The following is a 227,909-nucleotide window of genomic DNA, read 5'->3' on the forward strand; positions in this document are numbered from 1 at the left end:
CACCGCGCTGGGTGCGGCGGGTAATAGCTTCTTGCGGAACGGCGTCAGCATGGCAGCGATCAGTTCGAACCGGCCGGGGAGCGCCGCATAGTCGACGTCGAACATCTCCGCCGCCGGTTCGCCGAAATGCACGACCAGGTTGGGGCCGCTCTTGAGCTGATGCATCGACGCCAAGGGCACGTTGTCGATGAGACATCCATCGACCAGCATCGCCCCTTCCGGCGTGTAGAACGGCGGCAACAGTCCGGGGATCGCGCTCGATGCGCGGACCGCCTGCCAGAGCGGTCCCGTCCGGATCAGTTCGAGATTGTGGGTCGAAAGATTGGTGGCGACGGCCGCAAAGGGCCGCCAGCAATCCTCGATCCGGCAATCGGGGCCGTACTGATGGGCAAGCGCGCGATCGAACGCCTTGTGATCCAGCAGCGCATAGCGCGGCCAGGTCGGCCGCCGGAAGCTTCTGCTCCTGACGAAGATTTCGTGCGTGCCGCGCTCGAGATGCTCGGCTTCGAGATTTTTGGCAAAGCCGGCCACCATGGCGGAGCCGACGCTGGTGCCGACAAAGATATCGAACATCACGCCGCGTTCGCGAAACGCCTTGTAGATTCCGACATGCGCGGTCCCAAAACTGCCGCCTCCGGCGGCGACGAAGCCGATCGCCCGGCCGCACAGAAAACGGACAAGACTGTCGATATCGATCTGGTCTTCAAGAGCGACATGGTGATGCATGAAGGCCGGCAGCCGGGTAAGCCAGGCTGCGGTGCCGGAGACCTCACCGCTTCGCCTGTCATGAACGCGGACGAGGCGCCGGGCCGAGACGGAATGAACCTCACAGGCGAAGGCCTCGATCTCAGTCAATGCTGCCGCAGGCGCTTCCCCGCGGCACGCGAACACCACCATGTCGGCCTGACGGATCGCCTTGCGCGCCCATGGCGAGGCGTCGCGACCGCCGAGATAAACCACCAGCGGCGCGGTGTGTTCGAGCCTGTTGAGCCATTCGGTGACTTCGTGTGCATCGAGCGCGCGCCCGGGAAACATCGCATGCATGCGGGCGGCGTCGATAATCTCGGCATGGGTCGCGGCGAGCCCCTCGCGCATGCGGCGATCGAAAGCGCCCGGCAGCGGCTCCACACCGCCGTCGATCAACGCCACCGTTCGTGCCTTCGGCGAGGTGGGGAACGGCGCGATGCGCGCGGTCTCCTTGGCAAACCGCCGCGCCAGCGCCGCGAGCAGCGCCTCGACGATGGCGGGGGCTTCCTCGACGAGCTTCTGGTAGGCCGGACGCGTCAATGCCAGCACGCTGGTGTCGCGGATGGCGATCACGTCCGCCGTGCGCGGGACATCGGCGAAGAAGCCGATCTCGCCCACCAATTCGCCGGCCCGAAGCTCGGCGATCGGCTCGATATAGCCGGTCTTGCGCACCGCGAGCGCACCATGCAGCACCAGGAAGAGCGAGTCCGAGGGTCCGCCTTGCGCGACCAGCATCTGCCCGCGCACCAGATCCTGCCGGACCATGGCGTTGAGCGTCTTCAGCCGCTGTTCGGAACTGAGCGTTCGAAACAGCGCGAAGTCCTCCAGGGCGGAGCTCCACGCAAGCACCGAGCTCGATCCACTCATTTGGCGGGTACCCAGTTGAATTCGCGTGGCCCAACCTTAGCGCCGGGCCTACACCACCGCGAGCGATAAAGGCCATGCGCGAGCGCACCGCAGCAACGCCCGGATGCACTGCAACATGGAGGCGGAAGCCGCCTCCGCGTTACGCCGCCCACCGGCCGCGATTGTTCTCGGCGAGAATGGGCCGGATCAACCGGCCGAAGCGCTCCGCCTCTTCGTCGTGCAGATAGCCGGACAGGCAGAAGGAATGGCAGCCGGCATCGATGAATTGCTGCAGCGTCTCGGCGCACTGGACGGGATTGCCGACCACGGCGATGCCGGCGCCAGGGCGGACCTTGGTGATACCGGTCCATAGATGCGGCAGCAGGAGGTCGCCATGCTCGCGCGCAAGCTGCTGCACGCGCAGGTTTGCTTCCGACTTGTTGTAAAGTGTCTGGATTTCCTGCTTCTGCCGCTCGGTGGCGTGGCGCACCAGTTGATCGGCGGCTTCCCAGGCGTCCGCCTCGTTCTCGCGGCAGATCACCTGCAGCCGCATGCCGAAGCCGATGTCGTTTTCGCGGCCATGCACGCGCGCCATCTCCCTGATCTCGGCGATGTTCGAGGCGATCTTTTCCGGCAGGTCGCCCCAGAACAGATGCACGTCGGAATGCTTCGCCGACAATTCCCAGGCCTGGCGCGATCCGCCGCCGAGATAGAATTTTGGAAACGGCTGCTGGTGCGGGCGCGGCCGGATATGCGCGCCCGAAAGCTTGTGAAATTTTCCTTCGAAGTTTAGCGGTCCGCGCGTCGTCCACAGCGCCTTCAGGATCGAGACTTCCTCCTCCATCAGCGCGTAGCGCTCTTCCTTCGGGTAGCGCACGCCCTCGCCTTCGACCTCGCTTTCGTTCTGGCCGGCGATCAGATTGATGCAGATGCGCCCACCCGACATCTGGTCGAAGGTCGAGATCATCTTCGCCAGCAGCACCGGGTTGATATAGCCGGGCCGCGCCGCAATCAGCGGTTTGATTGACGACGAACGCGCCGCCATGAACGCGCCGGTGATCCAGGCCTCCCAGCACACCGAGCCGACCGGGATCAGGAGATATTCAAAGCCGGCCGCTTCCGCGGCCTGCACCACGCGGTCGCACAGTTCGGGGGAGCCCGGAATCTGCGCATCCATCAGGCCATAGGCGGTGGTGTCGCCATGCGTGGGCAGATACCAGCCGAATTCGAGCGGACGCATGGACAATTCTCCTTTTCGACACTTGCTGCCGGGCCGTTCGGCCGATCAGTCTGGCGGCTGCAAAGCCCGGGGCAATCAGGTTCCGGTTGCAGGGCGGTTTTCGATTTCAATCGCGCGCACGGCAAGATAGAATTTCGGTCATGTCACCGGTCTCGCTGCTGCTCAATATCATCTGGATCGTTCTCGGCGGCGCATGGATGGCGTTCGGCTGGCTGGTTGCCGCCGTCGTCATGGCGATCACGATCATCGGGATTCCCTGGGCGCGGGCCGCATTCAACATCGCGGCCTATACCTTGTTCCCGTTCGGCTTCACGGCGATCTCGCGCGACGCGTATACGGGCCAAGAGGACATCGGCACTGGGCCGCTCGGAGTGATCGGCAACATCATCTGGCTGGTGCTGGCGGGATGGTGGCTGGCGCTCGGGCACTTGGTCACGGCCGTGGTGCTTGCCGTGACCATCATCGGGATTCCCTTTGCCTGGGCACACCTGAAGCTTGCCGGAATCGCGGTATGGCCGATCGGCAAGATCATCGTTCCCACGGCTTAAGTTTCAGGCCAGCCCAGGTAAGCCTTCTTATCCCGAGGCCACCGTTTCCGCCGGCTTCAGCCGCTCGAACTCGGCATCGCTGATCTCGGTCTGGGCCACCAGCACGCTGCAGCGCAGGCGCTTGACCAGATAGCTGCCGATCGAGCCGAACCAGCGCGCCAGCGGCCCCTGCGGGTGGTGGCCGACGACGACGAGATGCGCGCCGATTTCTTCGGCAACTTCGGCGATTTTCTGCCCGGCATCGCCGACCTCGAGCCGCGCGGTCGGCGAAAATCCCAGCGCCTTCAGCCGCTCGGTGCCTTCGTTCAGGATGGCCTTGTAATCCTCGGTCTGCAGCTCGATCGGGATCGTGAGCCCGGCCTCGGGCGTCATGATCGAGGAAACCTCGACGACAGCCAGCAAAAAGACCTCGGAACGGCAGAGTTGTGCGAGCTTTGCGCCCTCCCGCAACGCGCGCCGCCCCTCGACCGAACCGTCATAGGCGAGAAGAACCTTCTTATACATCGGACGTCCCCATCCATGGTCTAGAAGATCGTCAAGACTAGCACCAATTCGCCGGAGCGGATCAGAATTTTGACGGAGGACGAAGCCGCGCCTTGCCACCTTGGTCTATCCGCCGCCTGCTGCGCCCGGCCGCGATCGAACGGTCTCGATGGGGAACAGGCGATCCCTGCCACAATTGCGTGCCCGCGCCGGGCGAATAGCCCGGCAAGCGCGGGCTAGGGACAGATATATCCGGCGCCGTTGGGGTTTTTGAAACAGCCAACCGATTCCGGCAGCAGGTGCCGCGGCAGCCACAGCACGATTTCAGGAAAGAAGATGCAGAACGCGATCGCCGCAAAGAACACGATGTAAATGGGGAACGACGCCAGCATCGCTCGGCCAAAGCGCACCCCGACGAATTTCGATGCCATCAGCAGCGCAAGCCCGTAAGGCGGCGTGATCAGCCCAAATGCCAGCGTGACGATGATGACGACGCCCATGTGCACCGGATTGATATCGGCGTTCTTGGTCAGATCGTCGATGATGGGCATGAAAATGATGATCGCGGGTATCGCATCGATGAAGTCGCCGACCACGACGAACAGGGCGACCAGCAACAGCATGATCAGGAAGGGATCGCCGCCGGCCGCCGACGAAATCCAGCCTGATACCACGGCCGGGCCGCGCAGATAGGCCAGCATCCAGCCGAACACCGATGCGGCGCCGATGGTGATGAGCGGAATGGAATAGAGCAGCCCGGTCATCGCCATGTCGCGCGGCAAGTGCCGGTAATGCCGGCGATTGAGCAACGGGATCGCCACGAACACGATATAGGCCACGGCAATGATGCCAGCTTCGGTCGGCGTGAACTGGCCGGTCAGGATGCCGCCCATGATGATGAACGGGATCATCAGCGGCACGGCCGCCGCCTTCGTGGCGTTGGCGAACGCGCCAAACGTGGCGCGCTCGCGCTTGATGCCAACCGGCCCGAAGAAGAAACTGTAGATCATCAGCCCGATGCCCACGAACACGCCGGGCACCACGCCGCCGAGAAACAACCCGCCGATCGACACGTTGCCGGTCGCGCCGTACACTACGGCCATGATGCTGGGCGGAATGAGATTGGCCATCGTCGAGGCCGAGGCGATCAGCGCCGCCGTAAAGGCCAGGTCGTAACCTTCCCGTTTCATTTCCGGCGCCAGCGTTCGCGACAGGATGGCGACGTCGGCGGCGGAGGAGCCTGAGATGCCCGCGAAGAACATGCTGAAGATCGTCACCACCTGCGCCAGACCGCCACGCAAATGCCCGACCATCGTTTGCGACAACCTGATCATGCGGACGGTAACGTTCGCCGAGGTCATGAGATCGCCGACCAGCAGGAAGAACGGCACCGCGAGCAGGGCTTCGGTATCCATCCCGTTGAAGAGCTGCGCCATCATCGAGGCCAGGCTTACCGGCGTGAACGCCGTCACCACCAGCACGGCCGCGATAAGGGCAAAGGCCACCGGCACGCCCATATAACCGAAGAACAGGAAGAGAAATCCCATCAAGAAGATGAGCGCGCCATTGGTCGTCACAGCGCTTTCCTCTTCTCGTCGGTGTGCAACGTCCCGGCAAAGCCGTTCTTCCAGCCATTGACCATCTGCTCGATTGTGAAAATGGCGACCAGCAGACCAGACAGCGGAATGGCCGCGTACAAGCTCGACAGCGGCGTCATCGACGGCATGCGTAGGCTCTTGAAGCCGTCCAGGAAGTTCAAGTAGCCGAAATAGATCATGCAAGAGGCGACGCCGAGCACCACCAGGCGGTTGAACAGCTCGAAGAACAGCCGCGTGTTGCCGGTCAGTGATTCCGCCAGCACGGCGAGATAGAGGTGATCGTTGCGCCGCGTCGCCGCGCCGACGCCGATGAAGATGCCATAAATGAAGAATGTCATCGTCGCCTCCTGGAGCCAGAGCCAGGGGTGGCCGATGGTGCGGGTGACGACGTCGCACATCACCAGGACAGAGAATCCGGTGATGGCGATGGCGCAGAGAATCATCAGAACCTGCTCGAGCCAGTCGAGCGCGCGCCATTTCAGGTAGCGCTGCTCCTCCAGCACGAGGCTATTGAATCCGGGCATGATCGATTCTCGAATCCGCGATGAAGAGACAGCGCGGCGGGAAGCCACCGCTCCCGCCGCGAGAGCCCGCTACCTACTGGACGTTACGCACCATGCCGAGGACCTTGACAGCGTTCGGTCCGAGATCGGACGCCAGCTTGTCCTGGATCGGCTTGCTGATGGCCATGAAGCCGCTCTTGTCGACGGTCTTGACGACCTTGACGCCGATCTTCTCGAGCTTTGCTTGCGCTTCATGCTCGAGCTTGAAGGCCGCCGTCGGTTCGTTGCGGCTGACCTCGTCGGCGGCCGCCTGCACCCATTTCTTCTGCTCGTCGCTCAGACTGCTCCATACCTTGTCGCTGACGAACAGAGCGGCATTGTTCGCTTCGTGTTCGGTGAGCGAGAGCACCGGGGCGGGTTCGTAGTGCTTGTTGACAAGATAGTTGTTGATGCCGTTCTCGGCCATGTCGACGACGCCGGTCTGCAGCGAGGTGTAGACTTCACCGAACGGCATGTGCACGACCTGGGCGCCGTAAGCCGGGAAGAGGGTATCTTCGGTCACGGTGGCCTGCACCCGCACCTTGACGCCTTTGAGGTCCGCAACCGCCTGCACCGGCTTCTTGCCGTACATGTGCCGCAGGCCTTGCGAGCCCAGCCCCAGCATGTGCGCGCCCTTCATCTTGGCCGCATATAATTCCTTCATTGCCGCAATGACGGCGGGATCACCGAGCACCTTGATGGCGTGCGCTTCATCGCGGAAGATGTAGTGAAGCGAGAATACGCCCGATTCCGGCTGCGCGGTCGAGGCGTTGGCGGTCGACAGCATCACAAAATCGATGTCGCCGGTCTGGACCTTTTGCAGGGTCTGCGCCTCGGTGCCGAGCTGGGCACCGGGATACTGATTGATCGAGAGCGTGCCCTTGCTCAGTTCAGTCAGCTTCTTGTTGAACATCTCCGCGCCGATGCCGTAGCCGCTGTTCTTGGGCTGGTCGTAGGCGAACGAGAATTCGCGCTTCTGCGCTGACGCCGACGACGACACCATGGCAATGGCGACGCCCAGCAGAATTCCGCGCGCAAACGGCAGATACCGTGAAACGGACATTGAACTCCTCCCCTGCTTCGCCGCTTTTGCGGACTGATTGTCGCCATCACCCATAGGGCCTGACATCAGCCATTATGACCGAAGCCAGCTTGTTAACAAGATAGTATTTTAGATTGTATACTATTTGCACTGATGGCAGATTGGTCCCATGGCGACCGCCAAAACCTCGAAAAAGCTGCCATCGCGCCGCGACGTGGCGACAACCGCGGGGATGCCCTCCTCCGCCGAAGCGTACGAGCGCGAGCCGATCGCGCATGTGATCGCCAGGAAGCTCGAGGAAGACGTCGTGCTGGGAAGACGCCATCCACGCGAGCGCCTGGTCGAGCAGGATCTCTGCGCGGCCTTCGACACCCATCGCGGCGACATCCGGCTCGCGCTGTTCGAATTGGAAAAGCGCGGCATCGTCGAGCGCATCCCCAACCGCGGCGCGATCGTGCGCGATCTCAAGCCGCGGGAGGTGAGCGAGATTTATAGCGTGCGCGAGGAACTCGAGGTGATGGCCGTGCGGATTCTGCCGTTCCCGGTGGCGGCCGCCGACATCGTCAAACTCGAGGCCGTGCAACGCGAGCACGGCAAGGCCGTCGATGCCGGCGACCTCCTCGCGGTGTTCCACAGCAATGTGCAATTCCACCGTGCCCTGTTCGGGCTATGCGGCAATGGCTGCCTGATCGAGACGATCGAGAATCTGGCGCAAAAGGTCTCCGGCATCCGCTCTTACGCCTACGCCAACCCGGGCGCGCTCAACGACGCCCGCCAGGACCATATGGCGATGATCGAGGCCCTGCGGCACTCGCGCCGCGACGAATTGATCATGCTGACGCGGCGTCACCTCAAACCGGCGGAGCAGGCCTATATCCGCGCCTACCGGCAGCGCTTCGGCGACGGCGCGGGCGCCTGACGCACCCCAAAACGATTCCCGCGGGGCCGTTGCCCCTGCCCGGCCAATCGGCTAAATGAACCCCCGAAGCACCCGTAGCTCAGCTGGATAGAGCGTTGCCCTCCGAAGGCAAAGGTCACACGTTCGAATCGTGTCGGGTGCGCCACTTCGGTACAAAACTGGGCACTCCAAAACCTTCCGTTTTTGCGCTGGAAGCGGCGACCAGCGTGCGCAGGAGCACGCTTTTCGAACCCATGATGCGCACCTCCTTCGCGTCCACTTCGACGCGTTGGGCCAGCGCGCGGAGGTGGTCGCGGCGGTAGCCGCCGGACTCGGTCCGCATGCGCCTGCGAGCCTGGCTGGCGAAGGTTTTCAGCGCCTGCGGCGTGATACTCGGCCCAGCCCGATCGAGCGCACCCTCGGTCCGCTCAGCGTCGGCGCGGGCCTGGTCGCGAACGGCCTTCAGCTCGGTCACGCGCTCCTTGAGCACCGGATCGGATACGTCAGCGATGCCGTTCTCGATCGCGTCGTAGAGGCGTTTGAGTTTGGCTTCCGCTTCGGCCGCGCGCTTGCGCAATTCGGCAATATGCGTCGTTCGGCGCTCGGCGCGCTCTTTCCGGCGATCGAGAACAGCCGACAGGATTTGCTCGAGACGCTTGGGTTGCAACAGCCGCTGCGCGATGTGCTCGGCCACAACAGTGTCCAACTTTTCCATCGGAACGGTGCGGCCCTTACAGCCGGTCTCGCCCTGCCGGGCCTTGGTGCAGCAAGTGTAGTACCGGTACCTACCGCTCTTCCCGGTTCTCAGCGTCATTGCGCCACCGCAGGCAGCGCAAAAGCAGATGCCGGTAAGGAGGGTTGGTCCGCTGACGACGCGCGGCGCGCTCATTGCGGGGCTGCGTGCCCTGAGTTGCGTCTGCACGGCCTCGAACTCGGCGGCCTCGATGATCGGCGGCACCGCCATTTCGATCACGTCGGCTTCCGATTTGCGCTGGCGGGTCTTCCAATATTTGGTGTTGAAGCGGTGACGGCCGATATACGTCGTGCGCGTCAGCACCTTGTGCACGGCATCGACGCCCCAACGTCCGCGGTCGCGCGTTCGAATGCCGGATTCATTCAGATGCTTGGCAATCGATTTGACACCCATCGATCCGGAGGAGCCGTTTCCTTCGCGTGCCAGGCGATAGATCAGCCGCACGGTCTCCGCTTGGATGGGATCAACCTCCAGTGTCTTCTTGATGCGATGGCCGCGCTGCTCGGCGGCTTCCACGATGCGATAGCCGATCGGCGGCAGTGCGCCGTTCCAGAAGCCTTGGCGCGCATTCTCCTTCATCGCCCGCAGCGTATGCTTGGCGTTTTCCTTGGACTGGTATTCGTCGAACAGCGCCATGATCTGGCGGATCATGTTGCTCATCGGATCGTCGCCGAGCTCCTGGGTGATCGACACCAGACGTACGCTGTTCTTGGCAAGCCGGCGGACATAAAACTCAAGCTGGAACTGGTCGCGGAAGAAGCGGCTGAAGCTGTGCACCAGGATCACGTCGAACGCCGGCGGCTTGACCGTCGCCGCGTCGATCATGCGCTGGAACTCCGGCCGTCGATCGTCGGTCGCAGACGCGCCCGGCTCGACATAATCGGCGACGATCTCCCAGCCGCGCGATGCGCAGTAGCTTTTCGCCTGCCGCCGCTGGTCCGGGATCGAGAGATCGCTATCGGCCTGCCGGCCCGTCGAGACCCGCAGGTAGAGCGCCGCACGAACCGCAACAGCCATGATGGCGTCCCCCTCTAGACCTTCTCAAACAACTCATCAAACAGATCGCCGAACCATGCCTCGAACACATCGACCTCGGCGTCAGTGACCGGCACGTCATTCGGCCAATTATCGGTCACCGTCCAAGTCACCGAGGCGCGCTTCGGCTGTCGCCGGCCACGACGCGCGGGCGCCCGCGCATAGGCGTAGAGATCGTCAAGCGGCGCGCTAGCGAGCACACGCCGCCGCGATTTCTGAGATGAAGCCATGGCGCCACTGTGGCAAGCCTGACTGCTCCGCTGAACGGCCGATGTCTACGCCACGTCACGCCATGGTGCTGCGAGAGAGGCCAGCCGCTCAAGGCAGGATAAAAGCCACAAGTTGCGGCCGGTCGGAACATCTGCAATTTCAATCGCGTTGCACACACTACGAGTGTCCTACGCAATTTGTCATTCCCGTCAATGCGATGTCATTGCATCGCTTTGGACACCTTGTGGGGCCAAGATGACCGCTTCCTTTCGACACGGGCGCGGATGCTCTCGCGCACAGCAGCAAAGAGCCGGGCCAGTGGAGCACCGTCAAGGCCGCAAGCCGGCGGAGCCGGTCGCGCGAAGCGCGAGCCTTGACGGCGCTCCACTGGTCCGGCAGCGGCCTCCCATGCGATCATGGCTGGACATCGTCCCCAGGACGCGCGGCAAGCCGCTAGGCTGCGATGGATGGCGCCCGGGATATTGATACCAAACGCCTTTTTCGTTGAAGCGGCACTGGGGCGTTTTGCACGGTGCCGTTACAGTGCCATTTTAAACAATGTACAAACAAACACTTACGACCCCCGACGGCACGGAGCGACATCGTCGCTTTTATCTTGCCGTCGCCATCAATCTCGCCAATCGCGAGGGGGCCGCCAGAACGGCTGGCGCACCTCGTGGTTGACGACGCCGGGATCGATGCAGAGGTCGCGCAGCGTCCGCTCGTCGCACTTCGCCAGCTCGCGGCGTCCCAAGTGGCGGCGGCGCCACTCGCGCAGCGTCGCGACGATCAAGCCCAGGGTCAGGCTCCAGCTCGCGCGCGGTGCCACCACCGGTGCAAGGCCTGAAGACCCGGCCTTGTTGCCCCTCACCGCGGTTCCCTCGCGCGGCCATAGGAGATCGCGATCGCGCCTGCGAGCAGCACGGCGACCGAAATCACAAGCGAGGCATGCGCGCCCGCAATGAACTCGTTGCCCCCTCCGACCAGCGAGCCGAACAGGGCAACGCCAAGCACGCTGCCGGTCTGCCGCGTCGCGTTCAGCACACCCGCGGCGATGCCAGATCGCGACTTATCTACACTGCCGAGCAGCGTCGAGGTCAAGGGCGGCACTAGCAGGCCGAGCCCGCCGCCAAGGACGAGGAGCTGAGCGCCGATCGTCCAGTAGCTCGTGTCTGAGGCCATGGGCAGCAGCGCAACGCAGCCCACGGCCGTGATCACCGAAGCCAGCGCGATGGTTTGCGGCGCGCCGAGGCGTTCGCTGACCGACGCGGCGACGAGGTTGGCGGGCAGCACCATGGCCATCATGGGCACGAAGGCGAGGCCCGTTGCGAACGGCGACCAGCCACGGATATTCTGGAAATAGAGGCTCAGCACGAAGATCAGGCCGTAGAAGGCGATGTTGAAGAGAACCCCGACCAGCGCGGTGAGCGCGAACATGCGATGGGCAAACAGCGAGAGCGGGAGCATCGGTTGTGGCGCGCGCGCCTCGCGCCACACGAACAGGAATCCGACCACGGCCGCCGCCGCGAAACCCACGATGACGAGCGGATGGCTCCAGCCGAGCCTGCCGCCCTCGATCAGGGCGCCGGCCAGCGTGCCGAGCGCTGTGACCGCCACGGTCTGGCCCGGCAGATCGATTTCGCGCTGCGAGAGTCGCGGCGTCTCCTCGGCATAACGCCAGGCGAGCCAGAGGCCGGCGGCGCCGATCGGCAGGTTGACCAGAAAGATCGAGCGCCAGCCAACCAGCGCGATCAGCACGCCGCCGACGAACGGCCCTGCGGTGAGTGCGACGCTCGCGCCTGCTGCCCAGAAGCCGACCGCGCGGCCGCGCTCCTTCGGATCGGCATAGGCGTGATTGAGCAGCGTCAGCGAGTTCGGCACCAGGATCGCCGCCGCCAGGCCCTGCACGGACCGCGCGACGATCAGGAACACCGCCGACGGCGCCAGCGCGCAGGCGAGCGACGCCAACGTGAAGATCGCAAAGCCCGCCATGAAAATTCGTTTGGCGCCGAGGCGGTCGCCGAGCGCGCCGGCGGTCAAAATGAAGGCGGCAAACGCGATGGTATAGGCGGTCACGACCCATTGCAGCTCGGCGACGCTACCGCCGAGCGAGGCGCCGATGCTGCTCAGGGCGGTATTGACGATGGTGATGTCGAGCTGCACCACGCCAAGGCCGAGGCTCATGGCGGCAAGCGCCAGCGCCGTCGCGAGCGGTGAACGGGATGACGTGTTGTCGGACTGGGCTTGTTCCGGCCGCCCCGCGACTGCGCGAATGTTGGGCGAAGTTGTTTGCATGGGTCATCCTCAGTTATCTGCGGGAATTTTGCGGCTCAGATAGGCCCGATTTTGCGATTATCCTTCGATATCAATCGAATTGTCGGAGCGCGGGATGATCTTTCGCTTCATGGCGGCGCTTACTTTCGCGGGGCACATCGGTGTCTGCGCAATCTATGTTCCGCGATCGGACCAGTCTCGCGGAACTGCTACCGTCCTGGCCGTAGTATTTGTGCTTGGCGGTGCGTTCTCATCGGCGTAGGAGGAGACATGGACACGGGACCCAAAATCGCCCAGGTCGCGGCACTCGTCGGCGATCCGGCGCGCGCCAACATGCTTAGCGCGCTGATGGATGGCCGAACGTTGACCGCCACGGAACTCGCCTATGTGTCCGGCGTGGCGCCGCAGACAGCGAGTGGCCATCTTGCGAGACTCAGCGACGCCGGATTGCTAGCGCTCGAAAGGCAGGGCCGACGACGATATTTTCGTCTGGCCTCTCCGCTCGTCGCGCGCATGCTGGAAGGTCTCATGGTCTTGGCGCAGGAAGGCCCCGCCCGGCAGCGCAATCTCTGGCGTGGCGGAGAGACGCTCCGACACGCGCGTACGTGCTATGACCACATGGCCGGCCGCATTGCCGTCGCGATCGCCGACCGGCTGGCCCAACAGTCGTTTATTCTCCTCGACGAGGATGGCGGACAACTAACCGATGCCGGTCGGTCGTTCTTCGATGAGGTCGGCGTCGATCTTCGCCTCACCTCCAAGCGCCGAGTGTTCTGCCGACCCTGTCTCGACTGGAGCGAGCGCCGGCCGCATCTGGCCGGGGCGGTCGGTGCTGCCATTCTTCGACACGCTCTCGATCACGATTGGGTCGAGCATGTCCGGGATAGCCGCGCGCTCGTCGTGACCCCTGTTGGTGTTAGTGGACTCGCCACAACCTTCGGCATCGAGGGCGCACCCCCGACGGACGGCCGCGAAGGGCGGGTTGCATCATGTGGCGTGCCGAGCGGGAAGTTTGTCTAAGACCGCGAAGGTGTCCGAAGGCTTGGGCCGCTGCAGGCGTAGCGCGAATTCGCAGGTCGTCGCGGTATTGCCGATTGGAGCGCGTGGCAGGCTCCGGCATCATAGCGCCACGGCGAAGCAATAGTGCCCATCTTCATCGGCCATGGCGCGCCATTTCATGCTAACTGCGAACGTCGAGAGCCGCCGATTCCACGCTCGCAGCGGCGATAAGTGTCCGCAGCAGTTCGGTTTTGCGACGCAAAAGGCGGCGCACTATGCTGCCGTGCAAGGCCTTCGACCATGAAGAAGCAAGTCCTGTTCATTCAAGGCGGAGGCGCAGGGACCTATGATGAATGGGACAGCAAGCTCGTCGATAGCTTGAGGCGAGAACTTGGGCCCGGCTACGACGTCCGCTACCCGCGCATGCCGAACGAGGCGAATCCCAGCTACACCATGTGGAAGGCCGCGCTCGCGGAAGAGATCGCCGGCCTCGACGATGGCGCGGTGCTGATAGGCCACTCGCTTGGCGGAACTATTCTGATAAACGCACTCGCGGAGGCGGCGCCGAATCGGAAGCTTGCTGGCGTATTTCTCATCGCAGCACCCTTTGTTGGCGCTGGCGGCTGGCCGAGTGAAGACATCAAGCCAACGGCCGAACTCGGCGGGCGACTGCCTCCAAGGACGCCGATCTATCTTTATCACGGCAGCAAGGACGACACTGCGCCGTTTGCGCATGTCGATCTTTACGAGGGGGCGATACCTGGCGCGATCGTGCATCGGCTCCGCGGCCGCAATCATCAGCTCAACGACGACTTGGCCGAGGTCGCCGCTGGTGTCCGCGCTTTGACGTGAGGCGGGCCTGCCCAGCCGAAGCCTGCGCCGCCGTGACCCACTTTGGTCCGGGATTTGGCCTGCGGAAATTTGCGGCTCCTCCCTTACCCAGTTCGCAGAACGGCAAGTCTTCAAGCCCAATCAAGTTTCAACGGCGCTCGTCGCGGGGTTGTTCTCCCGGGCCGTGTTCCCGAGCAATCAAGTCCTCGAGCCATAACGACTCGTTCCCCTCGGCGGGGACGCGCGTCGACTGCAATTGTCTCGTCCAGTTGCAGGCTTGCGGGTGATAAAAGACTTCGCGACCGCCCTTCGCCAGGATCGCGAAAAAAACATAGCGCTGTCCAGGTTGAAAGAAGAATTCGCAGTCCAGCGTTGCGTAGACGTCCATCAGCTTGATGGTGCGCGCGAGCCTTTCATGGCCTTTCCACACGCGGTCGACCTCAATGAGCCATGCATGGTTTTCTGACTGGACGACCTTGCCGGTAAACACATATTGGGCGCGGTCGAAGCCAGCCTCGGGAGAGATCGGATCGCAGCGACACGCGTGTGCAGCGCCAGCGCCCCACACCCAGCAGATCGCCAATACAAGGAGCCTCTCCAGATTCTTCATTCTTCCCACTACCTTCGTCGGCTCCGCGCTCCGGGCTACTCGCGCCTGAGAAGAATGCCGCACCTCGCGCATGCGAGTGGCACAGGTGGTTGGCAGGAAAGCTGTGGCCACCAGCCGGCGTTTAGCTCGCCGCGTCCTTGATCGCGGTTTCGAAGGTCTTTGCGTCGAAGGCCGGCATACTTTGGATCCGCCCCAGGCCCTGGGTCGCGTACCAGACGGAGAATGCGAGCATCGCCGCCTCATTCGGCGCATCGACGATGTCGACGAAATCGTAGTAGCCCTGCGTGTAGTGGATCGACTCGATCTTGATGCCCAGCTTGTCGAGTTTTGCCTTGGCCTTGCTGGTCCGATCCGATTGCTTGCTGGCCCACTCCGGGCTCAGATTACCAAGCAGCACATATTTCATGGCTACCTCCATGTCATGTTGATCATGCGCGAAGGACCCACGATTATACGCCTTCCGCGGACCCGTGCCATGCCGTTGTGCGTAGCGGGAACCACAAGAAACGGGCTCCCCGGCCTATCTCGGCCGTCAAGTCCTACAGCCAGCGCCGTACTCGCGCGCGGTAGCGGCGATAGACGCCCCCGAACTTGCGCTCGAGATAGGCTTCCTCGGGTACAATCCCGACCACGAATCAAGCGGCCGGCGCCCCTCATTTCCGCTATAATAGAACCATGACGATCGGGATTACCGGACCCGAACGGAAGGTACCAAGGCAAAGCGCCGTGGTGGGGCTGATTATTGCGGCCGTCTTCGCCGGGATTTGCCTGATCCTGCTCTGGCTCACGAGCGACTTCCTGGTTGACTGGCTGTGGTTTTCCGCGATCGGCTATCCGGAGGTTTTTTGGACGACGATCGGCGCCAAAGCCGTCGTCCTTGTTGCAGTCTGGACCGGAACTGCGGTCGTCCTTTGGTTGAACGGATGGCTCGCGGTGCGCTTAGCCCGACGGCAGCCGCAGCAATCTGTTGCGGCCTTCGTATGGAATCTTGCGGGCAATGCGCCGCCGCCCGACCTGTTCGCGGTCGTGCGCGATCGGCTGCCGTGGTCCCGGGTTATCGCGGGCGGCGCAGGTTTGCTCGCTCTGCTGGTTGCCGCGGCAGAAGTGGCCAATTGGGGCGCCATTCTGCAGTTTTTCTATCACGTTCCCTACGGCGCCGACGATCCGCTCTTCAACAAGGACATCAGTTTCTATCTCTTCGTACTGCCGGTCTATATCCTCATCAAAAACTGGATGCTGCTCACACTCGTTCTGAGCGCGCTTTTCGCCGCGGCGATCTACTGGGTGCACGGCGAGATCGAATACGACGTGCAGCGCCGATCAATGTCGCCGACAGTGATTGCTCACGGCTCGGTGTTGCTTGCTCTCCTCTTCGTCGTGAAGGCCTGGTCGTACGTTCTCGACCGTTATCTGCTGCTCCATGGCGACAACGGCGTCGTCGTCGGCGCCAGTTACACTGATGTGCATGTGGGGCTGCCGGGCCTGTGGCTAATGATCGGGCTGTCGATCATCGCGGCGGTTGCTGTGTTGGCAAACCTCCGGGTCAGGACCTACCGGCTTCCTGCCGCCGCGGTCATGCTTGTCGTCATCGGCTCTTTAGTGCTGTCAGGCATAGCTCCCGTGCTATTCCGGCAGTTCTTCGTCAAACCAAGCGAGTTGGAGCTGGAGAAGCCCTACATTGAACGCAACATCGCGCTCACCCGGCAGGCATACAATCTCGATCAGATCGCAGCCAAGCCGTTTGCTGCCGAACAGAAGCTTACCTTCAAGACGCTCGACGCCAACAAGGCGACAATCGAGAATATCAGGCTGTGGGACTGGCAGCCCTTGTCGGACACCTACGCGCAGCTGCAGGAGATCCGCACCTACTACAAATTCCATCATCTTGACGTCGACCGCTATTGGCTCGACGGCTCCTACCAAAGCGTAATGATCTCGGCCCGCGAACTGCGGCCCTCCTTGCTGCCGCCGAATGCCCAGACCTGGGTCAACCGCCACGTGCTGTTTACTCACGGCACCGGCGCGGTGATGAGCCCGGTCACTCGCAAGAGCAGCGAAGGGCTGCCATTCTTTTATTTGCGCGACATACCCCCTGTTGCGGACGGAGGCCCCCAGATCCGCGAACCGCGCATCTACTACGGCGAAGAGCACGACAGTTACGTCATCGTCAAAGGGAGCACGCCTGAGTTCGACTATCCAAAGGGAAAGGACAATGTCTACGCGGCCTATGACGGCACCGGTGGCGTTCCGATCGGATCGATGGTGTGGAGAGGCCTGTTTGCTTATTACTTCAACGACCCGAACCTGGTGCTCTCCAGCTACATTACCGCCGACAGCCGGATCATGATCCGCCGCAATATCCAGCAACGGGTACAAACGATCGCTCCCTTCCTCAGGCTCGATCATGATCCTTATCTGGTCATCAGCGATGGGCGGATGTTCTGGATGCAGGACGCCTATACGGTGAGTTCCTATTTCCCCTATGCACAGCCGGTGCAAGAGCTGAACCTCAACTATATTCGCAATTCAGTGAAGATCATCGTCGATGCCTATAACGGAACCGTCGACTTTTATCTGATGGACACCCGTGACCCGGTCGCCGCAACCTTCCAGCGCATCTTTCCGAGCTTGTTCAAGCCATTCGCGGCGATGCCGCCAGACTTGCAGAAGCACATCCGCTATCCGGAGGACCTGTTCCTGATTCAGGCGCGGCTCTATCAGACCTACCACATGGAGGCGGCCGACGTTTTCTATAACCGCGAGGATCTCTGGCAGTTCCCGCGCCAGCCGGGCGGCGGCGGCATAGCAACGATGGCACCTTATTACATCATCATGCGGCTGCCCGGCGAGCCGCAGGCCGAGTTCTTCCTTATGCTTCCGATGGTGCCTAGCCGCCGCGACAACATGATCGCGTGGCTCGCCGCGCGCTGCGACGCGCCCGACTACGGCAAACTGATCGTCTACGAGTTTCCCAAGGAGAAGCTCGTCTATGGACCATTCCAGATCGAAGCGCGGATCAATCAGAGTACCGAGATATCGCAACAAATCACGCTGTGGAATCAGATGGGCTCGCGGGTGATACGCGGTGCGAACTTGCTTGTGATCCCGATCGAGAATTCGATCCTCTATGTAACGCCGCTCTATCTGCGGGCGGAGCACGGACACCTGCCGGAGCTGAAACGCGTGATCGCAGCCTACGGCGAACATGTGGTGATGAAGGAGACACTCGCCGAGGCCTTGTCAGCGCTGTTCATGGAGCCCGGCGCTACGCCGGGAGTTTCAACTACGACAGAGGAGAGGCCCGCCACCGGCCCGGCGGCAAGTCAGGCACGGGAGGCGCTTGATCGCTACAATCAAGCAGTGGAGCGATTGAAGTCCGGAGATTGGAAGGGCTTCGGCACGCAGTTCGATGCGATGCGCGAGCTTCTGGAGGAAATGAACCGACGCCCCACCGGCCCCTAGAGCGGGATGACTTTTCTTCGAATCGTCATCCCACTCTATCTCTTTGATTTACGCATGATCTTTTCGGAAAACCGGTACCCACTTTTCCGGATCATGCTCTAGGGCCCCGAACCTTCAGTCCAGCGCGGCCTCCGACCCGGAAATTGCGAACGCGGGTGCGGCACCGCGGTGCAACAAGCAGCGGTAAGTCCGTCGCGCGACCGCGCGCAAAGGCGCGCCATGCTGCTGCGGCCACAAAGCAAGATGACAACTTGACGCTACAGTGGCAGACTTGGTTTCAAGCCAGGCGCGGCACGAAAAGCAAGAAAATAAGAACGAAGCGGACGCGCCAAGGCCACGTCGTCAAAGGGAGGAGATGGCTCATGAAACGCTTGTTTCTGGGATCGATCGCCGCTGCCCTGATGGCATCGGCGTTTGTTGGATCTACCACCGCAGTCATGGCGCAGACGAAGACGCTGAAGATGCAGGCCACGTGGCCAGCGTCGCTCACACTTTATGATAACTTCACCTACTTCGCCGAGCGGGTGAACAAGCTATCGGCCGGTACCTTGAAGATCGAAACGATGCCCGCCGGCCAGGTCGTGCCGGCGTTCGAGGTACTGGACGCGACCCACAAGAAGGTGCTCGACGGATCGCATGCGTGGGCCGGCTACTGGACCGGCAAGAACAAGACCGCGATTCTGTTCACCGGCGGTCCCGGCGGCACCTTCGGCATGGACTATATGGACGTGATGGGCTGGTTCTATCACGGCGGCGGCCTCGATCTTTACAACGAGTTCTATCAGAAAGAGCTCAAGCTCAACGTCGTCGTGTTCCCCATCCTGCCTGCAGGGCCGCAGGCGTTTGGCTGGTTCAAGAAGCCGATCCAGACAGTCGAGGACATGAAGGGCATGAAATGCCGCCAGACCGGCATGGCCGGCGAAGTCTGGCAGGCGCTCGGCTTCACAGTGGTCAACATGCCGGGCGGCGAGATCATTCCCTCCGCACAGCGCGGCGTGATCGACTGCGCGGAATGGGTCGGCGGCATCGAGGACATGCAGCTCGGCTTCCACAACGTCTGGAAGTACCACTATTCACCCGGCTTGCATGAGAACGTGACAGTCGGCGAAATCGTGATCAACGGCGATGTGTGGAAGGAGCTCAGCACTCAGCACCAGGAGATCATCAAGTCGGCGGCCAACGAGACATTCCTCGTCTGGTGGACCAAGTGGCAGCGCCAGAATGCCGACGCGCTGATTGAGATGCAGCAGAAGCACGGCGTACAGATCCTGCGCACGCCGACCGAGATCCTGCTGACCTTCATCAAGAAGTGGGACGAGATCGCGGCGGCCGAGGGCGCCAAGAACCCGTTCTTCAAGAAGGTGCACGACTCGCAGAAGGCCTATGCCAGCGCTGTGGTGCCGTACAAGCGGTCCTATTTCCCGCCATACTCATTCATGGCGAACTACTACTTCCCGGTCGAGAAATAGGGCCTCGTCCGAGGGCGGCCGGTTCGGCCGCCCTCCATTCACGCGCAGCCCCGCCTGCGTCGCGCCGCAAGGCGCGCCGCACGAACGGTCGGCGGTAGGGTGAGGGATGGCTGAGACAACAGACAGGCAGTCGCCGGCGCTACTGGCCATGATCCGGATCATCGACGGCTTCACGGATCGGACCGGCACGATCATCTCGTGGCTGGCGGTGCCGCTTGTTCTGGCGGTCGCCTACGAGGTTGGAGCGCGCTACCTGTTCAACGCGCCGACGATATGGGCCTACGACGCAACCTACATGCTCTACGGCTCGCTGTTCATGCTCGGCGCCGCTTACGCGCTGCACAAGGGCGCTCACATCCGCACCGACTTCTTCTGGGAGAAGTTCTCGATCCGCAGGAAGGGCCTGATCGACACGATCTCTTACATCGTCTTCTTCTTCCCGAGCCTGATCATGCTGCTGCTGATCAGCTGGAACGAGTTTCACTACTCCTGGCAGATCAACGAGATGTCGGACCAGACGCCGTGGCGGCCGGTGCTGTGGCCGTTCAAGTTCGTCGTGCCGCTTGCCTGCCTGTTGCTGCTGATCCAGGGCGTTTCCGAGTTGATCAAGAGCATCTACATGCTGCGCACCGGCGTCGAGCTCGAGCGCAAGGAGAAGGTCGAGATATGACCGCAGAAGCGCTCATCGGCGTCATCATGCTCCTGGTGCTGCTCGGAGCGATCTTCATCGGCGTGCCGATCTCGTTCACGCTGCTGTTTCTCGCCTTTGCGTTCGGTTACATGGGCATGGGCGCGACGGTCTTCGACCTTGCCTACTTCCAGACCATCGGCCTGATGAAGGAAGAACTGCTGGCCGCCGTGCCGCTGTTCATCTTCATGGGCTTCATCACCGAGCAGGCGGGGCTGATGGAACGCCTTTTCACGGCGTTCCGCATGCTGCTGGCACCGGTGCGCGGCGCACTCTTCCTCGTCGTCATCCTGACCTCGACCGTGTTCGCGATGGCGACGGGCATCGTTGGAGCAGCCGTCACCGTTCTCGGCATCATGGCCTCGCCAATCATGACGAAGGCGGGTTATGACGCCAAGCTTTCAGCGGGCACCATCACGGCGGGCGGCACGCTCGGCATTCTCATTCCCCCGTCGGTGATGCTGATCGTGATGGGGCCGGTGCTTGGGGTGTCGGTCGCCGATCTCTATGCTGCAGCCTTCGGGCCGGGCTTCCTGCTGGCCAGCCTGTACATCGCCTATCTGATGGGCCGCGCCTTCATGAACCCCAAACTCGGGCCGCCGGTGCCAATGGACGAGCGGATCTACTCGGCGGGGTACATTGCGCGCGAGGTGATCGTCGGCACGCTGCCCCTGCTCGGGCTCATCACGGCGACGCTCGGCTCGATCATCGGGGGGCTTGCGACGCCGACGGAGGCCGCCGGCATCGGCAGCGTCGGCGCGCTGATCCTGTCCATCGCCTATGGCAGATTCTCGCTCGGCGGACTGCAACGTGCGCTGATCTCGACGATGGCGACGTCGAGCATGGTCCTGCTGCTGGCGGTCACGTCGAACATTTTCGGGGCGGTGTTCGCCCGCCTCGGCTCGGCGAACTGGATCACCGAGACGATGCTCGGCCTCCAGTTGCCGCCCAGCCTTATGCTGATTGTCGTGCTGTTCCTCATTTTCCTGCTGGGTTGGCCGTTCGAGTGGCCGGCCATCATCCTGGTGTTCCTGCCGATCTTCTATCCCGTCGTGAAGGGCATGGGCATCGACCTCATATGGTTCGGAGCATTGGTTGCGGTGGTGCTGCAGACCGCCTTCCTGTCGCCGCCGGTCGCCATGTCGGCGTACTATCTCAAGCAGGTGGTCAAGGGCTGGAGTCTCGCGACGATTTACGCCGGTATGTTCCAGTTCATGATCCTGCAGGTGATCTGCGTTGGGCTGATGATCGCCTTCCCCGGCATTGCGACCTGGTTCCCGCATACGCTGCACGAGGCATCGCGCAGCCAGGTGATCCCCGAGGCGCACAGGAAAATCCTGGAACAGCAGAAGCTGGCACCGTCCCTGGAAGACGACTGGTTGACACCAAAAAAGAAGTAGCCGGGCGGCGGCCGATTGAGTCGGCTCCTCCGGTTTCGCGCTGCTCGCGCCTGAGAGGTATGCCGCACCTCGCGCATGCGAGTGGCACAGGTTGTTGGCAGGAAAGCTGCGGCCACTACCCGGCGCTTAGCTCGCTGCGTCCTTGATCGCGGTTTCGAAGGTCTTTGCGTCGAAGGCCGGCATACTCTGGATCCGCCCCAGACCCTGGGTCGCGTACCAGACGGAGAACGCGAGCATCGCCGCCTCATTCGGCGCATCGACGATGTCGACGAAATCGTAGTAGCCCTGCGTGTAGTGGATCGACTCGATCTTGATGCCCAGCTTGTCGAGTTTTGCCTTGGCCTTGCTGGTCCGATCCGATTGCTTGCTTGCCCACTCCGGGCTCAGATTACCAAGCAGCACATATTTCATGGCTACCTCCATGTCATGTTGATCATGCGCGAAGGACCAAACGATTATACGCCTTCCGCGGACCCGTGCCATGCCGTTGTGCGTAGCGGGAGCGGCAAGATATGGGTTCCCCGGCCTATCTCGGCCGACAAGCCCTACAGCCAGCGCCGTACTCGCGCGCGGTAGCGGCGATAGACGTCCCCGAACTTGCGCTCGAGATAGGCTTCCTCGCGGGCGATCACACCGTAGCGGATGACAAGCGCGAAGGGCACCAGCGTCATCAGCAGCCAGAGGCCGTTGAAGGCAATGGCCAAGCCGATGAGCCCCAACACCATGCCGAGATAGATGGGGTTGCGCGTGAAGCGGTAGGGGCCGGCCTCCACGATGGTCGTGGTCGGCAGGTTGGTGGGCACGTTCGAGCCGGCCCGGGTCATGGTAAAGATCGCCCACGCGAACAGCGCCAGCGCAAGGACAAACACTATTGCGCCGAGCCAGCCTGCAGATATCGCGGCCGGCAAGAACGGCAAGGGCATGAGCCAGTTGAGCGCGAGCCCGGCCAACACCGCGAGCGCCCACGCGATCGGCGGCCGGACAATGACGCCAGCGGTATCTGTCGTGTCAGCCATGGCGGGACCGGTGAACCTGCGCTCCTTTTGATGTGGCCAGCTGAAGACCGTTTGCAAACGTAGCGCAAAATCGCAGGCAGTCCGACATTTCCCGGTTGGATCCCGGCGCCCTTGTGGAAGCAGGATGCCTCAGCGCTGATATCGGCTCCCGCTCGGGATTCTTGCCGCAACGTCAGGTCGGTTTTTCTCGAGCCAGGCCAGAGCCTCCGGACCTTCGACGATGCACTCGAACGTTTCCCAGGTTGGGTCCTCGAGGGATTCCGGTTGAAGCCGCTCTGCCGCGTACGCAACGAGTTCGTGCAGGCGTTCGTATCCTCGTCGGCCCTCAAGGGATTCCGCAACCGCCGTGCTGGCCCACCCTCGCTGGGCCAAGTCGATAATGCTCGTAGCGTCAGCCTCGCGGAACCAAGGCGAGGCATCGAACTCGAAACAGAGGACATTATCGGCGGTATGGCAAGTAGCGTGGATCATTGGATTTCCCTACCGGCGCGAACCGTGCTGAGACGAGCCTTGAGCCGAACAATCTCGTCCCGACATCGCACTCCAGAGTGCCATTTCGTTGCCGCATAGCCATCAGTTCTTGACCAAATCCCCCAGCAAGTTTGCCGCCACCGTCAGCTTGGCAAGCGTGAGGCCACTGGCGGCGATCTCCTCGACAGAGCGTCGGATACGGGTCGCCTCAGGATGGGCCGCGAGCCAGTTCCCGGCCGCTTGCTGGCCGGAATCGCCGTTTGCCAGCATGCTGGCGACCAGTCTTCTTTCCGCGGCCGCGATCTGGTCAATGGCCCGATCGATGGCGAGACGTTCGAAATTATCGTTCGCCGGAACGCTGCGTGCGCCGGCGATGATGCGATCGAGGCGGAAATTGGCCTCGGCGGCAAAGAACGTCGTCTCGGTGTCACTGATGGCCCGGTTGGTACGCTCCGCAACGAGCACGATATCCGGTGCCGAGACCAGGGCGTCGAGATCGGCGAGTTCGCCGGCAAGGTCGGCCGGGACGCCGGCATCGATCAGGTCCTGCCGCCGCCTGCTGCGCCCGGCCTGCAAGTCCTCCGGCAGGGTCCTGTCGAGTCCGGCGGCGATCTGCCGGATACCGGGGCCGAAGCGTGCGATGACCGAGTCCAGGCCGACCGTTAAATCGACATTGCGCACATACCAGACCATGCGGGAGAGCAGCAGATCCTGAATCGCTGCGTAGAGACTAAGCTGCAATTGCCCGTCGATGCGGGTGTCTAATCCATCGATCGCATCGTGGAGCCGCTTGAGGCCGTAGGATTCATCCACCGCCACGAGGGCCGTGACGATGGTAGGCACGTCGGCTCCCGTCTGGTCGATCAGGCGCACGACGCAAGCCGGGCCGCAGCGATTGATCACGGCATTGGCGAGATTGGTCGAGATGATCTCCCGTCGAAGGCGATGGGCTTGCACCGAATCGGGAAATTTGTCCTGAACGTCGCGCGGGAAATATTGGGACAATTCGCGGGCGAGATAGGGATCGTCCGGCACTGCGCTGACGAGCAGGTCATCGTAAAGCGTCAGCTTGGCGTAGGCGAGCAAAACGGCAAGTTCCGGCCGTGTCAGGGCTTGGCCGCGGCGGGCACGTTCGGCGATAGCCGCGTCGTCCGGCAGGAACTCCACGGCGCGGCTTAAAAGGCCGCGCTGCTCGAGAGACTGCATGAGCCGGGAGAGGAAGCCGGTCTCGGCCACCCCCTTGCGTTCGGCGAGCGAAAGCGCAAGCGTCTGCTGATAATTGTTGCGCAACACCAGCGCGCCTACCTCGTCGGTCATCGCGGCAAGCAGGCTGTTGCGGTCGTCAGGACTGAGGCGTCCTTCGCGCTCGGGGCGCGCCAGCGCGATCTTGATATTGACCTCGACGTCGGAGGTGTTCACTCCGGCCGAATTGTCGATGGCATCGGTGTTGAGCTTGATGCCGTGCTGCGCCGCTTCGATGCGCCCCCGCTGGGTCACGCCGAGATTGGCGCCTTCGCCGATCACCCGGGCGCGGATATCAGCGCCGGTGACGCGGATCGGATCGTTGGCGCGATCGCCAACCTGATCGTCACTTTCCCCCGACGCACGGATCAAGGTGCCGATGCCGCCAAACCAGAGCAGGTCGACGCGCGCCTTGAGGATCGCCGTCATCACCTCGAAAGGCGTTGCTTGCGGCTTGTCGAGATCAAGCAAGGCGCGCACTTCCGGCGCGAGTGGGATTGCCTTGAGCGAGCGAGGGAATACGCCGCCGCCTTGCGAGATCAGCGACTTGTTATAATCCTGCCAGCTCGATCGCGGCAGGCCGAACATGCGCGAGCGCTCGGCATGGCTGATCGCGGGGTCGGGCGAAGGATCGATGAAAATGTCGCGGTGATCAAAAGCTGCGACGAGCCTCGTCGTCGGCGAAAGCAGCATGCCGTTGCCGAAGACGTCGCCGGACATGTCGCCGACACCGGCGACGGTGAAGGGCATGGTCTGAATATCGGTGCCGAGCTCGCGGAAGTGGCGCTTGACCGCTTCCCAGGCGCCGCGCGCGGTGATGCCCATCTTCTTGTGGTCATAGCCCTGGCTGCCGCCGGAGGCGAAGGCATCGCCGAGCCAATGGCCCTTCTCGGCCGAGATACCGTTGGCGATGTCGGAGAAGGTGGCGGTGCCCTTGTCGGCGGCTACCACGAGATAGGGGTCGTCGCCGTCATGCCGCACGGTGCTATCAGGCGGCACAATGGTGTCGCCGTCGAGATTGTCGGTGAGCTCGAGCAGCGAGCGAACGAAGATGCGATAGGCTTCGGTGCCCTCGGCCATCCAGGCGTCGCGATTGGAGGGCGGCGGCAGGCGCTTTGGCACAAAGCCGCCTTTGGCGCCGACCGGTACGATCACGGCGTTCTTGACCTGTTGCGCCTTGACCAGGCCGAGGATCTCGGTGCGGAAATCCTGCGGCCGGTCGGACCAGCGCAACCCGCCACGTGCGACCTTGCCGAAGCGCAGATGGATACCTTCGACACGGGGCGAATAGACGAAGATCTCGTAGAGCGGCCGCGGAGCCGGCAGATTCTCGATCTTGCGCGCGTCGAACTTGAACGAAATGACCGAACGCGGATGTCCGTCCTCGCCGATCTGCCACAGGTTGGTTCGGATGGTTGCCTGCACCAGATTGGTGAAGCGGCGCAGGATGCGGTCTTCATCGAGCGAGGCGACCGATTTGAGCTGCTCCTCGATCTCGGTGAGGAGGGTCGTCTCACGCGACGAACGCTCGGCATCCGTGATGGCGGGGCGCGGATCGAGGCGGGCTTGAAACAGGGCGACCATGTTGGCGGTGATCGCGGCGTTCTTGCGCAAGGTCTCCCACATGTAGTCCTGGCTGAACGGAGCGCGGATCTGGTGCAGGTAGCGGGACAGCGCCCGGATCGCCGAAACTTCGCGCCAGCTCAGGGCCGTGCGCAGGATGAGGGCGTTGTATCCGTCGGACTCGGCGCGATCGCGGACCACCGCCATGATCGAGGCTTCCAGGCGATGGTTGAACTCAGGGTTGATCTCGATCGGCTGGCCGTCGGCGGTCTCGATCGTCATATCGTGCAGCCATACCGGCGCCGGCACCGGCGTGGCGCGGGGCGCGATCTGATAGGTGCGTTCGTTGATCACGCGCATGCCGTGATTTTCGATTACCGGCACGCGATAGGACAGCGACAGGGGCGCGCCATGCGAGAATACCTTCAGGCCGAAGCGCTTTGGATCGTCGTCGCGCGCGGAGCGGTGAACCGAAATCATCACCGGACGAGCGGGCGTGATCTTCTCGATGGTGGCGATATCGGTGATCGCCTGCGATGCATCGAAAACTTCGGTATAGCCGCCAGTAAAAGCCTGGGCGTAACGGTTGGCAAGCATTCGCGCGCGCATGCCATCGGTGGACCCGGCCAGCGCGGCCTTCAGCTTGTCGCCCCAGGTCGCGGCAATGGCGCTGATCCCGGCTTCCAGCGTAGCGCGCTCGACGACAGGCGTCTCACCTTCATAACGTCCGATGATGTAGTGAACGCGCGCAAGCGCTCCTTCGGGGAAGGACACGTAAGAGGCGGAAAGGCTTCCCTTGTAGATCTGCGCCAGGAAGGCAGCGACGCGCATGCGCACGTCGGTGTCGTATTTCTCGCGCGGAATGAAGACGAGGATGGAGACGAAGCGATCGAACTTGTCAGCCCGGGCCAGCGCCCGCAAGCGGGGGCGCTCGTAGAGAATCAGGACCTCCATGACGAAATTGTAGAGGGTCTCGACGTCGACTTGGACGATCTCGTCACGCGGATAATCTTCGAGAATGTGCAGTAGCGCCTTGCCCGAATGGCTGTTCGGATCGAAGCCGGCGCGCTGGAGCACCAGCTCTACCTTGTGGCGGACATAGGGGATTTGCCGCACCGAGCGGGTATAGGCGCCGGAGGTGAACAGGCCGACGAGACGCAGTTCGCCCTCCAGCCTGCCGTCGGACGAATAGAGTTTGATGCCGACATAATCCATCCGTACGCGGCGATGAACGCGGCTGCTCACATTGGCCTTGATGACGATGAGGACGGTCGGCTCGCGCATGAACTCGCGAATTTCCGGCGTCATCACCACCATTTCGGTGCCGCGGCGCAAGACCTTCACATCGGGATCGCGCAGGATACCAAGGCCTTCGCCGGTCGAGATGTCGTCCAACGCATCGCTGTTTGGCGAGAAGCGATATTCGCGCAGGCCCAGAAAGGTGAAGTTGTCGGCGCACAGCCATTGCAGGAACTGGCCCGCTTCGGCGACATCGTCGATCGGCAGTGGCGGCGGATTGGAGGCGAGCGTCTTGATCGCTTCCTCGACGCGGGCACGCATGGCGCGCCAATCGGTGACGCAGGCGCGTACGTCGCTGAGTGTCCTGGTAAGGCCGTCGATCAGCCTCTCGCGGTCGGCACCGGAGTCGAGACGGGCGATGTGGAAATGGATCAGGCTTTCGCGCTCGCCCTTTGCCCCCGCTGGCAGCGTTTCGCCGTAGAAGCGCAGGAGCTTGCCTTGCCCGTCGCGCTCCACGGCGATGATCGGGTGAGCGACCAGCGTGACGTCGATGCCCTGCTCGGCGAGTTCCGCCATGATCGAATCGAACAGGAAGGGCATATTGTCGTTGAGAACTTCGAGCACGGAAATCTCGCGCCCGTCAGGCATGGCCGGATTGATCACGCGGATGTCGGCACTGCCGGCCGTACGCTGCTGCACATGTTCCCAGGCCTGTTCCGCCAGGAAGGCCAGGGACGGGGCGTCGTAGCTGGCAAGATCCTCGAGGTTCGTATGGCCGAACAGGAGCTCGGCAAAGGCCCGGGAGGTCTTGCCCGGCCGCACGCTTCCCGCCGCCTCGCGGATCAGTGTTGCCCGGGCCTTGTCGTCACGCAGCGCCATAACGTCCTCCATTTCCCGCGCCGTCTGACCGCCGTCACGAACGTCCGCTTGATTTTGGAGTGCATCTCTACGAGCGCCATTGTCTTGACCGGCGTCGATCGCGAAAGCGAAATCCTCGGTTTCGGAGCTTCGGTAGCGCCTGATGACAATACCATGCCAGGGCGACCAAGGCGCGAGCTGTCGTGAGGCGTGCCAAAAAATTCCCCACGGTGGAGAGTAAGGCCAAAATCGGTGCCGACGACCGCCGAACCGTCAACTATCTGACAAAATCACAAGTAATTTCAATTATGTAGGGGTTCGCTTTTTTGTTCTGAATGGCGCGCCACTTCGGTACAGAACTGGGCGCGCCAAAACCCGCCATTTTTGCGCTTGAGGCGGCGACCAGCGTGCGCAAGAGCACGCTTTTCGATCCCATGATGCGTAGTTCTTTCTGACTTCGACCCGTTGGGCGAGCGCACGCAGGTGATCGCGGCGGTAGCCTTCGCTATCGGTCCGCGCGCGAGTGTGGGCTGTCCTGGCAGTTGCGCGCGGCGAGTCCGATGCCGGCCGAGGCACCGACGAAATACTGTCGCTCCGATGCTTTCGCAACGCGCATTGGCGCCGGCGCCCGGAAAAGCGTCCGCGCGCCGTCGAGTGAGCAGTGAGTGGGCAGTGTTGTCACTCTGCCTTGCCGGCCGTGGTCTCTTGCCCACGGCCCGACCGCCAGACCGGATCTGGGCGAGACCATAGCACCGTGTCGCGGATAGCTTCTGCCAATGCCTCTGCCTGCACTGCAAGGAAACGCGCGCCCTTTTCGGCCGTGGCGGTCCGCGGGTCTCCCCAAGTGCCTGTGATCGGCGCGCGTTCGGAGAACGAATAGAACCGGGAGAAACCTGCCGGCGCTTGGACTGGGGCGGGAGCCTGCTGCATCGCCTCGTCCAACTTATGCGCCTTCACAATATCCTTCGCTATTGCCATCATGACCGAGGTTTCACCCTCGCAAGCATGTTTCGGCGCGGTGTCGGACTCGAAGATCGCCGCGATCTTTGCGGGCGCCAGGAACCACGGCGTCGTGGCTACGATTGGAAAATCATATGCCACCGCCAGTTCGCGCGATGCCACAGCAAGAGGATCGATATTGCCGCCGTGGCCGTTTACGATCAGCAAGCGGGCAAAGCCCAATGCGCGAAGCGATCGCACGACGCTTTCAAGGATCGCGCGATAAGCCGCATAGTCCACGCTGATCGTGCCGCCAAAAGGCAAATGATGCTCGCTCAAACCCAACCATAGGCCGGGCAGCACAGCGACCGGCACCGGATCTGGATCCTGAGCCACTAACCGAGCGGCCGCAATCGACGCCGCGCTGGCGCTGGCGGTATCGGTGATGACTGGCAGATGCGGGCCATGCTGCTCCAGCGAGCCAGCAGGCAGGATCGCCAGAGCACCTTTGCGTGCGGCTATCTCGCGCAGATCCGGAGCGGTCATGCGTGCCCATTCGACTTCAATGCTCATAACGATCTCCCGAAAAGATTGGATCGAGAGAGTATCATGTGGTCCGAAACGGTACAGCGCAGGGGCCGGGCACAAATTACGAAAACAACCCCATGCAAAGTAGAATGGGACCCGGCTCGCAGTACTCGCGCCGCTTGTACCCCGGGGCACGCGATGGTCCGCTGTCACGGCCCAATCCAATCGCGTCCCGCTCTAATCAGTCGCGCTGGCTGCCAAGGCTCGCGAATAGTTTATTAACTACTCTCTACGCTGCCGATACTCGCACGCGCGCCTCATCGGAAACGACGTTCTCAGCTCACGCGGCGCAGCTTGCCGAATAGGTCTGTGCATTGCCGGAGGCCGCGGAGCAGAAAGCCGCATAGTAGGCTTCCAGTTCGGCCACGGCGCGATGCTCCCATTCCTTGGCTTGCGCCAGCAGGGAACAGCTATGAACCGGCCGGAAGGCCGCGGTCTGGCGATACAGCGACGCGATGGTGCGGTACCGGCGAACGTTTTCCATGATTGCCAGGCTGTTCATGTTCGTATCTCCCCATTCCTTTTCCCGAACACGAACTTGCGGCAGAACGATTTTCGATTCGTTAGCGCGAGAGGGAGAGAGAACGTGTGGTTTCCGAACTGTTGACGGTGCACCCTCACGGGTGAACACGGCGCAGCCCTTGAGACTTCTGAAGCTCGGCCGCTTCAATCGCCCGTGCGCACGGCCTGCGGCGAGGCCGGCGAATTTCCGCTCGAACAGACGACGCTTGGCAGGAACAATCCTCCATCAAGCGACCATGCGGGCAACATCGTGCGGGCGCAGAATGCCAGTCCGATCCCGAGAAGCGATGCGCACACCAGCGTGGCTGCGAACGGCCAAGCCGTCCGCTTTCGTTGCGGTGACGATGGCAGGCTGGCTGCGATGGTCGCTGACGCTTGGTTCGAGCTGGACACTGGTCAGGATCCTGACTGGAGAATGATGTGTTCGAGACCAGTCCCGCGCAGGGCCTGCGAAGCTGCAGCCTAATGGTGCTTGTGCTGCGCACTGACACCAGCGACGCCACTGACTGCGGCGCCGGGATTTTCCTCGACGTTGTAGACGATCTCGACAGGCCCGGCCTTCTCGAACACCAGCGTGCCCTTCACCTTCTGGCCGAGCTGCAATGGCTCCTTGAGGCCGAGCAGCACGATACGAAGCGAGCCGGGCTTGAGCTCGATGGTCTTGCCGGGCTTGATCTCGATGCCGTTCGCGAGCGGGCGTGTCTTCGTCACGCCGTCCACATCGACTATCTCGTGCACCTCGATCTGGCCTGCCGCGGGCGAGGCGCCTCCGATCAGGCGATCCGCGGTCTTTCCCTTGTTGGTGATGGTGAGATAGCCGCCCGCGATGTTGGCGTCTTTCGGGGTCGGGCGCGACCAGGGATGCCCGATGTCGATGGCGCCAACCTTGAACTCGTGCGCGCCGGCCGCAGTCGCAATGAGCAAACTTGCTGCGACAAAAATGGCCGCGGTGACAAACACAAAGATATCTCTGACGATAGTTGTCATAATTGTCCTACTCCGATACGCGCGCTGGACCGTTAAGGCATGTAGAGAAACAATCAGACGCGATTACGGCTGGTGCTCGCCGTGATTGCGGCTACGGCCGGACGTGATTGCGGCTACCCGATCGCGGCGCGAGAAAAAGCCGGCGCACAACCGGGCAATCGGACCGCGCCTCTTTCGCCATTCGCTCAACACGCGACAGCCACACCCAAGCCGCGCTCGCGATGACGCCTTCTCTTTTCCGCTTCCCTTCCGTCGCGAGCAGGCCGCGCTTCTCGCACGATCCAGTCAATCTCGCGCCCGATTGCGATGGCTAATCGTCGAGCATCGAGTGTAAGGGGGCGTATGTGTGTGCGTATCTTAAACGGCCCGCGGCCGGCATCTTTTCATCCATGCTGTTTTTTTTGGCGCTACCAGCGGAAGCGCATCATCCCGGCGGCGGCGGCAACACCGGTAGCGGCGGCCCCATCAACACCATATCGGCCGACACGCTTTCCGAAGGGCTGATCGCCGCATCGGTCCGCTACGAATTCATCCGCCTGGGCCAGCTCAGCGACGCCGACCTGCTTGCCGCTGCGAGCAAAGGCACGCACGCGCATTCGCTCCGCTCGATCGACGCCATCTCGATTTCGGCCGCCTACGGCATCACCAACGACTTCACGGTTGCCGTTCGCGCCGGGGGCGTCCGCCGCTCGGATATCCGCGAACCCGGGGAAGACATGCTGAGCGGCGGCCATATGGGCATGATGAATATGAGCGACATGAGCAGCCTGATGAGCCCCGACGGCATCAACAGGCGCGGCAATTCGGCAGGCTTTGGCGATGTGACGATGCTCGGGCAATATCGCTTCCACAACAACGCGCAAACGGGAACGTCGGCCGCCGTGCTGTTCGGCTTCAAGGCGCCGACCGGCAGCACCGACCGGCGTGACGCCGCCGGCCAGCTCTTCCAGGCCGAATTTCAGCCGGGCTCGGGCTCGTGGGACGGCCTGTTCGGCGCCGCCTTCACCAAGCGCACAGGCCGCTGGTCGTTCGACGTGAGCGGCCTTTACTATCTGATCAGCACGGGCACACAGGACACCAATCTCGGCGACCGCTTCCTGTTCGGCACCGCCGTCTCATATCGCCTGGTCGGCGCCACCGGCTCGGCGAAAGAGGTGGCGTTGCACGACTACTGCATGCAGCCCCGCAATCAGTTGCAGGAGCATTGCCTCTATCACGCCAACCACGACCACAGCGACATGATGAAGACGCCCTACACGCTCGACCTCGTTCTCGAGCTCAATGGCGAGTGGCACGACAAGCAGAAGATCGCCGGCATTCCGGATCCCAATTCGGGCGGCACCACGGTCTATCTCTCGCCCGGCGTGCGCGTGGGCTTCGATCGCTTCTCGAGCTTCGTCTCCGTCGGCGTGCCGGTCATCAACCAGCACAACGGCGTTCAGTCCAAGCCGGATTTTCGCGTGCTTACGGGGATCGGCGCGCGGCTGAATTAGCCGCGGAAGTCGGTGTACGCCATTTGACGTCAGCGAAATTCTGGCTATATTCTAGCCAGAATGCCTTTCGCTATTATACTTGCTCCGGAAGCCGTCGAAGACCTCAGGAGGTTGACGGCGACCGTTCGGGCAACGGTGCGGACTGCGCTCGAGACGCACCTGCGGCACGAACCCGAAAAAGCGAGCCGCAGTCGGATCAAACGGTTACGAGGATTGCGCCGTCCGCAATATCGGCTGCGCGTGGACGAAGTCCGGGTGTTCTATGATGTTTCCGGCACGACCGTCGAGGTTTTGGCGATCGTAGCCAAATCGGAGGCTGAGTCATGGCTCGCACAATTCGGAAATCCGGGATGAAGGAAGTCCCTCTGTCCGAAATCAAGGACGATCTGTCTCGATATCTGCGCGAGGCGGAGACCCAGGAAATCGTCATAACCCGCCATGGTAAACCGGCGGGCGTGCTGATCGGCTTTGAATCGGAAGACGACTGGTTCGAATACCGTCTCGAACATGACCCACGCTTCCTGCGCCGCATTGAACAGGCGCGCAGCAGCTTGAGCGCCGGACTTGGGGTCAGGCTCGAAGATATTGAACAGGAATAGTGCGCCTGCTACATCTTCATCGGCTGCGATGCGCGGGTAAAATCGGCTTACTGAATAGAGAGACGGTTAGCTCGCTTATCAACGGCCGGCGCGCCTTGATGGCTCCCCCGACCGAAATCTCACGCCTGCCCTCACGCGGCGCGGATGTTGCCGAGGAATTTGCCGGTTTCGGTCTCGAGCTGCTCGGATTGCGAGGTGAGCTGGGCTGCTGCGTTCAAGACAAGGGTCGCGGCAGCGTCGACCTTGCTCGACGCTTCGCGTACGCCCGTGATATTTTGCATCACCTCCTGGGCGCCCTGCGCCGCCTGGTGCACGCTGCGGGCAATCTCGTTGGTCGCAGCGCCCTGCTCTTCGACGGCGGCCGCAATGGAGCCGGTGATTTCGTTCATCTGCCCGATCGTGGTGCCGATTTCGCGGATGGCCTCGACGGTCGAGCCGGTCGCGTCGCGGATGGCCTGGATCTGGCTCGTGATTTCTTCGGTGGCCTTGGCGGTTTGCGACGACAGCGCCTTGACCTCGTTGGCCACGACGGCAAAACCCCTGCCGGCGTCGCCGGCCCGGGCGGCCTCGATGGTGGCGTTCAAGGCCAGCAGGTTGGTTTGTCCCGCGATGGTCTGGATCAGCGCCATGACCTCGCCGATCTTCTGGGAGGCCTCGACCAGGCGCCCGACCATGGCCTCGGTCCGGCCGGCCTGCCCGACCGCGCTCTGGGCAATCGACGAAGACTGGGTGACCTGCCGCGCGATCTCCTGGATCGAGGACGACAATTCCTCCGCCGAGGCCGCAACCGTCTGAACGTTCGATGCGGTCTGCTCGGCCGCAGCCGCGACCTTGGCGCTCTGATCCGTCGTCCCCACCGCGATCGTGGACATTGACGAAGCCGAATCCTGCAGCTCGTCGGCGGCGGTGGCGGTGCCCCGGATCACTCCGCCGATGCTGCGCTCGAAGTCGTCGGCGATACGGGCGAGATCCGTCCGCCGCTCCTCGGCAGAACGGACCTTCATCTCTTCCTGTTTGGTGCGGAGCCGTGTCGTTTCAACCAGATGATCCCTGAAGACCTGCAGGCTTCGCGCAATCCGGCCGATCTCGTTGATCCGGTCGACGAAGGGAATCTCGACCGCAAGATTGCCCTTGGCCAGTTCGTCCATCGCCGCGCAGGTCCTGTTGAGCGGAACGACCAGGCCGCGGCCGAGCCAGAATGCGACGAAGCCCGCGAGCGCCAAGCCGGCCAGCCCGCCGATCCCGGCCCAGATCATCCGGCGGAAAACCACCGCGTCGATATCGTCGACATAGGCGCCGGCCTGAAGCGCCAGCAGCTTGTCGCCCGCGCCAAACGACCCGACATAGGAAACCTTGCGGAGTTCGGCGCCACCGGCGGAGCGGGGCGAGAGATATTCGACAAAGCCGCCGCCGGCGCGCGCGGTCCGCGCGATGTCCTGGATCAAGAGCTTGCCGCTCTTGTCCTTGAACTCCCAGCGGTTGACGTTGATGTATTTGGGATTGGCATGCACGTAGGTGACGCCGGCGTCGGCGCTGCCCGTGCCGTAGACGCCGATATAGTCCGAATATTCGCCCCAGCGCATCGAACTGATCGCGGCGAAGGCCATCTGGCGCGCCTTGTCCGGCTCGATCCTGCCGGCCTTGGCCTCGCCCTCATAGTGGGCGAGAACCTTTGTCGCGGCCTCGACAAGATTGCGGACCGTGGTGCGCCGCTCGTCCAGAACCGCGTCGCGCAACACCAGGATCTGCAAGGCGGAGCCTGCAAAGAGCACGATCGTCAGCGCCGCAATGATCATCGCAAAGCGCTGATAGACGGTGAGGTTACGCATGCCGCTTGCCTTCCTGCTGGTTGAGGATTAGTACCAATACAACGTTAATCGATTGTTATCGGGTTGCGCGGATAACCCGCAGCGTCCGATCGCGAGAATCGGCGCTTGAAATGACCGCGCCGCGGCGACACAATGGCGCCCACCCTTCCAACAAGACGTGCCAATGATCCCCGCACCGTGCGGAATCGCATGGTGCGCTAAGAGTGACCCATAATGGCTGAAGCCGATCTCGACATCCTCATCCGGCAAATCGCAAAAGCGCAGAACAAGAGCCTGATGGCCGCCGTCAAGAAACGGCGCGACCAGATCATGGCCCGCGCGGCCAAGGCCAAGGATAAGGAGACCCGGGATCAATTCCGGCTGATCGCGAAGAGCACGATGCTGCTCGGCACGGCGGCGGCCAAGCGGCTGCAGAATTCGGCGGAAAACACCGCCGATAGCTACGCCCGGGCGATCAGGAACGCCGCCGAGGAAGCCGCGGCTGCGAAGGCGGCGAAAAAGCCCGCCAAGAAGAAAGATGCCTGAAGCGGCCGCCCGCGCTCAGGCTGCCCTATGGGCACGGTAAATACTACGCTCGAATAGACGATAGGCATTAAGCGCGCGCTGGTCGGCGAATGGCAAAATTTGCATCATGATCACGCCCGCGATACGCGACGCCGGGTCGATCCAATAGTAGGTGTTGTAAAGTCCAGCCCATGTCAGGCTGCCTGCGCTGCGGCCATCAGGCACAGGATCGAGATTGATCATATCGCCAAGCCCCCACCGCAGCCGGGCTCCCGGGAAAAAATCGACGTTGTCAGACAATGCCGGATTTGTTGTCTTGAGAATTCCCGCGTCGAGGTTGCCGATCTGATTGGCGGACATCAGCGCGACCGTCTGCGGCCGCAGGATGCTCTTCCCGGCAAGTGCTCCGCCATTCAACAGCGCCTGGAGCAAAGTCAGATAATCCGGCGCTGTGGAATAGATGCCGCCACCACCGGAAATCACTTTCGGCTCGGTTCGTCTCACCAAGGGCTGCGGCGCAAGCGTCCCATCCGCCTTGCGCAAATGCAGATTTGCCTGGCGGGCGCGCTGCTTCTCGGTGAGCGAGAAGGCGGTGTCGTGCATCCCGAGTGGACCCAGGATGTGATCGCGGAAATAGCGATCCAGACTTTGCCCACTGATGATCTCTACCAGCCGGCCGACCCGGTCGAGACTGCCGCCATAGGCCCACCTCGTGTCCGGATCGAACATCAGCGGCGCACGCGGCAGCGCGGTGTCGTTGCGGGATGCCTTGCCGTAGCGAACGACACTCGTGTCCCAAAGCTGGTAGCTAAGCCCGGATGTGTGCGTCAACAGATTGCGTAGTGTGATGGGCTTTCGCGCGGCGCGCAGTTGCGGGGTCCCGTGCGCATCGAAACCATCGAGAACTTGAGGCGACCCAAGCGTCGGATCAATTCTCGCCGCCGGTTCGTCCAGCTTGAGTTTGTCCCGCTCGACGAGCTGCAGGGCGGCGACGGATGTCAGCAATTTGGTCATTGACGCGATACTGAAGACCGTATCGACCGACATCCTGGCAGCCGCGCCCATGCTTCTCGCGCCAAATGCGCCCTGGTAGATCACCGACTGCTCCGTTGCGGCCATGGCGACAACGCCTGGCACGTCTGCCGCATCGACCCGAGCCTGCAAAACGGCGTCGATTTCCTGGCTACGGGACGGCGTGCGCCGCGGAGCTGCAAGGCCGGGAATGGCTGCACCGGGGATCAGGCCTGCCGCCGCGACGGCTGCCGTTCGCAACAACGTATCGCGCCGACTGAACCGCACTGTCATCGCGCTCCCCTCAACGCCCTGGAACCTAAGGCCGGCCGGCGGAAAGCATTCCCTTCAATTTCAGCACCGCGCTGTCGGGTGTTGTCAGCACCGGCCGCCCGGTTACCTCGGCGACCAGTTCTGCCGCAGGCGCCATGCTGTATTGCGCCAGCGCGATCAGGTCGCAATCGCGCAGGTCCTTTGACGCTTCGACCACCAGGCGGTCATGGGTCGCGCGGTCGCCGCGATCGAGCGCGGCCATGGCGCCTTCTGCCAGTTTCGGCACCAGTTCGATCGACGGCGGAAACTCCGGCGGCATCGAGGCCAGTGTAGGCGGAAACGTCGACAGCAGCCCAATTCGGCGCCCCCGCGCGACCGCCTGCTCGATCATCGCCTCATTGGGCTTGAGCACCGGCATCGGGGCGTGCGCGCGGGCGACCGCTTCGATGCAGGGGCCGAACGCCGAACAGGTGAACAGGATCGCGTCCGATCCGGTGCCGGCGGCGTAGCGCCCGAGCCGGAGGAAGCGCTCTGTCATCGCGTCGGTGAGCCCGCCGTCGCGCGCCAGATCGGCCGACAGGCTGTCGTCGAGCAGATTCATCAGGCGGGCGTCCGGCCAAAGCCTCGCAAAGGAGGCCTCGATCGGCACGATCGAATGCTTCAGGGCGTGGATCAGGGTGATGCGCATGCGCGACAGTCTGGCTGCGGCACGGCTGGTGTCAACCCGACGCGCCGCAATGGTTTTTTGTTTGACGCGTTTTCTTTACGCGAACCGGTATCCACCCCGGATCAAGTCCGGGGCAGGCTTTCGCTCGAAAACGCTATGACCTTCACTTAAACGGCAGGGCGTACATCAGGCCGCCCTTGGCCCAGGCCGCGTTCAGGCCGCGATCGAGCTTCAGCGGGCTCGACTTGCCGACATTGCGCTCAAATATCTCGCCGTAATTGCCACCCGCCTTGATTGCTTGCAGCATCCACTTGTTGTCGAGGCCGAACCGCGATCCGAGATCGCCTGACGTGCCGAGCAGCCGCTGGATGGCCGGGGTGCTGCTGGACTTCGCCATCTCGTCGGCATTGGCCGCGGTGACGCCGAGTTCTTCCGCCTCGATCAGGCCGTAATGCAGCCAGGCGATGATGTCGGTCCACACCTCGTCGCCGTTGCGGGTGAACGGCCCGAGCGGCTCCTTGCTGATGGTCTGCGGCAGCACGACATAGTCGGCGGGATTCGAGGCCGCCGTGGTGACGGCGCCCGCCAGCGCCGATGCGTCCTGGGTCATGGCATCGCAGCGCCCGCCGAAAAAGGTCTGGTACATGGTGTCGGTGCGGTCGAACACCAGCGGCTTCCATTCGATCCCGTTGGCGCGGCCGTAATCGCCGAGCGTGACTTCGTGGGTCGTGCCCTGCGCGACGCAGACCGTGGCGCCGTTCAGGCCCTTGAGATCCTTGACGCCGGCATCGGCCCGCACGACGAACCCCTGGCCGTCGTAGAAATTGACCGGGCCCTGCCGCAGTCCGAGCGTCACGCCGCGCAGATAGGTCTGGGTCGAGTTGCGGTAGAGCACGTCGATTTCGCCTGACTGCAGGGCGGTGAAGCGGTTCTGCGCCGTGAGCGCGACGTATCGCACTTTTTTGGCGTCGCCGAGCACGCCGGCCGCCAATGCGCGGCAATAGTCGACGTCGAGCCCCTTGTAGTTGCCTTGCGAGTCCGGCGTCGAGAAGCCGGCAAAGCCGGTGCTGACGCCGCACACCAGCATGCCGCGCTGCTTGACCGTATCAAGCGTTCCGGCCTGCGCCGTCAGGCACGACGCGGCGAGCAAGCCTGTAGCGATGACGACCTTCTTCATATCGTTCCTCCTGCTAATGACCCACACTCTTCAAAGCGCTATCGACCGCGTGACCGAGGCGGTCGACAATCATGTCGATATCTTCCGAAGTCGCGATATAGGGCGGCGCGAGCAGCACATGATCGCCGCTGCGGCCATCCATGCATCCGCCCGCGGGATAGCAGCCAAGGCCGCCTTCGAACGCGATGGCTTTGATGCGCTGGTTCAATTTCAGCGCCGGATCGAACGGCGCGCGGGTGGCGCGGTCGGCGACGAGTTCGATGGCCTGGAACAGGCCGCGCCCCCTGATGTCGCCGACATGGCGGTGATTACCAAAACGCTCGGTCAGCCGCCGCTCGAGTTGCCCGCCGAGAGTCTTGACCCTGTCGAGCAATTGCTCGTCATCGATCACCCGCTGCACCTCGAGCGCCGCGGCGCAGGCCAGCGGGTGGGCCATATAGGTATGGCCGTGCAGGAACGCGCCCGAACCGTCGCGGATCACATCGACGATGCGCGCGCTCGCAAGCATGGCGCCGATCGGCTGGTAGCCACCGCCCAGTCCCTTGGCGATCGCCTGGATGTCGGGCGCGATGCCTTCCTGCTCCCAGGCGTGACGCGTGCCGGTGCGGCCCATGCCGCACATCACCTCGTCGAGGATGACCAGCGCACCGTGCCGGTCGCAGATCTCCCGGACGGCGCGGAAATATCCCTCCGGCGCCGGCACGCAGCCGGCGGTCGCGCCCACAACGGGCTCGGCGATGAACGCCACCACGTTCTCCGGGCCAAGGCGCTGGAATTCCGCCTCGAGTTCGGCCGCCAGCCGGCCGACGAAATCCACATCGGATTCGCTGTCCTGTTTTTCGTGATAGGCGAAGGCCGGGGTCACGTGGCTGAAGGCCGACGACAGCAGCGGGGCATAGGGCTCGCGGCGCCACGCATTGCCGCCGGCAGCCAGCGCTCCCAGCGTGTTGCCGTGATAGCTCTGGCGACGCGCGATGAAGCGCTGGCGCTGCGGCTGGCCGATCTCGATAAAATACTGCCGCGCCAGCTTGATCCCGGCCTCGATCGCTTCCGAACCACCGCTGACGAGATAGGCGTAACCGAGGCCGCCGGGCTCGTGGCCCACGAGCTTGTCGGCCAGCGCTTCGGCCGGCTCCGACGAGAAGAAGCTGGTGTGGGCGTAGGCCAGCTTGGACGCCTGCCGCGACATCGCCTCGAGCACACGCGGATGCTGGTGGCCGAGACAGGAGACGGCAGCGCCGCCGGATGCATCCAGAATCCGCCTTCCGCCCTCGCCAATCAGCCAGACGCCCTCGCCGCCGATCGCCCTGGGAGGAGTGTCACGCAGGCTTCGATGCAGCACCCGACTCTTGCTGACGCTCATGACGGTCAACCCTCCTCGGCAACATATTGCGACATCGCGGCCAGCCGGCCTTCGGTCTCCTCAAGGCGGCGCTTTGCCTTGGCGCCGCCCAGCACGAAGGTGACCGCCGCCAGCGATTGCGCAATCGCAATGGCGCCGGTCAGGCTCGGGAAGAATCCGGGCGATGCGGCGGCCTCATAGAGCAGCAGATGATCGGCGCCCTCCGCCATCGGCGCGGTGATCGCGTCGGCAATCGCAATCAATGTGGCGCCGGAATCATGCGCGGCGCGCGCCGACAGCACGCTGGCCCTGGAATAGGGCGCAAAGCCGATGACCACGACCGCATCGCCGCGCTGGAAGGCGCCAAGGTCGAGATCTTCCGGACCGGAGCCGCCGACCAGTTGCACCTCGTCAGACCGAAACAGCCGGAGCTGATAGTTGAGCAACTCGGCGACGCTGCGGCAGCTTCGAAAGCCGGCGATCCAGATTCGCCGCGCGGCATGCAGCGCCTTGGCTGCTTCGGCCACGGAACTCGTGGAAATGCGCGCAAGACCTGCCGCCTCGGCTTCCATCTTGTCGGCGACCAGCGAGATGTCGGCGTGGGGTCCCTTGCGGCCGGCGCGGGTGCGGGCCGAGAACGGCTGGGCCTGCGCCGGCCGGCGCGCCTCGGTCAACGCGGCGCGCAACTCGTCCCATCCGGAATAGCCCAGCGCCTTGGCCAGACGCGTGAAGGCCGCGGGATCGGCGCCGGCCTCGGCGGCCAGATCGCGCATCGAACGCGTGGTGGCGTCGTAATCATTGGCGGCGACGAAGCGCCCGACCTGCTGCAGCCGCGCCGGCAGCGACGGCAGGGCACTGCATAGTTCGCTCAGCGGCGAGGATTTCGGCTGGGACTGCGCCATGAAACATATGTTGCACAAATACCGTTTTGGTGCAACATTTGAAACGCGCCCCCAGGACGCATGGCCGAAGATCGCTGTTGCCAGAAGGATCCTTGTGCTGTGACAACATCGACGCCCGAACTCCGCCGCCGCAGGCAACTGCGCTTCTCGCTGAACCGCCAGCAGATCATCGGCCTGCTCTGGCAGGTCGCGGTGGTCGGGATCGCGGTCGCGATCGTCGCCTTCCTGTGGTCGAACGCCCTGCACAATCTGTCGGTACGGCGGATTTCGACCGGCTTCGCCTTTCTCGGCCGCGAAGCCGGGATGCCGATCGCGGACACCTGGCTCGCCTACAGCCCCAGGGATCCTTACGCCCGTGCCTTCATCGTCGGCATCATCAATACGCTCCGCGTCGCGGTAATCGGCATCGTGCTGGCGACCGTGATCGGCACGCTGATCGGCATCGCGCGGCTGTCGTCGAACTGGCTGTTGTCACGGCTGGCCGCCGTCTATGTCGAACTGCTCCGCGACATTCCCCTGCTGCTGCAATTGCTGTTCTGGTATGTGCTGATGCAGGGATTGCCGGCGGCGCGGGCCGCATGGAAGCCGATCGAGGGAGTGTTTCTTTCCAACCGGGGCTTGATACTTCCATCAGTCCCGATCGCGGAAGCAAACCTCTGGGTGATCGCGGCCGTCGTGGCCGGGCTGATCGCGCTCTATGTGCTGCGGCGGCAATTGATGGCGCGGCAGATGGCCGACGGCAAGGTGCGGCGTCTCTGGCCCTACGCGCTGGCGCTCGTCGTCGGATTTCCGGCGCTGGTGTCGTTCGGCCTCGGCGCATCCTGGACCGTGACGATGCCGGAGCTGCGCGGCTTCAATTTCGTCGGCGGGCTGACGCTGGCGCCGGAATATTTTGCGCTGCTCATCGCGCTCGTCACCTACACGTCTGCCTTCATCGCCGAAATCGTCCGTAGCGGCATCCAGGCTGTGCCCAGGGGCCAATGGGATGCTGCCAACGCGCTCGGCCTGCGCCGGAGCTTTGTGCTTCAGCGCATCGTGCTGCCGCAGGCGCTGCGCGTCATCATTCCGCCGATGACCAGCCAGTATCTGAACCTCACCAAGAATTCCTCGCTTGCGGTCGCGGTCGGCTATCAGGACGTGGTGTCGATCGCCAACACGACGCTGAACCAGACCGGTCAGGCGATCGAAGCCATCGCGCTCATCATGATGGTATTCCTGACCATCAGCCTCGGCATCAGCCTGTTCATGAACTGGTACAATGCGCGCATCGCGCTGGTGGAGCGCTGATCCCATGACGTCGATTACTGATGCGCCGCAAAATCCGCTGCCGTTCAACAGCGCGCGATCGCGCAAGGTCCCGGGCGGCCGTGTTATCCGCTGGCTGCGCGCCAACCTGTTCGCCTCGGTTACCTCAAGCGTCATTTCCGTGCTCCTGATCGCGCTGCTCGCAAAGGCGTTCGTGAGCCTCGTGCAATGGGGCTACTGGAATGCGATCTGGTCGGTGCCCGGCGACCAGACCGGCGCCTGCCGGTCGATCCGCGGGCTCGGCGCCTGCTGGGCCGTGATCCCCGAGAAATATCGCTTCATCCTGTTCGGCACCTATCCATTCAGCGAGCAATGGCGTCCGGCGCTGGTGTGCCTGACATTCATTGCACTGTTCTATGTGTCGAGCCGGCGGAGCTGGTGGCGCAAGGAACTGGTGGCGGTGTGGGCGGCGGCGCTGGCGCTGATCGGCGTCCTGATGTGGGGCGGCATCGCAGGACTAACCTACGTGTCGCAGGACCGCTGGGGCGGGTTGCCGGTGACGCTGATCCTGGCAACGTTCGGGCTCGCCTTCGGCTTTCCGCTCGGCATCGTCGTGGCGCTGGGCCGCCGCTCGAAACTTCCCGCGATCCGATCGCTCTGCGTGCTCTATGTCGAACTGATCCGCGGCGTCCCGCTGATCAGCCTCTTGTTCATGGCGAGCGTGATGTTTCCGCTGTTCATGCCCGACGGCGTCAACATCGATAAACTGCTGCGGGCTCAGATCGCGTTCGTGCTGTACGCCGGCGCCTATCTTGCCGAAGTTATCCGCGGCGGGCTGCAGGCCGTACCGAGAGGGCAGCACGACGCCGCCGACGCGCTCGGGCTTTCCTACTGGAAGAAGAACGGCCTGATCATCCTGCCGCAGGCGATCCGCCACGTGATCCCGCCGCTGGTGAACACGTTCATCGCCTTCTTCAAGGATACCAGCCTGGTGCTGATCATCGGCATCTTCGACCTGCTGACGACGGCGAAGACGTCGATCATCGATCCGGCCTGGCAGCCGTTCAGCGTCGAAGTCTATATATTCGTCGGCCTGATCTATTTCGTCTTCTGCTTCGCGATGTCGCGCTACAGCCGGCGTCTGGAGGCGCAGGCGCACCCGAACTGACGGCGGAGCTTAGCGCCGGAGTTGCCGGCTCTTGAACCGATGACCAATGACGATCAGTTCTGCGCGCGGGCGCTCGGCGCATTCGCATGCTCACACGAGCGCCTCGAACCGCCGCACGTTTCCTGTTGTTGTGCGCAGGCGGTGAGGTCTGAATATTTTGTGGCACGGGCAGACGTAAAGCAGCCGCGACCAGTTATCCGCAGGCTTGGGGCATTGGTGTCCGATCGTTGGCTGGCGCGGGACAGCGAGACGAGGCCAGCAATTCCACCGCACTGCATACGGCTTGCTGTCCTGATGCCGGTACGAGCTACACCTTCACCAGGCTTTCGAAGCCGCCATAGATCATCCGCTTGCCGTCGAACGGCGGGGATTTCGGATCCATCATCGACGAGAGCCGCGGGTCCGCCATCACCTTGGCGTTGATCTTGTCGCGCTGGGCGCGCGACTTGTAGGTGATCCAGGAGAATATCACGGTCTCGCCCGGCTTGAGCTTGACGCTGCGCGGGAAGGACGTGAGCTTGCCGACCTTGACGTCGTCGGCGACCCATTCGCGATAATCCAGCGCACCATACTCGCGCCAGAGCTTGCCGGCCTTCTTCGATAGCGCGGCGTATTCCGCGAGCTTTTTCTTCGGCACGGCAACGATGAAGCCATCGACGTAGGGCATGGGGAATTTTCCTCTTGTTCTCCGGCGATTTTAGCCATGGCAACAAGATGCCTGAATCGGCGCCGGCTGGTATTGGTCACGTAGCCGCACCCAGTCCATCGGATATGGCAGGCCTTCCTCATGACGCCCGAGCGGGGTCAGGTCGAGGTAGTGATAGGCGGCGTTCATCATGTCGAGGCCGCGCGAGTAACAGGAATAGGTGTGGAAGATGTTCCCGGCCTCATCGCGATAGAATACGCTAATTCCGGGCGCTTCCTCGCTGCCGAACGGGGCGGTTCCGAAATTGTAGTTGCCGCCTCTCTCGATCTGCTCCGGCGTGAATGAAACGCCGTAGTCGTAGTTGAACGTATTGCCGCCGGACGACAGCCAGTCGAACGTCCAGCCCATCCGCTGCTTGAACGCGGCGAGCTTTTGCAGCGGCGCGCGCGAGATCGCGACCATCGCGGTGTCGCGGGCGGCGAGATGCGGGACCATGCGTTCGAACCCGTCGGCCCAGAACGAGCAGCTCTTGCAGGCCTCGTTCCAATCGGGCGCGAACATGACGTGCTGCACCACGAGCTGGCTGCGTCCCCTGAACAGGTCGGCCAGCGACAATTTTCCATCGGGCCCGTCGAACATGTAATCCTTGTCGACCTTGACCCATGGCAGCGCACGGCGCTCCTCGGCCAGGCGCTCGCGCGCCTTGGTGTATTCCTTCTCATGCGCAAGGTGGGCCTTGCGGGCGGCGATCCATTCTTCGCGGGAAACGACGGGGTGAGGCTGCATGGGCTGCTCCTGCGTTCAGGCCAGATAGCTTTCGAGCTTGCCAAGGAATTCCGTCCATCCGCGCTCGTGATTGTCGCGTGCGGTCGCATCGACGAACTGCGCGTGATTGAAGATGAGCAGCGTGCCGCTGCCTTCCGGCTTGATCGAAATCGTCACCAGCGATTCCCGCTCCGGCGTCGAATGCCACGCCCAGCTAAAAACCAGCCGCTGGTTCGGAATGACCTCGCGATAGACGCCGCCGACCTCATTGTAATTGCCGTTGGCGCTGAAGCTGATGCGGTAGCGGCCGCCGACGCGCAGATCGATATCGGCCTTGACCGAGCCCTCCTCGACCGAGGTTGGCCCGAACCATTGCATTAGCTTTTGCGGGTCGGCCCACGCGGCGTAGACTTTTTCGGGCGCCGCGTTGAACCGGCGTGTGAGCGTGAGGCTGGGCCGCGCGGCGAGTTCGGCGTCGCTGATAGCGTCGTGCTTGGCAAGGCTTGACTGGGTGGCCATGGGTCTTCCTCCACAAAAGCGGCAAGGCGGTCGAGAGCGTCGGACCAGAAGCGCTGGTAGCGATTGAGCCACTCCATCGCCTGCTCCATCGGCTGGGCGGTCAACCGGCACGCCACCGTGCGACCGGTCTTTTCGCGCGCGATCAGGCCGGCGTCAGACAGCACATCGAGGTGCTTCATGATCGCCGGCAGCGACATCGAGAACGGCTGCGCCAGTTCGCTGACTGAGATGCTTTCGCGGTCGCCGAGCCGCGCCAGCAGTGCGCGCCGGGTCGGATCCGACAGTGCGGCGAAGGTGCGGTCCAGACCCTCTTCCTGATACTTAACCATAAGGTTTAGTATAGATGCAAAAGAAACGCCGTCAAGCCGGCGTTTGCATCACGAAGTTGAGAGTTGTGACAACGGAAATGCAGATGGCCGGATCATTCCGCGCAACTAGCTTTCACGCATCAGTCCGGCCATCGCGGGAAGGATTCGCGGGCCCCGTTCAATAATCCCGATAAACCCGCATCCGCCGCTGCTGTCCGAAGGCAACGCGCGGATTGACATTGCAGTAGAGGCCGCGCCCAGACGCCGAGGCCATGCATTGGGCATAGGTGCTGTAGGAGCAGTCGCCGGGAACGCCGATGCCCCGGCCCTGGACGCAATAGGGATAATCGTAAGCCGCCGCCGGCGAACTGCCCGCCACCGTGCCGACTGTCGCCGCCGACAGCGCCAATATCGCTAACATTGCATTGCGCATCTTCGATCTCCTCACATGACGGCAGAAGCCGCGTTGCCTTTTCGATAAAACACCGCGGCTGCGCCAATGTTCCGTGAGGTAGATCACTGCACCTTCTCGACCTTGGCTTCCTCGATCACCTTCTTCCACTTGTCGGTTTCGGCCACGATCATCGCACCGAACGCCTCCGGCGGGCCGATCAGCGGTTCGCCGCCCAGGTCGAGCAGGCGCGCCTTGATCGCCGGCTCGGCCAGCACAGCATTGATCTCCTTGTTCAGCTTCTCGATGACGGCCTTCGGCGTGTTCTTCGGGGCGCCCATGCCGAACAGCGCGCTCGCCTCGTAACCCGGGATGGTATCGGCAAGGACCGGCACGTCAGGCAGCAGCGGCGACCGCGCCGTACCGGTGACGGCCAGGGCCCGCACCGAACCGGCGCGGACATGCTGGAGGATGGAAGGCATGTTGTCGAATATCAACTGGACCTGACCGCCCAGCAGATCGGTGATCGCGGGCGCTGCGCCGCGATAGGGCACGTGCTGCATCTTGACGCCGGCCATCGCCATGAACATTTCGCCGGACAGATGAACGGACGTACCGTTACCCGACGACGCCAGGTTCACTTTGCCGGGGTTGGCTTTCACATAGGCAATGAACTCCGCGGCCGTCTTCGCCGGCACGTCCTTGTTGACCGTCATCACGTTCGGCACGCGGTTGAACGCTGCGACCGGCGCAATATCGCGGACCACGTTGAACTTCAGGTTGGCGTAGAGCGAGGCGTTGATGTAGTTCGCGGGATTGACGAACAGCAGGGTATAGCCGTCAGGCTCGGCGTTGATCACCGATTCGGTGGCGATATTGTTGCCGGCGCCGGGCTTGTTCTCGATCACGAACTGCTGGCCCAGCCGTTCGGAGAGCCGCTGGCCGAGCAGCCGCGCGATAATATCGGTCGCGCCGCCCGGCGGATATCCAACGACCCATTTCACCGGGCGGGTCGGGTAATCCTGCGCCAAAGCGCCGCCCATCGAAGCGGCAGTAGAAAGACCGATGACGGCAAGACAAATCGCGGAACGGCGTGAAATCATAAAACTTCTCCTTGGAGGCCGGGATTCAAAGCCCAGTCCGTTTCTATTGAGGCGCGGCTCTATTGAACCGAACGCGGCCCGCGTTGTAACAAACAAAGTCAGGTGCGGCCAGTGCGACGGGGCGCCGCCGACCGCGACGAAAGGATAAGGCATGTCCGTCAGGGTTAACGCGCTCGACCATCTCGTCATCAATGTGTCCGACGTGGCGCGTTCTACCGAATGGTACCGGAAGATTCTCGGCATGGAGGTCAAGGTGTTCGATCCGGGTGCGGGCAAAACGCCGCGGACCTCGCTGGTGTTTGGTCACCAGAAGATCAATGTGCGGCCCCGCGATGCCGACAAGGTCGAGTGGTTCACGGCCGATTACGAGACCGCCGGCAGCGACGATCTGTGCTTCCTGACGTCAAGCACGCCGGACGAAGTGGTGGCGCACCTGAAAGCCAATGGCGTGCCGATCGAGGAAGGCCCCGTGGCAAAGCAGGGCGCCCGCGGCACGCTGCGATCGATCTATTGCCGGGATCCCGATGGGAGCCTGATCGAGATTTCGTCGTATGAGGACGGCGGGGGCTAGCACCACTCCCTCCATTGCGAGCGAAGCGAAGCAATCCATCGCGCGGCATAACGGATGGGTGGATTGCTTCGTCGCTTCGCTTCCTTGCGCAAACGCTTCGCGTTTGTCGCAGGCAATGACGTGGATAGAGCCCCGCAAACCTCCGATTTGCTCCCCACGCCGTCCAATGGCAGAACTACTCCCAAGCAAAACCAAGGCAGCCGCTCAAAGCTGCACGGGAGGAATTCCATGCCACTTTCGCAAGCCGCGCCGGGCATTGTCGGGCCATTCGTTGATCTCGACGTGCCGTGGCTGCTGCGGATGCGCGCCGAGAGCCGCCGCAACCATCCATTCCTGATTCTGGGCGCCGTTCGAGGGCCCGGCGCGGAGCTGGTCCTACGGCGAGTTTCACGAGCGCGTCGGCGCGCTTTCCGCCGGCCTCGTCAAACGCGGCGTCAAGCCGGGCGAATATGTGCTGATCCATCTCGACAATTGCATCGAGGCCATGCTGGCCTGGTTTGCCTGCGTCGAGCTCGGCGCGATTGCCGTCACCACCAACACGCGCTCGGCGGCAGCCGAGATGGAATATTTCGCCGGCCATTGTGGCGCTGTCGCCGCCATCACCCAGCCCGCCTATGCCGAACTGATCTCGGCCAATTGCCGCGGCCTGCGCTGGATCGCCGTGATCTCGCACGATGCCGGCAGTGCGCCTGCGCGAGGCGCACCGCGCGGCGACAGTTTTGAATCATTATTTGCCGACAGCGCCGACCGGCCGCGCCGCGCCGCCGATCCGTTCGCGCCGTGCAGTGTGCAATATACCTCTGGCACCACGTCGCGGCCGAAAGCGGTGTTGTGGACGCACGCCAATGCGCTGTGGGGCGCCAAGATCAATGCCGCGCACGAAGACCTGCACGCTGATGACGTGCATCAGACCTACCTGCCGCTGTTTCACACCAACGCGCTGGCCTATTCGATGCTGGCGACGCTGTGGGTCGGCGCGACTTGCGTGATCCAGCCGCGATTTTCCGCAAGCCGCTTTTGGGGCGTGGCGCTCGAACACAACTGCACCTGGACCTCGACGATCCCCTTCTGCATGAAGGCGCTGCTGGAACATGAGATTCCTGATAACCACAAGTTCCGGCTGTGGGGCACCGCAGTATCCGAGCCGCCGCCGTTTGCCGCGTTCGGGGTCAAGACGATCGGCTGGTGGGGCATGACCGAAACCATCACCCACGGCATCGTCGGCGAGGTCGACCAGCCCAATACGCCGATGTCGATCGGCCGCGCCGCACCCGAATATCAGATCCGCATCGTTGAAGAGGACGGCCGGCCTACGCCCGTCGGCGGCACCGGCAATCTCCTGATCAAGGGCATCCCCGGCCTGTCGTTGTTTTCAGAGTATCTGCACAACGAAAAGGCCACGCGCGAAAGTTTTGACGAGCACGGGTATTTCATCACCGGCGACCGCGTCACCCTGCTGGAGAACGGCTTCATAAAATTCGGCGACCGCACCAAGGACATGCTCAAGGTCGGTGGCGAAAATGTCGCGGCGTCCGAGATCGAGCAGGTAATTGCAGTGGTGCCCGGCGTGCGCGAGGCCGCGGTAGTGGCGAAGAAACATGCGATGCTGGATGAAGTGCCCGTCGTGTTCATCATTCCGCAGGCCGGCGTCAAGGGCGCTCCAGCCGATCTGCATGACACGGTCATGGCCGTCTGCAGAAACGGACTGGCGGACTTCAAGGTGCCGCGCGAGATTCACTTCGTCGACGACATGCCGCGCTCGACACTGGAAAAGGTGGCGAAGGCGGAATTAAGGAAGATGCTGGGGTGAGGCTTTCGTCATTGCGAGCGAAGAATGTAGGGTGGGCAAAGCGAAGCGTGCCCACCATTCACCGACCACAGCAAGAACATGGTGGGCACGGCGCAAGAGCGCCTTTGCCCACCCTACGATTTCGGCTTCGTCATTGCGAGGAACGCAGCGACGGGGGGAGCGGAAGAATAACATAGAAAATCACAGGGGAGCGCGTCATGCCGGGACCGAGATCGAATTCTGCGAGGCTTTCTTGCTATTTTGCAGCTGCTTTCATCGCGACATCGCCGATCAGCGTCGCGGCGGCCCAAACCGCCGACACGATCCTCTTCAACGGTAAAATCCTCACCGTCGACAAGGATTTCTCTACCCAGCAGGCATTGGCGATTACCGACGGCAAGATCCTCGCCACCGGCACCTCCGCCGCGATGAAGAAGCTCGCCGGCAAAACCGCAAAACTGATCGATCTCGGTGGCCGCACCGTGATTCCCGGGCTCACCGACGGACACATCCACGGCATCCGCGCCGCGCTGACCTTCGGCACCGAGGTGAACTGGATCGGCGTGCCCACGCTGAAAGACGCGCTGGAGAAGGTCGGTCAGGCCGCAAAGGCGCAGAAGCCCGGATCATGGATCGTCGTCGCCGGCGGCTGGACCGAGGAGCAGTTTGCCGAAAAGCGCCGGCCGACACCGGCGGAGGTCGCAGCAGTGGCGCCCGACAATCCCGTCTACATCCAGCATCTCTATGACTGGCTTCTGCTGTCGCCGAAAGCGATGGAGGCGCTGAACATCCGCGACGACAGCGATGTGGCGCCCGGCGGCAAGCTCGCGCGCGATAGCGACAACAAGCCGACCGGCATCGTCGACGCCGGCGGCGCTGCGCTCGGCAAGATTTTCGACAAGCTGCCCAGGCCGACCATGGAGCAGCAAGTCGACGGCTCCAAAAAATTCTTCCGCGAGATGAACAGCCTCGGCATCACCGGCATTGTCGATGGCGGCGGCGTCAGCATGTATCCGGCGAACTATCAGGCGGTGTTCCGGCTGTGGCAGGACAGGCAGCTGACCGTGCGTGTCGCGTATCATCTCTGCGCGCCAAAGCCCGGCAGCGAGCTCGCCGACCTGCAGAACCTGACGCAACTCTCGCCGCCCGGATTTGGCGACGCGATGCTGCACTTCAACGGCCCCGGCGAAATCCTGATCTGGGCCGACTGGACCGACGGCGACATCACGCCCGACGGCAAGGCGAAGCTTGCCGAACTGCTGCGCTGGGCGGCGTCAAAGCGCTACACCATCCAGCTGCACTGGAACCCGGACCGCACCGTCCACGACCTGCTCGACGTGGTCGAGGACATCAACAAGGATTTTCCGGTGCGCGACCTGCGCTGGACTGTGCTGCATCTCTACACGGCCTCCGAAGCCAGCTTGAAGCGGATGAAGGCGCTCGGTCTGGTCTGGGGCGTGCAGGATGGGCTCTATTTCGGCGGCGAGCGGCTACAGAAGGAGGTCGGCGTCGAACAGGCCAAGGCGATGCCGCGGATCGCCACTGCGATGAAGCTCGGGCTCGTGGTCGGCGCCGGCACCGACGCGCATCGCGTGTCGTCCCACAATCCCTTCGTGGCGCTGCAATGGTATCTCGACGGCACCACGATCGGTGGCGCCAAAACCCGCGGCGACGAGGAAGCGCCCAGCCGCCGCCAGGCACTGGAGATGTACACCCGCAACACCGCCTTCATGGCAAATGACGACGACAAGCGCGGCACCCTGGAGGCCGGCAAGCTCGCCGACCTCGCGGTGCTGTCGGCGGACTACATGACGGCGCCCGTGAAGGAGATCGGCAAGATCAAATCGGTGCTGACGATGCTCGGCGGCAAGGTCGTGCATGCGGCACCGCCGTTTGCGGAGGAGCGCTAGTTCGCAGCGTAGGTGCGTAGGGTGGGCAAAGCGCAGCGTGCCCACCATCAAGGGCAGCGCTAGAAGTGGTGGGCACGCATCGCTTTGTCCACCCTACGGGGCCCGGTTTACCCATGGGCTTTCTCGGCTGCCTGTGTCACCTGCGCAAGGCGCGCTGACGATCAACGATAGTTAGGCAGTTGCAGGGCCCGACGCTTGCGTTGAGCGGCTACTCTCTCCACGTCATTGCGAGCGAAGCGAAGCAATCCATTTCTCTGCTTGCCGCGAAGATGGATTGCTTCGTCGCTAATGCTCCCTTGCGCAAACGCTTCGCGTTTGTCGCAGGTAATGACGGTGGAGAGTCCGGCGCTCAGTAATACCCGAACGCCACCGGGCGGAAGGCGTGCAGCAGATGCTGGTCGATCTTGTCGCCCATTTCTTCCATCATGCCGAACGCCTTGGCGTGGGTGAATTGCAGCCGGTAGGCGCGCTTCTCGACCAGGGCGGCATAGATATCCACGATCGTGGTCAGCCGCACGATGTCGCTGATCTGCTTGCCGCTCAGGCCGTTGGGATAGCCGGTGCCGTCGAGGAACTCGTGGTGATGCAGCACCACGTCGAGCATTTCGGGTGGGAAGCCGCCTTGGGCCGTCAGCGCTTCGTAGCCGCGACGCGGATGCTGGCGCATCTCTTCCATCTCTTCCAGCGTCAGCGGGCCGGGCTTGTCCAGGATCGCCACCGGAATGTACGCCTTGCCGACGTCGTGCAGCAGGGCTGCACGGGCGAGACGACGCTGGTCGTCGTCGCGCATGCCGAGATGCTGTGCATACGCAACCGCAAAACCGGTGACGAAGAGACAATGGCGATAGCTGCCGGCGTGATGGCAGCCGACCGTCGTCAGCCATTCCCGCAGGGACGAGTGCTTGATCGCCTTGAGAATCTTGTTCTCGGCCTCGACGATGTCGCTGAATTTCAGGGGAACGCCGGCCGGAAGCTTTTCGAAGATCTTGACCATCACGGCATGCGCCGCTTCGACGCCCCTGTTCAGGACCTTGCCGCGATCGGTCGCGTCGAATCCGTCGCTGTCCGGAAATGCGGCGCGAATCCGCTGCAGGATTCCTTGCGCATCGAACGGCCGCGCGATCGTGTCGGTGGCGCCGAGCGCCCAGGCCTGCATCGATCCGTGGTGCAGCGCATCCGCCAGCACGAACAGCCGCGGCATTTCGCGATAGGCCTCGGCGCGCAGCTTGTTGCGCACCAGCTGCACGCTCTCGGCGGAACGCAGGTTGATGTCGACGACGATGCCCGCCAGGTCGCGTTCCGGCGCATCGGGAATATCTGACGTCGCGATGGTATCGACCTGACCAACCGATCGCAGAATGCTGGCGAGTTCGCTGCTTTGATCGCTCCGATCCGAAGCCAGCAACAGCCGGCGCTTGGTCGAAGTCTTGTTGGCTACCGATGTCATGAAACCCCAGACCCCTAGCGATGACGACGTGCAACCGAGGCTAGCGTATAAGGAGTTCCTCGGGTCTTAAGAGGCATCGTGAATCTAGGCTACCGGGAACGCTAAAATTTTAGCGATCTTGTTCGTGATGCGCTGCACTCACGACTGCCATCATCCGCCTTGCGCGCAATTGCGCACTGGGGCGGATGATCCAGTACGCCGTGACGTCTGTGAAGATGGCACGGCCGCGGCGTACTGGATGCCCGCCTTCGCGGGCATGACGCATGGGACAAAAAATCCGCCGGAGGTTTTCCCCCGGCGGACTATTCTTCCCGATAGTTTGGCGGCCCTTACGCCTTCATATTCGCCTTCACCGCTTCTGCCGTGATCGGCAACGCGCGGATGCGCGCGCCGCAGGCGTTGAAGATGGCGTTGCCGAGCGCGGGCGCGATCACCGTCACCGCCGGCTCGCCGACGCCGGTCGGCTTGTCGCCGTTGGCAATGACGTTGACGGCCACTTCCGGCGTCTGGCTCATCCGCAAGGGGGTGTAGGTATCGAAGTTGGTCTGCTCGATACCGCCATCCTTCAGCGTCGCCTTCTCATACATGGCGAGCGAAAGGCCCCACAATGCCGCGCCCTCGACCTGCGCGCGGATGTTGTCGGGATGCACCTGCATGCCGACGTCGGTAGCCACGGTCAATTTCTTGACCTTGACCTCGCCGGACGGCGACACGGCGACATGGGCCACGCACGCGGTCCAGCTCGCGGTTGCCCGCTCCTGCGACGAGACGCAGGCGACACCCATACCCTCGCCTTTCGGCAATTTGGTGGTGCCGTAGCCGGCCATGCCCATCGCGGCCAGCAACGTGTTGCGCAGCCGCTGCGCGCCGCCGTCGTTCTTGCCTTTGCCGTCCAGCAGCGCGATGCGGTACTGCGCGGGATCCTGGCCGGCCGCATGGGCGAGTTCGTCGATCATGCTTTCGACCGCCCAGAAGGTCCAGCCCGGCGCCACCGAGCGCAACTGGCCCGACGGGGTGGCGTTATGCGCCATCTCGTTCTTGATCGCGCGGACATTGTGATTGGGCACGGAATAGAAGAAGTCCGCCCCGTTCACGGTGAAGGAGTCCAGCGGTCCCTTCTTGTCGACCGAAGGCGTCAGGAAATCGGGGATTCCCCAGCGCGCGGTCGGCCAGGCCGAGACCACGTCGTGGTTGAGCGCAATCAGCTTGCCGTTACCATCGACACCCGCCTTCACCTTCTGGAAGGTCAGCGGACGCGAATAGTCCATGGTCATGTCGTTTTCGCGGCTGTAGATGACCTTGACCGGCTTGCCGACGGCCTTCGCCGCCTGCACCGCAGGCACCATCATGTCGGCGTCGAGACGCCGGCCGAAGCCGCCGCCCAGCCACATCTGGTGCATCACGACGAACTTCGGATCGATCCCGGCCGCACCGGCCGCGATCCCGCCGGAGCGCGTCGCGAACTGGTTGCCGGAATAGATGTGCAGGATGTCGCCCTTGAACTCGGCCGTGGCGTTCATCGGCTCCAGCGGCGCATGGATGTTGATGCTGGTGGTGTACTCCGCCTCCATCACCTTCGCCGCCGTCCCGAAGGCCGCCGCCGTGTCGCCGTCCTTGACGAAGAACTGGCCGGAATCGTCGAGCGCCTGCAGCCGCTTCGCCTCGTCGATCAACGACTGGCTCGACAGCTTGGCGTTCGGGCCGTTGTCATAGGTGATCTTCAGCGCGTCCGCGGCCTTCCTCGCATTGGCATAGGTATTGGCTACCGCCACCACCCAGCCGGAAGTGCTGCCGGTCTTGTCGTCGAGCGTGATCGCCTTGATGAAGCCCGGCACCTTTTTGGCGGCGGCGTCATCGACCGATTTCACCGTGGCGCCGAAGCGCACCGGCGGCGTGACCACCTTGCCGTAGACCATGCCCGGCAGCATGACGTCGATGCCGTACTTCGCCGCGCCGTTGACCTTCGGGGGGATATCGAGCTGCGGAACCGAGACGCCGACCATCGTGTACTGGTCGGGCGTCTTGAGCTTGATCGCCTTGAGCTCATCCGGCGTGAAGGTCTTGGTGATCTTGCCGCTCTTGACGATCTCCGCAAACGTCATCGACTTCTTCGACTTCGGATGCGAGACGGTGGAATTACGCACCACCAGCTCGCCGGCCGGCATGCCCATCGATGCGGCGGCGGCTTCCGTCAATGCGATACGTCCCGCGGCGCCCGCGCGGCTCATCGCATCGAAATTCATCATCGTGCTCCAGCTGCCGCCGGTAATCTGCGCGCCGAGCACGGGGTCGTTGAACTTCGGATCGTTGGAGGCGAGTTGAACCCGCATGTCCTTCCAGGACGCGCCGAGTTCCTCGGCGACGATCTGCGCCATCGTCGAGGCGATGTGCTGGCCCATGTCGGCCTTGCCGCAGGTAACCGTCACGAGGCCGTCGGGCGCGATCGAGTACCACACGCTGGGCTCGAAAGCGGAGGGCGCAGCCAGCGCCTGATCGATGCCGGGTACGCCGGCATAGCCGAGCACGAGGCCGGTGGCCGCGGAGCCGACCAGGAACGAGCGGCGGCTGAGATCGGTGGGCGCGCTGTCGGTGATTTTCACGTGCGTATTCATGTTGCCCTCCGCTCGGTGCCGGCGTTGGAGGCGGTACGCATTTCGGATGCGGCGCGCATGATCGCCTTCTGAATGCGCGAATAGGTCATACAACGGCACAGATTGCCGTCCATATGCGCGACCACTTCATCCTTGGTCGGATTGGGATTCCTGGAGAGAAGCGATGCCGCCTGCATGATCTGGCCGGACTGGCAGTAGCCGCATTGCGGGACCTGCTCGAGGATCCAGGCCTTCTGCAAGGGATGATCGCCCTTGGCGGACAGACCTTCGATGGTGGTGATCTTCTTGCCGAGCGCATCGCTGACCGACGTCTGGCAGGAGCGAACGGCCTCGCCGTTGACGTGAACCGTGCAGGCGCCGCAGAGACCCGCGCCGCAGCCGAATTTCGTACCGGTCATCTGCAATTGCTCGCGGATGACCCAGAGCAGCGGCGTATCATTGGACGCCTCGACGGACATATTCCGTCCGTTGATGTTCAGATTTGGCATCGCGTTTCCCCTTCCGGTGTTGGAAGCCGCTTACGGCGGCATTCTCACTTTTGGGTATTGGCCGGCACCCACCGGGTCGATGCCAGTTGGCGCGCAGAATGATACCGAATTTTCCCGGAGGCAATCCAATTTGGAATCGTTCGAAAGGAATAAGGATTTGAAGATGCTGCTTGTGCGCTGCGGCAAGGCGTTGTGATGGCCTTGTCGATCACGCGCGCGAGCAGCAGGCGCATCTTCCGTTTCTACATTTCCTATTCCCGAATGGATCGCGCTAGAATACGGGGCAGGCGATGACGGCCCGGCCGGAATTTCGCATCAATTGCTTTGGGAAATCGAGAATGCCGACAATCGATCGCGACGGGGTCCGTATCCACTACGAGGTGCACGGCTCCGGCCCACCGCTCTTGCTGACCCACGGCTATTCGTCGACCTGTGGGATGTGGCAGGGCCAGATCGCGGCCCTGTCGAAACATCACAAGCTCGTGTTGTGGGACATGCGGGGTCATGGCCAATCCGGTTACCCCGAGGATACCGCCGCCTACAGCGAAGCGCTGACAGTCGCCGACATGGCCGCGCTGCTCGACGCCGTCGGCGTCGAGCAGGCGATCGTCGGCGGGCTCTCGCTTGGCGGCTACATGTCGCTGGCGTTCTACCGCGCCCACCCAAACCGCGTCCGTGCGCTCCTGATCATCGACACCGGCCCCGGCTTCAAGAAGGACGAGGCCCGCGAGGTCTGGAACAAGCGCGCGCATGACACCGGCGACCGCTTTGAGCGCGAGGGTCTGGAGATTCTGAAATCGGCCAGCCGGGAGCGCTCCAGCGTCACCCACAGGGACGCGTCGGGACTGGCGCGCGCCGCGCGCGGCATGCTGACCCAGCGCGATGCGCGCGTGATCGAATCCCTGCCCAATATCAAGGTGCCGTCGCTGATCGTGGTCGGCGCCGACGACACGCCGTTCCTTGCCGCCTCCGACTATATGGCGGCCAAGATTCCCGGCGCGCAGAAGGTGGTGATCCCGGCCGCCGGCCACGCCGTCAACATCGACCAGCCGCAGGCCTTCATCGACGCCGTGCTGCCGTTTCTCGACGGCCTCGATGCCAAGACAACGGAAGAAACGGCAACTACAAAGGCCGCGTCATGAAGACGGCCGTTGTGGCCCTCGCTTTGATCGCAGGCAGCTTCACGCAGGCTGCCGCGCAAAAGCTGCCGCCGATCGGCGGCCCCTACCCGCCGCCATTCACCGAAACGCTGTCGAACAACACGCCCCTGGCGTTCGGCATGGACGCCGTCGAAGCCGCGCGCGCGCTCGGCACCCCGCTCAACTACGTCCGTGGCCGGCCGGGCGAGGAAATCTTCCTCGCGTTTCGCAACGTCGGCGGCAGCGGATTGTTCTACAAGAAAGACCGGCTCTTTCTGCAATTCCGCAAAGGCAGGCTAGCCGGCTGGAAGGGCGACTGGGGTCACAACTGGATGTGGCAATAGCCGCGCGGTGCCGCACATTCACGCAACCGACTTCGTGCAACCCAAAACAAGAAGGGATGACCCGTGGGACAGGATATCAAACTGACGGCTTCGGACGGCTTCAAACTCGGAGGCTATCGCGCCGATCCCACAGGCAAGCCGAAGGCGGCCATCGTGGTGATCCAGGAAATCTTTGGCGTCAATCACCACATCCGCTCGGTGTGCGACCGGCTGGCGGCCGAAGGCTATGTCGCGATCGCGCCGTCGATCTTCGATCGCACCCAGCCGGACTTCCAGTGCGGCTATTCGCCCGACGAGATCGCGACCGCGCGAAAATTCATCGCCAATCCCGACTGGGCCGCGATGCTGCGCGATACAGAGGCCGCGATCGATGCCGTGAAGGATGTCGGCCCGATCGGCATCATCGGCTTCTGCCTCGGCGGCAGCATCGCCTATGCGGCGGCGACCAAGCTGTCGGGCCTATCGGCCGCCGTCGGCTATTACGGCGGCGCCGTCGTTCGTTTCGCCGACGACAAGCCGCAAGTGCCGACGCAACTGCATTTCGGCGAAAAGGATGCGGGCATTCCGCTGACCGATGTCGAAACCATCAAGGCCAAGCGGCCCGATGTCGAAGTCCACGTCTATCCCGGCGCACAGCACGGCTTTCACTGCGATGAACGCGCAAGCTACGACAAGGCCAGCGCCGACATTGCATGGCCGCGCAGCCTGGCGTTTTTCGCGAAGAATTTGAAGTGACGCCCGGAGGGCGTCATTCCGGGGCGATGCGCAGCATCGAACTATGGTGCGCGATTGCGCACCTGAGAATCTCGAGATTCCGGGTTCGTGCTATCGCACGCCCCGGAATGACGGAAGTGGCTAAAGCCAACGCTTGCTGCTCTTACTTCACTCGCCCTTGACGCCGGTTGCCTTCACGACATCGCCCCACCGCTCGTAATCGCGGCGCAAGACTTTCTCGAACGTTTCCGCCGATCCGCCCACCGGCACGAGGCTGAGCGTCTCGATCCCGGCGACGCCCTCGGGCGAGGCGATGATGCGGGCGAGTTCCGTTGAAAGCTTGGCCACGATCTCCTTGGGTGTCCCGGCGGGCACGAACACGCCGAGCCAGCCTTCGATTTCAAAGCCGGGGTAGCCGAGTTCGGCCATCGTCGGCACGTCGGGCAACGCCTTCCTGCGCTTCTCGCCGCCAACCGCCAACGGCCTGAGCTTGCCCGCCTGGATTTGCGCGCTGGCCGTGGTCAGGTCCTGGAACGCCGAGGTAATCGTGTTAGCGAGCAAGTCGTTCGTGAGAGGCGCCGAGCCGCGATAGGGGACATGGGTCATGTCGATATTGGCGGTCTTCTTGAGCAATTCGCCGTAGAGGTGGGACGTCGTGGCGTTGCCGAAGGTGCCGTAAGGCTTGCCGGGGTTCGCCTTGGCATAATCGATCAACTCCTTGACGGACTTGATCGGCTGCTGCTCGGGGACCACCAGAACGATCGTCGACAGCGAGATCTGGGTGACCGGCGCAAGATCCTTGAAGACGTCGTAGGGCAGTTTCGCAACAAGGCTCGGCGCCTGAATGATCTGCGTGATGGCGATCAGCACGGTATGGCCATCAGGCTGCGCCTTCGCCACATAGTCGTTGCCGACCACACCGCCGCCGCCCGACTTGTTCTCCACGACGACGGTGGCCTTCCACGACTCCGATAGTTTGTTGGCAAGCAACCGGGCCAACACGTCGGTGGCGCCGCCCGCGGGATAGGGTACGACGAAGGTGATCCGTCGGCTCGGATAGGTATCCGCCGAGGCCGGATACGAAGAGGCGCACAAGGCCGTCACAGCGATGGAAGCGAGCAACGCTGCCGCGGTCGCCGCGCGCACCAAGCGGACCGGCAAATGATAGGTCATGGTCATACTCCGGATTGCAGGCACTCAACCGACAAACCGGCGCGCCTAGATCTGACGACGTTCTTCTACATCGCTGCAGTGCAACTTGGAACATGGTTTCGAATGCGATCCGCGCATAGCGCTAATTTATCGCAACCAAAGCGGTCGACGCCAATGCCCGGGCGTTAACGAGACTTCCAGACGCGTGCGAGGCGGCATGTCCGCCACTGCAGGTTAGATGCAGAACGCAGACTGCGCCGGCGAAAAAACGGATGATGAATTTTCTTGGTCAAATGCGAGGCATTTGCCTGACACGAATGCTCAGGAAAAGAGCCGGCTCAATCAGAACCGAAGCTCTAGCCCGCATTTCTCACAGTGTTGAGGCGCATCGGGGCGCGAATCAGCGAAAGTTCTTTTGCGAGAAGGACTTTGGGATGATTCAAGGAACGCCCCGATGCCGACAGAGTGTAGCGCAGAACAGTTTGATTTTGGAAGGGTGGAAGGCCGTGTTGTGGAAGCGGCCTTTGATGGCGGCCTTGTGACGTCGGATGCCGGCGCGCTGCTTCTGGGCGCGACCGACCGGGCGATCGATTTGGTGGGTCGCTTTGCGGATTGCTTTCGCGATCATCGCCGTCAGGACTTGATCGAGCATGCGGTCGGCACGTTGATCGGGCAGCGGGTCTTTGGCATCGCGCTCGGCTATGAAGATCTCAACGACCACGACGAGCTGCGGCACGATCCGCTGATGGCGGTGCTTTCGGGCAAGCTTGCAGCCCGGCGCGGGGACTGCGCACCGGTGGCCGGCAAGTCGACGCTGAACCGGCTGGAGTTGAGCCGAAACGAACCTTCGCGCTATCACAAGATCGCCTATGACGCGGCGGCGATCGAAGCGTTGCCGGTGACGCTGTTCCTGGAGGCGTACCAGCGGCCGCCGGAGCAGATCATCCTCGATCTCGACGCCACCGACGATCCGCTGCACGGACATCAGGAGGGGCGCTTCTTCCACGGCTATTACGACTGCTACTGCTATCTGCCGCTATACGTGTTTTGCGGCCGGCATTTGTTGGCGGCCAAGCTGCGCCCCTCCGACATCGACGCCAGCGCGGGCAGCGTCGCGGAGGTCGAGCGGATTGTCCGGCAAATCCGCGCCCGCTGGCCGTTCGCGCGTATCCTGCTGCGAGCCGACAGTGGCTTTGCGCGCGAGGCGCTGATGGCGTGGTGCGAGCAGAACCGCGTGGATTACCTGTTCGGGCTCGCCCGCAACACGCGCCTGGTCGCCATGATCGAGGAGGAGCTTGCCACGGCCAGGGCCGCGGCCGAGAAGACCGGCCGCCCGGCGCGCCGCTTCAAGGACTTCCAGTGGAGCACGCTCGATAGCTGGAGCCGAAGCCGCCGCGTCGTCGCCAAGGCGGAGTGGACGCACGGCGAGGCCAATCCGCGCTTCGTCGTCACTTCGCTCAGGCGCAGCGAGACGGGAGCGCGGGCGCTCTATGAGGACATCTATTGCGCGCGCGGTGACATGGAGAACCGCATCAAGGAATGCCAGCTCGACCTCTACGCCGACCGCACTTCGGCCCAGACCATGCGCGCCAACCAACTGCGGCTGTGGTTCGCCGCGATGGCCTATGTGCTGATCTGCGCCCTGCGGCGCATCGGCCTTGCTGAAACCACCTTTGCGGACGCCACCTGCGGCACCATCAGGCTTAAGCTCTTGAAGATCGGCGCGCTGGTTCGCATCTCCTGCCGCCGCATCAGGATCGCCATGGCCTCGGCCTGCCCTGCCGCCGAAGAATGGGGGCACGCGGCTCGCCGCCTGGCCGAAGCCGCCAAGGCCCGCGCCTCGCCGGCCTGACACGCGAAGCCGCGACGCGCCCAATCCGCGGTATCACCAACAAGGTCCAACGCACACTCAAAACCAAATCGCCGCCAGCGCTTTCGGCGCCACGGTCCTCGTCGCCTTCGCGCCGATCCACCAATACCCGTCGCAAATCAAATTGGCCCTGTGAGAAATGCAGGCTAGAACCAGCGCTCGCTGACGAGCACGGTGTCGCCGGGACCGATCGGACTGCCGGGCGGAACGACGAAGCGCGCCGTTCCCGACGCATCAGTATGAGTGACGGTGACGCTATCGCGGCGGGCGCGCGGCGAAAAGCCGCCGGCGATCGCCACCGCGCTCTCGACCGTCATGTTCGGTACGTACGGATATTGCCCAGGTGCTGCGACCTCGCCGAGAATGAAGAACGGCCGGTACGCTTCGATCTCCACTGCGACCGATGGGTCCCTGATGAAGCCGGCGCGCAGCTTCGCCGATATCTGCGCCGCCAGTCCGGCCGTGGTGCGGCCGCGCGCCGGCACCGAGCCGATCAGCGGCATCGTGATCGAGCCGCCGGCGTCGATCGCGTAGGTGTTGGTCAGGCCTTCCTGGCCATAGACAACGACGCGCAGCCTGTCGCCGGCATCGAGATGATAGGCCGCGTCGTATCGCACCGGCACCGGTTCGACATAGGCGACGGGCGCGGCAACGATAACGGGCGGTGGTGCTGCGCGTGGCGCCGCGGCGAAGGCCGCGCGAAGCGCGCCGACGGCGCCGCCGGAATCGGCCACGACCGCCTGCGGCGGTGGGCTGTTAGGCTGGCCATAGGCCATTGAATCGAGATCGCCTTGCGGCCCGACCGCGACCGGCCCGGTCGTACGCATGCAGCCCGACAGAGCGAGCGCCGTGATGATCGCAGTGATCGGTAGTCGAAACGCGCGCACAAGCCGCACCGGAGCCCATCCCTCTAAGCGAGACAGCTTTAGTCTTGCACCGGGTATGGTTAACAAACGGTTTTGGAGTGGTCTTCGCATGGCCAGAGGAGAGACCATCCGTCATTGCCTGCGACAAACGCAAAGCGTTTGCGCAAGGGAGCGAAGCGACGAAGCAATCCATCTATCGGTCGTGCCGCGGCATGGATTGCTTCGCTACGCTCGCAATGACGTTTAGGCGGCACTCACGCCGACGCCGATCGGGCACGACACGCCGGTGCCGCCCAATCCGCAATAGCCCGCCGGGTTCTTGGCGAGATATTGCTGATGATAGTCTTCGGCGAAATAGAATTCGCCCGATGGCGCGATCTCGGTGGTGATGGCGCCGAGCCCTTTGGCGGCCAGCGCCTTCTGGTACATAGCCTTCGACGCGTCGGCGGCCTGGCGCTGCGCATCGCCAAAGGTGTAGATCGCCGAGCGATACTGGGTGCCGACATCGTTGCCCTGGCGCATGCCCTGCGTCGGGTTGTGATTTTCCCAGAACGTCTTCAGGAGCTGCTCGTAGGAGATCTTCTTCGGATCGAACACGACCAGCACCACTTCGGTATGACCGGTGCGTCCCGAACAAACCTCTTCATAGCTCGGATTGGGCGTATGCCCGCCGGCATAACCGACGGCGGTCGCATGGATGCCGTCACCGAGTTCCCAGAACTTGCGCTCTGCGCCCCAGAAACAGCCGAGGCCAAACACCGCCTGCTCGAGGCCTGCTGGATAGGGCGGCTGCAGCTTGCGGCCATTGACGAAATGCGTGGTGGCGGTCGGGATCGGGGTGGCGCGGCCCGGCAGCGCTTCGGCTGCGCTCGGCAACGCGGTGGTCTTGCGCATGAACAACATGGAGTACCTCCAGGCAGGACATCGGCGGACGCGATAACGGCGTCGGCTGGTTGGCCCTCTATATATGTCTTCTACGCCGGATGCCGCAGCCCTGTTACACCGCCCCCGAGGGCGGGCGGGGCCCCGGGTCAGTCCCGCGAATAGCCGATCAACGGCTTGCGGGGCCGGAACAGGATCATGAGCAGAATGCCGACCACGCCCAGCACGGCAAAAACCGGCTGATCCAGCAGGACCTTGATGACGCTGTTCCAGAGCCAGGGTGCGTTACTCTCGACCCAGGTCCGGAATGCCAGCTGGCTGGACTGATGGACGTCGTTCCAGAACTGGCCAAACCGGGTGAACCGCAGGGTCTGGTCGGCGACGAAACGGGCGCCGTCATAGACCATGAAGATGAATCCGCCGGCCAGGAGCAGCAGGCCGATTAGCCGGAAAAAACCGCGGATCATGCGTCACCTTGATATCTGTCGCCCCCAAAGGCAGTCAGCCAATACCGGGGGCACCCCGGAAATTCAACCTCGTCAGCACCTTACCCGCCATTTCCGGCTCCCTTCCCGGCCTTTCGGGGAGGGTGGAAAGCGTTGACGGTGCAGGACTCGCCCTCTATAAGACCCCCAATGGCGGCGGGCGCAATCCCGCCGCCGCTGTTCTTTGAGCAGCGCCGGCCTCGGGAGCACTTTGGCTTCCGTCCATGGCACCCTCAAGAACGGCTTACGTCAGAACACCCTGGAAAACACAACCAGCGTCCATCACGCAATTTGAAGGGCCGGCGCGCTCGAGCCCGACCACCTGAGCGATGACAGCCGAAGGATAGTTGAGAACATGGCCAATACCACTTCCGCCAAAAAGGCGACCCGCAAGATTGCCCGCCGCACCATCGTCAACAAGTCGCGCCGCACGCAGATGCGTGGCGCGGTCCGCACCGTCGAGGAAGCGATCAAGAGCGGCGATCGCGAGGCGGCGCTCAAGGCGATGAAGCACGCGGAACCGGAACTCATGCAAGCTGCACAGCGCAACATCATTCACAAGAACAATGCGAGCCGGAAGGTGTCGCGCCTGACGCACGCGATCGCCAAGCTCGCGAAGTAAACTGACAGAAATAGATATTCGTCAAAAGCCCGGCCTCGCCGGGCTTTTTCTTTTTCGGACATTCCGGGGCGTGCGAGCGCGAACCCGAAAATCCGTTTCGCCACGCACATGCATCCTGTTGCATTTTGGGCTCACGCTGAAAGCGTGCACTGTGACAATTCAATTGTCCCGTTGCTGAACACCGCCTTACGTGTCACATTTCCAGCGCCCGTAATTTTACGAGGTGCAATTTATTGCACCGGCGTTGTTGTGCGCACTTGCGAGAAGCCTGAGCGCAACCGCTGACCAATCCGACGCCAGGTTCTTCCGCCCGCATCCCTGCCGCGCGGGTTACCCTGAAAAACAATTCCGAAAAACGACGTCTCGCTAATCACTTATCCACATAGCGAGCACAAGCGTTTTGAAAAATGGTCCCGGTAACCACGATTGTAACGGTTTCTTAAAAAATTTTGCGAGTGCAGCGAAAACTGTCACGCTTGTTGACGCCGCGCGATTCTGCGCGCGGATTCAAAAACTTGGTGTGGAGTTTCGCAATTGCAGTGTTGCAACACCGTCGAAGAGTCCGGCAACAGCGTCGAATCACGGATTGTCAGAAATCGCGCTTGGTGTATTTGTTACTCGTTCGCGACGCTCAAGGCTCTCCTGACCAGCGCGGTATGAGACCCAAGAGCGGACGTGCAAATCGGCGGCGGTGTGCGCGTTAGCGACGCTTTCCAAGCGAAGCTGAGTTGGTAACTCATAGCAATATGAGAGCAGCTGTTCTGTGTCTAAATTTCCCGGCGTGGTGCTCGCGTTCAGCGCGTTCCGGACAAGGGGAATAAGGCAAGGGGAACTAAGATGCTTGCCGACGATGCGAAGATTGGGAACGCGGAGATCGTGAACGTGTTGAAGACGACAGACTGAGGTACGCGGCGGCGCAGCGGTCGAGCAAGCGGATGTTCGGTAGCGGCAGACTGGCTTTGAAAACACTGGTGATGTGATTGCTCGCCGCGCGTTCTCGCGGTGAGAGGGGGAGGTACTATGCTTTACGGAATCAACGCGACATTCGGCACGCTCATTTCCATCGAGACCGCTTCTGAATCCCTGGACGAGGTTTCCAGTCGTCCACCCACGCGAACTCCGGCTAGACCGGCGAGTACGCGCTGACCTCGCGGTAGCCTCTCACTCCATCCAGCCTTTGATCTGACAACGGCGATTCCGCCGAACGCCCGATCCATGTCTGGTGGCTGAAGCTTCGCGTCGAGGTCACGTCTGGCAGGAAACCTGCAAGGCAGCCCGCCAGGCGATTTCGTAAAACACCATTACTCATTCAGAAAAGTTCTCAGGCAATGACAAATATCGAACAGGATCGCTGGTCGCGCGTGAAGGGACGGTTGCGGACGAGTGTGGGCGAGGACGTCTATACGAGCTGGTTCGCGCGCATGGATCTGGAAGGCGTGCAGGACGAAAGCGTGCATCTGTCGGTTCCGACCCGGTTCCTCAAGAGCTGGATCCAGGCGCATTACGCCGACCGCGTCCTGACCTGCTGGCAGGCCGAGATGCCGGAAGTGCACCGGATCGACCTTACCGTACGCACGGCGATGCGCTGTGCCGCGCCCGCCAAGGAAACCACCGCGCCGGCCGATCAACGCCGCGTCGAGCAGGCCAATGGCCGGCCCGCGCCGGAATTGCGCGCCACCGCGACGGCGCCGGTATCCGCCAGCCATGATGCGCTCGGCGGCTCGCCGCTCGACCCGCGCCTGACCTTTGCAAGCTTCGTGATCGGCCGCTCCAACACGCTGGCCCATGCCGCCGCACGCCAGGTCGCTGAAGGTCGCCGCGGCGATCCCGTGATGTTCAACCCGCTCTACATTCACGCCGGCGTCGGCCTCGGCAAAACCCACCTTCTGCAGGCGGTGACGTGGGCCGGCAATTCGGGGAGCGAGCGCAAGGTGCTCTATCTCACCGCCGAGAAATTCATGTACGGCTTCGTCGCCGCGCTGAAGACGCAGACGGCGCTGGCGTTCAAGGAAGCGCTGCGCGGCATCGATGTGCTCGTGATCGACGATCTGCAGTTCCTGCAAGGCAAATCGACCCAGGCCGAGTTCTGCCACACGCTGAACGCGCTGATCGATGCCGGCCGCCAGGTGGTGATCGCCGCCGACCGCCCGCCATCCGATCTCGAGAGCCTCGACGATCGCGTGCGCTCGCGGCTGGCCGGTGGCCTCGTCGTGGAGATGGGTTCGCTCGGCGAAGAACTGCGGCTCGGAATCCTGAAGTCGCGCGTGGCGGCGGCGCGTGCGCATCACGCAAGCTTCGACGTTCCGGAAGCGGTGCTGGACTATCTGGCGCGCACCATCACCCATAATGGCCGCGACCTCGAAGGCGCCATCAACCGCCTGCTCGCCCATTCCAAGCTCAACGCCCAGCCGGTGACGCTGGAAATGGCCGAGCGCGAGGTGCGCGACCTGATCCGCCCGCAGGAACCGAAGCGGATCAAGATCGAGGACATCCAGCGGGTGGTCGCCCGGCAGTACAATGTCAGCCGTTCAGACCTGCTGTCGTCGCGGCGGACCGCCAACGTCGTCCGGCCGCGTCAGGTCGCGATGTATCTGGCGAAGACGCTGACGCTGCGTTCGCTGCCCGAGATCGGCCGCCGGTTCGGCGGACGCGACCACACCACGGTGCTGCACGCCGTGCGCAAGATCGAGGCGCTGGTGGCCCGCGATACCGCGCTGTCCGAAGAGGTCGAGTCGCTCAAACGGCAGTTGCAGGAATAGCGGCAGCCGGAACAGGACCTGCGCCTTAAGGAGTTGGCTCCTCCCAACCTCTCCCTCCCCTGATCCCAGATGTGGGAGAATTGGGGCGGGAGAATTTTTTTCTGCCGCCATTTTTCGCCGCAAAAGTGGGGAACGGGGCCCGCTCTCCCTTGCACCGGCGCCCCATCCGCGCCACCTTGCGGTCCCCCCGGGGGTTTGATCAGATCCGATCCTGATCCGGCTTTTCGGGTTTCCAATGCCGCGGCGCTGCCTTTACGGGCCGCCCGGCTTTTCCATCTCTGGCGGGTAATGCAATGAAGGTCACCGTCGAACGCGCGCAACTGCTGAAGTCGCTGGGTCACGTCCATCGCGTGGTCGAGCGCCGCAATACCATCCCGATTCTCGGCAATGTGCTGGTCCGCGCCGAAAACGCCAGGCTGTCGCTGAAGGCGACCGACCTCGACCTGGAGGTGACCGAAACGCTGGCGGCGGAAACCGCGACCGGCGGCTCCACCACCGTGCCGGCGCACATGTTCTACGACATCGTCCGCAAACTGCCCGATGGCGCGCAGATCGTGCTGGAAGCCGACGGCGACCGTGCGGTGCTGGCGATCCGCGCCGGCCGCTCGCGCTTCACGCTGCAGACGCTGCCCGAAAGCGACTTCCCGGATCTCGCCGCCGGCGACATGACGCATTCGTTCTCGCTGGCGGCTGCCGACGTCAAGCGCCTGATCGATCGCACGCAATTTGCGATCTCGACCGAAGAGACGCGCTATTATCTCAACGGCATCTATCTACACACCGCCGGCAGCGCCAAGGCCGCAACGCTTCGCGGCGTGGCGACCGACGGACATCGGTTGGCGCAGATCGATCTGGCGCTGCCCTCCGGCGCCACCGGCATGCCCGGCGTGATCGTGCCGCGCAAGACGGTCGGCGAGGTGCAGCGGCTGATCGAGGACAACGAGGCCGAAGTCAAAATCGAACTCTCGCAGGGCAAGATCCGCTTCACCCTCGGCAACGTCGTGCTGACCTCGAAACTGATCGACGGAACTTTCCCGGATTACGGCCGCGTCATTCCGCAGAACAATGACAAGGAACTGATTGTCGACAAGAAGGATTTTGAGGCTGCCGTAGACCGCGTCTCGACCATTTCCAGCGAGCGCGGCCGTGCCGTGAAACTCGCATTGTCTTCGGGCAAGCTGGTGCTGTCGGTGACCAACCCGGATTCCGGCAGCGCCACCGAAGAACTGGAAGTTGAATACGCCTCCGACGCCCTCGATATCGGCTTCAACTCGCGCTACCTGCTCGACATCGCCGCCCAGATCGAAGGCGAAGTCGCCGTGCTGCGCCTCGCCGATCCCGGCTCGCCGACGCTGGTTCAGGACAAGGACAACAAGGGCGCGCTCTACGTGCTGATGCCGATGCGGGTGTGAGCACTTCCGGCGACCCGCGCACCGATCTTCCCTCTCCCCTTGTGGGAGAGGGTGGCGCCTCACGAAGTGAGGCGACGGGTGAGGGGTTCGCGCCGCAAACGCCAAGCCATCGACCTGTCGCCAAGCGCATCCGCCATTTCGCCCGAAACATGCGGCGCGAGCCAACCGACGCTGAAGCGGCTATGTGGCGATTGCTCCGTGATCGACGCCTCTCACAGTTTAAATTCCGGCGGCAGGTCCCCTTTCAGAAGTTCATTCTCGACTTTGTCTGCTTCGAGAAACGCGTTGTCATCGAAATAGACGGCAGTCAGCACGCATCGTCTGAGCGCGATGCGACACGGGATTCCATCCTGATGGCTGAGGGGTTTCGAATCGAGCGGTACTGGAACAACGACGTGCTGCAACAACCTTCCGCCGTTCTGGAGGACATTTTCGCAAAGCTTGCCGAGCGGTAAGATACCCCTCATCCGGCGCTTCGCGCCACCTTCTCCCACAAGGGGAGAAGGGAAGAAAGACCGACGCTCCCTCATGACACCCTCCCGCATCCAACGCCTCAACCTCACGCACTTCCGCAACTATCGCGCGGCGAGCGTGCAGACGCGCGGTGATGTCGTGGTGCTGGTGGGGCCGAACGGCGCCGGCAAGACCAATTGCCTGGAGGCGATCTCGTTTCTCTCGCCGGGGCGCGGCCTGCGGCGCGCGACGCTGGAGGATGTCGCCGACAACCAGGGCGACGGTTCCTGGGCGGTGTCGGCCGAGGTTGAGGGCGCCCTCGGGCTCGCCACGCTCGGCACCGGTATCGATGCGCCCGCCGCGGAGGCGGCGTCAACCAGCCGGCGCTGCCGGATCGACCGCGAGCCGGTGAGTTCGGCCACAGCGTTCGGCGATCACTTGCGCATGGTGTGGCTGACGCCCGCGATGGACGGGCTGTTTCTCGGCGCGGCTTCCGAGCGGCGGCGCTTCTTCGACCGGCTGGTGCTGGCGATCGACAGCGAGCATTCCAGCCGCGTCTCGGCGCTGGAACGCTCGTTGCGTTCGCGCAACCGCCTGCTCGAAGTGCGTAATTACGACGACCACTGGTGCGATGCGATCGAGCGTGAAACCGCCGAGCTTGCGGTCGCGGTCGCCGCAACGCGCGGCCAGACCGTGACGCGACTGGCGGCGATGCTGCGCGAACGTGGGCAAGCTTCGGCCTTTCCGTCGGCGCAGATCATGCTCGACGGCTGGATGGAAAACGCGCTGGTCAACGAGTCCGCGACCGCAGTGGAGGATCGCTACCGCGAAATCCTGCGTGCGAGCCGCGCCCGCGACGCCGCGGCCGGCCGCACGCTGGACGGCCCCCACCTCACCGATCTGCAGGTGGTCTACGCGCCGAAGAACATGCCGGCGCGCGACGCCTCCACCGGCGAACAGAAGGCGCTCCTGATCGGGCTGGTGCTGGCCCATGCCACCCTCGTTGCCGAAATGACCGGCATCGTGCCGCTCCTGCTGCTCGACGAAGTCGTCGCGCATCTCGATCCCAACAGACGCAAGGCGCTGTTCGATGAACTCGCAAAGCTCGGCGCGCAGGTCTGGATGACCGGCGCCGATCCAGCCGCCTTCGTCGATATCGGCGCGACCGGCGAAATTTTCGACGTGGAAGCGGGTCAGGTGAGCCGCCGCACCTGAGTGCTTAACGCGCCCTGCCCGCGGGCGCCACACCGCCGAGCAAGCGGTCGATGATCGAGTCGATCAGAAATGCTGATCCCTTTTCGGTCAGGTGCACCTGATCGCTCACGACAACATCTCCCGCCGCATCGCCAAGGCGCGTCAGGCAACCCTGCGCGTTGCAAAAGACGTCCGATGCAGAGATGAATTCCGCACCGAGCGGCTCGAGCCTGGCGCGCATCACCGCATCATAAGCGGTCGGAGGTGCGGCATTGGGCGAACGTTCCGGGATCAGCGCGCGATGAAGGATGAAATACCTGAGCACCTCGGAGGGAAGCCCGCGCCGCCACGTCGGTACGCCGCCGAGAACGACGACGCGTGCGTTGGTCTCCTTCTTCAGCGCGATCACTGTCTCGGCCACATTGTCGAGATGTTTTTCCCAGGTTCCGTGCAGCAACACGACATCCGGCCTGATCTGCCGGACGAGCGAAAAGACCTTGTCGTTCATCGTGCGGCAATTGGGCAGGTTCACAATGTCGGCGTTGAGCGCCGGAATGCAGGAACTGGAGGTAAGCTGTGCAATGCCGAAGCCTCGCTCCTCCTGGGCTTTGCGCAGGCCGGGCAGCAGCGCGCCGGCTGTCGAATCGCCCCAGATCAGGACCAGCGGACGCCGATCGCGCTCAACGCAAGTTTCGGCAAACGTCGTTTCGCGGCTGAGATCGAGCAGACATTCATGAAACCGCCACTTGAAGCTCTCCGTCCGCACGCTGGCCATGGCGCGGATTTCCGGCGGCAGCCGAAAGTCGAAGCCGCGGCCCCAAATGACGGCAATACCCGCAACCGCTATCATCGCCATGCCGGCCCCGAGGCTGAACATCTTGCGCCGGTTCGGGAGGCCGAAACGGAACGGTATCTCGACAAACCGGTAGGTCGCCCAGGCCAAGAGCGCACTCGCCAGCAATATCAATTGGCGCTCCGGCAGCGTCAGCGGACCGAATTTGATAATTCCACCGAACACCAATAGCGGCCAGTGCCAGAGATAGAGCGGGTAACTGATCAGCCCGATCCACACTAGCGGCGGGCTGGCCAGCACGACCCGGTTCACCCAGGCAGCGGGCGCGGATAGCAGAAGCGCGCTGCCGGCGACCGGCAGCACCGCCCACCAGCCCGGAAAGGCGCGGTGGCTGTCGAGAATGACGGCTGCAACAGCGATCAGCGCCACGCCGATCCAGGCGCGCCGGCTGCTCGCCACGCTGGAATGATTGACGTTGATCCAGCCGCAGGCCAGCACCGCGCCAATCAGCAGTTCAAACGCACGCGTGAACGGCAGATAGAAGGTCGCGATCGGATTTGAGCCGATCAATGCCACGTTGAGCAGGAAAGAGGCGATGCCGAGCATCGCAGCCATTGCCATAATGCTCATTCGCAGCCGTGCTGCGAGCATCAGGAGCAGCGGCCAGAACAGATAAAACTGCTCCTCGATGCCGAGCGACCATAGATGCAGCAGCGGCTTCTTGGCGGATTCGACGTCGAAATAGCCGGACTGCAGCAACAGCGCGATGTTGGCCAAAAACGCCGCGCTGGCGAAACTGTCGCTGCCGAGCTGCACCAAGGCAGCCGGGAGCATCCAGAACCAGCCCAGCATCAATGTCGCAGAGAGCACAACGATCAGCGCCGGGAAGATGCGCCGGATGCGCCGGTTGTAGAACTCGACCAGGCTGAAGCGGCCGAGTTCCAGTTCGCGCGTGATGATGCCCGTGATCAGAAAACCCGAAATCACGAAGAACACGTCGACGCCGATGAAGCCGCCCGGCATGGCATCCGGGAACGCATGAAAATTCAGCACCAGCATCACGGCGATGGCCCGGAGGCCGTCGACATCGGGCCGATATTTTGATGAAGCCTGGGACAATGGAGAGCTAACCCGGGATCGCTGTGGACGGCGGACAACGACTACAAGCTGCCGCGCCGCCTTTCTCTAGCAGGTCCGCGGCGGCATGCCATTTCCCGCCGCAACGACAGCCAAAAATCCGCACGCCGAGGGCGCAGAATCAGCCGTAGAATCGCGCTTTTCGAGAGCGCCAGAATCGACCCTCGGAGACCTTGAAAAAGTGTAAAAAACCACCATTTATTCAACAACTTGTAGACAGAGAGATTGCGCTAGGCGCGATGCCTCTTTCATGGCACAAATAGACCAATCAGCGCCTCATATTGCGCGGCTGATTCGGGACACCCGCGAAGGCCTCACATGACAGAACCTGCCCGGCAGACTCCTGCCGAAACTGAGCATCCCATTCCGGTCGAATATGGCGCGGAATCGATCCGGGTGCTGAAGGGGCTCGACGCCGTGCGCAAGCGGCCGGGCATGTATATCGGCGACACCGATGACGGTTCCGGCCTGCACCACATGGTCTACGAGGTCGTCGACAACGCCATCGACGAAGCGCTCGCGGGCCACGCCACCGCGGTGGAAGTCATCCTCAACGCTGACAACTCCGTGACGGTGCGCGACGACGGCCGCGGCATTCCGGTCGACATCCACAAGGGCGAAGGCATCTCCGCGGCGGAGGTCATCATGACCCAGCTCCACGCCGGCGGAAAGTTCGACCAGAACTCCTACAAGGTTTCCGGCGGCCTGCACGGCGTCGGCGTCTCCGTCGTCAACGCGCTGTCCAGCAAGCTGCAGCTGCGTGTCTGGCGCGACGGCAAGGAGCATTACATCGAATTCGCCCATGGCGATGCGGTCGCCCCGCTCAAGGTCGTCGGCGATGCCAATGGCAAGCGTGGCACCGAAGTGACCTTCCTTGCATCCACCGAGACTTTTACCAACGTCGAATATGATTTCCCGACGTTGGAGCATCGCCTGCGCGAGCTCGCGTTCCTGAATTCCGGCGTCAATATCGTGCTGTCAGACATGCGCCACGCGGTCGAGAAGCGTGAGGCGATGCGTTACGACGGCGGCGTCGAGGAATTCGTCAAATATCTCGACCGCAACAAGAAGGCGATGGTGCCTGCCCCGATCATGGTTCGGGCCGAGATGAACGACATCGGCGTCGAGGCCGCCTTGTGGTGGAACGACAGCTACCATGAGAACGTGCTGTGCTTCACCAACAACATCCCGCAGCGTGACGGTGGCACCCATCTCGCCGGCTTCCGCGGCGCGCTGACGCGCCAGGTCAACGGCTATGCCGAGGCCAATGCCAAGAAAGAAAAGATCGCGCTGACCGGCGACGATTGCCGCGAAGGCCTCACCGCCGTGCTGTCGGTGAAGGTACCGGACCCGAAATTCTCCTCGCAGACCAAGGACAAACTCGTGTCCTCGGAAGTGCGGCCCGTGGTCGAGAACGTCCTCAACGAGGCGCTGGCGGCGTGGTTCGAGGAGCATCCGAGCGAAGCAAAGGTCATCGTCGGCAAGGTGATCCAGGCGGCCGCCGCGCGCGAAGCCGCCCGCAAGGCGCGCGAACTGACCCGCAAGAGCCCGCTCAGCGTCTCCTCGCTGCCCGGCAAGCTCGCCGACTGCCAGGAGAAGGACCCAGCCAAATCAGAACTGTTCATCGTCGAGGGCGACTCGGCCGGCGGCAGCGCCAAGCAGGGCCGCAACCGCGAATTCCAGGCGGTGCTGCCGCTGCGCGGCAAGATCCTCAATGTCGAGCGCGTCCGCACCGACAAGATGCTGTCAAGCGAGCAGATCGGCACGCTGATCACCGCGCTAGGCACCGGCATCAGCGACGACTTCTCGGCCGACAAGCTGCGCTACCACAAGATCATCGTGATGACGGACGCCGACGTCGACGGCGCTCATATCCGCACGCTGCTGTTGACCTTCTTCTACCGGCAGATGCGCGAACTGATCGACCGCGGCCACCTCTATATCGCGCAGCCGCCGCTCTACAAGGTGACGCGCGGCAAGTCCGAGCAGTACCTGAAGGACGAGCGCGCGCTGGAAGATTATTTGATCGCGACCGGGCTCGACGACTGCGTCTTCAAGCCGGCGACGGGATCGGATCGCGCCGGCCGCGACCTGCTGTCGCTGGTGGAGGACGCGCGCGTCATCCGCGGCATCCTGAATAATCTGCACAGCCGTTATAACCGCAAGGTGGTCGAGCAGGCGGCGATTGCCGGCGTCCTGAGCCCGAAGATCACCAGCGATATCGCCACCGCCAATGCCGCCGCCGACTACATCGCCAGGCGCCTCGATGCGCTGGCCGACGAGGTCGAGCGCGGCTGGACCGGCCGTTTCACCGAAGGCGAAGGCTTCTTCTTCGAGCGCACCATCCGCGGCGTCAAGGACGTCGCCATCATCGACGACGCCCTGCTCGGCTCCGCCGACGCACGCAAGCTCGACGATTATGCCGTGAGACTTCAGGAAGCCTATCCGAAGCCCGGCCTGTTACGCCGCAAGGATGCGGAGACCGCGATCCATGGGCCGGTCAGCCTGTTCGAGGCGGTGACCGACGCCGGCCGCAAGGGCGTGGCGTTGCAGCGCTATAAAGGTCTCGGCGAAATGAACCCCGGCCAGCTCTGGGAAACCACGCTCGACACCAACGAGCGTTCGCTGCTGCAGGTGAAGATCAAGGAGGTCGACGAAGCCGACGACATCTTTACCAAGCTGATGGGTGACGTGGTCGAGCCGCGCCGCGAATTCATCCAGGATAATTCGCTCAGCGCCAATGTCGACGTGTGAGGCAGGACGCGCCCGTGTCGCCCATTCAATACATCGTTGAAGGCGGCCACCGGCTCGCGGGGACGATCGAGCCGTCCGGCAACAAGAATTCTGCGCTGCCGATCATCGCCGCCTCCCTGCTCACCGAGCACCCGGTCACGCTGGAAAACGTGCCGCGCATCCGCGACACCGAGACGCTGGTCGAACTGATCCGTTCGGTCGGGGCCTCGGCCGAATGGAGAGAGCGCAATACGTTGGCGATCCACGCCAAGGAAGTTCGCGCCGCGGATCTCGATCCCGAACTCTGTGCCCGGATCCGCGCCTCGATCCTGCTGGCCGGGCCGCTGCTCGCCCGTTGCGGCGAAGTGGCGCTGCCGCCGCCCGGCGGCGACGTCATCGGCCGGCGACGTCTGGACACGCATTTCCTTGCCTTTGAACAATTGGGCGCCACCGTCACCGCGACGCACCGGCTGGAATTCCGCGCGACCAAGTTGAGGGGAGCCGACGTGTTCCTCGACGAGCCCAGCGTCACCGCGACCGAAAACGCGCTGGTCGCAGCCGTCGCCGCCCATGGCACCACATTCTTGCGCAACGCCGCCTCCGAGCCGCATGTGCAGGACCTCGCGTATTTTCTGGTCGCGCTCGGCGCGAAGATCGGGGGCATCGGCACCAACACCATCATCGTGCACGGCCCGGCGACGCTTGGCGGCGCGAACTATTCCATTCAGCCCGACCATATCGAGGTCGGCTCCCTGATCGGGCTCGCCGCGGTGACGCGCTCGCCGCTGCGCATCGCGAAAGCCGGCGTCGAGCATCTGCGCTCGATCAGGATGGGCTTTGAACGGCTCGGCATCGTCTGCGGCGTCGAGGGCGACGACCTCGTGGTGCCCTCGGGCCAGACCATGAAAATCCACGACGATTTCGGCGGTCACGTGCCGAAGCTGGAGGACCAGCCCTGGCCGGCCTTCCCGGCCGACCTGATGTCGATCGCGATCGTCACCGCCACGCAATGCGACGGCGTCATCCTGATGTTCGAAAAGATGTTCGAGTCGCGGATGTTCTTCGTCGACAAGCTGATCTCGATGGGCGCCCGCATCGTGCTGTGCGATCCGCATCGCGCGATCGTGGCCGGCCCGAGCCGGCTGCGCGGCGCGGCGATGATCTCTCCCGACATCCGCGCCGGCATGGCCATGCTGCTGGCGGCGGTGGCTGCCGAGGGCACCAGCACAATCAACAACGCCGACCAGATCGAGCGCGGCTATGAGCGCATAGAGGAACGGCTCAATGCACTCGGCGCAAAAATCACCCGCGTGCCGGCACGAGACGGTGGCTAGACCCAGGCGCCGTCACTTTTCTGACCTTCGTCAGTGGTATAGCGTTTTCGAGCGAAGTGGATCCCGGGGCGCATAGCAATCAAGTTTACGCAGATTGCGTAGACTTAATCTGCGGTAGAAAACGCGTCAAAAAAAGAATCTAGCCGGTTGCAATGCTCGAAAAAGCTGAAGCCACATCGGTCGCGCCGCCCGCTTCCACAGCGGCGCCCGGACATCATCTCGCGCTCGAACTCTCCGAGACGCTGAAGCTGGCAGTGCCGATTGCGCTGACGCAGCTTGGGCAGATCGCGATGATGACGACCGACATCGCCTTGATCGGCCGCCTCGGCAGCGAAGCCATGGCGGCCGCCGCGCTGGCGCATACTGTCTTCTTTGTCAGCTTCACCTTCGGCATGGGGCTGGTATCCGCCGTAGCACCCTTGGCTGCGCAGGCATTTGGCGCACGCAATCCGCATCTGATCCGGCGCTCGCTGCGCGTCGGCATGTGGGCTGCGCTCCTGATGTCGCTGCCGATGATGACGCTGTCGTTCCGCGGCGAACAGATCCTGCTGATGCTGGGCCAGGCGCCGACGGCTGCCCATCTCGCCCAGCAATATCTGTTGGGCCTGACATGGAGCATTCTGCCAGCGCTGTGGTTCATGACCATCCGCGGCTTCATGAGCGCGGTCAACCGCCCTGAGCCGATCCTGTGGATCACGCTGGCCGCGATCCCGGCCAATGCGACGCTGGTCTATCTGCTGCTGTATGGCGCGTTCGGCATGCCGGAACTCGGCCTGTTCGGTGTCGGCCTTGCGACCTCCATCGTCAATCTCGGCACGTTCCTGGCGGGTCTGTGGTTTGCCACACGCCGCCGGCCGTTCCGGAAATATCATGTGCTCGGTCATTTCTGGCGCGTCGACTGGAAGCTGATGCGGCTGATGCGGCAGCTCGTCGTCATCGGCGCACCGATCTCCCTTTCGTTCCTGCTCGAATACGGCCTGTTCGGCGCAGCCGGTCTCTTGATGGGCGTGATCAGCACGACGGCGCTGGCGGCGCATCAGATTGCGCTGCAGGTCGCCGCCATCCTGTTCATGGTGCCGTTCGGCATCGGCATGGCCGCCACCGTGCGGGTCGGCCATGCCATCGGTCGTGGCGACGCGGGCGCAGTCCGGCGCGCCGGCTACGTTGCCACCTGGCTCGGCATCGTGCTCGTCGCGGTTCTGACGATCGCCGTGATCGTCAGCCGCTTTAGCATTGCAGAGATTTTCCTGGGCGAAAGCACCGACGCGACCGCCGAACTTTCCGCGACGCTGCTGCTGGTCGGATCGACTTTCTTCATCGCCGACGCCATCCAGACCGTCGCCGCCGGCTCGCTGCGCGGCATGAACGACACGCGCGTGCCGCTGTTGTTCGCGATCCTCAGCTATTGGCTGATCGGTTTCGCCTGCGCCTGCTGGCTCGGTTTCTGGACACCATCAGGCGCCGTCGGCGTGTGGATCGGGCTGTCGATCGGAACCGCTGTCTATGCCGTGCTTCTGCTCTTGCGCTTCCGTGGGCTCACGAGCAAGCTTAGCTTCCGATGAAAGTCCGCGAGGTCACCCCTTCCGCCGATACCGATACGCTGCTGGCCGGCGCCCACTTCGCCGACGCCTTTCAAATTGAAATCGAGGATTGCGATTTCGACGCGAGGCGAGCCGCTGAACGCATGATGGCACGTCAGCCGCGATGGGCCGAGGCGCTGTTGTCGCTGCGCAATTTGCTGGTCGCGCCGCTGGGACTGAGAACGTCGGGTGCGGGCCTGGTCCCGCCCAGAGACATGATCGGAATATTTCCGGTCGTGAGCCAAACGCCGTACCGCCTGATCGCCGGCTTCAACGACCGTCATCTCGACTTTCGCGTCGTGGTGGACGTAACGCATTCCGGCGGCGTCGGGCAGGTCACGGCGACGACGCTGGTTAAGACGCACAACTGGTTCGGCCGGACCTATCTCGCAATCATCACGCCGTTTCATCGGTTGATCGTGCCGGCCCTTCTGCGTCAGGTGGCGGCCTGAGGCGCTGGCAGAAATCTCCGTTAGCGCAATCCGGACACAGAGCCAGCGATCCTTTTGCTTTCTCGCCAACTGGATCGACTAACTAACCCTTCGCACCGGCTGCTGTCGTGGCCGGAGCCTCGCACCACTCGGCATGACAGCGGTCGAGATCGTTGAGGTTCTGCCGCATCTGCTCCAGCGAAAAACCCAGCGCGAAGAACCGCTCTGCGACATCGACGGGCACGCCGCGGATCAGGCCCTCGCTTCGCAACGCGGCGACTTCGGCGGCATAGGCCTGCAGCGCCGCATCGACGGGCTGAATGTCCACGGTGCCGCTGCCGCTTCGCAGAGATACAGCCGCCGCGCGCATATAATCGACGATCGCGCTGCTGACATCGGACAGTGGCCGCGCCAGCCTCGCCTGCACATTGGCCGGCAGCGGCACCACGCTGGCGCGCCCGATCATCACGACATCGTGGCGCAGGCGCTGGACGGTGCGCAGCAATGGGCCGGTATCGGGTCCCGACGACAAATGCGTCGCGCGCTCGCGCTCGGCTTCCAGGCCGGTCGCATGGAGGCTCGCCATCGCCGTGCCGATCCCATGCTGGATACGGTGCAGGGCGTCGTTGTCGAGCCCGCGCGTCAGGCCTGCGAGCAGTTCGGCGAATGCGGCAGCCAGCAGCTCCAAAAGCTGCGCCGCATTGATACGGATCTGGCTGACCGCCCGTGATGGCAACACCAGGAATGAGACCACAAGCCCGGTGAGCGCGCCGACGGTGACCTCGCAGAGCCGGTCGATCGTGGAATCCAGCGGGTTGGCGTGGTTCATGGCCGGAACCAGCAGCACGATCACGGCCGTCACCGTGGCGGCGCTCAGGCTGGGATTGATGGCCCCGATGAAGGCCATCGGCGCGACCGCCAGCACCAGCAGCGCCAGCAATCCCCCCTCGCCGGAATGCGGGATCAACATCGTGATGGCGCCGCCATAGAGCGCGCCGCCGACCGTCCCGACCATGTAATCGCGGGTCGCTTTCAGGGAGCGGCCGACGCTCATCTGGGTGACGATCAGCGAGGTCAGCACTGCCCATAGCGGCAGCATCAGATGTAGCGCTCGGGCGATCGCATAGGCCGCGACCGCGGCGACGGCGAGCCGGACCGCAAGCGCCAGTTGCGTCTTGCGGCCGCGGAGCGATCCAAGCATGCGTTTTGCGAAGGCCATCATGCGCCGCATTTCCGGAATCTGTAGACCGCGCCTGTGCTAGACGACGCCGAGCATAGCTGATGCCCGCGGCCGGAAGGCGGCTTGAAAGCCAAAATCAGCCCGCCTACCCTGCGCTGCAAAACGAGGAAACACGATGGCCAACGAAACCGCAACGCTCGCAGCCTATGTCGCCGACCTGAAATTTGTGGGCATCCCGCCGGAGGTGCTGGAGCGCGCCAAGGTACTGACGCTGGATTTCCTCGGCAGCACGATCCGGGCGCGGCGCGATGCGGAGTCCACGGCGTCGCTGCTTGGGATGCTTGAGGCGCTGGCGCTCGACGGCAAGGGCGAGTCCACCGTGTTCGGCGACGGCAAAACCTGGACGCCCGCGGTCGCCGCTCTCCTTAACGGCGCGCTCGGCCATTCCCTTGATTTCGATGACACCCATGCCGACTCCTCGCTGCATCCGAGCGCGCCCGTGGTGCCGGCGGCGTTCGCGGTCGGCGAAATGGTCGGCGCATCGGGGCGCGACGTCCTGACCGCGATCGTGGCCGGCTATGAAGTGTGCTGCCGGCTCGGCAACGCGCTCGATCCGACCTCGCATTATGCGCGCGGCTTTCACCCGACCGCGACGGCGGGAACCTATGGCGCGGCGGCGGCCGCGGGCAAATTGTTCGGCCTGTCGAAGGACCGGATCATATCCGCCTTCGGCGTGTCCGGCAGCCAGGCCGCGGGCTCGCTGCAGTTTCTGGTCAACGGCGCCTGGAACAAACGCTACCAGGTCGGCGCCGCCGCGATGAACGGCGTCATCGCCGCCACGCTGGCGCGCAACGACTTTGTCGGTTCGAGCGAATCGGTCGAGGGCAAGCATGGCCTTCTGGTCGGCTACAGCGACGACGCGCATCCCGACAAGGCTGTCGCCGGCCTCGGCAAGACCTATGAGACGCTGAAGATTGGCGTGAAGCCGTATCCAAGCTGCCGCTACACCCATGCGGCGCTGGATGCGCTGATCGCGATGCGCCGGGAGCACAATCTGACGCCGGACCAGATCAAGCGCGTCGAGATCGGTCTCCATCGTAACGGCATCACGCTGACCGGCGACGCCGCCACCAAGCGGCATCCGACGTCGATCGTCGGTGGGCAGTTTTCGATGTTCTTCACCGGCGCGCTGGCGCTCGATCAGGGCAGCTTCGGCTGGGACGATTACGACCGGCTCGGCGATGCCGCGGTGAATGCGCTCGCTGACAAGTTCGACGTGGTGCAGGACGACCGCCTCGAGATCGGCCGCACCCACCCCTTTGGCGCGCGCGTTTCCATCACCACCGATAACGGCGTCCATGAGCGGCTCTATGCCGATCCCTCCGGCGAACCGAACTCGTTTCCGGACGCGCAGGCGATGCAGCAAAAATTCCTCACGCTGGCGCGCCCCGTGCTGAACGGTCGCGCCGACCAACTCGCCGACGCGATCCTGTCGCTGGAGCGATTCGATCGCGTCGAGAAGGCCACGCAGTTGGGTCGGCAGTAGAGCGGATTAGCATCACATCGGCGGTGCACCCCTCTCCCCTTGTGGGAGAGGGTGGATCAATCGTGCGAAGCACGATTGAGACGGGTGAGGGGTTCTCTCCGCGAGTGAGCCTCTCGCCGTCGTCTTCGCGGATAGAACCCCTCATCCGGCGCTTCGCGCCACCTTCTCCCACAAGGGGAGAAGGAAGATTCGCCGCATCGCGCTCAATTCGTTCCCGCCAGCTTTCCCTTGCTTCCCATCGCCGCAACCACATCGCGCACCAGATCGAACACGCCGTCGGCCTCCGGCGGCCAATTCGGCGAGCGGCCGAGCCGGACGATCACAAGCCGTTCGGAGGGCACGATGATCACATACTGCCCGATCGTGCCCTTGGCGAAGAACGCATCGCGCGGCCAGCCGTGTTCGGTGCGGTAGCTGGCACCAAAGCCATCGCCGAGATTGGTCCAGAATCCCGCGCCCTGCCCGACCCATGCGTTCGGCGTCGGCGTCGCCGAATATTTCACCCAGCCTTCGGGGAGGATGCGTTTGCCGCCGGCCGTGCCGTCATTGAGATAAAGCTGGCCGAAACGCGCCCAGTCGCGCGCGCTGGCGAGCAACTGGCTCGACGCTTCGGCATTCCCCGCCGCGTCGAATTCGAGCGTCACGTTGCGCATACCGAGTGGGTCGAACAATTCCTGCCGCGCGAAGCGCATCATGTCGGCCGCGCGGCCGCCGGTGGCCTGGCGGATCAGATGCGCGAGGATGACGGTATTGCCGTCGTGATAGTTCCACGCTGCGCCTGGCACTGATTCCAACGGCATGCTCTTCGCATAGGCGGCCATGTCAGGCTCCATGAATTTCATCCGGTTGACCGGCTCGAGCGCGGATGCCAGCGACGCCTGCAGCGAACTGCCGAGCGCGAGCCCTGCGGTATGGCGCAGCAGATGATCGAGCGTGATGGCGCGCCTGGCGTCGCCGGGGCCTTGCCACGCCGCGATCGACACGGGCTCGTGCAGCCGCAGCGCGCCCTTGCGCACGAGGATGCCGGCCAGCGCCGAGATGACCGATTTGGTCGCGGAGAATCCGAGCAGCGGCGTGTCGATGCCGATGCCGTCGGCATAGCGCTCAGCAACGACGCGGCCATCCTTCATGACCACGATCGCCCGCGTGTTGCGCGGCGTCGATTTGTCCGGCTCGGCAAAGGCGCGGTCGAACGCGGCAGCCAGTTGCGGCGTTTGCGGCGCGACGATGGATGGACCGGCGATGTCAAGCAGTAGCGCCGCCTTTGCATCGGGCGCCGGCACCGAGATGTCGGCGACTGCGCCACCGTGATCGAGATAGCAGCCGAGGCCATCGCCACGATAGACGGCGTGGCTCCGGCCCAGGCCGAACAGCGTCACCGTGACGTTCTTGCGCGCGCGGTCGACGCGATAGTCGAGCGCCCAGGCGATCAGCCCGGTGCCGGGCATGGCCGACATGGTCTCGGCGAACACGCGCGCGGGATCGAGGCCCGAGACGAAGGTCTCCGTGCAGACCACGTTGGCGACGAAGCCGGTCGCGACTTTTGGCACGTCGCGAGCGCGGGCGGCTGTCAGTGCGAGCGCGCTCAGCGCGGTGGTGCTGGCGAGGATGAGGATGAGATTTCGTCTGGTCACATTGGCCTCCGGCATGACGCATCAGCGCGTTGCCGGGAAGGATGGCGATGCGGCCGCCGTCTGCTCGCCGGATTTGGAATTCGCGCTGGCCGAAAGCTCAACGCGCCTCGACGATTCCGAAATTATGCAACAGTAACAATGGGATGAAGATCAGGCCGCGGTCGCCTTGAGCCGGCGATATTCGGTCGGCGTGACGCCCGTGATAGCCTTGAAGGCGCGGTTGAAGGGCCCGAGCGACTGGAAGCCGGCATCCATCGCGATCGTGATCACGGGGACTTCAGCCTGGCTGGGATCGGCGAGCGCCGCCTTGGCTTCCGCGATCCGGTGCTCGTTGAGGAACACATTGAAATTGCGGTAGCCGAGCCGCTGGTTGATCAGCCGCCGCAATCTGTACTCGGGTATCCCGAGCTTGCTCGCCAGCGTGCCGATGGTGACGTTGTCGTGGCGGTAGATGCGCTCGTCGTCCATCAGCCGCATCAGCGCATCGACCAGCTTTTGATCGGCGCCGGATTCGACCACAGCCGCTTCGCTTGCCTCGGCCTGAACCTCAGGCGCCGCCGGAAACAGGTCGGCACCATCGACGCGCATCATTGCATAGCAGATCGCAGCCACCACAGCCGTCAGAACGGCTAAATTCACCGTGTTGGCGATTTCAGCGCCGCCGCTGCCGGACATCGCGATTTGCAGCACCGCATTCAGCCCGCCATAGAGCGCCGCGGCGCTGACGATAAAGACGCGGACGCTGCGGCGGCGCTCGACCAGATCCGACGACCAGGAGGCGACGGTCTGCGTAACGGCCAACGCGATGAAGCCCAGTGTGATCAGATTGATCGCGATGATGGACAACCGCGCGCCGGATGCCGGCGCTATCCAAATGCAATTGACGAAACTGAAAGCTGCGACCGCCGCCCAGACCAGCGCATGCCACCAACGCAGCCTGAACGTTTCATCGAACAGCGCACGCGTAAACAGCCAGAACACCACGACATTGCCGGTCGACAGCGCGAGCACGGGCGCATGCGACACCGGCGATGTCGCGCCGATCGAATAGCTCACGGCATGCGCCGCCGACCCCAAGGCGAAGGTGGCGGCCAGCCGTCCGGCAATCACCGTTCCAAAACCTCGAAACAGCGACGCCGCCAGCACCAGCAGCAGCGCCACGGTGGCGCCGCGCAAGGCGATGTCGATGGTCGGAAGCATCATCCGGTCGGGTCCGTTCGCGCGGTCATCCGCGCACGATGAAACTAATGTGAATCGTCGCCTGGTTCAAATTACCTCAACCCTTCCAGGTCGCGCGTGAAGTTACCCAGCGCTCATTGGACTTGCCGAATAGATCGACTTCGCCATCCCTCCGCGCGCCCAGTCGCCGCGCGACGCTCTTGGACGGTTCGTTGCTGGCTTCGATGCAATGAATGATCTCGTCGATCTCAAAGTTAGCGAACACCCAGTCGATCGACGCGCGCGCCGCCTCCACCGCGTAACCCTTGCCGCGGAATGCGCGGTCGATGCCCCATCCCACCTCGAAGCCCGGCCATCCCGGCGGGCACCACGGCCCGACGCGGCCGATATATCGGCGGCTCGACTTTTCCTCGACGGCGAACATACCGAAGCCATGCAGCGCCCAGTGCCCCGATATCACGGCGGCGTTGCGCCAGCCGCCGATCTCCGTGGTAATCGCGATACCGTCGGGCGTGATGTAGCGCGCAGTGCCGGGATCCGACAGCATCGCCGTATTCACCGCAATGTCGTCACTGCGCCATGGCCGCAGGATCAGGCGCGCGGTCTCGATGACCGGGCCATCGACCTTCAGGAGCTTCGCGCCGGGCTTGAGCGGAGGGATCATGGGGTCATTCTCCTATGTCGTCCCTGCCTAGTGCGCAATTGCGAACTAGGCAGGGACGACGTGTGGGGGGCATTTGAACCCAATCGGGCATTTCCTGTTATACTCGCACAAAACATCAAGGAGCCCTCCCATGAGCTGGCAACCCTCCAACGATCCCGTGCTCGGCGATCCCAAGACCTGCGATGCGCTCGAGCTCATCATCGTGCCGCGTACCCGCGATCTCGGCGATGGATTTGCGGTGCGCCGCGCGCTGCCGCATGGCAAGCGGCAGATGGTCGGACCGTTCATCTTCTTCGATCATTTCGGTCCCGTTCAGTTCATGGCCGGCAAGGGCATGGACGTGCGCCCGCATCCGCATATCGGGCTTGCCACCGTCACCTATCTATTCGACGGCTCGATCATGCACCGCGACAGCGAGGGCAACATCCAGGAGATCCAGCCCGGCGCCATGAACCTGATGACAGCAGGGTGCGGCATCGCGCATTCCGAACGCACGCCCGACGTGCAGCGCCGCGACGGCCAGAAGATGCTGGGCCTGCAAAGCTGGATCGCGCTGCCTGCGGGGTCGGAAGAGATCGCGCCGTCGTTCCAGCACTACGCCGCCGAGGCGCTGCCGACCGTGAAGGAGAGCGGCTTCACCGCGCGCATCATCGCAGGCCACGGCTTTGGCGTGAAATCGCCGGTGAGCATGGTATCGCCCTGGTTCTATAGCGAAGTGACGGCGCAGGCCGGGACCAGCGTCCCGCTCGATCCTGACCATGAGGAGCGCGCGATCTATCTGGTCGACGGCGAGGTCGAGATCGCGGGCGAGCGCTATGAGGGACCGCGCCTCCTGATCTTCCGGCCGGGCGACCGCATCACCGTGAAGGCCGTGAGGCCTGTGCGGATGATGTTTCTGGGCGGCGACGCACTGGAGGGGCCGCGGCACATCTGGTGGAATTTCGTTTCCTCCAGCAAGGAGCGGATCGAGCAGGCCAAACAGGACTGGAAAACCGGCCGGTTTGCAGCCGTTCCGCAAGAACATGAGTTCATTCCGCTGCCGGAGTAGGCTATTGCTCCGCGTTCTCATTTGCGCGCTGGCGCCTGCGCCGACACGCCTGTTCGAAAGCAAGACCCGATGAACGCGATGCTCGCCAGCGATCTGCCCCTGCCCCGGATCGGCCGCGGCAAGGTGCGCGATATCTATGCCGTCGGCGACGACCGCGTGCTGCTGCTCACCACCGACCGCATCAGCGCATTCGACGTCGTGATGGCCGAGACCATCCCGATGAAGGGTGCGGTGCTGACCCAGATCAGCGCGTGGTGGTTCCGTCAGCTCGAAGGCGTGGTGCCGCATCACATGATCAGCGCCGATGCCGACGAGATCATCCGTCAGGTGCCCGCGCTGAAAGATCACCGCGCTGACATTCTCGGCCGTGCGATGCTGTGCCGGCGCACCACCGTCTTCCCGGTCGAATGCGTGATCCGCGGCTATATCTCCGGCTCCGCCTGGAAAGAATATGCCGCATCCGGCACGCTGGCCGGCGAGGCGTTGAAGGATGGTCTCGTCGAAAGTGAAAAGCTCGACGCGCCGATCTTCAGCCCGGCCACCAAGGCCGAAACCGGTCATGACGAGAACATCACGGTCGCGCGCGTGCGTGAGATTTTGGGCGCCGACGTCGCCGAAAAACTCGAGAGCATGGCCCGCACCGTCTATAATTTCGGCGAGCGGATCAGCCGCCACCAGGGCATCATCATCGCCGACACCAAGTTCGAGTTCGGCCGCGCGGCGGACGGCCGCATCATCCTGATCGACGAGGTGATGACCCCCGACAGTTCGCGGTTCTGGGCCGCCGACGTCTACAAGCCCGGCCGGCCGCAGCCCTCCTTCGACAAGCAGCCGCTGCGAGACTATCTCGACGCCGAGCGCCGCGCCGGCCGCTGGAACGGTGACGCCCCGCCCCCGCCGCTGCCCGCCAGCGTGGTGGATGCGACGAGCAAGCGGTATCTCGAAGCGTATCGCCGGGTGACGGGGAGCGAGCTATCTGTTTGACTTCGTCATTCCGGGACGGTCCGAAGGACCGGACCCGGAATCTCGAGATTCTCAGGTGCGCAACTGCGCACCATAGTTCGATGCTTCGCATCGCCCCGGAATGACGCCAATAAAAGCACCGAGGGAGCGCTCCATGACCGAAGCCGATTCCGTGCTCGTCGAGCGCGATGGTCCGGTGACCATCGTTTCCATCAACCGCCCGCATTGTCGCAACGCCGTGGACGGCGCGACGGCGCGCAAATTGTACGACGCCTTCCTCGCCTTCGATGCCGACGAGAGCGCTTCCGTCGCCGTGTTCACCGGCACCGGCGGTTATTTCTGCGCCGGCGCCGACCTCAAGGCGGTGGCGGCCGGCGATCCCAATAAGCGGCGCGAGCTCGGCGGACACGATTCAATTGCGCCGATGGGGCCGAGCCGGTTGCGGCTGTCAAAGCCCGTGATCGCGGCGGTCGAGGGTTTTGCGGTGGCCGGCGGCATGGAACTTGCGTTGTGGGCGGATATGCGCGTGGTTGCGGAAGACGCCACCTTCGGCGTCTTCTGCCGCCGCTTCGGCGTGCCGTTGATCGATCTCGGCACCATTCGCCTGCCGCGGCTGATCGGCCATTCGCAGGCGATCGACCTGATCCTCACCGGCCGCCCGGTCGGCGCGCAGGAGGCGCTGCGCATGGGGCTCGCCAATCGCGTCGTCGGCCGCGGCGAAGCCACGGCGCAGGCGATCGCGCTGGCGCGGGAGATCGCGCGCTTTCCGCAAAGGTGCCTGCGCGCCGACCGGCTGTCGGCGCTGCGACAATGGGACCTTTCCGAGGAGGAAGCGATCGCCAATGAGATGCGCGGCGGGCTCGAGGTGATCGCCTCGGGCGAAACGCTGTCGGGGGTGACGCGATTTGCTTCCGGCGTGGGACGCCACGGCGCGTTCGGCGGCGATGAGAGGAGCGACTGACGCCGCTCAGCCCCTTAAGAGCCCGGTCGTCATAAAATTGTTGTTGTCGTCCCACGCCGGCCTCGTCTACGACTAACGTGCGGAATTTTGGGGCTTTTTTCGGGTGATTGGTCGATCAATTTACTTCGGCTCGCGGGCAAAGCGGGCCATCAATGATATTGCTGGTGGGAGCGCGGCGAGCGTCCTCGGCATTACATTCGGCCTGTCCTATGCGTTGCTGATCTTCACGGGGCCGCTGTCGCCGTATTTGTCCTACGGCATCGCGGCAACCTTCATCAGTACTGCCGTGATTGCGACCATCGTCGCGCTTGGCAGCTCACTGCCATTTGCGGTCGCCGGCCCCGACAGCGCCACCGCGGCGGTGGCCGGGATCCTGGCCGCAACGCTGGTCGAGCGCATCGTCGCGGCCGATCCGTCGGCACAATTGCTTTCACCCGTGCTGATCACGCTCGCCCTGTCGACCATGGTGACCGGCATCGCGCTATGCGGCCTCGGCCTGACGCGGATGGGCCGCGCCATCCGCTACGTACCCTATCCGGTGGTCGGCGGGTTCCTGGGCGCGACCGGGCTTCTGATCGTGCTGGGCGCCGTCCGCGTGATCACCGATCATCCTGTGCAACTGAACACCCTGCTTCGTTTCACCAACGTCATCACGATTTCGGAACTGAGCGCGGCTTGCGCGATGGCGCTGGTGCTGTACCTGACCTCGCACCGTTCGCGCAGCCCGTTCGGCCTGCCGGCCGTCCTGATTGGCGGCGTGATCGCGGCACATCTGGCGTTTTGGATCATCGGCATTTCCTCCGAGCAGGCCCGCGCCATCGGCTGGACTTTCCAGCCTCCACCCCCGGCGGCGTTCATGCTGCCGTGGCGCGCCGACGAGCTCTCCCGCTATCCCTGGTCGGGAGTCCCGGACCTGCTCGGCAATTTGATCGCTGTGATCTTCGTCACGGCGGCCAGCACCCTGTTCAACACCACCGGCATCGAAGTCGCGGTGCATCGCGAAGCCAACCTGGAGCGCGAGCTTAATGTCACAGGCTTTGCCAACATCCTGAGCGGCGTGCTCGCAGGCTACGCCGGCTGCGTATCGGTCAGCCGCACCATCCTTAATTTCAGCAGCGGCGGCAAGGGCAGGCTTTCCGGCCTGACGGTTGCTGCCATCTCGCTGCTGATGCTGGCGGTGGCACCCGCCCTGCTCGGCTACATGCCGAAATTCGTGCTCGGGGGGCTTCTGCTCTATCTCGGCGCGGGCCAGTTGCACAAATGGATCATCGAATCGCGCAAGCGGCTCTCCAACATCGAATACCTCTCGCTGCTCGCGATCATCGCCATCGTTGTCACCTGGGGATTCGTCCCGGGCATTCTGATCGGCGTCATCATCGGCTGCGCGACCTTTGCGTTCAGCGCGGCGCGGATCGAGTCGATCAAGTTCAGCTTTGACGGTTCGGAGTATCGCAGCTCGCTCGATCGCTCGCGCGACGACCAGCAAGTGCTGCTGGCCCATGGCGGCAAGATCCGGGGGCTGAACCTGCAGAGCTACCTGTTCTTCGGCTCCGCCAACCGGCTCTATCAGCACGTCAAGGCGCTGCTGCGGGAGCAGCCGGAGTGCCGCTATCTGTTGTTTGACTTCAAGCTCGTCACCGGCATCGATTCGTCGGCAGCGTACAGTTTTGCCCAGATCAAGCGCAGCGCGCATGATCTCGGCGTCCATCTGGTGCTGGTGCATCTGTCCGCCAGCGCCGAGAAGGTGCTGCGCTCGAGTGACTTCATCACCGATGGCATCACCACGATCGACGAACTCGACCATGCGCTGGAATGGTGCGAGAACGAGATCATCGTGCAGCATCAGGGGCTCGCACAGGAAGCGGCCAATCTGCGCGACTGGTTCACCCGGATGCTCGACAGCGAGGCCGACGCCGACGAACTGATCCGCCGCTGCCAGCGCATCGAAGTCGAAGCCGCCGAGATCATCGTGCGCACCGGCGATGCCGCCGATTCCATGCATTTCATCCTCGACGGGCGTGTCGGCATCATGGTGCCGGCCGATGACGGCCGCACCACACGCGTCCGCAGCCTCGGCCGTTACACCACGATCGGCGAGATGGGCCTCGTCTCGCACGCGCCGCGTAGCGCGACGATCCAGGCCGAGGTGGCCAGCGTGCTCTACGTTCTGAACACGCGTCAATTCGAGGCGATCAAGACCGACGATCCCGCGCTGGGCCAAAAGCTCCTGACTTACTTTGTGTCCGTGATAGCGGAGCGGCTTTCCTTCGCCAATCGCACGATCGCGGTGCTGCGGCGTTAGCGAGACTGCTACACCCCCGCCATCATCACGTATTTGATCTCGACATATTCCTCCATGCCGTGATGGGAGCCCTCGCGGCCGAGTCCTGACTCCTTCACGCCGCCGAAGGGCGCTACTTCCGTCGTGATGAGGCCGGTGTTGACGCCGACCATGCCGGCTTCCAGCGCTTCGGCGACGCGCCAGACTCTCCCGAGATCACGCGCATAGAAGTACGACGCGAGTCCGAACGGCGAGTTGTTGCACATCGCAATCACCTCGGCCTCGTCCTTGAAGCGGAACACCGGCGCCAGCGGACCAAAGGTTTCCTCGTGCGCGACCAGCGCGTCCGCTTTCACATTGGAAAGCACCGTGGGCTCGAAAAAGCTGCCGCCGAGCGCATGACGCTTGCCGCCGGTGATGATTTTCGCGCCACCCTTGACCGCGTCCGCGATGTGCTTTTCGACCTTGTCGACCGCAGCCATATTGATCAGCGGGCCCTGCGTGACGCCGGCTTCGGTGCCGTCGCCGATCTTCATCGCCGCGACTTTCTTCGAAAGCTTTTCGACGAACTGGTCGTAGATCTTGTCCTGGGCGTAGATGCGGTTGGCGCAGACGCAGGTCTGGCCCATGTTGCGGTACTTCGAAATGATGGCGCCCTCGACCGCGGCATCGATATCGGCGTCGTCGAACACCACGAACGGCGCGTTGCCGCCGAGCTCGAGGCCGAGCTTCTTCACGCCGACGGCGGCCTGCTGATAGAGGATTTTTCCGACCTCGGTCGAGCCGGTGAAGCCTATGAAGCGCACGGCCGGATGTTCGCACAGCACCTTGCCGATCGCGGACGAATTGCCGGTGAGGATGTTGAACACGCCCTTGGGCACGCCCGCCTTCTCGGCGAGCGCGACCAGCGCCAGCGCGGTCAGCGGCGTCTCATTGGCGGGCTTGAGCACGACAGTGCAGCCGGCCGCGAGCGCCGGCGACACTTTCCGCGTGATCATCGAGCACGGAAAATTCCACGGCGTGATGGCGCCGCAGACACCGATCGGCTGCTTGATCGCGAGCAAGCGCGCGTCGGGCCGCTGGGTCGGGATGGTTTCGCCATAGACGCGGCGGGCCTCCTCGGCGAAAAATTCGACATAGGCGCCGCCGATATCGACCTCGCCGAGCGCTTCGGCGAGCGGCTTGCCCTGTTCCGAGGTGAGGATCAGGGCTAAGTCCTCGCGGTTCGCCGCGATCAGCTCGAACCATTTTCGCAAAATGTTGGAGCGCTGTTTGGCGGTGAGCTTGGCCCAGGCCGGGAACGCGCGCTCGGCGGCTTCGACGGCTTGCGTGGCTTCGGCTGTGCTCATGGCCGGCACTTTTGCGAGCTCCACGCCATTGACCGGATTGGTGACCGGGCGCGACGGCGTGCCGACCCAGGCGCCGTCGATGTAGCAGCGGTCGCGCAGCAGCGAGGGGTCCTTCAGGCGGTCGTGCAGCGAGGGTTGGGAGGTCTTCGAAGCGCGTGCGGCGACGGGCGGGTTCATGGCGTACTCCTCGGATTTTCTTGAGAGATTGGTCCGAGTATAGGCCCATATCAGCGGCAATGCACCGGCCGCTGAGGCAACCCTCCGTCAACCAATCTTGAGGTCACGCCGCGCCGCTCATATAGGTTTCGCGGCGGCCGATCATGCGTTGCGCGGCGGCCTTGGCATCGGCCTTCGAGGAGGTCGCGCAGGTGCGGTATTCGAGATCGGGCAGCTTGGACGGCTCGCGGCGGGCGAACCAGGATTTGGACCCGACCGAAAGCTGCGCCAGCGCTTGCGCTACGTTATCGACCGCCTCGAAGGAGTGCAGTGCGCTGGTACCGGCGTAGCGGACTTCGTAAATGCCGGGCGAGATCGGCGCCTCGATGTTCTCGCCACGCCCGGGACGGGGATAGCGCTTCCATTCACTCCAGGTCGAAATCATTGCGCACCTTCGCGACAGGCAGAAATGAGACAATTTTGGTCAATTGGTCCAGCCGACGGGCAACGTTTGTGCTGGAATCTGAACGATTTACTGCAAAAAATCGGCGACGGGAATCATGGCGAAATCACGATATCGTGGATGGTTAAGCCGGTCACCGACGGAGGAGACCGTTCGCCGCGGATTGTAGCGAGGTGTTGCAGTTTGGCGTCGACCGTACCGCGCCACCGCTGCCCACCCTCCTTGCCCATCACGAGATCGCGACATCGGCGGCGGCCGTCGGCGGCCGCTTGCGGGATCGCATGGCCGGGAGGAAGATCGTTCCACTTCCATAAAAAACAACGCGGAGGAGACCCATGCAAAGCAAAGCGGAGATCGATCAGATCCTGCGTCAGAAATGCGAAGCCAGGGAGATTCCCGGCGTGGTCGCTATGGCGGCGACCGGCAATGAGGTGATTTATCAAGGCGCGTTCGGCAACCGCGACCTGTCCAAGGACGATCCGATGACCGCCGACAGCGTGTTCTGGATCGCCTCCATGACCAAGGCGATCACGGCCGCGGCCGGCATGCAGCTCGTCGAACAAGGCAAGCTTTCGCTCGACGAGCCGATCGGCAAGCTGCTGCCCGATCTGGCCTCCCCGCAGGTGCTGGAAGGTTTTGACGCCAGCGGCGAGCCGAAACTGCGCCCCGCCACGAAGCCGATCACGCTGCGCCATCTCATGACGCACACCGCGGGCTTTGCCTACGACATGTGGAACGCCGACATGGGGAAATACATGGAGAAGACCGGCACGCCCGGCATCATCTCCTGCCTGAACGCCGCGCTGAAGACACCGCTCACGTCCGACCCCGGCACGCGCTGGGAATACGGCACCAACATCGATTTCGTCGGCAAGGCGATCGAAGCGGTTAGCGGCAAGCGGCTCGATGCTTACCTGCGTGACAATATATTCGCGCCACTTGGCATGAACGACATCGGCTTCAAGATTACGGACTCCCAGCGCCGGCGGCTGGTCGGCATGCATGCGCGCGGCGAGGACGGATCGCTGGCGCCGATCCCGTTCGAACTCGAACAGGCGCCGGAATTCCACATGGGCGGCGGCGGCCTCTACGGCACGGCGGCCGACTACATCACGTTCACCCAGATGATCCTCAACAAGGGCCGCGGCAACGGCAACCAGATCTTGAAGCCCGAGACGGTCGCGCTGATGAGCGAGAACCACATCGGCGATCTCACCATGGGCAAGATGGTCACGGTGGCGCCTGTCTACACCAACGATGTCGACCTCTATCCCGACATCGTCAAGAAGTGGGGGCTGTCGTTCCTGATCAACACCGCCAAGACGCCGGAAGGCCGCAGTGCCGGCAGCCTCGCCTGGGCCGGCCTCGCCAACACCTATTTCTGGATCGATCCCGTTCGCAATGTCGCCGGCGTGATCCTGATGCAGCTGTTGCCGTTCGCCGACACGACGTGCCTGGAGGCTTTTGCGGGGTTTGAGCGCGGGGTTTATGCCGGACTCGATGCCGGCAGCGGCCAGCGCGCGGCGTGAAATAGAGGAACGAGGGCGGCTACGTTTCCTCGCGTGGCACGCCCTCGCTCCACCCACCGCTGTCATGCTCCGCGCATGCGGGGTATCCAGTACGCCGCGCCTTCTCGGTTCAATCATCGCTGTGAGGACCATCATTGCGAGCGAAGCGAAGCAATCCATCGTGCGGCACAATGAAAGAATGGATTGCTTCGCGGAGCCTGTCATCGGGCGCGCATTCGCGCGACCCGGTGGCTCGCAATGACGGCTGTGACTGACGCACGTTCGACGGCTGCGATTGCAAACACACCTTCGCGATCTCGCGACATGAACCGCCCGAGGTTTGCATCTCGTTCGCCCCATCGAGAAAAGAGGGCGCAGGGAAGATGCGCGCTGCACCCGCGGTCTCGTGTGCAATTGCGCAAGAACGCGCACACGAGCATACAGGTCCAGCGGAGAGCATCCGGCCTTCCCTGCGCAATGGTTTTACGGCGTACTTCGTGCTCTTGTGTCCGCACCCGAAACTTGCGCTTCGCCCGAATTTCGACCTCTCCCCACAGCGTGCGAGGTGAAGAACGTCGCCCTACACCGGCAGCGCGTTCTGCCCCGCCAGCTCCTTCAGCGACACCTGCGGCCGGGCCCCGATGTGCTGGATCACTTCGGCCGCCGCCAGCGCCCCAAGTCGTCCGGCGTTTTCATAGCCGGCGTTGCGGACGAGGCCGAACAGGAAGCCGGCAGCGAACAGGTCACCGGCGCCTGTGGTGTCGACGAGCTTTTGAATCGGGAACGCCGGCACGGCTGTCACACCGTCTTTCGCGGCTACCACGCAGCCCTTTTCGCTGCGGGTGACAATTCCGAGCTTGGTATCAGCGCGGAGCTGCTTCAGCGCACCCTCGAAATCCGAGGTCTGGTACAGCGAATGCAACTCGGCCTCGTTGGCGAACACGAGATCGACGGTGCCCTTGCGCATCAGGTCGAGGAACTCGTCACGGTAGCGATCCACGCAGAAGGAATCCGACAGCGTCAGCGCCACCTGGCGGCCGGCACCGTGGGCGATCGTCGCGGCCTTGACGAAGGCTTCCTTGGCGTTCTTCGGATCCCAGAGATAGCCTTCGAGATAGACGATGCGCGCAGCCGCGATCTGCGCTTCATCGATGTCGGAGGGGTTAAGATCCTGCGCGGCGCCGAGATAGGTGTTCATGGTGCGCTCGCCGTCCGGCGTCACCAGGATGTAGGAGCAGCCGGTGGCCGGGCCGCTGGCCGCCGCCCTGGTCTCGAAGGCGACGCCGGCGGCTCTGATATCGTGGGTGTAGAGGGTGCCGATCTGGTCGTTCTTGACCTTGCCGATGAAGGCTGCACGGGCGCCGAAACCGGCGACGCCGACGATGGTGTTGGCGCCGGAGCCGCCGCTCATCTCGGTCGCCGGGCCCATGTCCTTGTAGATGGCGGCGGCGCGGGCCTCGTCGATCAGTGCCATGCCGCCCTTGGTCATGCCGTGGCGCGCCAGAAATCCCTCATCGGTCTGCACCAGTACGTCGAAAATCGCATTGCCGATCCCGAGAACGTCGTATTTTGCGTCAGTCATCCATCCGTCCTGTTTACGGCTGTTTGCGCGAAGAAGCCGAGCGCGGCTAAGAAGGTTGCGGCCTACCAGATCGGCCCCGCGCCAGCAAGGGAAGCGGCTCAGATCCACCTCGCCCCGCTTGCGGGGAGAGGTCGGAATTCAAGCGCAGCTTGAATTCCGGGTGAGGGGGACTCTCAGCGAACTCCTCTGGCATCGGATTCGCGGAGGGAGCCCCTCACCCCGACCCTCTCCCCGTAAGAACGGGGAGAGGGAGAAGAGGCCGGCGCGAGGGGCTAGTGGCGTTTCTTTGGTTCTCGCTGTTATACAGCCCCTCCAATGATCCGCTCCTTTCTCACGGTCTCCTCGGGAACGCTGGCCTCGCGGCTGCTTGGATTCGTGCGCGATTCGGCGCTTGCGGCGCTGCTCGGCGCTGGCGCCGTCGCGGATGCGTTTCTGGCGGCGTTTCAGCTGGTCAATGTCATCAGGCGGCTGTTGACCGAGGGCGGGCTGAACGCCGCGCTGGTGCCGGCATGGCTGCGGGTGCGCGAGACCGATGGGGCGACGGCTGCGGCGGCATTCGCCGGCCGCGTGCTCGGCACGGTGACAACAGCGTTGATCGCAGCCACAGCGGTGCTCGCGCTGGTGATGCCGCTCATCATGACGGCGCTGGCGCCGGGGTTTGCCGGGCGCGAGACGCTGCAGCTTGCGACAGATAACGCCCGCCTGATGCTGCCATACCTCGCCTTTGCCGGTCCCGTGACCGTGATGATGGCGCTGTTGAACGCGCAAGGCCGCTTCGCGCTGACGGCGTTTTCGCCGCTGCTGTTTAACATCGCTCTGATCGCGGTGATGATTGTACTGCTCGCCATACGGCCGGATGCGGTGCAAGCCGCCCAAATCGTCGCCGCGACAACAGGCATTGCCGGACTGTTACAGCTATCGGTGCTGGTGTCGCGCCGTGGCGGCAACATCGCTGCCCCCTTGCGGATTTCATTCGATAGCGAAATTCGCGGCTTTCTCGCCAAGGCCGCACCCGGCATGATGGCATCGAGTGCGCCGCAGTTGCTGATGGTCGCTGGCGCGATCATCGCGTCCTCGTCGCCATCGGCAGTGTCGTGGCTCTATTTCGCTAATCGCCTGGTCGAACTGCCGCTCGGCATTGTCGGCGTCGCCATGGGCACGGTGCTGATCCCGGAACTGACGCGCGCGGTGCGCAGCGATGACCATACCGCCGTCGCACATGCGGAATCGCGCGGCCTTGAACTCGCGGTCGGCCTGGCGCTGCCGGCGACGCTCGGGCTGATCATGCTCAGCGAGCCGATCGTGCGGCTGCTGTTCGAGCACGGCGCCTTCACTGCTGATGATACCGCGGCGACCGCGCGGGCGCTGATGTGGCTGACGCTGGCGCTGCCTGCGCATGTGCTGGTGAAGGCGCTGTCGCCGGCGTTCTTTGCGCGCGAGGATACGATGACGCCGCTGGTATCAGCGCTGAAGGGCGTCGTACTGGCGATCGCTTCCGCCTTCCTGCTCAGCCGCTGGTACGGCACTGACGGCATCGCGGCGGCGATTGCGCTCGGCGCGTGGGGCATGGCGTTCAGCCTGATCCGCCGCGGCGCGGAGACTTTTGGATTCTCGATCGATGCCGACGCCAAACGGCGGCTGCCGCGCATCCTGCTATCAGCGCTCGCCATGGGCGCGCTGCTATGGTTGACGACGCGGTCGATGGCGGCGCTCGCCTCAGACGCACACGGCCTCGTGCAGGCCGTCCTGTGGCTTGCCGTTATATCGGCGGGAATTGCGATCTACGGCCTGTTTCTGCGGCTTTTCGGCGTCGCCGGCTGGCGCGACGCAGTTAACGCGATCAGGCAATCCGGGGCCTAGCGGCTTGCGCGAATAGGGCTCGCGTGGCAAACGACAGCGCGAAACAGGCATCCGATACAGGATCCTTGGGGAAGCTGGCTATGGCTTTTGTTGAAAAAGTATTTTCGGGCGTCCAGCCGACGGGCAATCTGCATCTCGGCAATTACCTCGGCGCGATCGTCAACTTCGTGAAGATGCAGGAAACCCATGACTGCATCTATTGCGTCGTCGACATGCACGCGATCACGCAAGGCGTCGACGTCTGGGGCGGCCCGGCGGAGCTCGCCCGCAACACCCGCGAGGTAACCGCGGCCTTCATCGCCGCCGGCATCGATCCGAACAAGCACATCGTGTTCAACCAGAGCCAGGTCACCGGCCACGCCGAGCTGACATGGATCTTCAACTGCGTGGCGCGGGTCGGCTGGCTCAGCCGCATGACCCAGTTCAAGGAGAAGGCCGGCAAGGACCGCGAGAACGCGTCGGTGGGTCTCTATGACTATCCGGTGCTGATGGCGGCTGACATTCTGGTTTATCGCGCCACGCACGTGCCGGTCGGCGAGGACCAGAAGCAGCATCTGGAGCTATCTCGCGACATCGCGCAGAAGTTCAACAACGACTTCGGCGATTCGATTCGCAGCAACGGCTACAATGACGGCCTGTTCTTTCCGCAGCCCGAACCGCTGATCACGGGCCCTGCGACGCGGGTGATGTCCTTACGCGACGGCACCAAGAAGATGTCGAAGTCGGACGCCTCGGACAATTCGCGCATCAACCTCACCGACGACGCCGACACCATCGCGCAAAAGATTCGCAAGGCGAAGACCGATCCGGAACCGCTGCCGTCGGAAGAAAAGGGCCTGGAAAGTCGCCCCGAGGCCGACAACCTCGTCGGCATCTATGCGGCGCTTTCCGAGCGCAGCAAGGCCGACGTTCTGACGGAATTCGGCGGCGGGCAGTTCTCCAGCTTCAAGAACGCGCTGGTGGAACTTTGCGTCACAAAACTCTCGCCGATCGCTTCCGAGATGAAACGGCTGGTCGCCGACCCCGGCCATGTCGACAAAATCCTGGTCGACGGCGCCGACCGGGCGCGCGTCATCGCCGACGAAACCATGCGCGCGGCCAGGGATATCGTCGGTTTCATCCGCAAGCCCTGAGTCTTACCGCCAGGGAAACAGCGACGCCGCTTGTCGAAGGCGGCTGTGCCGTGGCAGCATGCGTCGGTTTGGCGCAGCACCGGGACATGCATGACCACCCAGCGACGAAGCTACGAGACGGGTCACCAGCCAAAATGCCTTGTCATCGTTGACGACACCGCGGAATGGGACCGCGCGGTGTACTACGCCAGCCGCTGGGCGATTCGCGTCGGCGGCGGCGTGGTGATGCTGCGCATCATCGAAATCGAGGATCAGAACCAGCAATGGCTTGGTGTTGCCGACCTGATGCGCGCCGAGGCGGAGGACGCCGCCAATGAGGCGCTTGACCGCGCCGCCGGCCGCGCCAACGGCATTGCCGCGATCACGCCGGAGCGGGTGATTCGTGAGGGCGACCCGACCACCCAGATCCTCGACGTGATCGACAAGGACGTCGATATTTCGATGCTGGTGCTGGCGGCCAATCCGGGCCCGGAAGGCCCCGGCCCGTTGATCAGCATGATGGCGCAGGTCACAGGCTCGTTCCCGATTCCGGTGGTCATCGTGCCCGGCGATCTCAGCGATTCCGACATCGACGGCCTGTCTTAAGGCTTGATGCGGCTCGGGAATTTCTGATTGCGCCCCTTGATCGTGCGCTGCCGGTCGCCATCTGCTACAGGAGACCCACGCGCCGGCCTTGAACCGGCGACGCCGGAGAAAAACCATGTTCATTCAGACCGAAGCCACGCCCAATCCCGCCACGCTGAAATTCATTCCGGGCCGTACCGTGCTCGACACCGGCACGATGGAATTCGCCAGCCGCGAAGCCGCCGCCCGTTCGCCGCTCGCCGAGCGTCTGTTCGACGTGCCCGGCATCTCCAGCGTGTTCTACGGCTACGATTTCGTCACCGTGACCAAGGCGGACGGCGACTGGCAGCACCTCAAGCCCGCGATCCTCGGCGCCATCATGGAGCACTACATGTCCGGCGCGCCGCTTCTGGCTGACGGGACTGCCGGCAACGACGAGGCGGCGGACGAGGAAGGCGAATTCTTCAACGAGGCCGACGCCGACACGGTCGCGACCATCAAGGACCTGATCGAGACGCGGGTGCGGCCGGCGGTCGCCAATGACGGCGGCGACATCACCTTCCGCGGCTTCAAGGACGGCGTCGTCTACCTCAACATGAAGGGTTCCTGCGCCGGCTGCCCGTCCTCGACGGCGACGTTGCAGCACGGCATTCAGAATCTCCTGAGGCATTTCGTGCCCGACGTGGTCGAAGTCCGGCCGGTTTGAGTTGGTGCCGTAGGGTGGGCAAAGGCGCGCTTCGCGCCGTGCCCACCATGATCTATCCGTATAGTTAGATGGTGGGAACGCTTTGCTTTGCCCACCCCACACAGCCGCAAGACATGACGGCATGATTGCGCGTCTGCTATATCTCCCCTCATGCTGATCCTCGCCATCGATACCGCGCTTGATGCCTGCGCCGCGGCCGTGCTCGACACCAGCGCAGGCGGCGTCGTCGCGCAGGAATCGCAGGCGATGAAGCGCGGTCATGCCGAAGCCCTGATGCCGCTGATCGCCCGCGTGATGAAGGTGTCAGGCGTTGCCTTTACCGCGCTCGATCGCATCGCCGCGACCACCGGTCCCGGCAGCTTTACCGGATTGCGCGTCGGCCTTTCGGCCGCCCGCGGCATTGCGCTCGCCGCCGGCAAGCCGGTCGCCGGCGTGACGACGCTGACCGCTTTTGCCGCCCCCATCGTCAGCGCGAACAGCGAACATCCGGTGATATCAGCCGTCGATGCACGGCATGATCATGTCTATTTCCAGGTGTTGGGCGGCGACGGCCGTTCATTGATTAACGCGAAAGTAGCCCCGATCGCGGAAGCGCTCGACGCGGCGCGCTTGGGTGCGCCATATCTGGTCGGCAATGCGGCGAAGATTCTGGCCGACCGCTGGCCGGCCGATGCAGCGCCGCCTTTCAAGACCGACCAGCAGGCAGCGCCCGATATCGCCTGGGTGGCGTGGCTGGGTGCCGCCGTCGATCCCGAGAGTTCACCGGCGCGGCCCTATTATCTGCGCGCGCCCGATGCCAAGCCGCCAAAGGATCCGCTGTCCGGTGCTTCACAGCTACCAGCAGCATCATGATGACATGGCTCTCCGATTGGTGGAGCGGCGGCACGGCCGTGATCGAACCGGCCAGCCCGCGCGACGCGGCGCGTCTGGCGCAACTGCATGGCGCATCGTTTCACCGCGGCTGGGGCGAAGGCGAATTCGAGGTCATGCTGACCGAGCGCAATACGCTCGTTCACCGGCTAAGACTTGGACGCAAGACCATCGGCTTTGCGGTGTCGCGCTGGGCGGCTGACGAGGCGGAGTTATTGTCGATCGCCATCGATGCGGCCCAACGTGGCCGTGGCTTGTCGCGCGACCTGTTGCTGACGCATCTCGGTCATCTCGCCGGCCGCGGCGTATGCAAGGTGTTCCTCGAGGTCGAAGAAAATAATCAGCCGGCGCGGCGCCTGTATGAATGGGCCGGATTTGAGGTCGTTGGCCGCCGGGAACGCTATTATCAGCAACCCGGCGGGGAGCAATTGAATGCACTTCTGATGCGACGTGACTTGTCGTAATATGCGCTGGGTGGCAAAAGACCCCGCAACCTGCGTCCGAAGGCCCTGAGACCCATGCCCGTACTGAAATCCCCGTCTGCGCACAAAAATACCGGCATTGAGGCACGCTGCGCCGCCACCGGCATGCGCATGACCGAGCAGCGCCGCGTGATCGCGCGCGTGCTGGCGGATTCGGTCGACCATCCCGACGTCGAGGAACTTTACCGGCGCTGTGTCGCGGTCGACGACAAGATCTCGATCTCGACGGTATACCGCACCGTCAAACTGTTCGAGGACGCCGGGATCATCGAGCGGCACGATTTCCGCGAAGGCCGCGCGCGCTACGAGCAGATGCCCGACAGCCACCACGACCATCTGATCAATCTGCGCGACGGCAAGGTGATCGAGTTCACTTCCGAGGAGATCGAGAAATTGCAGGCCGAGATTGCCCGCAAGCTCGGCTACAAGCTGGTCGATCACCGGCTGGAACTGTATTGCGTCCCGCTCGACGAAGAGAAAACCTAGTTTTCGTGAACCACTTTTCGTGAATTTCGATCTCATCATTTTCGATTGCGACGGCGTGCTGGTCGACAGCGAAGTCATTTCATGCCGCGCGCATGCCGAGACATTGACGCGTCACGGCTACCCGATCACATCGGAACAGGTACTCGAACGGTTTCTCGGTGTGTCTGACCGCGAGGCGCGCCAAACGATCGAACGCGAGATCGACCGAAAACTACCCGATGACTTCGAACAACAGGTGAAGGCGGCCACGCTGAAATTTTACGAGGGCGATTTGCAGGCGATCGCACATGTCGGCGACGCCATTGGCGCGATACGCCTGCCTAAATGCGTCGCTTCCAGCGGAACGCCCGAAAAGATTCGCCACGGGCTCAGCTGCGCCGGCCTCTACGACCAACTCGCGCCGCATATTTTCTCCGCTACGCAGGTCAGCCGCGGTAAACCGGCGCCCGATCTGTTTCTATTCGCGGCCGAGCAGATGAAGGTGCAACCGGCCCAGTGCCTGGTTATCGAGGACAGCGTTCCTGGCGTCACCGGCGGCCGCGCCGCCGGCATGACCGTGCTCGGTTTCCACGGCGGCAGCCATTGTCAGCCGGGCCACGCCGAGAAGCTGTGCGCCGCCGGAGCGGACATGATCTTCGACGATATGCGGCAACTGCCCGACCTGATTGCACGCATCGGTCGAAAGGTCAGCTAGATCAGCATCGCTTGGTTGAAGTCCGGCGTCGCCGCCGACATCAGATCAACAATCTTGCCGCGAGTTAACTGGGCACGGAACCCGCAGGTGATAGTTTCAGGTGAACCTGCGCGAGGGGAGCGGCGCATCCCAAGATTACCCGACAACCAAATATTGAAGACGGCCTCGTCGCTCACGCTCGTTGCGGCGGTGGCTATGCTTGCGCGAACCTGGCAGCTTTCACAGAACGAGTTTGGAAGGCAATACTACGCCGCGGGCGTGCGCAGCATGCTGGATAGCTGGCACAATTTTCTCTTCAACGCGTTCGACCCCGCAGGCTTTGTTTCCATCGACAAGCCGCCGGTGGCGATCTGGCTGCAGGTCGCCAGCGCCAAGCTGCTCGGCTTTGGCGCGCTTTCGATTCTGCTCGCCCAGGTGATGGCGGGATTGGCCGCGGTAGTGATCATCTACGCGCTGGTGCGGAAATATTGGGGCCGGACGGCAGGACTTATCGCCGCGCTGTCGCTCGCGCTGAGCCCGGTCAATGTCGCCGTCGACCGTTCCAACAATACCGAGAGCTGTCTCATCCTGGTGCTGCTGGCCGCCGTGTGGTTGGGGATGCGGGCTGCCGAAACCGGCCGGCTCGCGATGCTCTGCGCCGCGATGGCCGCGATCGGCATCGGCTTCAACGTCAAGATGGGAGCCGCGCTGGTGTTGGCGCCGGTACTGGCCCTGACGTTCAGCCTCGCCCGGCCCGGCGCTCCCGTCACCTGGCACCTCGGGCGACAAGCCATCGCAGGCATCGTCCTCGTTGCCATATCGCTGTCATGGGCGACCTTCTTCGATCTCACGCCGGCCCGGGACCGGCCCTATGCGGGCAGCACCAGGCACAATTCCATGCTTGAGCTCGCATTGGTGCATAATGGCGCGGCCCGCTTCCTTGCAATGTCCACGCCCGCAGGCAATCCGGCCATCTCCTCGCCCGCCGCCTCCGGCGCGACGGCGCCGGCAACCACGGCAGTCCGGCAACCCGTGATGACCGACGACTCGCCGACAGGCCCGCTCCGCCTGTTTCGGCCGCGGGCCGCGGCGCAGTTCGCCTGGCTGCTGCCGCTCGCGCTCGCGGGCCTCATTCTCGCCTGGCTGGACGCACGAAGTCCGGGCGCGCCCGTGTCACGCCGCGTCAGCGCCGGCGTGTGGACCGGCTGGCTCGTGCTGTACTGGATCGTGCTCAGCTTTGCCGGCGGATTGATCCACACCTACTATGTCGCCGTGCTCGGTCCGCCGCTCGCCGTGTTTTCCGGCATCGCTGTCGCAGGCCTCTGGTCGAGATGGAAAGCGGGCAAGTCCGGGCGGATATATCTGCCGCTGATCATCGTGGCCACGGCCTCTTGGCAAATCTATCTCTGCATGGCGCCATCCGAGGGAATCGGATCCGATTGGCTCAGCCTGACATGGCTCACCTCGATCGGGATCGCCGTGATTTGCGCGGCCGTTCTTTATGCATTGCCGCAGCAGGGCAGCAGTTTCGCAAAACTGCTCGCGGTCGCTTCCATTGGCGCGCTGCTCGTTCCGCCGATCCTGACCGCCGCGAGCGTCGTTCTGAGGCGCCCGAACATCGCGGCGCCGGTTGCGAACATGACCGCTTTGCTCGCGCCGTCAGATACGGAGCGCCAGGCAATGCGGACATCGCGGTTGGACGCCGGCCGCCAGAAGCTCATCAGTTACCTGACCGCCAATCGCGAGGCCGCGAACTTTCTCGTCGCTGTTCCCAACGCCAACGTCGCTGCGCCGCTCATTATCTCGACCGGCCTGCCGGTCATGGCGATCGGCGGCTATCTCGGCGACGATCCGATCCTGACGGCTTCGGACGTCGAACGGCTGGCCGCAGACAGGCAATTGCGCTTCGTGATGCTGGGCGGATTTACCCTGGCGCCGGCAAAGCAGGCGGCGGCGCTGGATCCGATCGCGCGATGGGTGCGCGCCCACGGCCGCCCCGTCGATCCAAAATTGTGGCGCCTGGCCGCTTCGAGCGGCACCCCCTACCGCATCAACCTCGGCAACGAATGGGTAGAGGTTCCGCCGCCCGAACTGTTCGATCTCTGGGATAATGCAAACGGCAACCGGTCGGGAGAGGCCGCTCGCCAGCAGCCCAGATAGATCTGGGGCGTGAACTCATAAATTCAGAGCAGTCGGCGGACGTCCGTTTTGGTGCGCATAACGGACTAAAGTCGGGTCGCGCCATGTCCGAAAAGCGCTCCACAACCGGACTCAAGCGGCTCAGCGCTGTTTCGTCGCGAGCGAGCAGCGTGCGATCGTTCGCCACCGCCATCCGAGCCAGCGGACAAATGATTCTTGCGGCAGAAACCTGGTATCGGACGGTTCGAATCTCGGTTAAAGGCCTCGATGGCATGCTTTCCAGCAGCATGACCACTTGGAAATTTATCTAAAGACTGGAAAAAACTCCTAGTCTGAAGGCGCTACGATATGGCCATCAAAGTGTATTTCGCGTCGGACCATGCCGGATTTGATGCCAAAAATAAGCTTGTCGAATATGTCCGCGATCAACTCAAATGCGAAGTCGAAGACTGCGGTGCCCTGGTAAACGATCCGCGGGACGACTACCCGGGAATCATTGCCGTTGCCGCCAAGAAACTTTCGGAAGACGTCGCTGCAGGGAAAGACAGTCGTGCCATCGTTGCCGGGGCTTCCGGACAAGGCGAAGCAATCGTAGCGAACAGGTTTAAAGGCGTTCGCTGCGCGCTCTACTATGGTGATCCTGGGAACGAGCAAGTGGACGCTTCCGGAAAACATCTGGATATTCTCATGTCGACGCGCGAACACAACAACGCAAATGCGCTCTCCCTCGGCCTTCGGTTTCTTACTCTCGATCAAGCCAAAGACGCCGTCACGCGCTGGCTCGCAGCACCGTTTCCCGGAGAAGCGCGCCACGCACGCAGGATTACTCAGATAGATCAAGTTTCGTAATATGTTTTGGAAGGCGGCAGGCTGGCGTCTGGGACCGGATCATGGATGCACTGGCCGCCGGTCACGACGCGGCCGGCAGATGATCGACACCTCCATCGTTCGCATGCACCAGCACGGAGCCAGCATCGTGGACAATGATTACCAAGATATGAGTCGCTCGCAAGCAATGTCGGCGTGTCGCAACCTGATACGACAAACTCGCCGCCAACTATCTAGCGTTCGTCAAGCTTGCATCAATCCGCATTTGGTTGCGTGCCAATGAGTCCGCGCTCTAACTGGCGTCGTATTTCTCCATCGGAAGATCTTTCATGTCCGGATGGTTCTTGAGCACGTCCATAACGTCGATGTGGGGACGGTCCTTAAGTTTCTCGGTCACGCAATTGTTGACGTACTTCCGGCGCGCGAGCCACTTCACTTTTTCGCCCTTCGCCCGCGCCTTGCATGCAACAATGGCCGTCTTTAGCGCGGCCCTGTCAGCCTTGGCCACAGGCGCAGCCTTCCCAGGTGCAGCCATGGCGATCGTGGGCGTCAACGCAGGGCCACCCGCAAGGGCCGCGGCGGTAAGGCATGTAAATAGAGCTGTGGCGAAACGAGACATGATGCAATTCCCCCCGGTACGCTGATTTGCGCGACTATTCTTGTTCCAAACGCGATGGATAACAGGCCATCGCCCCGCCAAACGCAAGGTTTTCGCCTCGGAATAAGGGGTATGACGCTGGATTTCCGGCTCTCGAGCCTATAATTGACCCCCTGACGCCGGATTGGCGCCCCATAAGCCCGACACCCAAGGTTCCATGAAGCCGCCGCGCAAGCTGCATATCAAGTCCTATGGCTGCCAGATGAACGTCTACGATGCGCAACGCATGGTGGACACGCTGGCGGGCGAAGGCTTTGTGGAGACAGCCAGTGCCGAGGATGCCGATCTGGTGATCCTCAACACCTGCCACATCCGCGAGAAGGCTTCCGAAAAGGTCTACTCCGAACTCGGGCGGCTGCGGGTCGCCAAGGATGAGGCGGCGCGTAACGGCCGCGAGATGCGCATCGCGGTCGCGGGGTGCGTGGCGCAGGCCGAGGGCGCGGAGATCATCCGCCGCGCGCCTGTTGTCGACGTCGTGGTCGGGCCGCAGAGCTATCATCATCTGCCGCAATTACTGGCGCGCGCGAAGAGCGAAGGCCGTGCGCTCGAGACCGAATTCCCGGTGGAGGACAAGTTCGGTTTTCTCCCGGCTCCCAAACCGGATGCGATCCGCGCGCGCGGCATTTCCGCTTTCGTCACCGTGCAGGAAGGCTGCGACAAGTTCTGCACCTTCTGCGTGGTGCCCTATACGCGCGGCGCGGAAGTCTCGCGCCCGGTGGCGAAGATTGTCGACGACGTGAAGCGGCTCGCCGACAACGGCGTGCGCGAGATCACGCTCATTGGCCAGAACGTCAACGCCTATCACGGCGAAGGCCCCGACGGACGGACCTGGCCGCTCGGCAGGCTGCTGCATCGGCTTGCCGAAATCGAGGGTATCGTGCGGCTGCGTTACTCCACCAGCCATCCCCGCGACGTCGACGATTCGCTGATTGCGGCGCATCGCGATCTCGCCGCGCTGATGCCGTTCGTGCACCTTCCGGTGCAGTCCGGCTCCGACCGGATCCTGGCGGCCATGAACCGCAAGCATACCGCCGATGATTATCGCCGCGTCATCGACCGTTTTCGCACAGCCCGCCAAGACATTGCTTTTTCATCGGATTTTATCGTCGGCTTCCCCGGCGAAACCGAGGGAGAATTTGCCGCGACCCTCGCGCTTGTCATGCAAATCGGATACGCTGGGGCGTATTCGTTCAAATATTCGCCTCGGCCCGGCACGCCGGCGGCGGACATGCAGGAGACGGTGTCAGCGGCTGAAATGGACGAGCGATTGGTGCGGCTTCAGGAATTGATCGACAGCCAGCAATCGGCCTTCAACAAGGCCATGATTGGCAACACCGTCGATGTGCTATTCGAACGCGCGGCCCGCAATCCCGGCCAGATCGTCGGCCGCACCGCGTACCTTCAGCCCGCGCATGTCTTTGCCTCGCCTGACATCATCGGACAGGTGCTGCCGGTCACGATCGGCAGCCTCGAGCGTTACAGCCTGCTCGGCGAACTCGCAGCCGCCCCCGCTGACGCTGCACCATCAACGCTTTCATCCATGACCCTTTCTTCTCAAGAAACCAATCCTTCTCAAGAAACTCAGGGAGCCTGAACCCTTGCCAAAAAGCGCATCGGATTCGCCTTCGCTAGCTCCCAGCCGCAAATTTGACCGCGACATGCAAGTTCCGCCCGAGACCCAGGTCGTCATCGACTTCGACGACAACCGCGCCGCTTCCGCGCTGGTCGGCCCCTACGGGCAAAACCTGGCGCTGGTCGAACGGCGGCTCGGTATCGTCGTCGATTCCCGCGGCAACCACATCACCATCGCCGGCTCCCGCGACGGCTGCGACGCCGCGCGGCGCGTGCTGGAGACGCTCTATGCCCAGGCCTTGCAGGGACATGACCTCTCGCAGGGCGAAGTCGAAGGCGCGATCCGTGCCGTGCTGGCCCAGGGCTCGCTGTTCGAGTTCGACGCCAAGACCGCCAAATCGTCGTTCGAGACCATCAACCTGCGCAAGCGTCCGGTGCGGGCACGCACCGCCGCGCAGGATTCCTACATTCGTGCGTTGAAGCGCCACGAGATGGTGTTCGGCGTCGGCCCCGCAGGCACCGGCAAGACCTGGCTTGCGGTGGCGCATGCCGCGCAATTGTTCGAACGCAAGGAAGTCGATCGCATCATCCTGTCGCGGCCCGCGGTCGAGGCCGGCGAGCGGCTCGGCTTCCTGCCTGGCGACTTGCGGGAAAAGGTCGATCCTTACTTAAGGCCGATCTACGACGCGCTGTACGATTTGATGGATTCGCGCATCGTCGAGCGCGCGCTGCAGGCCGGCGAGATCGAGATCGCGCCGCTGGCGTTCATGCGCGGCCGCACGCTGACCAATGCCGTCATCATCCTCGACGAAGCCCAGAACACCACTTCGATGCAGATGAAGATGTTCCTGACCCGGCTCGGCGAGAACAGCCGCATGATCATCACCGGCGATCCGTCGCAGGTCGACCTGCCGAACGGACAGGCCTCGGGGCTTGCCGAAGCGGTCAAGCTGCTCGACGGCGTCGAGGGCATTTCGCAGGTGAAATTCACCGCGGAAGACGTCATCCGCCATGAACTGGTGGCGCGGATCGTCGCCGCCTATGAGGGATTGCCGCAAAAACCGGCAACCAACAAATCTTGACCCAGAAATCGTCGGCGCCGGACCTGCCGCAGGCAGGCCCGGGGCGTAACCCGAACATGGCAATGCAAAGCGCTGGAACGCTCGTGTCGTCCGCCCTGCCCCTCACCGAAGTTCTGGTCGTCGCCGATTGCTGGCAGACCGAGCCGGACGCCGAGGCGGTGATCCATCGCGCCATCAATGCGGCGGCCGAAATCGCCGATGCCGATGTCGGCGAGGCCGAGCTCGCCGTCATGCTGACCGACGATGCCGGCATCCGCACGCTCAACAGCAACTGGCGCGGCATCGACAAGCCGACCAACGTGCTGTCGTTTCCGGCGCTGCAGCCGAGCGCAAGCGCGCCTGCCGACGCGCCACGGATGCTCGGCGATATCGCCATTGCCTACGAGACCACGCGGAAAGAGGCCGACGACGAAGAAAAGCCGTTCGATCATCACCTCAGCCATCTGGCGATCCACGGGTTCCTGCATTTGATCGGATATGATCACGAGAAAGACGACGACGCCGAAGCCATGGAAGGTCTCGAACGGGAGATTCTCGCGCAGCTCGGTATTCCAGATCCGTATGCGGACCGAGACCCGCATGCGGACCGGGAGCGGATGGACTAAAATGCCGGACTCCGACCCGATACAGGACAATCCGCGGGACACGCCCAACCTGCCAGCAGTGGTGCAGGAGGGCGAGGTGCTGCGTCCGACCGCCGACAGCTGGCTGATGCGCGCGATCCGCACGCTGTTCGGCTGGAGGGCAGGATCGGTCCGCGCCGATCTGCAGGTCGTGCTCGACGCCTCCACCCCGGATGATGTCGGCTTCTCCGCCATCGAGCGCACCATGCTGCGCAACATCCTCGGCCTCAACGAGCGGCGGATCGCCGACGTGATGGTGCATCGCGCCGACATCGTCGCGGTGAAGCGGGATATTCCGCTCGGCGAACTAATGAGCCTGTTCGAAAGCGCGGCGCATTCGCGACTTGTGGTCTACAACGAAACGCTCGACGATCCCGAAGGCATCGTTCACATCCGCGACCTCCTGGCGTTCATGACCGCGAGGGCGCGGGTCGGCGACACCACCAAGCCGAAGCGCAAGAAGCCGTTCCCGGCGGGCCTTGACCTGCGCGCGGTCGACCTCGCATTGCCGCTGGCGGAAGCCAACATCATCCGCAAGCTGCTGTATGTGCCGCCGTCGATGCGGGCGATCGACCTGCTGGCGCAGATGCAGGCCTCGCGCATCCATTTGGCGCTGGTGGTCGACGAATATGGCGGCACCGACGGGCTGGTGTCGATCGAGGACATCGTCGAGCAGATCGTCGGCGAGATCGACGACGAGCACGACAGCGACGAGCCGCCATCGATCATCCGGCAGGGAGACAATGCATTCATCGCCGACGCCCGCGCCAGCCTCGAGGATGCGCGCACAATGATCGGCGAGGAATTCGTCACCGGCGAGGCCGGCGAAGAAGTCGAGACGCTGGGCGGCTACCTGGTGGCGCAGGTCGGCCGTCTGCCGGTGCGCGGCGAGATCATTGCGGGCCCGGGCAATTTCGAGATCGAGGTGCTCGATGCCGATCCGCGGCGGGTCAAGCGGCTGCGGATCGGGATTCGGAAGGAACGTCCGACGCCGCGCACGGCGCGCGAGCGCAGCCGCCGCGAGAGCGCGCCCGATAGCAGCACGCCGCAGGCCAATGACAACACGCCACCGAGCTCCAGCGACGGAGCCGGCTCGCAGTGATGCCTCCAAGCAAATTCCGCGTGGCGGGACTCTCGATCATCCTCGCCTGGGGCTGGAAGCGCGCCGCGATCGCGCTGGTCGCGGGCGCGATGTCGGCGCTGTCGATGGCACCGTTCAATGCCTGGCCGGTGCTGTTCATCACCTTTCCGGTCGCGGTCTGGCTGATCGACGGGGCCGCGGCCGGAAAATGGCGCGGCGTGCCGGCAGCGGCACTATCAGGCTTCTGGTTCGGGCTCGGCTATTTCGTGCCCGGGCTCTACTGGACCGGCAACGCCTTCCTGGTCGACGCGCCGACCTTTGCCTGGCTGATGCCGTTCGCGGTGCTCGGCCTGCCGGCCTACCTGGCCCTGTTTCCCGCGCTCGGCTTCGCGCTGGCGCGGCTGATCTGGACGCGGGATGCCTCGCGGGTGCTGGCGCTCGCGATCGGGCTCACGGTCAGCGAATGGCTGCGCGGCTATGTGCTGTCGGGCTTTCCCTGGAATGCCTTCGGCTACGCGCTGTCGGAGCCGCTGGCGCTGGCGCAGACGGCATCGCTGATCGGGCTGTGGGGCATGACCTTCCTCAGCGTAGCGATCTTTGCGAGCCCGGCGGCGCTGATTGACGGGTCTTCGCGCGGCCGAAAGCCCTGGCTCGCGCCGGTGGCGGCGCTGTCGCTGCTCATCGCGATGGGTGTCTACGGCGCCGCGCGGCTGGCGCTGCAGCCGACCGCATTGACCAAGGTCAGGCTACGCATCATGCAGCCGAACCTGCAGCAGGACGTCAAATTCAACTATGCCGCCAAGGCGGAGGTGATGCAGAAATACCTTGCTCTGTCCGACCGCGCTTCCGGACCGCAATCCACCGGCGTGCGCGACGTGCAGATCCTGATCTGGCCGGAATCGGCTTTCCCGTTCTTCCTGACGCGGGAAGCGGACGCGATGGCGCAGATCGCCGAGCTGCTGCCGAAGGGCACGGTGCTGATGACCGGCTCGGTGCGCGCCCCGGACGGACCGCCTGGCGCCCGCGTCAGCCGCGCCTACAACTCGATATATGTGATCGACCATGACGGTGGCGTGCTGTCCGTCTACGACAAGCTGCATCTGGTGCCGTTCGGCGAATATCTGCCGTTTCAGGAGTGGATGGAAAAGCTCGGCTTCGTGCAGCTGACAAAGGTGCATGGCGGCTTCATTCCGGGCGCGCGGCGCCGCACGACGGAGATCCCGAATGCGCCGCGCGCGCTGCCGCTGATTTGTTACGAAGCGATTTTTCCCGGGAATATTGCAGCGCGTGATGACCGCCCCGGATGGATCGTCAACCTGACCAATGACGGCTGGTTCGGAAATTCGACGGGCCCCTATCAGCACCTGCAACAGGCGCGGCTCCGCGCCATCGAAGAGGGGCTGCCGATGGTGCGCGCCGCCAACACCGGCATCTCGGCGGTGATCGATCCCTCGGGACGAATTGTGGCACGGCTCGGTCTCGGCATCGAAGGCGTGCTCGATGCCAGCCTGCCGTCGGCGCTGCCGCCGACGGTTTATGCTCGTCTTGGAGATATCCCGGCCGCCATCATCGTGGCCGCCGCCCTGATCTTCATCGTCAGACGCCGCGCGGCAAAGCAGGCTGCCTGAGATTTGCACATCGCCAATTGTCACTGGTTTACTAAAAAAGCTGACTGTGCGGTTCCACCAGTTGACAGACAGCCTGCGATTCGCTTTCTGCGGTTGCAAGAGAATAACAACAACCAGTCACTTCATTGCTCAGATCGTCCCGCAATTCTACCCGATCCTCCGAGCAGATTTGACGGTATCGGCGCCTGGGGCACAGGCCTTCCACTGCCTCATTCCCGGCGCCAATCCAGGAGCGATGCAGATGTCCACCAAAGCGCCCAATCCGGTTGACAAGTATGTCGGCAGCCGCGTCCGGATGCGCCGCATCATGCTGGGCATGAGCCAGGAAAAACTGGGCGAAGCGCTCGGCCTTACTTTCCAGCAGGTTCAGAAATACGAGAAAGGCACCAACCGGGTCGGCGCCAGCCGCCTGCAGCAGATATCCGAGATATTGCAGGTCCCGGTGTCGTTTCTGTTCGATGGCGGGCCAAGCGGCGCGGTGAATGGCAACGGCTTCGCCGAAGGCGCCTCCCCGGCCTACGTGTCCGATTTCCTCGCCACATCGGAGGGTCTCGCGCTGACGCGGGCGTTCACGCGCATCGGCGATTCCAAAATGCGGCGCTCGATCGTCGAGCTGGTCGAGCAGATCGCGTCGCGCGATGGCCCCGATCAGCGCTGATTTTCATCCGCGCCGGTTTGATAATTTCGTATTCTGGAATATGCCATCATTTCGGACACGTTGGTGCGAGTCCGCGATGTGCAATTGCGCATCGGAGAATGACGCCGTATCGGATACGACATGACGACACCCAATCCGTTCGATTCCATGACGATCCTCGAGGGCATCCGCCGCTGGGTCGAGATCGAGACCCCCACCGAAGCGCCCGAACAGGTCAACAAGCTCGCCGACCTCGTCGCTGAAAGCTATCGCGGCCTGCCCGCCACCGTGGAGCGGATCGCCGGGCACTCCGGCTGCGGCGATCATCTGGTGGCGCGCTCGTCATGGGGGCAGGACGCTCCGGGAATCCTGGTGTTGAGCCATCTCGATACGGTGCATCCGCTTGGCTTCATCGAGCGGCTGCCGTTCCGGATCGCGGGCGACAGCGCATTCGGCCCGGGCATCTACGACATGAAGGGCGGCGCCTATCTCGCCCATCACGCGTTTCGCCAGGTTTGCACTGACGGCGCGTGGCCATCGCTCGGCATCACCCAGCTCTATGTCTCCGATGAAGAGATCGGCAGCCCGACGTCGCGCGCGCTGATCGAGGCCGAGGGACGGAAAGCGAAATATGTGCTGGTCACCGAACCGGCGCGCGACGGCGGCAAGATCGTGACGGGGCGCAAGGGCGTCGGGCGCTTTGAGGTTTTCATCAAGGGCGTGCCCTCGCATGCCGGCACCAGGCCCGAGGACGGCCGCAGCGCCATTCGCGAACTCGGCAATGTCATCCAGACGCTGGCGGCGATGAACGATCTGGCGCGCGGCATCACCGTCAATGTCGGCGTGGTCCGCGGCGGCACAAAGCCGAACGTGGTCGCGGAGGAGGCCTATGCCGAGGTCGATTTGCGCGTGCCGACCATTTCGGATTCCGACGAAATCACGGCGAAAATCCTCAATCTGAAATCGCGCACCGAGGGCGTCACCGTCAAGGTGATCGGCGAGTTGAACCGCCCGCCTTACGAAAAGAGCAATGCCGGGGCCGCGCTTTACGAGCATGCCAGAACGATTGCGGCGGAGATCGGTTTCGATCTGGTCGATACGTCGACCGGCGGCGGCTCCGACGGCAATTTTACCGCGCCGCATACCGCAACGCTGGACGGGCTCGGCGTCGACGGCCAGGGCGCGCATACCCATTACGAGCAGATGTACATCTCCTCGATCGAGCCGAGGGCGCGGCTGTTGTACCGGCTGTACCAGACGCTGCGATGATGACCGCCCCGCGCGATACCGGCGACCGCGACGCGACGCCGGATGACGGCGCGTCGGCACATGCGCGCGGCTCGTTCTTCGGCCGCCGCAAGGGTCACAAGCTTCGCATCCACCAAGCCGACCTGATTGATAATCTGCTGCCGCATCTGGCGCTCGATATCGGAACGGGCGCGCCGGAGCGTCTCGCCGATCTCTTCGAAGGCGAGATCGATGATGTCAGGCTCGAAATCGGATTTGGCGGCGGCGAGCATCTGATCGCGGAGGCGCAAGCCTTTCCGAATATCGGGTTCATCGGCTGCGAGCCCTATGTCAACGGCATGGCCAAGATCCTGACGCAGATCGAAGCCCACAACATCGGCAATATCAGGCTCTATGCCGGCGACGCCGCGGAATTGCTGGCCTGGGCTCCGCCGCGATCGCTGGCGCGGATCGATCTGATCCATCCCGATCCCTGGCCGAAGCGGCGGCACTGGAAGCGGCGCTTCGTGCAGGACGCTACCGTCAACGCAATGGCGCGCATCCTGAAAGACGGCGGCGAATTCCGTTTCGTCAGCGACATCGACGATTACTGCGCGTGGACGCTGGCGCATCTGATGCGCAGCTCCGATTTTCTCTGGACCGCGGAGCGCGCCATCGATTGGCAAAGGCCGTGGGACGGCTACACCATGACGCGCTACGGCCGCAAGGCCGAGCGCGAGGGACGCGTGGCGGCGTATCTGCGGTTTCGGCGGGTTGGTTAGAGCCGTCTTTCCGGGGCGTGCGCACACGAGCCCGGAAGCCATCCATTGCTCGGCAAGCGGAGAGATGGATTGCTTCGCTTCGCTCGCGATGACGGAGAGGGCCTGAGGCCGGATTACCGCGTCTTCCAGAACGCGACGACGCGCTGGGCGGTCGAGGGCATCAGGCGCACGTAGTTCACCCGCGCGCTTTCGATGTCGGCGGGGGATGCCGTCCGGTTCGGACCGAGCCGAAGCAGGATCAGCGCGCGCACGGTCGCCCATTCGATATCGATGGACTTCCCGGCGATCAGGATCGGATCGTAGCGATCGCCACCGATCAGGCGATCGAGGGTTTCGATCTTGACGCCGGTCATCGCCGACAGCGCGGCGATCGACTCCTCGTATTTGAAGGCCCTGGCAAAATTGAGCAATGCACCTTCGCCGAGCATGCCTTCGCGGTGGAGCTTCAGCACCGTGCGCTGCGCCGGCATGAAGTCGCGCCGCTCCTCGCGTTCGGACGGGCCGGTGATGGCGGCCATCGCCTGCTGGATGTCGGCCTGCCGCTCGGGCTTGACGACCTGGAACAGGCGGCGGCGGATGACGTCGATGGAGCCGGAGAGCAGCTCCTTCAGATTCGTAGGTGACAGATCGTCGCGCTGGCCAAGCTTGATGGTCAGCACGCCATCCTGGCCGGCGCGCTTGATCAGCGTCGAATAGCTGTTCTCGGAAAAGGCTGCGCCCGCATTGCCGGCGGTCCGCCTGATGACGTCGCGTTCGCCGCGGGCGACAATGACGTCGGTGAGATCGGATGAAAGCGTCGGCCGTTCCGCCATCGCCAGCAGATGACCCTGACCCTTCATCGACGCGATTTCGACCAGCATCTTTTCGTCGATGACCGGCGAGCGGCGCAGCAGCGGGCCTGCGATGGCAATCTCATCTTCGTGGGCAAGCTGGCCGACCAGACCACGCGGCGCGTTCGCCAGCAGCGACAGGCGCTCGGCGAGCTCGGCGCGCGCTTCAATCTCGGCATGCGGGACGAGACTGGTCAGGACTCCGTCGAACAGATCGACGTGATCGGAGCGGAAGCTCGCCGCCCCTTGCAAGAAAAGCTCGCTGATGCGGCGCGCGGCATCGGCGCGACGCTTGGGGTCGCCACGACTGACAATGTCGTCGAGTTCCGGGATCAGCGATGGTGAAATTATCATAAACCCACTCAAACCGGCCTGAATTGGCTGGTTTTCGGGAAATCTAGGCAGGGTTCGTGAATGAAGGGTTAGACTTTGCCCCCGCTCGCAAAGCTTGGCAAAATCGGACTTAACGGGATCCCGGGCCTTGTCGGATTGCGCAAAAACCGCTATATCCGCCCCAACTTATGGTTCTCATACGATCGCGTATTGAGAGTGGGCCCCCCGGGACCCGCTCTTTTTTATTACCTGAACGAGCCCGGCCCAGAAGGGCCTTAAAGGCGCGGTTCGGGGAACCGGCCGGACCGCCGGTTAAGGCCCGGCCTAAACCCATGCAAGCAAGACGCTTTTGACCCTGGACATGACCGATCCAACTGCTGGTTCCGTGGATGCCGAGTTGCTGGCCGAGCCCCGTCTCGTCGTCGAGCCGGGCGCCGCCGCGCGGGTATCGGCGGTGGCCGGACCGGTTTTGCAGGGAATGGGCTACCGGCTGGTCCGGATCAAGATTTCAGGCGAGGCCGGCTGCACGGTCCAGATCATGGCCGAACGGCCTGATGGTACGATGCAGATCGAGGATTGCGAGGCGATATCGCGGGCGCTGTCGCCGGTGCTCGACGTCGCCGATCCGATCGACCGCGCCTACCGGTTGGAGATATCCTCGCCGGGCATCGATCGACCGCTGGTGCGCCGCTCCGATTTCGAGCGCTACGCCGGTCATCTCGTGAAGGTCGAGATGGCTGTCGCCCATCAGGGCCGCAAGCGTTTCCGTGGTACGCTCGGCGGCGTCGAAGGCGATGCCGTGCGGTTACATCGGGATGACATACGCGCGGGCGAAGATGCCGACGTGCTGCTGGTGATGGAAGACATTTCCGATGCGCGACTGGTTTTGACCGACGAATTGATTGCGGAATCGATGCGGCGCGGCAAGGCCGCCGAGCGCGAATTGAAACAGAATCTCGGGCTGGCGCCGCCACCGCCGCCGCACGCCAAAAAAAGCGACCCGGCCAGGAGCAACAAGCCGAAGCCCAAGACCGGAAGCAAGACTGGCAAGAAGCTGGAGCCCAAAAAGCCCGAGCCGACCAATACCAAGAAACACCGCCTCGCCGCAGAAAGACTGCGCAGAGGCGACCTCGATCCTACCGAAGGAGACTAGGCTATGGCCGTCAGTGCCAACAAACTCGAACTGCTGCAGATCGCAGACGCGGTCGCCCGCGAAAAGTCGATCGACCGCGGGATCGTGATCGCTGCGATGGAAGACGCCATCGCCAAGGCGGCCCGCGCCCGTTACGGCAGCGAGACCGATGTTCACGCCGAGATCGACGCCAAGAAGGGTGAGCTGCGACTGTCGCGCCACATGCTTGTCGTCGAGCAGGTCGAGAACTCCTCGAACCAGATTTCGCTGGCGGACGCGCAGCGCGCCAACCCGGGCGCCCAGGTCGGCGACACCATCGCCGACACCCTGCCGCCGCTGGAATATGGCCGCATCGCCGCGCAATCCGCCAAGCAGGTGATCGTGCAGAAGGTCCGCGAAGCCGAGCGCGACCGGCAATACCAGGAATTCAAGGACCGCATCGGCGATATCGTCAACGGCGTCGTCAAGCGCGTCGAATACGGCAGCGTGATCGTCGATCTCGGCCGCGGTGAGGCCATCATCCGCCGCGACGAAATGCTGCCGCGCGAGGTGTTCCGCAACGGCGACCGCGTCCGCGCCTACATCTTCGATGTCCGCCGCGAAACCCGCGGACCGCAGATCTTCCTCTCCCGCACTCATCCGCAATTCATGGCCAAGCTGTTCGCGCAGGAAGTGCCTGAGATCTATGACGGCATCGTCGAGATCAAGGCGGTGGCCCGCGATCCCGGCTCGCGCGCGAAAATCGGCGTGATTTCGAGGGATTCCTCGGTGGATCCGGTCGGCGCCTGCGTCGGCATGCGCGGCTCGCGCGTGCAGGCCGTGGTGAACGAACTGCAGGGCGAGAAGATCGACATCATTCCGTGGTCGCCTGACATCGCGACCTTTGTCGTCAACGCGCTGGCGCCTGCCGAAGTCGCCAAGGTCGTGATCGACGAAGACCGCGAGCGGATCGAGGTGGTGGTCCCCGACACCAACAACCAGCTCTCGCTGGCGATCGGCCGCCGCGGCCAGAATGTCCGCCTTGCCTCGCAATTGACCGGCTGGGACATCGACATCCTCACCGAGCAGGAAGAATCCGAGCGCCGCCAGGCCGATTTCGAGAACTCGACCCGCGTCTTCATGGAAGCGCTGAACGTCGACGAGGTCGTTGGCCAATTGCTGGCGTCGGAAGGCTTTACCTCGGTCGAGGAACTCGCGCTGGTTGACGCCAAGGAACTGGCCGGCATCGAAGGCTTTGACGAAGAAACCGCCAACGAGCTGCAGAGCCGGGCGAGAGAATACCTGGAACAGCTCGAAACGGAGCTGGAAAACAAGCGTAAGGAGCTCGGCGTGGATGATGCTTTGAAGACGGTGCCCGGCGTGACCTCGAAGATGCTGGTCAAGTTCGGCGAGAACGACATCAAGTCCGTCGAGGATCTGGCGGGCTGTGCGACCGACGATCTTGTCGGCTGGACCGAGCGCAAGGAAGGCGGCGAGCCGACCAAGTTCCCCGGCATTCTCGACGCAAACGAGATCTCGCGCGACGATGCCGAGCGCATGATCATGCAGGCCCGCGTGATCGCCGGCTGGATCACCGAGGCCGAACTCGCCAAGCAATCCGAGGCGGCCGAGACCACCGAAGACCAGACGGCGTAATGCGGGTGTTCCGCAAAACCGAAAATCTTTTCTGCGCACAGACCGTGCGCAGATGACCGGAGCCACTAAACAGGCATGCTCGCTTTGGCTGATCCCGATCTCGACCATGGGCCGCGGACCGACAAGTCCGCGACCATGCGGATGTGCGCGGTCAGTCGCGAGGTCCGCCCGATCGACGAGCTGATCCGGTTTGTGGTCGCCCCGTCGGGCGACGTAATCCCCGATTTGAAGCGCAAGCTGCCCGGCCGTGGCCTGTGGGTCCAGGCCTCGCGCCGGACCGTTGCGGAAGCGGTGCGGCGTCACCAATTTAAGCGAGGGTTCAAGCGCGACGTTCGGGTTGCACCGACCCTTCCCGCCGATACCGAGGCCCTGCTGGAACGAAGCTGCACCGAGGCGCTGGCCATGGCGGCCAAGGCCGGGCAGGTCATTTCCGGCTTTGCCAAGGTCGAGGGCCTGCTCGAACAGGGCAGGGCCGGAGCCCTGATCCACGCTTCCGACGGCGCGGCCGACGGAATCCGCAAATTGGACGCTATCGCCGGGCAAAGGACCGGAAATATCGGTGAATCGCGGGGTTTACCGATCGTTACCGCTTTAACCTCGGCACAATTGGATTTGGCACTGGGCCGGTCAAATGTGATACATGCTGCGCTGCTCGCGGGCCCGGCGAGCAAAACGTTCCTGTCGCGCTGCCAGATCCTGGTTCGATACCGGATGGACGACGACGACAAGACCGGGGATGGCGGCCAGAAATTCTGACTGACGAAGATTGGTTCCGAAGCCTTGCTTCAATGACTGTGCGGATGCGCACAACGTAACGAGATTAGGACTGCTGAATGGTTGATACCAAAACGCCTGGCGACAAGACTCTGAGTGTTCCGACCAAGACCTTGACGCTAAAGCCGCGGGTCGAGACGGGCACCGTGCGCCAGAGCTTCAGCCATGGCCGGACCAAGCAGGTCGTGGTCGAGAAGCGTGGCAAGCGCCGCGTCGGCGGCGACGCGCCCGCCACCGAAACGCACGCGCCCGAGCCGGTCGCCGCCAAGCCGGCGCCCGCTGCAAAGCCCCCCCTCTCCCGCCCCGCGGCAGCGCCCGGCGCAGCGCGAAGCGGCTCCGGCGTGGTGCTTCGGACGCTAACGGAAGACGAGCGTTCGGCGCGCGCGAGCGCGCTGGCCGACGCCAAGGTGCGCGAAGTCGAGGAACGGCGGCTGGCCGAGGAAGAAGCCAAGCGCCGCGCCAGCCGTGAAGGCATCGAACAGGCCGAACGCGAAGCCGCCGAAGCCCGCCGCAAGGCCGAGGAAGAACGGCACCGGCTGGAAGAGGAAGCCAAGCGCAAGGCCGAAGTCGAAGCCAAGAAGCGATTTGGCGAGGCCGAGGCCAAGACCGCAACCGCGGCGACGACACCGGCACCAGCTGCAGCCCGACCGGCCGCAGCCCGCCCGGCTGGCGCCCGTCCGGCTACCGCGGCGGTGCCACCCGCGCGCGCTCCCGGCGTTGCCGCCGATGGTTCCGACGAGGATGAAGGTCCGCGCCAGGTCCGTCGCGGCCCCGGCGGCGCCGTCCGTGCCGTGACGCCCCCGAAGACGACCCACAAGCCGGGTCCGCAGAAGGAACGCGGCCGCCTGACGCTGGTCACCGCGCTCAATGCCGACGACGTGCGCGAGCGTTCGATCGCCTCGTTCCGCCGCCGCACCCAGCGCCTGAAGGGCCACGCCGCGAACGAGCCGAAGGAAAAGCTTATTCGTGAAGTGGTGATCCCGGAAGCGATCACGATCCAGGAACTCGCCAACCGCATGTCGGAACGCGCGGTCGACGTCATCCGCCTGCTGATGAAGCAGGGCGCGATGCACAAGATCACCGACGTGATCGACGCCGACACCGCGCAGTTGATCACCGAGGAAATGGGCCATTCCGTCAAGCGCGTCGCCGCGTCCGACGTCGAAGAGGGCCTGTTCGACGTCGTCGACGATTCCACCGATACCGAGCCGCGCTCGCCGGTCGTCACCGTGATGGGCCATGTCGACCACGGCAAGACCTCGCTGCTCGACGCGCTTCGCCACGCCAACGTGGTGTCGGGCGAAGCCGGCGGCATCACCCAGCATATCGGCGCCTATCAGGTGACCTCGCCGGAAAGCGGCAAGAAGATCACCTTCATCGATACGCCCGGCCACGCCGCGTTTACCGCGATGCGCGCGCGCGGCGCCAAGGTCACCGATATCGTGATCCTGGTGGTGGCGGCCGATGACGGCGTCATGCCGCAGACGGTGGAAGCGATCAACCACGCCAAGGCGGCGAAGGTTCCGATGATCGTCGCGATCAACAAGATCGACAAGCCCGATGCCAAGCCGGAACGCGTGCGCACCGAACTGCTGCAGCACGAGGTTCAGGTTGAATCGTTCGGCGGCGAAGTCGTCGACGTCGAGGTTTCCGCCAAGAACAAGACCAATCTCGACAAGCTGCTCGAGATGATCGCGCTGCAGGCCGAACTGCTCGACCTCAAGACCAACTCGGAACGCCCCGCCGAAGGCACCGTGATCGAAGCCAAGCTCGATCGCGGCCGCGGTCCGGTCGCCACCGTGCTGGTGCAGCGCGGCACGCTCAAGGTCGGCGACATCATCGTGGCCGGCGCCGAGATGGGCCGCGTCCGCGCGCTGATTTCGGACCAGGGCGAGAACCTCGACGAGGCCGGACCTTCGGTGCCGGTCGAAGTGCTGGGCTTCAACGGCCCTCCGGAAGCCGGCGACCGCCTCGCCGTGGTCGAGAACGAAGCCCGCGCCCGCCAGGTCACGAGCTATCGCGCCCACCAGAAGCGCGAGAACGCCGCCGCCTCGATTTCCGGCATGCGCGGCTCGCTCGAGCAGATGATGTCGCAGCTCAAGACCGCGGGCCGCAAGGAATTCCCGCTGATCGTGAAAGCCGACGTGCAGGGCTCGCTCGAAGCCATTCTGGGTTCGCTGGAGAAACTCGGCACCGACGAAGTCGCAGCCCGCATCCTGCATGCGGGCGTCGGCGGCATCTCCGAATCCGACGTTACGCTGGCGGAAGGTTTCAACGCCGCGATCATCGGCTTCTCGGTGCGAGCCAACAAGGAAGCCGCGGCGGCCGCCAAGCGCAACGGCATCGAAATCCGCTACTACAACATCATCTACGATCTCGTCGACGACATCAAAAAGGCGATGTCCGGCCTGCTCGCGCCGACGTTGCGCGAAACCATGCTGGGCAATGCGCAGATCCTGGAAGTGTTCAACATTTCCAAGGTCGGCAAGGTCGCCGGCTGCCGCGTCACCGACGGCACCGTGGAACGCGGCGCCAATGTGCGCCTGATCCGCGACAACGTCGTCGTGCATGAAGGCAAGCTCTCGACGCTGAAGCGCTTCAAGGATGAAGTGAAGGAAGTGCAGTCCGGCCAGGAATGCGGCATGGCGTTCGAAAATTACGGCGACATGCGTGTCGGCGACGTGATCGAGTGTTATCGCGTGGAGACCATCCAGCGCTCTCTGTAAGTCCAAGTCTTACGAAGAGCCTCGGATTTTATTGAAGTAAACCGTCATGCCCCGCCTTGTGCGCAATTGCGCATTGGGGCGGGGCATCCAGTAGTCAGCGCAATTAACTTCGGCCACGGAATGCTGGATCACCTGCCCATAAGGCGGGTGATGACGACAATTGGGATTTCCGACAATGCCTCGCCATCATACCAAGGGTTCCGCCCCCGGCGGCTCGCAACGGCAATTGCGCGTCGGCGAGACCGTGCGCCATGCCGTCGCCGATATTCTGTCGCAGGGTAACGTGCACGATCCCGACCTGGAAGGCCAAATCATCACCGTTCCCGAGGTGAGGATGTCGCCTGACCTGAAGCTTGCGACGATTTACGTGATGCCGCTCGGCGGCCGCGATACCGATGTCGTGCTCGCGGCGCTCGCGCGTAACAAAAAGTTCCTGCGCGGCGAGATCGCTCACCGCGTTAACCTGAAATTTGCCCCTGACCTTCGCTTTCGCGTCGACGAACGATTCGACGAAGCGGAACGGATCGAGAAATTACTGAGAACACCTGCGGTGCAAAGAGACCTCGCACCCGATTCGGACGACAAGTGATGATTATGCCCACCGCCAACGGCGGGATTGCGCAGCAAACTGCCGATTCGCAGGACACCGAAAAAAATATTTTTTCTAGTGAGTCGCATAGCGACGACCAAGGTCGCGCTGGCGGCGACGGACCTCGCGCCGGCGACGGCGAGCGCCGCGCTGGCGACGGCGAGCGCCGCCTCGATGAAGGCCAGCGCCGCGGCAACAACGATCCACGCCGCACCAAGCAGCCGCGCCAGAACAACCAGCCGCGCCGCGACAAGCGCGACGTTCATGGCTGGGTAATTCTCGACAAGCCGATCGGCATGACCTCGACGCACGCGGTTGCCGTGCTCAAGCGCCTGTTCCAGGCCAGGCGCGCTGGCCATGCCGGCACGCTCGATCCTTTGGCGTCCGGCGGGCTGCCGATCGCGCTCGGCGAGGCAACCAAGACGGTGCCCTTCGTAATGGATGGCCGCAAGCGCTACCGCTTCACGGTCGCCTGGGGCGAGGAGCGCGATACCGACGATACCGAGGGCCGTGCGACCCAGACCAGCGAGCTGCGGCCGTCCGCCGACGCGATCCGGGCCCTGCTGCCGCGCTTCACCGGCCTGATCGAGCAGATCCCGCCGCAATATTCCGCGATCAAGGTCCAGGGCGAGCGCGCCTATGACCTGGCGCGGGACGGCGAAACCGTCGAATTGAAGCCCCGCCCGGTCGAGATTCACGAATTAACCCTTGTAGAACATGGAGATAACGGCCAATCCGTGTTCGAGGCGGAGTGCGGCAAGGGCACCTATGTCCGGGCCTTGGCCCGCGATATCGGCCGGATTCTGGGCTGTTTCGGCCATATCTGCGCGTTGCGGCGGACGCTGGTCGGCCCATTCCGCGAGGCGGACATGATTCCGCTGGAAGAGTTGGAGGCTTTATGCAATAGAGCCGCGTCTGGCGAGGGAAGCCTCGCCGACGCGCTTTTGCCCGTTGAGACCGCGCTGGACGACATCCCGGCACTGGCCGTCACACGGGCTGATGCGGCAAGGCTCCACAGGGGCCAGGCCGTTTTGTTGCGCGGACGGGATGCGCCCAATAGTAGCGGCACAGTCTATGTCACGGTGGCAGGCCGGCTTCTGGCCCTCGCCGAAATTGGCAATGGCGAACTCATCCCCAAGCGCGTGTTCAACCTGACCGGACTGACTGCCAGTCCCGGTCGCAGCAATGAGAGAGTTTGACGATGTCGATTACCGCCGAACGCAAAGCGGAAGTCATCAAGACGAATGCCAACAAAGCCGGCGACACCGGTTCGCCCGAGGTTCAGGTTGCGATCCTGTCGGAACGCATCAACAATCTCACGGGCCACTTCAAGAGCCACGTGAAGGACCATCATTCACGCCGCGGCCTTTTGAAGCTCGTGCAGACGCGCCGTTCCCTTCTCGACTACATCAAGAGGAAGGACGAGGCGCGCTACAAGGCGTTGCTCGAAAAGCATAACATTCGTCGTTGATTTGAGAGAGTACGCGCGCTGTCTGCGCGCGTTTTCGCGTGATCTTCCGAACAAACGGACTCCGAATTTTTCGGAGACGATCATGCGCAAGAGCATCGTCCGATAAGGATCATGCTCGACAACGTCCAGCAGCAATCCGGCCGCTGGACAGGGCAAGGTGCCCGTGACTGCCGAGAGGATGGACGCCATCCGAAAGACAAAGACCATGGCAGGATCGCCGGACGCTGATCTCGTATTGCGATCAGCGTCCCGCAATCTTGCGCATGGTCTTTGTGTTTTTGGGCGCCGCTCTCTCGTGAACCGATGAAAGAAACCACTATGTTCAATAAGCATTCCGTCGAGATCGACTGGGGTGGACGTCCCCTCAAGCTGGAAACCGGCAAGATCGCCCGTCAGGCCGACGGCGCCGTGATCGCCACCTATGGCGAGACCGTCGTGCTCGCCACCGTTGTCGCCGCGAAGTCGCCGCGCGAAGGTGTCGACTTCCTGCCGCTGACCGTCGACTATCAGGAAAAGACCTACGCGGCGGGCCGCATTCCCGGCGGCTACTTCAAGCGCGAGGGACGTCCGACCGAAAAGGAGACGCTGGTCTCCCGCCTGATCGACCGCCCGATCCGGCCCTTGTTCGTCGACGGCTGGCGCAATGAAACCCAGGTGATCGTGACGACGCTGTCGCACGACATGGAAAACGATCCCGATATCCTGGCGCTGGTCGCCTCCTCGGCGGCGCTGACGATATCAGGCGCTCCCTTCAAGGGCCCGATCGGGGCTGCCCGCGTCGGCTTCATCAACGACGAGTATGTGCTCAACCCGACGCTCGACGAAATGGTCGAGACCCAGCTCGACTTGGTCGTCGCCGGCACTGCGGATGCCGTGCTGATGGTGGAATCGGAAGCCAAAGAGCTCAACGAAGACATCATGCTCGGCGCCGTGATGTTCGGCCACCGCCACTTCCAGCCGGTGATCAAGGCGATCATCGAACTAGCCGAGAAAGCCGCCAAGGAGCCGCGCGAAGTCAAGGTCATCGACGAAAGCGCGCTTGAAAAGGAAATGCTCGGCCTGATCGAGCAGGAGCTGCGCGCAGCCTACGCCATTCCGATCAAGCAGGACCGCTACGCCGCGGTCGGCAAGGCCAAGGAAAAGGTGATGGCGCACTACTTCCCGGAAGGGCAAGAGCCGAAATACGACAAGCTGCGCATCGCCGCCGTGTTCAAGGAACTCGAATCCAAGATCGTTCGCTGGAACATCCTCGACACCGGCAAGCGCATCGACGGCCGCGACGCCAAGACGGTGCGCAACATCATCGCCGAAGTCGGCGTCTTGCCGCGCGCCCACGGTTCGGCGCTGTTCACCCGTGGTGAAACCCAGGCGATGGTCGTAACCACGCTCGGCACCGGCGAGGACGAGCAGTACATCGACGCGCTGTCGGGAACGTACAAAGAGACGTTCCTGCTCCACTACAACTTCCCTCCCTACTCGGTCGGTGAAACCGGACGCCTCGGCGGCACCAAGCGCCGCGAGATCGGCCACGGCAAGCTCGCCTGGCGCGCGATCCATCCCGTCCTGCCGCCGCACCACGAATTCCCCTACACGGTGCGCGTGGTCTCCGAGATCACCGAATCCAACGGCTCGTCGTCGATGGCCTCGGTGTGCGGCGCCTCGCTGGCGCTGATGGATGCGGGCGTTCCCTTGAAGCGGCCGACCGCGGGTATCGCGATGGGTCTCATTCTGGAAGGTTCGCGCTTTGCGGTTCTGTCCGACATTCTCGGCGACGAGGATCATCTCGGCGACATGGACTTCAAGGTCGCCGGCACCGACCAGGGCATCACCTCGCTGCAGATGGACATCAAGATCGAGGGCATCACCGAGGAGATCATGAAGGTCGCGCTCGGCCAGGCCAAGGACGGGCGTATCCACATCCTCGGCGAAATGTCCAAGGCGCTGACCAATGCCCGTGCCGAGCTCGGCGAATACGCGCCGCGCATCGAAACCTTCAAGATCGCCACCGACAAGATCCGTGAAGTGATCGGCACCGGCGGCAAGGTGATCCGCGAGATCGTCGAGAAGACCGGCGCCAAGGTCAACATCGAGGACGACGGCACCGTCAAGGTCGCCTCCAACGACGGCGAGGCGATGAAGGCCGCGATCAAGTGGATCAAGTCGATCGCCTCCGATCCGGAGATCGGCCAGATCTACGAAGGCACCGTGGTCAAGGTGATGGAGTTCGGCGCGTTCGTGAACTTCTTCGGCGCCAAGGACGGCCTCGTCCACATCAGCCAGCTCGCTTCGGCGCGCGTGCAGAAGACCTCCGACGTCGTCAAGGAAGGCGACAAGGTCAAGGTCAAGCTGCTCGGCTTCGACGACCGCGGCAAGACCCGGCTGTCGATGAAGGTGGTTGATCAGGCCACCGGCGAGGACCTCGAGGCCAAGCAGAAGGCTGAAGCGCCGCAGCGCGAAGCCGCCGGCGAGTAAGGCATCGCTGGAATGTGAACAAGGGGCGGCCGAAAGGCCGCCCTTTTTTGTTATCCGCCTGCGTTACATTGGGAGTATTGAGGCACCTGTGCGGTTCCGCCGCAGGGCGTGAGGACAGAAAACGAAACCCGATTCCGATAGTCACCCGTAGCTTGCCGCGCGCAGCGGCGTATGGCGTCCCGTTCACAGGTATCCAACCAATTGCCCACAGGTAAGGAGAAATCGATGTCATCCATATCCCGGCGCCAACTGATGTTTGCCGCAACCGGTGTCGCTGCCATGGCCGCGACCCCGCGCATCGTCTTCGCGCAGGCCGCGGCGCCCGCCCCGGCGCCTGCCGCCGCAACCGGCCCATTCACGCTGCCGCCGCTGACCTATCCGACCAATGCGTTCGAACCCCATATCGACGCCAAGACGATGGAAATCCATCACGGTAAGCACCACGCGGCCTATGTCGCCAACCTCAATAACGTCGCCAAGACCAATCCGCAGTTGGGAACGGCGAAGATAGAGGACGTGCTCGGTAATCTGAATGCGCTGGATGACAGCATCAAATTCACCGTCCGCAACAATCTCGGCGGCCACGCCAACCACACCATGTTCTGGGAGATCATGGGCCCGAACGGCGGAAAGCCGGAGGGCGAGGTGCTGGCCGCGATCGACAAGGATCTCGGCGGCATGGAAAAATTTCAGAACGACTTCAACGCCGCCGGCGGTCGCCAGTTCGGTTCGGGCTGGGTGTTCGTCACCGTAGCCAAGGACGGCAAGCTTGCGATCGAGACCCGCCCGAACCAGGACAACCCGATGATGGACGGCAAGCGCGCTTTGATGGGCAACGACGTCTGGGAGCACGCTTACTATCTGAACTACCAGAACCGCCGCGCCGATTACCTCAAGGCGTGGTGGAATACGGTGAACTGGGCCAAGATCGCCGAGCGCTACGCCGCGGCGAAGGCCGGCACGCTCGGCGCGTAAGCGCGATCTGACAAGCAAAAACGAAAAGGGCGACCTCGCGGCCGCCCTTTTTACTTTCATCGCGATCGATGATCGCCCGCGATGCGATCAGGCGATGTCGAATCGATCGAGGTTCATCACCTTGTTCCACGCCGCCACGAAATCCTTCGCAAACTTCTCCTTCGAGTCGGTGCACGCATAGACTTCCGCGAAGGCGCGGAGCTGCGCCTGCGAACCGAAGATGAGGTCGACGCGGGTGCCGGTCCACTTGACCGCATTCGTCTTGCGGTCGCGGCCCTCATACACGCCGTCGGAGCCGGCGGGCTGCCATTGCGTGCCCATGTCGAGCAGGTTGACGAAGAAGTCGTTCGTCAGCGTGCCTGGCTGCTTGGTGAACACGCCGTGCTTGGACCCGCCGAAATTCGCGCCAAGGATGCGCAGGCCGCCGAGGAGAACCGTCATCTCGGGTCCCGTCAGCCGCAGCAATTGCGCCCGGTCCACCAACGCCTCTTCAGGCTTCATGAACTGATGCTTCTTGCTGCTGACAAAGTTGCGGAAGCCGTCGGCACGCGGCTCGAGCGGCGCGAAGGATTCGACGTCGGTTTGATCCTGCGACGCATCCATGCGCCCCGGCGTAAAGGGCACCTTCACGTCGAGCCCGGCGTCCTTGGCGGCTTTTTCGACCGCAGCACTGCCGCCGAGAACGATCAGGTCGGCCAGCGAAACCTTCTTGCCGAACTCCTTCTGGATCGCTTCGAGCGTCGAGAGCACCGTCTTGAGCTCGGCCGGCTGGTTGACCTCCCAGTCCTTCTGCGGGCTAAGACGAATGCGCGCACCATTCGCGCCGCCACGCTTGTCGGAGCCGCGGAACGTCGACGCCGACGCCCATGCGGTCGAGACAAGCTGCGACACCGACAGGCCGGAGCCGAGAATCTTCGCCTTCAGCGCGGCGATATCAGCCTCGCCGATCAGCGGATGATCCACCGCCGGGATCGGGTCCTGCCAGATCAGCGTTTCCTTCGGCACCAGCGGGCCGAGGTAGCGCGCGATCGGGCCCATGTCGCGGTGCGTGAGCTTGAACCAGGCGCGTGCGAACGCGTCGGCGAACTGGTCCGGATGCTCGTAGAAGCGCCGCGAGATCTTCTCGTAGGCCGGATCGAAGCGCAGCGACAGGTCGGTCGTCAGCATGGTCGGCACATGCTTCTTCGACTTGTCGTAGGCGTCCGGGATCGTGGCTTCCGCGCCTTTCGCCTTCCACTGCTTGGCGCCGGCCGGGCTCTGGGTCAGCTCCCATTCGTTTTCGAACAGGTTCTTGAAGAATAGATTGCTCCACTTGGTCGGCGTCTGCACCCAGGTGACTTCCGGGCCGCCGGTGATCGCGTCGGCTCCGACTCCCGTGCCATACTTGCTCTTCCAGCCGAGGCCCTGGTCCTCCAGCGCACCGCTTTCCGGGTCGGGTCCTACCAGCGACGGGTCGCCGGCGCCGTGGGTCTTGCCGAAGGAGTGGCCGCCGGCAATCAGGGCGACGGTCTCCTCGTCGTTCATCGCCATGCGGAAGAACGTTTCGCGGATGTCCTTGGCTGCCGCGAGCGGGTCCGGATTGCCGTTCGGCCCTTCCGGGTTGACGTAGATCAGGCCCATCTGCACGGCGCCGAGCGGCTCCGCGAGCTGACGTTCGCCGCTGTAGCGCTCGTCGCCGAGCCAGGTGCCCTCAGGCCCCCAGAACAGCTCTTCGGGCTCCCAGACGTCGGCGCGGCCGCCGGCGAAGCCGAAGGTCTTGAAGCCCATCGATTCGAGGGCGACGTTGCCGGCGAGAATCATCAGGTCGGCCCACGAGAGTTTCCGGCCGTATTTCTGCTTGATCGGCCACAATAGCCGACGCGCCTTGTCGAGGTTGGCGTTGTCAGGCCAGCTATTGAGCGGCGCAAAGCGCTGCTGTCCCGCACCGGCGCCGCCGCGGCCATCCGTGATGCGGTAGGTGCCCGCGCTGTGCCACGCCATGCGGATCATCAGGCCACCATAGTGACCGAAATCGGCCGGCCACCATTCCTGCGATTCCGTCATCAAGGCGTGCAGGTCCTTGATCACGGCGTTGAGGTCGAGGGTCTTGAATTCCTTGGCGTAGTCGAACGCCTCGCCCATTGGATCGGACAGAGTGGAATTGCGGTGGAGAATCGAAACGTCCAGCGCGTCCGGCCACCAGTCGCGGTTCTTAGGTCCGCGCGAGCCCGTGAACGGGCATTTGGTTTTGTCATCCATGGTCGTCTCCTGGGGTGGTCCCTGTTCAGATTGGAGGCAATCTAAGCACCGCATCCCATCAGGTAAAGTTGATTTTAATGATCGAACCGATAAGATGATCTGATGATCCAGATGACGCTCAGACAGCTTCGCTACTTCGATGCGCTGGCACGTCACGGCCATTTCGGACGCGCGGCGGAGGCGTGTTCAATCTCGCAGCCGGCGCTGTCGATGCAGATCAAGGAAATGGAGGAAACCCTCGGCGGCGTGCTGCTGGAGCGAAGCGCACGGCAGGTCACGCTGACGAAATTCGGCGAGGAGATCGTCCAGCGCGTCCGCGAGATCCTGCGATCGGTCGATGAACTCGGCGATTTTGCACGCGCATCGCGGGACCGGCTCGCGGGCCGGCTGCGCATCGGCATGATCCCGACGATTGCACCCTATCTGCTGCCGAAGGTGATCGAGAACCTCGCGCGGATGCATCCGGAACTCGACATTCACGTTCGCGAGACGCTGACGCCGAGGCTGATCAAGGAGGTGGTCGAAGGGCGGCTGGATACGGCGATCGTGGCGCTACCGGTATCCGAGCCTTCGCTGACCGAAGTCGTGTGTTTTTCTGAAAACTTCCTGCTGGTGCGGCCGGGTGAGGACGAGGGAACGCCGGTGCCGAGCCACGAGACGCTGCGCGAGATGCGCCTTTTGCTGCTCGAAGAGGGACATTGCTTCCGCGATCAGGCGCTGTCGTTCTGCAACATGCAGTCGCCGCCACGCGAAGTGCTGGACGCGAGCTCGCTGTCGACGCTCGTTCAAATGGTCGGCGCCGGCATCGGCGTCACCCTGATCCCGGAAATGGCGGTCACGGTGGAAACACGCTCGGCGGCGGTCTCCGTCGCGCGCTTCAGCAATCCGCAGCCGTCGCGAACCATCGGCATGGTGTGGCGCAGGACAAGTCCGCTCGCCGCACAGCTCCAGCAAATCTCCGAAGTGGTTTGCCTCGCAGCCGAGGCGTTGCGCGAACAGCGCAAGGCGAAATCGCCGTCGCGGAAATGAAATCACGGGCGTGACGAGGCAAGTGCCTCGGGAGATACTGACTTGCCAGAAATCATCATCCGCCCCGCCCGATCCGACGAGTATGACCAGGTCGCCCGTGTCTGGATGGACAGTTGGGTTTCGACCGGACTGGAAGACGCCAGCGATGCCCTGCTGGAAAAATTGCGCGCGCGTGTCCCGATGGAGGTCGAGAAGGGCTGGAGCCTTTACGTCGCCGACGATAACGGGAAATTGGCGGCGATGCTCGCGTTGCATGTGCCCGACTGCTACCTCGACCAGTTGTTCGTGGCGCCGGAGTATCAGGGCAACAGCCTGGGGCGCCAATTGCTCGCCTTTACGCGCCAACATCTGCCGGATGAAATCTGGCTGCGCTGCGTGCGCGAGAATGAAAAGGCATGGCGCTGGTACGAGCGTGAAGGCTTTGCGCTCGAGAAGGAGCAGGTTGAGCCAGCGATGGGCCGCATGATGAAGTATTATCGCTGGCGGAAATCGGCATGATGACCATTGCGTTGCTTGCGGACGGAGCGCACACGCTTTAGCTTTGACTTCCTGTGTCTCAACCTTGCGTTCCACCATCATGCTGCTCCGTTTAATCTCCGCCGTCATCGTTCTGTCATGCGTTTCCGCCGCGGGATGGGCTCAGAAGCCCGCAAAGAGGAACGACGTGGCCGCGGCGGGGAGCGGACCGTGTCACATTGGTGTTGTCCCGATTGCCGGTAATCTTTTTCTTGTTCAGGGATGGGGCGTAGATCGGGTAGCGACAGAAGGGTGGGACCTCGACGAGTTGGTTGTCTCGCGGGTTCGCGCAGCGGCGCCCGGACGCTCCGTCCGCCGGGTTCCCTATACTGCGGCGGAACTTGTTGGCGAAGGTCAACGGCCCTCATTTTTCCGCGAAACGCTGAAGGAATTTGCCCAGCGCATCGCCGGCAGAGTCAGTTGCGAACGTTATGTCGTCGTGCACCGCCATGGCGGAAATTCCCGGGAATTTGGCATTGGTATTTCCAGGTATGTCCTTTTCGACAAAGCGATCCTTTACGCGATGATGAAGATCCTGGTGTATGACGGACGCACCTTCGAACTGATCAGGCAAGCCCCCGCATCGCTCAAGGACAATTTCGTCAAGCGGAGGATAGGGGTGGCTAACGGACCTGCCCTAGAAATTGATCTTTCCGCATTCCCGGACAAGCCGGCGGACGTGGCGCGCAACCCAAAGCTGCGCGACGGCGTGCGCGCCTTGTTGACACAAAGTCTCGACAACACGTTGCTGGCGATGCTCAGACAGTAGCAAAGGAAATTCCCAATGATGAAACTCTATTGGTCGCCGCGCTCGCGCTCGATCTCCGCGATCTGGCTGCTGGAGGAAACCGGGCTGCCTTATGAGCGCGTGTTGACCGACATTACAACTGGCGCGCAGAAGGCGCCGGAGTATCTCGCGATCAACCCGATGGGCAAGGTGCCGGGGCTGAAGGACGGCGACGCCGCGCTTGGGGAAGCGGCCGCGATCTGCGCCTACATCGCCGACCGCTATCCGGAAACGAAACTGGCGCCAGCCGTCACCGATCCGCTGCGGGCAAAATATCTGCAGTGGCTGTTCTTTTCACCAAGCTGCATCGAGCCGGCGCTGATCCAGCTCTTCACCAAGCTTGAGGTGCCGTCGAGCACAGCGGCATGGGGCAGCGCTGACCAGACCTTCGACGTGCTCGACGCCGCCTTGCACAAAGGCCCATGGATTCTCGGCGAGAAATTCTCCGCCGCCGATATCATGCTCGGCTCCGGACTGAATTTTGCGGTGCGGATGTTCAAGATGGTGCCGCCGCGGCCGTCATTCGACGCCTATATCGACCGCTGCGCGGCGCGCCCGGCGTTCCAGCGCGCCGAGAAGATCGCGGCGGGGTGAACGACCGTAGGGTGGGCAAAGCGCAGCGTGCCCACCACGCCAGACGCAATCTGAAGATAGATGGTGGGCACGGCTGCGCCTTTGCCCACCCTACGCGATCTGCAGGCCGAGATAAAAATCGCGAAAACAACCCCATGCAAAGTAGAGCCGCTTCCCGAACGGTTCACGCGACGACGCGGGGATCCACGTCCTCTGAGTAGTCGACGCCGTCGATGCCAAATCCGAACAGGCGAAGGAACTGGCTCCTGTACTCCGGAAGGTCCGCCAGTTCGCCGAGCGTTTCCGTGGAGAGCAGCGGCCATCGCCGCAATACCTCTGCCTGAACTTCAGGCGAAAGCTCCCAGTCGTCGACTCGAATGCGCTGCGCCTCGTCAACTTCGACACCCGTGCCGAGGCGCGTCCGGAACAGGCGATCGATCTGTTCGATGCATCCTTCGTGGAGCCCGAGTTGCTTCATGACCTTGAACAGCACCGTCCCATAGAGCGGCACCACCGGAATGGCCGAACTCGCCTGGGTGACCACGGCCTTCAGCGCCACCACGCGCGCCGCGTCCGGGCCGAGCCGGCCGCGGATCGCTTCCGCCTTGCGGTCGAGATCGACCTTGGCGCGACCGAGCGTGCCTTTCCAGTAGATCGGCCAGGTCAGTTCGCTGCCGATATAGGTGTAGTTGAGCGTCCGAAAGCCGGGCGCCAGGACACCAGCATCCGCGAGCTGATCGATCCAGCGCTTCCAGTCGTCGCCACCCATCACGGCGACCGTGGCGGTGGCTTCCTCCTCGCTCGCCGGCGCAATGGTCGTCTCGTAGACTTCGCCGGTTTCGGTGTTGAGGGTCTTGATGTCGACGGGAGCGCCGAGCGGTTTGATCGCCGAGCGATAGGTCTTGCCTGTGACCGGATCCGTGCGGACTGGAGCGGCCATGCTGTAGACCAGCATGTCCAGCTGTCCGAACTTTTCGCGCACACGCTCAATGAAGGCTTTCTTCAATTCGTTGGAGAAGGCGTCGCCCTCCAGCGTGAGAGGAGATCTGCCGATCTTCTGGGCCTCGATCTCAAATGCGCGATTGTTGTACCAGCCGGCGCTGCCCGTCTTGCTTGCTGAAGGCTCGCGCTCCAATGACACGCCGATGGTCTCCGCGCCCCCGGCGAAGGTCGCAACGATGCGGCTGGCGAGGCCGTAGCCGGTCGAACATCCCAGCACGGCGACGCGCTTGGGGCACTCGGGAATCGACCCCTGGCGGAGAACATAGGCGATTTGTTCGCGGACATTTTTGGCGCAGCCGACGGGATGTGCCGTCGTGCAGATGAAGCCTCGCACGCGCGGTTCGATAATCATGCCCACCCCGTTCTGGATTGTTGCAAAGTCACTATCCGCCGCCTGCCGATCTCTCGCCGCGAGCGAGAAGGGGCAGATGCGAAATCACGCATCCATCCGCTTGAAGACCAGCGTGGCGTTGGTGCCGCCGAAGCCGAAGGAGTTCGACAGCACGGTGCCGAGCTTGGCGTTGTCGATGCGCTTGCGCACGATCGGCATGTCGGCAAACACCGGATCGAGCTCGGTGATGTTGGCGCTCTCGCAGACGAAGCCGTTGTTCATCATCAAAAGCGAATAGATCGCTTCTTGCACGCCGGTGGCGCCGAGCGAGTGCCCGGTCAGCGCCTTGGTCGCCGAGATCGGCGGGCACTTGTCGCCGGTGCCGAACACTTTTCGAATTGCCTCGATTTCCGGGGGATCGCCGGCCGGCGTCGAGGTGGCATGCGGGTTGATGTAATCGATCGGGGTTTTCACGGTTTCGAGCGCCATGCGCATGCAGCGCTCGGCGCCCTCGCCCGACGGCGCGACCATGTCGTAACCGTCTGACGTCGCGCCATAGCCGACCACTTCAGCGTAGATGCGCGCGCCGCGCGCCTTGGCATGTTCGAGTTCTTCCAGCACCACCACGCCGGCGCCGCCGGCAATGACGAAGCCGTCGCGGCTGATGTCGTAGGGGCGCGAGGCGGTGGCGGGGGTGTCGTTGTATTTCGAGGACATCGCGCCCATGGCGTCGAACAAGACCGACAGCGACCAGTCGAGCTCCTCGCAGCCGCCGGCGAAGATCACGTCCTGCTTGCCGATCTGGATCGTCTCGTAGGCGTTGCCGATGCAATGGTTCGAGGTCGCGCAGGCCGAGGAGATCGAGTAGTTCACGCCCTTGATCTTGAACCAGGTCGCGAGCGTGGCGGACGCCGTGGACGACATCGCCTTCGGCACCGCGAATGGCCCGACGCGTTTGGGGCCCTTGCTTCGCGTGATGTCGGCCGCTTCCACGATGGTGCGCGCGGACGGCCCGCCGGAGCCCATGATGATGCCGGTGCGGACATCGGAAACTTCTTCCGGAGAAAGTCCGGAATCCTGGATCGCCTGCTCCATCGCGATGTGATTCCACGCCGCGCCCTCGCCGAGGAAGCGCATCGCGCGCCGGTCGACGACGTCGGCCGGATTGAGCGTCGGCGCGCCCTGCACCTGCGAACGGAAGCCCATCTCGGCGTATTTTTCCGCGCGCTTGATCCCGGACTTCGCTTCGTGAAGGCTCGCAAGCACTTCCTGGGTGTTGTTTCCGATGGACGAGACAATTCCCATCCCCGTTATGACAACCCGCTTCATGATCGCCTCGCCCTGCCGTTTCCGTTTGTCCGTGAAGATATGTTGATTGCGTGATCGCGCCGCTCAGGCAAGCGCTGTGCCCTGCTTGAACAGCCCGACCTTCAGATCCTTGGCGCGATAGATAATCTCGCCGTCCATGGAAAGCCAGCCGTCGGCAACGCCGAGCACCAGCTTTGAACGCATCACGCGTTTCATGTCGATGTTGTACACAACCTTGCGAGCATTCGGCAGCACTTGGCCGGAGAACTTCAATTCCCCCAGCCCCAGCGCCCGGCCCCGTCCCTCGCCGCCGATCCAGCCCAGATAGAAGCCGACCATCTGCCACATCGCGTCCAGGCCGAGGCAGCCCGGCATGACCGGATCGTTCTTGAAATGGCAGCCGAAAAACCACAGGTCCGGCTTCACATCGAGTTCGGCCCGGATCAGACCCTTGCCGAATTCCCCGCCTTTTTCGGTAATTTCGCTGATGCGGTCGAACATCAGCATCGGCGGCAGCGGCAGCTGCGCATTGCCCGGGCCGAACATCTCGCCGCGGCCGCAGGCCAGCAAGTCCTCGTACTCATAACCGCTGCGCCGTTCCAGCATGGTGTCCAGCCTCTCTTAAAGATGTCCCGATAGAGCGCTTTTGAGCGAACCGGACCCGTTTCCCTACGGGAACGCTTGTTTCCCGCAAAATTGGCGCTACTTAGGGTGCTTCGGCATTAGCCTCTGCCGAAATCGCATATGTGGTCCGCGCGCTCTGTAACATAGGCACCGGGCCCGGCAAAGCACTGGAACGCGCGAAAAAAACCGCGTTTACACGCTGGTTCCTCTTTAACCTTGGGCGGGTTCTAGTTGCGAAAAACTTGCATCTACCTGATTTCCTTTTATATTGGGCAAGATTATTGCCCAAGTTAGCGCGCGTGGTGCCCGAAGTGGACATGAACGACCAAGCCTCTCCCCTGAACGACGACGGTATCGATCCGGCCGCCCGGGCCGCCGGACATCAGCCGGCGTTGACCGGTTGTCCCTGGCACGACGTCAACGAAATGCTGCAAGCTGCCGGTCTAAGGCCGACCCGCCAGCGCATGGCGCTGGGCTGGCTGCTGTTCGGCAAGGGAGCCCGCCATCTGACCGCGGAAATGCTGTACGAGGAAGCGACGCTGGCGAAGGTTCCGGTGTCGCTGGCGACCGTCTACAACACGCTCAATCAGCTCACCGATGCGGGTCTGTTGCGCCAGGTCTCGGTCGACGGCACCAAGACCTATTTCGACACCAACGTCACCGCGCACCACCACTTCTATCTCGAGAACAACCACGAGCTGGTCGACATTCCCGATCCGCACCTCGTGCTCTCGAAGATGCCGGACGTGCCGGAAGGCTACGAAATCGCGCGCGTCGACATGGTCGTGCGCCTGCGCAAGAAGCGCTGATTCTCCACGGAAGATTTGTAGGGTGGGCAAAGGCGCGTTTGCGCCGTGCCCACCGTTTTGCTGCGCTCGCGATGGTGGGCACGCTTCGCTTTGCCGACCCTACAGTTCAGCGCTCGCAGTTAGCTCACTCCACCTTCTCATCCGCATACACGCCCCACAGGCGCTGCTGCTCGATCCAGCCGTCAAAGCCGTTGCCGATCACACGGCACCAGCCATTGGCGCATTTCTTGACCTGGGCGACGACGCCAACCTGCAGGCGGGCCGCAATCGCGCTGGTCGGATCGGGACGATCATAGAGCGACGCCAGCTCGTCCTTGGTCTTCATGGTGACGACCGCAGTGCGGCGGCCGGACAGTAGCGAATGATAGACCCAGCCCTCGGAGCCTTCCGAATCGCGCACGCGGCGCCAATTCTCGAACTCGGCGGTGATTTCGACCGGCAGGCCCGAGCGGGTATAAACCCAGGCGACATCGTTATCCTTGGTCGGACCGGCCCGGACATTCACATGGTCGGACTTGAGGCTGACATATCGCGGCACCGGCAGGCCGCTCGTGGTGATGGCCGAATCCTTGGCCGAAAACCCTGTGCTGACCGATGCCAAAAGCCAGCCCCCCGCCAGCACCGCCACCGAACAGAAACGCCCCAACGCCATTAACCCGTCTCCTGTCGAGCTACCCGCAACTCGAGTTCTTCGAGTTGAAACCGCCCGCTAACGCCCGAAAAACCCCAGACCCCTGTGCCCCGCTTTGGCCGCACCCCGGCTTGCGCTTGCTAACGTCCGAGGGGTTCTTGTCTTGGCCCGGCCTTCTGATAGAGAGGACGGAACGCCAAGAACCAGAACGCCCGGATTTTCTGCCGAAAATCCAAGGCAAGTATTGGGGAACCCAAGGGACTTACCTTACGGAAACAGCCGGATACCGGGACCGCGTGGCCATCGCAGTGTCGAACAACCGGGTTAATGAGGTCTGAACGGCGGGCTCAAAGCCGTCCCTCATGAGAGCAGAGCATGTCGGTCAAGAAAAAACCTCTCGTCGTCGTCACCCGCAAGCTGCCGGACTCGATCGAGACCCGGATGCGCGAGCTGTTCGACGCCAGGTTGAATCTCGACGACACGCCAATGACGCCGGAACAGATCGCGGACGCGGCCCGCACCGCCGACGTGCTGGTGCCGACCGTCACCGACATGATCAGCGAGGCGATCCTCAAGGACCCCGACTGCAAGTTGCGCATGATCGCCAATTTCGGCAACGGCGTCGATAATATCGACGTCACTGCGGCGCATGCGCGCGGCATCACGGTGACCAACACGCCGAAAGTGCTGACCGAAGACACCGCCGACATGACCATGGCGCTGATCCTGGCGGTGCCGCGGCGATTGATCGAGGGCTCCACCATTCTGACCGAGGGCAAGAACTGGGAGGGATGGTCGCCGACCTGGATGCTTGGCCACCGAATCGGCGGCAAGCGGCTCGGCATCGTCGGCATGGGCCGCATCGGCCAGGCTGTGGCCCGCCGGGCGCGCGCCTTCGGCCTGCAGATCCATTATCACAACCGCCGCCCCGTGGCGCCCGTTATCGCCGAGGAGCTCGGCGCGACCTATTGGGAAAGCCTCGACCAGATGCTGGCGCGGATGGACATCATCTCGGTGAACTGTCCGCATACGCCGGCGACGTTTCATCTGCTCTCGGCGCGGCGCTTAAAGCTGATCCGGAAAGAGGCCTATATCGTCAACACCGCGCGCGGCGAGGTGATCGACGAGGACACGCTGATCAAGCTAATCGAAGCCGGGGACATTGGCGGCGCGGCACTCGACGTGTACGAGCACGAACCCGCGGTCAATCCGAAGCTGGTCCGGCTCGCCAAGGCCGGCAAGGTGACGCTGCTGCCGCATATGGGCTCGGCCACCATCGAAGGCCGCGTCGAGATGGGCGAGAAGGTGATCATCAACATCCGAACCTTCCTCGACAACCACAAGCCGCCGGACCGCGTGCTGCCCAGCATGCTGTGATGCCATATTGAGTGTCGTAGATCCTATGGGGTGGCAGGTGGTCAGGGGTAAGCTAAGTTTGCGACCACCCAACCACCCCATAGGATCTACAGGAACCGGGCTACGGCATCATTTGTTCTTGCGCCGTTCCCGCTTTCGCCATTCCGCGACAAAGGCGACGAATGCGGCGAGCGCCGGCGGCGGTTGGCGGCGGCTAGGGTAATACAGGAACGGCCCCGGGAATGGGGCGCACCAATCGTCGAGCACGCTGACCAGCGCGCCCGACTTGATGCCATAGCGAACGTAGCCCTCGAACGTCAGCCAGAAGCCTGTGCCATCATGCACGGCGCGCAGCGCCAGGCCGAGATAGGTCGCGATCAGCTTGGCCGGCGGCGAAACCTTCACGACACGTCCCGCTTTCTCGAATTCCCAGTCCAGCATCGCGCCGCTGCCGAAGCGGGTGCGGATGCAGGAATGTTCCAGCAGATCCTTCGGATGTTTCGGGCTTCCGTGCTGCGCGACGTATTCGCGCGAGGCCACCACCGCATAGCGCTGCGGCGCCCCGAGCGAGACCGCGATCATGTCCTGCGCCAGATGTTCGCCATAGCGCACGCCGGCGTCAAAACCTCCGGCCACGATATCGACGAACGAGCTCTCGCCGACGATCTCGAGATCGATTTTGGGATGGGCTGCAAGAAACGGCGCGACCATCGGCGCCAGCACCAGATCGATCGCCGGCGGCGGCGCATTGATGCGCAGCCGCCCCGACGGCACGGCCCGCAAGCCGCGCACCTGATCAAGCGCCGCGCCGACATCCGACATCGCGGGGCCGACACGGGCCAGCAGCAATTCACCGGCTTCGGTAAGCGCGACGCTGCGCGTGGTGCGGTTCATCAGGCGGACGCCGAGCCGCTCCTCCATGTCGCGCAGCCGTTGGCTGAGGCTCGATACGGAGACGCCCTGCTCGACCGCGGCGCGGCGGAAATTCCGGGTGCGCGCCACGGCGACGAAGGCATCGAGGTCGCGGAGGTCGAAATTCTTCATTGTTCGATATAATGAACAAGCTATTTATGATTGTCCAGCTTATCCGCGCGAGCCAAATCCCTCATATCGGCCTCGTCACCACGGCGCGAATGCACGCCGCCGATTACGAGGAGAACCATCATGGAAAAGCGCAAACTCGGCACGACAGGTCCATCCGTCTCGGCCATCGGCCTCGGCTGCATGGGCATGTCGGACTTCTACGGCCCGGCTGACCGCAGCGAGAGCATTGCCACCCTCCACGCCGCGCTCGATGCCGGGACCACTTTGCTCGACACCGGCGATTTCTACGGCATGGGCCACAATGAGATGCTGATCCGCGAGGCGCTCACGGGGCGCAATCGCGACAATCTCCAGATCAGCGTCAAGTTCGGTGCGCTGCGCGACCCCAACAAGGGCTTTCTCGGCTATGACAGCCGCCCGGCCGCGATCAGGAATTTTGTCGCTTATTCGCTGCAACGGCTCGGGCGTCGACACCATCGACATCTATCGGCCCGCACGGCTCGATCCCGATGTGCCGATCGAAGAGAGCGTTGGCGCGATGGCCGACATGGTGAAGGCCGGCTGGATCAAGCATATCGGGCTTTCCGAGGTCGGCTCCGACACCATTCGCAGGGCGCACGCGGTGCATCCGATCGTCGACCTGCAGATCGAATACTCGCTCGTCGCGCGCGGGATCGAGAGTGACATTCTCAAGACCTGCCGCGAGCTCGGAATCAGCATCACCGCCTACGGTGTATTGGCGCGCGGACTGATCAGCGGACACTGGTCGAAGGAACGCTCTGCTGTGCAGGATTTTCGTCAGATGAGCCCGCGTTTCCAGGGCTCCAATCTCGACGCAAATCTCGCGCTGGTGGATTCCCTGCGCTCCATTGCAGCGGAGGTTGGTGCGTCACCGGCGCAGGTCGCCATCGCCTGGGTCGCAGCGCAGGGCAACGACATCGTACCGCTGGTCGGCGCACGTCGCCGCGACCGCCTTTCCGAGGCGCTCGGAGCACTCGATGTGAAATTGACGGACGCGCATCTTGCCGCGCTCGCCAAGGCCTTCCCGCCGGGCGCCGCCGCTGGCGCGCGATATCCCGAGGCGCAGCTCGCGCATATGGATAGCGAGAAGCGGTGAGATGAAGGCCGGTGAACGCTAGGCCGCGTGCCCGCTCAGATCGGTGATGACAGGCGTATCGCCGTTGAGCGGGTTGGCCGGATCGCGCGAGTAGCGCAGCGTCTCGAACCGCATCGCGCGCGCGTCCACCATCACCAGCCGTCCGACCAGGCTTTCGCCGAAGCCGACGATTTCGCGGATCGCCTCCAGCGCCATCATCGATCCCAGCATGCCCGCCAGCGCGCCCATGACGCCGGCCTCCGCGCAGGCCGGCACGGTGCCGGGCGGCGGCGGTTCGGGAAACAGGCAGCGATAGGTCGGGTTGAACTCGCCCTGCTCGTTGCGCTCATGGGCGCGGATGGTGGTCAGCGATCCGTCGAACATCCCCAGCGCCGCCGTGATCAGCGGCTTGCCGGCAAAGAAGCAGGCATCGGACACGAGATAGCGCGTTTCGAAATTGTCGGAGCCGTCGAGCACGAGATCGTAGCCGCCGATCAGCGACATCACGTTCTTTGCATCGAGACGCACCGCATGCGCCTCGAAATGAACATGCGGATTGAGCGCGTGAATCACTTCGGCGGCGCTGTCGACCTTGCGCCGTCCGATGTCGGGCGTGGTGTGGATAATCTGGCGCTGCAGATTGGACAGCGAGACGATATCGTCATCAACAGCACCGAGCGTGCCAACCCCGGCGGCCGCCAGATACATCAGGACCGGCGCGCCAAGCCCGCCGGCGCCGATCACCAGCACGGACGCCTCTTTCAGCGCGGCCTGCCCCGGGCCACCGACTTCGCGCAGCACGATATGGCGGGCGTAACGTTCGAGTTCGTCGGCTGTCAGCATGGTCGCACTACCTCAATCAATCTCCTGAACCGGGACGCGGTTGGTGCCGACTAAGCAGATGTGCTTAATTGGCGGGACGTCAATGACGCGCTTCCCTATTCCCCTCCGGCATTCTCCTGGATTTGTCATGAGATCGGTGCTTTCGGCAACATTGATGATCGCGGCCTTAGGTTTTGCGGCCTCGGACGCGTGGGCGCAGATGACGCCACCCGCGACGGCCGGCGCCAAGGCGAAACCGGTCACCACGATACCGATCCGTCCCGCGCTGCAGAAGCCGGAGGACACGGCCACCGCGATGGGCCAGGCCGAGCGGCTGGCGCTGCAGTCGGACCTTGCCTGGGTCGGGCAATATAACGGCGCCATCACGGGCGACGTCAGCGAGCGCATGGTCAATGCGATCAAGGAATTCCAGAAATCGCGCGGCGGCAAGCAGACTGGCGTGCTCAATCCGCAGGAGCGCGGCATTCTTGCCGACACCGCCAAGAAAAAGCAGGAGAGCGTCGGCTGGAAGATCCAGACCGATCCCGGTACCGGCGTGCGGCTCGGCATCCCCACAAAACTGGTGCCGCAGCAAGCGAGCGACGCCAACGGCACCAAATGGACGTCGCCGAGCGGCACGATCCAGATTCAACTGGCCCGGCGCAAGGAGGCCGGCCCCGTTGCGGCAAAGCTCGCCGAGCGCGAGAAGAAAGAGCCGGGCCGCAACATCGACTACACCGTGGTCAAGCCGGATTTTTTCGTGCTGTCCGGCCTGCAGGGCCTGAAGAAATTTTATCTCCGCGGCACCTTCAAGGGCGACGAGGTCCGCATCCTCACCATCCTCTACGATCAGGCGACCGAGAATACCGTGGAACCGGTCGTGATCGCGATGTCGAGCGCGTTCAATGCGTTTCCGGCGGCTGCTCAAATAGCCGGGCCTCCACCGCGCAAGACGGTGGAGTACGGCACCGGCGTCATTGTCGGTGACGACGGCGCGATCATCGCCGACCGCCAGATCACTGATGGCTGCCTCACGGTCGCGATTGCGGGCTTTGGCAATGCCGATCGCGTCGCCGAGGACAAGGAGCACGATCTCGCGCTGCTGCGCATCTATGGCGCGCGCGGGCTCAAGGCGCTCAATCTCGCCAACGCCGCCACCAAGACGGCGCTCGACCTCACAGGTATTGCCGATCCGCAGAACCAGGGCGGCGGCGCCGCGGTAACCAGCGTCAAGGCTTCGGTGGCCCTGCTCGGCGGCGGCAGCGATATCGCGCTGGCACCCGCGCCGACGCTCGGCTTTTCCGGCGCGCCCGCACAGGATGGCGACGGCAGGTTTGCCGGCATCGCGCTGCTGAAGCCGGTTCAGGTAGCGGGGCCCACCAACGGCGTACCCGCGGCGCAGGCCGTGCTGGTGACCGCCGACACGGTGCGCGATTTCCTCAAGGCCAATGGCGTGAATGTGGCCAGCGGATCGGGCGATGCGAAGGCGTCGGTGGTCCGCGTGATCTGCGTGAGGAAGTAGCCCGCGCTCGTGTCCCGAACGCGGTGCAGCGCTTCTTCAGCGATGCACCGCCATAGCGCATCGCAGACGCGCGTAAACGCGCTTATGGTGCTGCGCTGCGTCCGGGCACGAGAGAATCAAGCCGCCTTGATGTTGCTGAGGAAGGCTTCGACCTCGCCGCGCATCGTCTCGGACTGTATTGCCGCCGGCCGCCAGCATTTCCGCGCCTGCATTGGATGCCAGCGGATGATTGCTGACCACCATGCCGCGGCTGCCCGATGCCCGTTTTTTTCCGGCATTGAAAACCGGTGGCTGCGCGATCCCGCCAATGACCCGTCATGTTGTTTTCCCGTTTCTTGTTGTGGTTTTCATCGGGCGCACATGCACCGCCCGGCAGTATTTGCCCGGATGACCACAATTCCATAATCGGGCATCATTGCAACCTGACTGATTCGGACTACCGCGATCCCCTGACCTTTGGATCGGGCTGGGCAGGTCTGAGCGAGCGCGTAACTCGGCGTCGCAGAATGCGGCGCAGCTCTTGTGCCGTAACCCAAATGCCTGAAAGCCATCCAGAGGACCTGAAATGCACACGATCGTATTGGCCACCCAGAAGGGCGGCTCGGGGAAAAGCACGCTTGCCATCGGCCTTGCACTTGCCGCCATCCGGGCCGGGCATAATGTCCGCCTGATCGAGACGGACCCTCAGGGCACCGTTTCGAACTGGAAGCGCCGCCGTCCCTATGCCGCGCCGATCATCGAGCCGATCTACGCCGCCCGGGAGGTCGAACAGCGCCTGCAATCGCTCGACCGCGAGGGCGTAACGGTAGCGATCGTGGATACCGCCGGCGGCGAAAGCGCCGCGACCAATTCGGCCATTCGTTATTCCGACCTCTGCCTGATTCCGACGCGGCCGAGCATCGCCGACATCGAGGCGACCGCCGCGACGCTCCGCGTCATCAGGGCCTGGCACAAGCCGTTTGCCTACGTCCTGAACCAGACCCCGATCCGGGCCGCGGCACGCCTCGCCGGTGCGGAAAATGCGTTGAGCAACGAGGCAGCGCTCGACATCGCCGATATCGTTGCCAGACCCCTTATCGTGATGCGCAACGATCATCAGGACGCGCTGAGCGCCGGCCTCGCCGTCTGCGAGCATGCACCGGGCGGCAAGTCCGCGGAGGAAATGCGCGGCCTCTGGCAGTGGACCGAATCGCGGCTGGGCAATGCGGTTGCGGCGACTGACGAACCGATCATCGAGGAGTTCGTGGAAATACCCGCAATTATTCCTAAATGGGCTGCGCTCCCGTCTTTCGACGCCGGCAGCGCACTCTTCCTGAGAACCCCCGCTCGCGTCTGACATCACGCTTCGCGCAAGGTAAATGCGCAAGGCGAACGCGGAAGCAATCCAGACCACCAGCCCCGCTGGATTGCTTCGCTTCGCTATGGATTTCGGCGTAACCAGTTTTCTCGCGTGACGCGCCATTTTTCCGCGCGCGTCTGACCGCTGTGATGGGCAAGTTCGATATAGCCGAGGAATTCGGCGCCGGTCTTTTGCTTGACCCGGCGTGACGCCTCATTGGTAATCGCGTTACAGGCGTAGAAGACATCGACATCCAGCACGCGGAAGGCAAAATCGTTCACCGCCGAGACGGCTTCGCTCATCAAGCCCTGATTCCAGTAGCGCTCCGCGAGCCAAAATCCCCGGTCGCCCTTCGCATTGCCGGACCAGGGACGAAAGCGGATATTGCCGATGGCTTCGCCGTCCCCGCCGCGCAGCACCAGCATCCAGTTATAGATCACTTCCCCCGCAGCGGCTCTTTCCAGTTCCTGCGCGATGAAAGTCTCCGCGCCGTCTTCCGGATATGGCCAGGGGACAACCGATGCGAGATGCTGGATGATGTTCCAGTTGTTGAAATGGCGCTGGATCGCCGGCGCATCCGACAGCGCGAGCGGTCGCAAAATCAGTCGCCCCGTATGGAGCGTCGGCGTGATGGTCATTTTTGGCATTTCGGGCACCAAAACGTTGAGCGGCCATTCTGAACGAAGCGTCGTACGATCCCGCCGCAGCCTTTAGTTTGGCATGTCTCGCCCTCGCGGTCATAGACCTGGAACGAGTGCTGGAAATAGCCGAGCTCACCCGAGATCAGGCGATGATCGCTGATCGAGGAACCACCGGCCTTGATCGCCTGATTCAGCACGGAATGAATCGCGCCCACCAGCCGCGCGGCGTGATCGGTCGGCTCAGCCTTCTTCGTCGCAAGTGTCGCCGCCAGCCGGCGCGGCGACAACTGCGACCGGTACAGCGCCTCGCAGACATAGATATTGCCGAGCCCCGCGACCACGCGCTGGTCAAGCAGCGCGGCCTTCAGGCTGGTCTTCTTGTTGAAGCATGAGCGCGCCAGCATCATCGCGTCGAATTCGTTGCCGAGCGGCTCCGGACCGAGGCCCTTCAACAGCGGCTCGTCCTCCAAGGCGTTGCGGGCGATGATCTTCATGTAGCCGAAGCGGCGCGGATCGTTGAACACGACGGAAGCCCCCGATGACATGTGAAACACGACATGGTCGTGCGCGCGGTCCTCGCTGCGAAGATGGTGGAATTGGCCCGGCGTGTCGTTATGGCCGCCTTCCAGCACCCGGAACGATCCGGACATGCCGAGATGCATCAAAAGCACGTCGCCGGAGCCGAGATCCGCCATCAGGTATTTGGCGCGGCGGCCGAGGCCGGTCACGGTCTGACCCTCCAGCCGAGCGATAAAATCTTTTTGAAAGGGAAACCGCAAATCCTTGCGGCGGGCCTCGGCTTTCACGATTTTCGACCCCTCCATGGCGGGCTGCAGGCCGCGGCGGACGGTCTCAACTTCAGGCAATTCAGGCATGCAGGCATTCACCTTATGGAGGTGACGTGATAGCGCCATTGCGGCCGCCGCGCTATGGTCGGCAGACTACTCCTCGTCATTGCGAGGAGCGAAGCGACGAAGCAATCCATCCATCCCCGGGCGGAGAGGTGGATTGCTTCGCTTCGCTCGCAATGACGGGAAAAAGCAGGGCCGAAGAATGAACCAGCCGGACCAAACCACCCATTTTGGCTTCAGGGACGTGCCCCTGGGGGACAAGCAGACGCTGGTGAACGACGTATTTCACAGCGTGGCCTCCCGCTACGACCTGATGAACGATCTGATGTCGGGAGGCCTGCACCGGGTCTGGAAGGACATCATGATTAATGCGCTGAACCCGCCGAAAAACGATGCGCCGTTCGCATTGCTCGACGTCGCCGGCGGCACCGGCGACATCGCCTTCCGCGCGGCGGAGGCGGCAGGCCTGGGCTTCCATGCCACCGTCTGCGACATCAATACCGATATGCTTGGGGTTGGCCGCAACCGCGCGCTGGCGCGTCATCTCGACCAGCAGGTGTCGTTTGTCGAGGGCAATGCCGAGACGCTGGCGTTCGGCGATCGCTCTTTCGACGCCTACACCATCGCGTTCGGCATTCGCAACGTGCCGCGGATCGATGCCGCGCTGCGCGAGGCCTATCGCGTGCTGCGGCCCGGCAGCAGATTCTTGTGCCTGGAATTCTCCACCGTCGACGTCCCGGGGCTTGATCGGCTCTACGACTTCTTTTCGTTCAACGTCATCCCGCCGCTCGGCCGCGCCGTGACGGGTGATGCCGAGTCCTATCAGTACCTCGTCGAATCGATCCGGAAATTCCCCCGGCCCAATCAATTTGCCGAGATGATCCGCGACGCCGGCTTTGCGCGGGTGAAGTGGGAGAGCCTCTCCGGCGGCATCGTGGCGTTGCATTCGGGCTGGCGTTTGTGATTTCTGCCGCGACCCACATCGCGCGGCTCGTCCGCGCCGCTTACGTGTTCGCGCGCGAAGGCGTGTTCGGCGTCGTTGACCCAAGTCTGGTGCCGCCACCGGGACAGCTCGCGCTGCGGCTGGCGCGACTGATCGAACGGCCCGGCGCCAAATCCGGCCCGCGTTTGTCGCGCGCACTGACGCGGCTTGGACCGGCCTATCTCAAGCTCGGGCAATTTCTGGCGACGCGGCCCGACGTCGTCGGCGTCGCGATGGCGCGCGATCTGGAAGCCCTGCAGGACCGGCTGCCGCCGTTTTCGCGGGCCGAAGCCGAGGCCGTGATCGCCGCGTCGTTGGAACGCCCTTTGGCTAAAGCGTTTGTCAGCCTCGGCCCGCCGGTCGCCGCCGCCTCGATCGCGCAAGTTCATCGCGCCGAGGTCGAGCGCGATGGCGTCCGCCAGCCGGTCGCCGTCAAGGTGCTCCGGCCCAATGTCGCCTCGCGTTTTCGCCGTGACCTCTCCGATTTTTTCTTTGTCGCGCACAATGCGGAAGCGCATTCGGCCGAAGCGCGGCGGCTGCGGCTGATCGAGGTCATCAACACGATGTCGCGCTCGGTCGCGATGGAGATGGACCTGCGGCTCGAAGCGGCCGCCTTGTCCGAGATGGCGGAGAACACGCGCGACGATCCGGATTTCCGCGTGCCGACCGTCGATTGGGACCGCACCACCCACAACGTGCTGACGATGGAATGGATCGACGGCATCGCGCTCAGCGACCACGCGCGCCTCGCGCAGTCGCACGTCGATCTGCCCGATCTCGGCCGCAAGGTGATCCAGAGTTTTCTGCGGCATGCGCTGCGCGACGGCTTCTTCCATGCCGACATGCATCCCGGCAACCTGTTCCTCGACGATACCGGCCGGCTGGTGGCGGTCGATTTCGGCATCATGGGCCGGCTCGGCATGAAGGAGCGGCGCTTCCTCGCTGAAATTCTGCTCGGATTCATCACGCGCGACTACCGCCGCGTCGCGGAGGTGCATTTCGAGGCCGGCTACGTGCCGGGGCACCATTCGGTCGAGAATTTCGCGCAAGCCATCCGCGCCATCGGCGAGCCGATCCATAACCGCACCGCCGAAGAAATCTCGATGGCGAAGCTGCTGACGCTTCTCCTCGAAGTCACCGGCCTGTTCGACATGCAGACCCGGCCGGAGCTGATCCTGCTGCAAAAGACCATGGTGGTGGTCGAAGGGGTGGCGCGGGGCTTCGATCCCAAGCTCGATATCTGGAAGGTCGCCGATCCCGTGGTGCGCGAATGGATCGAGCGCAATCTTGGTCCGCTCGGGCGGATTCAGGGCGCGATGTCCGGCGCGGGCGAACTCGGCCGGGTGGCGGCGAGCCTGCCTGCAATCGCCTCGCGGGCGGTTGCCGTGCTCGAAAACATGGAGAAGATGACCCGGGAGGGCATGACGCTGTCGCCGGAGACGATCGCGGCGATGGGCCGCGCCGAGGGCCGCAAGAGCCGCTGGCGGACGGTGGCGCTCTGGATCATCGCGGCCACCTTTATCGGAATTCTGGTCGCCATCCGGCAGCTATGATTGCAATGCTGTCACAATGTGATAGCATTGACTGCACACCATTCCGGAGGCCGCCATGGCCAGCCTCACCATCCGAAAACTCGACGAGACCGTCAAAACCTACCTGCGTCTCCGGTCGGCCGGGAATGGCCGCTCCGTCGAAGAGGAAGTCCGGGTCATCCTCGGAGAGCTGATACAGGGGCGCCCCGAACTGGCTGGCGCAACCTCCTCGCCTCCATCCGTTGACAGCCCCGCACAGGCCCTGCGGCCCGTCAGCACCAGCGGTGAACGGAATGTCACCCTGATCATCGGCGGCGGCATCGCCGCCTATAAGGCGCTGGACCTGATCCGGCGCCTGAAGGAGCGGCACATCGGCGTCCGCTGCGTGCTGACCAAGGCCGCGCAGCAATTCGTCACCCCGCTTTCCGCCAGCGCGCTGTCGAACGAGCGCGTCTATACCGACCTGTTCGACGCCGAGAGCGAATTCGACGCCGGTCACATCCGCCTTGCGCGCGAATGCGATCTGATCGTGGTGGCGCCGGCAACCGCCGACCTGATGGCGAAGATGGCGCACGGCCATGCCGACGATCTTGCGAGCGCGATCCTGCTGGCGGCGAACCGCCCGATCCTGCTGGCGCCCGCCATGAACCCCCTGATGTGGAACAACGCCGCCACCCGCCGCAATGTGCTGCAGCTTCGACGCGATGGCGTCCACATGATCGGCCCCAACGCCGGCGAGATGGCTGAGGCCGGCGAAGCCGGCGTCGGGCGGATGTCGGAGGCGATCGAAATCGCCGCCGCTGCCGTCGACATCCTGCGTCCGCCACGACCGCGGCCGCTCGCAGACAAGCGCGTGCTGATCACGGCGGGACCGACGCATGAGGCGATCGACCCCGTGCGCTATATCGCCAACCGATCCTCCGGCAAGCAGGGGTTTGCCATCGCCGCCGCGGCGCAGGCCGCGGGCGCCGATGTCACGCTGGTTTCCGGGCCGGTCGAATTGCGCGATCCCGCAGGTGTTACGGTGATCCGGGTGGAATCGGCGCGCGACATGCTTCATCGGGTGGAGGCCGCCTTGCCGGCCGATATCGCGATCTTCGCTGCCGCCGTGGCCGACTGGCGCGTCGCCAACGAAGGCGAGCAGAAGCTGAAAAAGACCTCCGCCGGCATGCCGCAGCTCGCACTGGTCGAAAACCCCGACATTCTCGCGACGATCTCGAAGCTGACAGACAAGCGTCCGCCGCTGGTGATCGGGTTCGCGGCCGAGACCGAGCATCTGATCGACAACGCCAAGGCCAAGATCGCGCGCAAGGGCTGCGACTGGATCGTCGCCAACGACGTCTCGCCCGCCACCGGCGTGATGGGCGGCGACCGCAACACCGTTCACCTGCTGACGCGCGACGGTGACGACATCAAAGTGGACTCCTGGCCGGTGATGACCAAAGAACAGGTCGCGACCGAACTGGTGGCAACCATAGCCAAGACGTTGGGAAAGACTTCATGAGCGCACCGGTGCAAGTCGACATCTGCCAACTGCCGCACGCCGAAGGTCTCGCGCTGCCGGCCTATCAAAGCGCGGACGCCGCCGGGCTCGATCTGCTGGCCGCAGTGCCGGCGGAGAAGCCCTTGATCCTGCCGCCGGGCAAATACGCGATGGTGCCGACCGGGCTGACGATCGCGCTGCCCTCAGGCTATGAGGCGCAGGTGCGGCCACGCTCCGGGCTTGCCGCCAAGCATGGCGTCACGGTGCTGAATTCGCCGGGCACAGTGGATGCGGATTATCGCGGCGAGATCAACGTCCTCTTGATCAACCATGGCGACGTGCCGTTTCCGATCCGGCGTGGCGAGCGGGTCGCGCAGATGGTGATCGCGCCGGTCGTGCAGGCGGAACTGGTTCCGGCGGTGTCGCTTTCAACAACCGATCGCGGCAGTGGCGGTTTCGGCTCGACAGGACGTTGAATCGGCTAGCAAAAACTGCTCTCAACGGTAATCCGCTGAATTTTTCACAGCCATATTTGCGTTCACGGTCTGGACTCTTACCGGTCGACTCCCGAAGGGGATACTCTCGACCCGATTCGTGCGTAGCGCGACCAGCAAAAGTGGGGTCCGGTTTTGCGTCCGGGCGCGCTCATTCTTATTGTCGGCGTATAATCTCAACGCCAAACCGCTTACACCTTGGCGGATCATGCGCTGGGGGTAGCGCCGGGTCTGCTGTCGTGCGTTTTTTGGGGCAAATAATGTCGGGCGTAGTCGCGGCAATGCGTCGAACCCTGCTGTCGTGCACCTCACTGGCGCGCCACGGCGTGATTGCGCTTGCCACCGCCCTCTCCGCTTCGCCGGAACCCGCATGGGCCTCGGACTTGACCATCCCGCAGGCGATTTCCGCCCTGTTCGACCTCAATCACCAGGAATTCGCGGCACTGACGACGGCGCTGTCGCTGCTTGGCTTTACCGTGGTGGCTGCGATCCTGCTGATGCGCACGCGCATTCGTGCCAGCCGAATGGAACTCAACCTGCGTTCCGACATCGCCGACCTGCAGGTGCAAGCCGACCGGCTGCGCGCGCTCTTGTTTGCCGAGCCCCAGATCCTGATCGCCTGGGCCGCGGGCGACAACCGGCCCCAGATCAGCGGCGACACCTCGCTTCTGATCTCGCAGGACGCGCTGTCCAATTCACCGCAGCGTATCCTCGCCTTTGGAACCTGGCTGCCGCCGGAACCGGCGCTGCAGATGGATCACGCGGTCGACGCGCTGCGCGAGGCCGGCGAAGGTTTTCTGCTCAATCTCTCCACCTCGAACGGCCGTGCCATCGAAGCGATGGGCCGCGCCATCGGGGGGCAAGCCATTGTGCGGATTCGCGAACTCGGGGGCTTACGCCGGGAACTCGCCGAATCCAATCTCCGCTACAGGACGCTGTTGGAGGAGACCGAGCTGCTGCGCGACTTCTCCGCCGCGGCGCCCTGGCCGATGTGGGCGAGAAGTGCAGAAGGCAATCTGCGTTACGCCAACGCGGCCTATGTGCGGGCCACCGAGGGCGCAAGCGTCGCGGACACAATCCACCGCAACCTTGAACTGCTGGAGAACGACCAGCGCACCGAGATGGGCCGGGTGCTGAACGACAATTCCACCTTCAGCGCGCGGCTGCCGATCGTGGTCGGCGGCGAGCGGCGCATCTATGATGTTCAGGCGCTCAAGCTCGGCGGCGGCAGCGCCGGCATCGCCATCGACGCCAGCGAGGCGACCGCGCTGCGCGACGCCATGGAGCGGATGGCGGAAGCCCATCGCCGCACCCTCGACCAGTTGTCGTCAGGGGTTGCCGTGTTCGACGGCCAGCGGCGGCTTGCCTTCTACAATGAATCCTACCGGCGGCTGTGGGGCCTCGACCAGGCCTTCCTCGATTCCAATCCCGACGATTCGAGCGTGCTCGACCGCTTGCGCGCGGCGCGCAAACTGCCCGAACAGCCCGACTTCCGGGCCTGGAAGGCCAAGCTGCACGAAGCCTACCGCGCCATGGAGCCGGAGAACTACACCTGGTTCCTGCCCGACGGCCGCGCCGTCAGCGTCGTCACCACGCCGAACCTCGAAGGCGGCGTCACCTATCTGTTCGACAATGTCACCGAGAGCCTCGACCTCGCACGCCGCTACGACCGGCTGACCCGGGTCCAGCACGAGACGCTCGACAATCTGGCCGAGGCGGTGGCGGTGTTCGGCAGCAATGGCCGCGTGGAACTGTTCAATCCCGCCTTCGAGAAAATGTGGAAACTGTCGGCGGAATCGCTCAAGGAACAGCCCCACATCGAGACCGTCGAAGCCTGGTGTACGCCGCTGTTCGACGATGCGCTGACCTGGCGGGCGCTGCGCGAGGCGATCACCGCGATCGACAACCGCGCGCAGGTATCGCTGAAGCTCGAGCGCAAGGACGGCAGCGTGCTGGACTGCATGACCATGCCGCTGCCCGACGGCGCGACCATGTTGACCTTCCAGGACATCACCGACACCGAGAATGTCGAGCGCGCGCTGCGCGAGCGCAACGAAGCGCTCGAAGCCGCCGACCAGATGAAGGTCGACTTCGTCCACCACGTCTCCTACGAACTGCGCGCGCCCCTTACCACCATCATCGGCTTTGCGCATTTCCTCAGCGATCCCTCGACCGGCCCGCTGACGCCAAAGCAGGCCGAATATCTCGACTACGTCACCAAATCGACCAACGCGCTGCTCGCGCTCACCAACAACATCCTCGATCTCGCCACCATCGATGCCGGCGCCATGAAGCTCGAGCTCGGCCCGGTCAATATCGAAAAAGCCATCCAGGCCGCCGCCGAAGGCATTCAGGACCGGCTGGCGACCGACCGCATCGAACTCAAGGTCGATATCGATTCCAATATCGGCGACTTCACCGGCGACGAGCGGCGCGTGGTGCAGGTGCTCTATAATTTGCTCGCCAACGCCGTTGGATTCTCGCCGCACGATGCCGCGGTCACGATCAGCGCGCGGCGGACCGAGCATCGCGTGATCTTCACCGTCAGCGATTCCGGCCCCGGCATTCCGGCTGAGGTGAAGGACAAGGTGTTCGACTGGTTCGAGAGCCACTCCCACGGCTCGCGTCACCGCGGCGCCGGTCTCGGCCTGTCGCTGGTGCGCTCCTTTGTCGAACTGCATGGCGGCAAGGTGCGCGTCGATTCGGTGGTCGGCAAAGGCACCACGGTCACCTGCGACTTTCCAATCGACCAGAACGCGCATCGCAACGCCGCCGAATGACCGCGCCCACGACATTTACGGTAGCGCTGGCGAACGAGACGGCGACCGCGCATCTGATGGCAGACCTCGCGCTGCTGGTCGGCCCCGGCGACGTCATCACGCTCTCGGGCGATCTCGGCGCGGGCAAGACCGCGGCGGCGCGCGCCATGATCCGCTACCTCGCCGACGATCTCGCGCTGGAAGTGCCAAGCCCGACATTCACGCTGGCGCAGAGCTACGACCTGCCATATCCGATCGTTCACGCCGATCTCTATCGCATCAATGATTCGAGTGAGCTGGAGGAAATCGGATTGTCGCCGCTGCCCGAGGGCACGCTGGCGCTGATCGAATGGCCTGAGCGCGCACCGGATGCATTGCCCGACGATCGCATCGACATCGCCTTCAGCCATCGCCCGGCGCTCGGATCCACCGCGCGCGCCGCCGAAATCACCGGCCATGGCAAGGCGGCGGCGCAGGTGACGCGATTGGGCAGCTTGCGAAAGTTTCTCAGCGAAGCGGGCATGCTGGATGCGGCGCGTGCGCGCATGCCCGGCGACGCCTCGACGCGCTCCTATGCACGGCTGATCCACAACGACGGCACGTCGATCCTGATGAATTCGCCGCGGCGGCCGGACGGGCCCGCGATCTATGATGGAAAATCCTACAGCGCGGCCGTCCATCTCGCCGAGGACGTCAAGCCGTTCGTCGCCATCGACAATGGCCTGCGCGCGCACGGCTTCTCTGCGCCCGCCATCCGCCACGCCGATCTCGATTCCGGTTTCCTGATCACCGAGGATTTTGGCACTGCCGGCGTCGTCGAAGGTGACCCGCCGCGGCCGATCATCGAGTGCTACGAAGCGGCGACCGACATGCTGGCAGAGCTGCATCGTAAACCACTGCCCGAAACGACGCCGCTGGGGCCGCAGGGCTCATACCAAATTCCGGTCTACAATATCGATGCATGGCTGGTGGAGATCGGCCTGATGCTCGAATGGTATCTGCCGGATCGCGGCGCTGAAGTCAGCCCGCAACGGCGCGACGAATTCGTCACGATGTGGCGAACGCTGCTGGAGAAGCCGGCGGGCGCGCCGCGAACCTGGGTGATGCGGGATTTTCATTCGCCCAACATCATCTGGCTCGGCGACCGCACTGGGATCTTGCGCGTCGGGATTATCGACTTCCAGGATGCCGTGCTTGGCCCCGCCGCCTACGATCTGGTATCGCTGCTGCAGGACGCCCGGCTCGACGTTCCCGAACAGCTCGAATTGACGCTTCTGACCCGCTACATCAAGGCGCGACGCGCGGCGGACAGCCAGTTCGATCCGGCCGGCTTTGCCGAGCTTTACGCCATCATGTCGGCGCAGCGGAATACCCGCCTGCTCGGCACCTTCGCCCGGCTCAACCGGCGGGACGGCAAGCCGCAATATCTGCGCCACCAGCCCCGGATCTGGACCTACCTGACCCGTTCGCTGGCGCACCCGGCGCTGGCGGCATTTCGCGCATGGTATGCCGCCAACGTGCCGCCGCCGCTCCCCTGATTTACCTCCTGTTAGCCACCCCGCACTTAATCTGGAACCTGCCATGCCGAGCCGGCGTGGCCAGCCAGTTTTGAAGTGGGAAGACGGCCATGGCGGGGGCGGAACGTCGCAAGGGAGATCGGGTCGTATTCGAGCGCGGCTTTGCGGCGCACATGATGGGCATCGACGGCACTTGGCGGCGTGACTGCGTGATGGAAGACGTCTCCGAGACCGGCGCCAAGCTGACGGTCGAAGGTTCGGTCGAGGGCCTGCACTTGAAGGAATTCTTCCTGCTGCTGTCGTCCACGGGGCTGGCCTATCGGCGCTGCGAGCTGGCCTGGGTCAATGGCGACCAGATTGGCGTCAACTTCCTGAAGCAGGGCGACAAGAAGAAGAGGGCAGCCAAGCGCGGGGCCGAGGAGGCCGAAGTCTGAGGTTTGGCTGCTGCGCCGGCTGCCGTCGTACGGCCGTCATGTGCGGCCACTAAGGCCTCATGGTCGCTGGTTCAAGCGAATCGCCGTGGTATGATCCGCAGTCCGGTTTGATGGTTCGAGAATTCCAAGAGAAATTCCGAGAGAAATCCCAAGAAATGCCCGTTACGCCCACCAAAGCCATGGTCCTTGCCGCCGGTCTCGGTTTGCGCATGCGTCCCCTGACCGACCATATGCCGAAGCCGCTGGTGCGCGTGGCCGGACAACCGCTGCTCGATCACGTGCTCGACAAGCTCGCCGGTGCCGGCGTCAGCGAGGCCGTGGTCAACGTGCATTACCTGCCCGACCAGATCATCCAGCACACCGCGGACCGTGCCCGGCCCCGTATCATCATTTCCGACGAACGCGACGTCGTGCTCGGCACCGGCGGCGCTGTCGTGAAGGCGCTGCCCCTGCTCGGCAAGGAGCCGTTCTTTCACCTCAACGCCGACACGATGTGGATCGACGGCGTGCGGCCCAATCTGGAGCGGCTCGCCGAAACCTTCGATCCTGACCGGATGGACATCCTGCTGTTGATGGCGCCGACCACGAGCAGCATCGGCTATGCCGGCCGCGGCGACTACGCCATGCTGCCGGACGGCGCGTTGCGCAAGCGGCGCGAACACCAGGTGGTGCCGTTCGTCTATGCGGGAGCCGCGATCATGTCGCCCTCGCTGTTTGCCGACGCGCCCGCCGGCGAGTTTTCGCTGACGAAAATGTTCGACCGCGCCAACGAGCAGGAACGGCTGTTCGGCCTGCGGCTCGACGGCGTCTGGATGCATGTCGGAACCCCCGACGCGGTGCAAGCGGCGGAAGAGGCGTTTCTGGAAAGCGTGGCGTAGCCCACCCCCACAGGATTCGTAGGGTGGGCAAAGCGAAGCGTGCCCACCATTTGCACCAAAATCTCGGTTGAAGATGGTGGGCACGCTTGCGCTTTGCCCACCCTACGCAGCTGACCTGCTCAGACAAAAAAATCTCGAAAACAACCCCATGCAACGTAAAATGGGCCCGGACTGCTTTGGCAGTGAGTAGCGGGGACGCGGCCCTCACCCGCATGACCTGCCCCCATTACCTCCCTATATTGCGCCTGACCTCGAATCAGGAAGCCCATGCGCGTTTTCAGCGTTCCCGTATCCGTGCCGTTCCTGCGCACCGTCATCGCGGCGCTGGTCGACGGCCGGCTGGTCGAGGGATTCGAGGCGCGCAGGGATCCGCTCAATCTCGCAACGGCGACGCTCTATCTGCCGACCCGGCGCGCAGGACGGCTGGCGCGGGAGATCTTTCTCGACGAGCTGAAGACGGACGCTGCGATCCTGCCGCGCATCGTGGCGCTCGGCGACATCGACGAGGATGAGCTGGCGTTTGCAGAAGGCACCGAGCAATTCAGCGGCGCAGCGCCGCTCGACATTCCGCCGCGGCTCGGCGAACTGGAGCGCCGCCTGACGCTGGCGCATCTGGTTGCGGCATGGGCCAAAAGCCCGGTGTCGGCGCCGCTCGTGGTCGGCGGCCCGGCCTCGACACTGGCGCTGGCCGGCGACCTGGCGCGGCTGATGGACGACATGGTGACGCGCGGGGTTGCCTGGGAAGCGCTCGACAAACTGGTACCCGACCAGTTCGACAAATACTGGCAGCACTCGCTCGAATTCCTGCGCATCGCCCGCAAGGCATGGCCGGAGCATCTGAAGGAGATCGGCCGGATCGAGCCTGCCGAACGGCGCGATCGCCTGATCGACGCGGAAGCCGCGCGCCTGACCGCGCATCATGAGGGGCCGGTGATCGCGGCAGGTTCGACCGGCTCTATGCCTGCGACCGCAAAATTTCTCAACGCCGTAGCCGGCCTGAAGCTGGGCGCAGTGGTGCTGCCGGGCCTCGACACCGACCTCGACGAGGAGGCCTGGCAAATAATCGGCGGCATCAGGGACGCGCAGGGCAAGTTCACCACGCAGCCCTCCTCGAACCATCCGCAATTTGCGATGCACGGATTGCTGGATCGCTTCGGTATCAAGCGTGGTGACATCGAAATCCTCGGCACGCCGAGCCCACAGGGCCGCGAGGTGCTGGTGTCCGAGACGATGCGGCCGTCGAGCGCGACCGAACAATGGCACGACCGTCTGGCCCAGCCGGATGTCTCGCTTAGAATCACGGGCGGCCTGACCAAGCTTGCCGTCGTCGAGGCGCCCAATTCGGAGATGGAGGCGCTGGCGATCGCGGTGGCGATGCGCGAGGCGCGGCACCTTGGCAAGTCAGCCGCGCTGGTGACGCCGGATCGCGCGCTGGCGCGGCGGGTGATGGCGGCGCTGACCCGCTGGAATCTCGAATTCGATGATTCCGGCGGCGACGCGCTGATGGATACGCCAAGTGGCATTTTTGCCCGCCTCGCCGCGGAAGCCGCCAGCAAGGGGCTGGAGCCGCCGACCTTGCTCGCGCTTCTGAAGCATCCGTTGTTTCGGCTCGGCGGCGCATGTGGCGCGTTCAGGCACGCGATCGAGATCCTCGAACTGGCGCTGCTGCGCGGCACCCGGCCCCAGGCAGGAACGGCCGGCTTGGCGCGCGATTTCGATCGCTTCCGTGTGGAGCTCAAAAAGCTCAGGAGCCACGAGACCTCCTCGCTTCACGCCTCCGAGCCGCGCGCGAAATTGAAGAACGATGAACTCGACCAGGCGCAGGCGCTGATCGCGGCGCTGCAGACGGCGCTGTCGCCGCTGGAAATCATGGGCTCGTCAAAACCGTACGATTTCGCCGAGCTGGCGCTGCGCCATCGCGAAACGCTGATCGCGCTGTCCTCGGATCAAAACGGCGTTGCCGTCGCCTTCGAGGAAGCGCAAGGCGCTGCATTGTCGGCAGCGTTCGATGACTTGCTCGCCGAGCAAAAGCCGAGCGGCCTGATGGTCCAGCTCGGCGATTACCCCGATGTGTTCCAGACCGCCTATGCCGATCGCATGGTGCGGCGGCCTGAATCGGCGAGCGCGCATCTGCACATCTACGGCCAGCTCGAAGCACGGCTGACCGAATCCGACCGCGTCATCCTAGGCGGGCTGGTCGAAGGCGTATGGCCGCCGGCGCCGCGGGTCGATCCCTGGCTGAGCCGGCCGATGCGCCATGAACTCGGCCTCGATCTGCCGGAGCGGCGCATCGGCCTTTCCGCGCATGATTTCGCGCAATTGCTGGGAACGGACGATGTGATCCTGACCCATTCGGCGAAGGTCGGCGGCGCGCCGGCCGTCGCCTCGCGCTTTCTGCACCGGTTGGAGGCCGTCGCCGGCGAAGTGCGCTGGGATGCGGCCAAGAGTGCCGGAGAAAATTACGTCCGCTTCGCCGCCGAGCTGGACCAGCCCGACGCGGTCGAACCGATGCCGCAGCCCGCGCCGAAACCGCCGGTCGAGACGCGGCCGCTAAAGCTGTCGGTCACGGCAATCGAGGATTGGCTGCGCGATCCCTATACGATCTACGCGAAATATATCCTGCGGCTCGATCCGCTCGACCCCGTCGACATGCCGCTGTCGGCGGCCGACCGCGGCTCGGCAATCCATGGCGCACTCGGCGAATTCACGCAAAAATTTGCCGATGCCCTCCCCCCACAGCCCGCGCTGGTGCTGCGCGGCATCGGCGAAAAGTTCTTCGCACCGCTGATGGAGCGTCCCGAGGCGCGGGCGCTGTGGTGGCCCCGGTTTCAGCGTATCGCCGCATGGTTTGCCGACTGGGAGCTGGCGCGGCGCGACGAGATTGAGAAAATTGCCGCCGAGATCCGGGGTGAGATCAAGATTCCGCTCGACAACGAGCGCATCTTCACGCTGTCGGCGCGCGCCGACCGGATCGAGCAGCGCGGTGACGGCAGCTTTGCGATCCTCGATTACAAGACCGGCCAGCCCCCGACGGGAAAACAGGTCCGCATGGGCCTGTCGCCGCAATTGACGCTGGAGGCCGCGATCCTGCGCGAGGGCGGTTTTGAGAATATCCACGCTGGCTCGTCCGTCGGTGAACTCGTCTATGTCAGGCTCAGCGGCAACAATCCGCCCGGCGAGCAGCGCTCGCTGGAGCTGAAAATCAGGAACAACGATACGCCGCAGCGGCCGGACGAGGCAGCCGACTACGCCCTTGAACAGCTTGAAGCGCTGATCCGCAAATTCGAGAACGAGGAGACCGCCTACACGTCGCTGAACCTGTCGATGTGGTCGAACCGTTACGGCGCCTATGACGACCTCGCCCGGATCAAGGAATGGTCAGCGGCCGGTGGATTGGGGATCGAGGAATGGTGAAGGCTGCCCGCATCATTCCCGACGCCGTTCGCGCCACCCAGGCGCGTGCCTCCGATCCGGCGGCTTCCGCCTTCGTTTCGGCCAACGCAGGCTCGGGCAAGACCCATGTGCTGGTGCAGCGGGTGATCCGGCTGCTGCTCGCCGACGTGGCGCCGGAAAAGATCCTCTGCATCACGTTTACAAAAGCTGCCGCCGCCAACATGGCGGAGCGGGTGTTCACCACCCTCGGCCATTGGGTGACGCTCGATGACGACGCGCTGGATGCGGCGATCCGTGATGCCGGCATTCCCAATCCCAGCGCACGCCTGCGCAAATCGGCGCGCAAACTGTTCGCCTGCGCGCTGGAGACGCCGGGCGGGCTGAAGGTGCAGACCATTCACGCGCTGTGCACGCGGCTGCTGCAGCAATTCCCGTTCGAGGCCAATGTGCCGGCGCGGTTTGCCGTGCTCGACGACCGCGACCAGAACGAGATGATGGAGCGCGCCAATCTCGGGGTTTTCCTCGAGGCGTCGCGCAATCCCGACAGCGCGACGGGCCGCGCGCTGATGACGGCGATGGCGAGCGCCGCCGACGTCACCTTCAAGGACGTCGTGCGCGAGGCCGGCCTCAGCCGCGATCACTTTATGGCATGGACAGATGCCGCCGGCAGCGCGCATGCCGCCGCCGCGCAAATTTCCGCTGCGCTCGGCGTGAATCCCGGCGATCGAATCGAGGATGTCGAGCGTGACATCGTCGATGGACCCAACCTGCCGCGATCGCGATGGCAGGACGTCGCCCTGGTTCTGGAAACCGGAAACAAGACCGATCAGGACCAGGCCGCGCGGCTGCGCGGTGCGCTGATGTTCACCGGCGCGGCGCAGGTCGACGAGTATCTCGGCGTCTTCCTCACGGAAGCCGATCGCACGCCGCGGAAATCGGTGGTGACGAAGAAATTCTGCGACAACAATCCGGCCCTTGGCCGGCTGATTGAGGCAGAAGTCCGCCGCATCCTTCCTCTGATCGAACGCCGCCGCGCCGTGGTGGCGCGCGACCGCACCGAGGCGCTGCTTCATATCGCGACCGCTGCGGCGGCCAATTACCGCCGCGAGAAGCAGGAGCGTGGCCTGCTCGACTATGACGATCTGATCGACAAGACGCTGGAGATGCTCGACCGCGTCTCCTCGGGCTGGGTGCATTACAAACTCGACCGCGGCGTCGACCATGTGCTGATCGACGAAGCGCAGGACACCAGCCCGCGGCAATGGGACATCGTCGCGCACATCATCTCCGAATTCACCTCGGGTGCCGGCGCGCGCGACGGCGTGGTGCGAACGGTGTTCGCGGTCGGCGACGAGAAGCAGTCGATCTTTTCGTTTCAGGGCGCAGCGCCACGCGAATTCGACCTGCGCCGCCGCGCCTTGCAGCGGAAGTTCGAGGGCGCCGGACTGAAGTTCGATCCGGTGTCGTTCACTTATTCGTTCCGCTCGGGACCGGCGATCCTGCATGCGGTCGATCAGGTGTTTCGCGAGCAGGATATCTTTCGCAGCATTCATGCGGTCGACATCGGCAATCCGATCCATCACGCGCTGGCCGATGCCGGCCCGGGCCAGATCGATCTCTGGGAACTCGCGGAAACCGACGACCGGCAGGACATCGAAGGCTGGCGGGCGCCGTTCGACGGCGTCGCCGCGACCAGCCCCGAGGTGAAGCTTGCCCGGCGCATTCAGGTCGAGATCAAGACGCTGGTCGACAGCGGTGTGATGACCGGCAGCAAAGGCGACCGCCGTCCGCTGCGCTATGGCGACATGCTGATACTGGTGCGGCGGCGCGGCAATGCATTCGATGCCGTGATCCAGGCGCTGAAGCACGCCGGCATTCCGGTCGCCGGCGCCGATCGCCTCAAGCTGACCGAGCATATCGCGATCATCGACCTGATGAACCTGGCTGACGCGCTGCTGCTGCCGCAGGACGATCTGGCGCTGGCGGTGGCGCTGAAGAGCCCGCTGTTCGAGCTTGGCGATGACGATTTGTTCAAGATCGCCTGGCAGCGCAAGGGATCGTTGCGCGCGGCGCTGTCTGAGCGCGCCGCGGCTGACGGCCGGCTGCGGGATGCGCTGTGGCGGCTCGAACAATGTGAACGCCGTTTCGTCAGCGAAACCCCATTTTCATTCTATGCCTGGCTGCTCGGCGGCGACGGCGGCCGTGCGCGAATCCTGCGGCGGCTCGGACACGAGGCGAACGACGCGCTGGATGAGTTCCTGGAGCTGGCGCTGAACTATGAACGCAAGGCGCCGGCCTCGTTGCAGGGTTTTATGGCGTGGCTGCGCACGGCCGATCTCGAAGTGAAGCGCGACATGGAGATCTCGCGCGACGAGGTCCGCGTCATGACGGTGCACGGCGCCAAGGGCCTGGAGGCTTCCGTCGTGTTCCTGGTGGACACCACGACCTCGCCCTCGGATACGCAGCGGCTGAAACTCATCCACTTGCCGCAAGGCAATGCCGATCCGCATGCGCCCGGTGTGGTGGTCTGGGCCGGCCGCAAGGCCGAGGATCCCCCGGCCGTCGTTGCGGCGCGCGCGGCGATGATAGGCGATACCGAGGATGAATACCGCCGCCTGCTCTATGTCGCGATGACGCGCGCCGCGGACCGCCTGATCGTCGGCGGTTGCCTGCCCGGCAACATGAGGAGCGTCCGGCCGCTGTCCTGGTACGATCTGATCACCAAGGGGCTCGCCGGTTCCACCTTGCAGCTTCAGGAGATCGAGACCGCCATAGGCCGGGTGAAGCGCTATACGCGCCCCGAGGAGGCTACGCCGTCGGCCGCGCCCGCTGCGGCTTCGCCCACGCCGGCACCGCTGGTGCTGCCCAACTGGCTGCTGACCCCGGCGCAGCCGGAGATTTCCGCAGAAAGCCTCCTGCGGCCCTCGGACCCCGCAGACAACGAGCGCCATCCGGTACGCACGGCCGAGTCGCTCGCGCAGCGCGCCCGCGCCTTGCAGCGCGGCACGCTGGTGCACCGGCTGCTGCAGTCGCTGCCCGATATTGCCGCGGAGCGCCGCCGCGAGACCGCGCTGGCCTATCTGGCCCGCAATGCCGACGGCTGGACCGAGGAGGAACGGCAGGCGCTGGCCGAAAGCACGCTGGCCCTGATCGCGGATGGGCGTTTCGCGCCGGTATTCGCCCCCGGCAGCCGCGCCGAAGTCTCGATCGTCGGCCGGCTGGAGCGGCCGGGTGGCCGGCCGGCGCTGGTATCCGGGCAGATCGACCGGCTCATGGTCACGGAAAACGAGGTCCTGATCGTCGATTTCAAGACCAACCACACCCCGCCGAGCAGGCCTGACGAGGCGCCGAGGGGCTATGTCCGCCAGCTCGCGCTGTACCGGGCGGTGCTGGCCAAGCTTTATCCCCAGCGGCTGGTTCGCGTGGCGCTGCTTTGGACCGAAACCGCTGAATTAATGGAAATTTCAGCTCCCGCGCTGGAGGCCGAGCTGGCATCCATCATCTCGGCGTGACCCGTGCTTGACCCGGCAGGATCGCGTTCATAGGTTTGATCCTATCATTGCGGGCGCGATTCTCATCCCGCGCCCCTTAATTCCTAACCGAACGAGGTAATTCCCATGGCCGTTGGCAAGGTTTCTGACGCCGATTTCGAAGCCGAAGTGCTCAAGGCGACCGGGCCGGTGGTCGTCGATTTCTGGGCTGAATGGTGCGGCCCCTGCCGCATGATCGCGCCTGCGCTCGACGAGATTTCCGGCGCCATGGGCGACAAGGTCAAGATCGTGAAGCTGAACGTCGACGAGAGCCCGAAGACGGCCTCGAAATACGGCGTGATGTCGATCCCGACCCTGATGATCTTCAAGGGCGGCGAGATGGCCTCCCGTCAGGTCGGCGCCGCGCCGAAGGCGAAGCTGCAGCAGTGGATTACCGCCGCGGTCTGATCGTCTCTTTGAGAATTTTTCCGACAACGGCCGGCAAAATCGCCGGCCGTTTGCGTTGAGACGGTATGTCTCGCGTTGAAGGGTCCCTGAGTCTGCCATCCGGAAAAGCGCGTCGGCGTCCAGCCCCGCTCGCGGCAATGGAAGCACGCTCGGTCGATGTCATCCCGAAGGGTGCGGAATGGCAGTACGAGCCGAAATGGGATGGCTTTCGTTGCCTGCTGTCCCGCCACGGCGAGACTATCGATCTCCGTTCGAAGTCCGGCGAGGATCTCGCCCGCTATTTTCCCGAACTGGCCCAGGCCGCGCTGGCATTGAAAGCGCGCGAATTCGTGCTCGACGGTGAAATCGTCGTGCCGCACGGCAAAGCGTTTTCATTCGATGACCTGCTGCAGCGGATTCATCCCGCAGCGAGCCGGATCAGGAAGTTGTCGGAGGAAACGCCGGCACTGTTTCTCGCTTTCGACCTGCTGGCGTCGGCAACGGGCAAGAAGCTCGCCGCATCGCCCTTGCGCGAGCGCCGACCCGCGCTGGAAGCCTTTGCAAAAACCCAGTTCAAATCGCATCAGATGTTTCGCCTGTCGCCGGCCACGACGAGCTATGCGACCGCGCAAAAATGGTTGAAGCAATCCGGCGGCGGTTCAGATGGCGTGATCGCCAAGCGCATCGATCTGCCCTATCAGGTCGGCAACCGCGACGGCATGCAGAAGATCAAGAAGTTCCGCAGCGCCGATTGCGTCGTCGGCGGCTTTCGCTATGCCACCAACAAGATCGAAGGCCGCAAAGTCGTAGGTTCGCTGCTGCTCGGACTCCATGATGATCAGGGACTTTTACATCATGTCGGCTTCACCTCCGCCATCAAGCAGGCGGACAAGCCGGCGCTGACGGAGAAGCTTGAGCCGCTGATCGCGCCGCATAGCTTCACCGGCAATGCGCCGGGCGGGCCGAGCCGATGGTCGACCGAACGTTCGGCAAAGTGGTGCCCGCTGAAGCCGAAGCTCGTGATCGAGGTTTGCTACGATCATTTCAGCGGCGAGCGCTTCCGCCACGGAACGTCCATCCTGCGCTGGCGGCCCGACAAGGCGCCGCGGCAATGCACCTTCGATCAGCTCCGGCAGAAGGCCGCCGACCCGATGAAGTTGCTGAGATGAGGGCATCGCACGCGACAGTGGAGCTGCCGCAGTTGTTGCGACGCAAACAGTCGTTGCATCCGGGAATTGGCAGGAACCGGCGTAACAACAGGCAGTTGACCTCCTATGCCACTTCAGGAGGCACTCAATGACAAACCCCAAATCGACCGCGCAAATCGCCGGTCACCCGATCCATCCCATGCTGATTCCATTTCCGGTCGCCTGTTTCGTTCTGGCCTTTGTTTCGGATATCGCGTTCTGGAGGACCTCGAACGACTTCTGGGCCAGCGCCTCGCTCTGGCTGCTGGGCATAGGCCTGATCATGGCCGCGCTCGCCGCGGTCGCGGGCGTGATCGACCTGATGGGAGACAATCGCATCCGCAATCTCAACGATGCCTGGCTGCACGCCGGCGGCAACGTCATTGCGGTTCTGATCCAGCTCTACAACTGGTATTTTCGCTACACCGATGGAACGTCGGCCATTATCCCAACAGGTCTGGTGCTGTCGTTCGTCGTCGTACTCATCCTGCTCTTCACCGGCTGGAAGGGCTGGGAGATGGTTTATCGCGAGCATGTCGGCGTCTCCGATGAGACCCCGGTGACACGCTGATCGCTGCAACGGCGGCTAGCCTGCATTTCTCACAGGGCCAATTTGATTTGCGACGGGTATTGGTGGATCGGCGCGAAGGCGACGAGGACCGTGGCGCCGAAAGCGCTGGCGGCGATTTGGTTTTGAGTGTGCGTTGGACCTTGTTGGTGATACCGCGGATTGGGCGCGTCGCGGCTTCGCGTGTCAGGCCGGCGAGGCGCGGGCCTTGGCGGCTTCGGCCAGGCGGCGAGCCGCGTGCCCCCATTCTTCGGCGGCAGGGCAGGCCGAGGCCATGGCGATCCTGATGCGGCGGCAGGAGATGCGAACCAGCGCGCCGATCTTCAAGAGCTTAAGCCTGATGGTGCCGCAGGTGGCGTCCGCAAAGGTGGTTTCAGCAAGGCCGATGCGCCGCAGGGCGCAGATCAGCACATAGGCCATCGCGGCGAACCACAGCCGCAGTTGGTTGGCGCGCATGGTCTGGGCCGAAGTGCGGTCGGCGTAGAGGTCGAGCTGGCATTCCTTGATGCGGTTCTCCATGTCACCGCGCGCGCAATAGATGTCCTCATAGAGCGCCCGCGCTCCCGTCTCGCTGCGCCTGAGCGAAGTGACGACGAAGCGCGGATTGGCCTCGCCGTGCGTCCACTCCGCCTTGGCGACGACGCGGCGGCTTCGGCTCCAGCTATCGAGCGTGCTCCACTGGAAGTCCTTGAAGCGGCGCGCCGGGCGGCCGGTCTTCTCGGCCGCGGCCCTGGCCGTGGCAAGCTCCTCCTCGATCATGGCGACCAGGCGCGTGTTGCGGGCGAGCCCGAACAGGTAATCCACGCGGTTCTGCTCGCACCACGCCATCAGCGCCTCGCGCGCAAAGCCACTGTCGGCTCGCAGCAGGATACGCGCGAACGGCCAGCGGGCGCGGATTTGCCGGACAATCCGCTCGACCTCCGCGACGCTGCCCGCGCTGGCGTCGATGTCGGAGGGGCGCAGCTTGGCCGCCAACAAATGCCGGCCGCAAAACACGTATAGCGGCAGATAGCAGTAGCAGTCGTAATAGCCGTGGAAGAAGCGCCCCTCCTGATGTCCGTGCAGCGGATCGTCGGTGGCGTCGAGATCGAGGATGATCTGCTCCGGCGGCCGCTGGTACGCCTCCAGGAACAGCGTCACCGGCAACGCTTCGATCGCCGCCGCGTCATAGGCGATCTTGTGATAGCGCGAAGGTTCGTTTCGGCTCAACTCCAGCCGGTTCAGCGTCGACTTGCCGGCCACCGGTGCGCAGTCCCCGCGCCGGGCTGCAAGCTTGCCCGAAAGCACCGCCATCAGCGGATCGTGCCGCAGCTCGTCGTGGTCGTTGAGATCTTCATAGCCGAGCGCGATGCCAAAGACCCGCTGCCCGATCAACGTGCCGACCGCATGCTCGATCAAGTCCTGACGGCGATGATCGCGAAAGCAATCCGCAAAGCGACCCACCAAATCGATCGCCCGGTCGGTCGCGCCCAGAAGCAGCGCGCCGGCATCCGACGTCACAAGGCCGCCATCAAAGGCCGCTTCCACAACACGGCCTTCCACCCTTCCAAAATCAAACTGTTCTGCGCTACACTCTGTCGGCATCGGGGCGTTCCTTGAATCATCCCAAAGTCCTTCTCGCAAAAGAACTTTCGCTGATTCGCGCCCCGATGCGCCTCAACACTGTGAGAAATGCGGGCTAGCGAATCCACCCCGTCGCCAGCGTGTGCGCCAGTTCGAACTGGCCGTTCCGTATTGCCAGCGCGGCCATCGTCTCGTGATCATACGGCACATGCCGGAAAGTGACGCGCCAGGCGCCAGCGACAAGTTCGACGATCGCATAGCGCGCATCGGGCGTGCCGGCTTCGATGACATGCGCAAACGGATGGATGTCGCGATAGCCCGGCGAGCCGACGCTGCCGGGATTGACGATCAATCGGCCGTCGCGAAGCCTGACGGCGCGAGCGAGGTGGGTGTGTGCACAGAGAATCAGGGACTGCATGATGCCGTGCGCGTGCGCCTCGATCGCATCCAGCGACGACAATCGCACCGTGCCGTCGGGCAAAACCGTCTCCAGCCAATAGACCTCGTCATGGTCGGGTGTCGCGTGACAAAGAAAGACCTGATCGCGAAACACTGTCGTCTTCGGCACCGCGCGCAACCAGTCGAGATGCTTTGCGTCGAGCTGCGCATGCGCCGGCCGGTCCCATGACCCCATCTTCTCCGTCGGCCGGTCGATCAGATAGCGATCATGATTGCCGAGCACGTGAACGGCATCGAGCGCCATCAGCGTGTCCATGGTTCGCCGCGCGTCGAGCGGACCGCTCGCCATGTCGCCGAGATTGACGATCTCGCCAATACCCTGCGCGCCGATGTCGGCCAGCACGGCTTCGAGCGCGAGATAGTTTCCGTGCACATCGGCAATCGCGGCAAAGCGCATGTTAATTCCAGCTTTCGACAGTTATGGTTGTACGGCGCTGCAAGAACGATGTTAGGTCACCTAACTCATTTGGGTGAAACCAGCCTGCAACATTCTTCTTTGGTTCTAGGGCGGAACCCGAGTTCCGACTCGCAGTGTGGCGGCATCTTGGCTAGAGTTTGCAAAGACCGGGGCTGGCGAATTCATAAGCAATCGATATTTCTACCCGGGGGCCGCTGGAAGCAATTTCAGCGGCCATTTAATTTTCTTCGGACTAATTTTTCTTCGGACGTTTATCCCGGCGGCGTGCCGTTGATCGCAAGCACATGACCGGCGAGATAGAGCGAGCCTGATATCAGGATGCGCGGCGGCACTTCGTAAGCCAGCCGCGACAGCGCATGTAGCGCAGCTTCGACGCTTGCAGCACTTTCCACGCGCATGCCGAGCGCGCGCGCCGCATCCGCCAGCCGGTCCGGCGGCATCGCATTGTCGCGGCCGGGAATCGACACCGCCATGATGTGCCGCGTCAGGCCGGCGAAATTGGCGAGAAATGCACCCGCATCCTTGTTCGCCATCATGCCCGCGATCACCACCAGCGGGCGCGACACCCGCTCCTCGAGATCGCCGAGCGCCGCAGCCGTGACACGTCCGCCTTCCGCATTATGCGCGCCATCGAGCCAGATCTCGCACCCCTTCGGCCCCTGATCGACCAGCGCGCCGGAAACCAGCCGCTGCATCCGGGCCGGCCATTCGGCATTGACGATGCCGGCCTCGAATGCCGGCATGCTGATTTTGAACGCCTCGATCGCCCGCAACGTTGCGATTGCAAGACCGGCATTATCGAATTGATGCCGCCCGAACAGTTTTGGCGCCGCAAGATCCATCAGGCCGCGCTCGTCCTGATAGACCAGCCGCCCGCACTCGACGCCGACATGCCATTGCTGTCCGGCCGCATGCAGCGCCGCGCGCATGCGCTTTCCCTGCGCCTCGATCACCGACATCGCTTCCAGCGCCTGCTCGGCGCAAATCACCGGCGCGCCGCGCTTGATGATGGCGGCCTTTTCGCCGGCGATAGCGGTCAGCGTGTCGCCGAGGAATTCCGTGTGATCCATGCTGACAGACGTGATGACCGTCGCAATCGGCCTGTCGATGACGTTGGTGGCGTCGAGCCGTCCGCCAAGACCGGTTTCCAGCAGCACGACATCGGCCTCATGCTCCGCGAACAGGCAAAACGCCGCCGCGGTCTCCATCTCGAAAATCGTGATCGGCTCGCCCGCATTGACCTGTTCGCAGTGCTCCAGCACCCGGCGCAACTCGGCATCATCAGCCAGCCGGCCACCGCCCTTCTCGCCGATGCGGAAGCATTCGTTGATCCTGACCAGGTAAGGCGAGGTGTAGACGTGCACGCGCAGGCCTGCGGCCTCGAGGATCGCGCGCATATAGGCGATGGTCGAACCCTTGCCGTTGGTGCCCGCGACATGGATCACCGGCGGCAACGTAGCTTCCGGATGGTCGAGCCGCGCCAGCAGGCGGTGCATGCGATCGAGGCTGAGATCGATGCGCTTCGGATGCAAGGCAGACAGCCGCGCGATCAATTCACCGAGCGGCTGGGGTTTGGCGGCAGGCAGATTCACGCGTGGGGCGCAGCCGGCACGGCTTCCGGTGCCGAGACGATCTGCGCCGGATCCGTGACCTGCGGCGAAGGCTTCGGGGCGGCTTCGAGCGCCGGGGATTTGGTCAAGATCCGGCACAGCCGCGCCAGCGTCGGACGCATCTCGTGGCGATGCACGACCATGTCGATCATGCCGTGATCGAGCAGATATTCGGCGCGCTGGAATCCTTCCGGCAGTTTCTCGCGGATGGTCTGCTCGATCACGCGCGCGCCGGCAAAGCCGATCAGCGCGCCGGGTTCGGCGATCTGCACGTCACCCAGCATGGCATAGGATGCGGTGACGCCGCCGGTGGTCGGATTGGTCAGCACCACGATGTAGGGCAGCTTCGCTTCGCGCAGCATCTGCACGCCGACGGTGGTGCGCGGCATCTGCATCAGCGACAGGATGCCCTCCTGCATCCGCGCGCCGCCCGAGGCCGCGAACATGATGAATGGCGACTTCTTTTCCACCGCAAGCTCGAGCCCGCGCACGATCGCCTCGCCCGCGGCCATACCGAGCGAACCGCCCATGAAATCGAAATCCTGCACCGCGATGACGACGCCGGCGCCCTCCAGCTTGCCGTAACCGACCTTGATGGCGTCGTTTAGCCCGGTCTTGGCGCGCGCATCCTTGATGCGGTCGACATATTTGCGCTCGTCGCGGAACTTGAGCGGATCGGCCGTCACTTCCGGCAGCGCGATGTCGTACCAGGTCTCATTGTCGAAGATCGATTTAAGCCGCGCCACCGCGCCCATGCGCATGTGGTAGTTCGAGCCTGGAATGACGAACTGGTTGGCCTCGACGTCCTTGTAGAACACGAGCTGTCCGGAATCCGGGCACTTGATCCACAGATTCTCCGGCGTCTCGCGGCGCAGGATGTTGCGGATCTTCGGCCGGACGACATTGGTGAGCCAATTCATGTTTCGCTCCGAATGCGGTTGGACGCATTAACTGGAATATATGGCGGCCCGAATCACTCCGGGCAAGCCGCCCCTTTCGGTCCAATTGGCAAGCAATTGTGGCTTATTCAGCCGCCTGCTTCGCCCCGCGGACACCCTGCGCCAGGGAGGCCACGAGATCGGCCACCGCCGCGACCGTCTTGGTGGTCGCCTGCCCCTTCGTATCCAGGCTGTCACGCAACGCGTCGACCAGCGCGGTACCAACCACGGCGCCGTTGGCTTTCTCGGCAATCGCCCGCGCCGCCTGCGGGGTGCGGATGCCGAAGCCGACACACACCGGCAGTTTGGTGTGGCGCTTGATCCGCGCCACGGCGTCCCCGACGACCGTCGAGTCGGCCGCAGCTGCGCCGGTGATACCGGTGATCGAGACGTAGTAGACAAAGCCGGAAGTGTTCGCGAGCACGGCCGGCAGGCGCTTGTCATCGGTGGTCGGCGTCGCCAGTCGGATGAAGTTGAGCCCGGCCTTCAGCGCGGGAATGCACAGCTCGTCGTCCTCCTCAGGCGGCAGGTCGACGAGGATCAGGCCATCGACGCCGGCCGTCTTGGCATCGGCGAGGAACTTGTCGACGCCATAGATGTAGATCGGATTGTAGTAACCCATCAGCACCAGCGGCGTGGTGTTGTCGTCCTTGCGGAAGCCGCGCACCAGCTCCAGCGTCTTCTTCAGCGTCATGCCAGCCTTCAGCGCGCGCAGGCCCGCCGCCTGGATCGAGGGCCCGTCCGCCATCGGATCGGTGAAGGGCATGCCGATCTCGATGATGTCGGCGCCCGCCTTCGGCAGCGCCTTGATGATGTCGAGCGACGTCGCAGGGTCCGGATCGCCGGCCATCAGGAAGGTGACGAAAGCCGAGCGGCCCTCTTTCTTGAGTTCGGCAAAGCGCGCGTCGATGCGGGTGGTCACTGCTTCTTGCCTTTCAAAATCTCCGTGATCTGCGGAATGTCCTTGTCGCCACGGCCGGACAGATTGACCACCATCAGATGATCTTTCGGCCGCTTGGGCGCGAGCTCCGTGACCTTGGCGATCGCATGCGCGGATTCCAGCGCCGGCGGGATGCCCTCCAGCCGCGACAGCAGCATGAAGGCGGCGAGCGCTTCGTCGTCGGTCGCCGACAGATAGGTGACGCGGCCGGTCTCGTGCAGCCAGGAATGCTCCGGCCCGATGCCGGGATAGTCGAGCCCCGCCGAGATCGAATGCGCGTCCTGGATCTGGCCGTCCGCGTCCATCAAGAGATAGGTGCGGTTGCCGTGCAGGACGCCGGGACGGCCGCCGGCAATCGACGCCGCATGCAGCTGCGTCAGGCCGTGACCGGCGGCTTCGACGCCAAAAATTTCGACGGAGGGATCATCGAGGAATGGATGGAACAAGCCCATTGCATTGGAGCCGCCACCGATGCAGGCGATAAGCGAATCCGGCAGACGTCCTTCGGACTCCATCATCTGCTTGCGGGTCTCGTCGCCAATGACTGATTGGAAGTCGCGCACCATCATCGGATAGGGGTGCGGGCCCGCCACCGTGCCGATGCAATAGAATGTGTTGTGCACGTTGGTGACCCAGTCGCGCAGCGCCTCGTTCATCGCGTCCTTTAGCGTGCGCGTGCCCGACTGCACCGGAACGACCTTGGCGCCCAGCATCTCCATGCGGAACACGTTCGGCGCCTGACGGGCGACGTCGACTGCACCCATATAGACCACGCATTCCAGCCCAAAGCGCGCGCACAGCGTCGCGGTGGCAACGCCATGCTGACCAGCGCCGGTCTCGGCAATGATGCGCTTCTTGCCCATGCGCCGCGCGACCATGATCTGGCCAAGCACGTTGTTGACCTTGTGCGAGCCGGTGTGGTTGAGCTCCTCGCGCTTCAGATAAATCTTGGCACCGCCGAGATGCTCGGTCAGGCGCTCGGCAAAATAGAGCGGCGACGGCCGGCCGACATAATCCTTCAGGTAGCCGTTCATCTCGGCCTGGAACGACGGATCGGCCTTGGCCGCCGCATAGGCCTTTTCCAGATCGAGGATCAGCGGCATCAGCGTTTCCGCGACAAAGCGGCCGCCGAAATTGCCGAAATGCCCGCGCTCGTCGGGACCGGTGCGGAAGGAATTGGGCAGATTTGGATTCATCGGACCATCAATTCTTCGGTGGCGCGCGCGGCGCGAATGAAATGGCGGATCATCTCGGGATCCTTGATACCGGGCGCGCTTTCGACGCCGGAGGATACATCGACGCCGCCGGCGCAGGTAACGCGGACCGCCTCCGCGACATTGCCGGCGGAAAGCCCGCCCGAGACCATGAAGGGCAGCTGGAGGTCGAGCTTTTCCAAAACGTGCCAGTCGAACACGGCCCCCAAGCCGCCGGGGCGGGTGGCGCCCTTGGGCGCGCGGGCATCGAACAGGATACGATCGGCGACGCTGGCATAGCCCGGCAGCACGGCGAGATCGGCCGACGTTTCGACCGCAATCACCTTCATGACCGGAAGCGAAAACTTCGCCTTGATGTCGCGCACCCGCGCGATGGATTCCTTGCCGTGCAGTTGCAAGAGATCCGGCCGCAGCGTCTCGACGATGTTTTCCAGCGTGGCGTCGTCGGCATCGACCGTCAGCGCCACCTTGGCGGCGCGGCCCTTGGCCTGCCGGCCGAGTTCCCGCGCGGTCTCGAGGCTGAGATGGCGCGGCGACGGCGGGAAGAACACGAATCCCACCATGTCGGCACCCGCCTCAAGCGCGGTGTCGAGCGTCTCGCGCGTGGACAGGCCACAAATTTTGACGAGCAGAGGCATGGTCTCTCGGGCACGGATTTCGAGCCCCGTAACCGACTGGAACAGGGCTGACGGGGCGGGTTCTACAACGTCGCGCCCTGCTTGTCTCGCCCGGCGACCCCATAGAATCCGTACTGGGACGGTGCCGGAAGCCGCTGCTGATCGACCCGGGAAACCGCCGCCGCAGCCCGCAAATCGGCCGTCTCCGCCCGCGCCCGGCGGGCATCCGCCTCATGCTGGCGCGCCGCGCGGCGCCAGCGACGCTGCCGGAACCAGGTCGCCATGCCGCCCGCCGCCACCCCCAGAATGGCCACCGCAATGATCACGGCGAACAGCGGCATCGACACCGCGATCGCCGGATCGGTCGAATTGAAGGGATCGAACGACACCGTCACGAAATGGCGGTTGGCGACCGCAAAGACGATGAAGATCAGCCCTAGGGGAATGACGACCAGCGCCGTGAAGAACTTTCGCATGACCATCTCTCGTGTTGATGGATATCGGCGGGCGAAACCCCGCGACGCGGCTACTGATCCCCTGGACCCGAAAAAGCGCCTGCGCGCTACGCGCCGGCCTCGGGCGAGCCGTTGTCGCGGTTCAGCCGCTCGCGCATTTCCTTGCCGGTCTTGAAGAACGGGACGCTCTTCTGGTCGACCGGCACATGCGCGCCGGTGCGTGGATTGCGCCCTGCGCGCGCCGGGCGATGCTTGACCGAGAAAGCGCCGAAACCGCGCAGCTCGACACGGTCGCCGCGCGCTAGCGCCGCGACGATCTCATCGAGGATCGCGTTCACAATGTTCTCCACATCCCGCTGATAGAGGTGCGGGTTGTGCTCGGCGATGCGCTGAACAAGTTCGGATTTGATCATCGAGGTTGGGATCCGGGGTCGTGCGGAATCCATTTCCGTGAAAATACCTTGAACTGTCAAGACGCTAAATCACTTTTGGGCAACGCGAAATCGCGTGACAGGTACCCCGGAAGGGGTTTTTGACCACACCCGCAGTGCGGGAGAAGGTGACGAAGCGCAGCCGATGCGGCTCAGTTGGTGGCGGCGGGGCGCCACAGCGCCAACATGCCGTCGAGCGCGAGCTGATCGACCGCCTGGGCAACGCCGGCCTGCTCGATTTGGCGCGCGATGGAACTCAAGCCGAGCGCATCGAACGCGATGGAGGCTGCCGCGCGCAGGAACGTCAGGTCCCCGAATTGCGGTGTCAGCTTGAAATCGCGCACCGGCAGGTCGCTCTTGATCTTCTTTTCGGCAACCAGCCAGGCAACGGCGGCTTTTTCATCACCGAGCTGATCGACCAGCTTCAGTTCGACCGCCTGACGGCCGGTGAACACCCGCCCGTCCGCAACCTTTTCGAGTAGTGCTTCGTCCATGCCGCGCCGCTCCTTCACCAGGCCGCGGAACCAGGCATAGGAATCCTTCACCAGCGCGTCGAGCGCGGCACGCGCCTCCGGGCTGGTCGGCTCGAAACCGTTGGGCGCGGCCTTCAACGGCGAGGATTTCACCTCCTCGACCTTGACGCCCACCGTCTTCATCAGCTCGGTGAAATTCGGGAACTGGAACAGCACGCCGATCGAACCGACCAGCGAGCTCTGACGGGCGACGATATGATCGGCGGCCATCGCCGTGATGTAACCGCCCGAGGCGGCCAGCCCCTCGACCACCACGACCAGCGGCTTCTTGGCCTTCACGCGCACCAGCGCGTCATAGAGTTGCTCGGAGCCGGCCGTGGTGCCGCCAGGCGAATTGATGTGCACGATGACGGCGGCATGGCTCGATTTCTCCAGCCGTTCCAGCGCCTCGACGCGTTGCTGGTCGCTGCGGATCAGCCCTTCGATGTTGACCCGCGCGATCGATCCCGATGTCGTCAGCGCAGCCGGCCCGCTCCTTGTCGCGATCGCGCCGACGGTGACGATCGCCGCGATCGCAACCAGCCCAGTCACGACGCGCCAGAAGGTCAGCTTGCGGCGGATCCTGCGGCGATCGACGATCACGTCCGAATCGAGCGACATCGAATTTCTCCTGAAGTAACCACCGCGTTTTGCATCCGCAGCGTGAGCGTAGCGTTAGCTGATTACATCAATTGCGACGCAATTTGAAGAAAACAAGGCCCTGCTTCCCTTCTCCCCTTGTGGGAGAAGGAAGAACAAAAAAAGGCCCCGGTCGAAACCGGGGCCTGATGTCGCAGGGCAAGCAGCGAAAAGCTTACTTGTCGCGGTTCTTGAGTGCGGTGCCGAGAATATCGCCCAGCGTCGCTCCCGAATCGGAGGAGCCGTACTGCGCGATGGCTTCCTTCTCTTCGGCGACTTCCAGCGCTTTGATCGAGACCTGCACCTTGCGGGCCTTCTTGTCGAACTGGATCACGCGGGCATCGACCTTCTCGCCGACGGCGAAGCGTTCGGCGCGCTGATCGTTGCGGTCACGGGCGAGCTCGGAGCGCTTGATGAAGGTGGTGAAGTCGGTGCCCGAGATCTTCACCTCGATGCCGGCTTCCTTCACTTCGAGCACTTCGCAGGTCACGACCGCGCCCTTCTTGACGTCGCCCGGCTCGGCGAAGGGATCGCCTTCGAGCTGCTTGACGCCGAGCGAGATGCGCTCCTTTTCGACATCGACGTCGAGCACCACGGCCTTGACCATGTCGCCCTTCTTGAAGTTGTCGATGACCTGCTCGCCCGGAAGCTTCCAGTCGAGGTCGGACAGATGGACCATGCCGTCGACGTCGCCGTCGAGACCGAGGAACAGACCGAACTCGGTCTTGTTCTTGACCTCGCCTTCGACGGTGGAGCCGACCGGGAACTTCTCGACGAAGACTTCCCAGGGATTGCGCATGGTCTGCTTGAGACCGAGCGAGATGCGGCGCTTGACCGAATCGACTTCGAGAACCTGCACTTCGACTTCCTGCGAGGTCGAAACGATCTTGCCGGGGTGCATGTTCTTCTTGGTCCACGACATTTCCGAGACGTGGATCAGGCCTTCGATGCCCGGCTCCAGTTCGACGAACGCGCCGTAGTCGGTGATGTTGGTGACGCGGCCGGTGAAGCGCGCGTTCAGCGGGTACTTCGCCTCGATGCCCTGCCACGGATCGTCCAGCAACTGCTTCATGCCGAGCGAAATGCGGTGGGTCTCGTGGTTGATCTTGATGATCTTGACCTTCACCGTCTGGCCGATGGTGAGCACTTCGGTCGGGTGGTTGACCCGGCGCCAGGCGATATCGGTGACGTGCAGCAGGCCGTCGATGCCGCCGAGATCAACGAACGCACCGTAATCGGTGATGTTCTTGACCACGCCGTCGATGACCTGACCCTCTTCGAGGTTCTGCACCAGTTCCTGGCGCTGCTCGGCGCGGGTCTCTTCGAGAACCGTGCGGCGCGACACCACGATGTTGCCGCGGCGGCGATCCATCTTGAGGATCTGGAACGGCTGCGAGTTGTTCATCAGCGGAGCGACGTCGCGGATCGGGCGGATATCGACCTGCGAGCGCGGCAGGAAGGCAACGGCACCGTCGAGGTCGACCGTGAAGCCGCCCTTGACCTGGTTGAAGATGACGCCGTGAACCTTCTCGTTGTTGTTGAAGGCCTTCTCGAGCTTGCCCCAGCTTTCCTCGCGGCGCGCCTTGTCGCGCGACAGCACGGCTTCGCCGAGCGCATTCTCGATCCGGTCGAGGAACACCTCGACTTCGTCGCCAACCTTGAGATCGCTTTCGCGGCCGGGGCCGGCGAATTCGCGCAGCGCCACGCGGCCCTCGGTCTTCAGGCCGACGTCGATGACGGCCATGTCCTTTTCAATTGCAACTACCTTGCCCTTGATGACGGAGCTTTCCTGCAGATTGCCGCCGGCGAAGGACTCGTCCAGCATTGCAGCGAAATCGTCGCGGGTAGGATTATAAGAAGCAGCAGTCGAAGCCATATGTTCTCCAGATGCGGTATTGCCGGCCATTCGGGTTAAAGGGCGTATCGCGCGTGAAGTGTCGGGGTCCGCAAATCCCAACGACCGCGTTTGCGGGAGTGCGCAAAAGCGGGCCGGCAGCATGCCTGCACGTTCGGTACGTTTGATGTCGCGCATTCCGCAAAAGTGGGTACCGGTTTTGCGAAAAGAATGCGCGTAGCGTCAGAAGTCCGGGGCCTGAAACGAGCGTATCGACTTCAGGAGCCTGGAGCGGGCTTTCCTCCAATGACGGCGGGGGTTCAAACCTCCCGCCGGCCCGCTCGGACAGCCCTGATCTTATCGATGGCGGCCCGGATGGGCGTGGATATAGCCCCAAGGGCCATTTTCGGCAAGCCGGAAATGGGCCGATTTACGGGCCCTTAAGGCTGACGGACGCTAACCATGGGCCCGCGCTTTCAACGCCTTGTTGACCGCATGACGCGAAAGGTCCGCTAGCCTCGGCGGGATGGAACCCGGCCTTAAGCGCCACCCCCATACGTTGGCGCCGTCCAAAAACAGGGGTGCCACCATGAAGAGCCTGATCGCTCTGACCGCCATTGCCGTCTTCACCGTCGCCACAGCCGTTGCCGGCAAGCCGGCCGCTTTTGCGACCGACAAGGCGATTGCCGCCGCCAAATCGAAGCCCGTCATGATGGCCGAACAGCGACTGCCGTTCGACCGCGCACGCTCGAAGAACTGATCGGAAACTTTTACTCAGGAGCCAGCTATCCCGGATTGACGCAGGCTACCGAGAACTTCCCCGCCCGGCGCGGACCGCTTCGACGATCGCAATGGCAGCCCGAACGCCGCCTTCGATGTCGAGATTTGAATTGTCGAGGATATGGGCGTCCGCGGCCGCCTTGAGCGGCGCGGCGGCGCGGTTTTTGTCCCGTTCATCGCGCTTGAGGATGTCGGCCAGCACCATCGCCTCGTCGGCGGCTTCGCCACGCGCGAGCGCTTCCAGCGTCCTGCGACGGGCCCGCACCTGCGGGTCGGCCACGACAAAGATCTTCACATCGGCATTCGGGCAGATCACGGTTCCGATGTCGCGCCCGTCGAGCACCGCGCCCGGCGGATCGGCCGCGAACTGGCGCTGAAAATTGACCAGCGCCTCGCGCACGCTGGGTATGGCCGACACGACAGAGGCGGCATCGCCGATGCGCTGCGTCTTCAATTCGGGATGGCCGAAGCTTTCGGGATCGAGCTCCATGGCAACCGCTACCGCCCGCGCCTCGTCGGTAAGATCAAACCCCTCGTCCAGCAGCCCTTTCGCCACCGCGCGATAGATCACGCCGGTGTCGAGGTGGCGATAGCCGTAATGGTGAGCGAGCCGCTTGCCGAGCGTGCCCTTGCCGGATGCCGCCGGTCCGTCGATGGCGATAATCATGGGAGCCATGTGCGACAGACCGGCCATGTGGTCAAGGCCGCGGAGAGGCGGACGCGTCCAAATGTTTCTCGCCCTGGCCGTTGACCGCCTCTATTCTGCTGCCAGGCTGTGAATTCATCCATTGATCTGCGGAAAGCCGGCTCGAAATAGCGCCGGCCGGAGGGATACGATGAGCGCGATTTCACGACGTCGTTTTATCGGCAGCGCCGCGGCCGCCTCGGCGATCCCGCTGATCGGGTCTTCGGCACATGCGCAGACCGACTGGCCAACCAAGCCGATCAAGATCATCGCCGGCTATCCGGCCGGCGGGCAGACCGATTTGTTTGCCCGCACCTATGGCGAATATATCCGGTCCGAGACCGGCCAGAACGTGACGGTGGAAAACAAGGCCGGCGCTTCGGGATCGGTCGCAGCCGTTGAAGCCAAGCGCGCCGCGCCAGACGGTTACACGCTGATGTTCACGATCTCGACGACCATGATCATGAACCGCGTTCTGATCAAAGACATCCCTTACGACGCCGACAAGGATTTCGTTCTCGTCTCGATCATGCCGGCGGGCAGCCTGCCGTTCGTGGCCGGCGAAAAGACCGGCGCCAAGACACTCGCCGAATTTGTCGCCTACGCGAAGAAAGCCGAGAAGGTCAACGTCGGCACCTACGGCGCAGGCTCATACGCGCACATGGCGGTCGCCGAAATGAACAAGCAGTATGGCCTCAAGATGGAAGCGGTCCACTATCGCGGCGAGGCGCCGATGTGGACCGACCTTGCCGGCGGATTTATCGACGGCGCCCACGGCAGCTACTCCGCGGCATTGTCCGTCCTGCAGAGCGGCCGCGGCCATGCGGTCGCCGTCTCGCGCAAGCGGATGTCGACATTGCCGGACGTCCCTTCTTTCGCAGAGCAGGGCACAACGTCGCGCATCTTCCAGTTGACCGGCTTCCAGTGCTGCGCCGTGCCCACGGGCACGCCGGCGGCCATCATTGAGAAACTGTCAAAACTTCTCGTCGCCGGCGGCAAGACCGAAAAGTTGCAGCAACTCATGAAATCATTCGGCGTCGACGATACCGCGATGACGTTCGAGGAGACGCAGAAACTGTACAAGGACGAAGCGCCGGTCTGGCTTGAGGCGGTGACGAGCCTCGGGCTTGCGCCGTCCTGAGACGCGCGAGGGCGCTTCTTACGAAACTTGGCGCCCAAAGCGCGCATCATCGGAATGAAATCCGGAGAGCTGGCGGCGATGCCACGCGCAAGCGCCTGCAGCGTCCGGCAGCGGGCCCACACCTGCGCATGCCCTTGCGGGATGCCGCCGGCCTATCGATGGCGATGATTGTGTTGCCTTATGGTTTTGTTGGGATCGGGCCCCGCGCCCGACGCAGCGGCCGTTCTTCTGTGAAAATATTGCGCGAAGCAAATTCCGCCGGACTGCTGAAGGTCAGGTATTCGCGCATCGCGTCCGAGGGGTTTGTCGCCGTAAACCAGGGCTTCTCCAGGCGGCGAGCGGGATCGCAGACCCAGTGAGGAACACGCCCCAACCGGCGCTGCTTGGCCAGATACTCGGCGATCGCGCCTATCAAGGCGTCAAGCCGGCTGTCGCCCGTCAGCTTCGGCTCACGTTCGATCGACGCATAGCGATCTTGGTCGGTTTTCGCCAGGTCGAACCTGTCCACGAATTCAGCCAGGACGACGTCGCGTGCCGAACCGGCCTGAATGCTTTCAACCGCTTCAGCCAAGGTATTTGGGCGCATCAGCCGCTCCCGCACGGTTCATGTTCTTCAAAAGGAACTGCTGTTTCTCGGAAGAAGCAGCGCTTAGTGGGAAATATCGACCCAATAAAGCGATGGCGTCCTCCACAGTAGTAATGCCGACGACGCGCATCAAATTCAGGATATCCAGCCGCTCGGTTTCACCGCGAAGCGGGTCCAGGACACGAAATGCCTTCAGCTTAAGCGCCAGCAAATATTCTGCCGAGGGGACCGAAACGACGAGTCCTGCGGTCTCGCTGTCACGCGGAAATGTACCGAATTCGAGATGATCGGCGGCGCCATCGGCCAGTGGACTGAGATGGAACGCAACCCCGTCGTTAAACCAGTCTTCTTCCCAGCTATTTTGTTGCGCGATTTCGCGCACGACAGTACCCAACCAATCAGGCAGCGGATGCTCGAGTTTGGACACATCGACATCTTCGGTAGCGAATCGAAAATTGCTTGCCAGCATCAGCGCCGAACCGCCGTAAACGGCTATCTGCAGTTTGGTTCCGGCATGCGCCGCCGCACGGCCAATCCTGTCGAATGCGTCGAGGAGCGCGTCGCGATCAAAGGCTGCACTCATCTCGCCTGCCTCATGTAAACTCCGCGCCCAACGACCGCATCATCGGGATGAAGTCCGGAAAGCTGGTGGCGATGAAAGCCGTGTCATCCACCTTGACCGGCTTGTCGGAGGCCAGTCCCATCACCAGCGCCGACATCGCGATGCGGTGATCCATGTGGGTGGCGACGAGGCCGCCGCCGGGCACGTGGCCGTGGCCTTCGACGATCAGATCATCGCCCGCGATCTCGACCTTGACGCCATTGACGCGCAGCATGGCGGCGGTCGCCTCGAGCCGGTCGGATTCCTTGACGCGCAATTCCTGCAGGCCGTGCATGATGGTGGTGCCTTCGGCAAAGGAAGCTGCGACCGCGAGCACCAGATATTCGTCGATCATCGAGGGCGCACGCTCCGGCGGCACCTCGACGCCGCGCATTTTGGAAGCGCGCACGCGCAAGCGGGCCATCGGCTCGCCGGCATCGCCGCGCACTTCGCTTTCTTCGATCGAAGCGCCCATCTCGCGCAGCGTCGTGAACAGCCCGGTGCGCAGCGGATTGGTCATGACGTCGGAAAAAGTCACGTCCGAGCCTTCGACGACCAGCGCCGCCACGATCGGGAATGCGGCCGAGGACGGATCGGCGGGCACCACGACCTCGGCGCCATGCAGTTCGGGCTGGCCCGTCAGCGCGATCTTGCGGCCGTGAATGCCTTCATTGACGGAGACGATCTCCGCACCAAAATGCTTCAGCATCAGCTCGGTGTGGTCGCGACTGGCTTCCTGCTCGATGACGGTCGTGATGCCGGGCGCGGCAAGCCCCGCCAGCAGCACCGCCGACTTGATCTGGGCCGAAGCCACGGGGGTCCGGTACAGGATCGGCACGGGATCGCGGGCGCCGTGCAGCGTCAGCGGCAGGCGGCCACCTTCTTTGCTCTCACCGGCTTTGGCCCCCATCAATTCCAGGGGATCGAGGATGCGGCGCATCGGGCGGGAGCGCAGCGAGGCGTCGCCGTCGAACACGGCAGTGATCGGGCAGCCGGCGACCGCCCCCATCACCAGCCGGCAGCCGGTGCCGGAATTGCCGAAATCGAGCGGGGAAGCCGGCTGGGCAAAGCCCGCCACGCCGACGCCCCTGACCTGCCAGGCAAACGGCCCCGTTCGCTCGACCTTGGCGCCCAGCGCCTGCATCGATTTGGCGGTATTGAGGACGTCCTCCCCCTCCAGCAGGCCGGAAATCAGGGTCTCGCCGACCGAAAGCGCCCCCAGGATGAGGGCGCGGTGCGAAATCGACTTGTCGCCGGGAACGCGGACTTTGCCGCTCAGTGGACCGCTTGCACGGGATTCCAGCGGGCTTTGGGTGGTTGAATGGGTCAAGATGGTGGTCCTTTGCGGGGGCGGAAGTACCACAGGGGCGCTACGACGTCACGCGGCCGTCAAATGCTTCAAAGCGCTATTGACACCAGCCCCTTAACTAGCCAAGTGAAGCACCGTTTTTCAGAATTTCCCAGGATCCACACGTGGCCAAATCCGATCTCGGAACCAAACGCATTTGCCCGACGACGGGTAAGAAATTCTACGATCTGAACAAGAATCCGGTGATCTCGCCCTACACTGGCGAGGTCGTGCCGATAGCGCCGATTGCGCCGCCCCGGGCCGCCCGTGGCGATGCCGCACGCGCCGCCGCTGCCGCTTCAGCCACCGCCGCTGCCGATTTGCCCGAGGCCGCCGAGGCCGAAGAGTTGGTTTCGCTCGAAGAGGCCGACGCCGAAGAGAATACCGGCAAGGTCAAGGCCGTGGTTCCCGAATCGGAAGACGACATCGAGATCGACGAGACCATCGAGGGCGATGACGACGACGATTCCACCTTCATTCCCGACGAGGAAGAAGGCGATGAGGACGTCACCGACATCATCGGTGATGTCGGTGGCGACGAAGAGACTTGAGATCGGCCCAGAACTGTGTTCTGGGTCTCCCCCGCAAGTCGCCCAAGGCTTGCGGGAGCATGGTCGGAAGAGACCGTGCCTTGACTGTGACGGGGCCATAGCTCAGCTGGGAGAGCGCTTGCATGGCATGCAAGAGGTCGGCGGTTCGATCCCGCCTGGCTCCACCACGCTTCGCCCTTCGGGCTACGCGTGGCGCAGCCGCGCGGTGCCCGAAGAGCGAAGCGTGCCCGGCGTAGCCCAACGGGCGAAGACGGGCTGGCGGCCAAAAGAATTCAATGTATCCTGCTGCTGATGATTTTCTTCGACCGCGCTTCGGCGCGTGAGGCTCGATGTGGTACGTCTACATCATCCGCAGCGTTGAGTTTCCCGATCAGGAATACACCGGCGCAACCGAGGATCTGAAACGTCGGATCTCAGATCACAACACCGGAAAGTCCAGCCACACCGCAAAATTCAAGCCCTGGAAGTTGGTCTGGTACTGCGCCTTTCCTGACAAGTACAAGGCGCTGGCCTTCGAGAAATATCTAAAATCCCACTCCGGCCGCGCATTCGCCAAGAAGCGCCTCTAACCCCGCCTCCTACTCCCCCAACACCGCATTCAACCGATCGCGCAACGCGACGATCTCGTTCTTCATCGCCATGAGTTCGCCGACCGAGCAGGCTGACGCCGCGAGAATCGATTGCGGCACCGCTCTCGCTTTCTCGCGCAGCGCTTCGCCCTTTGGCGTCAGCGCGATCAGCACCTGGCGCTCGTCCTCGGTGCTGCGCGTGCGCCTGACCAGTTCGGCCGCCTCCAGCCGCTTGAGCAGCGGCGTCAGCGTGCCGGAATCCAGCAGCAGCCGTTCGCCGATGTCTTTCACCGGCACGCCGTCGCGCTCCCACAGCACCAGCATGACCAGATATTGCGGATAGGTCAGAGCGAGTTTGTCGAGCAGCGGCTTGTAGACGCGGTTGAACGCGTGCGCGGTGGAATACACCGCAAAGCAGAGCTGATTATCGAGCCTCAGCGGCAGGTCGGCCGCGTGTTTCCTGGCCATCACAACCTCGTCAACGGACCGCGCCCCTATCCCCGATCTGGAACCGTAAGCGCTTGATTTCAATTGTATACGATTAGATCGTGGGCTTTGCAATAATTTATATTGCGCACAATCAAATTGTATGCAATGCATTATCCATCGAAACGGCGAACCCAGGGAGAACCACATGTCCGTGAACGTGCTCTACAAGACCAGCGCCAAGGCCACCGGCGGCCGTGATGGCACCGCTGCGACCCTCGACGGCGCGCTCGACGTCAAGCTCGCGACCCCGAAAGAACTCGGCGGCGGCGGTGGCACCGGCAACAATCCCGAGCAGCTGTTTGCGGCCGGCTATGCGGCCTGCTTCATCGGCGCGATGAAGTTCGTAGCTTCGCAAGGCGGCCCGAAGGTACCCGCGGACGCCACTGTCACTTCCACCGTCGGCATCGGCCCGCGTTCGGCTGGCGGCTTTGGCCTCGATGTCGAACTCGCCGTCTCGCTGCCCGGCGTTGCAAAGGCGGATGCGGAAGCCCTGGTCGCGAAGGCGCATCAAGTGTGCCCGTATTCCAACGCCACCCGCGGCAACATCGATGTCCGCCTGACGGTCGTGTAACGACCCGGCGGTCGTCTGACGACGGGATTCGAACGGCCCGCCGCTGATACCGGCGGGCCGTTCACCCCACAGAATTTTCCGCAAGCTTTGCTACGGCGGGGCGTCATGCGCCCTGTGCGCGAGACGCCATTGCCGCCGCGCCTGAAGACCGCTAGCTCAAGACTTCGATTTTCTCCTTGAGCGAAGGTTCTTGTCCATGAGTTCTGTAGCCGCTCCCGGCGCAATGACCGGCCTGCGCGTGATCGATCTGACGCGTGTGCTCGGCGGCCCCTATTGCACGCAAATCCTCGCCGACCACGGCGCCGACGTCATCAAGGTCGAACCGCCGGCCGGCGACGAGGTGCGCGACTGGGGCCCTCCGTTCCATGAGGAAGACGCGGCCTATTTCGTCGGCATCAACCGCAACAAGCGCTCGATCGGGCTCGACCTCGCCTCCGAAGGCGGCCGCGCGGTGCTGCTGAAGATGCTCGAGACCGCCGACGTCCTGATCGAGAATTTCAAGCCGGGCACGCTCGACAAATGGGGCATCGGCAACGACGTGCTGCGAGCGAAATTTCCAAAACTGGTGCATTGCCGGATTTCCGGCTTCGGCGCCGACGGCCCGCGCGGCGGCAATCCCGGCTATGACGCGATCATCCAGGCCATGACCGGCATGATCGCGGCGACTGGCTCGCCCGAAAGCGGCCCGATGCGGATCGGCGTTCCCCTGGTCGACATCACCACCGGGCTTTACGCGGCGATCGGCATCCTGATGGCGCTGTCGGAGCGGCAGCGCTCGGGTCTCGGGCAGTTTCTGGAAACCACGCTGTACGAGACCGGTCTGGCGATCATGCATCCGCACACCGCGAATTATTTCATGCACGGCAAGCCGCCGGGGCTGACCGGCAACGAGCACCCCAATCTGGTGCCGTATGCGATCTTTCCGACCAAGACCGACAACATCTTCATCGGCGTCGGCAATGACGGTACCTTCCGCAAGCTCGCCAAGGAGATCGGCAAGCCCGAACTCGGCACCGATCCGCGCTTTGCCCGTAACAAGGACCGCATTGCCAACCGTGAGGCGCTGCGTGCCGAACTCGCCGCCGTGTTCAGCCAGCACGAGGCGGAGCCGCTCTGCAATCGCCTGCTGGCGGCCGGGCTACCCGCAGGTCCGGTGCAGAAGATCGACCAGGCGCTGACCAATCCGCATACGCTGCATCGCGGCGATATCATTGAGAAGGATTGGTACAAGGGCGTCGCCTCCCCGATCCGGCTGGAACGAACAAAACCGAGCCTGCGCCGGACGCCGCCGAAATTCAGCCAGCACACATCAGAGGTGCTGGGCGAGTTCGGCTATTCCAAGGGTGAGATCGAGGCGCTGGTCGCCAAGGGCGCGGTCTGCGGCGACGAGCGCAAGCGCTAAAGTGGTCGTCCCTGCGAACGAACGCAGGGACGACGAATCGGATTGCGGTCGTCGGCCTCCGCCTATTTTCCCGCTTCCCTCCGCGCACACTTCCCCAATACCATCCTTTCGCTTATACGGTCATTTGTACGTCATCCGGCGCTGTTATCGCGCGAAACGAAGATGACGACCCCAACCCGGAGGAATTCCATGGCACTTCGACAATTCGGCGCAGCGGCGGCAGTGACTGTTGCGCTGGCGTTCGCCACGCCTGCTTACGCTGTGACCGAGATCCAGTGGTGGCACGCCATGTCCGGCGGCAACAACGACATCGTCAACAAGCTCGCCGCGGAATTCAACGCCAGCCAGTCCGACTACAAGGTCGTTCCGACCTTCAAGGGCAGCTATCCCGACACCATGAATGCCGGCATCGCCGCCTTCCGCGCCGGCAACGCGCCGCATATCATGCAGGTGTTCGAGGTCGGCACCGCCACCATGATGAGCGCCACCGGCGCCATCAAGCCGGTCTACCAGCTCATGAAGGATGCCGGCGAGCCCTTCGATCCCAAGGCCTATCTGCCGACCATTACTGGCTACTACTCGACCTCCAAGGGCGACATGCTGTCGTTCCCCTTCAATTCCTCGTCGATGGTGATGTGGATCAACAAGGACGAGTTGAAGAAGGCCGGCATCGCCGAAATTCCAAAAACCTGGCCGGAAGTGTTTGCTGCCGCGAAGAAGCTTAAGGCCGCCGGACACGAGACCTGCGGCTTCTCCAATGCCTGGGCATCGTGGGCGCACATCGAACAATTTTCGGCATGGCACAACGTGCCGATCGGAACCAAGGCCAACGGCCTCGATGGCTTCGACACGGTTCTGACCTTCAACTCGCCGCTACATGTGAAGCATTTGCAGAACTTGATCGACCTGCAAAAGGACAAGACCTACGACTATTCCGGCCGCGAAAATAAGAGCGAAGCCCGCTTCGGTTCGGGCGAATGCGCGATCTTCCTGACCTCGTCAGGTTACTACGCCACCGCCAAGAGCACCGCCAAGTTCGACTTCACCTCGGCGCCGATGCCCTATTACCCCGACGCGGCCGGCGCACCGCAGAACTCGATCATCGGCGGTGCATCGCTGTGGGTGATGGGCGGCAAGAAGCCCGATGAATACAAAGGCGTGGCGAAATTCTTCACCTTCCTGTCCGACACCAACCGTCAGGCCAAGCTGCACCAGGAATCCGGCTATCTGCCGATCACCAAAGCTGCCTATGAGAAGACCAAGGCCGACGGCTTCTACGAAAAAAACCCGGTACCGGAGACCCCGCTAAAGGAGCTCACCAACAAGGAGCCGACCGAGAATTCGCGCGGCCTGCGCTTCGGCAACATGGTGCAGATGCGCGACGTCTGGGCCGAGCAGATCGAAGCGGCCCTCGCCGGGCAAAAAACCGCGCAGCAAGCGCTTGATGAGGCCGTCGCCAAAGGCAATGCGATGTTGCGAACGTTCGAAAAGACGGCAAAGTAGACAGTCGGCATTGGCTCCCCCTCCACGCCGGAAGGGGAGCCGGTCTGACACCTAAGCGCGGAAGGCTGTAAAGCGCCCTAGATGGAAAAGTCGGTCGTCTTCAACAACAGGCTGTTGCCATATTTACTGCTCGTGCCGCAGCTCATCATCACATTCGTATTCTTCTACTGGCCGGCGAGCCAGGCGGTCTGGCAATCCTTCCTGCGCGAGGACGCGTTCGGATTGCATTCGGAATTTGTTGGGTTGGAAAATTACCAGAGCCTGTTCGCCGATCCCAGCTATTACAAATCGATGCTGACGACGGTGATTTTCTCCTCGCTGGTCGCGGCATTGTCGCTCTCCATTGCCTTGCTGTTCGCGACCCAGGCGGACAAGAACCTGAAAGCCGCCGGCGGCTACAAGACCCTGATGATCTGGCCCTATGCGGTGGCGCCCGCGGTCGCGGGGGTGTTGTGGATATTCATGTTCCATCCCACGCTTGGCACGCTGGCGCGACCGCTGCGCTGGATGAATTTCGACTGGAATCCGCTGCTGAATGGCAACCACGCCATGGCGCTCGTGGTGATGGCCGCGGTATGGAAGCAGATTTCCTATAATTTCCTGTTCTTCCTCGCCGGGCTGCAATCGATTCCGAAGAGCGTGCTGGAAGCCGGCGCGATCGACGGCGCCGGCCCGATGCGGCGGTTCTGGACCATCACCTTTCCGCTGCTGTCGCCGACCACGTTCTTTCTCCTGGTCGTCAATGTGGTCTACGTCTTCTTCGATACGTTCGGCATCATCGACGCCGTCACCGGCGGCGGTCCGGCCGGCGCGACCACCACCATGGTCTACAAGGTGTTTGCCGACGGACGGCTCGGCGGCGATCTCGGCGGCTCGGCGGCGCAATCGGTGATCCTGATGGTGATCGTGATCGCGCTGACCGCGATCCAGTTCAAATATGTCGAGCGCAAGGTGCAGTACTGATGGTCGAGCACCGCCCGCTCAGCGACATCATCGCCTACACGATTCTGACGCTCGGCATCTTCATCGTCGCCTTTCCTGTCTATCTGGCGCTGATTGCTTCCACCCATGACGCCGCCACCGTTGTCGGCGGCAACATGCCGCTGACGCCAGGCGGCCATACGCTGGACAACTACTACCGCGCCATCTTCGTCGGCGGTGCGCGCGCCATCCGCGAGCCGGTCGGGCAGATGCTGATGAACTCATTCATCTCGGCGATCGGCATCGCAATCGGCAAGATCTTCATCTCGATCCTGTCGGCCTACGCCGTGGTGTATTTCCGCTTTCCGTTCCGCAAGACCGCGTTCTGGATCATCTTCGTCACGCTGATGCTCCCGGTCGAGGTGCGTATCTATCCGACTTACAAGGTGATCGCCGACCTGCATATGCTCGACACCTATGCCGGGCTGATCCTGCCGCTGATCGCGTCCGCCACGGGCACGCTGCTGTTCCGGCAATTCTTCATGACCATCCCCGAGGAATTGCTGGAGGCATCGCGGATCGACGGCGCCGGTCCCTTCCGCTTCTTCTGGGATACGCTGCTGCCGCTGTCGGTAACGACGATCGCAGCCCTGTTCGTGATCCAGTTCATCTATGGCTGGAATCAATATCTGTGGCCGCTTCTGATCACCACGCAGGATTCGATGCAGACCATCGTCACCGGCATCAAGAAGATGCTGTACACGACCGATGAACTCGCCGAGTGGCAGCTCGCGATGGCGACCGCCGTTCTCGCAATGCTGCCACCGGTCGCGGTCGTCGTGTTCATGCAGCGGCTGTTCGTGCGCGGACTGGTCGAGACGGAGAAGTAGGGTAGTCATGGCCAACGTCACGCTGCGTAATGTCCGCAAGACCTATGCCGGTGGTTTCGAGGCCATCAAGGGCATCGATTTCGACGTCGGCGACGGCCAGTTCTGCGTGCTGGTCGGCCCGTCCGGCTGCGGCAAATCCACGCTGCTCCGCATGGTCGCAGGGCTGGAGACCATCACCGGCGGCGAGATCGACATCGGCGGGCGCGTCGTCAACCAGATCGAGCCGGCCGACCGCGATATCGCGATGGTGTTCCAGAACTACGCGCTCTATCCGCATATGAGCGTCTACAACAACATGGCCTACGGCCTGCGCAACCGCGGCATGGCCGAACCCGAGATCAAGACCCGCGTCGAGGAAGCCGCGCGCATTCTCGAACTCGGCGCCATGCTCGAGCGCAAGCCACGGCAATTGTCCGGCGGCCAGCGCCAGCGCGTGGCGATGGGGCGCGCCATCGTGCGGCAGCCGAAAGTGTTCCTGTTCGACGAGCCGCTGTCGAACCTCGACGCCAAGCTGCGCATCGCCATGCGGGTCGAAATCCGCAAACTGCAGCGCCGTCTCTCGACGACCTCGATCTACGTCACCCACGACCAGCTCGAAGCGATGACGCTGGCCGATATTCTCGTGGTCATGAACGGCGGCCAGGTCGAGCAGATCGGCAACCCGCTCGATATCTACCAGAAGCCGGCGACCACCTTTGTTGCCTCCTTCATCGGCGCGCCGCCGATGAATCTGATGCCGCTGCGCTCCGACGAACTCAAATCGCAATTGGCCGGCGATATCAGAATCAGCGAGGCCGGCATCCTCGGCATTCGCCCTGAGGATTTCGTCATCACGAACGAAACGGTTGCCGGCGGCGTGGCGCTTGGCCTCACCGTGGAAGCGATCGAGCGCGTCGGCGCCGAAACTTTTGTTTACGGCACAAGGCAGCACGAGGTTCAGGGCGTCGCCGCCACGCCCGGCGAACTGCCGCCGGGCGAGGTGATCGTGCGGATTCCCGGCGCCGTCGGCCCGGCCATTGGCGAGCGAATCAGGGCGGTTGCGGCCAGCAGCAAGCTGCATCTTTTTACCGCCGACGGCCGCAAGCGAGTGGACGGGTGATTCGTCATTCCGGGTTCGCTTCGCGCCCCGGAATGACATCGGAAATCGCCCGCCGCGGCCGATTTGCACAGCTTTCAGAGGCGCTTGAACCGTTCCCAAATCACCCCCATATTCCCTGGTGACCGGACGGCAAGTCGGCCGGCCGGTTGAATGGGGCGCCGCAAGGGCCCCTCAAAGTCGCTTCGAGAGGACTTTGTAATGTCTCGTGTTCCTTCGTTATCCAGTCCGTTCCTGCTTGGGTTCGACGAAATCGAGCGTGCGCTCGATCGCGTCGTCAAAGGCGCCGACGGTTATCCTCCCTACAACATCGAGCGGTGTGACCGTGCCAACGGCCAGCCCGAACGGTTGCGCATCACGCTCGCGGTAGCGGGTTTTACCCGCGACCAACTCGATGTAACCACTGAGGAAAACCAGCTCGTGATCCGGGGCCGCCAGCAGGACGACAAGGCCCGGCAATACATCCATCGCGGCATCGCCGCGCGCCACTTCCAGCGCACCTTCGTGCTGGCAGAGGGGATGCTGGTGCTGGGCGCGGATCTGAAAAACGGGCTGTTGTCGATCGACCTCGCCAGGCCGGAGCCTGAAAGGGTCGTTAAGACAATTGCTATCAATGAGCACGAATAATGGAACAAGTAGCGGACTCGACCGCTTAGACCCAGAAGGAGTCGAGACCATGAGTGACGTGAGTGTTACCTTCGAATCCGAAAAGGTTTCCGTTGAGGCACTGGCCCATCTTGGTGAAGGCCACATCGCCTACGTGAAGCAAGTCCGTTCCGAGGACGTGCCGGGACTGTTTCCGCAGGCGCCGAAAATCGCGCCAGGGCTGAAACTGTTCGCGCTGCATGCCGCCGACGGCACCCCGATCATGCTGACCGACAGCCGCGAAGCGGCGATCGCCAATGCATGGAGCAACGAGCTTCAGGCTGTCAGCGTGCACTGAGGCGGTTTGCCGTTGTCACTGACGCAGCACTTGCTGCTGTCACTGACACAACTTCGCTGGCGTCCTGCTGTCACTGACACAACTTCGCTGGCGTCGTTCACGTGATGCCGAGCGAGTGTGAGAAGAGGGTTTCGGATACGCGGGCCTCGCCCGCGTATCGTCCTTCATAATAATTTCGAGTTCCTCACGCCGCGCGCACGGTCGAAAGGAATTTCTCCACCTCACCCTTGAGATGATTGCTCTGTCCCAGCAGAGACCGGGCCAGCCCGTGCACATGCGTCGATGCCGCGCCGGTATCGGTCGCGCCGCGGTTGACGTCGGTGATGCTGCCCGCGACCTGCGTGGCTCCCTGCGCCGCCTGCTGCACGTTGCGCGAGATTTCCTGCGTCGCAGCGCCCTGCTCTTCCACAGCTGCCGCGATCGCCTGCGAGATTTCCGCGATGCGGCCGATGGTGCCGCCGATTTCCTGAATGGCGGATACCGACTGATTGGTCGCCGACTGCATCTGGCCGATCTGCTCGCTGATTTCCTCGGTCGCTTTCGCGGTCTGCGCGGCAAGCGCCTTGACCTCGGATGCGACGACGGCAAATCCCCGCCCCGCCTCGCCGGCGCGCGCCGCCTCGATCGTGGCGTTCAGCGCCAGCAAATTGGTCTGCTCGGCGACCGCGCTGATCATCTTGACCACTTCGCCGATCCGGCTGGCGGACTGGGCGAGATCGGCAATCCGCGCATTGGTCTGCTCGACCTGACTGACCGCCTCGCGGGAGATCTTGTGCGAATCCTGCACCTGGCGGCTGATCTCCGACACCGACGAGGCCATCTCTTCCGCGGCTGCCGCGGCGGATTGCGCGTTGGCCGAGGATTGCTCCGATGCGGAGGCGACGGTCGCGGAGAGTACCTGGGTCACTTCGGCGGTCTTGGTCAGTTGTCCGGCCGATGATTCGAGTTCGGAGGAAGCGGTCGATACGGTCTGGATGATTTTTCCGATCGCGGAATCGAAGCCGTCCGCCATCTGCTGCATCGCGGCCTTGCGGTCGCCTTCCGCCTTCCGCTTCAGGTTGGACTGCTCCTGTTCCATCGACTGAACGCGCTGCGCGTTGTCCTTGAAGACCTGGACCGCGCGCGCCATGGCGCCGACTTCATCGCCGCGGCTGAGCGCCGGAACCGAAACATTGAGGTCGCCACCCGCGAGCCCCTTCATCACGTCAGTCATTGCCGCGATCGGGCGAATGACGCCGAATGCCACGCCGAAAATGCCGGCGCCGATGACGAGAAACACCGCGGCCGAAACGCCCCACAGGACCCACGTGAAGGTGCTGACGCGTCCCGTCGCCGCGACTTCCGTCGCCGCGTTCTGGTCGTTGGTCTGCTTGACGATGTCGTCGATGATGGCACGGTGCGCGGTATAACGTGCGGTGATCTCGGCATAGGATTTCGCCGCCGCGGCGCTGTCGCCCTTGGCGAGCGCAGGCAGCAGCCCCTCCTGGATCGCGGTCCAGAAGCGGCGCACCTCGCTATCGGATTTATCCACCAGCTTGGTCTTGAGCGCCGGGTCGAGGTCGGACTTGACCCAGAAGTCCCGCCGCTCGTCATATTCCTTCTTGAGCTGCGCGATCCGCTCCCGATGTGCCGCAAGCTGCGCCGGATCGTGCAGCACGAGGGTGGCCTCGAGATAGGCCTCGATGACGTATTCCGGCGGCGGCAGGATGTCGGCGATCAGGTCGTTGCCGAGCTTGATCTGGTTATAGAGCGGACCGCCGACCTTGAGCTGCGACAGCCCGTAAACGCTGGTGGCAATCACGGCACCAAGGCCCAATGCGGTAACTAGTCCAAAAATCAATATCGCGCGCGAAATCGTCAGCCGCAGCGTCATGGCAATGTTCTCCGGGTAATGAAAAATCCCAGCGAATGCAATAACTGCTATTTAGCTTAAAATTGCGTTTATCCGGTCTGCTACCAACCGGAGAAACCGCTGGTCCCCTTGAGGAACTACGCCGCGCTCGCCGGCGGCAGGGCGAGCACCGAATAGATCGCCTGGGCATCGCGCGAGGCGCGCAGCTTCTTGGCGACGTCCTGGTCGCGCAACAGCCGCGCGATTCGCGCCAGCGCCTTCAGGTGATCGGCGCCGGCGCCTTCCGGCGCCAGCAGCAGGAAGATCAGGTCGACCGGCTGGCCGTCCATCGCCTCGAAATCGATCGGGCGCTCCAGCCGGGCAAAGAGTCCGAACAGCTTTTCCAGTTTCGGCAGCTTGCCGTGCGGAATGGCGACGCCGTAGCCGACGGCGGTGGTGCCGAGTTTCTCCCGCTGCAACAGCACCTCGAACACCGAACGTTCGTTCTGGCCGGTCAGGGCGGAGGCGCGCGCCGCCAGCTCCTGCAGCGCCTGCTTCTTGCTGATGACCTTCAAAGCGGGGAGAATCGCCTCGGGTGCGACCAGATCGGTAATCGTCATGGGGCGTTCCGAGGTGAATTGAACCGTCAGGTTGCGAGATAGGTTCTAGAACCGGGGCGTCAAGAAGATAAGACGGGAGGCGGGCTTAGACCCGGGTCCCGATTTGGGGGCTTCTACTCCAACGCATGCGCGGTGCCAACTCCCGAAGGGCCAGTTCATGCGCCCTATCCTTAAGGCCGCGGACCATAGGGAGGGTGGCTGGGGGCGTCAATGCCATCGGGAAGATATCTCAGGGGGTAACCGAGGGGGGATCGACCCAGCCGACATTGCCATCCGTCCGGCGGTAAATGATGTTCACCCGGCCGCTGGAGCCGTGCTGAAACACGACGCAGGCGGCCCCGGTCAGGTCGAGTTCCATAACCGCTTCGCTGACCGAAAGCCGCTTCAGCGACGTGGTCGCCTCGGCAATGATGACCGGGCTATAGGAGGTAACCTCCTCGTCGCCCTCCGCCGGCGCCTCGATCACATAGCTCGGCGCATCGAGCCCTGGCCCATCCATCTCAGCGAGCGCCGCGGAGGCCGCATAGGCCTTGCGGGCCGAGCGGTCCTTCAGCCGGCTCTTGTAGCGGCGCAGGCGCTTCTCGATCATCAGCAGCGCCTGGTCGGCGCTGGCATAGGCATCGGTGGCGTTGGAATCGGCCTCCAGCGTAATCCCGGAATCCAGATGCAGTGCGCAATCGGTACGGAAGCCGAAGCCATCCTTGCTCAGCGTGATGTGGCCGGAATAATTGCCGTCGAAATACTTTCGCAGGACCTCATCGGTGCGCTCGCTGACGCGCGAACGAAGGGCGTCGCCGACACTGATGCTTTTCCCGGAGATCCGAAGGGTCATTTGGTGCCTCACTTGATGCCTCGACTACTCTGGTAGTTCGATGTTGGAGGGTGAGTCCTTTCGATGAACCGGTGTCTCTTTCCCGCTCACGGCGGGGAACCGAGACTATCGCGATTTGACGCGAACGCAATCAGGCCGGGGCCGTATCGCGGGACCGGTCGGAGGAAGTGGCGGGAGCGGAAAGGGCGTTACCGAGCATGCTCTGTTTGTCGCGGCGGCGCTGGACCGAGGAAGGAATGCGCATCGCTTCGCGGTATTTCGCGACCGTGCGTCGGGCAATATCAATGCCGGATTCGCGCAATCGTTCCACGATAGTGTCATCCGAGAGGATCGCGCTTGGGGCTTCCGCGTCGATCAATTGCTTGATGTGGTGACGGACCGCCTCCGCCGAATGCGCCTCGCCGCCATCGGCCGACGCGATCGAGGCGGTGAAGAAATATTTCAGCTCGAAGCTGCCGCGATTGGTCGCCATATATTTGTTGGCGGTAACCCGCGACACCGTCGATTCGTGCATCTGGATCGCGTCCGCCACCGCCTTCAGATTCAGCGGCCGCAGATGCGCGACGCCATGCGTGAAGAAACCATCCTGCTGGCGGACGATTTCGGTGGCGACTTTCAAAATGGTGCGGGCACGCTGATCGAGCGCGCGGACCAGCCAGGTCGCGTTCTGCAGACAATCCGTGAAATAGGATTTGTCGCCGTCCTTGCGGATCGTCTTCGACAGCTCGGTGTAATAGACCTGATTGACCAGCACGCGCGGCAACGTGTCGCTGTTGAGCTCCACATGCCAGCCGCCGTCCGGGCCGGGCCGCACATAGACGTCAGGCACCATGGTCTGCGTGCGCGCCGAACCGAATTTCAGGCCGGGCTTGGGATCGAGGCGGCGGATTTCACCGATCATGTCGGTGATGTCTTCGTCGTCGACGCCGCACAATTTGCGCAGAGAGGCGATGTCGCGCTTGGCCAGCAGATCGAGATTTTCCACCAGCGCTTGCATCGCGGGGTCGTAGCGGTTGAGTTCGCGGAGCTGAATTGCGAGGCACTCGCTCAAATTCCGCGCACAGACGCCGGGCGGATCGAATTTCTGCAGCACGGTCAGCACCGCATCGACATCCCCTTGCGAGGCGCCCAGCCGCTCGGCGGCCTGTCCCAGATCCGGCGGCAGGTAGCCGGCATCGTCGACGAGATCGATCAGATACTGCCCGATCATGCGCTGCGCCGGCGCGCTGAACGCCACCGCAAGCTGTTCGGCGAGGTGGCTGCCGAGCGTCACCTCGGCGGCGACGAAGGCTTCCAGATTGTAGTCGTCGTCGTTGGAGGCGCCGCCGCCCCATTCGGTGTAGGCGGTCGGTGCCGCATCCTGCGCCACCCGAGCGGCGGCTTCGGCGGGCTCTTCGGAAAAGACGTTGTCGAGCGGGGTGTCCAGCGTCTGCTCGATCTCGGTGCGGCTGCCCAAATCGCGGTTCAGCCAGTCCTCCTGGCCGGGCTCGAAGGCCTCGCCGGCGGGGCCTGACGCCATATCGGAGGCATCGCCGCCCTCGTCGCCATAGCTGCCGGAATCGCCTGAATCGGAGAATTCGGCGCGCTCAGTGGCCGGCTCGCCCGCCACCGGGGCTTCGGGACCGTCGCTGGCCCGGTCCAGGAGCGGATTGCGCTCCAGTTCCTCCTCGACGAAAGCCGAGAGGTCGAGATTCGACAATTGCAGCAGCTTGATCGCCTGCATCAATTGCGGCGTCATCACCAGCGACTGCGACTGGCGGAACTCTAGTCTCTGCGTCAGCGCCATGAGGCCAAGAACCGATCCACTGAAAAGTTGGTCCGATTCTTGCTTATATTAGTCCAGAGCCCTTGTACACGGCTTGACGCGCGCGAAAAAAGAGTTAGAGGCGGAATTCCTCGCCAAGGTAAAGGCGGCGTACATCCGGATCGTTGACGATTTCTTCCGGACTGCCCTCTGTCAAGATCTGCCCGGCATAGACGATATAGGCGCGGTCGGTCAGCCCTAGCGTTTCGCGCACATTGTGGTCGGTGATCAGGACGCCGATGCCGCGGTTGGTGAGATGGCGAACGAGATCCTGAATGTCGCCGACCGCGATCGGATCGATGCCGGCAAAGGGTTCGTCGAGCAGCATGTAGTTCGGACGCGTCGCCAGTGCGCGCGCGATTTCGACGCGGCGGCGCTCGCCGCCGGACAGCGCAATCGAGGGCGATTTGCGCAAGCGCGTGATGTTGAATTCATCGAGCAGCGAATTGAGTTCGGCCTCGCGCTTCTTCCTGTTGGGCTCGACGACCTCGAGCACGGCGCGGATGTTCTGCTCCACGGTGAGGCCGCGGAAGATCGAGGCTTCCTGCGGCAGATAGCCGATGCCGAGCCGCGCGCGCTGATACATCGGCAGCTTGGTGACGTCGTGGCCGTCGAGTTCGATGGCGCCGCGATCCGCCTTGATCAGTCCGGTGATCATGTAGAACACCGTGGTCTTGCCGGCGCCGTTCGGGCCGAGCAGGCCGACCGCCTCGCCGCGGCGAACATAGATGCTGACGCCGCGCACGACCTGGCGGGTGCCGAAACTCTTTTCAACGCTGTGCACGGCGAGGAAGCCGGGCCGCTTGATCAGCCGCGGCGCTTCGCCGCCATTGGCCTTGGTGTTGGAGTTGGCGTTAGACTTGGAACGAGGCGCCTGCGCACGGGGACGCGAGTCGCGCGGCGACTCGACGTCGGGCTGCGGCTGCGGCAAGTCCAGCCCGGGCAGTGCGGCGGAGCGCGCCATCGGCGGCCCATCGCGCACCGGGCTCTTCAGCATGTCGCCGAAGGAATCGCCAAGCGCAGTGATGTCGTCGCGCGAACGCGCAAATCCGGGAGCACCGCGTTTCGCGGGGCGTCGACGGAACATGCCGAGTAAATCCACCATCCCGCTTCGCTTACGCCTTTCACGGTGATTCCGCGACGCGTCCGCCGGCGAATCGCTTCGCTAGCGAACCATGAATGAATGGATGTCCTGCCCAGCGAAACACCCCGCCGTGCGCCCTGCCCAGTAGATACAGGCTCGCACCGCCAGCTTCAACTGCACGAGCCATAAATATTCTTTAAGGCACTGATCTGTCTTATTTTTTGCCGGGAATCAGCGACGGTATGGCCACCGGAGCCTGCTTCGCGCCACCCGATCCGGACCCGCAATTCTCTCCCTGTATGAACATGCCCTGCACCTTGTTGGTGTCGGATTCGACGCGCGACACGCCGGTCGTCATATCGACCTTGAGGCGGTCGCCTTTGAGCACGTTCTTGCACTGGGTGAGCACGACTCCACCCGCCATGGTGATGAGGTTGGCCCGCGTGTCGAAGATCGCGGTCTCCCCGGTCACGACCTGGTCCTTCTGCGTGACCACGACAGAGCCCCTGGCCTCCAGCCGGCGGATCGATGAACTGCCGCCAGGCCCGGGGGTCGCCGACTGCATCGACCCGGATTTCGATCCCTTCGGCGCGGCGGGCTGCGGCGCGGCCGGCGCAGGCGTCGCCGGCGCCGGGCCGGAATCGTAAAACACCACCAGAAACTTCGAGGTCATGGTGGTGTCGCCCTGCACGACCTTCACGTTTCCCGAGAAGGTCGCCTCCTTTTTCTTGTCGCGCATTTCGAGCGACGCCGCCTCGATCTGAATCGGCTGATCGCGGTTTTGCGAAAAGCCCTGCATCGCATTCGGCACGCCCGACATGGCGCCTTGCGCCAAGGCGTCACCGGAGGCGATCAACGCGAGCGCAAGCGCTGCGGCCGCAAAACTGCGCGAGAAGAACTGCATCATTGATATCATTTCGTGTTGGCGGACTTGCCCGAGATTGACCGCGTCCTCGGTGGTGGCGGCGGTTCAGGCTCGGGCTCAGGCGCCGGTGGGCTTTCCATGATCAGGTTCATCACGACATTGCCTTCGAAGCGCACGATCTCGCCGCTGTTGATGATCCTGAGCCGGTCCGCGGTGAGCGTGCCGTTCAGCAGCTTGACGTCGACAGGCTCGTCCGACGTCACCGTTCCCTTGTTGATATCGACATAGGCCTGCGAAAGCTTGGCCTCGTAACCGGTGGAGGATTGCAGGAAGATGTCCTTGCGCAGGTCCAGCATTTGCTGCTTGCTGTCGAAAAATCCCGTGCGCGCATCCATCGTCACCGTGCTCTTGTCCTCCATCATGACCTTGGCCCGCAGCGTCTGCAGCTCGACGTGATCGGGGTCGGTCAGATCCTGAATCGCGGCCTTGGCCCACAATTCGTATGGACGCTGGTCGGTCGAGAAACCCGCGAGGTGCGGCGTTTCCATGGTGATTTTGGTGCCGGAGACCACGAGATTGCTGATGTCGACGGGCAGCTTCGCCAGCCCAGCCTGGAACGGGTTCAAGAAGACCTGGATCAGGACGATACTGGCCAGGGCCAGCAGCACGGCCGCCGGGACCGCGACCCGCAGCAACCGCACCATCCGGCTGTGGCGGGCGGCCGCGGCAAAGCGGGCCTCCATTCCGGTGACATAGGCTGGGTTCTGTACCGAGTTCACCGTTGCTCCAAGGGGCCGCCAGGAACGACAAGACAGCGTCATTCTACCCGCAATCGCGGGATTATGCAGCCTGGACACGCGCTATGAGTGTGACCGAAACGGGGCGGAAGCAGGTACCCCGGCGCTTCAAATGGTCTCGTTCACGAATGCGCGAAGATGTCCTCGGCCTCCCAGCCGCCGAGATCGAGCTTGGCCCGGGTCGGCAGGAAGTCGAAACAGGCTTGCGCCAGCGGCGCGCGGCCTTCGCGCGCCAGCATGGCGTCGAGGCGCTCGCGCAAGGCATGCAGATGCAGCACGTCGGACGCGGCATAGGCGAGCTGCGCCTCGCTGAGGCTCGCTGATCCCCAGTCGCTCGACTGCTGCTGCTTCGACAGGTCGATGTTGAGCACCTCGCGCACCAGGTCTTTCAGGCCGTGCCGGTCGGTATAGGTGCGGGTCAGCCGCGAGGCGATCTTGGTGCAGTAGACCGGCTGCGGCATCACGCCAAAGGTATTGTAGAGCGCGGCGAGATCGAACCGCGCGAAGTGAAAGATCTTCGTGACGGCAGGATTGGCCAGCAGCGCCTTCAGATTCGGCGCGTCGGTGTGGCCCTTGGGGAACTGGATGACATCGGCGCTGCCGTCGCCGTTCGACATCTGCACCACGCAGAGCCGGTCGCGATGCGGGTTGAGCCCCATGGTTTCGGTATCGATCGCCACCGAATCCTTGTAGCGGGACAAATCGGGCAGATCGCCGCGATGCAGGCGGATGGTCATGTAGGAAAGCCTCGTATCTCAGGGTCGATTCGACGGAAACACTAGCGCCCGCAGCCGCAGGAGGCGAGCGGCTGGACATGGCTTATACGACGGGAATTGGCGGCTTCGTGGCGATTTTGTCCGCTTACAGGACGTTCGGCTGCCAAGTCAGCTGCCATATTGGCTGCCATGGGTGCCACGGCGACGCCGCCATCGTTGCGGCCAGCTTCGAGAGCACGAGCCAATCAGGCGGTCTTCTCCCCGGACGATTTCGGCGGCTGAAGCTCCGGGCTATTGGCCCAGCGGTCGAGATTCTCGATTACATCAGCATGGCTCGGCCGCAGCGGAGGCGACGGCGTCTGCTCTTCGGACAGCTTGCGCGGTAGCTTGATGTTCTCGGTCATGGGCATGCTCCACGTCGGAAGTATGCGCTCGCGCAGACCCTAAATCAACCATTAACGCATTGTTTTTACTGTTGTATTTAGCTAATTTGGCGTCGAAATCTCGTTAGATGGAACCACCGCCAAAGAAGTCCGCCCGCGGGACATAGTGGCCCGGGGATCTCGAACCCGGCGCGCCTCCACGGCGACCAAATCCTCGGCGAATTGGTACCGGGGTGAAGCTATGGTTCGCGACGTCATCTTGCTGCTCGGGCTTGCCCTCGGCCTCGCCGCCTGCTCGCCATCCGGCGACTTCGCGGCCTGCACGGCCGGCGACGGCGGCCCTGACGCGATCAGCGCCTGCTCGCGGATCGTCCTGGTCGCGGAAATCCCGCTGCTCGGCCTGCAATTCGATGACCGCGCCCTCGCCAAGGTTTACATGGCGCGCGGGCGCCATCTCGCCGGCAAAGGCGATCTCAAGGGCGATCTCGATACGGCGATCGGCGATTTCGGCAAAGTGATCCGGCTCGAGCCGCGTGATACGCAGGCATTGCTCGAGCGCGCCGCGGCCTACCAGAAGCGCGGTGACTTCGATTTCGCCATCGCCGACCTGAGCGAGTTGATCGGCCGCGACCCGCGGCGGGCAAGCCATTACGCCGCACGCGGCAAGGCCTATCAGACAAAGGGCGACGACGAGCGCGCGCTCAAGGACCTCAGCCAGGCGATCGTGATGGATCCGGGCGATCCGTTCTACAAGGTCGCTCGGGCGGCGAGCCACCGCCGCAAGCGCGACTACGACCGCGCCATTACCGACGCCGCCGCGGCAATCGCGATCCAGCCCTACTTCGCCGTGTTCTATGTCGAGCGGGCCGACAGCCTGCTGCGCAAAGGCGGCAGCGCCGAACGCGCGCTCGCCGACCTCGATCAGGCGATCAAGCTCGAACCCGGCCTGGCCATCGCACACAGCCGCCGCGCCGTCGTCCTGACCTTGATGAAAGCGCACGGCGAGCCGCTCGCCGAAGCCGAGGAAGGCGTACGGCTCGATCCGAAGTCAGCCGAGGCGCGGGTGACGCGCGGCATGATTGCGCTCGGCGCCGCCCAGCGCGAGCGCGCCGCGGCCGACTTCAACGAGGCGATCCGCCTCGATCCGAAACATGCCGAGGCCTACGAGGCCCGCGGCATCCTGCGGCGCGCCGACGGCGACCTCGATGGCGCCATCCGGGATTTCGGCGAGGCGATCCGCCTCGACCCGCGCATGGTCGGCCCCCATGTGCAGCGCGGCGGCATGTTTCGCGAGCGTGGCGCGCACGACAAGGCGCTCGACGACTTCACGCTCGCGATCCGCAACGCGCCGATGCAGGCGGGCCTCTATGTCGAGCGTGCGCAAAGCCACGAGAAGCTCGGCCGGCTGCCGGAAGCGCTCGACGATTTCCGCGTCGCGCGCGGGCTCGACCCGCGGATGCCCGCCGCAAGCGAAGGCTATGCGCGCGTCGAGGCGGCGTTCGCGGCGAGCGGCCGGCCAAAGCCGTCGGGAAATCCCTGAGTTCACTGATTTGGCAGATCCGGCGCGCGAACCTGCCAGAAGGTCCGACGGCACGGCCTGTATCTGCTGCTTCAATGCTGAATTCGATACAGCACGGCAAACGGCGCGGCATGCACCGGCGTCAGACCTTCAGGCGTTGACGGAAGAAGCGCCGGCGGGTCGATCAGCAGCACGGCGTCGAAGTCGGCACGCCAGCTCTTCAGGTACGGCGCCTGCTTCAGCCTGGCGGCAGGCGCATCCGCGTCGGAAAGCCAGGCAAAATCCACCGGGCCGCCGGGAGACTGCGACAGCGACCTGAACTCCGCCGTCACCTCCATCGGCTGTTGTGCGGGATCTGCGAATAGCAGGGGCCAGGACGCGCGCTGTTCGATCACCATCAACGCGCTCAACTGACCGTCGAGCCGGGAAATTCCGGGCAGCGCCCATTCCGGTCGTTCGGCATAGGTCCCGCTCGCCCGCGGGCCATGGGCGATCATCACCCGCGAAGCGGGCGCGATCTGCGCCATCGCTCCGCGTAGCTCCGCCAAGGTCTGCCGATGGTCGATCCAGGTTGCGGCGATGTAGATCGTGCGGGCGCCGATCAGCGTCGCGAAGATCACGCCGGCCACCAGGGCCTGTCGCGGGCTCAGCGATGGCCTGAACCCGGCGAAGAAGAGCAATCCAACGATCATTCCGAGGCGAACGTCGACGAAGGTGCCACCTTTGATCTCGGAAGGCGCCATCAGATAGACCATCGCCAGAATTCCGAGAGCGATCCAGACCCCCGGACTCACGCGCGTGCCCCGCCAGGCGATGGCAAGGAAGCCGATGACAATCACTGTCGTCCACAGCGTCAGCGAAATATTCGTGGTCATGAATGGCGTCAGCAGCGTCCACAATTTGTAGCCCACGCCGGCGATCGGCGCCGGAGCCGCCGCTCCCGCGGCCAGCGGAGCCGCCAGATACAGCACCACCGCCGGGCTGATCGCGATCGCGAGCAAGATCCCTGTCCGCGTCACTTCGGCCACCGTCAATTTTCCGGTGTGGCGTGAGGCGGCCAGACGCGCGATCTCGTCGGCACCGATCAACAACGCGAACACCAGCACGCCAAACAGATGGCAGAAGAACAGTACGGGCGTCGCCACCACGGCGTACGCGACCGCAGCCAGTGCTTCACCGCGCCGTCGCAGTACAATCCAGCCGGCCGCGGCCGCGAAGGCCAGTCCCAGCCCCAGCAGAAAGTTCATGAATCCAAGATGGAAGATACCGTTAAAAGCGAGGGTGCCTGACGCCAGCGGCCAATATGAAAATTCACCGAAGACGCCACGGCTAAAGACGACCACGCCCGCCACTGGCGCGAAAAGACTGAAGGCCAGCAGGATCCGACCCCCGACGTGAACATCGGTGAGTCTCAAAAGTCCGGCGCCGAGCACATCCATGCCCAAATTTGGAATCAATCCCCAACGCGGAAGATACATCTGCGACAGCACGGGATCGCCCGGATGCGCCAGCACGAAGTAACGTGCCAAATGGTTTGGATAGTCCAGTATGGGGGGCACATCGACGAGGAAGAGGGGAATCGCCAGCACGACCACAAGCGCCAGCGCCGTCAGGAGCCAGCGCGAACTCGGTCCGCGCTGCGCGGACATGTCGACTTGCCCTTCTTGAGGACGGTCAGCGGCGGCCGAATTCATGCGAAACCCGGTGTCACTCGATCCGGCCTGGCAGCTGAGAAGCCCGGCCGGGATTTAATGGGATCTGCGCGGCTCACATCGTCCCCGCGGCAGCCGCCGACGACAGGGTCGCCTTCAAGAACCGCTATCAGACCGTCGCAAGTTGCATACTGGCAGTTAAATCATTCTTACGTTGCGTGCTTGATGGTGATCAGGGTTGATGGGATTTGATCGGTTTCAGCGCCCAACCGGAGTGAGCATCGTCGTGACCAGCATTGACCGGCAAATTCGCAAGGCGGAGTCCGCTGTTAAAGGGCGCTCGCTCGATGCTCGGCGATTCCATAGATCCTGAAAATCAACAGCTCCTTGATGAGGCAGAAGCGATCTGGGCTTCGTCCACGCAGCAGCGACGCGGCGACTAGCTGCCGCCGCCGGCGGATCAAACCGCCCGCATTTTCGCGAATCATGGGCAAGGGCAATGGTGCCCAGGAAAGGACTCGAACCTTCACGGCCGTGAAGCCACTGGCACCTGAAGCCAGCGCGTCTACCAATTCCGCCACCTGGGCCCGGGCGGGTTAGTAAGGAACGGTCACGCGCTTGTCAAATCGCTTCAATGCCGCCCAAATACGCTGTACAGCGGCCGCGTGTTGGCGTATCGCGAATCCGCTAAATTCAACCGATATCTCTCGAATTCGACCCGCAGGAATTGACCATGGCATCGAACCTGGAAACGCTCGTCACGGTTTTTGGCGGATCGGGGTTTCTGGGGCGAAACGTGGTCCGGGCGCTGGCCAAGCGCGAATACCGGATCAGGGTGGCGGTGCGTCGGCCGGAACTGGCCGGGCACCTGCAGCCACTCGGCCGGGTCGGTCAGATCCACGCCGTGCAGGCCAATCTGCGCTATCCGGCATCCGTCGAGGCGGCGATGCGCGATTCGCAAGTCGCAATCAACCTGGTCGGCACCCTGGCCGAGAGCGGCGCGCAGACCTTTGACGCCGTACAGGCCAAGGGCGCCGAAACGGTCGCCAAGGCCGCCGCTGCCGCAGGCGCCCGGATGGTGCACGTGTCCGCGATCGGCGCCGACGAGAACTCGCCCTCGGGCTATGGCCGCTCCAAGGCATCGGGCGAAAAGGCCGTGCTGGCCGCCGTCCCCTCCGCCACGATCCTGCGGCCCTCGGTGGTGTTCGGCCCCGAGGATCAGTTTACCAACCGCTTTGCGGCGCTGGCCCGGATATCGCCCTTCCTGCCGCTGATTGGCGGCGGCGTGACCCGGATGCAGCCGGTCTATGTCGGCGACGTCGCGACCGCGGTGGCCAATGCCGTCGACGGCAACACCGCATCTGGGGCGACCTACGAGCTCGGCGGGCCGGAAGTGCTGACGATGCGCGAGATCATGGAAGTCATCCTCGCGATCACCGGGCGCAAGCGCATGCTGATTTCGCTGCCGTGGGGTTTGGCGAAGATGCAGGCGATGTTCCTGCAGTTCGCGCCGGGCATGCTGAAGCTGACGCCGGACCAGGTGATGATGCTGCAGTCCGACAATGTGGTATCGGACGCGGCGAAGTCCGCGGGCCTCACGCTGGCAGGCCTCGGCATCATGCCGGAGTCGATGCAGGCGATCGCCCCGCAATATCTCTGGCGCTTCCGCGCCGCCGGGCAGTTCCAGCGCATGAGCGTGTAGTTTTTCGTAGGGTGGGCAAAGCGAAGCGTGCCCACCATCTCACATCGTGCATTCGGCTAGAATGGTGGGCACGACGCTAGCGCGCCTTTGCCCACCCTACGAATCCATCAATTTTTGGATCCCTACCGCCCGAGCGCCAGCGCGATCAGGCCGAGCGTGCCGAGGATGACGCGCCACCACGCGAAGAACGTGAACCCGTGGCGGGTGACATAGGTCAGGAACGTCTTCACCACGATCGCCGCGGTGATGAACGACACCACGAATCCGATCGCGATGACGCCGATATGGTCGACCGTCATCTCGCCGCGGTTCTTGTAGAAATCATAGGCGAACGCACCGACCATCGTGGGGATCGCGAGAAAGAAGGAGAACTCCGCCGCCGATCGCTTGTCGCCGCCGAGCAGCATCGCCGCCACGATGCTGGCGCCGGAGCGCGATACGCCCGGAATCATCGCGACGCATTGCGCGATGCCGATCCACAGATACATCATCAGCGGATAACGCGTGGCGTCGTCCTCGCGCGGCTTGAGATTGAGCTGATCGACCCACAGCAGGATCGCGCCGCCGACGATCAGCGTGAAACACACCACCCACGGATTGAAGAGCAATTCCTTGATGTACTTGCCGACAGCCAGGCCGACGACCACCGCCGGCAGGAACGCCACCAGCACGCCGATCACGAACCGGCGATCGTCGGGATTGGTGAACATGCCGAGGGCTACGCGTGACAGTTTGACGAAATAAAGCATCACGATCGCAAGAATCGCGCCGAGCTGAATCAGGATCACAAAGCTCTGCCAGAAGGCGCCCTCGCCAAGGCCGAAGAAGCGTTGCGCCAGCAGCATATGGCCGGTGGAGGAAACCGGGAGAAATTCCGTGATACCCTCGATGATGCCGAGAATCACCGCCTTCACTGCATCAGACATCATTCTGTGGTCCGTTTTTGACTGGAAAAGCCGGGCCCTTCTCGCCTATTCGATCCCATGCCGCAATCGCAAAAAAACGGCAAAACACCATTGTCTCGCGCGTTTGCTTGGCTAGTGTCGCGATTCGCATGACGCGGCTTGAGGGTTCCTCCAGCGCCGCGACTTTGACTTAGGGATTTCATGTACACGCTCTATCATCATCCGTTCTGTCCGCATTCGCGCTTCATTCGCCTGGTGCTGGGCGAACACGGCCTCGACCTGCGCCTGGTGGAAGAACGGGCCTGGGAGCGGCGTGAAGGGTTTCTCGTGCTCAATCCTGCGGGCACCACGCCTGTCTTGATGGCTGACGGATTTCCGCCGATTCCGGGCGCCGGGATCATCGCCGAATATCTCGACGAGACGCACGGCCTGGAGGCGGGCGAGCGGCGACTGTTGCCGGCCTCGATGGCCGAGCGTGTCGAGGTGCGCCGGCTGATGGCGTGGTTCAACGAAAAATTCTTCGAGGAGGCGTCGAACCCGCTGGTGACCGAGCGCATCTACAAGCGTTTCATGAGCGAGGAGAATGGCGGCGGCGCGCCGGCGACAGACGTAATCCGCGCAGCCAAGGTCAATGTGCGCTATCATCTGGCCTATATCGGCTGGCTGGCGCAGACGCGGAACTTCCTGGCCGGCGACCGGCTGACCTACGCGGATCTCGCCGCCGCAGCGCATCTTTCGGCGATCGATTATCTGGGCGATGTGCCATGGCACGAGGACGAGGCGGCAAAGGCGTGGTACGCGCGGGTAAAATCCCGCCCGTCGTTCCGCCCGCTGCTCAGCGAATGGCTGGCGGGCGTGCCGGCGTCGCGGACCTACGTGGACCTCGACTTCTGAACAAGGGCGCTAAACTCTCCGCCGCCGATCTGAAGGCCGCGCTCAAGCGCGAGGCGGAGACGCTCGGCTTCGACTGCATCGGCGTCACCGATCCCGACGCGATCGGCACTGCCGGCAAATATTTTCGCGAATTCCTCGATGCCGGCGCGCATGGCGACATGGACTGGCTCGCCGCCCAACCCGAACGGCGGATGGATCCGCGCGTGCTGTGGCCCGGCGTGCGCTCGATCATCATGCTCGGCGTCAATTATGGACCCGATGACAATCCGCTCGCGCTTCTCGAACAACGTGCGCGCGGCGCAATCTCCGCCTATGCGCAGGGCGACGACTATCACGACGTCATCAAGAAGCGGCTGAAGATGCTGGCGCGATGGCTGGTCGCCGCGTCAGGTGACGAGGTGAAAGTATTCATCGATACCGCAGCGGTGATGGAAAAACCGCTGGCGCAGGCGGCGGGGCTCGGCTGGCAAGGCAAGCACACCAACCTGGTCTCGCGCGAATTCGGCTCATGGCTGTTTCTCGGTGCGATCTTCACCGCCACCGAGCTGCCGCGCGATACCGCCGACACCGATCATTGCGGCTCCTGCAACGCCTGCCAGGAGATCTGCCCGACCGCGGCTTTCCCGGCGCCCTACAAGCTCGATGCGCGGCGCTGCATCTCGTATTTGACGATCGAGAACAAGGGCCCGATCCCGCGCGAATTTCGCAAAGCCATCGGTAACCGCATCTATGGCTGCGACGATTGTCTCGCGGTGTGCCCATGGAACAAGTTCGCGCAGCAAGGCCGCGAGGCGAAACTGGCCGCGCGGGCGGAGCTACGCGCGCCTTCGCTTGTCGAACTGGCGCGGCTCGACGACGCCGCCTTCCGCGCGCTGTTTACCAAATCGCCGGTTAAGCGCATCGGCCGCGACCGTTTTGTCCGCAACGTGCTGATCGCGATCGGCAACGCGGGTGATGCATCGCTGGCGCCGGCGGCCGAACGCCTGCTGGATGATGCAAGCCCGCTGGTTCGCGGTGCGGCGGTGTGGGCGCTGTCGCAGCTGATGGAGCGGGAGAGGTTTGACGCGCTGGCGGCGAACGCGGTCGGCGTCGAGACGGATGAAGATGTCCGCTCGGAATGGCGGCAAACCTCCGTCGTCATGCCCCGCGAAGGCGGGGCATCCAGTACTCCCGGGCATCTCGGCTGAACCGATATGTCACGGCGTACTGGATCGTCCGCCCCAGTGCGCAATTGCGCGCAAGGCGGACGATGACAGGGACATCCAAATCCGCCATGGTCGCTCGCCATGACAAAAAATCAGCCTTTCTTCACCCACGATCGCGTCAACGATAGCTTCATGCCCACGCCGGTTGCGAACGGAGCCTGGGACCCCAATTCCCTGCACGGCCGTGTCGTTGTCGGCCTGCTCGCCCATGTGATCGAGCAGCGCCACGGCTCCGACGATTTCGTGCCGGCGCGGCTCACCGTCGACATGTTCCGCCTTCCCAACATCACGACGCCGATCGAGGTCACGACCCGGCTTATCCGCGACGGCATGCGCATCAGGGTGGTGGAAGCCGAGTTCATCAGTGGCGGCACCCGCATGGCGCGCGCCTCCTGCCAGTTGTTGCGCAGGACGGAAAACGCGCCGGGCAATGTCTGGTCGCCGCCGAACTGGGATGCGCCGAAGCCGTCGGACATTCCAAAGCCCACCGATCCCAGGCTCGGCATGAACGGCAAATGGACCACGCGGCCGATCGTAGGCCACATGGGTGCGCTCGGGCCGCGGCGGCTGTGGATGAGCGAGGTGCGCGAACTCGTCGAGGGCGTGCCGATGTCGCCCTTCGTGCATGTCGCCACCGGTGCGGATTTCGCCAGCCCGTTTGCCAATGCCGGCGACCAGGGCCTCGGCTACATCAACAGCGACGTCACGCTCTATCTGCATCGCTTGCCGGTCACGCCATGGGTCGGCTTCGAGGTCGTCAACCACCACGCCACCGACGGCATCGCAATCGGCGAATGCTGGCTCTATGACGAGCAGGGTCCGATCGGGACGTCCACGGTCGCGGCGCTCGCGCAGCGCAAGCCGACGACCAACGTGCCGCTGCCATAGTTGCCGCAGCCGTCATTGCCTGCGACAAACGCGAAGCGTTTGCGCAAGGGAGCGTAGCGACGAAGCAATTCACTCTTCCTTTGTGGCGCTATGGATTGCTTTGTGGCGCTATGGATTGCTTCGCTTCGCTCGCAATGACGTGGAGAGACCGTCACTTACGCCAAATGCCGCTTCATCTCCGCCCGCGCCTTCAGCGCCGCGCCCTGCTTGGCGACGATCTTCGCGATCCGCTCCGGCGCGAATTTGAGATCGACGAAGGCCGGCGCGGTGTTGGCGACCTCGTGGTACTCTGCGATCTTGCCGTCGCACAGCCGCATGATGGCCACGCCCTCGAACATTGCCCGCGCCCCCTCGGCTTCCGGCAGCGTCGAGCGGTAGCTGAAGGTGTAGCGCACATACAGCGTATGTCCGTTGCTGACGGGGTCGTGCATGTCCCAGCGGAAATCGGTGGCCGTGCGATAGAACCAGTCGTCGATCATCCCTGCGATTTTCGCGCGGCCTTCGAACGCGCCGTAAAACACGTCGTGATAGACGCCGTCTTCGGTGAACAGTTCCGCGAACGCCTTGCCGTTGCGCTGCTCGACGGCGTCGCAGAAGGCGCGGAGCATGGTGGATGCGTTCATGGCGTTGCCTCCCCGCTCGCTTTTTCCCTTCCCCTTGTGGGAGAGGGTGGATCGAATGAGCGTCAGCTCATTCGAGACGGGTGAGGGGTCTGTCTCCGCGGATAGAGACCCCTCATCCGCCTTCGCTATCGCGAAGGCACCTTCTCCCACAAGGGGAGAAGGAAGGAAGAGAAAAACTCACCCCATCTCCGCCACCGCCGCCATGATGCGCGCGATGTCCTGCGGGCGCGACAGGCGGTGGTCGCCGTCCTGGATCATGGTCAGTACCACGTCCTCCGCCGGCAGCCGGTGCGCCAGCGCGAAGGCGTGCTGCCAGGGCACGTCGGGATCCTGCGCGCCCTGCAGGATGCGCACCGGACATCCGACCTCGATGGCGCTGCCGAGCAGCAGATGGTTGCGGCCCTCCTCGATCAGCGCGCGCGTGATCGGATAGGGCGCGCCGTCGCCATACTCCGACGGCCGCATCCACACGCCCTTGGTGCTGATCTCCTCGCGAATCTCGTCAGAGAAAGCGTTCCACATCAATTGCTCGGTGAAATCAGGCGCCGGCGCAATCAGTACCAGCCCGGCGAGCGTCGCCTGCTTCGCCTCGCGGCTTGCGATGGCGCGCGCCAGCAGCAGCGCGATCCAGCCGCCCATCGACGAGCCGATCACGACCTGCGGCCCCCGGCAGAACTGCTCGAACACGGCGATGGCCTCTTCCAGCCAGCGGCCGATGGTGCCGTCGATGAAAGCGCCGCCCGATTCGCCATGGCCGGAATAATCGAACCTGATACAGGCGCGGCCATGTTCCGCGGCCCAGGCGTCCAGCGCCAGCGCCTTGGTGCCCCTCATGTCGGAATTGAAGCCGCCCAGCCAGAACAGCCCGGGCCCGCCGCCGTCACGGGCGCGCACCGCGATCCGGCGGAGGCCACTGCCCTCCCCTACCTCGATAAAGGTCGGTTCCTGGTCGATTGGTGCTGAATTGGTCATGGATCTGTCACTCTCGCCCCGCTGCTTTGTCCGTGAGCGCGCTTCATCGGTCAAGCACGACCGCCCGGCGCTTGCGGATCGGCCCGCCGCGCTATATTTGCCGCACGTGACCGAAATGCCTCGCATTTGACGGTTTTCGGGCGCAGAGCGTGAGTTCGCTTGCTGTTATCAGCGTATTGCTTCAAACTACGGCCCTTCCTTTCACAACTTTGGAGAGTTACCCATTCGCCGTCCCAACAGAGCCCCGCCCGCTGCAACCAAAGACGGGCCGCGCACCAATGATGATATCCGCAACGCGCAGATCCAGCTGATCGATCAGACCGGCCTCAACCACGGAACCGTCGAAACCGTGGTCGCCATCAAGATGGCCCTCGAGGCGGGCATGGATCTCGTCGAGATTTCGCCGAACAACAATCCTCCCGTTTGCAAAATTATGGACTACGGGAAGTTCAAGTATTCGGCACAGAAGAAAGCTGCCGAGGCCCGCAAGAAGCAGAAGATCGTCGAGATCAAGGAGATCAAGCTGCGGCCGATGATCGACGATCACGATTACGACGTGAAGATGCGCGCGATGCAGCGGTTCTTCGAGGAAGGCGACAAGGTCAAGATCACCTTGCGCTACCGTGGCCGTGAAATGGCGCACCAGGAGATCGGCACCAAGCTTCTGGACAAGGTGAAGGCCGATGTCGCCGAGTTCGCCAAGGTCGAGCAGGATGCACGTTTCGAAGGCCGCCAGGTCGTGATGGTGCTGGCACCGCGCTGATTTGAATTCAGCATCGGACGATATGAAACGGCCCGTCACATATCCGACGGGCCGATTTCGTTTTTTTGAAAAGTCAGCCGCGCGTAGCCTGCCAGGTACCGTTACAATAGTCACCGGTGATGATGCCGCGCCACCAGCCCGCACCGTAGCTGCCTACAAGCCGGCCGCCGCCGCTGGCGTGGGATGCGCCGACCGAAACCCTGACCGCAACAACGCCCGCGCGACTGATTGATCCCGAAACCCTGCCGCCGCCGGCCGATGAAACCCGGCTGCCGATGACGGTGAAGGGAACACTGTAGCCTGAACTGCAATTGCCCCGCGTGGTGGCGAAGACTACGTTCCAGGTTCCGTCATAGGCTCGGATTGCCCTGGCTCCCCTCGCAGCTTCGGCGGTCACCGGGGCCGCCAGGACGGCTAGCGCGGCGAAAACGGGAAGCCAGCGCGCGGTGCGAAGGCCGGGAGAAGCGTCAAAACTGGCAATCGATCGCTGAAAACGGGTCATTGTTCCTACTCCGCACGGGATGTTTAACGACGTCAGCGATAGGTAGCGGCGTGGGGAGCCGCGGTTCATCATTGCCAATTGGCGCTTCCTCTGCCATAAGCCCGACCTTCATCGCCCGGCTGATCAAGGGCTGCCGTGTCGATGTCCGTGCGGGTTGGTTCGTTTTCGAAAAAACCTGAGCACTTTCAACGCTCTAACGAGCATTTTAAGCCGCAAAAGCGCCCCTCGGGCGCATTTTTCTGTGGCCGATAGGAGAGCCAAATGCCCAAGCTGAAGACCAAGTCAGGCGCTAAAAAGCGCTTCAAGGTGACTGCCACCGGCAAAGTGATGCACGCCCAGCGCGGCAAGCGCCACGGCATGATCAAGCGGACCAAGAAGCAGATTCGTCAGCTCCGCGGCACCCGCGTGCTGTTCAAGACCGACGGCGACAACGTCAAGAAGTACTTCTTGCCGAACGCCTGATCGCGCTCGCATTCCGCTAAAGCCGGCCGCGTCCGCGCGGCGATCCATCACCGATTTAAAAATTCAAGGATAGCAGTCATGTCTCGCGTCAAACGCGGTGTGACCTCTCACGCCAGGCACAAGAAAGTCTACAAGGCCGCCAAGGGTTTCCGCGGCCGCCGCAAGAACACCATTCGCGCCGCCAAGGCTGCGGTCGAGAAGGCCGGGCAATACGCCTTCCGTGACCGCAAGCGCAAGAAGCGCACCTTCCGCGCGCTCTGGATCCAGCGCATCAATGCTGCCGTGCGCCCGTTCGGCATGACCTACAGCGTCTTTATCAACGGTCTGTCGAAGTCGGGCATCACGGTCGACCGCAAGGTGCTGTCGGATCTCGCCATCACCGAGCCGGCGGCGTTCCAGGCGATCGCCGAGAAGGCCAAGGCCGCGCTCGCGGCGTAAAGGCGCTGGCGGCCTGAGCCGTCGCCCTTGGTTCTTCTGCGATGTTTGAGGTCGTTATGGCCGGGTAAAAAGCTCGAAGCGCGTCTTCGCGCTAGACGTCCCGGCCATCCACGCCTTCCTTCTCGCAAACGCTGTAAGACGTGGATGCCCGGGACAAGCCCGGGCATGACGGGCTAGGAGCATCGGCTTTAGCATCCTAGTCAAAAGGATCGCCATGACCGACCTAGCTCAACTCGAATCCCAGATTCTCGCCGATGTCGCCGCCGCCGGCGATGAAGCCGCCCTCGAAGCCGTCCGCGTCGCAGCGCTCGGCAAGAAAGGCTCGATCTCGGCTTTGCTCGCCACGCTCGGCAAGATGTCGCCGGACGAACGGAAGACGCAAGGCGCCGCCATCAATCTCGCCAAGGACAAGGTCACCCAGGCGCTTTCCGCGCGCCGCGACATCCTGAAATCGGCGGCGCTCGATGCCCGGCTTGCTTCGGAAACCATCGACGTCACGCTGCCGCTGCGCGAGGCGCCCGCGGAAGCCGGCCGCATCCATCCGCTGAGCCAGGTCTTCGAGGAGGTCAACACGATCTTCGCCGACATGGGATTTGCGATTGCCGAAGGTCCCGATATCGAGACCGACGATTACAACTTCACAAAACTGAATTTCCCCGAGGGCCATCCGGCGCGGGAAATGCACGACACCTTCTTCTTCAACCCGAAGGAGGATGGCTCGCGCATGCTGTTGCGCACGCATACGTCGCCGGTGCAGGTGCGCACGATGTTGTCGCAGAAGCCGCCGATCCGCGTGGTCTGCCCGGGCCGCACCTATCGCATCGATTCCGATGCGACGCATACGCCGCAGTTCCATCAGGTCGAGGGCCTCGTCATCGACAAGGGCTCGCATCTCGGTCACCTCAAATGGATCCTGCACGAGTTCTGCAAGGCGTTCTTCGAGGTCGACCACATCAACATGCGGTTCCGCCCGTCGTTCTTCCCGTTCACCGAGCCCTCGCTCGAGGTCGACATCCAGTGCCGGCGCGACAAGGGCGAGATCCGTTTCGGCGAAGGCGAGGATTGGCTCGAGATTCTCGGCTGCGGCATGGTGCACCCGAACGTGCTGCGCGCCTGCAACATCGATCCCGACATCTATCAGGGCTTCGCCTGGGGCATGGGCCTCGACCGCATCGCGATGCTGAAATACGGCATCGCCGATCTCAGGCAATTGTTCGACAGCGACGTCCGCTGGCTCAATCACTACGGCTTCAAGCCGCTCGACGTCCCGACGCTCGCGGGGGGATTGAGCACGTGAACGCCGCCGAGACTGCCGTTGCGGAGAGCGCCCCCACCCTGACCCTCCCAGCGCGAGCGAAGCTCGTCGCGACCCGCGCGCGGGAGCGGGGACAAGAGAAGCAAACACCATGAAATTCACGCTCTCCTGGCTGAAGGAACATCTCGACACCGACGAGCCGCTGGAAAAGCTTGCCGACAAGCTCACCATGATCGGGCTCGAGGTCGAGAACATCGAGGACAAGGCGAAGGCGCTGGCGCCGTTTTCGATTGCGCGGGTGATTTCCGCCGAGCAGCATCCGAATGCGGATCGCCTGCGGGTGTGCATGGTCGATACCGGCGACGGCGGCGCACCGGTGCAGGTGGTATGCGGAGCACCGAATGCACGCGCCGGCCTCGTCAGCGTCTTTTCGCCGCCCGGCACCTTCATCCCCGGCAAGAACATCACGCTCGGCGTCGGCACCATCCGGGGCGTCGAAAGCCGCGGCATGCTGTGCTCGGCGGCTGAGCTCGAGATTTCCGAGGACCATGACGGCATCATGGAGCTACCGGCGGATGCGCCCATCGGCAAGGGCTATGCCGAATGGGCCGGCCTCGGCGATCCCGTGCTCGAAATCAATCTGACGCCGAACCGCCAGGACTGTACCGGCGTGCACGGCATCGCGCGCGATCTCTCCGCCGCCGACATGGGCAAGCTCATCGATCCCGGTATCAAGCCGGTCAAGGGCGAATTCCCCTGCCCGGTGAAGGTGACGGTGGAAGACGCCACGTTGTGTCCGGGCTTCGCGCTACGGCTGGTGCGCGGCGTCAAGAACGCCCCCTCCCCCGAGTGGCTGCAGAAGCGGCTGACGTCGATCGGATTGCGGCCGATCAACGCGCTGGTCGACATCACCAACTTCATGACCTACGACCGCGCCCGGCCGCTCCACGTGTTCGACGCCAGGAAGGTGAACGGCAATCTCACCGTGCGCCGGGCCAAGCAAGGCGAAAGCCTGCTGGCGCTCGATGGCCGCACCTACACGCTCGATCCCGCGATCTGCGTAATCGCGGACGAGCACGGCGTCGAATCGCTGGCCGGCATCATGGGCGGCGAGCCGTCCGGCTGCGACGAGAACACGACCGACGTGCTGATCGAATCGGCTTTATGGAACGAGATCAACATCGCTCAAACCGGCCGCAAGCTCGGCATCAATTCGGATGCGCGTTATCGGTTCGAGCGCGGCGTCGATCCGGCCTTCATGGTGCCGGGGCTCGAGCTTGCGACCAAACTCGTCATCGAGCTCTGCGGCGGCACGCCATCGGAGAACGTGGTCGTCGGTAACGCCTTCGGCGAGGACCGCATCATCGACTTCCCGCTGAGCGAGGTCAAACGTCTGGCGGGAATCGAAGTGTCGCTGGTCGAGATGCGGCGCATCCTCAGCCATCTCGGCTTCATGGTCGCCGGCAGCGGCCCGGTGGTGAAGGTCGCTGTCCCCTCGTGGCGCACCGATGTACACGGCAAGGCCGACATCGTCGAGGAGATCGTGCGCATCGTCGGCGTCGACAAAGTGCCGATGACGCCGTTCGAACGCGGCGACGATGCCCGCAAGCCGGTGCTGACCACGATCCAGAACCGCACCCGCCGCGCCAAGCGCGCGCTGGCGGTGCGCGGTATGGTGGAGGCGGTGACCTGGTCGTTCATTTCCAAATCGCATGCCGAATTGTTCGGCGGCGGACAGGCTGAGCTCGCGCTCGCGAACCCGATCGCCTCCGACCTCTCCGACATGCGGTCGAGCCTGCTGCCGGGCCTCGTCGCCGCGGCGCAGGCCAACGCCAACCGCGGTTATCAGGACGTCGCGCTGTTCGAGGTCGGCCAGATCTTCAAGGGCGACAAGCCCGAGAACCAGTTCGTCGCTGCCTCAGGCGTGCGCCACGGCTTTGCGTCCTCGAAAGGCATGGGTCGTCATTGGTCGGGCTCTGCCATGACCGATTCGCTCGATGCCAAGGCCGATGCGTTCGCCGTGCTCGCGGCCGCCGGCGCGCCAATGCAGGCGCTGCAGGTCGTGCCGGGCGGCGCGAGCTGGCTGCATCCCGGGCGCTCCGGCACCATCCAGATCGGCCCGCAGAATGTGCTGGGCTATTTCGGCGAGCTGCATCCGCGCTCGCTGGAAGCGCTCGGCGCCGACGGTCCGTTGATGGCGTTCGAAATCATCCTCGACCGCATTCCCGACGCCAAGAAGAAGCCGACCCGGGCCAAGCCGCTGCTTGAACTCTCCGCCTTCCAGCCGGTGTCGCGCGACTTTGCCTTCATCGTCGATCGCGGCGTAAAGGCCGGCGACATCGTGCGTGCGGCGCACGGCGTGGATAAGAAGCTGATCACGGATGTGACGGTGTTCGACGTCTACGAAGGCAAGGGCATCGATCCGAACAAGAAGTCGATCGCGATTGCCGTGACGATCCAGCCGCGCGAAAAAACCCTGACGGACCAGGAGATCGATGCAGTGGCGACGAAGATCGTGGCCGAGGTGACGAAGAAGACCGGCGGCACGTTACGGGCATGATGCCGCATGAACCCTGCGGCGCTCATTCCGGCTGACGTCGGCATCAACGCGGCGATCGCGATCTCTGCGGTCGCCTTCATCTCGGGAACGGCGCGAGGATTTTCCGGATTCGGTTCGGCGCTGATCTTCATGCCGCTCGCCAGCTCCATCGCCGACCCGCGGCTCGTGGCCGCGCTGCTCCTGATCATCGATTTCGTCGCCGCCGCGCCGCTGCTGCCGGGCGCGTGGCAAAAGGCCGATCGGAAGGCGACCGCCATCATGGTGACAGGCGCGCTGATCGGCGTCCCGATCGGCACTTATTTCCTGAGCAGGCTCGAACCCGAGACGACGCGCTGGATCATTTCCGGCTTCGTCTTCGCACTGCTGTTGCTGTTGCTGTCGGGCTGGCGCTACCGCGGCAAGGACCACGCGGCGGTCTCGGTCGGCATCGGCGGGCTATCCGGCTTTTGCAGCGGGCTCGCCCAGACCGGCGGCCCGCCGATCGTCGGCTACTGGCTCGGCCGCCCGCTTCCGTCCGTGATCGCCCGCGCCAATATCCTGCTGTTCTTCGGCGCGTCGGATCTCTTTTCCGCCGTCAGCTACGCCGCGGCCGGACTGATCACGATGAATGCGATCCTGTTCGCGCTCGTGGTCGGCCCGGTCTATGCCGTCGGCGTCTGGTTCGGCGCCTCGCTGTTCGGCAAAGCCAGCGAAACCGTATTCCGCGCGATCTGCTACGCGCTGATCGCGGCGGCCGTTATCTTCGGCCTGCCGGCGCTGGATGGCGTGCTGCGCTGACGCTGCCTCAAGCTGCGTAGATCTGTAGGGTGGGCAAAGCGTAGCATGCCCACCATCAAGAGCGAGATCTACGTTGGCATGGTGGGCACGCTTCGCTTTGCCCCCCTACGATTCCTGCATTAACCCATCACCAGATCGCAATACGCATAACCGTCGCGCTCGACGCGTTCGCCTGTTGTGACCATAAGCCGCCGCGAAAACATCGGCCCCGCCACCACGCAGGTGTGAAACTCGCCGTTCTCGCCGCAAGCGTCGACGCCTTCGGGCAAATCGGCCAGCAAGGCCGCATCGAATGCGCGGCCGGCAAACGCCGCCGGCAACTGCTTCAGATCGACGGTGGCGATATGCGCCTCCAGCCCGCTTGCGATCATCGCCTGCGCCAGTTCCGCCGTCGGCCGTTCCCACAGCGGAAACACCGGCGTGATGCCGGTGCCCGCGAGTTTCTGTTCGCGATAGGCGCGGATATCTCTGAGAAAAAGATCGCCGAAGATCATGTGCGTGATGCCGTCAGCGACGGCCTGCGCGATCGCCTCGCCCATCCGCGTCTCGTAGATCTCGTTCGGACAGGGATAGGGGATCGGCACGATCCGCTGTGGCAAACGAGCGGCTTCGCATTGCGCCTGCAGTATCTCCTGCCGCACACCGTGGATCGATACCCGGCCGAACGTCTCGGTCACCGTGGTCAGCGCACCGACCACATCGAACTCGCCCGCGTGCATCACTTCACACAGCGCAAAGGCCGAATCCTTGCCGCTCGACCAGGAGATCAGTGCTTTCGGGCGTACCATCAGTTGATCGAGGATCCCTGCCCGCGCCGCCGCTGTTTCGCCGGCCGCGCCTCCGGCTCGGGATCCTTCAATGCACCGATCCGCCGCAACGCCGATTCCGCAGCGCGCTCGCCGCTTTCCCAGGCGCCGTCGATCGTGCCCCACAGCGTTTCATGGGTGGCCTCGCCGGCAAGATACATGCAGCCGATCGGTTCGGTCAGAACCTTTCGCGACGATTGCCCGCCGGGACCGGCCGCCGACATCGCGCCGAGCGCGAACGGCGCCGCGTTCCAGCGCGTCGCGCTCGACTTCTTCACCGCGGCCGCAGCCTCGCTGCCGTACAGTTTCGTCAGCCATTCCACCGCAAACGCCACCATGGCCTTCTCGCCCTGCGCGGAGAGATCGCGGCCGAACGAACCGCCGACGTCTATCGTGCAGAGCGACGACCCGCCGATATTGGCTGATATCAGCGATGTCTTCGTCGAATTGCTCTGCTCGATAACGACGTCGTCACGGGCGAGGCCCAGCGGATTGCCCGCCATCTGCAGCGCGATCCGGTCGTAGCTGCCGAGGCTCAGTTTCGAAGCCGCGTCGAGCATACGCTTCGGGATATCAGGCGCGAACTTGATATTTCCGGCGGCCAGCACGTTGGTCGACGTAGTGATCACCGCGGCACGCGCGGTGATCCTTCCCGCCGGCGTTTCCACGCTGACATCGCGGTTGCTCCAGACAATGCGATTGGCCGGTGTCGACAGCGATAGCGGCACCTGCTCGCCGAGCTTTGCGATCAGCGTGCCCAATCCCTGACGACAGCCGATCGCGGTATTGCGATCCTGCGCGCGGGCCTTGTCGCCGACGGAGACATCTTTCAAATCCTTGCCCGCGAAACTGGCGCCCAGCACAAATTCCACCGTGTCGGCCCAGTCGCCGAGGTCCTTCGGCAGCACGGAGGCACAGGAGACGTCGAACCGCCGCGCGGCGTCGTCGATCGCGCGGTTGGCGCGAACCAGCGCGGCGAGAAATTGCTCGGTCTCGCCGGCGCGGGCGTTGCGGCGGCCGATGCGGATCTTCTGGCCCGAGGGCGCGGTCGTGATCTCGAGGCCGGCTGCGCGCGCCAGCTTGATCATCGGATTGGTCTCGGGATTGTGCATCCAGCGCGCGCCGCGATCGAACGGCACCTCGAAGGTCGAACTGTCAGTCTGGCAGCGGCCGCCGATCTGGCTCGCCGCCTCCACCACGATCACCTTGCGGTTCGCCGCCATGATCCGCCGCGCCGCAGCAATGCCGGCCGCACCCGCGCCGATCACCACAACGTCAGCTTCCCGCGGCAACGGCGCGGCCCCCGCACGCCCCCCGCAAAAAACCGGAATAGCTGCCAGACCAGCGGACGCCGACAGGAAGGTGCGGCGGGTCATTGTCATGTCGTGGTTTCCGGAACCTGAAAGGAGCGAGAACAGCTAGCGAACTGTGCCGCATCTCACGTAACGCAGCAACACTCATGGTAAATCAATCATGATTGATCCGTTTGGCGCATGAACTAAATTGAAACGGCTTGCGACCATGATAAGGAAACAAAAAAAGCGGGAGAAAAGCCGCTCTGGGGGAGTTTCATGGGCGTAATGCTCGATACGATCGGCCAGGTGATTGCGGGCTACCTGCAGAAGGAAGTCCCGGGCTATGAGCCGTTCACACCCAGCGACCCCGAGCATCTGCGCGGCGTCATCGAGCCCGGCGACGTGCTGCTGGTCGAAGGCAACAACCGCATCTCCGGCATCATCAAATACCTGACACAGTCCACCTGGTCGCACGGTGCGCTTTACGTCGGCCCGGTCGACGGCGCGTTCGAACCCGACGGCGAGCCGCACGTCCTGATCGAGGCCAATATCGGCGAAGGCGTGACCTCGGCGCCGCTGTCGAAATATTATCCCTATCACACCCGGCTCTGCCGCCCGATCGGCCTGTCCTATGAGGACCGCACCACGGTGTGCCGCTACGCCATCAACCGGATCGGCTTCGGCTACGACACCAAGAATATCGTCGACCTGATGCGTTATTTGATCCCGCTGCCGGTGCCGCAGCGCTGGCGCCGCCGCATGATCGCGTTCGGCTCCGGCGATCCCACCAAAATCATCTGCTCGGCGCTGATCGCGCAGGCGTTCGACGCCGTGCGCTACCCGATCCTGCCCAAGATCACGCGTGCCGCCTCAAGAAAGGCCCGGCGCGAGATCCTGCATATCCGCGATTCCTCGCTCTACATGCCGCGCGATTTCGACATCTCGCCCTATTTCGAAATCGTCAAACCCACCATCGTGCACGGCTTCGACTACACGGCCCTGCATTGGGCCGACAAGCAGAAGCCGCTCCAGGAGGTAGCGGGCGAATTCGGTGTGTTTCCAGAGGTCAAGTCGCCGCCGCTTGTTCCTGAAGAGATTGACCAAGAAGCGCCGCTTCCGGCTGAAGAAGTGACGGTTGAAGAAGTAACCTGCGAAACGATGATGATCGAACGCGTCACCGTCTCGGAACATTATCTCGCCGTCGAATACGTCCCGGTCCGCGCGCCGGAGCGGCGCATGAAGCCGCGCGAGATCGTGGCGTAGGGGGAGGAATTCGTAGCCCGTTCCCTAAAACCTCCCCGCCAGCGTCAGCCGCACCGCCAGCGGCTCGGCCGGATGCACATGCCGGTCCGCGACGCCGCCGATCGGTTCGCCCGGCAACCGCGACAGATAGTAATACTCGATCTGGTTGGTCCGCGCGTTGAAGAGATTGAGCACGTCGAGCTGCAGTTTTAAACCATTGTCGAAGCGGTAGCCGGCTCGTGCGTTGAAGATCAGCGACGCCAGCGAACGGACGCTATCGTCCTCAATCAGCGGACGCGGGCCGAAATAGCGCGCCTTCAATGCACCAAACCAACCAGTCTCGCTGCCCAAGGTGATTGCGCCGCTCGCGATCCACGCCGGCGCGCCCGGGATGAAATTGCCGGCGGCATCGAAATCGGTGAAGCGCGCGCGGGTATAGGCAACGTCCAGATCGAATGATAGCCACGGCTTCGGCTTGTATTGGTTCACCCACTCCACGCCAACCCGGCGGCTCGGCCGGCTGGCCTCAGTGGTGCCGGCGTCGCCCACGAACAGCAGTTCGGAGTCGAAATCGAGCACAAAGACAGCGACCGAGCTTGTGAGTCCCTCGATCGCTTTCGTGCGGAAGCCAAGCTCGGCGCCCTTCGATCGCACCAATAGCGGCACGCGATCCTGCGGCGTCACCTTGTCGATCGGATCGACCGTGATCGTCGCGCCGCGGATGTCATTGCTGTGCAGGCCGTAGCCGGCATTGCCGTAGAACTCAGTCTTGTACCAGGGGCCAAGCACGATGCCGGCTTTCGGGCTCGTTATCGTCGCCTGGGCATTGCCTGAATTTTCCGGCGTGTCGCTGAGGACGCGGCCGGCGAAAACGTCCTCGCGGATGCCAACAGTGGTGCGCAGCCAGTCGTTCCAGCGCGTCGTTGTGTCGGCCCAGATGCCGACATTGCCTTCCTGCACGCGGTCCTCGCGCACGGTCGAAAGCACCGCACGCTGCTCCGTCTTGAACAGACCGACATGGATGTCGTCGTAGCGGCTTTGCATTCCGACGCGGGTTTGCGTCTCGAAGCCGCCAAACCGCCAATCGAAGGCATGCCGTGCGTCGAAGCCACCAAGGGTGCGGCGATCGAGCTGGTTGAACTGGTCGCCATTGACGGGATTATCGAGGAAGTAAGTGAAGTTGTTGAAGAGCTGCAGGTCGGAGCGCACGACGTAGGCGTTGACCTTGCTCTGGCCGTACTCGCTCGATTGCGCCCAATTGCCGGACAGGCTGAAGCGGCTGGCCGTCCCGCCATCGGTGGGATCAAGCGAGCCGAAGCGGCCGATGATGCCCTGATCGATGGCGCGCTGCGCCACCTGGTCGGTCGAATTCCAGCCGTTGGAATAAGCCATCGCGGTCAGCGTGAGCCCATCGGTCGCGGTGCCCTGGCTGTAGCGCAGCACGCCGTTCATTTTCCGCACATTGTCCGGAACGTCCCACGGCCCATCGTATTTGATGCTCTCGACCGCCGCGAGCATCGTGCCCGCGCCGACCGCGGTCGATCCCGCCGCCACGCCGCGCCGGTGACCGAAGCTGCCAAATGTGACCTCGGCTAGATTTTTCGGCAGCTTGTTAAGGTAGTCGATCGCGACGGACCCGGCGGAGCTGAAATCGCCCACATCGGCGTAGTACGGACCCTTGCGGACATTCACCGATTGAATCAGCTCAGGGATCAGGAAGTTGATATCGGCGTAGCCCTGCCCGTGGCCATGAGTTGGCATGTTGACGGGCATGCCGTCGACCTTGATGGAGAGATCGGTGCCGTGGTCAAGGTTGAAGCCGCGCAGGAAATACTGATTGGCTTTACCTTCTCCGGAATGCTGGGTGACGATCAGGCCGGGCACGACTTCCAGCGCCTCGCCGACACGCACGAATGGCACTGCGTTCACCTGTTCGCCGGTAAAGCTTATCGCGCTGGCGGCGGTGGGCTGCAGGGCGGCGGCGCCATCGGATGAAGTGCCGGGCGTGACGCCGCCTGCGCCCGCGGTGACCGGCTGGTTCGAGCGAACGGCGGTTCTGCTCCGCGCACCACGATTTTGCGGCTGTTTTGGCCGAGCGATCCGCTTGGGCGGCGTTGCGTTGGGAGCCGTGATGGTCACCGGTGGAAGCTGGTCAGGCTGAGACGCCGTCCACTCCTGCCCCTCGGCGGGGAGCATCAGAACGGCAGAAGAAGCCGTAGCGGAAAATATCCGCAACAAGACCCTGCGCACCGCCATGCCCCCGCATGTTTACTGCTACAAGTCTGAGAGCGACTGCACCATACCCAACCCGACATTCGCTAGCAAGGACAGTATGACGATACAATAGAAATATCATACCGGGACCAACACGGAAATCAGGATGCAACGGATCACCATCACCATTGAAGACGATCTGCTCGCCGAGATCGATGCGGCGGCGGAAGCCCGCGGCTATCAAAACCGCTCCGAGATCATCCGCGATCTCGCCCGCGCCGGACTGCAGCAAAGCGCCGAGGACGCAACTCCTTCAGGCCAATGCGTCGCCGCGCTGGTCTATGTCTACGATCACGCCGCGCGCGACCTGTCGAAACGACTGGTGCAGAATTTCCACGGCCGCCACGATCTGTCGCTGGCGACGCTCCATGTCCATCTCGACGACGACTCCTGCATGGAGGTGACGGCGCTGAAGGGAGGGAGCGGCGAGGTCCGGCACTTTGCCGACCACATCATCGCCGAGCGCGGCGTGCGCTACGGCCGCGTGGTGATGATCCCGACGGCATCCGACAAGAAACCGAAGGCGCGCAAGCGCAAGCACGGCCACGACTAGCGTGGAGGCAAGAAGGCGTAGCCCGGATTACCTGTCTGAACGGCCGATCACGGCCATCAGCTCCGCGATCTTTTCCCGCTGATCGGCCTTGTTGCCGCTGGTGATCGCGTGCTCGACGCAATGCGACACATGATCCCGCAAGACCTCTTCCTCGACACGCCGCAGCGCGGCCCGCACGGCTGATATCTGCGTGACGATGTCGATGCAGTAGCGATCCTCCTCGACCATCTTGGACAGACCGCGGACCTGGCCCTCGATCCGGCTGAGGCGCTTTTGGCAGGAAGCCTTGATGTCTTTTCGCATGCGGCCTATATACCCCTACAGGGTATAGGTTTCAAGGACCGAGCGGATGATGAACACGAATGAAAACGCCGAGCGAAACGGCGCGTCAAAGAGCGCCTGCTGCGACCACGCCAGTCACAGCCAGCACGATCATCACACCCACACCGCTGCAACCGTCCGCGATCCCGTCTGCGGCATGAGCGTCGACCCCGCGACCAGCAAGCACCGCTTCGACTACCGCGGCGAGACCTTCCATTTCTGCTCGGCCGGCTGCCGTACCAAATTCGCCGCCGATCCCGTCTCCTATCTGGAAGAGGGCAGCAGGCCGAAGGCCGCGGTGCCGGAAGGCGCCATCTACACCTGCCCGATGCATCCCGAGATCCGCCAGGTCGGCCCCGGAAGCTGCCCGATCTGCGGCATGGCGCTGGAGCCGGAGGTCGCGAGCCTCGATGCGCCGCCCAATCCGGAACTCGCCGACATGACGCGCCGCTTCTGGATCGGCCTCGTGCTCGCGCTGCCGGCCGTCGTCCTGGAAATGGGCGGGCACCTCGTCGGCGGCCATGGCTTCCTCGATCCGACGCTGTCGAACTGGATCCAGTTCGCGTTTGCCACGCCCGTGGTGCTCTGGGCCGGCTGGCCGTTCTTCGTGCGCGGCTGGCAATCGCTCGTCACGCGCCATCTCAACATGTTCACGCTGATCGCTGTCGGCACCGGCGTGGCCTATGTCTACAGCGTCATCGGCACCGTCGCGCCCGGAATCTTCCCGTCGACCTTCCGCGGCCATGGCGGCGCGGTCGCTGTCTATTTCGAATCCGCGGCTGTCATCACCGTCCTCGTGCTGCTCGGCCAGGTGCTCGAACTTCGCGCGCGCGAGGCGACATCAGGCGCGATCAAGGCGCTGCTGCAGCTCGCGCCGAAAACCGCGCGCCGGATCGGCGATGACGGCGCCGATCACGAGGTGGAAATCGATACGCTTGCAGTTGGCGATCATCTGCGCGTCCGACCGGGCGAAAAGGTGCCAGTCGACGGCGTCATCCTCGAGGGCCGCTCCTCGCTCGACGAATCGCTGGTGACCGGCGAATCCATGCCAGTCACCAAGGAGCCGGGCGGCAAGGTGATCGCAGGTACGCTCAACCAGTCCGGCGGCTTCGTCATGCGCGCCGAAAAAGTCGGGCGCGACACGCTGCTTTCCCAGATCGTCAAGATGGTGGCGGATGCGCAGCGTTCCCGCGCGCCGATCCAGCGGCTGGCCGATCAGGTTTCCGGCTGGTTCGTGCCTATCGTCATCCTCGTCGCGCTGCTCGCGTTCGGCGCCTGGGCCTGGTTCGGGCCGGAGCCACGCATGGCGTTCGGCCTGGTCGCCGCCGTCAGCGTGCTCATCATCGCCTGTCCCTGCGCACTCGGCTTGGCTACGCCGATGTCGATCATGGTCGGCGTCGGGCACGGCGCACAGGCCGGCGTGCTGATCAGGAACGCCGAAGCGCTCGAGCGCATGGAGAAGGTCGACACGCTGGTGGTCGACAAGACGGGAACGCTGACCGAGGGCAAGCCGAAGGTGGTCGCCATCGTACCGGCAGACGGATTTGAGGAAGCCGGCATTCTGCGGCTGGCCGCGACCGTCGAGCGCGCCAGCGAACATCCGCTGGCTGACGCCATCGTACGGACGGCCAAAGAGCGCAATCTCGATTTAGGCAAGGTGGAAGAGTTCCACTCGCCGACCGGCAAGGGCGCCACCGGCAAGGTCGACGGCAAGGCGATCGTGCTTGGCAATGCGAACTTCCTGCAGTCGCTTGGCATCGACGCACAGTCATTGAACGATAAGGGCGAACGTCTGCGCGGCGACGGCGCGACCGTGATCAACATGGCGGTCGACGGCAAACTTGCGGGATTGTTTGCCATCGCCGACCCCGTGAAAGCGTCGACGCCGGACGCGCTGAAGGCGCTGGCGGCTGATGGCATCAAGGTCATCATGCTCACGGGCGACAACAGGACCACGGCGAATGCCGTCGCGCGGAGCCTCGGCATCGCCGATGTCGAGGCGGAGGTGCTGCCCGACCAGAAGAGCGCTGTCGTGGCCAAGCTCCAGAAGGCCGGAAAGGTCGTCGCGATGGCCGGCGACGGCGTCAACGATGCGCCGGCGCTCGCCGCCGCCGAAGTCGGCATCGCCATGGGCACCGGCACCGATGTTGCGATGGAGAGCGCCGGCATCACGCTGCTGAAGGGCGATCTGGTCGGCATCGTCCGCGCCCGGCGGCTCTCTCAGGCGACGATGAGTAATATCCGGCAGAATCTGTTCTTCGCCTTCATCTACAACGCCGCCGGCATCCCGATCGCCGCGGGCATTCTTTATCCCGCGTTCGGCCTGCTGCTGTCGCCGATCATCGCCGCCGCGGCGATGGCGCTGTCTTCGGTGAGCGTCGTCGGCAATGCGTTACGGCTAAGGATGACGCGGCTGTAAGTTCACGCCGCCCTCGCCGCCGTCCCGCGCGGCAAGCCTGCGCGCGCCAGTCCGCCATACAGCGCCTCGCCCGGCATTTCCGATTTCAGGATCGCGCGCACCGCGACCAGCTTCTCGATATCAATCCCGGTCTTGAATCCCTTGCTCTCGCACAGGAACACCAGGTCCTCGAACACCACATTCCCGGTGGCGCCCGGCGCGAACGGGCAACCGCCGAGGCCGCCCAGCGATCCATCCAGCACGCGCGCGCCGGCATCGAGCGCGGCCGAGGCGTTGGCGATGCCCATCCCTCTTGTGTCGTGCAGGTGAATGCAGATCGGCTTTGAGCCTGCGATCTTCACCGCAGCCGCCGTCAGTTCACCGACCTGCTTCGGCCCGGCATAACCAACCGTGTCGGCAATCGCGACCATGTCGACGCCGGCCTCGAACAGCTTTTCCGTCAGCCGCAGCACTTCTTTGGGATCCACGGCCCCGACGATCGAACAGCCCAACGCCATCGAAATCGCGGAGTTCACCACCGGCTTGTGCGCGCTGGCGTCGCGCAGCTCACAAAGCCGCCTGACGTTGCCAATCGCCGACTCGCGCGAGCGGTTGGCATTGGCCTGGCTGTGCTCTTCCGTGGCCGAGACCACCGTCGCCACTTCGGCGACGCCGGAGGCCAGCGCCTCGTTGACCCCACGCTCGTTCAGCGTCAGCGCGATGCCGTAGGCGCCCGGCAGGGAGGCCACGGTCCCGATGATGTCGCGCACGTCGGCGAATTGCGGAAAGGTCTTTGCCGGCAGGAACGAGCCGACCTCGAAGTGCCGCACGCCCGCGGCATATTCATCGCGCATCCAGCGCTGTTTGGCGGAGGTGGATGGAAATGCCTTCACGAGCTGCAGGCCGTCGCGCAGGCCCACCTCGCGCAGGATGATTTTGCTGTCGGGATAGAGTTCCTGGACACAGGTCATGGCAGCCTCATGCGGCGTTGTGTTTGGAAGACGGGTCTTGCTTGTCGAGTTCAGCGCGAACGGCTTCGGTGTCGGCGCCCAGCACCGGCACCTTCAGCCCTTCGCCGATATTGCCGCCGTTCCACTCTACCGGCAACGCCGGAACGCGGAACGGCGCGCCGTCGGCATTGAAATTCTGCACCAGGCCGCCGGGGCGCAGCACATGCGGATCCTGCAGCAGATCCTCGGGGCGGTTGATCGGCGAATAGGCGATATTCAACGCATCGAGCTTTGCCGACAGATCAGCGATCTTCCAGCCTTTGATCACTTCGGCAACGCGCGGAATGATTCTCCCACGCGCCAGAATGCGGTCTGTGGTGTTGCGCAGGCTCGGGTCGTCGGCAAATTCCTGCAGTCCGAACTCGCGGCAGAAACTCCACCAATGGCCCTCGGTGACGACGCCGATGAAGATGCGCTCGCCGTCCGCTGTGTCGAAGATGTCGTAGATCGGCCAGGCGTGCTCGCGCTCCGGCATCGAGCGCGGCTTCCTGCCGGTCATCTCATATTCGACCATGTGTTGCGCGACCAGGAACAGGCAGTTCTCGAACAGGCCGATGCGGATGTCGGCGCCGTCCCTCTTGCCGCCCCGCTTCTCGTAAAGCGCGGCGAGAATCGCAATCGCGCCGAACATGCCGCCCATGATGTCGTTGGCGGAGGAGCCGATGCGTTGCGGCTTCTCGCGCGTCCCGGTCATGGCGGCGAGCCCCGACATCATCTGCACGACCTCGTCCAGCGCCGGCCGATGCTCGTACGGACCGGAGAGAAAACCCTTGTGACCAGCGACAATCAGATGCGGGTGTCTGCGGCGCAACTCCTTGGTGCCGAGCCCCTGTTTCTCGAGCCGGCCGTCGCGAAAATTTTCCACGAACACGTCGGCGCTTTCGAGCAGCCGATGCAGGATTTCGAGATCCTCCGCCTTGGCTAAATCAAGCACGACGCTGCGTTTGCCGCGGTTGAACAGCGGAAAGAACGAGGTTCCCATACCGCCAAGAGAACGTGTCTTGTCGCCCACCGGCGGCTCGACCTTGATGACCTCAGCGCCCAGTTGCGCGAGGATCATGCCGCAGGTCGGGCCCATCACCATATGGGTCATCTCGACGACCCTCACGCCGTCAAGCGGCAATCCCGTTCCGGTCATCGTGTGTCTCTCTCCGTAGCCGTCTTTTGACGCTCAACCTAGGCCTTCGACGACCCTTGGGAAGGCACAATCTGTCAGACGCTGCCATTCGCTGCCGCATAACGCCGGCGCCGCCCCACGACCGGGCCAAAACCGGCACTTGTCGAACGGCTCGCGTATATCTACCTCTCGCGAAGGTTTTCACGAGAGGTTGAACCGCCATGTTGGACGCCGCCGTCAAGGCGCTTTCGCAGATCCTGTCGCCGCCGATGCGCACCATCCTGTGGCGCTCGATCGGGCTGGCGCTGGTGCTGATTACGGTGCTGGCCATCGGCTTGCAGCGCGGGTTGAGTTGGTTCGCCGAATACGGCGAGGGCTGGGCCGAAGCGATGCTGGGGCCGGGCTTCCACACGTCGCTCAACATCCTTTCCTGGATCATCTCGATCGCGGCCGGGCTCGGCGTCGTGCTCGGCGGCATTTTCCTGATGCCGGCGGTGACCTCGCTGGTGGCGAGCGTGTTCGTCGACGACGTCGCCGAGCATGTCGAGCGCGAGCATTATCCGGCGGAGCGCCCCGGCGACGCGCTGCCGCTCGGCGTCGCGATCCCCGAGGGCATCAAGACGGCGCTGCTGACCATTTTGGTCTATCTGATCGCGCTGCCCTTTGTGCTGTTCGCCGGCGCGGGCTTCCTGATCTTCTTCATCGCCACCGCCTGGCTGTTGGGGCGCGAATATTTCGAACTCGCGGCGATGCGTTTCCGCTCGCCCGCTGAAGCCAAGGCGATGCGCAAGGACAATGCGGCGACCGTGTTCACCGCGGGCCTGTTCATCGCAGCTTTTGTCTCGATCCCGATCGTCAACCTGGCGACGCCATTGTTCGGCATGGCCTTCATGGTCCACATGCACAAGCGCCTCTCCGGCCCGCGGCCGGAACTGATCGAGCCGGCGCGGCGGCAGGAAATATCGGCACGCTGATCGGCGCCGCTCATTGCGACGCGGTCACCCCGCATTTCCGCAACACATTTTTCGCGAAACCGAACGGTGCCGGCGTGAAGGGGCCCGGCGGCGCGCGGGTGATCAGGGCGACGAAGAACAGCGCGGCCATCGCCAGCCAGAAGCACAGCCAAAATCCGTCGATATAAGCGAGCACGTTGGCTTCGCGCTGGACCCGCGCCGACAACGTCCCCAGCGCCCGCGCCGGGGCGGCGCCCACGCCATGGCTGGCAAAATAGTC

Annotated in this window: 209 protein-coding genes, 3 tRNA genes and 3 pseudogenes (2 of these 215 cut by a window edge); 119 read left to right on the top strand and 96 right to left on the bottom strand. The window is 63.5% G+C overall.

What is annotated here, in order from left to right; translation table 11 throughout:
- Both V1294_RS02190 and V1294_RS02195 read right to left on the bottom strand, forming a co-directional pair.
- On the bottom strand, positions 1-1,614 hold the 5' portion of the coding sequence (locus V1294_RS02190; RefSeq protein ID WP_334494880.1) for a patatin-like phospholipase family protein. The gene continues 321 nt to the left of window position 1, outside the view; the window shows 1,614 of its 1,935 coding nt (coding positions 1-1,614); the start codon lies at positions 1,612-1,614; its stop codon lies beyond the left edge, outside the window.
- Positions 1,615-1,753: 139 nt separating this feature from the next.
- Positions 1,754-2,833 carry an LLM class flavin-dependent oxidoreductase gene (locus tag V1294_RS02195; RefSeq protein ID WP_334494881.1) on the bottom strand — a complete coding sequence of 360 codons (1,080 nt, stop codon included), beginning with the start codon at positions 2,831-2,833 and terminating at the stop codon, positions 1,754-1,756.
- A gap of 140 nt (positions 2,834-2,973) precedes the next feature.
- Between V1294_RS02195 and V1294_RS02200 the strand changes: the two genes are divergently transcribed.
- Positions 2,974-3,381: a YccF domain-containing protein gene (locus tag V1294_RS02200; RefSeq protein WP_334494882.1), complete on the top strand. Its 408-nt coding sequence runs from the start codon at positions 2,974-2,976 to the stop codon at positions 3,379-3,381.
- Between the two features lie 27 nt (positions 3,382-3,408).
- On the opposite strand, the gene V1294_RS02205 is transcribed toward V1294_RS02200, so the two are convergent.
- The 4 genes from V1294_RS02205 to V1294_RS02220 all read right to left on the bottom strand — a co-directional run bounded on the left by V1294_RS02205 (position 3,409) and on the right by V1294_RS02220 (position 7,067).
- Positions 3,409-3,885, bottom strand: coding sequence for a universal stress protein (locus V1294_RS02205; protein WP_108512572.1), 477 nt, complete (start codon positions 3,883-3,885; stop codon positions 3,409-3,411).
- A gap of 215 nt (positions 3,886-4,100) precedes the next feature.
- The gene (locus V1294_RS02210) at positions 4,101-5,411 is read right to left on the bottom strand and encodes a TRAP transporter large permease (RefSeq protein ID WP_334490078.1); all 1,311 of its coding nucleotides are present in this window, start codon (positions 5,409-5,411) and stop codon (positions 4,101-4,103) included.
- 26 nt (positions 5,412-5,437) lie between these two features.
- Positions 5,438-5,986: a TRAP transporter small permease gene (locus V1294_RS02215; RefSeq protein ID WP_334494884.1), complete on the bottom strand. Its 549-nt coding sequence runs from the start codon at positions 5,984-5,986 to the stop codon at positions 5,438-5,440.
- Between the two features lie 73 nt (positions 5,987-6,059).
- A complete protein-coding gene (locus V1294_RS02220; protein ID WP_334487226.1) occupies positions 6,060-7,067 on the bottom strand; it encodes a TRAP transporter substrate-binding protein in 1,008 nt (335 codons plus the stop codon).
- Positions 7,068-7,215: 148 nt separating this feature from the next.
- Between V1294_RS02220 and V1294_RS02225 the strand changes: the two genes are divergently transcribed.
- Both V1294_RS02225 and V1294_RS02230 read left to right on the top strand, forming a co-directional pair.
- Positions 7,216-7,965: a GntR family transcriptional regulator gene (locus V1294_RS02225; protein ID WP_334494886.1), complete on the top strand. Its 750-nt coding sequence runs from the start codon at positions 7,216-7,218 to the stop codon at positions 7,963-7,965.
- Positions 7,966-8,033: 68 nt separating this feature from the next.
- Positions 8,034-8,110, top strand: a tRNA-Arg gene (locus V1294_RS02230).
- Here the strand turns inward: V1294_RS02230 and V1294_RS02235 are convergent.
- The 4 genes from V1294_RS02235 to V1294_RS02250 all read right to left on the bottom strand — a co-directional run bounded on the left by V1294_RS02235 (position 8,081) and on the right by V1294_RS02250 (position 12,238).
- Positions 8,081-9,715: a recombinase family protein gene (locus tag V1294_RS02235; protein WP_334494888.1), complete on the bottom strand. Its 1,635-nt coding sequence runs from the start codon at positions 9,713-9,715 to the stop codon at positions 8,081-8,083. The two genes, V1294_RS02230 and V1294_RS02235, sit on opposite strands and share 30 nt — an antisense overlap.
- Positions 9,716-9,729: 14 nt before the next feature.
- Positions 9,730-9,963 (bottom strand): hypothetical protein, encoded by a 234-nt coding sequence (locus V1294_RS02240; RefSeq protein ID WP_334494890.1) that lies wholly within the window; start codon positions 9,961-9,963, stop codon positions 9,730-9,732.
- Between the two features lie 608 nt (positions 9,964-10,571).
- Positions 10,572-10,814: a DUF1127 domain-containing protein gene (locus tag V1294_RS02245; protein ID WP_334494892.1), complete on the bottom strand. Its 243-nt coding sequence runs from the start codon at positions 10,812-10,814 to the stop codon at positions 10,572-10,574.
- Entirely contained in the window at positions 10,811-12,238 is a 1,428-nt protein-coding gene (locus V1294_RS02250) for an MFS transporter (protein WP_334494894.1), read from the bottom strand. Before V1294_RS02250 ends, V1294_RS02245 begins: the two co-directional genes overlap by 4 nt.
- A 249-nt stretch (positions 12,239-12,487) precedes the next feature.
- Between V1294_RS02250 and V1294_RS02255 the strand changes: the two genes are divergently transcribed.
- Complete coding sequence (locus V1294_RS02255; protein WP_334494896.1) at positions 12,488-13,237, top strand: ArsR/SmtB family transcription factor; 750 nt, start codon at positions 12,488-12,490, stop codon at positions 13,235-13,237.
- 279 nt (positions 13,238-13,516) lie between these two features.
- Positions 13,517-14,068: an alpha/beta fold hydrolase gene (locus tag V1294_RS02260; protein ID WP_334494897.1), complete on the top strand. Its 552-nt coding sequence runs from the start codon at positions 13,517-13,519 to the stop codon at positions 14,066-14,068.
- A 127-nt stretch (positions 14,069-14,195) separates the two neighbouring features.
- On the opposite strand, the gene V1294_RS02265 is transcribed toward V1294_RS02260, so the two are convergent.
- Both V1294_RS02265 and V1294_RS02270 read right to left on the bottom strand, forming a co-directional pair.
- On the bottom strand, positions 14,196-14,657 hold the full coding sequence (locus tag V1294_RS02265) for a hypothetical protein (protein WP_247782056.1): 462 nt from the start codon (positions 14,655-14,657) through the stop codon (positions 14,196-14,198).
- Between the two features lie 121 nt (positions 14,658-14,778).
- Positions 14,779-15,063 carry a GYD domain-containing protein gene (locus V1294_RS02270; RefSeq protein WP_108512575.1) on the bottom strand — a complete coding sequence of 95 codons (285 nt, stop codon included), beginning with the start codon at positions 15,061-15,063 and terminating at the stop codon, positions 14,779-14,781.
- A gap of 269 nt (positions 15,064-15,332) precedes the next feature.
- Here V1294_RS02270 and V1294_RS02275 point away from each other — a divergent pair, with 269 nt between their 5' ends.
- The 4 genes from V1294_RS02275 (at position 15,333) to V1294_RS02290 (ending at position 21,676) form a co-directional block, all read left to right on the top strand.
- Positions 15,333-18,119: a UPF0182 family membrane protein gene (locus V1294_RS02275; protein WP_334494898.1), complete on the top strand. Its 2,787-nt coding sequence runs from the start codon at positions 15,333-15,335 to the stop codon at positions 18,117-18,119.
- Positions 18,120-18,481: 362 nt separating this feature from the next.
- Complete coding sequence (locus V1294_RS02280) at positions 18,482-19,588, top strand: TRAP transporter substrate-binding protein (protein WP_334494899.1); 1,107 nt, start codon at positions 18,482-18,484, stop codon at positions 19,586-19,588.
- A 106-nt stretch (positions 19,589-19,694) separates the two neighbouring features.
- Positions 19,695-20,258, top strand: coding sequence for a TRAP transporter small permease subunit (locus tag V1294_RS02285; protein WP_334494900.1), 564 nt, complete (start codon positions 19,695-19,697; stop codon positions 20,256-20,258).
- Positions 20,255-21,676 (top strand): TRAP transporter large permease, encoded by a 1,422-nt coding sequence (locus V1294_RS02290; RefSeq protein ID WP_334487247.1) that lies wholly within the window; start codon positions 20,255-20,257, stop codon positions 21,674-21,676. Before V1294_RS02285 ends, V1294_RS02290 begins: the two co-directional genes overlap by 4 nt.
- A gap of 126 nt (positions 21,677-21,802) precedes the next feature.
- Here the strand turns inward: V1294_RS02290 and V1294_RS02295 are convergent, their stop codons facing one another.
- The 5 genes from V1294_RS02295 to V1294_RS02315 form a co-directional block, all read right to left on the bottom strand.
- A complete protein-coding gene (locus V1294_RS02295) occupies positions 21,803-22,087 on the bottom strand; it encodes a GYD domain-containing protein (protein ID WP_108512575.1) in 285 nt (94 codons plus the stop codon).
- A 134-nt stretch (positions 22,088-22,221) separates the two neighbouring features.
- On the bottom strand, positions 22,222-22,692 hold the full coding sequence (locus V1294_RS02300) for a methyltransferase family protein (RefSeq protein ID WP_334487249.1): 471 nt from the start codon (positions 22,690-22,692) through the stop codon (positions 22,222-22,224).
- 573 nt (positions 22,693-23,265) lie between these two features.
- Positions 23,266-28,098, bottom strand: coding sequence for an NAD-glutamate dehydrogenase (locus tag V1294_RS02305; RefSeq protein ID WP_334494901.1), 4,833 nt, complete (start codon positions 28,096-28,098; stop codon positions 23,266-23,268).
- A 645-nt stretch (positions 28,099-28,743) separates the two neighbouring features.
- Positions 28,744-29,577 carry a creatininase family protein gene (locus V1294_RS02310; RefSeq protein ID WP_334494902.1) on the bottom strand — a complete coding sequence of 278 codons (834 nt, stop codon included), beginning with the start codon at positions 29,575-29,577 and terminating at the stop codon, positions 28,744-28,746.
- A gap of 295 nt (positions 29,578-29,872) precedes the next feature.
- Positions 29,873-30,094, bottom strand: coding sequence for a hypothetical protein (locus tag V1294_RS02315; RefSeq protein WP_334487254.1), 222 nt, complete (start codon positions 30,092-30,094; stop codon positions 29,873-29,875).
- Between the two features lie 307 nt (positions 30,095-30,401).
- On the opposite strand from V1294_RS02315, the gene V1294_RS02320 reads away from it, so the two are divergent.
- A complete protein-coding gene (locus tag V1294_RS02320; RefSeq protein WP_334494904.1) occupies positions 30,402-30,533 on the top strand; it encodes a hypothetical protein in 132 nt (43 codons plus the stop codon).
- A 43-nt stretch (positions 30,534-30,576) separates the two neighbouring features.
- Here V1294_RS02320 and V1294_RS02325 read toward each other — a convergent pair whose 3' ends face one another.
- Complete coding sequence (locus tag V1294_RS02325; protein ID WP_334494906.1) at positions 30,577-31,101, bottom strand: copper chaperone PCu(A)C; 525 nt, start codon at positions 31,099-31,101, stop codon at positions 30,577-30,579.
- A gap of 389 nt (positions 31,102-31,490) precedes the next feature.
- Between V1294_RS02325 and V1294_RS02330 the strand changes: the two genes are divergently transcribed.
- From V1294_RS02330 to V1294_RS02335, 3 genes are read left to right on the top strand one after another with little or no spacing between them, the layout of a single operon-like run.
- On the top strand, positions 31,491-32,594 hold the full coding sequence (locus tag V1294_RS02330; protein WP_334494907.1) for a transporter: 1,104 nt from the start codon (positions 31,491-31,493) through the stop codon (positions 32,592-32,594).
- A 60-nt stretch (positions 32,595-32,654) separates the two neighbouring features.
- On the top strand, positions 32,655-32,948 hold the full coding sequence (locus V1294_RS37885; protein ID WP_442895312.1) for a type II toxin-antitoxin system RelE family toxin: 294 nt from the start codon (positions 32,655-32,657) through the stop codon (positions 32,946-32,948).
- Complete coding sequence (locus V1294_RS02335; protein ID WP_334391873.1) at positions 32,945-33,193, top strand: type II toxin-antitoxin system Phd/YefM family antitoxin; 249 nt, start codon at positions 32,945-32,947, stop codon at positions 33,191-33,193. Before V1294_RS37885 ends, V1294_RS02335 begins: the two co-directional genes overlap by 4 nt.
- A gap of 131 nt (positions 33,194-33,324) precedes the next feature.
- Here V1294_RS02335 and V1294_RS02340 read toward each other — a convergent pair whose 3' ends face one another.
- Positions 33,325-35,022, bottom strand: coding sequence for a methyl-accepting chemotaxis protein (locus V1294_RS02340; protein ID WP_334494909.1), 1,698 nt, complete (start codon positions 35,020-35,022; stop codon positions 33,325-33,327).
- Positions 35,023-35,235: 213 nt separating this feature from the next.
- Between V1294_RS02340 and V1294_RS02345 the strand changes: the two genes are divergently transcribed.
- On the top strand, positions 35,236-35,547 hold the full coding sequence (locus V1294_RS02345; protein WP_334494911.1) for a hypothetical protein: 312 nt from the start codon (positions 35,236-35,238) through the stop codon (positions 35,545-35,547).
- 15 nt (positions 35,548-35,562) lie between these two features.
- Here V1294_RS02345 and V1294_RS02350 read toward each other — a convergent pair whose 3' ends face one another.
- The 5 genes from V1294_RS02350 to V1294_RS02370 form a co-directional block, all read right to left on the bottom strand.
- Entirely contained in the window at positions 35,563-36,831 is a 1,269-nt protein-coding gene (locus V1294_RS02350) for a serine hydrolase domain-containing protein (protein ID WP_334494912.1), read from the bottom strand.
- Positions 36,832-36,856: 25 nt separating this feature from the next.
- On the bottom strand, positions 36,857-37,498 hold the full coding sequence (locus tag V1294_RS02355) for an arylsulfatase (RefSeq protein ID WP_334494913.1): 642 nt from the start codon (positions 37,496-37,498) through the stop codon (positions 36,857-36,859).
- A gap of 142 nt (positions 37,499-37,640) precedes the next feature.
- Positions 37,641-38,654: an amino acid ABC transporter substrate-binding protein gene (locus V1294_RS02360; protein ID WP_334494915.1), complete on the bottom strand. Its 1,014-nt coding sequence runs from the start codon at positions 38,652-38,654 to the stop codon at positions 37,641-37,643.
- A gap of 13 nt (positions 38,655-38,667) precedes the next feature.
- A complete protein-coding gene (locus V1294_RS02365; protein WP_334494916.1) occupies positions 38,668-40,017 on the bottom strand; it encodes an aspartate aminotransferase family protein in 1,350 nt (449 codons plus the stop codon).
- Positions 40,018-40,022: 5 nt separating this feature from the next.
- Positions 40,023-40,898: a MurR/RpiR family transcriptional regulator gene (locus tag V1294_RS02370; RefSeq protein WP_334494918.1), complete on the bottom strand. Its 876-nt coding sequence runs from the start codon at positions 40,896-40,898 to the stop codon at positions 40,023-40,025.
- A gap of 99 nt (positions 40,899-40,997) precedes the next feature.
- Here V1294_RS02370 and V1294_RS02375 point away from each other — a divergent pair, with 99 nt between their 5' ends.
- Complete coding sequence (locus V1294_RS02375; RefSeq protein ID WP_334494920.1) at positions 40,998-42,185, top strand: amino acid ABC transporter permease; 1,188 nt, start codon at positions 40,998-41,000, stop codon at positions 42,183-42,185.
- A gap of 4 nt (positions 42,186-42,189) precedes the next feature.
- Positions 42,190-43,311: an amino acid ABC transporter permease gene (locus V1294_RS02380; protein WP_334494922.1), complete on the top strand. Its 1,122-nt coding sequence runs from the start codon at positions 42,190-42,192 to the stop codon at positions 43,309-43,311.
- Positions 43,312-43,618: 307 nt separating this feature from the next.
- Here the strand turns inward: V1294_RS02380 and V1294_RS02385 are convergent, their stop codons facing one another.
- The 6 genes from V1294_RS02385 to V1294_RS02410 form a co-directional block, all read right to left on the bottom strand.
- The gene (locus tag V1294_RS02385; RefSeq protein ID WP_334494924.1) at positions 43,619-43,978 is read right to left on the bottom strand and encodes a DUF1428 domain-containing protein; all 360 of its coding nucleotides are present in this window, start codon (positions 43,976-43,978) and stop codon (positions 43,619-43,621) included.
- Positions 43,979-44,008: 30 nt separating this feature from the next.
- Positions 44,009-44,743, bottom strand: a complete 735-nt coding sequence (locus V1294_RS02390) for a DUF899 domain-containing protein (protein ID WP_334494925.1) — start codon at positions 44,741-44,743, stop codon at positions 44,009-44,011.
- A gap of 15 nt (positions 44,744-44,758) precedes the next feature.
- Positions 44,759-45,100 carry an SRPBCC family protein gene (locus V1294_RS02395; protein WP_244608109.1) on the bottom strand — a complete coding sequence of 114 codons (342 nt, stop codon included), beginning with the start codon at positions 45,098-45,100 and terminating at the stop codon, positions 44,759-44,761.
- Entirely contained in the window at positions 45,100-45,570 is a 471-nt protein-coding gene (locus tag V1294_RS02400; protein WP_334494927.1) for an ArsR/SmtB family transcription factor, read from the bottom strand. The genes V1294_RS02395 and V1294_RS02400 overlap by 1 nt, the downstream gene beginning before the upstream one ends.
- Before the next feature lie 157 nt (positions 45,571-45,727).
- On the bottom strand, positions 45,728-45,982 hold the full coding sequence (locus tag V1294_RS02405; RefSeq protein WP_417021211.1) for a DUF3551 domain-containing protein: 255 nt from the start codon (positions 45,980-45,982) through the stop codon (positions 45,728-45,730).
- Between the two features lie 83 nt (positions 45,983-46,065).
- Complete coding sequence (locus V1294_RS02410; protein WP_334487288.1) at positions 46,066-47,043, bottom strand: Bug family tripartite tricarboxylate transporter substrate binding protein; 978 nt, start codon at positions 47,041-47,043, stop codon at positions 46,066-46,068.
- A gap of 151 nt (positions 47,044-47,194) precedes the next feature.
- On the opposite strand from V1294_RS02410, the gene V1294_RS02415 reads away from it, so the two are divergent.
- The 3 genes and pseudogenes from V1294_RS02415 to V1294_RS02425 all read left to right on the top strand — a co-directional run bounded on the left by V1294_RS02415 (position 47,195) and on the right by V1294_RS02425 (position 51,313).
- Positions 47,195-47,614 carry a VOC family protein gene (locus V1294_RS02415; protein ID WP_334494929.1) on the top strand — a complete coding sequence of 140 codons (420 nt, stop codon included), beginning with the start codon at positions 47,195-47,197 and terminating at the stop codon, positions 47,612-47,614.
- 228 nt (positions 47,615-47,842) lie between these two features.
- Positions 47,843-49,424 (top strand): annotated as a pseudogene (locus V1294_RS02420) (AMP-binding protein).
- Between the two features lie 197 nt (positions 49,425-49,621).
- Positions 49,622-51,313: an amidohydrolase gene (locus tag V1294_RS02425; protein WP_334494931.1), complete on the top strand. Its 1,692-nt coding sequence runs from the start codon at positions 49,622-49,624 to the stop codon at positions 51,311-51,313.
- 349 nt (positions 51,314-51,662) lie between these two features.
- On the opposite strand, the gene V1294_RS02430 is transcribed toward V1294_RS02425, so the two are convergent.
- From V1294_RS02430 to V1294_RS02445, 4 genes are all read right to left on the bottom strand, one after another.
- Positions 51,663-52,760, bottom strand: a complete 1,098-nt coding sequence (locus tag V1294_RS02430; protein ID WP_334494933.1) for an HD-GYP domain-containing protein — start codon at positions 52,758-52,760, stop codon at positions 51,663-51,665.
- Positions 52,761-53,089: 329 nt separating this feature from the next.
- A complete protein-coding gene (locus V1294_RS02435) occupies positions 53,090-55,372 on the bottom strand; it encodes a xanthine dehydrogenase family protein molybdopterin-binding subunit (RefSeq protein WP_334494935.1) in 2,283 nt (760 codons plus the stop codon).
- Positions 55,369-55,860, bottom strand: a complete 492-nt coding sequence (locus V1294_RS02440) for a (2Fe-2S)-binding protein (RefSeq protein WP_334487300.1) — start codon at positions 55,858-55,860, stop codon at positions 55,369-55,371. The genes V1294_RS02435 and V1294_RS02440 overlap by 4 nt, the downstream gene beginning before the upstream one ends.
- A 44-nt stretch (positions 55,861-55,904) precedes the next feature.
- Entirely contained in the window at positions 55,905-56,093 is a 189-nt protein-coding gene (locus V1294_RS02445) for a hypothetical protein (protein WP_334494937.1), read from the bottom strand.
- Between the two features lie 105 nt (positions 56,094-56,198).
- On the opposite strand from V1294_RS02445, the gene V1294_RS02450 reads away from it, so the two are divergent.
- From V1294_RS02450 to V1294_RS02460, 3 genes are all read left to right on the top strand, one after another.
- Positions 56,199-57,002, top strand: a complete 804-nt coding sequence (locus V1294_RS02450) for an alpha/beta fold hydrolase (RefSeq protein WP_334494938.1) — start codon at positions 56,199-56,201, stop codon at positions 57,000-57,002.
- The gene (locus V1294_RS02455) at positions 56,999-57,343 is read left to right on the top strand and encodes a hypothetical protein (RefSeq protein ID WP_334494940.1); all 345 of its coding nucleotides are present in this window, start codon (positions 56,999-57,001) and stop codon (positions 57,341-57,343) included. The genes V1294_RS02450 and V1294_RS02455 overlap by 4 nt, the downstream gene beginning before the upstream one ends.
- Before the next feature lie 63 nt (positions 57,344-57,406).
- Entirely contained in the window at positions 57,407-58,078 is a 672-nt protein-coding gene (locus V1294_RS02460; protein WP_334494942.1) for a dienelactone hydrolase family protein, read from the top strand.
- 147 nt (positions 58,079-58,225) lie between these two features.
- On the opposite strand, the gene V1294_RS02465 is transcribed toward V1294_RS02460, so the two are convergent.
- Positions 58,226-59,230 (bottom strand): Bug family tripartite tricarboxylate transporter substrate binding protein, encoded by a 1,005-nt coding sequence (locus V1294_RS02465; protein WP_334487309.1) that lies wholly within the window; start codon positions 59,228-59,230, stop codon positions 58,226-58,228.
- A gap of 433 nt (positions 59,231-59,663) precedes the next feature.
- On the opposite strand from V1294_RS02465, the gene V1294_RS02470 reads away from it, so the two are divergent.
- Positions 59,664-61,061, top strand: coding sequence for an IS1380 family transposase (locus tag V1294_RS02470; RefSeq protein WP_334494944.1), 1,398 nt, complete (start codon positions 59,664-59,666; stop codon positions 61,059-61,061).
- 164 nt (positions 61,062-61,225) lie between these two features.
- Here V1294_RS02470 and V1294_RS02475 read toward each other — a convergent pair whose 3' ends face one another.
- The 3 genes from V1294_RS02475 to V1294_RS02485 all read right to left on the bottom strand — a co-directional run bounded on the left by V1294_RS02475 (position 61,226) and on the right by V1294_RS02485 (position 63,294).
- Positions 61,226-61,966: a polysaccharide biosynthesis/export family protein gene (locus V1294_RS02475; protein ID WP_334504463.1), complete on the bottom strand. Its 741-nt coding sequence runs from the start codon at positions 61,964-61,966 to the stop codon at positions 61,226-61,228.
- A 222-nt stretch (positions 61,967-62,188) separates the two neighbouring features.
- Positions 62,189-62,848 (bottom strand): peptide-methionine (S)-S-oxide reductase MsrA, encoded by a 660-nt coding sequence (gene msrA / locus V1294_RS02480; RefSeq protein ID WP_334487311.1) that lies wholly within the window; start codon positions 62,846-62,848, stop codon positions 62,189-62,191.
- Between the two features lie 128 nt (positions 62,849-62,976).
- On the bottom strand, positions 62,977-63,294 hold the full coding sequence (locus tag V1294_RS02485) for a hypothetical protein (RefSeq protein WP_334494946.1): 318 nt from the start codon (positions 63,292-63,294) through the stop codon (positions 62,977-62,979).
- Positions 63,295-63,667: 373 nt separating this feature from the next.
- Here V1294_RS02485 and rpsT point away from each other — a divergent pair, with 373 nt between their 5' ends.
- The 5 genes from rpsT to recF all read left to right on the top strand — a co-directional run bounded on the left by rpsT (position 63,668) and on the right by recF (position 69,773).
- A complete protein-coding gene (gene rpsT, locus V1294_RS02490; protein ID WP_108512615.1) occupies positions 63,668-63,934 on the top strand; it encodes a 30S ribosomal protein S20 in 267 nt (88 codons plus the stop codon).
- Between the two features lie 1,328 nt (positions 63,935-65,262).
- Positions 65,263-66,693: a chromosomal replication initiator protein DnaA gene (gene dnaA, locus V1294_RS02495; RefSeq protein WP_334494947.1), complete on the top strand. Its 1,431-nt coding sequence runs from the start codon at positions 65,263-65,265 to the stop codon at positions 66,691-66,693.
- A 293-nt stretch (positions 66,694-66,986) separates the two neighbouring features.
- Positions 66,987-68,105, top strand: a complete 1,119-nt coding sequence (dnaN, locus tag V1294_RS02500; RefSeq protein ID WP_334494949.1) for a DNA polymerase III subunit beta — start codon at positions 66,987-66,989, stop codon at positions 68,103-68,105.
- Between the two features lie 41 nt (positions 68,106-68,146).
- Positions 68,147-68,560, top strand: a complete 414-nt coding sequence (locus tag V1294_RS02505) for an endonuclease domain-containing protein (protein WP_442895419.1) — start codon at positions 68,147-68,149, stop codon at positions 68,558-68,560.
- A gap of 73 nt (positions 68,561-68,633) precedes the next feature.
- On the top strand, positions 68,634-69,773 hold the full coding sequence (gene recF, locus V1294_RS02510) for a DNA replication/repair protein RecF (RefSeq protein WP_334494951.1): 1,140 nt from the start codon (positions 68,634-68,636) through the stop codon (positions 69,771-69,773).
- Between the two features lie 4 nt (positions 69,774-69,777).
- Here the strand turns inward: recF and V1294_RS02515 are convergent, their stop codons facing one another.
- Positions 69,778-71,664: an acyltransferase family protein gene (locus V1294_RS02515; protein WP_334494952.1), complete on the bottom strand. Its 1,887-nt coding sequence runs from the start codon at positions 71,662-71,664 to the stop codon at positions 69,778-69,780.
- Between the two features lie 336 nt (positions 71,665-72,000).
- On the opposite strand from V1294_RS02515, the gene gyrB reads away from it, so the two are divergent.
- From gyrB to V1294_RS02535, 4 genes are all read left to right on the top strand, one after another.
- On the top strand, positions 72,001-74,436 hold the full coding sequence (gyrB, locus tag V1294_RS02520) for a DNA topoisomerase (ATP-hydrolyzing) subunit B (protein WP_334494954.1): 2,436 nt from the start codon (positions 72,001-72,003) through the stop codon (positions 74,434-74,436).
- A 14-nt stretch (positions 74,437-74,450) separates the two neighbouring features.
- On the top strand, positions 74,451-75,749 hold the full coding sequence (gene murA, locus V1294_RS02525) for a UDP-N-acetylglucosamine 1-carboxyvinyltransferase (protein ID WP_334494956.1): 1,299 nt from the start codon (positions 74,451-74,453) through the stop codon (positions 75,747-75,749).
- 152 nt (positions 75,750-75,901) lie between these two features.
- Entirely contained in the window at positions 75,902-77,311 is a 1,410-nt protein-coding gene (locus V1294_RS02530; protein ID WP_334494958.1) for an MATE family efflux transporter, read from the top strand.
- On the top strand, positions 77,308-77,781 hold the full coding sequence (locus tag V1294_RS02535; RefSeq protein ID WP_334494960.1) for a DUF2867 domain-containing protein: 474 nt from the start codon (positions 77,308-77,310) through the stop codon (positions 77,779-77,781). Before V1294_RS02530 ends, V1294_RS02535 begins: the two co-directional genes overlap by 4 nt.
- A gap of 82 nt (positions 77,782-77,863) precedes the next feature.
- Here V1294_RS02535 and V1294_RS02540 read toward each other — a convergent pair whose 3' ends face one another.
- A complete protein-coding gene (locus V1294_RS02540; protein WP_334504467.1) occupies positions 77,864-78,979 on the bottom strand; it encodes an FUSC family protein in 1,116 nt (371 codons plus the stop codon).
- 136 nt (positions 78,980-79,115) lie between these two features.
- On the opposite strand from V1294_RS02540, the gene V1294_RS02545 reads away from it, so the two are divergent.
- Complete coding sequence (locus tag V1294_RS02545) at positions 79,116-80,486, top strand: MmgE/PrpD family protein (RefSeq protein WP_334494962.1); 1,371 nt, start codon at positions 79,116-79,118, stop codon at positions 80,484-80,486.
- 203 nt (positions 80,487-80,689) lie between these two features.
- Here V1294_RS02545 and V1294_RS02550 read toward each other — a convergent pair whose 3' ends face one another.
- Positions 80,690-82,120, bottom strand: coding sequence for a serine hydrolase domain-containing protein (locus V1294_RS02550; RefSeq protein ID WP_334494963.1), 1,431 nt, complete (start codon positions 82,118-82,120; stop codon positions 80,690-80,692).
- Between the two features lie 13 nt (positions 82,121-82,133).
- Between V1294_RS02550 and V1294_RS02555 the strand changes: the two genes are divergently transcribed.
- Positions 82,134-82,256 (top strand): hypothetical protein, encoded by a 123-nt coding sequence (locus V1294_RS02555; RefSeq protein WP_334494965.1) that lies wholly within the window; start codon positions 82,134-82,136, stop codon positions 82,254-82,256.
- Between the two features lie 14 nt (positions 82,257-82,270).
- On the opposite strand, the gene V1294_RS02560 is transcribed toward V1294_RS02555, so the two are convergent.
- Positions 82,271-83,323 (bottom strand): AraC family transcriptional regulator, encoded by a 1,053-nt coding sequence (locus V1294_RS02560; RefSeq protein WP_334494966.1) that lies wholly within the window; start codon positions 83,321-83,323, stop codon positions 82,271-82,273.
- A gap of 73 nt (positions 83,324-83,396) precedes the next feature.
- Positions 83,397-83,963, bottom strand: coding sequence for a GNAT family N-acetyltransferase (locus V1294_RS02565; RefSeq protein WP_334494967.1), 567 nt, complete (start codon positions 83,961-83,963; stop codon positions 83,397-83,399).
- Between the two features lie 130 nt (positions 83,964-84,093).
- Here V1294_RS02565 and V1294_RS02570 point away from each other — a divergent pair, with 130 nt between their 5' ends.
- From V1294_RS02570 to V1294_RS02585, 4 genes are all read left to right on the top strand, one after another.
- Positions 84,094-85,011 (top strand): pirin family protein, encoded by a 918-nt coding sequence (locus tag V1294_RS02570; protein WP_334494968.1) that lies wholly within the window; start codon positions 84,094-84,096, stop codon positions 85,009-85,011.
- Between the two features lie 69 nt (positions 85,012-85,080).
- On the top strand, positions 85,081-85,995 hold the full coding sequence (locus V1294_RS02575; protein ID WP_334494970.1) for a phosphoribosylaminoimidazolesuccinocarboxamide synthase: 915 nt from the start codon (positions 85,081-85,083) through the stop codon (positions 85,993-85,995).
- 133 nt (positions 85,996-86,128) lie between these two features.
- Complete coding sequence (locus V1294_RS02580; protein WP_334494971.1) at positions 86,129-86,935, top strand: crotonase/enoyl-CoA hydratase family protein; 807 nt, start codon at positions 86,129-86,131, stop codon at positions 86,933-86,935.
- Positions 86,936-87,038: 103 nt separating this feature from the next.
- Positions 87,039-89,237 (top strand): SLC26A/SulP transporter family protein, encoded by a 2,199-nt coding sequence (locus V1294_RS02585; RefSeq protein WP_334494973.1) that lies wholly within the window; start codon positions 87,039-87,041, stop codon positions 89,235-89,237.
- 8 nt (positions 89,238-89,245) lie between these two features.
- On the opposite strand, the gene V1294_RS02590 is transcribed toward V1294_RS02585, so the two are convergent.
- Together V1294_RS02590 and V1294_RS02595 are read right to left on the bottom strand one after the other, a co-directional pair.
- Positions 89,246-90,742, bottom strand: a complete 1,497-nt coding sequence (locus V1294_RS02590) for an NAD-dependent succinate-semialdehyde dehydrogenase (protein ID WP_334494975.1) — start codon at positions 90,740-90,742, stop codon at positions 89,246-89,248.
- A 103-nt stretch (positions 90,743-90,845) separates the two neighbouring features.
- Complete coding sequence (locus V1294_RS02595) at positions 90,846-91,166, bottom strand: hypothetical protein (RefSeq protein WP_334494977.1); 321 nt, start codon at positions 91,164-91,166, stop codon at positions 90,846-90,848.
- 353 nt (positions 91,167-91,519) lie between these two features.
- On the opposite strand from V1294_RS02595, the gene V1294_RS02600 reads away from it, so the two are divergent.
- Positions 91,520-92,713 (top strand): serine hydrolase domain-containing protein, encoded by a 1,194-nt coding sequence (locus V1294_RS02600; RefSeq protein ID WP_334494979.1) that lies wholly within the window; start codon positions 91,520-91,522, stop codon positions 92,711-92,713.
- A 559-nt stretch (positions 92,714-93,272) separates the two neighbouring features.
- Here V1294_RS02600 and V1294_RS02605 read toward each other — a convergent pair.
- The gene (locus V1294_RS02605) at positions 93,273-94,274 is read right to left on the bottom strand and encodes an adenosine kinase (RefSeq protein ID WP_334494980.1); all 1,002 of its coding nucleotides are present in this window, start codon (positions 94,272-94,274) and stop codon (positions 93,273-93,275) included.
- 315 nt (positions 94,275-94,589) lie between these two features.
- On the opposite strand from V1294_RS02605, the gene murJ reads away from it, so the two are divergent.
- The 8 genes from murJ to V1294_RS02645 all read left to right on the top strand — a co-directional run bounded on the left by murJ (position 94,590) and on the right by V1294_RS02645 (position 101,069).
- Complete coding sequence (gene murJ, locus V1294_RS02610; protein WP_334494981.1) at positions 94,590-96,134, top strand: murein biosynthesis integral membrane protein MurJ; 1,545 nt, start codon at positions 94,590-94,592, stop codon at positions 96,132-96,134.
- An 80-nt stretch (positions 96,135-96,214) separates the two neighbouring features.
- Positions 96,215-97,267 (top strand): tryptophan--tRNA ligase, encoded by a 1,053-nt coding sequence (gene trpS, locus V1294_RS02615; RefSeq protein ID WP_334494982.1) that lies wholly within the window; start codon positions 96,215-96,217, stop codon positions 97,265-97,267.
- A gap of 90 nt (positions 97,268-97,357) precedes the next feature.
- Positions 97,358-97,852 (top strand): universal stress protein, encoded by a 495-nt coding sequence (locus V1294_RS02620; protein ID WP_334487359.1) that lies wholly within the window; start codon positions 97,358-97,360, stop codon positions 97,850-97,852.
- A gap of 115 nt (positions 97,853-97,967) precedes the next feature.
- Positions 97,968-98,537, top strand: a complete 570-nt coding sequence (locus V1294_RS02625; RefSeq protein WP_334494983.1) for a NifU family protein — start codon at positions 97,968-97,970, stop codon at positions 98,535-98,537.
- A gap of 150 nt (positions 98,538-98,687) precedes the next feature.
- Positions 98,688-99,389 carry a tRNA (adenosine(37)-N6)-threonylcarbamoyltransferase complex dimerization subunit type 1 TsaB gene (gene tsaB / locus V1294_RS02630; RefSeq protein ID WP_334494984.1) on the top strand — a complete coding sequence of 234 codons (702 nt, stop codon included), beginning with the start codon at positions 98,688-98,690 and terminating at the stop codon, positions 99,387-99,389.
- Positions 99,386-99,871: a ribosomal protein S18-alanine N-acetyltransferase gene (rimI, locus tag V1294_RS02635; protein WP_334487365.1), complete on the top strand. Its 486-nt coding sequence runs from the start codon at positions 99,386-99,388 to the stop codon at positions 99,869-99,871. Before tsaB ends, rimI begins: the two co-directional genes overlap by 4 nt.
- Before the next feature lie 54 nt (positions 99,872-99,925).
- The gene (locus V1294_RS02640) at positions 99,926-100,375 is read left to right on the top strand and encodes a Fur family transcriptional regulator (RefSeq protein WP_108512645.1); all 450 of its coding nucleotides are present in this window, start codon (positions 99,926-99,928) and stop codon (positions 100,373-100,375) included.
- Positions 100,376-100,394: 19 nt separating this feature from the next.
- Positions 100,395-101,069, top strand: a complete 675-nt coding sequence (locus V1294_RS02645) for an HAD family hydrolase (protein ID WP_334504470.1) — start codon at positions 100,395-100,397, stop codon at positions 101,067-101,069.
- Here the strand turns inward: V1294_RS02645 and V1294_RS02650 are convergent.
- Positions 101,066-101,245 (bottom strand): hypothetical protein, encoded by a 180-nt coding sequence (locus V1294_RS02650; protein WP_334487367.1) that lies wholly within the window; start codon positions 101,243-101,245, stop codon positions 101,066-101,068. The two genes, V1294_RS02645 and V1294_RS02650, sit on opposite strands and share 4 nt — an antisense overlap.
- Before the next feature lie 19 nt (positions 101,246-101,264).
- Between V1294_RS02650 and V1294_RS02655 the strand changes: the two genes are divergently transcribed.
- From V1294_RS02655 to V1294_RS02670, 4 genes and pseudogenes are all read left to right on the top strand, one after another.
- A complete protein-coding gene (locus tag V1294_RS02655; RefSeq protein WP_334494985.1) occupies positions 101,265-103,208 on the top strand; it encodes a glycosyltransferase family 39 protein in 1,944 nt (647 codons plus the stop codon).
- 83 nt (positions 103,209-103,291) lie between these two features.
- Positions 103,292-103,498, top strand: coding sequence for a hypothetical protein (locus V1294_RS02660; RefSeq protein ID WP_334487371.1), 207 nt, complete (start codon positions 103,292-103,294; stop codon positions 103,496-103,498).
- 37 nt (positions 103,499-103,535) lie between these two features.
- Positions 103,536-104,036 (top strand): RpiB/LacA/LacB family sugar-phosphate isomerase, encoded by a 501-nt coding sequence (locus tag V1294_RS02665; protein WP_334487373.1) that lies wholly within the window; start codon positions 103,536-103,538, stop codon positions 104,034-104,036.
- 161 nt (positions 104,037-104,197) lie between these two features.
- Positions 104,198-104,311 (top strand): annotated as a pseudogene (locus V1294_RS02670) (IS5/IS1182 family transposase); the annotation flags it as partial.
- Here V1294_RS02670 and V1294_RS02675 read toward each other — a convergent pair.
- Positions 104,308-104,634, bottom strand: coding sequence for a hypothetical protein (locus V1294_RS02675; RefSeq protein ID WP_334494986.1), 327 nt, complete (start codon positions 104,632-104,634; stop codon positions 104,308-104,310). The pseudogene V1294_RS02670 and the gene V1294_RS02675 sit on opposite strands and share 4 nt — an antisense overlap.
- 196 nt (positions 104,635-104,830) lie before the next feature.
- Here V1294_RS02675 and miaB point away from each other — a divergent pair, with 196 nt between their 5' ends.
- From miaB to trmB, 8 genes are all read left to right on the top strand, one after another.
- On the top strand, positions 104,831-106,267 hold the full coding sequence (miaB, locus tag V1294_RS02680) for a tRNA (N6-isopentenyl adenosine(37)-C2)-methylthiotransferase MiaB (RefSeq protein ID WP_334494987.1): 1,437 nt from the start codon (positions 104,831-104,833) through the stop codon (positions 106,265-106,267).
- 4 nt (positions 106,268-106,271) lie between these two features.
- Complete coding sequence (locus V1294_RS02685; RefSeq protein ID WP_334487379.1) at positions 106,272-107,327, top strand: PhoH family protein; 1,056 nt, start codon at positions 106,272-106,274, stop codon at positions 107,325-107,327.
- Positions 107,328-107,410: 83 nt separating this feature from the next.
- Positions 107,411-107,932 (top strand): rRNA maturation RNase YbeY, encoded by a 522-nt coding sequence (ybeY, locus tag V1294_RS02690; RefSeq protein WP_442895313.1) that lies wholly within the window; start codon positions 107,411-107,413, stop codon positions 107,930-107,932.
- A 1-nt stretch (position 107,933) separates the two neighbouring features.
- Positions 107,934-109,052 carry a hemolysin family protein gene (locus V1294_RS02695; RefSeq protein WP_334494989.1) on the top strand — a complete coding sequence of 373 codons (1,119 nt, stop codon included), beginning with the start codon at positions 107,934-107,936 and terminating at the stop codon, positions 109,050-109,052.
- Positions 109,052-110,659: an apolipoprotein N-acyltransferase gene (lnt, locus tag V1294_RS02700; RefSeq protein WP_334494990.1), complete on the top strand. Its 1,608-nt coding sequence runs from the start codon at positions 109,052-109,054 to the stop codon at positions 110,657-110,659. The genes V1294_RS02695 and lnt overlap by 1 nt, the downstream gene beginning before the upstream one ends.
- A gap of 241 nt (positions 110,660-110,900) precedes the next feature.
- A complete protein-coding gene (locus tag V1294_RS02705) occupies positions 110,901-111,317 on the top strand; it encodes a helix-turn-helix domain-containing protein (protein WP_108512652.1) in 417 nt (138 codons plus the stop codon).
- 120 nt (positions 111,318-111,437) lie between these two features.
- The gene (locus V1294_RS02710) at positions 111,438-112,565 is read left to right on the top strand and encodes a M20 family metallopeptidase (RefSeq protein ID WP_334494991.1); all 1,128 of its coding nucleotides are present in this window, start codon (positions 111,438-111,440) and stop codon (positions 112,563-112,565) included.
- Positions 112,565-113,305 (top strand): tRNA (guanosine(46)-N7)-methyltransferase TrmB, encoded by a 741-nt coding sequence (gene trmB, locus V1294_RS02715; protein ID WP_442895420.1) that lies wholly within the window; start codon positions 112,565-112,567, stop codon positions 113,303-113,305. Before V1294_RS02710 ends, trmB begins: the two co-directional genes overlap by 1 nt.
- A 113-nt stretch (positions 113,306-113,418) precedes the next feature.
- On the opposite strand, the gene V1294_RS02720 is transcribed toward trmB, so the two are convergent.
- Positions 113,419-114,489, bottom strand: coding sequence for a DUF2336 domain-containing protein (locus V1294_RS02720; RefSeq protein ID WP_334494993.1), 1,071 nt, complete (start codon positions 114,487-114,489; stop codon positions 113,419-113,421).
- A gap of 340 nt (positions 114,490-114,829) precedes the next feature.
- Between V1294_RS02720 and rimP the strand changes: the two genes are divergently transcribed.
- The 9 genes from rimP to V1294_RS02765 all read left to right on the top strand — a co-directional run bounded on the left by rimP (position 114,830) and on the right by V1294_RS02765 (position 126,242).
- Positions 114,830-115,621, top strand: a complete 792-nt coding sequence (gene rimP, locus V1294_RS02725) for a ribosome maturation factor RimP (RefSeq protein ID WP_334494994.1) — start codon at positions 114,830-114,832, stop codon at positions 115,619-115,621.
- A 3-nt stretch (positions 115,622-115,624) separates the two neighbouring features.
- Positions 115,625-117,235, top strand: coding sequence for a transcription termination factor NusA (gene nusA, locus V1294_RS02730; RefSeq protein ID WP_108512657.1), 1,611 nt, complete (start codon positions 115,625-115,627; stop codon positions 117,233-117,235).
- 75 nt (positions 117,236-117,310) lie between these two features.
- Positions 117,311-117,991 carry an RNA-binding protein gene (locus V1294_RS02735; RefSeq protein WP_334494996.1) on the top strand — a complete coding sequence of 227 codons (681 nt, stop codon included), beginning with the start codon at positions 117,311-117,313 and terminating at the stop codon, positions 117,989-117,991.
- Between the two features lie 77 nt (positions 117,992-118,068).
- Entirely contained in the window at positions 118,069-120,735 is a 2,667-nt protein-coding gene (infB, locus tag V1294_RS02740) for a translation initiation factor IF-2 (protein ID WP_334494998.1), read from the top strand.
- A gap of 175 nt (positions 120,736-120,910) precedes the next feature.
- Positions 120,911-121,324, top strand: a complete 414-nt coding sequence (gene rbfA, locus V1294_RS02745) for a 30S ribosome-binding factor RbfA (RefSeq protein ID WP_108512660.1) — start codon at positions 120,911-120,913, stop codon at positions 121,322-121,324.
- Positions 121,324-122,523 carry a tRNA pseudouridine(55) synthase TruB gene (truB, locus tag V1294_RS02750; RefSeq protein ID WP_334495000.1) on the top strand — a complete coding sequence of 400 codons (1,200 nt, stop codon included), beginning with the start codon at positions 121,324-121,326 and terminating at the stop codon, positions 122,521-122,523. Before rbfA ends, truB begins: the two co-directional genes overlap by 1 nt.
- 2 nt (positions 122,524-122,525) lie before the next feature.
- Positions 122,526-122,795, top strand: a complete 270-nt coding sequence (gene rpsO / locus V1294_RS02755; RefSeq protein ID WP_108512662.1) for a 30S ribosomal protein S15 — start codon at positions 122,526-122,528, stop codon at positions 122,793-122,795.
- Positions 122,796-123,113: 318 nt separating this feature from the next.
- On the top strand, positions 123,114-125,267 hold the full coding sequence (pnp, locus tag V1294_RS02760) for a polyribonucleotide nucleotidyltransferase (protein ID WP_334495002.1): 2,154 nt from the start codon (positions 123,114-123,116) through the stop codon (positions 125,265-125,267).
- Between the two features lie 225 nt (positions 125,268-125,492).
- Complete coding sequence (locus V1294_RS02765; RefSeq protein ID WP_334495003.1) at positions 125,493-126,242, top strand: superoxide dismutase; 750 nt, start codon at positions 125,493-125,495, stop codon at positions 126,240-126,242.
- Positions 126,243-126,329: 87 nt separating this feature from the next.
- On the opposite strand, the gene katG is transcribed toward V1294_RS02765, so the two are convergent.
- Positions 126,330-128,480: a catalase/peroxidase HPI gene (gene katG, locus V1294_RS02770; protein WP_334495004.1), complete on the bottom strand. Its 2,151-nt coding sequence runs from the start codon at positions 128,478-128,480 to the stop codon at positions 126,330-126,332.
- A gap of 102 nt (positions 128,481-128,582) precedes the next feature.
- On the opposite strand from katG, the gene V1294_RS02775 reads away from it, so the two are divergent.
- The 4 genes from V1294_RS02775 to V1294_RS02790 all read left to right on the top strand — a co-directional run bounded on the left by V1294_RS02775 (position 128,583) and on the right by V1294_RS02790 (position 131,406).
- Positions 128,583-129,509: a LysR substrate-binding domain-containing protein gene (locus tag V1294_RS02775; RefSeq protein ID WP_334495005.1), complete on the top strand. Its 927-nt coding sequence runs from the start codon at positions 128,583-128,585 to the stop codon at positions 129,507-129,509.
- A gap of 42 nt (positions 129,510-129,551) precedes the next feature.
- The gene (locus V1294_RS02780; RefSeq protein ID WP_334495007.1) at positions 129,552-130,007 is read left to right on the top strand and encodes a GNAT family N-acetyltransferase; all 456 of its coding nucleotides are present in this window, start codon (positions 129,552-129,554) and stop codon (positions 130,005-130,007) included.
- 64 nt (positions 130,008-130,071) lie between these two features.
- Positions 130,072-130,794 (top strand): hypothetical protein, encoded by a 723-nt coding sequence (locus V1294_RS02785; protein WP_334487414.1) that lies wholly within the window; start codon positions 130,072-130,074, stop codon positions 130,792-130,794.
- Positions 130,795-130,809: 15 nt separating this feature from the next.
- Positions 130,810-131,406 (top strand): glutathione S-transferase family protein, encoded by a 597-nt coding sequence (locus V1294_RS02790; protein WP_334495009.1) that lies wholly within the window; start codon positions 130,810-130,812, stop codon positions 131,404-131,406.
- A 163-nt stretch (positions 131,407-131,569) separates the two neighbouring features.
- On the opposite strand, the gene fabV is transcribed toward V1294_RS02790, so the two are convergent.
- From fabV to fabA, 3 genes are all read right to left on the bottom strand, one after another.
- Positions 131,570-132,739 carry an enoyl-ACP reductase FabV gene (gene fabV, locus V1294_RS02795; RefSeq protein ID WP_334495011.1) on the bottom strand — a complete coding sequence of 390 codons (1,170 nt, stop codon included), beginning with the start codon at positions 132,737-132,739 and terminating at the stop codon, positions 131,570-131,572.
- 84 nt (positions 132,740-132,823) lie between these two features.
- Positions 132,824-134,047: a beta-ketoacyl-ACP synthase I gene (gene fabB / locus V1294_RS02800; protein WP_334495013.1), complete on the bottom strand. Its 1,224-nt coding sequence runs from the start codon at positions 134,045-134,047 to the stop codon at positions 132,824-132,826.
- Positions 134,048-134,110: 63 nt separating this feature from the next.
- Positions 134,111-134,632, bottom strand: a complete 522-nt coding sequence (fabA, locus tag V1294_RS02805; RefSeq protein WP_108512671.1) for a 3-hydroxyacyl-[acyl-carrier-protein] dehydratase FabA — start codon at positions 134,630-134,632, stop codon at positions 134,111-134,113.
- A gap of 335 nt (positions 134,633-134,967) precedes the next feature.
- Here fabA and irrA point away from each other — a divergent pair, with 335 nt between their 5' ends.
- Positions 134,968-135,459: an iron response transcriptional regulator IrrA gene (gene irrA, locus V1294_RS02810; protein WP_057844747.1), complete on the top strand. Its 492-nt coding sequence runs from the start codon at positions 134,968-134,970 to the stop codon at positions 135,457-135,459.
- Positions 135,460-135,583: 124 nt separating this feature from the next.
- Here the strand turns inward: irrA and V1294_RS02815 are convergent, their stop codons facing one another.
- Positions 135,584-136,111 carry an SH3 domain-containing protein gene (locus tag V1294_RS02815; RefSeq protein WP_334487424.1) on the bottom strand — a complete coding sequence of 176 codons (528 nt, stop codon included), beginning with the start codon at positions 136,109-136,111 and terminating at the stop codon, positions 135,584-135,586.
- 354 nt (positions 136,112-136,465) lie between these two features.
- On the opposite strand from V1294_RS02815, the gene V1294_RS02820 reads away from it, so the two are divergent.
- On the top strand, positions 136,466-137,467 hold the full coding sequence (locus tag V1294_RS02820) for a 2-hydroxyacid dehydrogenase (RefSeq protein WP_334495015.1): 1,002 nt from the start codon (positions 136,466-136,468) through the stop codon (positions 137,465-137,467).
- Positions 137,468-137,575: 108 nt separating this feature from the next.
- Here V1294_RS02820 and V1294_RS02825 read toward each other — a convergent pair whose 3' ends face one another.
- Positions 137,576-138,490 (bottom strand): LysR family transcriptional regulator, encoded by a 915-nt coding sequence (locus V1294_RS02825; protein ID WP_334487428.1) that lies wholly within the window; start codon positions 138,488-138,490, stop codon positions 137,576-137,578.
- 120 nt (positions 138,491-138,610) lie between these two features.
- Between V1294_RS02825 and V1294_RS02830 the strand changes: the two are divergent.
- Positions 138,611-139,607: pseudogene (locus V1294_RS02830) on the top strand (aldo/keto reductase).
- Positions 139,608-139,625: 18 nt separating this feature from the next.
- On the opposite strand, the gene V1294_RS02835 reads toward V1294_RS02830, so the two are convergent.
- Complete coding sequence (locus tag V1294_RS02835) at positions 139,626-140,429, bottom strand: HesA/MoeB/ThiF family protein (protein WP_334495016.1); 804 nt, start codon at positions 140,427-140,429, stop codon at positions 139,626-139,628.
- Positions 140,430-140,556: 127 nt separating this feature from the next.
- Here V1294_RS02835 and V1294_RS02840 point away from each other — a divergent pair, with 127 nt between their 5' ends.
- The 3 genes from V1294_RS02840 (at position 140,557) to V1294_RS02850 (ending at position 143,266) form a co-directional block, all read left to right on the top strand.
- Positions 140,557-141,930, top strand: a complete 1,374-nt coding sequence (locus tag V1294_RS02840; RefSeq protein WP_334495017.1) for a serine protease — start codon at positions 140,557-140,559, stop codon at positions 141,928-141,930.
- 229 nt (positions 141,931-142,159) lie between these two features.
- Complete coding sequence (locus V1294_RS02845) at positions 142,160-142,321, top strand: hypothetical protein (protein WP_334495018.1); 162 nt, start codon at positions 142,160-142,162, stop codon at positions 142,319-142,321.
- A gap of 174 nt (positions 142,322-142,495) precedes the next feature.
- Complete coding sequence (locus tag V1294_RS02850; RefSeq protein WP_334495020.1) at positions 142,496-143,266, top strand: ParA family protein; 771 nt, start codon at positions 142,496-142,498, stop codon at positions 143,264-143,266.
- A gap of 83 nt (positions 143,267-143,349) precedes the next feature.
- Here the strand turns inward: V1294_RS02850 and V1294_RS02855 are convergent, their stop codons facing one another.
- Both V1294_RS02855 and mutM read right to left on the bottom strand, forming a co-directional pair.
- Positions 143,350-143,907, bottom strand: coding sequence for a GNAT family N-acetyltransferase (locus tag V1294_RS02855; protein ID WP_334495023.1), 558 nt, complete (start codon positions 143,905-143,907; stop codon positions 143,350-143,352).
- Positions 143,904-144,785, bottom strand: coding sequence for a bifunctional DNA-formamidopyrimidine glycosylase/DNA-(apurinic or apyrimidinic site) lyase (mutM, locus tag V1294_RS02860; RefSeq protein ID WP_334495025.1), 882 nt, complete (start codon positions 144,783-144,785; stop codon positions 143,904-143,906). Before mutM ends, V1294_RS02855 begins: the two co-directional genes overlap by 4 nt.
- A gap of 178 nt (positions 144,786-144,963) precedes the next feature.
- Between mutM and ubiE the strand changes: the two genes are divergently transcribed.
- From ubiE to V1294_RS02925, 13 genes are all read left to right on the top strand, one after another.
- Positions 144,964-145,725, top strand: coding sequence for a bifunctional demethylmenaquinone methyltransferase/2-methoxy-6-polyprenyl-1,4-benzoquinol methylase UbiE (gene ubiE, locus V1294_RS02865; protein ID WP_334495027.1), 762 nt, complete (start codon positions 144,964-144,966; stop codon positions 145,723-145,725).
- Entirely contained in the window at positions 145,722-147,296 is a 1,575-nt protein-coding gene (gene ubiB / locus V1294_RS02870; RefSeq protein ID WP_334495028.1) for a 2-polyprenylphenol 6-hydroxylase, read from the top strand. Before ubiE ends, ubiB begins: the two co-directional genes overlap by 4 nt.
- A 55-nt stretch (positions 147,297-147,351) precedes the next feature.
- Positions 147,352-148,779 carry a bifunctional phosphopantothenoylcysteine decarboxylase/phosphopantothenate--cysteine ligase CoaBC gene (gene coaBC, locus V1294_RS02875; protein WP_334487447.1) on the top strand — a complete coding sequence of 476 codons (1,428 nt, stop codon included), beginning with the start codon at positions 147,352-147,354 and terminating at the stop codon, positions 148,777-148,779.
- On the top strand, positions 148,776-149,234 hold the full coding sequence (gene dut / locus V1294_RS02880) for a dUTP diphosphatase (protein WP_334495030.1): 459 nt from the start codon (positions 148,776-148,778) through the stop codon (positions 149,232-149,234). Before coaBC ends, dut begins: the two co-directional genes overlap by 4 nt.
- 278 nt (positions 149,235-149,512) lie before the next feature.
- Complete coding sequence (locus V1294_RS02885; protein WP_334495032.1) at positions 149,513-152,032, top strand: PAS domain-containing sensor histidine kinase; 2,520 nt, start codon at positions 149,513-149,515, stop codon at positions 152,030-152,032.
- Positions 152,029-153,549, top strand: a complete 1,521-nt coding sequence (gene tsaE, locus V1294_RS02890) for a tRNA (adenosine(37)-N6)-threonylcarbamoyltransferase complex ATPase subunit type 1 TsaE (protein ID WP_334495034.1) — start codon at positions 152,029-152,031, stop codon at positions 153,547-153,549. Before V1294_RS02885 ends, tsaE begins: the two co-directional genes overlap by 4 nt.
- An 89-nt stretch (positions 153,550-153,638) precedes the next feature.
- Positions 153,639-153,962 carry a PilZ domain-containing protein gene (locus tag V1294_RS02895; protein WP_334487454.1) on the top strand — a complete coding sequence of 108 codons (324 nt, stop codon included), beginning with the start codon at positions 153,639-153,641 and terminating at the stop codon, positions 153,960-153,962.
- Positions 153,963-154,117: 155 nt separating this feature from the next.
- Positions 154,118-154,840 carry a nucleotidyltransferase family protein gene (locus V1294_RS02900; RefSeq protein ID WP_334495035.1) on the top strand — a complete coding sequence of 241 codons (723 nt, stop codon included), beginning with the start codon at positions 154,118-154,120 and terminating at the stop codon, positions 154,838-154,840.
- A gap of 267 nt (positions 154,841-155,107) precedes the next feature.
- On the top strand, positions 155,108-158,254 hold the full coding sequence (addB, locus tag V1294_RS02905) for a double-strand break repair protein AddB (RefSeq protein WP_334495037.1): 3,147 nt from the start codon (positions 155,108-155,110) through the stop codon (positions 158,252-158,254).
- On the top strand, positions 158,248-161,745 hold the full coding sequence (addA, locus tag V1294_RS02910; RefSeq protein ID WP_334495038.1) for a double-strand break repair helicase AddA: 3,498 nt from the start codon (positions 158,248-158,250) through the stop codon (positions 161,743-161,745). The genes addB and addA overlap by 7 nt, the downstream gene beginning before the upstream one ends.
- Positions 161,746-161,850: 105 nt before the next feature.
- Complete coding sequence (trxA, locus tag V1294_RS02915; RefSeq protein ID WP_016847387.1) at positions 161,851-162,171, top strand: thioredoxin; 321 nt, start codon at positions 161,851-161,853, stop codon at positions 162,169-162,171.
- 65 nt (positions 162,172-162,236) lie between these two features.
- On the top strand, positions 162,237-163,319 hold the full coding sequence (locus V1294_RS02920) for an ATP-dependent DNA ligase (RefSeq protein WP_442895314.1): 1,083 nt from the start codon (positions 162,237-162,239) through the stop codon (positions 163,317-163,319).
- 127 nt (positions 163,320-163,446) lie between these two features.
- The gene (locus V1294_RS02925) at positions 163,447-163,908 is read left to right on the top strand and encodes a DUF2231 domain-containing protein (RefSeq protein WP_334495039.1); all 462 of its coding nucleotides are present in this window, start codon (positions 163,447-163,449) and stop codon (positions 163,906-163,908) included.
- Positions 163,909-164,091: 183 nt separating this feature from the next.
- On the opposite strand, the gene V1294_RS02930 is transcribed toward V1294_RS02925, so the two are convergent.
- The 11 genes from V1294_RS02930 to rpsA form a co-directional block, all read right to left on the bottom strand.
- A complete protein-coding gene (locus V1294_RS02930; RefSeq protein ID WP_334494944.1) occupies positions 164,092-165,489 on the bottom strand; it encodes an IS1380 family transposase in 1,398 nt (465 codons plus the stop codon).
- 94 nt (positions 165,490-165,583) lie between these two features.
- On the bottom strand, positions 165,584-166,324 hold the full coding sequence (locus tag V1294_RS02935; RefSeq protein ID WP_334495040.1) for a metallophosphoesterase family protein: 741 nt from the start codon (positions 166,322-166,324) through the stop codon (positions 165,584-165,586).
- Positions 166,325-166,596: 272 nt separating this feature from the next.
- Positions 166,597-167,937, bottom strand: a complete 1,341-nt coding sequence (locus V1294_RS02940) for a bifunctional folylpolyglutamate synthase/dihydrofolate synthase (RefSeq protein WP_334495042.1) — start codon at positions 167,935-167,937, stop codon at positions 166,597-166,599.
- A complete protein-coding gene (gene accD, locus V1294_RS02945) occupies positions 167,934-168,875 on the bottom strand; it encodes an acetyl-CoA carboxylase, carboxyltransferase subunit beta (RefSeq protein ID WP_334495044.1) in 942 nt (313 codons plus the stop codon). The genes V1294_RS02940 and accD overlap by 4 nt, the downstream gene beginning before the upstream one ends.
- 103 nt (positions 168,876-168,978) lie before the next feature.
- Entirely contained in the window at positions 168,979-169,815 is an 837-nt protein-coding gene (trpA, locus tag V1294_RS02950; RefSeq protein ID WP_334495046.1) for a tryptophan synthase subunit alpha, read from the bottom strand.
- Positions 169,812-171,029, bottom strand: a complete 1,218-nt coding sequence (trpB, locus tag V1294_RS02955; RefSeq protein ID WP_334495048.1) for a tryptophan synthase subunit beta — start codon at positions 171,027-171,029, stop codon at positions 169,812-169,814. Before trpB ends, trpA begins: the two co-directional genes overlap by 4 nt.
- Entirely contained in the window at positions 171,026-171,685 is a 660-nt protein-coding gene (locus V1294_RS02960; protein ID WP_334495050.1) for a phosphoribosylanthranilate isomerase, read from the bottom strand. The genes trpB and V1294_RS02960 overlap by 4 nt, the downstream gene beginning before the upstream one ends.
- A gap of 62 nt (positions 171,686-171,747) precedes the next feature.
- Complete coding sequence (locus V1294_RS02965; RefSeq protein WP_334495052.1) at positions 171,748-172,140, bottom strand: lipopolysaccharide assembly protein LapA domain-containing protein; 393 nt, start codon at positions 172,138-172,140, stop codon at positions 171,748-171,750.
- 86 nt (positions 172,141-172,226) lie between these two features.
- Positions 172,227-172,532, bottom strand: a complete 306-nt coding sequence (locus V1294_RS02970) for an integration host factor subunit beta (RefSeq protein ID WP_057844774.1) — start codon at positions 172,530-172,532, stop codon at positions 172,227-172,229.
- Positions 172,533-172,702: 170 nt separating this feature from the next.
- Positions 172,703-173,683: a signal peptide peptidase SppA gene (gene sppA / locus V1294_RS02975; protein ID WP_334495054.1), complete on the bottom strand. Its 981-nt coding sequence runs from the start codon at positions 173,681-173,683 to the stop codon at positions 172,703-172,705.
- Positions 173,684-173,876: 193 nt separating this feature from the next.
- On the bottom strand, positions 173,877-175,607 hold the full coding sequence (gene rpsA / locus V1294_RS02980) for a 30S ribosomal protein S1 (protein WP_108512700.1): 1,731 nt from the start codon (positions 175,605-175,607) through the stop codon (positions 173,877-173,879).
- Between the two features lie 517 nt (positions 175,608-176,124).
- Between rpsA and V1294_RS02985 the strand changes: the two genes are divergently transcribed.
- Complete coding sequence (locus tag V1294_RS02985) at positions 176,125-176,295, top strand: hypothetical protein (RefSeq protein ID WP_190241643.1); 171 nt, start codon at positions 176,125-176,127, stop codon at positions 176,293-176,295.
- A 45-nt stretch (positions 176,296-176,340) separates the two neighbouring features.
- Here V1294_RS02985 and cmk read toward each other — a convergent pair whose 3' ends face one another.
- The gene (gene cmk / locus V1294_RS02990) at positions 176,341-176,982 is read right to left on the bottom strand and encodes a (d)CMP kinase (RefSeq protein ID WP_334490100.1); all 642 of its coding nucleotides are present in this window, start codon (positions 176,980-176,982) and stop codon (positions 176,341-176,343) included.
- Between the two features lie 169 nt (positions 176,983-177,151).
- Between cmk and V1294_RS02995 the strand changes: the two genes are divergently transcribed.
- Positions 177,152-178,141: a Bug family tripartite tricarboxylate transporter substrate binding protein gene (locus V1294_RS02995; protein WP_334495059.1), complete on the top strand. Its 990-nt coding sequence runs from the start codon at positions 177,152-177,154 to the stop codon at positions 178,139-178,141.
- A gap of 178 nt (positions 178,142-178,319) precedes the next feature.
- Here the strand turns inward: V1294_RS02995 and V1294_RS03000 are convergent, their stop codons facing one another.
- From V1294_RS03000 to aroA, 3 genes are read right to left on the bottom strand one after another with little or no spacing between them, the layout of a single operon-like run.
- Complete coding sequence (locus V1294_RS03000; protein ID WP_334495061.1) at positions 178,320-178,727, bottom strand: hypothetical protein; 408 nt, start codon at positions 178,725-178,727, stop codon at positions 178,320-178,322.
- Complete coding sequence (locus V1294_RS03005; RefSeq protein WP_334495062.1) at positions 178,705-179,310, bottom strand: hypothetical protein; 606 nt, start codon at positions 179,308-179,310, stop codon at positions 178,705-178,707. Before V1294_RS03005 ends, V1294_RS03000 begins: the two co-directional genes overlap by 23 nt.
- 10 nt (positions 179,311-179,320) lie before the next feature.
- Entirely contained in the window at positions 179,321-180,658 is a 1,338-nt protein-coding gene (gene aroA / locus V1294_RS03010; RefSeq protein WP_334495064.1) for a 3-phosphoshikimate 1-carboxyvinyltransferase, read from the bottom strand.
- 143 nt (positions 180,659-180,801) lie between these two features.
- On the opposite strand from aroA, the gene V1294_RS03015 reads away from it, so the two are divergent.
- From V1294_RS03015 to V1294_RS03025, 3 genes are all read left to right on the top strand, one after another.
- The gene (locus tag V1294_RS03015; RefSeq protein ID WP_108512704.1) at positions 180,802-181,227 is read left to right on the top strand and encodes a TIGR02300 family protein; all 426 of its coding nucleotides are present in this window, start codon (positions 180,802-180,804) and stop codon (positions 181,225-181,227) included.
- 91 nt (positions 181,228-181,318) lie between these two features.
- Positions 181,319-181,394, top strand: a tRNA-Ala gene (locus tag V1294_RS03020).
- A gap of 162 nt (positions 181,395-181,556) precedes the next feature.
- A complete protein-coding gene (locus V1294_RS03025; protein WP_213286762.1) occupies positions 181,557-181,796 on the top strand; it encodes a GIY-YIG nuclease family protein in 240 nt (79 codons plus the stop codon).
- 9 nt (positions 181,797-181,805) lie between these two features.
- Here the strand turns inward: V1294_RS03025 and V1294_RS03030 are convergent, their stop codons facing one another.
- Positions 181,806-182,264 (bottom strand): MarR family winged helix-turn-helix transcriptional regulator, encoded by a 459-nt coding sequence (locus V1294_RS03030; protein ID WP_108512706.1) that lies wholly within the window; start codon positions 182,262-182,264, stop codon positions 181,806-181,808.
- Between the two features lie 166 nt (positions 182,265-182,430).
- Between V1294_RS03030 and V1294_RS03035 the strand changes: the two genes are divergently transcribed.
- From V1294_RS03035 to V1294_RS03070, 8 genes are all read left to right on the top strand, one after another.
- Positions 182,431-182,856, top strand: a complete 426-nt coding sequence (locus V1294_RS03035; protein ID WP_334495067.1) for an organic hydroperoxide resistance protein — start codon at positions 182,431-182,433, stop codon at positions 182,854-182,856.
- Positions 182,857-183,052: 196 nt separating this feature from the next.
- Positions 183,053-184,258, top strand: a complete 1,206-nt coding sequence (locus V1294_RS03040; RefSeq protein ID WP_334495069.1) for a CaiB/BaiF CoA transferase family protein — start codon at positions 183,053-183,055, stop codon at positions 184,256-184,258.
- A 189-nt stretch (positions 184,259-184,447) separates the two neighbouring features.
- On the top strand, positions 184,448-185,761 hold the full coding sequence (gene ugpB, locus V1294_RS03045) for a sn-glycerol-3-phosphate ABC transporter substrate-binding protein UgpB (RefSeq protein WP_334495071.1): 1,314 nt from the start codon (positions 184,448-184,450) through the stop codon (positions 185,759-185,761).
- Positions 185,762-185,842: 81 nt separating this feature from the next.
- Entirely contained in the window at positions 185,843-186,724 is an 882-nt protein-coding gene (gene ugpA, locus V1294_RS03050; RefSeq protein ID WP_334487487.1) for a sn-glycerol-3-phosphate ABC transporter permease UgpA, read from the top strand.
- On the top strand, positions 186,724-187,572 hold the full coding sequence (gene ugpE / locus V1294_RS03055; protein ID WP_334495073.1) for a sn-glycerol-3-phosphate ABC transporter permease UgpE: 849 nt from the start codon (positions 186,724-186,726) through the stop codon (positions 187,570-187,572). Before ugpA ends, ugpE begins: the two co-directional genes overlap by 1 nt.
- Positions 187,573-187,579: 7 nt before the next feature.
- Complete coding sequence (locus V1294_RS03060) at positions 187,580-188,671, top strand: sn-glycerol-3-phosphate import ATP-binding protein UgpC (protein WP_334495075.1); 1,092 nt, start codon at positions 187,580-187,582, stop codon at positions 188,669-188,671.
- Between the two features lie 198 nt (positions 188,672-188,869).
- Positions 188,870-189,295 carry an Hsp20 family protein gene (locus tag V1294_RS03065; RefSeq protein WP_057839164.1) on the top strand — a complete coding sequence of 142 codons (426 nt, stop codon included), beginning with the start codon at positions 188,870-188,872 and terminating at the stop codon, positions 189,293-189,295.
- 49 nt (positions 189,296-189,344) lie between these two features.
- Entirely contained in the window at positions 189,345-189,611 is a 267-nt protein-coding gene (locus V1294_RS03070) for a DUF1150 family protein (protein ID WP_028347912.1), read from the top strand.
- A gap of 184 nt (positions 189,612-189,795) precedes the next feature.
- Here the strand turns inward: V1294_RS03070 and V1294_RS03075 are convergent, their stop codons facing one another.
- From V1294_RS03075 to V1294_RS03115, 9 genes are all read right to left on the bottom strand, one after another.
- Positions 189,796-191,484 carry a methyl-accepting chemotaxis protein gene (locus V1294_RS03075; protein WP_334487494.1) on the bottom strand — a complete coding sequence of 563 codons (1,689 nt, stop codon included), beginning with the start codon at positions 191,482-191,484 and terminating at the stop codon, positions 189,796-189,798.
- A 116-nt stretch (positions 191,485-191,600) separates the two neighbouring features.
- On the bottom strand, positions 191,601-192,062 hold the full coding sequence (ptsN, locus tag V1294_RS03080) for a PTS IIA-like nitrogen regulatory protein PtsN (protein ID WP_028347914.1): 462 nt from the start codon (positions 192,060-192,062) through the stop codon (positions 191,601-191,603).
- A gap of 229 nt (positions 192,063-192,291) precedes the next feature.
- On the bottom strand, positions 192,292-192,894 hold the full coding sequence (gene hpf, locus V1294_RS03085; RefSeq protein WP_334487497.1) for a ribosome hibernation-promoting factor, HPF/YfiA family: 603 nt from the start codon (positions 192,892-192,894) through the stop codon (positions 192,292-192,294).
- Between the two features lie 130 nt (positions 192,895-193,024).
- Entirely contained in the window at positions 193,025-194,680 is a 1,656-nt protein-coding gene (gene rpoN, locus V1294_RS03090) for an RNA polymerase factor sigma-54 (protein ID WP_334487499.1), read from the bottom strand.
- A 94-nt stretch (positions 194,681-194,774) separates the two neighbouring features.
- Positions 194,775-195,803 (bottom strand): LPS export ABC transporter ATP-binding protein, encoded by a 1,029-nt coding sequence (gene lptB / locus V1294_RS03095; protein WP_334495077.1) that lies wholly within the window; start codon positions 195,801-195,803, stop codon positions 194,775-194,777.
- A 193-nt stretch (positions 195,804-195,996) separates the two neighbouring features.
- Complete coding sequence (locus V1294_RS03100; protein ID WP_417021212.1) at positions 195,997-196,689, bottom strand: LptA/OstA family protein; 693 nt, start codon at positions 196,687-196,689, stop codon at positions 195,997-195,999.
- Positions 196,690-196,694: 5 nt separating this feature from the next.
- Positions 196,695-197,426 (bottom strand): LPS export ABC transporter periplasmic protein LptC, encoded by a 732-nt coding sequence (gene lptC, locus V1294_RS03105; RefSeq protein WP_334487507.1) that lies wholly within the window; start codon positions 197,424-197,426, stop codon positions 196,695-196,697.
- Positions 197,427-197,566: 140 nt separating this feature from the next.
- On the bottom strand, positions 197,567-198,181 hold the full coding sequence (locus tag V1294_RS03110) for a ribonuclease D (protein WP_334495079.1): 615 nt from the start codon (positions 198,179-198,181) through the stop codon (positions 197,567-197,569).
- Positions 198,182-198,405: 224 nt separating this feature from the next.
- Positions 198,406-198,564, bottom strand: a complete 159-nt coding sequence (locus V1294_RS03115; protein ID WP_334495081.1) for a hypothetical protein — start codon at positions 198,562-198,564, stop codon at positions 198,406-198,408.
- A 220-nt stretch (positions 198,565-198,784) separates the two neighbouring features.
- Between V1294_RS03115 and V1294_RS03120 the strand changes: the two genes are divergently transcribed.
- Positions 198,785-200,083, top strand: coding sequence for a tetratricopeptide repeat protein (locus V1294_RS03120; protein WP_334495083.1), 1,299 nt, complete (start codon positions 198,785-198,787; stop codon positions 200,081-200,083).
- Positions 200,084-200,154: 71 nt separating this feature from the next.
- Here V1294_RS03120 and V1294_RS03125 read toward each other — a convergent pair whose 3' ends face one another.
- Together V1294_RS03125 and V1294_RS03130 are read right to left on the bottom strand one after the other, a co-directional pair.
- On the bottom strand, positions 200,155-201,657 hold the full coding sequence (locus V1294_RS03125; RefSeq protein ID WP_334495085.1) for a hypothetical protein: 1,503 nt from the start codon (positions 201,655-201,657) through the stop codon (positions 200,155-200,157).
- Positions 201,658-202,214: 557 nt separating this feature from the next.
- Positions 202,215-202,301 (bottom strand) — tRNA-Leu (locus V1294_RS03130).
- A 146-nt stretch (positions 202,302-202,447) separates the two neighbouring features.
- Between V1294_RS03130 and V1294_RS03135 the strand changes: the two genes are divergently transcribed.
- A complete protein-coding gene (locus tag V1294_RS03135) occupies positions 202,448-203,416 on the top strand; it encodes a complex I NDUFA9 subunit family protein (RefSeq protein ID WP_334495087.1) in 969 nt (322 codons plus the stop codon).
- Positions 203,417-203,538: 122 nt separating this feature from the next.
- Here V1294_RS03135 and V1294_RS03140 read toward each other — a convergent pair whose 3' ends face one another.
- The gene (locus V1294_RS03140; RefSeq protein WP_334487523.1) at positions 203,539-204,345 is read right to left on the bottom strand and encodes an undecaprenyl-diphosphate phosphatase; all 807 of its coding nucleotides are present in this window, start codon (positions 204,343-204,345) and stop codon (positions 203,539-203,541) included.
- A 177-nt stretch (positions 204,346-204,522) separates the two neighbouring features.
- Here V1294_RS03140 and V1294_RS03145 point away from each other — a divergent pair, with 177 nt between their 5' ends.
- The 3 genes from V1294_RS03145 (at position 204,523) to V1294_RS03155 (ending at position 207,308) form a co-directional block, all read left to right on the top strand.
- Positions 204,523-205,215 (top strand): glutathione S-transferase family protein, encoded by a 693-nt coding sequence (locus V1294_RS03145; protein WP_108512723.1) that lies wholly within the window; start codon positions 204,523-204,525, stop codon positions 205,213-205,215.
- The gene (queG, locus tag V1294_RS03150; RefSeq protein ID WP_334495090.1) at positions 205,164-206,402 is read left to right on the top strand and encodes a tRNA epoxyqueuosine(34) reductase QueG; all 1,239 of its coding nucleotides are present in this window, start codon (positions 205,164-205,166) and stop codon (positions 206,400-206,402) included. Before V1294_RS03145 ends, queG begins: the two co-directional genes overlap by 52 nt.
- Positions 206,403-206,501: 99 nt before the next feature.
- Positions 206,502-207,308 (top strand): acyl-CoA thioesterase domain-containing protein, encoded by an 807-nt coding sequence (locus V1294_RS03155; RefSeq protein ID WP_334495092.1) that lies wholly within the window; start codon positions 206,502-206,504, stop codon positions 207,306-207,308.
- 155 nt (positions 207,309-207,463) lie between these two features.
- On the opposite strand, the gene V1294_RS03160 is transcribed toward V1294_RS03155, so the two are convergent.
- Both V1294_RS03160 and V1294_RS03165 read right to left on the bottom strand, forming a co-directional pair.
- Entirely contained in the window at positions 207,464-207,931 is a 468-nt protein-coding gene (locus tag V1294_RS03160; RefSeq protein WP_334495095.1) for a nuclear transport factor 2 family protein, read from the bottom strand.
- A 177-nt stretch (positions 207,932-208,108) separates the two neighbouring features.
- A complete protein-coding gene (locus V1294_RS03165; protein ID WP_334495097.1) occupies positions 208,109-208,903 on the bottom strand; it encodes an alpha/beta hydrolase in 795 nt (264 codons plus the stop codon).
- Positions 208,904-209,126: 223 nt separating this feature from the next.
- Between V1294_RS03165 and infC the strand changes: the two genes are divergently transcribed.
- The gene (gene infC / locus V1294_RS03170) at positions 209,127-209,666 is read left to right on the top strand and encodes a translation initiation factor IF-3 (RefSeq protein WP_057849055.1); all 540 of its coding nucleotides are present in this window, start codon (positions 209,127-209,129) and stop codon (positions 209,664-209,666) included.
- A 73-nt stretch (positions 209,667-209,739) separates the two neighbouring features.
- Here the strand turns inward: infC and V1294_RS03175 are convergent, their stop codons facing one another.
- Positions 209,740-210,168: a hypothetical protein gene (locus tag V1294_RS03175; RefSeq protein ID WP_334495098.1), complete on the bottom strand. Its 429-nt coding sequence runs from the start codon at positions 210,166-210,168 to the stop codon at positions 209,740-209,742.
- Positions 210,169-210,429: 261 nt separating this feature from the next.
- On the opposite strand from V1294_RS03175, the gene rpmI reads away from it, so the two are divergent.
- The 5 genes from rpmI (at position 210,430) to V1294_RS03200 (ending at position 215,660) form a co-directional block, all read left to right on the top strand.
- A complete protein-coding gene (rpmI, locus tag V1294_RS03180) occupies positions 210,430-210,630 on the top strand; it encodes a 50S ribosomal protein L35 (RefSeq protein ID WP_008539890.1) in 201 nt (66 codons plus the stop codon).
- A gap of 78 nt (positions 210,631-210,708) precedes the next feature.
- Positions 210,709-211,068, top strand: coding sequence for a 50S ribosomal protein L20 (rplT, locus tag V1294_RS03185; protein WP_108512729.1), 360 nt, complete (start codon positions 210,709-210,711; stop codon positions 211,066-211,068).
- Between the two features lie 214 nt (positions 211,069-211,282).
- Positions 211,283-212,365 carry a phenylalanine--tRNA ligase subunit alpha gene (pheS, locus tag V1294_RS03190; RefSeq protein WP_334495099.1) on the top strand — a complete coding sequence of 361 codons (1,083 nt, stop codon included), beginning with the start codon at positions 211,283-211,285 and terminating at the stop codon, positions 212,363-212,365.
- 109 nt (positions 212,366-212,474) lie between these two features.
- The gene (gene pheT, locus V1294_RS03195) at positions 212,475-214,883 is read left to right on the top strand and encodes a phenylalanine--tRNA ligase subunit beta (RefSeq protein WP_334495101.1); all 2,409 of its coding nucleotides are present in this window, start codon (positions 212,475-212,477) and stop codon (positions 214,881-214,883) included.
- Between the two features lie 6 nt (positions 214,884-214,889).
- Positions 214,890-215,660, top strand: a complete 771-nt coding sequence (locus tag V1294_RS03200; protein WP_334495102.1) for a sulfite exporter TauE/SafE family protein — start codon at positions 214,890-214,892, stop codon at positions 215,658-215,660.
- Positions 215,661-215,779: 119 nt separating this feature from the next.
- Here the strand turns inward: V1294_RS03200 and V1294_RS03205 are convergent, their stop codons facing one another.
- Both V1294_RS03205 and V1294_RS03210 read right to left on the bottom strand, forming a co-directional pair.
- Positions 215,780-216,448, bottom strand: coding sequence for an ATP-binding protein (locus V1294_RS03205; protein ID WP_334495104.1), 669 nt, complete (start codon positions 216,446-216,448; stop codon positions 215,780-215,782).
- A complete protein-coding gene (locus V1294_RS03210; protein WP_334495106.1) occupies positions 216,448-217,848 on the bottom strand; it encodes a flavin monoamine oxidase family protein in 1,401 nt (466 codons plus the stop codon). Before V1294_RS03210 ends, V1294_RS03205 begins: the two co-directional genes overlap by 1 nt.
- 189 nt (positions 217,849-218,037) lie before the next feature.
- On the opposite strand from V1294_RS03210, the gene V1294_RS03215 reads away from it, so the two are divergent.
- Positions 218,038-219,024: a lipo-like protein gene (locus V1294_RS03215; RefSeq protein ID WP_334495108.1), complete on the top strand. Its 987-nt coding sequence runs from the start codon at positions 218,038-218,040 to the stop codon at positions 219,022-219,024.
- A gap of 24 nt (positions 219,025-219,048) precedes the next feature.
- Here V1294_RS03215 and V1294_RS03220 read toward each other — a convergent pair whose 3' ends face one another.
- Positions 219,049-221,259 (bottom strand): TonB-dependent receptor, encoded by a 2,211-nt coding sequence (locus V1294_RS03220; RefSeq protein WP_334495110.1) that lies wholly within the window; start codon positions 221,257-221,259, stop codon positions 219,049-219,051.
- Between the two features lie 124 nt (positions 221,260-221,383).
- Between V1294_RS03220 and nikR the strand changes: the two genes are divergently transcribed.
- Positions 221,384-221,830 (top strand): nickel-responsive transcriptional regulator NikR, encoded by a 447-nt coding sequence (gene nikR / locus V1294_RS03225; RefSeq protein ID WP_334495113.1) that lies wholly within the window; start codon positions 221,384-221,386, stop codon positions 221,828-221,830.
- A 27-nt stretch (positions 221,831-221,857) separates the two neighbouring features.
- On the opposite strand, the gene V1294_RS03230 is transcribed toward nikR, so the two are convergent.
- A complete protein-coding gene (locus tag V1294_RS03230) occupies positions 221,858-222,133 on the bottom strand; it encodes a metal-sensitive transcriptional regulator (protein WP_108512737.1) in 276 nt (91 codons plus the stop codon).
- A 49-nt stretch (positions 222,134-222,182) separates the two neighbouring features.
- Between V1294_RS03230 and V1294_RS03235 the strand changes: the two genes are divergently transcribed.
- A complete protein-coding gene (locus V1294_RS03235; protein WP_334495115.1) occupies positions 222,183-224,570 on the top strand; it encodes a heavy metal translocating P-type ATPase in 2,388 nt (795 codons plus the stop codon).
- Between the two features lie 2 nt (positions 224,571-224,572).
- Here the strand turns inward: V1294_RS03235 and V1294_RS03240 are convergent, their stop codons facing one another.
- Both V1294_RS03240 and V1294_RS03245 read right to left on the bottom strand, forming a co-directional pair.
- Positions 224,573-225,520 (bottom strand): hydroxymethylglutaryl-CoA lyase, encoded by a 948-nt coding sequence (locus tag V1294_RS03240; RefSeq protein WP_334495117.1) that lies wholly within the window; start codon positions 225,518-225,520, stop codon positions 224,573-224,575.
- Between the two features lie 7 nt (positions 225,521-225,527).
- Positions 225,528-226,697 (bottom strand): CaiB/BaiF CoA transferase family protein, encoded by a 1,170-nt coding sequence (locus tag V1294_RS03245; RefSeq protein ID WP_334495118.1) that lies wholly within the window; start codon positions 226,695-226,697, stop codon positions 225,528-225,530.
- Between the two features lie 200 nt (positions 226,698-226,897).
- Here V1294_RS03245 and V1294_RS03250 point away from each other — a divergent pair, with 200 nt between their 5' ends.
- Entirely contained in the window at positions 226,898-227,650 is a 753-nt protein-coding gene (locus tag V1294_RS03250; protein WP_334487571.1) for a sulfate transporter family protein, read from the top strand.
- Between the two features lie 10 nt (positions 227,651-227,660).
- On the opposite strand, the gene V1294_RS03255 is transcribed toward V1294_RS03250, so the two are convergent.
- Positions 227,661-227,909 carry the end of an MFS transporter gene (locus V1294_RS03255; protein WP_334495121.1) on the bottom strand. 1,380 nt of this gene lie beyond the right edge of the window, so only the last 249 of its 1,629 coding nucleotides appear in the window; the start codon falls outside the window, past its right edge; the stop codon is at positions 227,661-227,663.

Origin of the sequence: Bradyrhizobium sp. AZCC 1678 (assembly GCF_036924765.1) — a bacterium.
GTDB classification, from domain to species: Bacteria; Pseudomonadota; Alphaproteobacteria; order Rhizobiales; family Xanthobacteraceae; genus Bradyrhizobium; species Bradyrhizobium algeriense.

Bases quoted from the DNA above. Each gene is read 5' to 3' on its own strand.
- V1294_RS02435 (WP_334494935.1), bottom strand. From the start codon at position 55,372: ATGAATACGCACGTGAAAATCACCGACAGCGCGCCCACCGATCTCAGC.
- V1294_RS02345 (WP_334494911.1), top strand. From the start codon at position 35,236: ATGGCTGAAGCCGATCTCGACATCCTCATCCGGCAAATCGCAAAAGCG.
- V1294_RS02900 (WP_334495035.1), top strand. From the start codon at position 154,118: ATGCCCGTTACGCCCACCAAAGCCATGGTCCTTGCCGCCGGTCTCGGT.
- V1294_RS03210 (WP_334495106.1), bottom strand. From the start codon at position 217,848: ATGACAATGACCCGCCGCACCTTCCTGTCGGCGTCCGCTGGTCTGGCA.
- infB (WP_334494998.1), top strand. From the start codon at position 118,069: ATGGTTGATACCAAAACGCCTGGCGACAAGACTCTGAGTGTTCCGACC.
- V1294_RS02885 (WP_334495032.1), top strand. From the start codon at position 149,513: ATGTCGGGCGTAGTCGCGGCAATGCGTCGAACCCTGCTGTCGTGCACC.
- rpsA (WP_108512700.1), bottom strand. From the start codon at position 175,607: ATGGCCGGCAATACCGCATCTGGAGAACATATGGCTTCGACTGCTGCT.
- recF (WP_334494951.1), top strand. From the start codon at position 68,634: ATGACACCCTCCCGCATCCAACGCCTCAACCTCACGCACTTCCGCAAC.
- V1294_RS02220 (WP_334487226.1), bottom strand. From the start codon at position 7,067: ATGTCCGTTTCACGGTATCTGCCGTTTGCGCGCGGAATTCTGCTGGGC.
- rpmI (WP_008539890.1), top strand. From the start codon at position 210,430: ATGCCCAAGCTGAAGACCAAGTCAGGCGCTAAAAAGCGCTTCAAGGTG.
- V1294_RS02405 (WP_417021211.1), bottom strand. From the start codon at position 45,982: ATGCGCAATGCAATGTTAGCGATATTGGCGCTGTCGGCGGCGACAGTC.
- V1294_RS02325 (WP_334494906.1), bottom strand. From the start codon at position 31,101: ATGACAACTATCGTCAGAGATATCTTTGTGTTTGTCACCGCGGCCATT.
- V1294_RS02410 (WP_334487288.1), bottom strand. From the start codon at position 47,043: ATGATTTCACGCCGTTCCGCGATTTGTCTTGCCGTCATCGGTCTTTCT.
- V1294_RS02455 (WP_334494940.1), top strand. From the start codon at position 56,999: ATGAAGACGGCCGTTGTGGCCCTCGCTTTGATCGCAGGCAGCTTCACG.
- V1294_RS02640 (WP_108512645.1), top strand. From the start codon at position 99,926: ATGCCCGTACTGAAATCCCCGTCTGCGCACAAAAATACCGGCATTGAG.
- V1294_RS02840 (WP_334495017.1), top strand. From the start codon at position 140,557: ATGAGATCGGTGCTTTCGGCAACATTGATGATCGCGGCCTTAGGTTTT.
- rimI (WP_334487365.1), top strand. From the start codon at position 99,386: ATGATGACATGGCTCTCCGATTGGTGGAGCGGCGGCACGGCCGTGATC.
- pheS (WP_334495099.1), top strand. From the start codon at position 211,283: ATGACCGACCTAGCTCAACTCGAATCCCAGATTCTCGCCGATGTCGCC.
- V1294_RS02280 (WP_334494899.1), top strand. From the start codon at position 18,482: ATGAAACGCTTGTTTCTGGGATCGATCGCCGCTGCCCTGATGGCATCG.
- V1294_RS02835 (WP_334495016.1), bottom strand. From the start codon at position 140,429: ATGCTGACAGCCGACGAACTCGAACGTTACGCCCGCCATATCGTGCTG.
- ugpB (WP_334495071.1), top strand. From the start codon at position 184,448: ATGGCACTTCGACAATTCGGCGCAGCGGCGGCAGTGACTGTTGCGCTG.
- V1294_RS02470 (WP_334494944.1), top strand. From the start codon at position 59,664: ATGCCGACAGAGTGTAGCGCAGAACAGTTTGATTTTGGAAGGGTGGAA.
- V1294_RS02305 (WP_334494901.1), bottom strand. From the start codon at position 28,098: ATGGAGGACGTTATGGCGCTGCGTGACGACAAGGCCCGGGCAACACTG.
- V1294_RS02570 (WP_334494968.1), top strand. From the start codon at position 84,094: ATGAGCTGGCAACCCTCCAACGATCCCGTGCTCGGCGATCCCAAGACC.
- rpoN (WP_334487499.1), bottom strand. From the start codon at position 194,680: ATGGCGCTGACGCAGAGACTAGAGTTCCGCCAGTCGCAGTCGCTGGTG.
- V1294_RS02995 (WP_334495059.1), top strand. From the start codon at position 177,152: ATGAGCGCGATTTCACGACGTCGTTTTATCGGCAGCGCCGCGGCCGCC.
- queG (WP_334495090.1), top strand. From the start codon at position 205,164: ATGGCTGGCGGGCGTGCCGGCGTCGCGGACCTACGTGGACCTCGACTT.
- V1294_RS03250 (WP_334487571.1), top strand. From the start codon at position 226,898: ATGTTGGACGCCGCCGTCAAGGCGCTTTCGCAGATCCTGTCGCCGCCG.
- V1294_RS02425 (WP_334494931.1), top strand. From the start codon at position 49,622: ATGCCGGGACCGAGATCGAATTCTGCGAGGCTTTCTTGCTATTTTGCA.
- V1294_RS02210 (WP_334490078.1), bottom strand. From the start codon at position 5,411: ATGGGATTTCTCTTCCTGTTCTTCGGTTATATGGGCGTGCCGGTGGCC.
- V1294_RS02385 (WP_334494924.1), bottom strand. From the start codon at position 43,978: ATGCCCTACGTCGATGGCTTCATCGTTGCCGTGCCGAAGAAAAAGCTC.
- V1294_RS02815 (WP_334487424.1), bottom strand. From the start codon at position 136,111: ATGGCGTTGGGGCGTTTCTGTTCGGTGGCGGTGCTGGCGGGGGGCTGG.
- V1294_RS03005 (WP_334495062.1), bottom strand. From the start codon at position 179,310: ATGAGTGCAGCCTTTGATCGCGACGCGCTCCTCGACGCATTCGACAGG.
- V1294_RS02540 (WP_334504467.1), bottom strand. From the start codon at position 78,979: ATGGCCTTCGCAAAACGCATGCTTGGATCGCTCCGCGGCCGCAAGACG.
- irrA (WP_057844747.1), top strand. From the start codon at position 134,968: ATGAACGACCAAGCCTCTCCCCTGAACGACGACGGTATCGATCCGGCC.
- truB (WP_334495000.1), top strand. From the start codon at position 121,324: ATGATTATGCCCACCGCCAACGGCGGGATTGCGCAGCAAACTGCCGAT.
- V1294_RS02365 (WP_334494916.1), bottom strand. From the start codon at position 40,017: ATGAGCGTCAGCAAGAGTCGGGTGCTGCATCGAAGCCTGCGTGACACT.
- V1294_RS03245 (WP_334495118.1), bottom strand. From the start codon at position 226,697: ATGACCGGAACGGGATTGCCGCTTGACGGCGTGAGGGTCGTCGAGATG.
- V1294_RS02695 (WP_334494989.1), top strand. From the start codon at position 107,934: ATGCCGGACTCCGACCCGATACAGGACAATCCGCGGGACACGCCCAAC.
- V1294_RS03215 (WP_334495108.1), top strand. From the start codon at position 218,038: ATGGGCGTAATGCTCGATACGATCGGCCAGGTGATTGCGGGCTACCTG.
- V1294_RS02580 (WP_334494971.1), top strand. From the start codon at position 86,129: ATGACCGAAGCCGATTCCGTGCTCGTCGAGCGCGATGGTCCGGTGACC.
- V1294_RS02195 (WP_334494881.1), bottom strand. From the start codon at position 2,833: ATGCGTCCGCTCGAATTCGGCTGGTATCTGCCCACGCATGGCGACACC.
- V1294_RS02660 (WP_334487371.1), top strand. From the start codon at position 103,292: ATGTCCGAAAAGCGCTCCACAACCGGACTCAAGCGGCTCAGCGCTGTT.
- V1294_RS02565 (WP_334494967.1), bottom strand. From the start codon at position 83,963: ATGATCCCTCCGCTCAAGCCCGGCGCGAAGCTCCTGAAGGTCGATGGC.
- trxA (WP_016847387.1), top strand. From the start codon at position 161,851: ATGGCCGTTGGCAAGGTTTCTGACGCCGATTTCGAAGCCGAAGTGCTC.
- fabB (WP_334495013.1), bottom strand. From the start codon at position 134,047: ATGAAGCGGGTTGTCATAACGGGGATGGGAATTGTCTCGTCCATCGGA.
- V1294_RS02400 (WP_334494927.1), bottom strand. From the start codon at position 45,570: ATGGTTAAGTATCAGGAAGAGGGTCTGGACCGCACCTTCGCCGCACTG.
- V1294_RS02430 (WP_334494933.1), bottom strand. From the start codon at position 52,760: ATGACATCGGTAGCCAACAAGACTTCGACCAAGCGCCGGCTGTTGCTG.
- V1294_RS02330 (WP_334494907.1), top strand. From the start codon at position 31,491: ATGCTGTTTTTTTTGGCGCTACCAGCGGAAGCGCATCATCCCGGCGGC.
- V1294_RS02235 (WP_334494888.1), bottom strand. From the start codon at position 9,715: ATGGCTGTTGCGGTTCGTGCGGCGCTCTACCTGCGGGTCTCGACGGGC.
- lptB (WP_334495077.1), bottom strand. From the start codon at position 195,803: ATGGTGGATTTACTCGGCATGTTCCGTCGACGCCCCGCGAAACGCGGT.
- V1294_RS02450 (WP_334494938.1), top strand. From the start codon at position 56,199: ATGCCGACAATCGATCGCGACGGGGTCCGTATCCACTACGAGGTGCAC.
- V1294_RS02855 (WP_334495023.1), bottom strand. From the start codon at position 143,907: ATGACCATCACGCCGACGCTCCATACGGGGCGACTGATTTTGCGACCG.
- V1294_RS03230 (WP_108512737.1), bottom strand. From the start codon at position 222,133: ATGCGAAAAGACATCAAGGCTTCCTGCCAAAAGCGCCTCAGCCGGATC.
- V1294_RS03035 (WP_334495067.1), top strand. From the start codon at position 182,431: ATGTCCGTGAACGTGCTCTACAAGACCAGCGCCAAGGCCACCGGCGGC.
- V1294_RS02930 (WP_334494944.1), bottom strand. From the start codon at position 165,489: ATGCCGACAGAGTGTAGCGCAGAACAGTTTGATTTTGGAAGGGTGGAA.
- V1294_RS02370 (WP_334494918.1), bottom strand. From the start codon at position 40,898: ATGGCGCAGTCCCAGCCGAAATCCTCGCCGCTGAGCGAACTATGCAGT.
- V1294_RS02340 (WP_334494909.1), bottom strand. From the start codon at position 35,022: ATGCGTAACCTCACCGTCTATCAGCGCTTTGCGATGATCATTGCGGCG.
- V1294_RS02850 (WP_334495020.1), top strand. From the start codon at position 142,496: ATGCACACGATCGTATTGGCCACCCAGAAGGGCGGCTCGGGGAAAAGC.
- pheT (WP_334495101.1), top strand. From the start codon at position 212,475: ATGAAATTCACGCTCTCCTGGCTGAAGGAACATCTCGACACCGACGAG.
- sppA (WP_334495054.1), bottom strand. From the start codon at position 173,683: ATGTCGCTCGATTCGGACGTGATCGTCGATCGCCGCAGGATCCGCCGC.
- tsaB (WP_334494984.1), top strand. From the start codon at position 98,688: ATGCTGATCCTCGCCATCGATACCGCGCTTGATGCCTGCGCCGCGGCC.
- dut (WP_334495030.1), top strand. From the start codon at position 148,776: ATGAGCGCACCGGTGCAAGTCGACATCTGCCAACTGCCGCACGCCGAA.
- tsaE (WP_334495034.1), top strand. From the start codon at position 152,029: ATGACCGCGCCCACGACATTTACGGTAGCGCTGGCGAACGAGACGGCG.
- V1294_RS02290 (WP_334487247.1), top strand. From the start codon at position 20,255: ATGACCGCAGAAGCGCTCATCGGCGTCATCATGCTCCTGGTGCTGCTC.
- V1294_RS02895 (WP_334487454.1), top strand. From the start codon at position 153,639: ATGGCGGGGGCGGAACGTCGCAAGGGAGATCGGGTCGTATTCGAGCGC.
- V1294_RS02270 (WP_108512575.1), bottom strand. From the start codon at position 15,063: ATGAAATATGTGCTGCTTGGTAATCTGAGCCCGGAGTGGGCCAGCAAG.
- murJ (WP_334494981.1), top strand. From the start codon at position 94,590: ATGATCCGCTCCTTTCTCACGGTCTCCTCGGGAACGCTGGCCTCGCGG.
- V1294_RS02265 (WP_247782056.1), bottom strand. From the start codon at position 14,657: ATGAAGAATCTGGAGAGGCTCCTTGTATTGGCGATCTGCTGGGTGTGG.
- V1294_RS03160 (WP_334495095.1), bottom strand. From the start codon at position 207,931: ATGAACGCATCCACCATGCTCCGCGCCTTCTGCGACGCCGTCGAGCAG.
- V1294_RS02765 (WP_334495003.1), top strand. From the start codon at position 125,493: ATGTCATCCATATCCCGGCGCCAACTGATGTTTGCCGCAACCGGTGTC.
- trpS (WP_334494982.1), top strand. From the start codon at position 96,215: ATGGCTTTTGTTGAAAAAGTATTTTCGGGCGTCCAGCCGACGGGCAAT.
- V1294_RS02310 (WP_334494902.1), bottom strand. From the start codon at position 29,577: ATGAGCATTGAAGTCGAATGGGCACGCATGACCGCTCCGGATCTGCGC.
- V1294_RS02440 (WP_334487300.1), bottom strand. From the start codon at position 55,860: ATGCCAAATCTGAACATCAACGGACGGAATATGTCCGTCGAGGCGTCC.
- V1294_RS02720 (WP_334494993.1), bottom strand. From the start codon at position 114,489: ATGATAATTTCACCATCGCTGATCCCGGAACTCGACGACATTGTCAGT.
- ugpE (WP_334495073.1), top strand. From the start codon at position 186,724: ATGGTCGAGCACCGCCCGCTCAGCGACATCATCGCCTACACGATTCTG.
- V1294_RS02705 (WP_108512652.1), top strand. From the start codon at position 110,901: ATGTCCACCAAAGCGCCCAATCCGGTTGACAAGTATGTCGGCAGCCGC.
- miaB (WP_334494987.1), top strand. From the start codon at position 104,831: ATGAAGCCGCCGCGCAAGCTGCATATCAAGTCCTATGGCTGCCAGATG.
- V1294_RS02315 (WP_334487254.1), bottom strand. From the start codon at position 30,094: ATGAACAGCCTGGCAATCATGGAAAACGTTCGCCGGTACCGCACCATC.
- V1294_RS02275 (WP_334494898.1), top strand. From the start codon at position 15,333: ATGACGATCGGGATTACCGGACCCGAACGGAAGGTACCAAGGCAAAGC.
- V1294_RS02820 (WP_334495015.1), top strand. From the start codon at position 136,466: ATGTCGGTCAAGAAAAAACCTCTCGTCGTCGTCACCCGCAAGCTGCCG.
- dnaA (WP_334494947.1), top strand. From the start codon at position 65,263: ATGACAAATATCGAACAGGATCGCTGGTCGCGCGTGAAGGGACGGTTG.
- V1294_RS02710 (WP_334494991.1), top strand. From the start codon at position 111,438: ATGACGACACCCAATCCGTTCGATTCCATGACGATCCTCGAGGGCATC.
- V1294_RS03030 (WP_108512706.1), bottom strand. From the start codon at position 182,264: ATGGCCAGGAAACACGCGGCCGACCTGCCGCTGAGGCTCGATAATCAG.
- fabV (WP_334495011.1), bottom strand. From the start codon at position 132,739: ATGATTATCGAACCGCGCGTGCGAGGCTTCATCTGCACGACGGCACAT.
- coaBC (WP_334487447.1), top strand. From the start codon at position 147,352: ATGGCCAGCCTCACCATCCGAAAACTCGACGAGACCGTCAAAACCTAC.
- V1294_RS02380 (WP_334494922.1), top strand. From the start codon at position 42,190: ATGACGTCGATTACTGATGCGCCGCAAAATCCGCTGCCGTTCAACAGC.
- V1294_RS02560 (WP_334494966.1), bottom strand. From the start codon at position 83,323: ATGATGCTTCCGACCATCGACATCGCCTTGCGCGGCGCCACCGTGGCG.
- V1294_RS02545 (WP_334494962.1), top strand. From the start codon at position 79,116: ATGGCCAACGAAACCGCAACGCTCGCAGCCTATGTCGCCGACCTGAAA.
- trpB (WP_334495048.1), bottom strand. From the start codon at position 171,029: ATGAATCCAAATCTGCCCAATTCCTTCCGCACCGGTCCCGACGAGCGC.
- V1294_RS02215 (WP_334494884.1), bottom strand. From the start codon at position 5,986: ATGCCCGGATTCAATAGCCTCGTGCTGGAGGAGCAGCGCTACCTGAAA.
- V1294_RS03025 (WP_213286762.1), top strand. From the start codon at position 181,557: ATGTGGTACGTCTACATCATCCGCAGCGTTGAGTTTCCCGATCAGGAA.
- V1294_RS03065 (WP_057839164.1), top strand. From the start codon at position 188,870: ATGTCTCGTGTTCCTTCGTTATCCAGTCCGTTCCTGCTTGGGTTCGAC.
- addB (WP_334495037.1), top strand. From the start codon at position 155,108: ATGCGCGTTTTCAGCGTTCCCGTATCCGTGCCGTTCCTGCGCACCGTC.
- V1294_RS02285 (WP_334494900.1), top strand. From the start codon at position 19,695: ATGGCTGAGACAACAGACAGGCAGTCGCCGGCGCTACTGGCCATGATC.
- V1294_RS02355 (WP_334494913.1), bottom strand. From the start codon at position 37,498: ATGCGCATCACCCTGATCCACGCCCTGAAGCATTCGATCGTGCCGATC.
- V1294_RS03175 (WP_334495098.1), bottom strand. From the start codon at position 210,168: ATGACCCGTTTTCAGCGATCGATTGCCAGTTTTGACGCTTCTCCCGGC.
- V1294_RS02350 (WP_334494912.1), bottom strand. From the start codon at position 36,831: ATGACAGTGCGGTTCAGTCGGCGCGATACGTTGTTGCGAACGGCAGCC.
- rimP (WP_334494994.1), top strand. From the start codon at position 114,830: ATGACCGATCCAACTGCTGGTTCCGTGGATGCCGAGTTGCTGGCCGAG.
- rpsO (WP_108512662.1), top strand. From the start codon at position 122,526: ATGTCGATTACCGCCGAACGCAAAGCGGAAGTCATCAAGACGAATGCC.
- V1294_RS02415 (WP_334494929.1), top strand. From the start codon at position 47,195: ATGTCCGTCAGGGTTAACGCGCTCGACCATCTCGTCATCAATGTGTCC.
- V1294_RS02985 (WP_190241643.1), top strand. From the start codon at position 176,125: ATGAAGAGCCTGATCGCTCTGACCGCCATTGCCGTCTTCACCGTCGCC.
- addA (WP_334495038.1), top strand. From the start codon at position 158,248: ATGGTGAAGGCTGCCCGCATCATTCCCGACGCCGTTCGCGCCACCCAG.
- V1294_RS03040 (WP_334495069.1), top strand. From the start codon at position 183,053: ATGAGTTCTGTAGCCGCTCCCGGCGCAATGACCGGCCTGCGCGTGATC.
- V1294_RS02605 (WP_334494980.1), bottom strand. From the start codon at position 94,274: ATGACTGACGCAAAATACGACGTTCTCGGGATCGGCAATGCGATTTTC.
- V1294_RS02775 (WP_334495005.1), top strand. From the start codon at position 128,583: ATGATCCAGATGACGCTCAGACAGCTTCGCTACTTCGATGCGCTGGCA.
- fabA (WP_108512671.1), bottom strand. From the start codon at position 134,632: ATGCTGGAACGGCGCAGCGGTTATGAGTACGAGGACTTGCTGGCCTGC.
- V1294_RS02595 (WP_334494977.1), bottom strand. From the start codon at position 91,166: ATGATTTCGACCTGGAGTGAATGGAAGCGCTATCCCCGTCCCGGGCGT.
- V1294_RS02205 (WP_108512572.1), bottom strand. From the start codon at position 3,885: ATGTATAAGAAGGTTCTTCTCGCCTATGACGGTTCGGTCGAGGGGCGG.
- V1294_RS02625 (WP_334494983.1), top strand. From the start codon at position 97,968: ATGTTCATTCAGACCGAAGCCACGCCCAATCCCGCCACGCTGAAATTC.
- katG (WP_334495004.1), bottom strand. From the start codon at position 128,480: ATGGATGACAAAACCAAATGCCCGTTCACGGGCTCGCGCGGACCTAAG.
- V1294_RS03075 (WP_334487494.1), bottom strand. From the start codon at position 191,484: ATGACGCTGCGGCTGACGATTTCGCGCGCGATATTGATTTTTGGACTA.
- V1294_RS02790 (WP_334495009.1), top strand. From the start codon at position 130,810: ATGATGAAACTCTATTGGTCGCCGCGCTCGCGCTCGATCTCCGCGATC.
- V1294_RS03235 (WP_334495115.1), top strand. From the start codon at position 222,183: ATGAACACGAATGAAAACGCCGAGCGAAACGGCGCGTCAAAGAGCGCC.
- rbfA (WP_108512660.1), top strand. From the start codon at position 120,911: ATGCCTCGCCATCATACCAAGGGTTCCGCCCCCGGCGGCTCGCAACGG.
- ubiE (WP_334495027.1), top strand. From the start codon at position 144,964: ATGAACCAGCCGGACCAAACCACCCATTTTGGCTTCAGGGACGTGCCC.
- V1294_RS02300 (WP_334487249.1), bottom strand. From the start codon at position 22,692: ATGGCTGACACGACAGATACCGCTGGCGTCATTGTCCGGCCGCCGATC.
- V1294_RS02575 (WP_334494970.1), top strand. From the start codon at position 85,081: ATGAACGCGATGCTCGCCAGCGATCTGCCCCTGCCCCGGATCGGCCGC.
- nikR (WP_334495113.1), top strand. From the start codon at position 221,384: ATGCAACGGATCACCATCACCATTGAAGACGATCTGCTCGCCGAGATC.
- V1294_RS02465 (WP_334487309.1), bottom strand. From the start codon at position 59,230: ATGACCTATCATTTGCCGGTCCGCTTGGTGCGCGCGGCGACCGCGGCA.
- V1294_RS02485 (WP_334494946.1), bottom strand. From the start codon at position 63,294: ATGATCCGCGGTTTTTTCCGGCTAATCGGCCTGCTGCTCCTGGCCGGC.
- accD (WP_334495044.1), bottom strand. From the start codon at position 168,875: ATGAATTGGCTCACCAATGTCGTCCGGCCGAAGATCCGCAACATCCTG.
- V1294_RS02535 (WP_334494960.1), top strand. From the start codon at position 77,308: ATGAAAGTCCGCGAGGTCACCCCTTCCGCCGATACCGATACGCTGCTG.
- nusA (WP_108512657.1), top strand. From the start codon at position 115,625: ATGGCCGTCAGTGCCAACAAACTCGAACTGCTGCAGATCGCAGACGCG.
- V1294_RS02600 (WP_334494979.1), top strand. From the start codon at position 91,520: ATGCAAAGCAAAGCGGAGATCGATCAGATCCTGCGTCAGAAATGCGAA.
- V1294_RS02960 (WP_334495050.1), bottom strand. From the start codon at position 171,685: ATGCCTCTGCTCGTCAAAATTTGTGGCCTGTCCACGCGCGAGACGCTC.
- V1294_RS03120 (WP_334495083.1), top strand. From the start codon at position 198,785: ATGGTTCGCGACGTCATCTTGCTGCTCGGGCTTGCCCTCGGCCTCGCC.
- V1294_RS02665 (WP_334487373.1), top strand. From the start codon at position 103,536: ATGGCCATCAAAGTGTATTTCGCGTCGGACCATGCCGGATTTGATGCC.
- V1294_RS03100 (WP_417021212.1), bottom strand. From the start codon at position 196,689: ATGATGCAGTTCTTCTCGCGCAGTTTTGCGGCCGCAGCGCTTGCGCTC.
- V1294_RS02240 (WP_334494890.1), bottom strand. From the start codon at position 9,963: ATGGCTTCATCTCAGAAATCGCGGCGGCGTGTGCTCGCTAGCGCGCCG.
- rpsT (WP_108512615.1), top strand. From the start codon at position 63,668: ATGGCCAATACCACTTCCGCCAAAAAGGCGACCCGCAAGATTGCCCGC.
- V1294_RS02920 (WP_442895314.1), top strand. From the start codon at position 162,237: ATGTCTCGCGTTGAAGGGTCCCTGAGTCTGCCATCCGGAAAAGCGCGT.
- V1294_RS03110 (WP_334495079.1), bottom strand. From the start codon at position 198,181: ATGACCATCCGCCTGCATCGCGGCGATCTGCCCGATTTGTCCCGCTAC.
- V1294_RS02590 (WP_334494975.1), bottom strand. From the start codon at position 90,742: ATGAACCCGCCCGTCGCCGCACGCGCTTCGAAGACCTCCCAACCCTCG.
- V1294_RS02620 (WP_334487359.1), top strand. From the start codon at position 97,358: ATGACCACCCAGCGACGAAGCTACGAGACGGGTCACCAGCCAAAATGC.
- V1294_RS02360 (WP_334494915.1), bottom strand. From the start codon at position 38,654: ATGAAGAAGGTCGTCATCGCTACAGGCTTGCTCGCCGCGTCGTGCCTG.
- V1294_RS02925 (WP_334495039.1), top strand. From the start codon at position 163,447: ATGACAAACCCCAAATCGACCGCGCAAATCGCCGGTCACCCGATCCAT.
- V1294_RS03200 (WP_334495102.1), top strand. From the start codon at position 214,890: ATGAACCCTGCGGCGCTCATTCCGGCTGACGTCGGCATCAACGCGGCG.
- V1294_RS03220 (WP_334495110.1), bottom strand. From the start codon at position 221,259: ATGGCGGTGCGCAGGGTCTTGTTGCGGATATTTTCCGCTACGGCTTCT.
- V1294_RS02825 (WP_334487428.1), bottom strand. From the start codon at position 138,490: ATGAAGAATTTCGACCTCCGCGACCTCGATGCCTTCGTCGCCGTGGCG.
- V1294_RS03060 (WP_334495075.1), top strand. From the start codon at position 187,580: ATGGCCAACGTCACGCTGCGTAATGTCCGCAAGACCTATGCCGGTGGT.
- V1294_RS02295 (WP_108512575.1), bottom strand. From the start codon at position 22,087: ATGAAATATGTGCTGCTTGGTAATCTGAGCCCGGAGTGGGCAAGCAAG.
- hpf (WP_334487497.1), bottom strand. From the start codon at position 192,894: ATGACCCTTCGGATCTCCGGGAAAAGCATCAGTGTCGGCGACGCCCTT.
- V1294_RS02970 (WP_057844774.1), bottom strand. From the start codon at position 172,532: ATGATCAAATCCGAACTTGTTCAGCGCATCGCCGAGCACAACCCGCAC.
- V1294_RS03140 (WP_334487523.1), bottom strand. From the start codon at position 204,345: ATGATGTCTGATGCAGTGAAGGCGGTGATTCTCGGCATCATCGAGGGT.
- V1294_RS03000 (WP_334495061.1), bottom strand. From the start codon at position 178,727: ATGCGCCCAAATACCTTGGCTGAAGCGGTTGAAAGCATTCAGGCCGGT.
- dnaN (WP_334494949.1), top strand. From the start codon at position 66,987: ATGAAGGTCACCGTCGAACGCGCGCAACTGCTGAAGTCGCTGGGTCAC.
- mutM (WP_334495025.1), bottom strand. From the start codon at position 144,785: ATGCCTGAATTGCCTGAAGTTGAGACCGTCCGCCGCGGCCTGCAGCCC.
- V1294_RS02335 (WP_334391873.1), top strand. From the start codon at position 32,945: ATGAAGGAAGTCCCTCTGTCCGAAATCAAGGACGATCTGTCTCGATAT.
- V1294_RS02200 (WP_334494882.1), top strand. From the start codon at position 2,974: ATGTCACCGGTCTCGCTGCTGCTCAATATCATCTGGATCGTTCTCGGC.
- V1294_RS02445 (WP_334494937.1), bottom strand. From the start codon at position 56,093: ATGCGCCTGCTGCTCGCGCGCGTGATCGACAAGGCCATCACAACGCCT.
- V1294_RS02390 (WP_334494925.1), bottom strand. From the start codon at position 44,743: ATGCAGCCTCACCCCGTCGTTTCCCGCGAAGAATGGATCGCCGCCCGC.
- lnt (WP_334494990.1), top strand. From the start codon at position 109,052: ATGCCTCCAAGCAAATTCCGCGTGGCGGGACTCTCGATCATCCTCGCC.
- V1294_RS02395 (WP_244608109.1), bottom strand. From the start codon at position 45,100: ATGCAATGGTTCGGGCCAACCTCGGTCGAGGAGGGCTCGGTCAAGGCC.
- V1294_RS02655 (WP_334494985.1), top strand. From the start codon at position 101,265: ATGCTTGCGCGAACCTGGCAGCTTTCACAGAACGAGTTTGGAAGGCAA.
- V1294_RS02260 (WP_334494897.1), top strand. From the start codon at position 13,517: ATGAAGAAGCAAGTCCTGTTCATTCAAGGCGGAGGCGCAGGGACCTAT.
- rplT (WP_108512729.1), top strand. From the start codon at position 210,709: ATGTCTCGCGTCAAACGCGGTGTGACCTCTCACGCCAGGCACAAGAAA.
- V1294_RS02250 (WP_334494894.1), bottom strand. From the start codon at position 12,238: ATGCAAACAACTTCGCCCAACATTCGCGCAGTCGCGGGGCGGCCGGAA.
- V1294_RS37885 (WP_442895312.1), top strand. From the start codon at position 32,655: ATGCCTTTCGCTATTATACTTGCTCCGGAAGCCGTCGAAGACCTCAGG.
- V1294_RS02225 (WP_334494886.1), top strand. From the start codon at position 7,216: ATGGCGACCGCCAAAACCTCGAAAAAGCTGCCATCGCGCCGCGACGTG.
- cmk (WP_334490100.1), bottom strand. From the start codon at position 176,982: ATGATTATCGCCATCGACGGACCGGCGGCATCCGGCAAGGGCACGCTC.
- trmB (WP_442895420.1), top strand. From the start codon at position 112,565: ATGACCGCCCCGCGCGATACCGGCGACCGCGACGCGACGCCGGATGAC.
- V1294_RS03135 (WP_334495087.1), top strand. From the start codon at position 202,448: ATGGCATCGAACCTGGAAACGCTCGTCACGGTTTTTGGCGGATCGGGG.
- V1294_RS02675 (WP_334494986.1), bottom strand. From the start codon at position 104,634: ATGTCTCGTTTCGCCACAGCTCTATTTACATGCCTTACCGCCGCGGCC.
- V1294_RS02935 (WP_334495040.1), bottom strand. From the start codon at position 166,324: ATGCGCTTTGCCGCGATTGCCGATGTGCACGGAAACTATCTCGCGCTC.
- V1294_RS03145 (WP_108512723.1), top strand. From the start codon at position 204,523: ATGTACACGCTCTATCATCATCCGTTCTGTCCGCATTCGCGCTTCATT.
- msrA (WP_334487311.1), bottom strand. From the start codon at position 62,848: ATGTTGTTCATGCGCAAGACCACCGCGTTGCCGAGCGCAGCCGAAGCG.
- ptsN (WP_028347914.1), bottom strand. From the start codon at position 192,062: ATGACGATTACCGATCTGGTCGCACCCGAGGCGATTCTCCCCGCTTTG.
- V1294_RS02320 (WP_334494904.1), top strand. From the start codon at position 30,402: ATGCGCACACCAGCGTGGCTGCGAACGGCCAAGCCGTCCGCTTTCGTT.
- V1294_RS03205 (WP_334495104.1), bottom strand. From the start codon at position 216,448: ATGGTACGCCCGAAAGCACTGATCTCCTGGTCGAGCGGCAAGGATTCG.
- V1294_RS02530 (WP_334494958.1), top strand. From the start codon at position 75,902: ATGCTCGAAAAAGCTGAAGCCACATCGGTCGCGCCGCCCGCTTCCACA.
- V1294_RS03240 (WP_334495117.1), bottom strand. From the start codon at position 225,520: ATGACCTGTGTCCAGGAACTCTATCCCGACAGCAAAATCATCCTGCGC.
- V1294_RS02735 (WP_334494996.1), top strand. From the start codon at position 117,311: ATGCTCGCTTTGGCTGATCCCGATCTCGACCATGGGCCGCGGACCGAC.
- V1294_RS02965 (WP_334495052.1), bottom strand. From the start codon at position 172,140: ATGCGAAAGTTCTTCACGGCGCTGGTCGTCATTCCCCTAGGGCTGATC.
- V1294_RS02555 (WP_334494965.1), top strand. From the start codon at position 82,134: ATGACGCATCAGCGCGTTGCCGGGAAGGATGGCGATGCGGCCGCCGTC.
- V1294_RS03155 (WP_334495092.1), top strand. From the start codon at position 206,502: ATGACAAAAAATCAGCCTTTCTTCACCCACGATCGCGTCAACGATAGC.
- gyrB (WP_334494954.1), top strand. From the start codon at position 72,001: ATGACAGAACCTGCCCGGCAGACTCCTGCCGAAACTGAGCATCCCATT.
- V1294_RS03115 (WP_334495081.1), bottom strand. From the start codon at position 198,564: ATGACCGAGAACATCAAGCTACCGCGCAAGCTGTCCGAAGAGCAGACG.
- V1294_RS03165 (WP_334495097.1), bottom strand. From the start codon at position 208,903: ATGACCAATTCAGCACCAATCGACCAGGAACCGACCTTTATCGAGGTA.
- V1294_RS02255 (WP_334494896.1), top strand. From the start codon at position 12,488: ATGGACACGGGACCCAAAATCGCCCAGGTCGCGGCACTCGTCGGCGAT.
- pnp (WP_334495002.1), top strand. From the start codon at position 123,114: ATGTTCAATAAGCATTCCGTCGAGATCGACTGGGGTGGACGTCCCCTC.
- V1294_RS03070 (WP_028347912.1), top strand. From the start codon at position 189,345: ATGAGTGACGTGAGTGTTACCTTCGAATCCGAAAAGGTTTCCGTTGAG.
- ugpA (WP_334487487.1), top strand. From the start codon at position 185,843: ATGGAAAAGTCGGTCGTCTTCAACAACAGGCTGTTGCCATATTTACTG.